The organism is Pseudomonas borbori (genome assembly GCF_900115555.1).
GTDB classification, from domain to species: domain Bacteria; phylum Pseudomonadota; class Gammaproteobacteria; order Pseudomonadales; family Pseudomonadaceae; genus Aquipseudomonas; species Aquipseudomonas borbori.
The window spans coordinates 1-219,917 of sequence record NZ_FOWX01000005.1; the positions used below are offsets into that span (position 1 = coordinate 1).

Here is a 219,917-nt window from a genome sequence, read left to right on the forward strand (position 1 = left end):
CGAACAACGTGGAAGACCTCAGAGCCTACTGTTCCACTCGGATCAAGGGTCGCAGTATGCGAGCCGTTTATTTCGCCAGAGGCTGTGGCGTTATCGAATGCGTCAGAGCATGAGTCGTCGGGGAAATTGCTGGGACAACGCACCGATGGAGCGTGTGTTCCGCAGCTTGAAAACCGAATGGATACCGACCCTGGGTTACAGAACTGCCCATGAAGCCCAGCGTGATATCAGTCATTATTTGATGCATCGGTACAACTGGATTCGACCCCACCAACTCAATGGTGGGCTGGCCCCAGCTCAGGCCGAGAAAAAGCTTAACGTCGTGTCCGAGATTAGTTGACCACTACACACCTTGTTGCGAGCATCACTGACCAGATCAGAATAAGAATGGCCGTATTGTGCTTTGGCGTAAGTGTCGAAAATCACGCCAATCTTCGTTCCCTCAGGAGCTGCCTTCAGAGCTTCATTGCGGAAGTCTTCGACCTTGATCTTGATGCCCTTGTGAGGAATCGAAAGCGTGAGCTTGGAGGTATCAATCGCCTTGGCGAGATGGTGGAATGGGTTCGGCTCCCCCATCATTCCTGTGATCTCAATTTGCCGCTCAGACAGTGGAGCCTGAACCCAGGCGTTCATCTTCTCTTTACGGGTTTTAGGCTCACGGTTTTCAGCGCCAACCCGAGTACCGGGCAAGATGAAGTCTTTACTGTCAAAGACTTTCTGGCGAATAGGAGGAAGATTATTACCCAGGATTGTCAGGGTAAATTCTTGCAGGGTTGCTGGTTTCGTGTTCATAAGCACGTTCTCCAAAAGTAGGGCTTTTGGACATTGTCAGGCCACTAAACAAAGTCACTTTGCCCAATTGGGAAGGTGCTTCATTTACTCTGTTGTACAGCTTGTTCGCTTTAACGACTGTTTGGTTCCCATAGGTGGCCTATGGACATGGGGTCAGCCACGCGAGCTGAGAAAATATCCCCACTCTCCATGGCTGTCAAATGGCCGGGGATGTCTACCGTAGCGGGGGTAGTCCACTCTACATCTGTAAATGACCTAGCTGCGCCTCGCTGGTTCTGATAGCTTTTTGCCATGAGCCACCATCAGGGAGGGAATACAGTGGATGTACAGGCAGAGATTCGTACATGGCTGCTTAAGCAAAATGACTGGCTACAAGAGGCCGCTGACAGGCTTCTGAAAAATGGAGAACTGGGGCCGGCTGACATTGCAGCCTTGGTGGCCATCCTCAAGACTCCATCTGGCCAAAAACCTACCAAGCACCGCGGTTTCGTGGAGTTGACCAACAATCCAAAGGCAGGAGATGAGCTGCGGCTGGTTCGAATCGCCGATGTTGTCGGGATCGAAAGTCTGGAGCCCCGCGTTCCACTTGAGTTTGGTAGCGCGAACCTCACCGTGATCTACGGCCACAACGGATCAGGTAAATCCAGCTATACCCGCATTCTCAAAACGGTGTCGGGCAAGCCAAGGGCCATTGACCTTAAAACCAACGTGTTCAAGGCAGCGCCTCCGCACAGCAAATGCAGTATCACCTCGAAACTCAATGGCGTAGAAAGCTCGCATGAATGGATCGTAGGAGGCGACGCCGTCGACACTCTGCGAGGCATCGACATCTTCGATAGTGACGAAGCGAGCCATTATCTGACAGCTGAAAGCGCTGCGGCCTATATCCCTCCCGTCCTAAGCGTCTTTGAGAAGCTTGCGTCCGCCGCCGAGATAGTTCGGCAAACCCTGGAGTCCGAGCAGGCCAAACTGGTCAGCGCACTACCAGTGCTCCCACCGATCTACGGCACCACGCCGTCCCAAAAGCTGTACAGCGGGCTCGGCAAACTGTCCGTATCTGAACTTGAAACAGCCCTGCGTTGGGCCGCTGAAGATGAGCTGCGGCTTTTAGCGCTAGTGGAACGCCTCAAGACCGAAGACCCAGCCGCGCTAGCACAGCAGAAACGACGCACCAAAGCCGAGCTCCAAAAAATCATCAGTGCACTCCAGCAAACGTCGACTGCTTACGGAGCCGACAACATCCAGGCCCTGCGCAACCTCAGAGAGGAAGCGGTATCCAAACGACAAGTTGCTGTTGAGGGCGCCAAGGTGAAGTCAGCTGTGCTCGACGGGGTGGGCACTGCCACATGGCGCGCGATGTGGGAGGCGGCCAGACTCTATTCCGCAACGCCATATCCGGAAACGGCCTTTCCGGCGACTGCGGATGCATGGTGCGTGCTATGTCATCAAGAGCTGTCTGAAGATGCGCAGCAGCGTTTGAAGGACTTTGAATCTTTTGTGCATAGCAAGCTTGAGTCAGATGCGAGAACCGCTGAAGCAAATTACAAAGCGGGCCTTGATCAGCTGCCAGGCATCACGACTGAACAAGATATGCAGACCCAGTGCCAGGCTGCCGGCGTGACAGATGAGGCTTGGTTGAATTACCTCAAGGGCTTCTGGCAGCAAGCGCTTTCAGCCAAGAACGCTCTGATTGCCCATGAGGCCGGCCAGCTTGCAGCCCCAGTCCTCCCAGCCGATGAAGCCGTCACTAAGCTGACGGTTTATCGAGATGAATTGGAAGCGGCTGCCGCCCAGTACGATCAGGATGCTCTGGGTTTTGACAGAGCACAGGCGACAAATCAGAAACTCGCGCTGGAGGCCAAAAAGTGGATTACAGAGCAAGCTGCGGCCATTCGTGTTGAGGTCGCCCGACTGCACCAGGTGAACGACTATGAGTCCTGGAAGGGGTTAGCAGGCACCCGGGCGATATCAATGAAATCAGCAGAGGTAACCCAAGCCGTCGTCACCGAGGCGTATGTTGAGCGCTTCAATCGTGAGCTCCTCGCACTCGGCGCAACACGCATCCAAGTCGAACTGGTCAAGACCAGAACTCGCAACGCCAAGGTGCTTCACCAGATCAAGCTCAAAGGCGCCCAGAACGGTCGAGCTATGCCCGACAGTGTCCTGAGTGATGGAGAGCGCCGGATCATTTCCCTTGCCGCGTTCCTGGCCGATGTCTGTGATAAACCAGGCGCGGCCCCTTTCCTATTTGATGATCCAATCTCCTCCCTCGATCATGATTTCGAATGGTTTGTCGCATGTCGCCTCATTGAGCTTGCCAAAACCAGGCAGGTGGTTGTGCTCACTCACCGATTGTCCCTTTACGGAGTTCTGGAAGACCTAGCCCGAAAACAAGGCGAGAAGTGGAAAGCAGATCACTATCAACCGTTGTGCATCGAAGCCTACGCTGGCGTTGCTGGCCACCCCGCAGACCAGGACGTTTGGAACGCCAATACAAAAAAGGCCAACAACCTCTTGATCACCAAGCTGGACGCTGCGCGTAAGGCTGGTGAGACGGGTGGTGCTGCGGCCTATCGGATGCTCGCCCAGGGGATTTGCAGTGAGTTTCGCAAGCTAATTGAGCGGTCGGTTGAAGAGGACTTGCTCAACAAGGTCGTGCTCAGACACCGGCGTAGCATTACTACCGATAACCGTCTGCATGCTGTCCAGGACATTGAGCCAAAGGACTGCGAACTGATTGATACGCTGATGACCAAGTACAGCTGCTACGAGCACAGTCAATCGAGCGAGATACCTGTGTTTATTCCGGAGGAGCCAGAGCTGCGTCAGGACTTGGAAGCACTCAAGGCCTGGCGTGACGGCTTGAACAAGCGACGCGCTGAAGCGGCTTAGGCGTAGTCGCCTCCGAGAGCGGAAAATCGCACTCGGTACACCCGCCTACAAATGCGGGGCTAGTGCGTAAGCGAGGGGCTCTTTCACAAACAGGCAGCTTTGAAGTATGAGGCTGATCCCAAACCACAGCGAGTCGCCCCTAATTTGTTAGGCACCATTGAGCGGCAAGCTTTTGAATCATGGCTGGCTAGGTGGCTGGAACGGGGTAGGCCCTGATTATAGCCTGCGTCTATTCCGTGCAGTCGTGGCCGCACAGGGTTTGGCCCTTGTGGAGAATGGGGTACACGCCTCCTTAGGGATCGACTGATGCTTTTTTGGCCCCACGTATTTTGGGGGCAAAACTGGGGGCAAAACCCAGGCCGCTGCAAACCGTCCAAAACCAGTAGGTGCTGGATTTACTGGGCTGTAGCGGTGCTTGGAGCGGTGTGGGCGTGTAGTAGACAGCGTTCAAATCCCTATCTTCCCGCCATATATGTAAACGCTAAGCCCCTGATTTCTATAACGACTTCAGGGGCTTTTGCGTTTCTGGTGTGCTGGTTAGGACAAAATTAGGACAAAAACTGCGTACTGCAGACCGCTTCATTCCGGTCTAGGCCTCCCCGGCTCTTCCAGACCAAATCTCAACCCTGTCCCGATTTTTTCGGACCTTTTTCAAACGGGAAATCCTGGCGCCCGCGCTGGAGAAACCGAGCAGGTTCGGGAACGTCTGGTGTAACTGGCCACAAATATCAACGGGCAATTCCCAATGGGAAGGGGGTAGATGTATTTTCTGACCTGTCAGTAAGGTAAGGAGGCAAGCTATGAAAGCGGAAAGGGACGATGCGCCAGTACATCTACGCACCAAGACGGAAGGTCCGTGGCGAATGATTGCCATCTTGGGCGTTGGATCCGCGATTACCTGGGGCCTGATCGCGCTATTTGCCAAGCCAATCGTGATCGATGTTTACCAGCTTAAGCAGGCCATCCGTGTTGGCGGTCAGCCGTTATTTAGCGAGCTGCCAGCTCAACCGGCAGCACAGGCTTACAGCGAACCTGCTGCACCTATCAGATTGCCATCCATACCACTTGAGCATGTTCAACGGCAGGTTACTCAGCAGCCAAGCAAAGCTGATATTGAATGGTTTGAACGAATGGAAGCCATCGCTATCAAGCGTTCCCAGAACAGCTTCAACGATGACAACTACAAACCAAAGCAGCCTGAAAACACCTACAACCCGCCAGCGATTGCAGTCGCACCGGTTGTCTCTGAACGAAAACAACGCAATGTAAGCCGAGAGCGAACCTCGAAGTGGATCAAGAGCTGGAATGGCGGCTCGAACTACTTAGCAGAGTGGGTGGCCGTTAATAACTACATCGACAGTAGCAGCGTGTGCGCCAACCACCGTAAAGGCTCAATCGATTACCGAGAGTGCCGCAAGGCCGCTAAGCAGTACTATCACGAAGAATGCAGAACATGGCGAGCCCGCTACGACAATGACCGTAAAGATCATAGTGATCGTATGAAACAGCGCTATTGCTCAGCGGCGAGCAGTTTTAGCCCGATGGGGTAGGTCTTGCGGCGGATTTAGCATGCCGTACTCGGCGGCGAAGGCTTGCAAAATATTGGCGATCAACCGGCACCGTGGGGCTGGATGCAGCTCCTGAGAGGAGCTGGTCGCGCAGCTGCGTATAGCCGTCATTTTTCATGCCGATAACGATTTCAGGGTGTTCCGGTTAGGACAAAATCAGGACGGTAAGCGTGTGCTCAGTGGGGAGCCAGCCATAAAGCCGGCATGTGCCGGCTTTCCTGAAATCGTGCTGCTGGATTGGTCGAGCCCTGGGGAGGGCCTGTCGGCTTATTTGCGCCGCCACTGCCCTTGCCATTGGATGTACTGACCGGGTGGGGTCTTTTCGATGGCTTTCTTGCCGGCGATGGCTTCCACGTCGCTGCGCTGGATGCCGTTCTGCTCGGCGAGTTTCTGGTATTCGGCGCGCCGGGCCTGGTTGATCTGACTGACGATTTCCTCGGCTTGGCCTTTGCTCTCGACTACCCCGAGATAGCCGGTGGGCATTTCGCCGACCAGGCCGCTGGCCTTGGCGTCGCCGAGGGCGGACATGGCTTCGTTGAGGTTCAGGGCCAGCGCCGGCAGGCTCAGGCTGAGCAGCAGGAACAGGCTGGCGATGCGTTTTGACAGTCTCATGGTGTGGCTCCTTAGAACAGTCCGCTGGACTCGCTGAACATGCTGTCCAGCGCCTTATCCACCTTGATGTAGATTTCGTGCTCGATCTTCACGTTGAGGTTGATATTGATCGGCTCGTTGGGCATCGCCAGCTGTACCGTCGGGGTGCAGGCTACGCTCAGCAGGCCCATCAGCAGGGCGGCGAAACAACTACGCAGGCGCATGGCGCTTCTCCTTGATTAAGGCTCCTTCGGGGATGCCGCATTGCGTTCCAGCATGCGCTGCTGCACCCGTCGCTGGATGATCTCGCTTACCTTGTCGGTCAATTGCAAACTGGCCAGCAGGGTCGGGATATCTTCCTCCAGATTGATGTTGAAGTGGATCGGCCGGCCCTGTTCGATGGCCGGGTTGCGGCCTTCCAGGCGCATGGCCAGGAGCAATTTGCCTTGCCGATCATAGTCGACCTGGCTGGTCAGTGTCGTGTAGTGAAAGTCTTCCAGTGATTGCGTCACCAGTTGCATGGCCGGGTTGCTGCGGCCCAGTGCCCTGATGCGCGCCGAGTGAAACTGCAGGCGCCCGCCTGGGGCGCGCGCCTGCAGTTGGCCCTGTTCGATCTCGATGCCGGCGGGGCCGACGCTCAGCGGCAGTTGGCCGTCGATCAAGCCGCTGCCCGCCAGACCCTCGGCCGGGTAGAGGGTGAAGAACCGATCGAGGTCGAGGCCTTGCAGGTGCAGGGGGAACAGCAGCGTGCTCTGTCGCAGATCCCACTGGCCGGGATCGAGGCGGAGCGTACCGCCCATGACCGCGGCCTGGGCCTGTTGCAACTCGAGCAGACCCTGCTCCGGTTGGCTGCGCGCCGCCTTGTAGGAACCACGCAGCAGCGCCGGGCCGATGGGCATGCCCGGGTTGACTTGCTCCAGGCGCAGCTCGTTCAGCTCGAGGTGAAGCTGGTGCTGATCCAGGCGCAGCTGCAGGCGCGTATCCAGGCCGCTGAGTTCGCTGCGGTCATAGATCCCGGCCAGGCCTTTGCCGTTGAGCGCGAGGCGTAGCTCGGGCGAGTCGCGGCCCGGGGCGAGGTTGAGGCTGGCGTTGCCGCTCAGGCGGCCGTTGTTGAAGTCGAGCAGCGCCGGCCAATCAGCCAGGGTTTTGCCCAGGGGGTTGCCGGCGCGCAGAAACACTTCAGGCAGCTGCGCCTGCAGCTGCAGACCCTGGCGGTTGTCGTGTCGCAGCTGCACGGCCAGTTGCAGATCGGCATCTGCCGACACCTGGCCGTTGAGTTCGAGCCCTTGTTCGCTGGCCGCTAGCGTGCCTTGCCAGCGCCAGCCCTGCGGCTTGAGTGCAGCATGCTCGAGGTGTTGGGCTGCCAGCGTGGCGGGACCCTGCAGGTGCCAGGTCTGCAGGTGGCCGGCCTGGTGCTGCGCGTGCAGCTGCAGATCCTGGGTGGTGACTCTGAGCTGTGCCAGGCGCAGATCTGCAGCGCTGAGTTCGCCCAGCTTGAGCTGCGAGCCTTGGCTCAGGTTGAGGTGTAGTTGCTGGCTGTCCAGGTAGCCGTTGAAGTGCAGATTCGCTTGCAGGTCGCGCAGTTGCCAGTCGTCGACCGCCAAGGCCGGGCTGCTGACCTCGAGCCGCGCCTTGCTCAGCTGTGCGGCCCAGGGCGGCGCGTTGGCCAGGGCCAGATTGGCCTGCAGGTCGAATGGGCTGGCGCCGCTGCTGGTCAGGCCGATCGCCAGTGGCAGCGAGCGCCCGGCCAGGTTGCTCGGCAGCTCGGCGAGCGGGTTGGACGCCTGGATCCGCAGGTGCAGCGAGTCGGGGTGCAAGGCTGGCGGCAGCGCGCTCAGCCACTCTGCGGGCAGTCGGTTGAGGTGCAGGTCGGCTGCCAGGCGTTCGGCGAACCATTGGCCTGCGACGCCGCGGGCGGCGACGGCGAAATTGCCTTGCACCTGGCCCGCGCCAGGGATGGGCCAGGGCTCGGGCAGGCGGGCGCTGGCGTCGACCTGGCCGCTGGCGCTGCGCAGGTGCTCCAGGCTCAGGGCGCCGGAGGCCAGCTGCAGGTGCCAGGTCGCCGAGAGTTGCGCGGCGCTGGGGGCGCTGGGCAGTCGTTCGCCAGGGGCGAGCGCCCACTGGCTGAGCCAGTCCTGCAGGGCTGCTGCCTGGCTGAGATCGGGCGCGCTCAGGTTGCCGCTCCATAAGGGCCCGGCAGGGCTATTGCGCAGGCTGCTGTGCAGGCTCAGTTGGCTTTGATCGTCGACTGCCAGGGTCAGTTGCAGATCCGCCGCCTGAGCATCGCCCTGCAACTGGGCGCGCCATGCCAGCCGATGGGTCTGGTGGTGCAGGTTAAGCGCCAGTTCCAGGGTCAACGGCGTGGCTGGCATCCGGCTCAGGTGCAGGTCGCCTTGCAGCGTGCAGCGCCCGCTGGCGCAGGGCAGTTCGGCCGTCAACTGCTCGATGTGCAGGCTGAGCGGCAGCCAGGCCAGCGCGGCGGCGAGCTGCTGCGGGTCGGGCGCGGCGGCGGATTCCTGCTCACTGTTCTGGCCGGCGGGTAGCCAGGCCACGGCGAGGCGCTCGAGGCGAATATGCTGCCAGAAGGGCGGCGTCAGGCCGGATTGCTGCCAGCCCAGGTGCAGTTGCAGCGCCGTGACCCGGGCGCTGCCGGTGCTGTCGCGCTGCTCCAGGTCGAGGCGCGCCAGGCCGATACCGCTGAGCGACAGGCTTGCCCCCTGCCAGTCCAACTGGCGAATCGCGTGGCGCTCGAGCAGGCGCAGCCAGCTGGAGTAACTGTAACCGCCAAGCAGCACCAGCAGCAGGAGCAGGCTGATGAGTCGCAGCCCGGAACGCCGGCTGATCATGGGTGCATTTCCATTGTGTTGATAAGGGCAGGGTGCTGCCTGGACGTTAACCCATGAGCCCGGGGCTGCCAATCAGCTGCGGCGAGTCGTGGAAAAGTGGCATGCCCGCCGGTGGCCAAGGGTCGGGTTTACTCCACCTGCAATGGTGCCGGCTTTGATAAACTGCCGGCCCAGCCGCTGCAGGATCCAACATGCCATTCATTTCTCGCCGCGCAGCGCTTTGCGCATGAGCCATGCTGTCGCTCGTTTGCGCGCCGCGCGCATTGCGCGTAGTGAAAAACCCTTCCTTGCCCGTGGCTCCAAGGCCGTGCGTTGTCAGCGCTGCCGGCTGGCTCTGAGTCATTGTTTGTGCGCCTGGCGTCCGCAGGTCGAGGCAATGTCGGGCATGTGTTTGCTGATGCATGATGTCGAAGCGCTCAAACCCAGTAACACCGGCTGGTTGATTGCCGATGTGGTGGCCGATACGTCGGCTTTCGGCTGGTTGCGCACCGCGGTCGAACCCGCCTTGCCAGCACTGCTGAGCGATCCGCAGTGGCAGCCCTATCTGGTGTTCCCCGGTGAGTACGCCGAGCCTGAGCGGGTGGTCAGCGAGGTGCAGCATGCACCTGGCAAGCGGCCTCTGTTCATTCTGCTCGATGCGACCTGGACCGAGGCGCGCAAGATGTTTCGCAAAAGCCCCTACCTCGATGGTTTGCCGGTACTCACTCTGCAGCCGGAGCAGTTGTCGCGTTATCGCTTGCGTCGGTCAACGCGCGACGATCACCTGTGTACCGCCGAGGTGGCGGCACTTTGTCTGGAATTGGCGGGCGATCAACATGCCGCCGATGCGCTGAACGCCTACCTGGATGTCTTCAGTCAGCATTACCTGGCGGCTAAAGCTCCACGCGCGGTTGATCTGGACGACGCCCTGCATCAGCACCTGCAGCTGTTTCTGTGAGCAGGGTTACAGTTTTTTTCGGCCATAGTTGCGCCAGCAGCATGCCGGTGAGCATCAGTGCGCAGCCGAAATAACCACGTAGTTGCAGCGCTTCGCCCAGTAGCCAGGCGCCTGCAATGGCGGCGAACACGGCTTCCAGCGAGAGGATGATCGCGGCATGCGAGGCGATCGCATGCTTTTGCGCCACAACCTGCAGGGTAAAGCCGATTGCCACGCCGAACAGACCGCCATACAGAATCGCCGGCCCGGCGGCGATGATCGCGTTGAGGCGGATGTCCTCGAAGATCAGCGCCAGCAGCAGGCTGATCAGCGCGCAGGTGGCGAATTGCACCACGGCCAGACGCAAAGGGTCATGACGTCTGGCGAAAACCCCCACCAGCAGCACATGCACGGCCCAGATCACGGCTCCGGCCAATTGCAGCCAGTCGCCGGCGGCGACCTGAAAGCCTTCGCCGACGCTGAGCAGGAACATGCCGAGCACCGCCAGCGAGGCGCCCAGCCAGATGCCCAGCCCCGTCTTGTGGCCGAGCAGCAGGCCGAGCAGGGGCACGATGATCACGTACAGGCCGGTGATGAATCCGGCGTTGGTGACACTGGTGAAGAGCAAGCCGACCTGCTGCAGGTTGATCCCCAGGGCCAGCGCCACGCCCATCAGGCCGCCACCCAGCAGCAGATGGCGGTTCAGCGGCGCGGTCGGCGTGCTGTGCGCGCGGCGCTCGAGTAGCGGTAGCAGGGGCAGCAGGATCAATAGCGCCAGGGCAAAACGCAGGCCGCTATAGAGGAATGGGCCGATCGAGTCCATGCCCAGGCGCTGAGCGACGAAGGCCGAGCCCCAGATCATCGCCGTCAGCAGCATCAAGAGGTCGGCGCGCAGAGCCTGGCTTCGCATAAAATAGCCTCGTTGGGCAAAAGTGCAGACTGTGACGTAAAGCAACGCGCTTGACCACTCCATGATCGCTCGGCATGCTGGACGCCGCCTTAGGCGCATTTGCGATTGCCCGTGTACTATGCGTGGCTCAATCGAGCGGTCTGTCGCGTTTCACCCGGCACGCCTGCGCCAGCGGTACTCACATAACAAGAACAGGACCTGCAATGGCCGCTTATGAAATCCTGATTGCCGACGATCATCCGCTCTTTCGCAGTGCGCTGCAGCAGGCTCTGACCCTGGGACTTGGCCCGCAGGTACGGCTGGTGGAGGCTGCCAGCATCGCCGAGTTGGAAACCTGCCTGGCGGCAAAAGCAGATTGGGATCTGGTTTTGCTCGACCTCAACATGCCCGGTGCCTATGGCTTTTCCGGTCTGGCGCTGCTGCGTGGGCAATACCCGCAGGTGCCGGTGGTGATGGTCTCGGCGCAGGAAGAGGCGGCCGTGGTGGCGCGGGCACGCGAATTCGGCGCGAGTGGTTTCATTCCCAAGTCCAGCTCCCTGGAGAGCATCCAGCAAGCGGTGCAAGTGGTACTCGATGGCGATACCTGGTGGCCACAGCAAACTGAGGAGGCCGCTCAGGTCTCTGCCGAGGCCAAAGCCGCCAGCGCCGGGCTGGCCAGTCTGACCCCGCAGCAGTTTCGCGTGCTGACCATGGTCTGCGACGGCCTGCTGAACAAGCAGATCGCCTACGAGTTGAGCGTTTCCGAGGCCACGGTAAAGGCGCATGTCACGGCGATTTTCCGCAAGCTCGGCGTGCGTACCCGCACCCAGGCGGCCCTGCTGTTGCAGCAGATGGAATCGATTCCGAGCAGTTGAGTGGGTTGTCGAGGCGAGTCGCCCTGATCCTCAGGTGCAGGCCGGTTTGTTGGTGCAGGTCTATAGTTCTCCTGCCAACCGGCTTTTTACACTCCGGGCAACTTCTTGGGCAGCTTTCTCATGTCGCCATTCAAGGGCCAGACGGGCCTCAAGCGTATCGTCAATGCAGCAGGCTATTCGCTAGCGGGTTTGCGCGTCGCGATTGCCGGCGAAGCCGCCTTCCGTCAGTTGATGCTGCTCAATCTGGTGTTGATTCCCCTGGCATTTTACAGCGACGTCAGCCGGGGTGAGCGCGCCCTGATGGTTGGGGTCTGTCTGTTGGCGTTGATCGTCGAGTTGCTCAACTCGGCGCTGGAAGCGGCGGTCGATCGTATCTCCCTGGAGGTGCACCCCTTGTCGAAAAACGCCAAAGACATGGGCAGTGCTGCACAATTCATGTCCTTGACGCTGATCGCCAGTGTCTGGACGGTGATCCTGTTAGGCTGATGACGCGCCGGCAAAGGCGCTCAGGCAATGTTCGGCAGCACTATTTCATCGCTGCGCCTGACCCCGGCAGTCAGCGCCTGGCATAACTCGATGAACTCGCGCATGGCGGCGGTCTGGTACTTCTGTTTGTGCCAGATAAAGTAGAACTGCCGGCGCAGATCCAGCTCGGGCGTTTCCACGGCCACCAGGCTGCCGCGGCGGAATGCATCGCGCAGGGCCAGGCGCGAGATGCAGCCAATGCCCAGGCCCGACTCCACCGCACGCTTGATCGCCTCGGTATGTTCCAGCTCCAGGCGGATATTCAGCGAGCGCGGGTGATGGCGCATCGCCTGGTCGAAGGTCAGGCGGGTGCCCGAGCCCTGTTCACGAAGGATCCAGGCTTCCCGGGTCAATTCCTCCAGGCTGGCTTCGCCGCGTTTGGCCAGGGCATGTTGCGGTGCGCAGAACACCACCAGTTCATCCTCGACCCAGGGCTGCACCTCGATGTCCGGCTGCTGGCAGTCGCCCTCGATCAGGCCGATGTCCAGTTCATAGTGGGCAATCTGTTGCACCACATGCGCGGTGTTGTGCACCTGTAGCTGCACCCGGCATTCCGGGTGGCGCTGCATGAAGCTGCCGATCAGCAGGGTGGCCAGGTAATTGCCCACCGTCAGGGTGGCGCCCACGTTCAGCGAGCCGAAGCCGCTCTTGCCGCCCAGCAAACGCTCGATCTCCTTGGCCTGATCGAGCAGGGCCACCGCCTGCGGCAATAATTGCGTGCCCAGGGCATTGAGAATCAGGCGCTTGCCGGCACGGTCGAACAGTTGGCAGTCGGATTGGCGCTCCAGCTCGCTCAGCGAGGTGCTGGTGGCTGACTGGGACAGGGCCAGCGAGTCGGCTGCACGCGAGACGTTGCCCTGCTGGGCGACGGCAACGAAAATCTGGAGTTGCCTGAGGGTGAATCGCATATCTATATAACCTATAATCTATATCGTAATTATCCGCTTAACAGATATTCTGGCCGCGTCTAGAATCCGCTGCAACTGCAATAGCCTGTGATTCTTGAGGAACAAGCATGAGCAACCTGAACGTCGAGCGTGTACTCAGTGTTCATCACTGGAACGACACCCTATTCAGCTTCAAGACTACCCGCGATCCGGGCTTGCGCTTCGAGAATGGCCAGTTCGTGATGATCGGCCTGCAGCAGGACAACGGCCGGCCGCTGATGCGCGCCTATTCCATCGCCAGCCCTAACTACGAAGAACACCTGGAGTTCTTCAGCATCAAGGTTCAGGACGGCCCACTGACTTCGCAGTTGCAGCATCTCAAGCCCGGCGATGAACTGGTGGTCAGCCGCAAGCCCACCGGCACCCTGGTGCTCGACGACCTGTTGCCCGGCAAGCACCTGTACCTGCTCAGTACCGGCACTGGCCTGGCGCCTTTCATGAGCGTGATCCAGGACCCGGAAACCTACGAGCGCTATGAAAAAATCGTGCTGGTGCATGGCGTGCGTTACGTCAACGAGGTGGCCTATCGCGAGTTCATCACCGAGCACCTGCCGCAGAACGAATACTTCGGCGATGCCTTGCGGGACAAGCTGATCTACTACCCGACCGTGACCCGCGAAGAGTTCGAGAACCAGGGGCGCCTGACCGACCTGATGCGCAGCGGCAAACTGTTCCGCGACATCGGCCTGCCGCCGATCAATCCCCAGGACGACCGCGCGATGATCTGCGGCAGCCCGAGCATGCTCGACGAGACCGCCGCCGTGCTCGACAGCTTCGGCTTGAAGATCTCCCCGCGCATGGGCGAACCGGGCGATTACCTGATCGAGCGCGCCTTCGTCGAGAAGTAGGCTCAAGGTTGTGATACAGCGGCTCGCTGCAGACGCAATGCCGTTCACTTGCTCGGGTGAACGGCATTTTTTCTTGCTGGGAACTCTGCTCGGCGCCTGAATCCAGTCACGCCGGGATCGATCATTGCGCAGGCTCAGCCCGGGGCGGCTCTCGCGTGATCTGGAAGCGGTTGCCGCCGCTTCTCTTCGCAATATACATCGCGTAGTCGGCATGATTGAGCAACTGTTGCGCATCATTACCATGCTGCGGATAGAACGCCACGCCGATACTCGGCAGAACCACATGCGCCTGATCATTCAGCTCGAAGGGTTGGTTGAGCGTCACGCGGATCTTCTCGGCGACCAGCAAGACGTGATCCGGCGAGTGGAAGTCTTCGAGCAGTACCACGAATTCGTCGCCGCCCAGGCGTGCGACCGTGTCCGATTCGCGAACGCATTGTCTGAGGCGATGGGCAACCATCTGCAGTAGCAGGTCGCCAATGGTATGGCCGAAGGTATCGTTGACCTGTTTGAACTTGTCCAGATCGAGAAACAGCAGGGACAGTTGCGTTTGCTCCCGGCGTGCCCTGGTCAGTGCGGTGTGCAAACGGTCGTGCAGCAGTGCGCGGTTAGGCAGCTGGGTCAGTTGGTCGTATTGGGCCATGAACTGCAAACGACTGAGCATCTGCTGGCGCTCGATGGCTGCCGCCACCTGGGTCGAGACGAACTGCAGCAGTTCTTTGTCCTTGTCGGTGTAACGTGCACCGTGGGTATAGCTCTGGACTACCAAGGCGCCAATGGTGCCGTTGTGCGAGGTGAGTGGTACGCCCAGCCAGTACAGTGAGGCGCAGTCGATCGCCTGCACATGCTCGGGCAGTGCCGTCAGGGTTTCTGGCGAACGCAGCAAGGTCTGCCCGGTGCGGATGATTTCGGCGCTGAGGGTGGGTGCATCGCGCTTGTGCGGAGCCGGTGCCTGATGGCGCTCATCGATGTGGTAGGGAAAGCTCAGCTGATCGTTCTGCTCGTCGTAAAGGGCCACCGAGAAGTTGATGGCCGGCAACAGTTCGCCGACGATCGAGTGTACTTTCTCGAACAGACCGGGCAGATCCTTGGCCAGGTGCGCCGCCTCGGAAATGGCATAGAGCGCCGTTTGCATGGTCTCGCTGCGTTTGCGTTCGCTGATGTCATGGGCCACGGCAATCCGCAGTTGATCGTCCTCCGACCAGCGCGCCGACCACATGATGTGAACGAGCTGCCCATCCTTGCGCACATAGCGATTTTCAAAGCTGGGTTTGCTGGTCCCCGCCATGATCTCGTTGGCCGCCTGCAGGGTTCTGGCGCGATCTTCCGGCAATACCAGCTCGATCATGGGCCTGCCGACCATCTCCTCGGCCGTATAACCGAAGATCCGCTCACAGGCCGCACTGACAAAAACGAAGCGTCCTTCCTTGTCGACCACGCAGATGGCATCGAGCAGAAGGTCGACCAGGTTGCCTGATGGCACGTAAGGTTGTTTTTTCATAAGGTAGATTATGGATTCTCGGGATCAGCCATGATCTGCAGAAGACTGTGGCGAGAGCGTGACGATGTACCGAAATGTGCTGCCCACGAGTCAACTCTAGCCGCAGCCCAGACGCTGCGGAAGCAATACTTCAATCAAAATGTGTAGTGGCTTGGTGCAGGCTGGAGATTTGCCCCTGGCTCAACAGGTCATCACCACTTCCAGCACGCAGATCCTGCCCGCTTCGGGGTAGTGCCAGCGCACATCGACATCCCACAAGCGCGCGCCGTAGCGCCGCTCGGGTGGCGGTATCTGATAGGCCGGGCGCGGATCCTGGGCCAGGCATTGCTCGATCAACTCGGTCAGCGGCTGGTCCAGGCGCAGGCCGTGGCTGCGCGCCTGGCCGAGGGCCGCGTCCAGCCACTGCACCTCGATCAACGGCGGGGCGGCCTCGGCGATGCGGTTACAGGCGCCTGCGACGCTGTCGGCATAGGGCACATAGGGCTTGATATCCAGCACCGGGGTGCCGTCGAGCAAGTCGATCCCCGACAGCCAGAGTCTGCCCGGCTCGACCCTGTCCAGCGTGACCACCGATTGACCGATGCCGTTGGGGCGGTGAGTGGCGCGGCTGGCGAAGACCCCCAGCGATTTATTCCCGCCCAGACGCGGTGGGCGCACCTTCAGGCGTGGCTGGTCTTGCAGTGCCTGGTGAAACACAAACAGCAGCCAGACGTGGCTGACCTGCTCCAGGCCCTGCACCGCCTCTCCGGTATCGAAGGGGGCGATTAGTTCCAGCACGCCGCGGGCAGCCGGTGCCAACTGTGGCTGACGGGGAATAGCGAACTTCTCCTTGAAGCAGGAGCGGACGAAGCCGATGGGTGAGACGGAATAGGACATGGGAGCGGTCGTCGGCGGCGGGAACTCATCTTACCTGCATTGCGCGGCGCACTTAAGCAGTCCTGGTGCGGTCTCGGAATTACTGTTTCGCTGACACCGGCGCGTAGGGTGCGCCGTGCGCACCAGGCATCCGGTTGCCAGACGTGTGCGCGCCCTACACTAGCCCAACAGCAGCCACAGGCCCCAGCCGAGTAGCAGCAAACCGCAGACGCGGCCGAGCCAGAGTCCCTGCGGCAGGGTTTTCTCCAGCAGGACGAATGCGCCGATCACGGCCACCCAGAGCAGGTTCATCACCCCGACCACGAACAGCAGGCCCATCAGGGCCCAGCAGCAGCCCAGGCAGTAGGCGCCATGGGCCAGGCCCATACGCCAGCCGCCGAGGACCCCGGGGCGCCAGTAGCCGAGCAGAAAATGCAGCGGCCCGCGACAATGCTCGAGGCACACCGCCTTGCTCGGCAGCCACTGATAGACGCCCGCGACCAGCAGCAGGCCGGCGCCCAGCGCGGTACTGCTGCTGCGCATCCCCGGACTGAGCAGGGCGAGCTGCTCGAGCGCCCACTGCAGCGCCGTGGCGCCCAGGGAGAAGCCGGTCCAGACCAGGCCGTAGGCGCTGCAGAACAGCAGCAACGCCAGATGCCGCTGCGGGGCCGGCATGCGCTTGCGCAGCATCTGCTGGTAGATCAGCAGCATGGGCAGGGCGCTGGGCAGCATCATGCCGACCATCATCACCGTCCACATGGCGAACATCAGCAGCGCATCGGTCAGGCTCCAGGGCATGAGCATGCCGGCCATCGCCGCATCGGCCATGCCGCCGGGCGCGCTCATACTTGCGGCCATGCGCAGCAACAACAGCCACGCGATGCCGATCAATGCCAGCAGACTAAGCAGCGTCAGCCATTGTTCCTTGCCCAGCGGCCAGTGGGGCAAGCGTTGCTGCTGGCCGGCGAACTCCTCGGGAAAGCTCGGCACCTTCAGCGCACCACCCCTTGCCCGGTGAAATGCAATCGGGCGAAATGCCCGTGGCTATTCTTGGAGGCGATCTTGATCGCGCCCTGAGTCTGGTAAGTGCCACTGGCCATTTGCGCTTCGGTGAACTCGAAGCCCTTGGGTAGAATCAGCCGCGCCTCCTGAGGTTCGCCGGTTACCGGGTTACGAATCGGTTCGCCACTGACCTCGAGTACGCCAGCAATCTGCGTGTGGGCCTCGCGCTTGTCCACGTCCACGCTGAACGCGATGGGCACGAATTGCGGCTCAAGCATCTCGCTGATGGTTCCGGCGAATACCGAAAAAACAGTGCTGCCGGGTTCGGTGTCCTCTCCGGAGAGAATGTGCAGCAGTGCTTCGCGCTGCTCTGGGGTGGCCCTGTCTTCGATGAAAACCTGGCAGCGACCGTTGCCCTCGTGGATGGCGCCGGGCCAGGCAAAGGTGCCGACCCAGCACAGGCCGTCCAGCTTGACCTCGTTGTAGTGGCCCTGGTCTATCCGCATAGACACCACGGCTTCGCAGTGACCGTTACTGGGGAGGGCGCTGAACTGACAGGGACAGCCCCAGTTACAGTTGCAGGTGGCAAATTCGGCGCCCTGCATGCGCCAGTCAGCCATGCCCATGGCTTTAGCTCCTTGCCGCAGCAGCGGCTTCAGGTGCGGTTACCCCCAACCAGTAAAGCTAGCAGAGCCATAGGTCAGCGAGCCGCGCGCCAGACCAACGGCCGCGCGGGTTCAGAGGTGGAAACCACCGTCGATGGGGATGATGGTGCCAGTCATAAAGGCCCCGGCGGTACTCGCCAGGCTGATCGCCAGGGCGGCCATTTCGTCCTCGCGGCCCCAGCGCTGCATCGGGATCAGCGCGCAGTCTTCGGCCATGGCCGCCTCATCCTGGGCGATGAACTGGGTCATCTTGCTCGGGAAGCGACCAGGGGCGATTACGTTGACGTTGATGTGCTGGCCGACCAGTTCGCGGGCGAGCATGCGCGACAGCTGATGCAGGGCAGCCTTGCTCGGGCCGTAGGCGTATGCGTCTTCGCCATGGGAGGTGATGCCGGCGACCGAGCCGATATTGATCACTCGTGCCGGGCTCGCCGCATTGCCGGCCTTGCGCAGCAGCGGCAGCAACTGCTGGATGCAGGTGAACACCGAGGTCACGTTGAGCTGCATGACCTTTTCCCAGCCCTTGGCCGGGTAGCTTTCCAGCGGTGCGCCCCAGGTGGTGCCGGCGTTGTTGACCAGAATATCCAGGCAGTCGATTTTTTCCGCCAGTTGTGCGGCCAGCGTCTGCACGCCTTCTTCGCTGGCCAAATTGGCGGCCATGCCGTGGCAGGTGCCGAAGGCCGAGAGTTCGGCGGCGGTCTGCGCGCAGGCCTCGCCGTCGCGGGCGCAGACGTAGACAGTGGCGCCGGCTTCAAGAAAGGCCTTGGCGATCATCTTGCCGATGCCGCGGGTGCCACCGGTGACCAGGGCGGTGCGGCCCTGCAGGGAGAAATAAGGGTGCATGGCGAATCCTTTTAACGGATGAGTGCCACTACCCTAATCGCCCGATTGCCGCCTGGCAGTCATTATTGCGCTTGGAAATACGCCGCCATGCGCCCGGCATTCGCGCAGTTCAGTCGCGCCGCTGATCAGCCGCGCACCCGCAGGGTCAGGCCCTTGAGGAAGTTGCGCAGGAACTGATCGCCGCAGGTGCGGTAGTTGCTGTGGCCGAACTTGCGGAACAGCGCGCTCATCTCCGGCTTGGACACCGGGCAGTCGACGCTGTGCATGATCGCGTGCATGTCGTCTTCTTTCAGCTCGAAGGCGACCCGCAGCTTTTTCAGCACCATGTTGTTGGTCACCGGCAGCTCGAACGGCTGGGCCGGACGGCTGTCGTCCTTGCCGCGTTTGAAGTACACCAGGCCATCGAGAAAATGCGCCATCAGCTCGTCGTCGCAGGCGACGAAGCCATCCTCATCCTCCTTCTTCAGCAGGGCTTCGAGTGTTTCCAGTTCGATCTCCTTACCGCTGAGTCGAATGATCTCGGCCAGCTGCGCATCGTTGACGTCGAGCGTGTAGCGCAGGCTGCGCAGTACATCGTTATTGAGCATGGGGCTGTCCTGAAAAGGGCTGGCACCTGAGAGGCGGCAGCTTGGAAAAAGTTAGAAGCGCTCTTTGCCGGCGAGATAGCGCCATTGGCCGGGCTGAACCTTGGCCATGGGCACGCCGCCGATGCGGATGCGCTTCATGCCCAGTACCTTGAGGTCGACGCTGTTACACATGAACACGATCTGCCCGGGCAAGGGGTTCTTCAAGGCGAAGCGCAGGCGGGTTTCGTTCTGCCAGCTGACCTTGCACGGCGCCAGGGCGACGCCGTTGAACACCAGGCCATGGTTGAGGCGTTTCAGCTGGCTGTTACTGAGCGTGCCGATCACCTCGACCACGTATTCCTGCTCCAGCTTGGCCTGATCTTCCTTGAGCTTGCGCTCGATACGCCAGTCCTGGGTCAGCACGTGCAGGCCATCGGCGCCGGCCTGCAGCGGCAGGCAGGTGACCAGGCGGGCGAAGTGGCTTTTCAGCGGACGGATGCCGGAGTTGTCGTCCGGCCACTGGCTGGCCGGGCCAATCGACTCCGCTGCGCGGTCGGGAAAGTGCCCCGAGGGCACATGCAGCAGCAGGGTGACTGGCTCGACCGGGGCCAGCACGGCATCGGGGTGCAGCTCGACGCGCTGATCCAGCACCTTGAACTGCGGCGCTTCGACGACCTCGCCGTCGACTGTCACCCAACCGCCCTCGATATACAGCTCGGCCTCGCGGCGCGAGCAGCCGGTCATCTCGATCAGGCGTTTGGACAGGCGTATCGGCTCGGTCATGGAAGTGGTCATCGGCGAAAAAGGGCGACCATTGTAACTGGCCAGGGCTCCCGTGCACGGAACATCAGGCGAGCGGTGAAGATAAAAAAACCGCTCCGAGGAGCGGTTTCAATAAGGCGGGTAGTGTTAACCGCCCAGGTAGGCGTCGCGTACCTTCGGATCGTTGAGCAAATCATGCCCGCTGCCCTGCATGACGATCCGGCCGTTCTCCAGCACATAGCCGCGGTCAGCCAGCTTGAGCGCCTGGTTGGCGTTCTGCTCGACCAAGAACACGGTCACGCCGTCCGCGCGCAGCTGTTCGATGATGCTGAAAATCTGCTGGATGATGATCGGCGCCAGCCCCAGCGAGGGTTCGTCGAGCAGCAACAGCTTGGGCTTGCTCATCAGTGCGCGACCGATGGCGAGCATCTGCTGCTCGCCGCCGGACATGGTGCCGGCACGCTGGGTCAGGCGTTCCTGCAGACGCGGAAACAGCTGCAGGACCTTGTCCAGCTGTTCCTTGAACTCGGCCTTGGCGGTGAAGAAACCGCCCATCACCAGATTCTCTTCCACGGTCAGGCGGGAGAACACCCGGCGGCCTTCCGGGACCACGGCGATGCTCTTGCGCATGATGTCCGGCGTCTCCTGGCCGACCAGTTCTTCGCCCTGATAGCGGATGCTGCCACTGCTCGCCTGCGGCGAGCCGCACAGGGTCATCAGTAGGGTCGATTTGCCGGCGCCGTTGGCCCCGATCAGGGTGACGATCTCACCCTGACGGACCTCGACGCTGACGTCGTGGAGAGCCTGGATCTTGCCGTAGAAGGTGGAAACCTTGTCGAAATACAGCATCAAGCTTCCCCCAGGTAGGCTTTGATCACGTCCGGGTTGGCGCGGATCTGCTCCGGCGTGCCGTCGGCCAGGGGGGTGCCCTGGTTGATCACGTAAATATGGTCGGAAATGCTCATGACCAGTTTCATGTCGTGTTCGATCAACAGAACGGTGACGTTATGTTCATCGCGCAGCATGCGGATCAGGGCCTTGAGGTCGTCGGTTTCCCGCGGGTTGAGGCCGGCGGCCGGTTCGTCGAGCATGAGGATGCGCGGGCGCGTCATCATGCAGCGGGCGATCTCCAGGCGGCGTTGCTGGCCATAGGCGAGGGTGCCGGCCGTGCGGTTGGCGAAGTCGCTCAGGTTGACCTGCTCCAGCCAGTGTGCGGCAAACTCCATGGCCTCGCGTTCGCTCTGGCGAAACGCCGGGGTCTTCAACAGGCCGGCGAGGAAGTTGGTGTTGAGGTGGCGGTGCTGGGCTACCAGCAGGTTTTCCACCACGGTCATTTCCTTGAACAGACGCACGTTCTGGAAGGTCCGCACCACGCCCTTGCGGGCGATCTTGTGGCCCGGCAGGCCTTCGATTTGCTCGCCATCGAGACGGATATTGCCGCTGGTCGGCTGGTAGAAGCCGGTCAGGCAGTTGAACACCGTGGTCTTGCCGGCGCCGTTCGGGCCGATCATCGACACAACCTGTTTTTCATTGACGGCCAGGCCCACTCCGTTGACGGCCAGCAGACCGCCGAAGCGCATGGACAGGCCGCTTACCTCCAGAATAGGCCGGCTCATTGTTTCAGCTCCAGGTGGGGGCGCTGCATGGGCAACAGGCCCTGCGGACGCCAGATCATCATCAGCACCATCAGGGCGCCGAACATCAGCATGCGGTACTCGTTGAATTCCCGTGCCAGCTCCGGCAACAGGATCATCACGATAGCCGCGAGGATGATCCCCAGCTGCGAACCCATGCCGCCCAGCACGACGATGGCGAGGATGATCGCCGACTCGATGAAGGTGAAGGACTGCGGGCTGACCAGGCCCTGGCGCGCGGCGAAGAAGCTGCCGGCGAAACCGGCGAAGGTGGCGCCCAGGGTGAAGGCCGAGAGCTTGATCACGGTAGGGTTCATGCCCAGCGCGCGGCAGACGATCTCGTCCTCGCGCAGGGCTTCCCAGGCGCGGCCGATCGGCATGCGCAACAGGCGGTTGATCACGAACAGGGTCAGTAGCACCAGCACCAGGGCGATCAGGTAGAGGAAGATCACCTTGTTGATCGAGGCGTAAGCGATGCCGAAATACTCGTGGAAGGTCTGCATGCCCTCGGCGGCCTTGCGGTCGAACGACAGGCCGAACAGGGTCGGCTTGGGGATCGAGCCGATGCCGTTGGGGCCGCCGGTCAGCCAGGTCATGTTGTTCAGCAGGATGCGGATGATCTCGCCGAAACCCAGGGTGACGATGGCCAGGTAGTCGCCGCGCAGGCGCAGCACCGGGAAGCCCAGGATAAAGCCGAAGAACGCCGCCATCAGGCCGGCGATCGGCAGGCAGATCCAGAAGCTCAGGCCGAAGTAGAACGACAGCAGCGCATAGCTGTAGGCGCCGACGGCGTAGAAGGCCACGTAACCGAGGTCGAGCAGGCCGGCCAGACCCACCACGATGTTTAGGCCGAGGCCGAGCATCACGTAGATCAGGATCAGGGTGGCGATGTCCACCGCGCCGCGCGAACCGAAGAACGGCCAGGCTAGCGCCACCATGATCAGGCCGAGGATCACCCAGCGCTGGGTCGAGGGCTGGGTGAGGAAGTCGCTGGCACGACTCGGTACGCTCGGCAGCTTGGGCGCATGGCTCCAGGCGGCACTCAGCTGGCTGCGGAACAATTGCCAGAAGAACATGGCGATCGAGCTGCCGAGTATGGTCCAGAGCACGGCCGGGCTGGCGCCCTCGACTTGTAGCTTGATGCCGATGGTGGAGAGTTTCAGGCCCATTACCGGATAGGCCACGGCCAGCACCAGCAAGGCGCTGAAGATGGCGGTCTTGAAGTTGTTCTTGATCGAGGTACTCATACTTTCTCAACCTCCGGACGACCCAGGATGCCGGTCGGGCGGAACAGCAGTACCAGCACCAGCAGGCTGAATGCCACCACGTCCTTGTACTGATCGCCAAAGATGTCGGCGCCGAAGGCTTCGGCTACGCCGAGCACCAGGCCGCCCAATACCGCGCCGGGGATGCTGCCGATGCCGCCGAGTACCGCCGCAGTGAAGGCCTTGATCCCGGCGAGGAAGCCCAGGTGCGGATTGATCACGCCGTACTGCATGCCCAGCAGAACCGCGGCCACGGCCGCCAGGGCGGCGCCGATGACGAAGGTCAGGCTGATGATGTTGTTGGTGTTGATGCCCAGCAGGTTGGCCATCTTCAGGTCTTCGGCGCAGGCCCGGCAGGCCCGGCCCAAACGCGAGCGGGAGATGAACAGGGTCAGGCCGACCATCGCCAGGAAGGTGACGACGAAGATCAGCACCTGCATGTAGGAAATGACCACGCCATTCATGGCGCTTTCACCGAACACGAAGTTGCCCGGTAGCGGGTTGGGGATAGCTTTGTCCTTGGAGTCCTGGGACAGCAGTACCAGGTTTTGCAGGAAGATCGACATGCCGATCGCCGAGATCAGCGGGATCAGGCGGTTGCCGCCGCGCAGGGGGCGGTAGGCGACCCGTTCGATGCTGTAACCATAGGCGCTGGCGACTATGATGCTGGCGGCGAAGCCGGCGATCATCATCAGCGGCAAGCTGTCCAGGCCGAACATGGCCAGGCCGGCGATCACGATGAAGACTACATACGAGCCAATCATGTAAACCTCGCCATGGGCGAAGTTGATCATGCCGATGATGCCGTAAACCATGGTGTAGCCGATGGCGATCAGGGCATAGGTGCTGCCAACGGTCAGGCCGTTAACCAGCTGTTGCAGGTAGTGATAAAGATCAGGCATTGCCTAACTCCTGGGTCGTCACGCACGGCGGCGCTTGTGGCGCAACGTGAGACCGGAATTCTTCTAATAAACAAAACCCACTGCGGCTGCAGTGGGCTTTGGGTTCGGGCGGGAAGCCGCTTATCAGTTAAGCGGCGCTTCGGTCTTGCTGCCGTCCTGGTGCCATTCGTAGACCACGAAGCTGAAGTCCTTCAGATCGCCTTTTTCGTCGAAGCTGAGAACGCCGGTCGGAGTGTCGAAGCTGTTGGCGCGCAGGGCTGCGGCCACTTCGGCCGTGTCGGTGCTGCCGGCTTTCTCGATGCCTTCGGCAATCACTTGCACGGCGGCGTAGGCCGGGAACACGAACGGGCCGCTGGAGTCTTCGTTCTTGGCTTTGAATGCCTCGACCAGCGCCTGGTTGCGTGGATCCTTGTCGAACGACTTCGGCAGGGTCACCAGCAGGCCTTCGGAAGCCGGGCCGGCGATGGCCGAGATCTCCTTGTTACCCACGCCTTCCGGACCCATGAACTTGGCGCTCAGGCCTTTCTCGGCCGACTGACGCAGGAGCAGGCCCAGTTCCGGGTGGTAGCCGCCGTAGTAGACGAAATCCACACCGGCTTGCTTGAGCTTGGCGATCATCGCGGAGAAATCCTTGTCGCCGGCGTTGATGCCTTCGAACAGGGCGACCTTGATGCCTTTGCCTTCCAGGGTCTGCTTGACCGCGGTGGCGATACCTTCGCCGTACTGCTGCTTGTCATGGATGACGGCTACGGCTTTCGGCTTGACGTGGTCGGCAATGAAGTTGCCGGCGGTCGGGCCTTGCAGGCTGTCCAGGCCGATGGTGCGGAACACCAGTTCGTAACCGCGGGCGGTGATGTCCGGGCTGGTGGACGCCGGGCTGATCATCAGGATGCCTTCATCTTCGTAGATGTCGGAGGCCGGCTGAGTGGAGCTGGAACAGAGGTGACCGACCACGAACTTGACTTCGTCGTTGACGATCTTGTTGGCCACGGCCACGGCTTGTTTCGGATCGCAGGCGTCGTCGTAGACCAGGCCTTCGAGCATCGCGCCGTTCACCCCGCCGGCCTTGTTGATCTGCTCGATGGCCATCTTGGCGCCGATGAACTGCATCTCGCCATATTGTGCGACTGCGCCCGTTACCGGGCCTGCCATGCCGATCTTGATGGTGTCAGCCGCTAGCGAGTAGCTGGCAACGCCGGCCATGGCCATGGCGGCAAACAGTTTGGAAATCTGCTTAGTAGCCTTGTTCATAGTGCTCCACTCTTATTGGTTTTCTATCGGTTTTCGTTGTGTGGTTCTGGCGGCCAAAGTTGCATGACCGGATCGCTTCATCCGGTCATAACCCCGGCAACTTTACCGCTGCAGTGTAGAGCGCCGCATTGCAGCTTGAAAGCCGGCCGTTGAGGGCAAAGCGCGCGGATGTCGCTTAATTGCAAGAAACGTATAGAAAAACGGCGTGGCTTGCCTGCGCTCGGTAGCCTCCAGCGTACTTGCCTGGCGCTTGCCCGGCGCTATCATGTTGCCCGAGCAAAACTCGGACTACATCAACGGACAAACCATGACTGAACAACCTAGCACGCTCTCTAGCAACACTCTATATGCCAAGCTGCTTGGAGAAACTGCACCAATCACCTGGCAAGAGTTGCAACCTTTCTTCGCCCGCGGTGCATTGCTGTGGGTGCAGGGTAAGCAAGATCTGGTCGCGGTGGCGCAAGCCGTGGCCGAAAACGATCAGGGCCAGGTGGCGGCCTGGCTGCAAGCCGAGGTGCTGAGTAAGGTCGATGAGGCCTGTGCGCAAGACTTGCTGGCACGCGACCCCAGGCTCTGGGCCGTGGTGGTGGCGCCTTGGGTGCTGGTGCAAGAGCGCGCAGAGACGCCAGCACCAAGCTGAGCAAATACGCCGCTAGTCGCTTTTAAATCAAGCGGACGGCGCTGAGCTATGCTCGAAAGTGACTTTCATAGAGAGGGTGTCATCATGTTCGAGCCCGGCCATCTTCACGTCACCAATCCCGCGGGCATAGCCGATCAACTCGCGTTCAGCGTCGATCTCTACTACGAGGTGCGCAGGGATCCAGCCGAAGGACCGATGCTGCACATGCGCATGGTTGGCGATCTGGCAGGCAAGATCTTCGAGGAGCAATTTGAACTGCACCGCGATACCGCCTTTAATTTTGCCAGCGTTGCTACCCGTATTGCGCGTAAGCACGGCTTTCCGACCAACTCCAGTTTGGTCATGCGTAACCATCAGGAGTACGACGAAATGTTCGCCGATATTCAGGCCAAATTGGGGGTGAATGCGGGCGATCCGATTGACCTCGATCATTTGGAGAAAGATGGACTGTAAGCCTGTCGTTTGCGCCGACCAGTACGTACTCCGCCCTTAGTTTGCCATTCCGGTGCTGCTAGCAGCGGCTAACGTCAACTCGCATGGAGCTGGCGAACCCTATGCATCGAGGCTCTACGCACTGACCCAGCGCTGCCGCACCCAGCCGCTGAAGGCGTCGACGCCCAGCACCAGGATCAGCATCGCCAGGATCACCGTCGCCGCTTGGGCTTGCTGGAACAGGCTGAGGCTGACGTAGAGCATCTGACCCAACCCCCCGGCGCCGACAAAACCGAGCACGCTGGCCATGCGGATGTTGTTTTCCCAGCGGTACAGCGAATAGGCGATCAGTTGCGGCCAGACTGCCGGCAGGGTGCCGTAGCAGAACGCCGCGACATGTCCGCCACCGCTCAGGCGAATCGCCTCGGCCGGCTCGCTCGGGGTGTTCTCCAGGGCCTCGGCGAACAGCCGGCCGAGCACCCCGGTGGTGTGCAGGGCCAGGGCCAGGGTGCCGGCATTCGGGCCGAGGCCGGCAGCCAGCACCACCAAGGCCGCCCACACCAGTTCCGGGATCGCGCGCAGGGCATTCAAGAGCAAGCGTGAGCCGCTCAGGGCCAGCCAGCCAAAACGTCCGGCCGCCGGCAAGGCCAGGAGCAGGCCGAGCAGGGCCGCCAGCAGGGTGCCGATGGCCGACATGGCCAGGGTTTCCAGTGCACCCTGGCCGATGGCCAGCAAATGTGGCGCCGAGAAGTCCGGGTTGAAGAAGTTTCCGGCGTAGCGACCCATCTGGCTCAGGCTGTCGCCACCGACCAGCGCACCAAGGTCGATGCCGAGGAAAGCGAAGGACGCCACCACCGTCACCAGCAAGGCCAGCAGCAGGGCATAGTTGCCCGGGCGCTTGTCCGCGCAGGGCCTCTCCTCGGAAGTCTTCATAGCAACCTCGCGCGCAACAGGCGGCTGAGTTGGTCGGCGAGCAGCACCAGCAACAGGAAGGTCAGCAGCATGCTGGCCACCTCACCGCCGGCGAACATGCGCATTGACAGGTCGATTTGCTGGCCCAGGCCGCCGGCACCGACGAAACCCATCACCACCGAGGCGCGGATGGCGCATTCCCAGCGATAGACCGTGTAGGAGAGCATTTCCGCGCCAGCATTGGGCAGTATCCCGTAGGCGAAGGCGGCCAGGCGCGGGCTGCCGGCGATCAGCAGGGCACGACTGGGGCGCGGGTCGACCGACTCGAAGATTTCCGCATAGACCTTGCCGAGCATGCCGCTGTAGGTGATGGCGATGGCCAGTACCCCGGCCGTCGGGCCGAGGCCCACGGCGCGCACGAACAGCAGGGCCCAGACGATCTCCGGCACGCTGCGCAGGACGATCAGCAGGCCGCGCACCGGCCAGCGCAGTGCCTGTGCCCACCAGGCCGGGCGGCCACCACGGTACAACGCGGACAGCGACAGTGCGCGGCTGGCCAGCAGGGCGCCGGGAATGGCGATCAACAGCGCCAGGGTCATGCCGGCGGTGGCGATGGCCAGGGTTTCCAGGGTGGCGCGGCCGAGCAACCGGAGGAACTCGCGATCCTGCGCCAGCGGCCAGAAGTCGGCGAGAAAACGGCCCATATTGGCCGCGTTCTGTTCATCGAACAGCAGCGCCAGGTTCAGCTCGCTGAGCACCAGGCCCGGCCACAACAGCAGCACTGCCAGCAGGGTCAGCGCCAGGCGCGGCAAGGCTGCCGGGTCACGCGGTAGCGGGTTCAGCATCGCGGGATCTGCACGCTCACTGGCGCCGGCGCTGCCGAAGCAGGCACGGCTGGCAATTGTTCGTTGGCGTACAGCGCATCCAGTGCGTTGGCGCCGATTGCCGCGGGCGGCAGGTCGAAGACGATGCGACCCTCGCGCACGCCGATGATTCGCGGGAAATGCGCCAAGGCTAACTCGACCGCATGCAGGCTGGCCAGCAGGGTCATGCCGCGGCGGCTGACCTCCTCATTGAGTACGCTCAGGGTATGCCCGGCGAGCACCGGGTCCATGGCCGACACCGGCTCGTCGGCGAGGATCAGTTCCGGCGCCTGATAGAGCACCCGGGCGATGCCGACCCGTTGCAACTGGCCACCGGAGAGCTGATCGCAGCGCTCGAACAGCTTGTCCGCCAGGTCCAGGCGCGCGAGGGCCGCCTGGGCGCCGGGGATATCCAGCGGGTGCAGCAGGTTGAGCAGGCTCTTGCCCAGCGACCATTGGCCGAGCTTGCCGGCCAGTACCGCGGTGACCACCCGCTGGCGCGGCGGCAGGGGCGGTGCCTGATGGATCAGGCCGATGCGCGCGCGCAGCTGCTGGCGCTGGCGTGCGCCGAGTCGCCAGGGCTGCTGGCCGAGCAGGTGGATCTGTCCGCTGCTGGGTTGCAGGTTGCTGGCGAGCAGGCGCAGCAGGCTGGTCTTGCCTGCGCCCGATGGGCCGATGATGGCCACCCGTTCGCCGATTTTTACCTGTAGATCGATCTCGCTGAGCGCCACCTGACCGTTGGCGTGGGTCAGGCCCACGCCGTTGAGGCTGACACTCACTGCAACAGGCCGGCCGCCTGGGCTGCTTGCTCGATACCCTGGTAGTTTTCTGCCTTGGTCGCGATAAAGCGGCTGGCGGCTTGCAGGTCGAGGATCGCCTTGTGTTCCGGGTTGGCCGGGTCGAGGGCGAGGAAGGCGGCCTGGATCTTGTCGCGCACAACCGGGTCGAGGGTGCCGCGCACTGTCCAGTTGTAATCGAAGTAGGTTGGGGTGGTGGCAATCACCTTGACCTTGGCGGTGTCGACCTTGCCGGCGGCGACCAGCTTGTCCCACACCGAGGCGTTGAGCACGCCGCCGTCGGCCTTGCCGGCCTGAACCCAGGCGGCGGTGGCGTCATGTGCACCGGAGTAGGCGATGCGGCTGAAGAACTCTTCCGGTTTGATCCCGTCCTGGAGCATGAAGTAGCGCGGCATCAGGCTGCCGGAGGTAGAAGACACCGAGCCGAAGGCGAAGGTCTTGCCTTTCAGGTCCTGCAGCGAGTGCACGGTCGGGTCGGCGCTGATGATCTTGCTGGTGAACTTCTCATCTTCGGCGCGTTGCACCAGCGGGATGGCGGGGTGCGCAGAGTTGGCGGTTTTCAGGCGCGCCTGGACGAAGGTGAAGCCGCCCAGCCAGGCCAGGTCGATACGATCGGCGGCGAGGGCCTCGACCACCGCGGCATAGTCGGATACCGGGACGAATTCGACCTGCATGTCCAGCTGCTGCTCGAGGTAGGCGCCGAGCGGCTCGAACTTGCGCAGCAGTTCGGTGGGGGCTTCATCGGGGATGGCCGAGACGCGCAATACATCGGCGGCTTGGGCGAATACGGCGGAAAAAGACAAGGCAAGGCCGGCGGCCAGCGCAAGGGGACGCTTCAACATGGGAGTTCTCCGGTTCAATAGCGGGGAAAGCCGGCGGAGTATAGAGAGATTCATGGGTTTGTGAAGGTGAGCTTTGCCGACGCAGCGCCAGGCTACGTTAAGATGGTCGCGACTTTTAGAGGAGGCTGATCATGGCTGCAGCACGTCCCGCCCTGGCTTTCGCCGGTATAGGCCTGATGGGCCTGCCGATGACCCGCCGCCTGCTGGCCGCGGGTTATCCCCTGAGTGTGTGGAACCGTTCGCCGGACAAGTGCCTGGCGTTGCTCGAACTGGGGGCGCAGCGTGCGCAGACTCCGGCCGAGTTGTGCGCCGATGCCGGCATCGTGATGCTCTGCCTGGCCAATACCGAGGTGGTGCGCGAGGTGGTGTTCGGCCCGGGCGGTATCGTCGAGGGGGCGCGGCCGGGGCAGTTGCTGGTGGATTTCTCCAGCCTGGAGCCGGCGGCGACCCGGGCGATGGCCGCCGAACTGGAGCAGCGCTGCGGCATGCGCTGGGTCGATGCGCCGGTGTCCGGTGGCACGCCCGGCGCCGAGGCCGGCAGCCTGACGATCATGGCCGGCGGGCGCGAGGAGGATATCGAGCGGGCGCAGCCGATTCTCGCCCACCTGGGCCAGCGTCTGACCCGCATGGGCGAGGTCGGCGCCGGTCAGGTGACCAAGTTGTGCAACCAGATGATCGTCGCCTGCAACGCCCTGGTGATTGCCGAGGTGGTGGCCCTGGCGGAACGGGCCGGGGTCGATGCCGGTCTGCTCGCCCCGGCCTTGGCTGGCGGTTTTGCCGATTCCAAGCCGCTGCAGATCCTCGCCCCGCAAATGGCCAGCAGCCAGTTCGAGCCGGTCAAGTGGCATGTGCGCACCCTGCTCAAGGATCTGGACGGCGCGGTCAAACTGTCCCGCGAGCTGGGTTCGGCCACGCCACTCAGCGGCCTGGCGGCGCAGCTGATGCGCCTGCACGGCAGCCAGGGCAATCTGCAGCGCGATCCGGCCACCCTGGTCGAGATGTACCGGGAGGGTGAGGCATGAAGATCGCCGCCAACCTGTCCCTGCTGTTCACCGAGCTGCCGCTGCGCGAGCGCGTTGTGGCTGCCGCCGCAGCGGGTTTCGATGGAGTGGAAATCCAGTTTCCCTATGAGTTGGCGGCCATCCGCCTGAAGGAGGCGCTGGAGGCGGCGGGCATGCCGCTGGTGCTGATCAACCTGCCCGCCGGCGATTTGCTCGGCAGCGGCGCCGGGCTGGCGGCGGTGCCGGCGCGCCAGGCCGAGTTCGATGCCGCGCTGCGGGAGGCGCTGACCTATGCGGCGATGGTGCGCCCGGCCTGCGTCAATGTGCTGCCCGGGCGTCTGGCCGAAGGTGTGGGTCGCGAGCTGGCGCTGGCGACCCTGGCCGCCAATCTGTACAAAACTGCCGAGGCGTTTCAACTGCTGGGCATCCGCGTGCTGGTAGAGGCGATCAACCCGCTGGACATGCCGGGCTTCCTGGTCAACACCCCAGAACAGCTCGATGAGTTGTTGCGTGCGGTGCAACATTCCAACCTGGCGGCGCAGTACGACCTCTATCACATGGCCCGTCAAGGCGTGGATCTGCTGGCGGGCATCGAGTTGCTGGCCGGGCGCATCGGCCATGTGCAGTTCGCCGATTGCCCCGGGCGCGGGGCGCCGGGAAGTGGCCAGCTGGATTTTGCCCCAGCCCTGGCGGCGCTCGAGCGCAACGGCTATCGGGGCTGGCTGGGTGCCGAATACCTGCCGGGCGAGGCGGGTACCCAGGCGGGACTGGGCTGGCTGGCCAACTGGCGCAGCAGCGCCAACTGACGAGCCGGCCGGCCGTTACACCAGGGGCAGGATGGCGCAGGGGGAAAAGCGTTCGACCCGGTTGCGCCCCAGCTTCTTGGCACGGTAGAGCGTCAGGTCGGCGCAGTGCACCAGTTCGCCCAGGCCTTGCCCGGGCTGCCATTGTGTTACGCCGAAGCTGGCGGTGACGCCGATGGTGCCGGTCAGCGGTTCGGCGGCGAGCAGGTCGCGAAGTTTTTCCGCGATCAGGCAGGCCTGGTCGAGGTCGGTGTGCGGCATGAGGATGATGAACTCCTCGCCACCCCAGCGGCACAGACTGTCGGAGTCGCGCAGGTGGCTCTTGATCCGTTGCGCCACGCCAGTGAGGACGCAGTCGCCGACGTCGTGACCGTATAGATCGTTGATCGACTTGAAGTGGTCGATATCGAGAAACACCAGGGCCAGGGGGAAACCATAGCGCTCGGCCCGCTTGATTTCGTTGTGCGCCAGTTCCTCGATCTTCAGTCGCGACCATTGCCCGGTCAGGCGGTCGGTATTGGCCAGGCGCTCCAGTTGCAGGTTGCTGTCGCGCAGTTCCTGCTCGGCCTGTCGCCGGCGCCCGACCTCCAGGCGCAGCTTGCGGGTCAGGCGGGCGAAGCGCAAGGCCACGGCACCCAGCAGCAGCAGGGCCAGCAAGGCGCCTGCGAGCACCCGGTAGAGCAGGCTGTGGTCGGTTGCAAGCTGGCGCTTGTAGAGGAAACCGTCCAGTTCGATCGGGCCATCGGCCATACCCAGGTCCAGGTAACTTTGCGCAATGGCTTGCCAGCGCCCAGGGTTCATGTGCCCCAGTTGTACCAACTCCGGCATGATCAGTTTCTTCAACTGCTCGGCTTCGAAACGCAGATGTTCCAGGCTCCTGTCGGGGGCGTAGCGCTGATGGATCAGCTGGATACTTTCCTCGGTGTTTTCCAGGGCGTATTGCCAGCCCTGGAGGCTGGCCTGGATAAATGCCTCGACCTGTGCGGGACGCTGTTGCAGCAGGTCTTCGCGGGTGGCCAGGACGTCACTGTAGAAGTTGACCCCGTATTCGCGCGGTTTGACCAATCGGTAGGGCACCTTCTGCTGTTGCAGCCAGAACGGTTCGTTGGAAATGTAGCCGTTGTAGGCGTCGGTGTTGCCGTCGAGCAGATCCTGCGGGTTGAAACTGGTCTGTTGCAGCTCCAGGTGGGCATGATCGACACCTTCGCGGGCGAGGGTGATAAGCAGTTCGGCACTTTCCGGTGCCGGCATCAGCATCACCCGCTTGCCGGCAAGGTCGTGGGGCGTGTAGATGTCCGAGTCGGCGCGCACTATCCAGACGATTGGCGAACTCTGCATGATCGCCGCCAGCGCCACCAGCGGTTTGCCCTGCATGCGCGCGATGACCAGGCCGCTGTTGGCAACGGCAAAATCGACATCGCCTTCGAGCAGGAGGTCTATCGGCTTTGGCGTGCCGGGTCCGCCCGGGAGGATTTGCACATCCAGCCCGGCCTGCGCATAGAAGCCTTTTTCCAGGGCCATGTAGTAGCCGGCGAACTGGAACTGGTGCAGCCAGCGCAGTTGCAGGCGCATTTTCTCCGCGGCCATGGCCTCGCTCAGGCACAGCAACTGCAGCAGCAACAGGCCGAGGCCTAAGCGTAGCGAAGCGTTGCCCCGCTTACCGGGAGGTGTTTGAACGGGTAGGAACATGGCGACCTGCCGCGGACTCAACGTTTATGCAGCCTTGCAAAAACCACCAACAGCGGGTGCGGTCACGGCCGCCAGCTCTGCTGGTCAGTCGTGGCTCACGCTCTCGTCGGAGTAGGTGTCGCCGAGCATCCATAAAAGTTATGGCGATCTGGCATCAGTATAGTGAGTCTGTGCACAAGGCAAGTTTCTGGCGACGAGCCGACATGCTGGCCCTGAGCTGCGATGAAACAGCGGCGCGCCCGGTTGATCTCGTGGCTGCGCTTGTACTTGGTAAGTCATGCAGGGCCTCAACTGCGATTTCCTGACATCAACGCTACAAATAGTCACAGACAGCTTGAGCTGCAGGCTCTAGATTCGACCGCACAGGTGTCTGGCAGAGGCTGTCATGCACGCTCGTGCAGCCGCGGCGTATCGCGCTCATAACAATAACCAGAGATGGATTCCATGCAGCAGTCCCAACAAGCGGCGAACGCCTGGCGCATTCTGTTCCTGTTGTTTCTCGCCAACCTGTTCAACTTCTTCGACCGCACCATCCCGGCCATCATCATCGAGCCGATTCGCCTGGAATGGGGCCTCAGCGACTTTCAGCTGGGCCTGATCGGCACCGCCTTCACCATCGTCTATGCCATCGCCGGCGTGCCGCTGGGACGCATGGCCGACACCGGCGCGCGGCGCAAGATCATGGGCTGGGGCTTGGCGGTATGGAGCGGCTTGACCGCGGTCAACGGCCTGGCCTGGAATTTCTGGAGCTTCCTGCTGATCCGCATGGGCGTCGGCATCGGCGAGGCCAGCTATGCGCCGGCAGCCAACTCGCTGATCGGCGATCTGTTTCCACCGCACAAGCGCGCCCGGGCCATGGGCATCTTCATGCTCGGCTTGCCCTTGGGCCTGTTGCTGGCGTTCTTCACCATTGGCGCCATGGTCGAGGCCTTCGACAGCTGGCGCGCACCCTTCTTCATCGCTGCCGTGCCGGGGGTGATCCTCGCGCTGTTCATGTTCTTCATCAAGGAGCCCAAGCGCGGCGCGGCGGAAGCCGTGCAGGTGGCGACCAGCGCGGTGGACAAGCCGCTGCGCAAGGTGCTGGCGATCCGCACCTTCTGGTGGCTGGTGCTCGCCGGCCTGGCCTTCAACTTCGCCACCTACGCCTGCAACTCCTTCATGGTGCCGATGCTGCAGCGTTATTTCCTCCTGCCGCTGGAGCAGGCGGCGGTGGCCACCGGAGTGATCGTCGGCCTGACCGGCCTGCTGGGTTTGACCGCCGGCGGCTGGATGGCCGATCGCATCCACCAGCGCTCGGCCACCGGGCGCCTGTTGTTCGCTGCCGTGAGCATGCTGATCGCCGCGCTGGCCACCGCCTATGCGTTATTGGCCGGGCGCGTCGAGGTCGGCGTGTTCGTCGCGGTCTTCAGCGTCGGCTGGCTGTTCGCCTACAATTTCTACACTTGCGTCTACACGGCGATTCAGGATGTAGTCGAGCCGCGCCTGCGGGCTACCGCCATGGCGTTGTTCTTCGCCGGCCTGTACCTGCTCGGCGGCGGCCTCGGCCCCATTGCGGTGGGCCTGCTGTCCGATCATTTCTCCCAGGCGGCGATGCTCGCGGCCGGCGCCAGCGAGATGAGCGAAACCTTCAAGGCTGTGGGCCTGCACGATGCGATGCTGCTGATCCCGCTGGCGCTGTTTGTCACCATGCTGGCGCTGCTGCAGGCCTCGCGCTGCTTCGTCGCCGATTCGACGCGCATGCGCGCCGGCATGGTCGAGGTGCTGCCGGCTTGAGCGCGAAATCGTAGCCTGGATGTAGGAGCGGGCCATGCCCGCGATCCGCGCCTCCATCGCGGGCATGGAACTAGGCGTCTCCCTCGCTCCTACAAAGGATTTTCTGCATCCGGGCTCATAAAAAAGGCGCTCCGAGGAGCGCCTTTTTTACCGGTCGACTTAGCCGGCGACCAGTACCCTGATCGCCTCCAGGCGCAGCGCGGCTTTGTCGAGCAGGGCCAGGCCCTGCTCGCGTTGCTGGCGCAGGGCGTCCAGTTCGCTGTCGCGCACGCTCGGGTTGACTGCCTGCAGGGCGGTCAGGCGTGCCAGTTCCTCTTCGGTGTCGGCGGCCAGACGCCGTTTGGCCTCGGCGACCCGCTCCAGGTGGCGCGGCGCGACCTTGTCTTCGCCGGCATTGATCAACGGGTTGAGGCTATCGCGCTGGGCCTGGACGAACTTGTTGGCGCTGGCGCGCGGCACGCTTTCCAGTTGGTCGTTGAGGGTCTCAAAGGCCACCTTGTGCGCCAGGTCGTTGCCGTTGGCGTCGAGCAGGCAGCGCAGCGCCGCCGGCGGCAGGTAGCGGCCCAGTTGCAGGGCGCGCGGGGCCACCACTTCGCTGACATAGAGCAATTCGAGCAGCACGGTGCCGGGTTTCAGCGCCTTGTTCTTGATCAGCGCCACCCCGGTGTTGCCCATCGAGCCTGCGCGCACCAGGTCCATGGCGCCTTGCACCATCGGGTGTTCCCAGGTGAGGAATTGCATGTCCTCGCGGGCCAGGGCCAGGTCGCGGTCGTAGGTGATGGTCACGCCCTCGTCGTCGCCGAGCGGGAAGCTGGCATCCAGCATCTTCTCGCTGGGGCGCAGGATCAGGGCGTTGTCCGAGTGGTCTTCGCTGTCGATGCCGAAGGCGTCGAACAACTGCTCCATATAGATCGGCAGGGCGAACTGATCGTCCTGTTCGAGAATGGCCTCGACCAGGGCTTCGCCTTCGCCGGCACCGCCGGAGTTGAGTTCCAGCAGACGGTCGCGGCCGGCGTGCAGCTCGCCTTCCAGGCGTAAACGTTCGCCGCGGGCTTCGTCCACCAGGCTTTGCCATTGATCGTCGTCGCCGCCTTCCAGCAGCGGCAGCAGGCGGCTGCCGAACTGGTGCTGCAGGGCATTGCCGGTCGGGCAGGTGGCCAGGAAGGCGTTCAGCGCCTGGTGGTACCACTGGTACAGGCGTTCCTGCGGGCTGTTCTCCAGATAGGGCACATGCAGCTGGATGCGGTGCTTCTGACCGATCCGGTCGAGGCGGCCGATGCGCTGCTCGAGCAGGTCCGGGTGGGCCGGCAGGTCGAACAGCACCAGGTGGTGGGCGAACTGGAAGTTGCGGCCCTCGCTGCCGATTTCCGAGCAGATCAGCACCTGGGCGCCGAATTCCTCGTCGGCGAAGTAGGCGGCGGCGCGGTCGCGTTCGAGGATGTTCATGCCCTCATGGAACACGGTGGCGGCGATGCCCTTGCGCACGCGCAGGGCGTCTTCCAGGTCCATGGCGGTCTCGGCGTGGGCGCAGATCACCAGCACCTTGACCCGCTTGAGCATCTTCAGGGTGTCGATCAGCCATTCGACGCGCGGATCGAAACGCCACCAGCGCTGTTCCTCGTCGACTTCGGCCAGGGCCTGGTAGCTGACTTCCGGGTACAGGTCCGGGTGCTCGCCAATCGGCAGCTCCATGTACAGGTCCGGGCTCGGCAAAGGATAGCCATGCAGCTCGCGCTCGGGGAAGCCTTGTACGGCGGCGCGGGTGTTACGGAACAGCAGGCGGCCGGTGCCGTGGCGGTCGAGCAGCTCGCGGACCAGGCGTGCCGCGGCGTCCTGGTCGCCGGCATTGACCGCGGCGAGCAGCTCTTCGCCCTCGTCGCCGAGAAAGTCATGGATGGTCTGGTGCGCGGCGGCCGACAGGCGGCCCTGGTCGAGCAGTTCCTGCACGGCTTCGGCGACCGGGCGGTAGTTGGCGCTTTCGGCGCGAAAGGCGGCGAGATCATGGAAACGATGCGGGTCGAGCAGGCGCAGGCGGGCGAAGTGGCTGTCCTGACCGAGCTGTTCCGGGGTGGCGGTGAGCAGCAGCACGCCGGCAATCACTTGCGCCAGCTGTTCGACCAGGGCGTATTCCTCGCTGGCATGCTCCGGGTGCCAGACCAGGTGATGGGCCTCGTCGACCACCAGCAGATCCCAGCCGGCGGCGAACAGCGCGTCCTGGGCGCGCTCGTCCTCGCACAGCCATTCCAGGGCGACCAGCGCCAACTGGCAATCCTCGAAGGGGTTGCTGGCATCGCTCTCGATAAAGCGCTCGGCATCGAACAGGGCGACGTCGAGGTTGAAGCGCCGGCGCATTTCCACCAGCCACTGGTGCTGGAGGTTTTCCGGCACCAGGATCAGTACGCGACTGGCGCGCCCGCTGAGCAACTGGCGATGGATCACCAGGCCGGCCTCGATGGTCTTGCCCAGGCCCACCTCGTCTGCCAGCAACACCCGCGGAGCGATGCGGTCGGCGACTTCGCGGGCGATGTGCAGCTGGTGCGCGATCGGTTGCGCACGCACGCCGCCCAGGCCCCAGAGCGAGGACTGCAACTGCTTGCTGGTGAACTCCAGGGTGCGGTAGCGCAGGGCGAACCAGGCCAGCGGGTCGATCTGCCCGGCGAACAGGCGGTCGCTGGCCAGACGGAACTGAATGAAGTTGGACAGCTGGGTTTCCGGCAGGGTGACGCTCTGGCTCTGCCCGTTGAGACCGTGGTAAACCAGCAGGCCGTCGAGGTCGTCGACTTCCTGCACGGTCAGCTTCCAGCCTTCGAAGTGGGTGATCTCGTCGCCCGGAGAAAAGCGCACGCGGGTCAGCGGTGCGTTGTTCGCAGCATACTGGCGGGTTTCGCCAGTGGCCGGGTAGAGCACGGTGAGCATCCGGCCGTCCTGCATGAGGATGGTGCCCAAGCCCAACTCCGCTTCGCTGTCACTGATCCAGCGTTGCCCCGGTTCATACTGCGCCATGCCTGTCTCCTGGGTGAAAAAGCCGACTATGGTAACGGAACGCCATGCCCAGGCCAAAGGCACAATGGTGCTTAACTGGTACTTATAGACGTTACTCGAGTCGAAAGTGTAGCGAGGCCGGGCTCAAGTCGCCGTCGCAGTGGCCGACAGCCTGACCAAAGGAGGACTGCAAAGTGCTACCGCCCATTCCCCACGGCATGGCGCCGGTCACCGTCCAGCAGGACGTGATCAAGCCCAGGCCCGATATTCCGCCGGTTACGCCGGCTGCCGCCAGCGCCAAGGAAAGTGGCGTGAGCCTGGATAAACGCCACCCCCAGGAGGCTGCCGAGTTGTTGCGCGAGGAGCAGCGCCGGCGCCAGCGGCGTGGCTACAGCGCCGAAGAGCTGGCCGAAGGCGAAGTGGCCGAGGCCGACGAGGCGGCAGTCGACGAACTGCCCCGCCAGGGGCTGTGGGTGGATGTGCAAGTCTGAGTCGCGCACACTGTACGCTGGAAACCAAGCCCGATTGCCCATGAGCCTATTCCCCGCTACCGATGTGCAGCTGCCCGACGCCGAGCTGGATTTTCACTCGCACTGGTTGGAGCAGGCAACGGCGGATCTGTGGCTGCGCCAGTTACTCGAGCAAACGCCTTGGCAGCAACCGCAGGTGCGGATCTACGGGCGTGAGTATCCGCTGCCGCGGCTGGTCGCCTGGTACGGCGATGCCGAGGCCAGTTACCGCTATTCCGGCCTGATCCATCGAGCGCTGCCCTGGACGCCCCTGCTCGCGGAGATTCGCGCCCGGCTGGTGGCGACGGTCGGGCAGCCGCTCAACGGCGTATTGCTCAACTATTACCGCGACGGCCAGGACTCCATGGGCTGGCACAGCGACGACGAGGTTGAACTGGGCGTCAATCCGCTGATCGCCTCGCTCAGCCTGGGCGGCACCCGGCGTTTCGATCTGCGGCGCAAGGGACAGAGCCGTATCGAGCACTCCCTGCCGCTCAATCATGGTTCTCTACTGGTCATGGGCGGGCCAACCCAGCATTATTGGCAGCATCAAGTGGCGAAGACGCGCAGCCCCTGCGCGCCACGCCTGAATCTGACGTTTCGTTTAATCCGGTCGCCATCATGAGCAACGACGACAAGCTGATCGACTTCAGCGCCGAGCGCGGCAAGCGCATCCACGACCTGCACGACAAGAAGCTCGACGAGATGCGTCAGGCATTCGAGCAGGCGCTGCCCCTGCCCAAGGGTAAGAAGAGCAGCAAGGGCAAGCCGAAAAAGCGCTAGCCAGCTCTGGCTCAGCGGTTGTGAAGCTGTCGAGCGCCGTCGCGAGGGCGCAGCGACAGCCCGTCAACTTTTGTGCTGCGCCGATCAATCCAGGCGCACTGTTGGCCGGAGGCGAGCGTCGCTGCACAAGCGTTTCGCGCACTCCACGTGGGCGATGTCGCCTTGCACCACGCCGGTTCATTCGCCCCGTTCGGGGCCTATTCGTTGATCTGGATCAGTGTCTTATGTCTTGCGCGGCCGGTCTCCGTGCAGGCTTGACTTGGATCAATGAATACGCCCGTGGCCCTGATAACGTGCAGTCATCCCCAACAACCCAGCAGGGTTACCGCAGGAGGCAGCCATGTTTGTCGATGTCGTAGTTCTCGCCGGGATCGGCACCGTCGGTTTGATGGTCGCTTTCTTCGCAGGCGTTGGTTATTTCATCTGGAAAGACTCACACAAGCGCAAGGCGCCCTGAGTCTTTCCGGAATCACGGGCACGCAAGGCAATTTGGGCGACTTAGGTCGCCCTTTTTTTATGCGCGCGAATAAGCGCCGAGGGTGGGCCGGCCAGCCCACGTCGCTCGATGGCTCAGCGGGTGCCGAGGAAGTCGCGCTTGCCGATGGCCACACCGTTGTGGCGCAGGATGGCGTAGGCGGTGGTGAGGTGGAAATAGAAGTTCGGCAGCACGTGATCGAGGAGGAAGGCCTGACCCTGGAAGTGGGTGTCCTTGCCGCGGCGCGACAGGGTCACGGTGCGCTCCTCGCTGCCGTCGAGCTGCGCCGCGTCGACGCCTTGCAGGAAGGCCTGGACCCGGGCGATGCGCGCCTGCAGGTCGGCGAAGCTGGTTTCGTCATCGGCGCAGCTGGGCGCATCGATACCGGCCAGTAGTGCAGTGCCGGCCGAGGCGCCGTCGCAGGCGATCTGGACCTGACGGCTCAGCGGGAACATATCCGGCGCCAGGCGGGCATTGAGCAGGACGCTGGGGTCGATCTTGCGGGTCTCGGCGTCGCTGGCGGCGATGCCGAGGATGGTCGAGAGGTTGCCGAGTTGGCGGATAAACACCGGCACGGATGCCTGGTACATGGACAGGGACATGGGATTCTCCAGTGAAACAGTGGGGGCGGGCAGGGTTGTTCCTGCAGCGGGCCGGGACAGCGTGGGCTGGGCGGCGGGCGATCCGTTAGCCCAGTACAACATCCAGCCCGGCATCTGCGGAGGCGGGTATCGCCTCCAGGCAAAAACCTCAACCGATGGTAATGGGCGGCAGTTCGGCCAGTTCCACGGTCTGTTGTTTGCGCGGGGCGAGGATTTCCGCTTCGCCGTCGACTACCAGCTCGTCGTTCTGGTTGAACACCCGGGTGGCGATGCGCACGCGGAACTTCGGCAGTTTCTCGAGGATCTCCAGGCGCACGGTGAGGGTGTCGCCGAGTTTCACCGGCGCGGTGAAGCGCATCTGCTGGCCCAGGTAGATGGTGCCGGGGCCGGGTAGTTCGCAGGCCACCGCCGCGCTGATCAGGGCGCCGCTGAACATGCCGTGGGCGATGCGTTCCTTGAACATGGTGGTGGCGGCGTATTCGGCATCCAGGTGCACCGGGTTGCGGTCGCCGGAGACTGCGGCGAACAGCTGGATGTCGCGCTCTTCGACGGTCTTGCTGTAGCTGGCGGTCTGGCCTACTTCGAGAACTTCGTAAGGCGTGTTGCGGCTTTGACTCATGGGTGTGTCTCCTGGGGCTGTGGGTGAAGCTGGCGGGGATGACTCAAGGCCTGTTCCAGCCAGTCGATCAAGTCGGCGGTGACCTCGTCGCGGTTGCTCTCGTTGAGCAATTCGTGGCGAGCGCCCGGATAAATCTTCAGTTGCACCTGGGTATTGCCGGCCTGGCGCAGGGCATTGGCCAGGTCGGCCAGGCGCTTGCCGGCGCTGACCGGGTCGCGGGCGCCGCCGATCACCAGCAACGGCAGCTTGCAGTCGATCTGCGCCAGGTTGCGCGGCGGGGTGATCTGCAGCAAGCCGTCGAGCAGGTCGAGCCACAGCTGGTTGCTGCAACGGAAGCCGCACAGCGGGTCGTTGAGGTAGGCATCCACCTCGGCAGGGTCGCGGCTCAGCCAGTCGAAGCGGGTGCGATTGGGTTTGAAGGCTTTGTTGAACGAGCCGAAGGAGATCAACTCGAGCAGTGCGCTTTGTCCGCTTGGCCCCTGGCGCCAGCGCTCGAAGCGGGCAATCAGCCGGGCCGCGCGGTACAGCGCCAGCGGCTGGTAGTTGGAGCCGGACAGAATCGCCCCCTGCAGGCTGCAGCTGTGCTGCATCAGGTAGGCCTGGCCGATGTAGCTGCCCATGCTGTGGCCCAGCAGGAAGATCGGCGCCTGCGGGTGCTGCTGGCGAATATGGTGGTTGAGGCAGGCCAGGTCGCTCACCACCAGGTTCCAGCCGTTGGCGTCGGCATAGTGGCCGAGACGGCCATGCTCGGCCGTCCTGCCGTGGCCGCGCTGGTCGTGGGCATAGAGTTCGAAGCCCGCTGCGACCAGGGCGGCGCCCAGGCGCGCATAGCGTCCGCTGTGTTCGGCCATGCCATGGGCCACCATCAGCACCGCTTTGGGCGGCTGTTCGGCGAACCAGTGGTTCACATAGAGCGGTGCGGCATCGCTGCTATCGAGCCAAAAAGCATTGTGCTGCATGGCGAATCCTTCGGCCTGCGGGAGTCCGGCATTGTAGAGCTTGCGCGCAGGCTTTTCCCAGCCGAATGGCGTGATCGTAGATTCACGCTGTCAATGACGCCCCTCAAGTATTTGCGCTACGGGCCGGAACTGCTAACGTCGGCCCAGCTCCTTGCCGGTCGTCGTCAGGCCGTTGGCCATGACGGATTCAGCGGAGCAGACACTTTCAGGGGAAGAGGATAAAAATAATGCAGCCCGATTTCTGGAGCGACAAACGTCCCGCCGGCGTGCCCAACGATATCGACCTGAGTGCCTACAAGTCGGTGATCGAAGTGTTCGAGCGCTCGTGCAAGAAATTTGCCGACCGTCCGGCGTTCAGCAATATGGGCGTGACCCTGACCTACGCCGAGCTGGATCGTCTGTCCGGCGCCTTTGCCGGTTATCTGCAAAAGCACACCGATCTGCAGCCCGGCGAGCGCATCGCCGTGCAGATGCCCAATGTCCTGCATTACCCGATCGCCGTGTTCGGCGCCATGCGCGCCGGGCTGATCGTGGTCAACACCAATCCGCTGTACACCGCCCGCGAGATGCGCCACCAGTTCAAGGATGCCGGGGTGCGCGCCCTGGTCTACCTGAACATGTTCGGCAAGCTGGTGCAGGACGTGCTGGCCGATACCGAGATCGATTACCTGATCGAGGCGCGCATGGGCGACCTGCAGCCGAGCCTCAAGGGCTGGCTGGTCAATACGGTGGTGAAGAAGGTCAAAAAGCTGGTGCCGGACTACCAACTGCCCCAGGCGGTGCCGTTCAAGGCAGCGCTCAAACAGGGCCATGGTCACGCGCTCAGGCCGGTCAAAGTCGGCCAGGACGATGTCGCCGTGCTGCAATACACCGGCGGCACCACCGGGGTGGCCAAGGGGGCGATGCTGACCCACGGCAATCTGGTGGCCAACATGTTGCAGGTCGATGCCTGTCTGTCGCAATTGAGCGAAGACGGCAGCCCGCTGATGAAGCAGGGCCAGGAGATCATGATCGCGCCGCTGCCGCTCTACCATATCTATGCCTTCACCGCGAACTGCATGTGCATGATGGTCAACGGCAACCACAACGTGCTGATCAGCAATCCGCGCGACATCCCCGGCTTCATCAAGGAACTGGGCAAATGGCAATTCTCCGCGCTGCTGGGACTCAACACCCTGTTCGTCGCGCTGATGGACCATCCCGAATTCAAGAACCTGGATTTCTCCAGGCTCAAGGTCACCAACTCCGGCGGCACCGCCCTGGTCAAGGCCACCGCCGAGCGCTGGCAGGCCATCACCGGCTGTACGGTGGTGGAAGGCTACGGCCTTACCGAGACCGCGCCGGTGGCCAGTACCAACCCCTATGGCGCCAAGGCGCGCCTGGGCACGGTGGGCATTCCGGTGCCGGGCACTGCGTTCAAAGTCATCGATGACGACGGCAACGAGCAGGCCCTGGGCGAGCGTGGCGAGCTGTGCATCAAGGGGCCGCAGGTGATGAAGGGCTACTGGCAGCGCGAAGAAGCCACCCGCGAGGTGCTGGACGCCGAGGGCTGGTTCAAGACCGGCGACATCGCGGTGATCGACCCGGACGGCTTCGTACGCATCGTCGACCGCAAGAAGGACATGATCATCGTCTCCGGTTTCAACGTGTACCCCAACGAGATCGAGGACGTGGTCATGAGCCACCCGCAAGTCGCCAGCTGCGCGGCCATCGGCGTGCCCGACGCAAAATCCGGCGAGGCGGTCAAGCTGTTCGTCGTCGCCCGTAACGGCGACCTCAGTGCCGAGGAACTCAAGGCCTACTGCAAGGAAAACTTCACCGGTTACAAGGTGCCCAAGCACATCGTCTTCCGCGACTCCCTGCCGATGACCCCGGTGGGCAAGATCCTCCGTCGCGAGTTGCGCGATAACGCGTAGCCCGGCGGTCATCCGGGGCCGATCTTCAGTGATTTCAATGAGTCCCCCCCGGATTTCATCCGGGCCACGAGAGCCGGCTGGATGACGCCTTTTTCATCCACCAGCGCTCTTGGTGGATGGATGAAGCATCAGCTACGCGCCTCGATCCACCCTACGATGGCGCAGACCTGCGGCTGAACATAGGATTTCGCACCATCGGCAGGGCTAATCACTATCGTGACCATATTATGAGCTTCGGTCGCTTTTGTGACTGACTAGGCCATGTTTGGTGCTGGTCGCTCCCAGGCAAAGCTGCTACTCTCGGCCCGCTTTTTGGCCGTCTGCCAGGCCGGAAAGTAGGCAGACACACAATAAACAACCGCCTTTGCGCGGTGAAGATCAGCTGTTGCTTAGGAGTGGGCTTCCGTGACCGAAAATTTTTGGAAGGACAAGTATCCCGTTGGGATTGCTGCCGAAATCGATCCCGACCAGTATCCGAATATTCAGGCGGTACTGAAACAGTCCTGCCAGCGTTTCGCCGACAAGCCGGCCTTCAGCAACCTCGGCAAGACCATCAGCTACGGCGAACTGTATGAGCTGTCCGGTGCCTTCGCCGCCTATTTGCAGCAGCACACCGACCTGCAGCCGGGCGACCGGATCGCCGTGCAACTGCCCAACGTTCTGCAATACCCGGTCGCCGTGTTCGGCGCCCTGCGTGCCGGGCTGGTGGTGGTCAACACCAACCCGCTGTATACCGCACGGGAAATGGAACACCAATTCAACGACTCCGGCGCCAAGGCCCTGGTCAGCCTGGCCAACATGGCGCACCTGGTCGAGCAGGTGGTTCCCAAGACCGGAATCAAGACGGTCATCATCAGCGAAGTCGGCGATATGTTGCCGCCGCTCAAGCGCCTGCTGGTCAACAGTGTGGTCAAGTACGTGAAGAAGATGGTGCCGGCCTACAAACTGCCGCAGGCCGTCAAGTTCACCGGAGCCCTGAGCAAGGGCCGCGGCAAAGCGGTCAGGGACGCCAATCCGGCCAGCAGCGAGCTCGCCGTGCTGCAGTACACCGGTGGCACCACCGGGGTGGCCAAGGGCGCGATGCTGACCCACCGTAACCTGATAGCCAACATGCTGCAGGCCCGGGCGATGATGGCGTCGAACATGAACGAAGGCAGCGAAATCGTGATCGCGCCGCTGCCGCTCTATCACATCTACGCCTTCACCTTCCATTGCATGGCCATGATGCTGATCGGCAACCATAACGTGCTGATCACCAACCCGCGCGACTTGCCGGGCATGGTCAAGGATTTGTCGCGCTACAAGTTCAGCGGTTTTGTCGGCCTCAACACCCTGTTCGTTGCCCTGTGCAACAACGAGGACTTCCAGAAGCTCGACTTTTCGTCGCTGAAAATCACCCTGTCCGGCGGCATGGCTCTGCAATTGGCCACTGCCGAGCGCTGGACCCAGGTCACCGGCAGCCCGATTTGCGAAGGCTTCGGCATGACTGAAACCAGCCCGGTAGCCTCGGTCAACCCGGTCCAGAACATCCAGTTGGGCACCATCGGCATCCCGGTGCCCTCGACCCAGTGCAAGGTCATCGACGACCAAGGCAACGAGTTGCCGCTCGGCGCGATCGGCGAGTTGTGCGTCAAGGGACCGCAGGTGATGAAGGGCTACTGGCAGCGCCAGGACGCCACCGACGAAATTCTCGACGCCGATGGCTGGCTGAAGACCGGCGATATCGCGGTGATCCAGGAAGACGGTTACATGCGCATCGTCGACCGCAAGAAGGACATGATTCTGGTGTCCGGTTTCAACGTCTACCCCAACGAACTGGAAGACGTGCTGGCCACCCTGCCGGGCGTGCTGCAGTGCGCGGCCATCGGCATCCCGGACGAGAAGTCGGGCGAAGCGATCAAGTTGTTCGTGGTTGCCAAACCGGGCGTGACCCTGACCAAGGAGCAGGTCATGCAGCACATGCGCGCCAACGTCACCGGCTACAAGGTGCCGAGAGCCGTGGAGTTCCGCGATACGCTGCCGACCACCAACGTCGGCAAGATCCTCCGCCGCGAGCTGCGCGATGAAGAGTTGAAGAAACAGGCCAAGAAGTAAGTCTGCCGAGCAAGCCCCGCCCAGTGCGGGGCTTGGTCGTTTTGCCGAGACCGTTTCCCGGCTTGGCCCGGCAATCCCGCGCTTGCTGCATCAGGGCTTGCGGGCGATCAGGACGGCGCGGGTGGGGGCCGGCAGGCCTTCGAGGGTGCGGCTATGGTCGGCCGGATCGAGGAACTCCGGCAGCGACTGGAAGCGCATCCAGTCGGTGGCGCGTTGCTCGTCCACCGAGGTGGTGTTGACGTCCACGCAGCGCACATCGACGAAGCCGGCACGCCGTAGCCACAGTTCCAGCGCCGGCACCGAGGGCAGGAACCAGACGTTGCGCATCTGCGCGTAGCGGTCTTCGGGAACCAGCACCTGCTGCGCATCGCCTTCCACCACCAGGGTTTCCAGCACCAGTTCGCCGCCCTTGACCAGGCAGTCCTTCAGGTCCAGCAGATGATCGATCGGCGAGCGCCGATGGTAGAGCACGCCCATGGAAAATACCGTGTCGAAGCCCTGCAGCTTGCCCGGCAGCTCTTCGAAGGCCAGCGGCAGGTGCCAGGCCGCCAGCTCGGGCAGGTAGTGCTTGATCGCCAGGAACTGGCAGAGGAACAGCCAGTTGGGGTCGATGCCGACCACGCTGTCGGCGCCGGCCCCGAGCATGCGCCACATGTAGTAGCCGTTGCCGCAGCCGACATCCAGTACGCGCTTGCCGGCCAGGTCGAGGTAGGGCGCCACGCGCTGCCACTTCCAGTCCGAGCGCCACTCCGTATCCACATGCACGCCGAACAGCTCGAAGGGGCCCTTGCGCCAGGGAATCAGCCCCTGCAGCGCGCTTTTCAGCGCCGCACGGGTTGGCTCGGCGCAGGGGCCGTCGAAGCTGAAGCGCTGCTGCAGTTCCAGGTGTTCGACGGTCAGCGCAGGCAAGGCCTGAACGGCGCCGTACCAGCGCTGCAGGTCGCCATGGCCGATGGCCAGTTTGGCGTCGATCTGCCCGGGCAGGCCGGCTGCCCAGTCTTGCAGCGGGGTGCCGGCCAGCGCGGCTTGCAGGGCGTCGAGGTCGAGGCGGTTGATCATGGCAGGGCAATCAATGAGGCGAAGTTGAGGCACTGGAACCAGGGCACCACCTTGCTGAAACCGGCGGCTAGCAGGCGCTCGCGGTGTTGCTCCAGACTGTCGGGGAGCATGACCTTCTCGATGGCGCTGCGTTTCTGCGCGATTTCCAGTTCGCTGTAGCCGTTGGCGCGCTTGAAGGCGATATGCAGGTCGCCGAGCAGCTGATGTTGCTCGACATCCTCGAAGCGCAGTTTCTCCGAGAGGATCAAGGCGCCGCCGGGCAGCAGGGCCTGGCGAATACGCGTTAGCAGTTCGAGGCGTTGTTCGGGCTGGATGAATTGCAGGGTGAAATTCAGCGCCACCAGCGAGGTCGGCTGGAACTCCAAGCCGAGAATGTCGGCCTCGAGCACCTCGACCGGCAGCAGCTCCTGGAACATCGAATCCTGGGCATGCAGGTATTCACGGCAGCGTTCGACCATGGCGCTGGAATTGTCCACCGCGATCACCCGGCAGTCTTCGACCTGGACGTGGCGGCGCAGGGCCTGGGTCACCGCGCCCAATGAGCTGCCGAGGTCATAGAGCACGCTGTGCGGCTGGGCGAACTGGCCGGCGAGTACGCCGATGTTCTCGACGATGGTCGGGTAACCGGGCACCGAGCGTTTGATCATGTCCGGGAACACCCGCACCACGTCCTCGTTGAAGGCGAAGTCCGGCACCTGGGCCAGGGGCTGGGCGAAGAGACGGTCGGGCTGTTTTTTCACGGTGGTTCCGCGCGAGGTCGAGAAAGCCGGCGATATTAGCGTGAAAGTCGCGCAGCGACGACGCCCTTGTGTGGGAACCATGGGTGAGGGTGGCCGTGCCGCCAGGGCTTTGCCGGTGCGGCAGGCAGTGCCTGAGCGGCATCCAGGTACGCCACGATCACTTCAGTTGATCGGAGAAATACTCACCGGCGCCTTGCAGCGGACCCAGCGGGTTGCGCTTGACTTCGAAATGACGAATGTTCGGCTCGCCGTTGCTGACCTTGTGCACCAGGACATCGTCGACCAGCACGAACACGGCGCGGAACGACCAGCCCTGTATTGCCCGCTGCTTGCGGAAGTTGAACACGTCGGCCCAGAAACTGCCGACCCGCTGGGTGTCGGTCTTGGTGAACTCGAAGGCATAGCCGACGCAGCGATCCTTGGCCTCCAGGCATCGCACCAGGCCGTCCGGCAGGTAGTTGATGGGGATATTCGGCTGCACGAACATCAGCCGCACGTCGATGAACGAGAGCATTTTGCCGTTGCCCTGGGTCAGCGGGTCAAAGCCCAGGGAGAACAGCTCGGAGCGACTGGTCATGCCATTCACGGCCTGGGAATAGCGCATTTCCGCATCCAGGTAATCGATGAATGGTGATTGCACTTCGGCTCGTTCGCTGGGCAACAGGCTGCCGCATCCACTCAGCCAGACCAGCGTCACGACCACTACTGCTTCACGCCAGAGTCGCGTCATGTGGTGTTCCTCGAAAGTAGAACCCGTCTATTTGCTATAGCCGATTAAACCGGGTTCTGCTTGCTTGGCGAGGACAACATTCGGGGCATGAGCATTGTCAGGAATTTGTCGAGCCGTGGCGCCAAGGCTGTAACGGCCGGGCAGGGCGGTCGAGCGGGTCTACTGGACCCTGAGTGGACAATCGAAGGTCTTTGCCGGGGCGACCTCGGTTTCCCAGGGGCGCTGATAGGTCAGCAGCAGGTGGCCCGCGCCTGCCTGTCTGGCCTGGAAGCGCCAGGTCGACTGACCCGCGCTGCCGATCAGGCCCGCGTCTTCCGGGTTGCTGTAGACCTCGGGGCCGAGGCTGTCGAGCAGACTGCTGGCGCCATCGCGCAGCACCCAGCGGAAACCGGTGGTGGGGTTGCTCGGCAGGGTCAGGATCACCTGCTGACCGCTGCGCAGGCTTAGCGGGCACTGGCTTTGCTGGTGCACGGCCAGGCTGCCGGGTTGATGGGCACAGGCGCTCAACAGGGCGAGGCCGAGCGGCAGCAGCAGGCGGTAGGCGGTAGGCATGGTGAGCTCCTGGGGGCGGCAAACGCCTGCCAGCATAGCCGCTGTGCGGGGCAAGGGGTAAGCCGCCGAGAGCTTTTGTAGCCCGGGTGCAATCCGGGAAACCTCGCGCCTACCCCCGGATTGCATCCGAGCTACGAGAGCTGGGTAGGGTGGATGACGCTTTACCCATCCACCAACGACGGTGGTGGATGATAAAGGCGTCATCCACCCTACGACGCCGCAGACCTTGCACATGAACATAGGCTCGGAGCTACAGGTGCTCTAGTCGAACAGCACCTTGGCCACATCGCTGTAGCGTTTGGCGAAGTGCACGCACAGGCCTTCCCTGAGGTAGTCCGGCAGTTCCTCGTAGGAGCCGCGGTTGGCCTCCGGCAGGATCAGCTCGAAGATCTTCTGCCGGCGTGCGGCTATGACTTTCTCGCGCACCCCGCCGATCGGCAGCACCTGGCCGGTGAGGGTCAGTTCGCCGGTCATGGCCACGCCTTTTTTCGGCGCCTGGTTGCGCGCGATCGAGAGCAGGGCGCTGGCCATGGTCACCCCGGCGCTGGGGCCGTCCTTGGGCGTGGCGCCTTCGGGCACATGCAGGTGGACGAAGGCCTGGTCGAAGAAGCCCGGGTCGCCGCCGAACTGTTTCAGGTGCGAGCTGATGTAGCTGTGGGCGATTTCCGCCGACTCCTTCATCACCTCACCCAACTGGCCGGTGAGCTTGAAGCCGCGATTGAGGGTGTGGATGCGCGTCGCCTCGATCGGCAGGGTGGCGCCGCCCATGCTGGTCCAGGCCAGGCCGGTGATCACGCCGACCCCGGACAGCACCTGTTCGCGGCGGAACGGCGGCATGCCCAGATTGGCCTCCAGATCCTTGGGACCGATCCTGACCTTGCTCGCGGAGTCGTCGAGCAGCTTGACCACCGCCTTGCGCACCAGCTTGCCGAGCTGCTTCTCCAGCTGGCGTACCCCGGCCTCGCGGGCGTAGCCCTCGATCAGCGCCTTCAGCGCGGCATCGCTGATGGCCAGGCGATTCTTCGGTACGCCGGCCTTGGCCAACTGCTTGGGCCACAGGTGGCGCTTGGCGATCTGCAGTTTCTCCTCGGCGATGTAGCCCGACAGGCGGATCACCTCCATGCGGTCGAGCAGGGGGCCGGGGATCGAGTCCAGGGTGTTGGCGGTGCAGATGAACAGCACCTTGGACAGATCCAGGCGCAGATCCAGATAGTGGTCGAGGAATTCGACGTTCTGCTCCGGGTCGAGGGTCTCCAGCAGCGCCGAGGCCGGATCGCCCTGGTAGCTGCTGCTGAGCTTGTCGATCTCGTCGAGCATGATCACCGGGTTCATTACCTCGACCTCTTTCAGCGCCTGCACCAGCTTGCCGGGCAGGGCACCTATATAGGTGCGGCGGTGGCCCTTGATCTCCGCCTCGTCGCGCATACCGCCGACGCTGAAACGGTAGAACGGCCGGCCGAGGGATTCGGCGATCGACTTGCCGATGCTGGTCTTGCCCACGCCGGGCGGGCCGACCAGCAAGACGATGGAGCCGGCGATCTCGCCCTTGAAGGCGCCGACGGCGAGAAACTCGGTGATCCGCTGCTTGATGTCGTCCATCCCGGCGTGGTGCGCATCGAGCACCTGGCGGGCGTGCTTGAGGTCGAGCTTGTCCTTGCCGAACACGCCCCAGGGCAGCGCGGTGGCCCAGTCCAGGTAGTTGCGGGTGACCGCGTACTCGGGCGATCCGGTCTCGAGGATCGACAGCTTGCCGAGTTCTTCGTCGATGCGTTTGCGCGCCTGTTCGGGCAGGGTCTTGCCCGCCAGACGCAGCTCGAACTGCTCGATGTCGGCGCTGCGGTCGTCCTTGCTCAGGCCCAGTTCCTGCTGGATGATCTTCAGCTGTTCCTTGAGGAAGAACTCGCGCTGGCGGTCGCCGATCTGCCGATTGACCTCCGCCGACAGCTCTTTCTGCAGGCGGCCGACTTCCACTTCCTTGCGCAGCAGCGGCAGGACCTTCTCCATGCGCTTGAGCATCGGCACGGTATCCAGCACTTCCTGCAATTCGTTGCCGGGTGCGCTGGTCAGGGCGGCGGCGAAATCGGTCAGCGGCCCGGGGTCGTTGGGGCTGAAACGGTTCAGGTAGTTCTTCAGCTCTTCGCTGTACAGCGGGTTGAGCGGCAACAGTTCCTTGATCGCATTGATCAGCGCCATGCCGTAGGCCTTGACCTCGTCGCGCGGGTCGGCCGGGCTTTTCGGGTAGTCGACTTCCGCCAGGTACGGCGGCTTGCGGCTGAGCCAGCCGCGGATGCACACGCGGGTCAGGCCCTGGGCGACGAATTGCAGTTTGCCGCCTTCCTCGCTGGCATGATGGACCCGCACCAGGGTGCCGTGCTTGGGCAGGCTGTCGGGGTCGAAGCCGGCGCCGTCAACCGGCGGACTGTCCATGTAGAACAGTGCCAGGCACTTGTGCGCGGTATTGGCGACGCGCTCCAGGGTCTTGCCCCAGGGGTCCTGGTTGACGATGACCGGCAGCACCTGGGCGGGGAAGAAGGGGCGGTTGTGGATCGGGATCACATACAGCTTGTCCGGCAACTGCTGATCGGGCAACGCCAGGCCATGGCTGCCATGACGCTCCTGGTCGGTTTCGCGGGCTTGGTCTGCGAGGATTTCGATGTCCTGTGGCTCGTTCATGCGGCGCCTGTCTGGTGGTTGCACGTTAGGTGCTACATGGGGCGCTGCCAGGGTTTTTTCAATCAGATGCTGGTAATGCGCATTTTCAGGGCATGTTGCAAGTCGCGCAGATGGGCATCGATCAGTGGGGTGATCAGGCTGAAGCAGTCGTGAGGTGCCAGGCGCACTGGGCTCGCCTCTAGCAGTTCCACTTCCAGGCGTTGCAGCAGGCTGCGTAGCGGCTCGCCTTGGGCCGCGTTGTCGAGGCGCTGGCAGAGCGTGCGTATCTGCATGTGCAGGCCCGCTGGACAGCGGCTGTAGTTGGCGGCGCGTACTGCCAGGCCGCGCAGGCGCGCGAGCTCCTCCAGATTGCGGCAGGCTGGCTCCAGGCCTTGCAGCTCGGGCGTGTCGTGCAGGCACAAGCGTGCTTCGAGTTGGGCGACGACCGCCAGCAAGGCCTCGATCATCCGGCCGTGGGCCTCGAAGTCGGCTGGATTGCGCCGCAGTTGTGGCCAGTCCTGCTGCAGTGGCGCCAGTTGCAGACTGTGGCCTGGCCAGTTCAGCCAGAGCTGGTCGAGCTGACGGGCCAGGGCATTGCGCTGGCTGACACTGACGATGTCCTGCTGCGCCCCCAGACCGCGATGCTTCTGCAAGGTCTGCAGCAATTCAAGGGTGCGCAGCAGGGTGGCGCCTTCGAGCCGGGTGATTGCCTGCCGATGGCGCCGACTGGCGCGGCGGGTGAGCCACTGGCCAAGCAGGACAAGAGCTGCGGCCAAGGCCAGGGCAATGCTGAGTTCCATTGGTCGACTCCTCGGATCGGCAGATAGGGGGGCTGCTCATCACGCTGGTATAAGCAACACTCCTGCCAGTTGAAGAGAACTTCGGCTTGGCCGGGGTCCAGCGCGGCCGCCGTCAGCGCTTTCTGCTTCATGGTTGTGCGTGCGCCCTTTTTCCAAGGCCGTTTTGGTGCGTCGACGGTAGGGCTCCAGGTGGCTGTTGCAACGTGCGGGACGGCCGCTGCCGCTGGTCGCCGGGGATGACGGCGGCCCATGCAACTGGTTAAAGTGCCAGCACACGTCCGCGGAATTGTCGTTGCAATGCTCAAAGCGCGCCTGCTGCGCCTGGATGACCAGGCCCACGAACACACCCACGATCACCACCAGTTGGTGCTGTCGCTGACCGGTCGTGCGGAGTTCGAGGTCAACGGCCGTGGTGGCGAGGTATGCCGCATGCGCGCCTGCCTGGTGCCGGGCGATGCCGATCACCAGTTTGCCGGCATGGGCGACAACCGCATGCTGATCATCGACCTGGATGAGCAGGGCACCTCCAGCGAAGACCTGGCCCTGCTTACCCATCTGTTCGAGACGCCGCGTTACCCGCAGCTGGATGCCGACTTCCAGAACCTGCTGAGCTATGCCGGTGCCGAACTGGAACGCTACGGCAGCGACCCGCTGCTGGCGCGCGCCCTCGGCGGCGTGCTGCTGCGCGCGCTGCACCTGCGCCTGTTCGGCGAGCAACCCGGTCGGGTGCCGGGAACGCTCGACCTGGAGCGGCTGGATGGCTACATCGTCGAGCACCTGGCGCGGCGCATCAGCGTCGCCGAACTGGCCCAGGTCGCCTGCCTCAGCCCGAGCCACTTTCATGCGCAGTTCAAGGACAGCGTCGGCCTGACCCCTCATCAATACCTGCTGAAAACCCGCCTCGACAGCGCTTCGCGCTTGTTGCGCGAGAGCGGCCTGCCGTTGATCCGCATCGCCGAAGAATGCGGCTTCTCCAGCCAGAGCGCGCTGACCACCGCCATGCGCCGTTACCTCGGCCTGACCCCCAAGCGCCTGCGCGGCGCTCAATAGCGCCGCAGTCCTATATTTGTCTGCGGGGGCTGGTCAGGCCGCCCGCCAACGCTGTACCGCGCCTGCAATTGTCAGCAGCCTGCTAGGCTTGTCGACATGCAATTCATGATGCGGGTATGCCTATTGCGCTGCGCTTGGCGCCGAGCATGAGTGATCAGCATGAGCAGATGCCTTCTTGATCCGCGCCGCTCCGTCGAGTGTCCGTGGCGAGCGATGCCTGATGCTGCCCGGTAGTTTTCGCACGCGCATCGCCAGTGTGGTGATCCTGCTGCTACTGCTGGTGATCGGCGCGCTGTATTTCGCCGTGCAGGCCGCCACCGATGCGGCCGTGCGCAGCCAGACCGGCGAGCAGCTGGACGCCGGGGCGCGGGTCTTCGGCCACCTGCTCGATAGGCGTGGCCGGCAGTTGCACGGTGCGGTGCAAGTACTGGCCGCCGATCCCGGCCTCAAGACGGCGCTGGCCAGTGGCGATAGCGAGGCCATTCGCGCGGTGCTGGCCAGCCATGGCGCGCAGGTCGATGCCGGCGCGGTTATGCTGCTTGACCTCGATGGCCGTCTTGCGCTGAGCACCGAGCGGCAGATCGACGGGCAGACCGCCAGGCGCTTGAGTAGCCGGCTGGTGGCGGGGCAGGGCGCGGGCGTGTCGAGTGTCCTGATGCCGGTTGCCGGCGGGATTTACCTGCTGGCCCAGGCTGCGGTCGCCGCCCCTCTGCCGGTGGGCTGGGTGCTGATGGGCGTTCGGCTGGATCAAGCCCTGGTGCGCGAGCTGGGCGAACTGACCCTGCTCGAATTGACCCTGTTCGCCCGCCAGGAGGGGGTGCCGGTGGTCTGGGTCAGCAGTCAGCCGGTCTCCCCCCGGGGGGGGGCGCAGGCCGACCTGGCGCTTGAGCACGGTGCGGCCGGCGACCTGCGGCGGATCGGCACAGAGCGCTATCTTGAGCGGCGCCTGGTACTTGCCAGGGGCGATGATTTTCAGGTCGAGGCGCGCTTGTACAAGTCCCTGAGTCCGGCGCAGCGGGCTTTTGCTCCGCTCGACTGGCATATCCTGGCGATCGCCCTGAGCGCCCTGCTGGCCGCGCTGGGCAGTGCTCTGCTGCTGGCGCGCACTGTCTCGCAGCCGTTGCGGCATTTGGCCGCCGCGGCCGAGCGGGTCGGCCAGGGCGATTACCAGGTGCCGCTCGAGCTGCATCGCAGCGATGAACTGGACGGCCTGGCCAAGGCGTTTCACGCCATGCAGCAGGGTATTGCCGAGCGTGAGCGGCAACTGGCGCACAACGCCCTGCATGATGCGCTGACCGGCCTGCCCAATCGCGTCCTGGCGCAGGAGTGGCTCGGCAGTGCGATTGCTGCCGGGCGACCTACGGCGTTGCTGTATGTGGGGGTCGGCAACTTGCGTGCGCTCAACGACAGCTGCGGGCCAGGTTCCAGCGACCTGGCCCTGCAGCAACTCAGCCAACGCCTGCAAGCCAGCCTGCGCCCCGGCGACAGCCTGGCTCAGCTGATGACCAGCGAGCTGCTGCTGTTGCTGGAAAACAGCGATGGCGACAGTGCGGTAGCGGTCGGCGACCGCTTGCAGCAATTGCTCAGCCAGCCCTTGCGCATCGGCAATCAGGAGGTCGTGCTGGATTGTTGTGTCGGCATCGCCACCTACCCGGCCGATGGCGAAACCCCGGATGACCTGCTGCGCCGCGCCAGCATCGCCATGCAGGACGCCGCGCAACTGCCCGGGCGCCTGCAGATGTACGAGGTGGGTCGCGACGCCGCGCACCAGCGGCAGATCGGCCTGATCCGCGACCTGCGCCTGGCCCCCGCTAACGCCGAACTGCTGCTGCATTACCAGCCCAAGCTGGATATCGCCGCCGGCCAGGTGCGTCAGGCCGAAGCCCTGCTGCGCTGGCGGCATCCGCAACTGGGCATGATCGCGCCAGGCGAGTTCATTCCCCTGGCCGAGCGTACCGGCAGTATCCAGAGTCTCACCGCTTGGATGCTCGAAGAGTCCCTGCGTCAGTTGCGCGAGTGGAATGGCCGCGGTCTGCGCATGCAGCTGTCGCTGAATATCTCCACCGAGGATCTGGTCGATGCCAAGCTGCCGACCCGCGTCGAGCAGCTGCTGATGCGCTATCGGGTGCCGGCCGAACAACTGATTTTCGAGATCACCGAGAGCGGAGTGATGGTCCAGCCCGAGTTGGCGTTGCAGGTGCTGCATGAGCTGCGCGAGCTCGGCATCAGCCTGTCGGTGGACGATTTCGGCACCGGCTACTCCTCGCTGACCCAGCTCAAGCGTATGCCGGTGCAGGAGCTGAAAATTGACCAGTCCTTTATCTGCGATCTCGACGACGCCAGCGAAGACGCGGTGATCGTCCGCTCGACCATCGAGATGAGCCACAGCCTGGGACTCAAGGTGGTCGCCGAGGGCGTCGAACTGGCGTGCAGCCTGCGTCTACTTGAACATTGGCAATGCGACTACGCCCAGGGACACCTGATCAGCCGACCGCTGCCGGCCGAGGCTTTCGAGGCCTGGATCGCCCAACCGCTGAAGGCTCCCGTGCTGAAAACGTCCTGAGCTGACGCCACCCGGCCAGCCGCTTCTCCTTGTTCGTGCATCAGGCCGCAGATGCACGCGTAGGAGCGGGCCACGTCCGCGAAGCTTGTCCGCACGTCTGCCCGCAGATGCGCATGGAGGAGCGGGCCATGCCCGCGAAACCAGACGACCCGGTAATTGACCCGTTGATCGCTCCACCTCGAGGCATCGAACCGTCCGTGTGTGCATGCAGCCCGACACGCTCTGCGTCTCAGTCCGGCCCGCAGGCGCTTTGCCTTGGCTCGGGCGGTGCTCTGAACTATGCTCGGCAAATCCAAGGGAATGCCAGCCAACCCCGCCAATCCGGCCAGGACCGCCGTTACTCCCTGTCTTTCTTGTCATGCAGTCGCCAGCCTCGTTGTGCGCAGGGGAGGGCGGTAGCGTGTCGGTCGCAGTCAAGAATCCAGCACCAGTAGCTTTTCTTGATCCGAATACTGCAATGACGCCGCCGCATCTGCTCGCGTAGACGAGGTTTTAGGTAGAGCTGTCCATGCCGCACCTCGGGTGCTGTGTTTCTACACAGCGCTAATGGTGGGGCGGAATGCGGAAGTCAAGCGAACACAGGCAGAAACCCGTTGTACTGGTATAACAGGTTGATCTGTAATGGTTTTCAGGTATTAAGATTCCAGGATAGTGTGTGCTTATACCGAATCCACTAGCATCGGATTAACGAAGAATTCCATCTAATCACTGTTATGCGCTAAGGAGAATTCATGGCTGCCGCTGATACCGAATATGAAAAACTCGCCAAAGAGGTTTATGACGAGATTCTCCAAGCAGAAGGCTTCGATACCATTGAAGTTAAACACAACACCAATATTGAAGGTAAATCAGGCCAAAAACATCAAATAGATGTTTTTTGGGAGTTTAGCATTGCAGGCATGACACACCGAGTTGCTGTTGAGTGTAAAAACTACACATCTCCCGTATCCGTTGGGAAGATAAGGGATTTTTCGGCAGCTCTCGATGATATTGGAAATATTCAGGGTATTTTCATTACCAAAACTGGTTATCAAGCAGGTGCCAAAAAATTTGCCAACTACAAAGGCATCGAGCTTAAACACCTAAGAGAACCTACTGAGGCAGACCTAAAAAGCTTTGGCCCACCACCAAGCCTGAATATTCGAGGGAATATCTATTATCTTTCTAACATAATTCCCGATATCAAGTTCAATTTCCCTTGGGTCATCCAGAATACACAAATGAAAGAAGGCGATCCGTTCGAAATGGCCGCGTTAAACTGCGATATAAAAATCGTCGACGAAAATGGTTTGACGCTAAAAACATTTCATGACCTTGAAAAAGAACTCCCCAGCGAATTCAAGGAAGAGTTTGGAAAGCACCACATCTTCAAATTCACGAATGAGTATTTGGCTTGGCCGAACGCCCACTATGAAAAATTAAAACTTGAACACATCGCATTCCAGTACGATGTTTTGCATACCAAAACCTTTACCACCTTCGAAGGACGCTGGGCAGCAAAGGCCGTGCTTGAAGACATTAAGTCCGGAGCAATTCACCTTCATAAAAAAGAAGGCTACCTTGGCGTTATCGCATAACAATGCGCTCAAATCGTTCGCTTCGCTCACTGGGACCGGCTAAAGCCGGCCCCTTAGCTTAATCGTTAGCTTCCAAGCTTGCCCCAAACATAAAGGCAGCCAAATGGTATTTGAAAAATTCGTATCTGAAGTAAAAAATATCTGGCATCGTTATCTCAAATATATTTCTGACATGGATGCCAAAGGAAACCTAGATTCAAAAGGTGGAAGTGTTCTCTACCCAAATATTTTGTTGGTTACGAACTGCTCCGGTTTTTACATAGCAGAGCTTGTTGGAGCTGTACGTGAGTATCAGGGGTTGACCTTAAAAAGACACAAAGAGAAGTCGATCTACCGTTACTTAAACCAGTTTGATGATTCAGAACCAGACCCGTGCATGCACCTTGACGGAGCCGGTGCAGGGTTCAGATTTTTATGTTTGGCTCAAGAAGCCGACTTTAAAGCGGTATCAGAAAGATTTCCTTCAATTGAACTCTATGGATCGAAGCTGAATAGAATAGGTGGAAAGGGCAGCGTTTTTTCTTTTGGGGAAAATTTCGAATCATGTTCAATTGAAAACTGTGTGCTTGTGAATAGGTTAGACAATCTGTACCGGTGTAAAAATATACTTTCAGCATATATATTCAAAAGCAAAATTACAAAGGAAAAGCTAACTGGGTTCTTTAATGAGGTTTTGGGCAAGAATGAAGTCAAAGGAGTTCATACAACTCAAGGGGATAGTGAAGAACGGGTTTTCGTGGCTGGTCAATTGCAGAACATGTACCTTTTACCCGGACTTCACGAAACCACCATTGGGGAGTTTCTGAACCGGCATCCAGAAATAATAAAGAAGGCGTTTAAAACTGATCACTTTGAGTACGAACCCTATTTGGAATGGATTGAGCATGACGGAACTTGTGACGATGTGGCAATCAATCCAGATTTATTGATTAAGCGAGAAGATGGTTTCTATGATATATACGACCTTAAAACTGCCGCGCTAGCTAAGAAAAATATCACAAAGGGTGGTAGGAAACGGCGCCGATTTATTGACTACGTTGAGGAAGGTGTGGCTCAGCTCGCGAATTATAAGGAATATTTTGTTTATCCCAAGAATGCGGATCATGCCAGGAACAAATATGGCATTAGGATTAAAGAACCAAAATTAGTACTTGTGGTTGGCAGTTGGGAGAATTCTTCATTGGAAGAAGTCAATCAGGCGCGGCGAAGATATCCGGGTATTGAGATCATTGATTATGATACTTTTTGCCACCTCTTCATTGGAGCAAGCTAACAAATTGCTGCACTCTGATAAATTACTCGCTGCGCTCCTAGTTTACCGGTGCGCAAGGCGTTAGCCCTCTTGTGCCGTCCATTGGGGCGTCAACAAAAAAGGACATACACATGTCAGCAAAAGAACGTTTCGCCACCTATCTTGAAGCATATGCAGGAAAGAATTTACAGAAAGTATCAGAAATGTTTGCTGCCGACATTACGCTTCGGGATTGGAAAATATCTGTATCCGGCAAAGATGCGGCGATTGCAGAGACGGACAAAAACTTCCGGTCTGCCAAAACAATAGAAATTAATATTCTAGCTACCCATGAATCAGACAATGCTGTTGCCGGTGAGCTAAAAATTGTTGTTGATAGCACAGAAGTCCTATATGTCGTTGATGTGGTGTCTTTCAACATGGATGGGCAAATAGATTCAATTCGCGCATATTTGGGTAGAACAGATTGACGACCAAGATTAGAGTTACATCTTCGAATGCATGCCGAACGGCCTAACTAGCGGTTCAAACCGCTCGCTTCGCTCACTCGGGACCGCGTTCCGCGGTCCTTTAACCTGAACGTTATGCAGCAAGGCCCTGGCCATGAGTGAATTTGAGATCAGAATATTGACCCCGGGGGATTGGAGTTTTGTAACAGCTCCATAAAGACACATTCCAAAGGGCTGACTGAAGCCTGGGCGGCACCCCCATAACCTCAATCTAATTCCGCCGCAGGAGAAGACTCCTCGGCACCATCAGCGCGCAACTCCGCCTATGGCAGCCTAGGCTTGGAGGATTGCACAGGGATTTTGCCTATGAACACCAGCGACAGGTCTACGACAGGCGCATCCGTAGCTGTGCGGCGTCCGCAGTTCTGGCAGGTGGCCAAGCGCTGTTGCCAGATCGCCGGCACGGTGGATGTGGCATTTTTCTTCCTGTTTCATGTCCTCGGTTCGCCCTTGCTGGCCTGGGTCAATGTCATCAGTGTGTCCATGTACATTCTGGCGTACCAGGCGCTGGCCAGGCGGCGCAATCGGCTGGCCATTGCGCTGATCTGGACGGAGGTCATCGTCCACGCCACCTTGGGCACGCTGTTGATCGGCTGGGACAGTGGCTTTCACTACTATCTGTTGATGTTCATCCCGGCGCTGTTTCTCAGCATGCCGTTGCGCGGCGCCCTCGTGGCGCTGGTCTCGTTGTGGGCGTTTTACGTGACGCTGGATGTCGTCATGTGGACTGTCGAACCGCTGCAGCCGATTTCCCGCGATGCCTTGCTGGCCGTGCACCTGTTCAATCTGAGCGTGGTATTCGCCATGTTCAGTTACTTGTCGTTCTTCTACCTGAAGATCGTAAGTTCGGCACAGCGCAAGCTGCGGCTTATGGCGGCCACCGACCCGTTGACGGGGCTGTTCAACCGCCGGCATATGCTCGATCTGGCCGATAAGGAGCTGGCACGCTTCCAGCGCAGCCGGCATCCCATCGGCCTGCTGTTGCTGGACATCGATCACTTCAAGTCGATCAACGACAGTCACGGCCATGAGGTCGGCGACAAGGTGTTGGTGGAGGTGGCGAACGTCATCAAGGCGCAGCTGCGCAGCCAGGATCTGATTGCGCGCTGGGGCGGCGAGGAGTTTCTGGCGATTCTTCCGGATACCGGCCTGGAGCAGGCGCGGGCGAGTGCCGAGCGGGTCCGGCAGGCGCTGATGCAGCAGCGCTGGAGTTTCGACGGCCAGTCCGTCGCGGTCACCATCAGTGTGGGCGTCAGTGAATTCCAGGTGGACGATGGGCTGAAAAGCGCCATCAACCGTGCCGACAGGGCGCTTTACCACTGCAAGGATAATGGCCGTAACCAGGTCGAGGTGTGCCCCGGTAGCGAAGAAGCCGTCCCAGCCGCTCTGCCGGTCAATGGTCTCTGGGACGAGAGGTAACGCGTGCATCGTCGGTTGCCGGGGTCCAGGTCGATGCGTGACGCCACGCTAAACAAGGCCAGCGCTCGCCCTCCGTACAGGACAAGGAGGCCAGCCAAACCACCGGCCGTGCTCATGGCTGAACGCATGATTTATGGTGGCGCACCAAAAAGATACATAAAGGCGACATTTTGCTCTATTTAGGTGCTCCGGCTACTGCTAGAGTGCTGGCCTATTTCAGTGAGCGACCGTATGAGAACGGTCAATCGAGGGCAGTTTCATGAGCGAATCCGTAGACCATTTCCTGGCCCGCCTCAAGCAGCGCGATCCCGACCAGCCCGAGTTCCACCAGGCCGTCGAGGAAGTGTTGCGCAGCCTCTGGCCGTTTCTCCAGGCCAACCCGCGCTACCTGCAGGGCGGCATCGTCGAGCGCATGGTCGAGCCCGAGCGGGCGATCCTGTTCCGCGTGCCCTGGGTCGACGATCAGGGCCGGGTGCGGGTCAATCGCGGCTATCGGGTGCAGATGAGCAGCGCCATCGGCCCCTACAAGGGCGGTTTGCGCTTCCATCCCTCGGTGAACCTGGGCGTGCTCAAGTTCCTCGCCTTCGAGCAGGTGTTCAAGAACTCCCTGACCTCGCTGCCCATGGGCGGCGGCAAGGGCGGCTCGGACTTCGACCCCAAGGGCAAGAGCGACAACGAAGTGATGCGCTTCTGCCAGTCGTTCATGAGCGAGCTGTATCGGCATATCGGTGCCGACCTCGACGTGCCGGCCGGTGACATCGGCGTCGGCGCCCGCGAGATCGGCTATATGTACGGCCAGTACAAGCGCCTGGCCAACCAGTTCAGCTCGGTCCTGACCGGCAAGGGCATCGCCTACGGCGGCAGCCTGATCCGCCCGGAAGCCACCGGTTTCGGCTGCGTGTATTTTGCCGAGGAAATGCTCAAGGGCCGCGGCCGGACCATCGATGACCTGCGCGTGGCCATCTCCGGCTCCGGCAACGTGGCGCAGTACGCCGCGCGCAAGGTGATGGATCTGGGCGGCAAGGTGATCTCGCTGTCCGACTCCGAAGGCACTTTGTATGCCGAGGCCGGCCTCAGCGAGGAGCAGTGGCAGCAGCTGATGGAACTGAAGAACCTGCGCCGCGGGCGGCTCAGCGAGATGGCCGCGCAGTCTGGCCTGCAGTTCATCGCCGGCCAGCGCCCGTGGCACCTGCCGTGCGATGTCGCGCTGCCCTGCGCCACGCAGAACGAACTGAACGCCGAGGACGCCCGTGCTCTGCTGAAGAACGGCTGTTTCTGCGTGGCCGAAGGCGCCAACATGCCCTCGACCCTGGATGCCGTGGACCTGTTCATCGAGGCGCAGATCCTCTATGCACCGGGCAAGGCCTCCAACGCCGGCGGTGTGGCGGTCAGTGGCCTGGAAATGAGCCAGAACGCCATGCGCCTGCACTGGACCGCTGGCGAGGTCGACGAGCGCCTGCACGGCATCATGCAGTCGATCCACCATGCCTGCATCGGCTACGGCAGCGAACCGGACGGCTTCGTCAACTACGTCAAGGGCGCCAACATCGCCGGCTTCGTCAAGGTCGCCGATGCCATGCTGGCGCAAGGCGTGGTTTGAACCCGCGGGTGCCGTTCAGCGTCGGCTGACGGCACCCGGCCATCGCTCGGCATGGCCAGCAGGGTTGCCGGCGATCCAACGTCCGTTCAACCATCAAAAGCATTGCGCCGGGCGGCGTTCCGACCCCGCGGCGATAGCGGACAACGTCCGCTCCCAAGGAAAGCGACAGACGATCCGTGTCGCGACACTAGCCTGGCCATCGCGTCGCCTCGACCACTTCGCCGGATGCGGGGCGCTTCTCCCGGCTGCGCATGGCCCTCGGTCGGGTCGATTGCGCTCGTCACATCCTTCGTCAGAAGCGGGAAATCCTGCGACGGGTTTTCCTTGTCAATTGGCCGGCATGTCGTAGGATAGGCAAAAAAATGCATGGACAATTGGTCTGACCAAATTAGCCCGGTAGTTCGATGCGCATAATCCTCATGGTTGTCTGATCTGCGAAGGTACTGCCGCTATGCTAGCCACTCTTCGGTTACGCTCCAAAGTTCTGCTGTTGGCCTTGGTGCCGATTCTGCTGTTGACCCTGCTGCTCAGCGCCACCGCCGTGTTCACCCTGCAGCAACTGGCCGATCAGCAAGAGCAGCAGACCCGCGAGAAGCTGACGCAGGATCGCCGTAGCGAAATCAAGCAGTATGTGGATCTGGCTCTGAATGCTGTGGCGCCGCTCTACCAGGCCTCGGCCGCGGGCGACATGACGGCGCGCGAGCAGGCGGTGGCCGTGCTCAAACGCCTGTCCTACGGCGTCGACGGTTATTTTTGGGGCTACGACGACGACTCCGTGCGAGTGCTACAGGGCAATACCAATGAGCGCATTGGCGACAGCTTCGCCGATTACCGCGACCCCAATGGGGTCTACGCGATTCGCGAGCTGGTACGCGCCGGCAAGGACGGCAGTCACTACGTCGACTACAGCTTCGTTCTCGGCGCCGGCAAGGTGCTGGTGCCCAAGGTCGGCTATGCCCACTACCTGCCCAAGTGGAAGCTGGCCTTCGGCACCTCGGTCAATCTCGATGGGGTCGAGCGGGACGTGCAGTTGGCGCGTGCCGAATTCCAGGCGCGCATCGACGACTTGCTGCTGATCATGCTCGGCTCGGCGCTGCTTCTGTTGCTGCTGATGGGCCTGCTCGCCGTACTGCTGGGCAACTCCATCCTCAGCCCGCTGCAGCGGATCAAGGCGGGGCTCGACGATATGGCTGCCGGCGACGGCAACCTCACGCAGCGCCTGGCGGTCACCAGCCAGGATGAACTGGGCGAGCTGGCGAACTCGTTCAACGGGTTCGTCGACAAGATCCATGGCCTGGTCCGTCAGGTGGCCGACACCACTCGCCAGCTCGCTACTCTGGTGGGCGCGGTAGCCGGCCAGGCGCAGCGTTCCGAGCAGATGATAGCGGGGCAGCGCCAGGAAACCGAGCTGGTGGCCACGGCGATCAACCAGATGTCCGCGGCCTCCCAGGAGGTGGCGATGAGCGCCCAGCACGCCGCCGAAGCCGCGCGCGAGACCGACCAGCAAGGCTTGTCGGCCAAGCGCGTGGTGGATCAGAGCATCGAGTGCATTCATGAGCTGGTGGCTGAGGTGCGTAGCAGCAGCACCTCGCTGGAAACCCTGCGCCAGGATGTGCAGGGCATAGTCGGGGTGCTCGACGTGATCCGCTCGATCGCCGACCAGACCAACCTGCTGGCGCTCAATGCGGCCATCGAGGCGGCGCGTGCCGGCGAGGCGGGCCGTGGTTTCGCCGTGGTCGCCGACGAAGTGCGCGCCCTGGCCAGCCGTACCCAGCAGAGCACCGGGGAAATCCAGCACATGATCGGCCGCCTGCAGAACGCCACCGGCCAGTCGGTCAGTGCCATGCAGCGCGCCAGCGCAATGGGCGAGGACACCAGTGAGAATGCGGCCCAGGCCGGCGTCTCGCTGCAGGCCATCTCGGCGCTGATCGGCACCATCAACTCGATGAACGCACAGATTGCCAGCGCGGCCGAAGAACAAACCGCGGTGGCCGAGGAGATCAACCGCAGCGTCCATCAGATCGCCGTCGGGGTCGACGATGTTGCCAGCGAAGCCGCCCAGGGCGCACATACCTCGCGCGAGCTCAACCAGCTTGGCGAGCGTCTGCAGCGCCTGGTCGAGCAGTTCCATATATGAGCGGTTGGGAAAATACTCCCGCCTGCTGCGCAACGCTGTTCACCCAAGCCAGGTGAGAGCATTTTTTGTAGCCCTGATGGAATCCGGGAGCGTTTTTTCAGGCGCCAGACTTTCCCGGATTTCATCCGTATACGGGAAATGCTGCGGCCGCCTTCGGCGCCCGTTGCTGAGACTGCACTAAGCAGAACTTGAGGGATGGATCATCCGGCCAGCTGCGCTCCCTGGCCGGGCCGCATTACTGCTCCTGCCAATCCAGATCGCAGCAGAAGACATAGAGCGTGCCGCCGAGCCTGACGGTTTGCGACAGGGTGATGCACATGCGCGAATCCGCCACCGACAGATAGGGCCGGCTGATCTGAATGACCCCCGGTTGCTTCAGTGCCCGGTAGTGGTAGTGCTTGTGCGACCAGTTGGCGTTGTCGCCACATAACAGGGGGGCAAAGCGCGCATTCATCTGCTGTTGGTAATGTGCGCCGTAGACATTGCGCGACACCTGATAGCCCGCTTCATTGAGCAGGTAGCAGCGCGCCGTGCGCGGGTCGCCGAAGAGCAAACCGCTGCTCTGCTCAAACTGCTGGTTGGCGGCAAAGTTCGCCACGGCCTGCTGAAACAAACCTTCCAGTTCACGCACGTAGTGCCGCAGGTCGGCGCTGCGTTTGACGCTTTGCCACTGCTGGCCGCGCAACAGGCTGTCGAAGGTATTGGCAAAACTCTGGCCCGTATTGATGCGCGCCTGGGGTTTGGCGAAATAGAAGCCCTGGAGCATGTCGGCGTTGGCGGCAATCGCCACCAGGGCCTCGTGTTCGCTTTCCACACCCTCCACGACCACCAGGCTGCCGGCCTCGTGCAGCAGACTGACCATGCCGGTGAGAATCCGCTCCACCCGGCGCGAATGGCCGGCATCCTGGATCAGGCGGCGGTCGATCTTGACGATGTCGGGTTCCAGATCCCAGATGCGGTCGAAGTTGGAATGCCCGGCGCCGAAGTCATCGATGGCGATCAGGCAACCCAGCTCGCGGAAATGGCTGATGAAGCGCTTGAGCTGGGCCTGATCGCCGACTTCGCTTTCAATGATTTCGATCACCAGACGATGCGCGGCAATGCCGGTGCTCTGCAGCAGGTTATGGGTAAAGCCGATGTCCGGTTGCTCGCTGACCAGGTACTGCGAGTTCAGGTTGAGAAATAGCCAGGCCTGCCCCGTGGCCTGGCGAGCGAAGTTGTGTACATGCAGGGTCCGGCAGGTGCGATCCAGCTCCAGGCTTTCCCGGCCATTGCCCGGCATGGCCAGCAGGGTTGCCGGCGGCTCTGCCGTGCCATCGGCATGCCGGGCGCGAATCAGCCCTTCGTAGCCCACTGCGCGGCCGTGGGCGATACTGAAAATCGGCTGAAAATGGCTGCTCAGCGACAAGCCACGATAGCGGGTGGCGACTAGGGGGGCGCTCGGCAGGCCCAGGACTGGCGGACAGGCGGGCGTCTGCTGGTCGTGGCGTAGCGGCTGGACGGTAGTGAGCATCTGCAGTTCCTTAGCGGGGCTGTAGCTGAGCCAGCGCCGCATCGACCAGGGCCAGCAGTTCGTCGATGGCTTGGGTGGCGCGCTGGAAGTAGGTCTTGGCGGCAATCACGGGTTGTTCCTGGCCGAGCAGTTCCTGTTTTATGCAGTGCAGAAAATCCGCCACCACCTGTTGGCCATGCTCCAGGCGGAAGCCGTTGGCCTGCGGGTGTTCGGCGGCATGCCGTTGCAGGGTGGCGAAGGCCGTGCCGGCCAGCAGCTCGATCTTCTGGTAGAGAAAACGCATGCGCACGCGCTGCTCGGCGCTGCTCTGGCCGGCCGCGGCGATGCCGGTGCCCAGGGCGCGCGCCTGGCCGGCCCATTCGGCGGCCTGGACCACCTCGCGCCAGATGCAGGGCAGGTAGCCGAGCTCGGCACGGCCTTCGCTCAGGTCGATTTCGCAGGCCACATCCTCCATCAGAAAGATGCTGTTGCGGATGATCAGGTGATGTTGCGCCAGGTTGTTCGCCCGGTCGCTGCTGCGCCCTTCGCGCATCCGTGACCAGTGATCGATCAGGCTGTGCCAGGCGTCCCGGTGCGTGCCGTCGAGTTCCTGGGCGGCGCGGATATGCCGGTCCAGCCCCTGGCGGACAGTGGCCAGGTCCTGGCTCAGGCTGGCATCGCCGCAGAGCACGCCATTGCTCAGGCCGCGATGGCGCTGCAAGCCGGAGATCAGCGCGCGCAGCAAAGCCAGCTGGCGAATGTTCAACTGGATATGTTGGCGTTTTTGCCGCTGCAGGCGCCGATGCAAGCCATAGAACAGCAGGGTCGGTATGACCAGGGCGGCGGCGCCGGCGAGCAGCAGCGGTAGTCCGTGCAATCCATTCATGCTGATTATCCCGTCAGATGAGCCAGATGGTGGGCGATGGTGCGCGCCTGATCGGCGGCCTGCAGGTTGTCGGCATTGCCCTGGCGGACGCGGTCGGCCAGTTCGGCGATCTCCGCCACGGCCTTGCCCTGTTGTTCGGTACTGACCGCGACCTGATCCACCTGCCCGGTCAATTGCAGGGTGCGCTGTTGCACCTGATCGAGCAGGCGGCGCACCGCTTCTGAGCTGTCGGCGCTGCGATGGGCCAGATCGGTCAGGTCGGACATCTGCAGCGTGGCGTCCTTGATGTGCTGTTGCACCGACTCGATGTTGCGGCTGATCTCCGCCGCCGACTCCTGGCTGTGCAGGGCCAGGCGGCGCACTTCATCGGCCACCACGGCGAAGCCACGGCCGCTTTCGCCCGCACGCGCCGCTTCGATGGCGGCATTCAGGGCGAGCAGGTTGGTTTGCGTGGCAATCGCGCGGATGGTGCCGGACATTTCATTGATGGTGCGCGAGTTGCTGTTCAGTTGCAGGATCAGTTGGTTGGTGCTGATGGCTTGCTGCGCCATCTCGGACACCTGTCGCACCAGATTGGTGAGCTGCTCGATGCCGTCGGCCAGTTGTGCGCTGGCCACCACGCTGGTCTGCCGCGACTCATCGGCCAGCGCCGCCACCTGCACGATGCTCACATTCAGTTGTTCCACCGCCGCTGCCGCGATTGTGGCCGATTCGCTTTGCCCCTCGGCATTGCGGGTCACCAGTGCGGCGCTCTGCTCGAGTTCCTGCGAGGAGTGGGATATCTCGTCCAGGCGCTGCTGCAACAGCTGTTGTTGCCGTTGCTCGCGGTTCAGCCACTGCTGAAAGCTGCGGCCGAGCGGCTGCAGCAACAGCCACTGGCCAGCGCTGCCGGCGTCCTGGACGCCATGCTGGGCGGCATCTTCACAGTAGCGTTGCAACTGCCCGATCTCCTCCAGCAGCAGCCACAGGCTGGCAATCGCCAGGTAGGCCAGCACTGCCCACAGCGGCTCTACCGGCAGCGTTGGCGCCGCCAGGGTGGTGGTGGCGCCCGCCAGGGCAAGCGCCAGCAGCGTGCGCAGCATGCCGCCGAAGCCCAGCTCGCGCAGCAGCAAGAATGCAGGGTAGGTAAGCCACTTCATGTGCCTGAATCTCCAACGCGGTAGCCAAAAAAACGCCTGAAGCCTCTGCGAAATAGCCGCAGCGGATTCAGGCGCCTTTGCCTTGCAGGAGCGAATCCTGCGGATGTGATTGGTTGGATAGCAAGAGTGATGCCAGTGGCTACCGGTGTTGTTCACGCTGGCGCTCGGCCGCTGTCGCTGGGGGCTTGGAAGCCCGCGAAGACTGCCCCGAAGCATTCTGCTGCTAGCGCAGGCCGGAGCAGTTGCGGAGTCCGGCAGGGGTTCAGAACCAGCGGTCGTTGCGCTTGCGGCCCCGGGTCATAGCCGGCAGGATCAGCCCGAGGAGCAGACCGGCGCCAGCGATACCGGCGCCGTAGATCAGGTAGCGCATCAATAGCTGACTGTTCTCATCGCCCAGGCGCGCCTGCGCGGTGCGAAGCTCGGATTGGCTCGCGGTCAGCTCGGCGTTGAGGGCCTTGCGCTGCGCTTGCAGTTCCTCGATCAACGCCTTGCGCGAGTCCAGGGTTTCCTGCAGGCCCTGGGTCCGGGCCTTCCAGCCGTCGTCGATGGTCTTGAGCTGGTCGCTGAGCTCGGCCACTTGCTGCACCAGTTGCGGCAAACGCTCGGCCTGGCCGGGCATGTCCTGCAGATCCCTGCTGGGAATCCAGACGCTGCTGCCGGACTCGCTGCGGACCCGGCTGTAGTCGCCCTGGGTGCTGATCAGCTCGACCTTCTGCCCGGACTGGAGGGTGCCGACTATGCGATAGCCGTCAGTCGGACCGCTGCGTACATAGGTGTGCAGCGTGTCGCTGACCCAGCGCTGATTGCCGGCGGCCTCCTGAGCATGGGTCGGGGCGCAGACCGCGAGCAGCGCGCCGAGCAGGCCGGCGCCCAAGGCTCGGCGCCGCGCACGGGGCTGAAGGCCGACAAGACGAGAGACAAGTACAAAAAGATGGCGGGATAGGGACATGATGACTTCACATAGAAGAGGAAAAGATAAAGGCTCCGATGGCCACGCAGTAATCGATGGGGCAATAGTTTGATAAGGCCCTGAAGCCGTAGCGACGGCTTTTGGCACGACTGGGGGGCGCCCCTTCTTCCGGAAGGGACTCATGGCCCGTTGTGCCATCTCCAGATGACAGACACCTCGAGTGGCCTCGGGTTCACTAACGGCCGCTAGGAGTCGTGCAGGCCAGGCTTGGCTGTTTCCCGCTGCTAGTGTGCGAGCTCGGAATTATGGTTTCGATGACACCGGCTCGTAGGGTGCGCCATGCGCACCAGGAGTTGTCAGCGGTGCGCACGGCCTGTGCGGCGGGGTACAGCAGGCAAAATCGACGCGAAGCGGCTGGTGGCGACTGGCAGAGCGCGGTCAGGAGCTGCCCTTCGGCATCAATACCGTGGTCTGTGTGCGCCTGATTGTTCTGATTGTTCTCTCCGCTATCCTAGGAGTAGCCGAGCAGTCGATATGAGGTCGTGCCATGAGCCACAAACACCAGAACCTCCTGCACTCGATTTTCCAGGGGCAGTTGCCGAGCAACGTCCACTGGCGGGAGGTCGAGTCTTTGCTGCATCACCTCGGGGCCACCATCGAACCCGTTCTCGGCGCGCGTTTTCGTGTGGTGTTGAACCAGTACGAGTTCTTTCTGCACCACCCGCACCACAGCAATGAGTGCAGCCGGCAGGAAATCAAGCACCTGCGCGAATGCCTGGCCAGCGCCGGCATGACCCCGGCGGCCTATGACGAGAAGTTTGGCTGAGCGCGGCGGCAGGCGCCGGAGCGCATCGAAGGAGGCGTGAAACACTCATGGCGCGTTGGTTGATGATTGCCGGCCTGACGCTGTTGCTGCTCGGTGCGCTGCTGCATTTCGCGCCCGGGCTGCTGCACTGGTTCGGCCGTTTGCCGGGGGATATCCGCATCGAATCGCCCCGCGGCCGGGTATTCATTCCGCTGACTTCGCTGCTGCTGGTCAGCATCGTCCTGAGCCTGCTGGTCAACCTGTTCAGGCGCTAGCGGTTTTATCGCCTGAACGCCTCAGTCCGGTCGCCACAGTTGCAGGTAGCTGGCCTCGTGACTGGTATCCAGCTCGATGTTGATGGTCTCGCTCTCGCGCATTATCTCGGTGGTGACCAGCAGCGGCCGGGCGACGTAGCCGCTGGGCGGCTCGCCGGAGAAGGCGCGGTTCAGTTCGTCGACCACTTGCCAGCCGTGGGCACCGAGCGGTTCGGCAATGCTGGCGATCTGCTGGGACAGCCCGGAATGGATCCGCGCCAGCGCCCTGGCCGAGCCGTCACCGGCCGACACGTGGCGGATGTCCTGGCGCCCGAGCCGCGCCAGGGGCACATGGATATGGTCGAAATACACGTCATTGATCGCCAGGCTGTGGGTCCAGGCCGAGCCAAAGCGTTGCTGCAGTTGCCTGACCCGGCCGGCGATCTCCTCCGAAGCCCTGGCAATCGGCAGGTCCTCGACACTCAGCAGGCGACAGTTCGGGCACTCGCGGATGCGCCGGGCCATGCGCTCGGCCTTGGCCGTGGCAATGGCGAACTGGCTGTCGGTGAAGATCACCACACCGATCTCGTCCTCGCCGATGATCAGCTCCACGGCCAGGTCCGCTACCACCAACGGGTCGGTGGTGACGTTGCTGAACAGCCACTCGCTCGGTCCCGGCGTATCCCCGGCATGCCAGCCGACCAGGGTTATCTTGCGTCGCTGGAACTGCGCCGGCAGTTGCCCCAGCGCCTCCACGCCGAAACCGCCCAGCACCACGCCGTCCGGCGCCTGCTGCAGTGCCTGCTCGGCGATACGCCGCCATTCGGTGGCATCGCCATGCCCATCCAGTGCCTGCACCTGCCAACCGATCAGCCTGGCCGCCCGCTCGATGCTGCGATACACCGCGACCACCCCGCCGTTGCGAAAGTCGGAGGCGAGGAACACCACTCGCTTGCCCGCCAGCGCCACCGGCCCCTCCTTGGGCCCTGTCCAGTCGCCATGGCTGGCGATAACCAATAGGCCGAGCAGGCCGGCGACCAGCAGACGCAGCACGGCAGCAGCTTGCATGGCAGTCCTCCCTGCGCCCGGATAGCGCCCAACCCGAGCGTCCGTAGTCAGATTATTAATGGCTCTACGCTATGGAGCATAGCGGTTGCTGCCGGGCTGCAGCTGTCCAGGGGCACCGTAGCAGCGGGGAGACGTCCAGTTCCGTGCCCGCGACATCAGTTTCGCGGACATGGCCCGCTCCCACGGGAGCCGATCCCGAACGCCCGTTCGTCGTTAGTTCCCCTGCCCATAGCTTTTCGCAAAAACTCCAGAGCTTTCTGCAAGAAGTTGTCATGGCTATGCCACTAAATTTCACCACCCACTGTTAATCGTGTGGGCTCGCCATGCGTCGGTAGTCATACCGGCGCATCTGAGCTAGACCCATAGCAGCAGTTCCTACAACAACAGTCTCCACAAGAGGATGGGCGTGATGTTTAAAGCCAGTCACGTCTTGCAGGACGAGTTCCTTAACCGGATCTCTGCCGCCAAGGCCGCCGATTTTTTCCCTGTCATCAGCGCCAACTACAGCGTTGACGAGGCAGCCTATCTCACTGAGCTCTTGCAGCTCGCCGATCCCGGTGAGGCCGGCATCGAGGCTATCCGCCGCGGTGCCCGTACCCTGATTCAGGATGTACGCAGCCGGGACAATGCCGTCGATACCCTCGACGCACTGCTGCGTCAGTACAGCCTCGATACCCAGGAAGGGCTGATGCTCATGTGCCTGGCCGAGGCTTTGCTGCGCGTGCCGGATGCCGCCACCGCCGACGCGCTGATCCGCGACAAACTGAGTGCCGCCGAGTGGGAACGCCACCTCGGCAAGAGCGACAACGTGCTGGTCAATTTCGCCGCCTGGGGCCTGGTGATGACCGGCAAGGTGGTCGACCCGGACGCCGCCGACGGTCGGCCGAAGAAGGTCATCGGCCGCCTGATCCAGCGTTCCGGCGAGCCGGTGATCCGCGCCGCGATGAACCAGGCGATGAAGCTGATGGGCAAGCAGTTCGTGCTCGGTCGCAATATCGCCGAGGCGCTGAAGAACGGTCGTTCCGAGCGCGAAAAAGGCTACACCTATTCCTTCGACATGCTTGGCGAGGCGGCCTTGACTGCCGATGACGCCGAGAAGTACATGGCCGACTACCGCAAGGCCATCGATACCGTGGGGGCCGAGCCGCAGGTCGGTCCGGGGCCGAAGCCGTCGATCTCGATCAAGCTGTCGGCCCTGCATCCGCGTTACGAAGTGGCCCAGCGCGAGCGCGTGCTGACCGAGCTGTTCGCCAATGTGCTGGAACTGGCGGTGCGCGCGCGCAAACTGGGCGTCGGCATCTCGGTGGACGCCGAGGAAGCCGACCGCCTGGAACTGTCGCTGGAGCTGTACGAGAAGCTGATGCGCGACCCGGCCCTCAAAGGCTGGGGCGAATTCGGCCTGGTGGTGCAGGCCTACTCCAAGCGCTGCCTGCCGGTGCTGGTGTGGCTCACCCTGTTGGGCAAGGAACTCGGCGAGAAGATGCCGCTGCGCCTGGTCAAGGGCGCCTACTGGGACACCGAGATCAAGCAGTGCCAGGTCCAGGGCCTGGACGGCTACCCGGTGTTCACCCGCAAGGAAGGCACCGATACCTCCTACCTGACCTGCGCGCGCTTCCTGCTGTCGGAGTTCACCCGTGGGGTGATCTACCCGCAGTTCGCCAGCCACAACGCCCACACCGTCAGCTGCATCCTGGCGATGGCCGCCGAGCACCGGCAGCCGCGCGAGTTCGAGTTCCAGCGCCTGCACGGCATGGGCGACGCACTGTACGACACGGTGCTGGAAAAGCATGGCAAGACCGTGCGCATCTATGCCCCGGTCGGCGCGCACAAGGATCTGCTGCCCTACCTGGTCCGCCGCCTGCTGGAAAATGGCGCGAACTCCTCGTTCGTCCACCAGTTGGTCGACCCGAGCACGCCGATCGAGTCACTTCTCGATCATCCGGTGACGCAACTGCGCAAGTTCAAAACCCTCGCTAATGACAAAATCCCCCTTCCGCCTGCTCTGTTCGGTACCGCGCGGAAAAACTCCCAAGGCCTCAACATGAACATCCAGCAGTCTCTGGCTGAGCTTGAGCTCGCCTATCAGCCGCACCTCAACCGTCAATGGCAGGCCGCACCGGTGATCAACGGGCAGACGCTGCCCGGCACCGCGCAGGACGTGCACTGCCCCTATGAGCTGAGCAAGCTGGTCGGCAGCGCCCAGTTCGCCAGCGCCGCCCAGGCCGCCCAGGCGCTGGACGTGCTCAGCGCTGCCTGGCCGCGCTGGAATGCCACGCCGGTCGACCAGCGCGCGAGCATCCTCGAGCGCCTGGCCGATCTGCTCGAGAGCAACCGCGGCGAGCTGATGGCGCTGTGCACCCTGGAAGCCGGCAAGTCCATGCAGGACGGCATCGACGAAGTGCGCGAGGCCGTGGATTTCTGCCGTTACTACGCCCAGCAGGCGCGCCTGCGCCTGGGCCGCGAGGAGCTGAAAGGCCCGACCGGCGAGCGCAACGAACTGTTCCACGAAGGCCGTGGCATCTTCGTCTGCGTCAGCCCGTGGAACTTCCCCCTGGCCATCTACCTCGGCCAGATCGCCGCCGCCCTGGTCGCCGGTAACTGTGTGCTGGCCAAGCCGGCCGAGCAGACCAGCCTGATCGCCGCCCGTGCCCTGGAGCTGATGTTCGAGGCCGGCCTGCCGGCGGATGTGATCGCCTTCCTGCCCGGCGACGGCGCCACCCTCGGTGGCGTGTTCTGCCGTGATGCCCGGGTCGCCGGGGTGTGCTTCACCGGCTCCACCGACACGGCGCGGATCATCAACCGCCAGTTGGCCGAGAAGGCCGGGCCGATCGCCGCGCTGATCGCCGAGACCGGCGGGCAGAACGCGATGATCGTCGACTCCACCGCGCTGCCCGAGCAGGTGGTCAAGGATGCCGTGCAATCGGCCTTCACCAGCGCCGGCCAGCGTTGCTCGGCGCTGCGCGTGCTCTATGTACAGGCCGACATCGCCGAACGGGTGCTGGATCTGCTCAAGGGCGCCATGGCCGAACTGAAGGTCGGCCCGACCCAGCTGCGCGCAAGCGACGTCGGCCCGGTGATCGATGGCGAAGCCAAGGCGGGCCTGGACGCGCATATCGCCCAGCTCAAGGGCGAGGGCAAGCTGATCGCCGAAACGCCGCTGCCGGCTGGCCTGCACGGTCACTTCGTCGCGCCGGTGGCCTTCGAGATCGGCGGCATCGCCGAGCTGAAGAAGGAAAACTTCGGCCCCATCCTGCATATCGTGCGTTACCAGGCCAGCGAACTGGAGCAGGTGGTCGCCGCGATCAATGGCACCGGTTACGGCCTGACCCTCGGCGTGCATACCCGCAACGAGGAAACCGCCGAGCGCATCGAGGCCCTGGCGCGCGTCGGCAACCTCTACGTCAATCGCAACCAGATCGGCGCCGTGGTCGGCGTGCAGCCGTTCGGCGGTTGCGGCCTGTCCGGCACCGGACCGAAAGCCGGCGGCCCGAGCTACCTGCTGCGTTTCGTCAACGAACGTACCACCTCGGTCAACACCACGGCGGTGGGCGGCAACGCCTCGCTGCTGTCGCTGGTCGACGAGGACTAAGAGCTTGTGGGAGAGCACGCCTGCTGCGACCGCCCCTGGCGTCCGCTGCTGGCGTTGCGTTAAGCGAAAAACAGGAGACGCTCGGTATTTTTCCAAGCTCTGATTTTCAGGGGCAGGCTTACAAGGCCAGTCCCGCCTCCGGCCAGATGGTCAGGCGTGCACCTGGTCGGTGGTTTCAAGGCAGTGGCCGCATACAGCGGTCGCTTAACAACTAGAGTCACGGCCCGAGCCGTGCCAACAAGAGAACAACAAGATGAACGAGCAGAACGTTTTTGTTGTAGGGGTGACCTTCGTGGTCTACCTGGTGATGATGTTGTGGCTGGGTCTGGTGGCCTACAAACGCACCAGCAATTTGTCCGATTACATCCTCGGCGGCCGTTCCATCGGCCCGACCACCGCGGCGTTGTCGGCTGGCGCTTCCGACATGAGTGGCTGGCTGCTGCTGGGCTTGCCGGGCTACGCCCTGGCCGCTGGTTTCGAAGCCACCTGGATCGCCGTCGGCCTGCTGGCCGGCACCTGGCTGAACTGGTTGTTCGTGGCCCAGCGTCTGCGTGTGTATTCGCACACGGCCAATGATTCGGTGACCATGCCGTCCTACTTCGAGAATCGTTTCAACGACAAATCCCGCGCCCTGCGCGTGGTGTCGGCGTTGATCATCCTGACCTTCTTCCTGTTCTATACCAGCTCCGGCCTGGTGGCGTCCGGCAAGCTGTTCGAAACCGTGTTCGGTCTCGATTACCCGATTGCCGTGGTGATCGGTACCCTGGCGGTGGTGTCCTACACCCTGTTCGGCGGCTTCCTCGCCGTGGCCTGGACCGACGTGGTGCAAGGCCTGCTGATGGCCGCGGCGCTGGTGCTGGTGCCGGTATTCGCGCTCAATGCCGTGGGTGGCGTGGATGCCGCGCATCTGGCGATTGCGGCGAAGAATCCCGAGTTGTTGACTTTCTTCAACGATGTCAAGGGCGAGCCGCTGGGCATCATCGCGATCCTCTCGCTGCTCGGTTGGGGCCTGGGCTACTTCGGCCAGCCGCATATCCTCGCGCGTTTCAAGGCGATCTCCGACGACAAGGACATTCCGACCGCGCGCCGCATCGCGGTGAGCTGGACCGCCCTGACCCTGATCGCCGCCCTGGCCATCGGCTGGATTGGCATCGGCTATCTGGAAACCGATCTGGGCGACGCCGAAACCGTGTTCATGGTCCTGGTCAACAGCCTGTTCCACCCGGTAGTGGCCGGTATTCTGATGGCCGCCGTGCTGGCTGCGATCATGTCCACCGCCGACTCGCAACTGCTGGTCAGCTCCTCGGCCCTGGCCGAGGACTTCTACAAGGCCATCCTCAAGAAAGATGCAGGCGACGCCGAGCTGGTATGGATCGGCCGTGGCGCCGTGGTGCTGATCGCCATCATCGCCCTGGTCTTGGCGCTGAACCCGGATACCACCGTCCTGGGTCTGGTGTCCTACGCCTGGGCCGGCTTCGGCGCCGCCTTCGGCCCGGCCATCCTGCTGTCGCTGTACTGGAATCGGATGAACCGCAATGGCGCCCTGGCCGGCATCATTCTCGGCGGCGTGACCGTGGTGGTCTGGAAGCAACTGGCAAGCCTGGGCGGTATCTTCGGTCTGTACGAAATCATCCCCGGCTTCATCCTGGCCAGCGTCGGCATCGTCGTCGTCAGCCTGCTGAGCGAAGAGCCGGAGGCTGCGCTGCAAGTCCAGTTCGACGAGGTCGGGCGCAAGCTGGCCTGATCCGCTGGGATTCATCCCCGCCTGCAGCCGGTCGTCTGCAGGCGGGGCGCTCGAGTCAGGATCTGGCTCGGGCCCCACGACGACCCGATAGTGCTTTGCCGGCTCACACCCCGTTGTGTTGGGCCGGTTTTTTTTGCCTGGGCGGATCAGTGGTCGTGCGGGTGCTGCGGCGGCCTGCTATGCCTGACAAGGCACACTGGCGGAACGCAACCATGCTTCGGTCCGCGCGGTGCTGCGCAAGCAACAGGCTCAAGTAATCGATGGTCGGACTCGCGGATTTGGAAGAATGGCGGCCCTCTTCCAGGTAATCGCTGCCGGCTCTGTGACCGCCATTCAGCAACCCTGACAAGGGGTGTAATCATGGCAACCTTCATCTCGCTGGTTAATTTCACCGATCAGGGCATTCGGGCGGTCAAGGACTCACCGGATCGCTTTCAGGCATTCAAGGCGCTGGGGCAAACGCTGGGCATAGAGGTCAAGGCCGTCTATTGGACCGTGGGCAGTTACGACCTGGTGCTGATCGTCGAGGGGGACGAGGAGGCAGCCATCTCGCTGCTGTTGAAAGTAGGCTCGCTCGGCAATACGCGCAGCCAGACACTGCGTGGCTTCTCGGAGCAGGAGATGCGCAAGATCATCGGCAATATGCCTTAGCGTGAATGATGTGCCGCAGGTGCACAACAGCGGCAGTCGTGTAGCGGCCCCACCCTTGGTGCGGGCCGTTTTTTATCGAGGCGATGGCGCTCGCCGCATTTCCCGCCGCCCGGGGCGTCAGACCCGCCAGATGCTGCCAGAGCCCTGGGGCGCTTGCAGGCTATCCTGCGAGTCGCCCCGCAAGGCCCGTCGGGCATCAATCGGTTCGCCAGCTATTCTTGTTAGCAACCCTTGGCTAAATCGGCAGGCGGCCTGGTTCTGCCGCCAGCGAGGCTGATGATAATGCGCACCGCACTCCTTGGCTTGGGCGAGCCTGCCCCGTGGTTCACCTGTCGTACCGAGACCCGTGAGCGCTTCGTGTTCGATACGGTCGCTGGTCGTTATGTGGTGCTGTGTTTCTTCGGTTCCGCCGCCGAGCCCGGCAGTGCCCAGTTGCTCAGGCAACTGGCTGCGAGTCGCCAGCGTTTCGATGATGCCAACCTGTGCTTTTTCGGGGTCACGGTCGATCCCGAGGACGAGCGCCAGCAACGGGTGCGCACGGCTTTGCCGGGGGTGCGCTATATCTGGGATTTCGATCGCCAGGTGAGCGAACTCTATGGGGCGCTGCAGCCGGATGGCGGCTACCGCCGGGTCACCTATGTCCTCGATCCGATGTTGCGCGTGCTCGCGGTACTGCCGTTCCAGGCTTCCACGGATCTGCACATGCCCGCTTTGCTGGCGGTGCTCGATCGCCTGCCAGCCATCGGCCCGTCATTTCCGGTTGCGCCCAGGGCTCCGGTGCTGGTCTTGCCCAGGGTGTTCGAGCCCAAGCTGTGCCAGGCCCTGATCGACTACTACCGTAACCACGGCGGAGAACCCTCCGGTTTCATGCAGGATATCGATGGCCGGACGCAGCTGGTGCATGGTCAGGATCACAAGAGTCGGCGCGACTGTACGTTGGCGGACGAGGAGTTGCGCCAGGCTTGTCGACGGCGCATCCAGGAGCGGGTGGCGCCTGAAATCCACAAGGCATTCCAGTTTCGCGCCACGCGCATGGAGCGCTACCTGATCGGCTGTTACGAGGCCGGCGAGGGCGGGCATTTCCGTGCGCACCGCGACAACACCACCAAAGGCACGGCACACCGCCGTTTCGCCATTTCCCTGTTTCTCAACAGCGGTGACTACGAGGGCGGTTTTCTGCGTTTCCCCGAATTCGGCCCAGGGCTGTATACGGCGCCGCCTGGAGGTGCGGTGGTGTTCTCCTGCGGCTTGCTGCATGAGGCCAGTCCGGTCACCCATGGCCAGCGCTATATGTTTCTGCCGTTTCTCTACGACGAACAGGCGCGGCGAATCCGCGAGGAAAATCAGGCGTTTCTCGATGCCGGGCCTGACCCGGCAGCGCCGTCTGGCACGCCGGGGGAGGCCTGTTAGCCCGGGTGCCCGCAGCCGCCCTCGGGCACTTTCCGCTGTGAGGCGTGCTCGCCTTGAGGGGTTCGCCTTACCTGCGCTGGCTATATCGGGCGGCATGCCAACTTGCCCCTGTGTTTGCCGCCAGCATGGTTCTAAACTGCTTGGACATAACTAAAACATTGCGTGACCTTGCCTGCATGAAAATTCATCCACTGCCTCCGCTCAATAGCCTGGTGGCATTTGAAGCCGCTGCGCGCCATTTGAGCTTTACCCTGGCCGCCCAGGAACTGAACGTCACCCAGGGCGCGATCAGCCGTCAGGTGCGTTTGCTCGAGGATTACCTGGGCAAGACCCTGTTCGAGCGCACCACCCGGGCGATCAACCTGAGCCCGACCGGCAGTCAGTACTACGATACCGTGCGCGACGCGCTCATGCAGGTGGCCCAGGCCACCGGCGAGATTCGCCACTGGCGTGGCGCTCAGCAGGTGACGGTGGCCACCAGCACGGCCATGGCCTCGTTGTGGCTGCTGCCCAAGGTGGCCGAGTTCCAGCGCGACAATGAAGAGATCGACCTGCGCATCATCGCCTATGACCACGTCAAGGAGTTCGCCCGCCTGGATTGTGACCTGGCGCTGTACTACTGCCGCACGCCGCCCAAGGATATTCAGGTCACGCCGCTGTTTTCCGAGGAGGTGTTTCCTGTGTGCAGCCCTGGCTACCTGGCCAAACACCCCGGGTTGCACGAGCCGCAGCAGCTGGCGGCCTGTACCTGGTTGTGGCTGGAGGATCCGCAGCGCGACTGGATCGGCTGGCCCGAGTGGTTTCAGCGGCTCGGGCTGAAGGCGCTGGAGCCCAAGCGGCGGATCAATATCAACAGCTACTCGATGCTGATCCAGTCGGCGCTGAGTGGCCAGGGCATCGCCCTGGGCTGGTCGAATCTGGTCGATAACCACCTGCAGAGCGGGGCGCTGGTGCGACCGGTCGAGACCGTGCTGAACACCGAGGCGCAGTTTTGCCTGCTCGAACCATACAGCCGCGGTCTCGGCCGGCAGAGCGTCCAGCGCTTTCGCAGCTGGTTGCTCGAGCAGTTGCCGGCGTCACTTGCCGAGGGGCAAGGCGAGGGGTGAGAGATTGCCCGCTGTCTTCGACGGAGCGCTGTCGCGCAGAAAACCGTAGGTATTCGTGTCTATGGGCTATTGGGCACCCGTAGGCGCGGCGGGGACGCCCAGTCCCATGGCCGCGAAAGGCCGCAAGCCCGTCAGAATATTCGCGGCTAAAGCCCCTCCCACAAGAACACCGCCGTACCCCGTAGGAGCGGGGGGGACGCCCAGTTCCATGCCCGCGAAATCCATCGCGGCCATGGGCCGCTCCTACAGAAAACTGCGGTGTCCGCTAACGCTGAAACGACCGCTGCCGCGGGCTTGTGGCCGGCGGCAGCGGTCGCTGGAGCGGGTGCGCTGCGTGCAGCGCGGTCGTTAGCAGGCCTTGCGTGCGTGTAACGCCAGTGGCGAGGCCCCGCCCAGGACAGGGACAGGCTGGTTGGCCGTCTCGTCTTCGGCGTGTTCCCGGGTTGCATAGTGGCTGCCCGGCAGCGGCGTGGGCAGGCCGCTGAAACCTTCCTGACGCAGGCAGCGCATCAGGCTGTAGCTCATCAGCAGGATGAACACGGCGATCGGCAAGCCCGCGGCGATCGAGGCCATCTGGATGGTCTTCAGGCCGCCGGCATACAGCAGGCCCATGGCGATAAAGGCCTGCAGCACGCCCCAGAGCACGCGAATACCTTGCGGCGGTTCCGGGTGTCCGGCGGCGCACAGGGTACAGAGCACCAGGGTGCCGGAGTCGGCTGAGGTGATGAAGTAGGTCGCCAGCATCAGGCAAACCAGCACGCTGAGCAGTTGCCCCAGTAGGCCGCCGTCGATCTTCTTCAGCAGGGTGAACATCGCCGAGGTGGTTTCCGCCTTGGTCGCGGTCAGCACGTCGCCGCCCTGGAACACCGCCGCCTCGCCAACCAGTTGGCCGCTCTCGACCTGCTGCTGATGCAGTGCGCGGTCGTCCTGTTCGGCTTTCAGGGCCGAGCCGCCGAGTACCGACATCCACACGATGGTCACCAGGGTCGGCACCAGCAGGGTGCCGGCGACCAGTTCGCGGATGGTGCGGCCACGGGAAACCCGGGCGATGAACAGGCCGACGAAGGGCCCCCAGGTCATCCACCAGGGCCAGTAGAAGGCGGTCCACCAGTTCTGCCAGCCGCCGTCTTTCTGGGTGTCGCTCCACACGCTCAGGCCGACGATGTTCTGCAGATAATCACCGCTGCTTTCCAGCATCAGGTTGAGCAGGTAGCGGGTCGGGCCGAGCAACAGGACCACGCCGACCAGCAGGATCGACAGCAGCATGTTCCATTCCGACAAGCGACGGATGCCGCGCGAAACCCCGGACATCACCGAGAGAATGGCGCAACCGCTGATCAGCGCAATCATCAGGGCCTGCACGCCGAAATTGATCGGCAGGCCGAACACCTGATTGAAGCCGGTGTTGATCTGGGTGACGCCGAGGCCCAGCGACTGGGATACGCCAAAGGCAGTGATGGCCACGGCGAGAATATCCACGGCGTGGCCGATGGGGCCGTAGATGCGCTTGCCGATCAGGGGGTAGAGGATCGAGCGCATGCTCAGGGGCAGGCCCTTGCGATAGGCGAAGTAGGCCAGGGCCAGGCCGACCATGGTGAAGATCGCCCAGGGGTGCAGGCCCCAGTGGAACAGGGTGAGGCGCATGGCCGCGGTGGCCGCCTCGTCGCTCAGGGCTTCGGCGAACGGGTTGCCGGCGTAATGCCACATGGGTTCGGCCACCGACCAGAAAATCAGGCCGATACCCATGCCGCCGCTGAACAGCATGGCGATCCATGAGCTGAAGGCAAACTCCGGGCGCTCGTCGTCGCGGCCCAGGCGGATATGGCCGAAGCGGCTGACCATCAGGTACAGCAGCAGGCCGAGCACGCCGCTGACCAGGCTCAGGTAGAACCACTTGAAGTTGTCGAGGATGAAATCCGAGGTGTGCTGGAAGAAGGCGCCAGCCTGTTCGGCGAGTACTGCGCAAAGCACTACGAAGCCGATGACCAGGAGCTTGGAGGCCACGGTTACGGTGGGGTTTAGGCCCTTGAACAGGCCTGCCTGTGCACGCATTGCAATGTCCCCTTTTATTGTTGGTAAGGGTTTTTGTGGTGCAAGCCGGGGGCGTGGGGGGGACAGCTGCAGACTCGGCCAATCCGGCGAAGGCAGTCGCTCAAGGCGCGGGTCAGCAGGTGGAACCCTCAGGCTCGGTTGCCCTGTTTCAGGGGACAAAGTGACGGTTCGGACGATTGCCCAACAAACCATTTATTTTCATTGATTGATGAGTTTTAAACATTAATCAGCTGCGCACTTCGGCCAATGGGCTGCTGTTGGTCTGAGCGGGCGGCGATTGTTTATTCATGAGAAAAAGTCATTAACGAGTCTGTAATTATCGTTTGTCGAACAATCCCCCGGTTCTCGAAACTCGCTGCCAACGGACCTTGGCCAGTGTGCCTGCCGATCATCAATTACCGTGCCTTGCAGGGGAGAACAACAATGAACAATTCCATCTCTCAACGTATTCCTGTGCAACAACTGGAACGCGTACTCAATCCGATCGACCAGGCCACCGGGCTTGGCAACGAGTTCTACACCGAGCAGCGTTACTTTGAATTGGAGCGCGATCAGGTCATGGGCAAGACCTGGGCCTGCGTCGGTTTCGCCAGCGACCTGGTGAACAATGGCTCGGTCAAGCCGGTCGACTTCATGGGCCTGCCGCTGCTGCTGATGCGCAACCGCGAGGGCCTGGTGCAGGTGTTCCATAACGTCTGCAGCCACCGCGGCATGAAGCTGGTGCAGGAAGAGGGTGAAGTGCAGGGCGTGATCCGCTGCCCCTACCATTCCTGGACCTATGACCTCAACGGCGGTCTCAAGGGCACCCCGCACGTCGGCGGTATCGACAAGCACAAGGATGAGCGTTTCGCCTGCGAGAAGCACGGCCTGAAAGCCCTGCGCAGTGCGATCTGGATGGACATGCTGTTCGTCAACCTGTCCGGCGACGCCCAACCGCTGGAGGAGATGCTCGCGCCACTGACCGCGCGCTGGAGCCAGTTCCTCGGCGCCGACGGCATGGAGCTGCTGCGCCGCCGCCCGGGCTTTGATTCCACCACCCTGGATATCAACTGCAACTGGAAGCTGGCGGTGGAGAACTACTGCGAGGCCTACCACCTGCCGTGGGTGCACCCGAGCCTGAATACCTATTCGCGCCTGGAAGACCACTACAACATCCTGTTCGACGAGCGCTTCGCCGGCCAGGGCAGCTACGCCTACAACCTGTCGGACGTGGCCGGTACCCACCTGCCGAAGTTCCCCAGCTGGCCGCAGGATCGTCTGCGCAACGCCGAATACGTGGCCTTCTTCCCCAACGTGCTGCTCGGCATCCAGGCCGATCACGCCTTCGCCATGCAGCTGGAGCCGGTCGCGCCGGGCCGCACCATCGAGCACCTGCGCCTGTTCTATGTCGGCGACGAGGCCCTGGGCGACGAGTACGCCGCCTGCCGCAACGCCATTCTGGAGTCCTGGAAAGTGGTGTTCGCCGAGGACATCAGTTCGGTCGAAGGCATGCAGAAAGGCCGTCACTCGCCGGGTTACAGCGGCGGCGCCTTCTCCCCGGAGATGGACATCCCGACCCACTTCTTCCACCAGTGGGCGGCCCGTCAGCTGCTCGAAACCACGCCGTCCGCCTGAGGAAGTTGCCATGTATCCGATTGCCCCCCACTGGCTGAATTACATCGACGGCCAATGGTGTGACAGCGCCCAGCGCCTGACAGTAAACAACCCCGGCAGCGCCGAGCCGTTGGCGACCATCGCCCAGGCCGACGTCGCCGATGCCGAGCGTGCCCTGCAGGCGGCGCGGCGCTGCGCCGATGGCGGCGCGCTGAGCAGTGTGCGCCCGGCGCAGCGGGTCAGCTGGCTGCTGCGTATCGCCGCCGAGATTCGTGCGGTCGCCGACGAAGGCGCCTGGGTCTTGTGCCAGGAGAACGGCAAGAGCCTCAACGACGCCCGCGACGAGTTCACCGAGGCGGCGCGCTACTTCGAGTACTACGCCGGCATGGCCGACAAGATCGAAGGCACCTCGATCCCGCTGGGCGACGGCTACATGGACTTCACGGTCTACGATCCGATGGGCGTGTCGGCGCAGATCGTGCCCTGGAACTTCCCGGTGTCGATCTGCGCCCGTTCGCTGGCGCCGGCCCTGGCCGCCGGCAATGCGGTGGTGATCAAGTCGCCGGAGCTGTCGCCGCTGGGCATGTGCGTGCTGGTGCGCGCCATCGCCCAGGCCGGCCTGCCGAATGGCGCGGTCAACCTGATCTGCGGCCGTGGCCGTGAGGTCGGTGCGCACCTGGTGAGCAGCGCCAAGGTCGATCAGATCGTCTTCACCGGTTCTGTGCCGACCGGCCAGACCATCCTCCGTGACGCCGCCGAGCACGCCATTCCCAGCGTCATGGAGCTGGGCGGCAAGTCGGCGGCGATCGCCTTCGCCGATGCCGACCGCGAGCAGCTGCTGGCCAGCGTCAAGGGCGGCATCTTCTTCAATGCCGGCCAGGTCTGCTCGGCCATGTCGCGGCTGCTGGTGCAGCGCGAGATCTATGAAGAAATCGTCCAATCCGTGGTCGCGCTGGCCGAAGGCCTCAGCGTCGGCCTCGGCCAGGACAACCCGGACCTCACGCCGGTGGTCAGCGCCGGGCAACTGGCCAGCATCGAAACCCTGTGTCGGCGCGCAATCGATGAGGGTGCGGTAGCGGCCACCGGTGGTGAGGCCTTCAGCGACCGCGCCGGGCACTTCATGCGCCCGACCGTGTTCCGCGATGTCAGCCCCGAGATGTGCATTGCCCAGGAGGAAGTGTTCGGCCCGGTGCTGGCGATCATTCCCTTCGACAGCGAAGAGGAGGCCATCGCCATCGCCAACGGCACCGAGTTCGGCCTGGTTGCCGGCGTGTTCACCCAGGACATCAGCCGCGCCATGCGCTGCGCGCGACGCCTCAAGGCCGGCCAGGTGTTCGTCAACGAGTGGTATGCCGGCGGCATCGAGACGCCGTTCGGCGGCGTCGGCCTGTCCGGCTTCGGCCGCGAGAAGGGTCAGGAAGCGCTGTACAGCTACGTACGTACCAAGAACGTCGCCATTCGCGTGGCGGGGGAGTAAGCGACATGTTCAAGACCTGGCTCTGTGTGGTCTGCGGTTTGATCTACGACGAGGCCCTCGGTTGGCCGGACGACGGCATCAAAGCCGGCACCCGCTGGGAGGACGTACCGGCGGACTGGAAATGCCCGGAGTGCAAAGTCGGCAAGGACGATTTCGAGATGCTCGACATCAGCCCGGTGGTCGCCGCCGCGGTGGCCAGCACGCCACTGCCGCTGCCGAAAGCCGCACAGCCGGCAGTCGCTGAGGTGCGCCAGCCGATCGTCATCATCGGCAGCGGCTATGCCGGCTACGGCCTGGCTCAGGCCCTGCGCCGCGCCGACCCGCAGGTCGAGATCCGCGTACTGACTCAGGAGTCCGGTCACCTCTATTCCAAACCGGCGCTGTCGATCGGCCTGGCCCAGGGCAAAAGCGCCCAGGCCCTGGCCGGCGAGTCGGCCCTGGCGATCGAGCAGCGTCTGAACATCCGCGTCTATCCCCATTGCCGGGTCGAACGCATCGACGCCGCGGCCCGGCGCCTCTCTACCAACATTGGCGAGATGGAGTACGGCCAGCTGGTCCTGGCCAGCGGCGCCGCGCCCATCCGTCTGCCGATCGAGGGCGACACGGCGGCGCTGCTCAGCGTCAACAACCTGCACGACTATCGCAGCTTCCGCGAGCGTCTGGTCGGCGTGCGCCGGGTGGCGATCCTCGGTGACGGCCTGATCGGCTGCGAATTCGCCAACGACCTGGCGGCCAGCGGCTTCGCGGTCAGCGTCATCGGTCTCGGCCAGTGGCCGATGGAACGCCTGTTGCCGGTCGAGGCCGGCCGCCAGTTACAGGCGGCGCTCGGTGACCTGGGGGTGAGCTGGCACCTGCAGAACACCCTGCAGCGTATCGAATCGGTGGAGCAGGGCTATCGCCTGACCCTCGCCGACGGTCAGCAACTGGACGCCGACTTGGTGCTCTCCGCCGTCGGCCTGCGCCCCAACCTGGCGCTGGCCGAGTCCGCCGGGGTCGCGGTGGGACGCGGTATCCAGGTGGACGCCCAACTGCAGTGCTCGCAACCGAATATCTATGCCCTGGGCGACTGCATCGAGATCGACGGCCAGTTGCTGCCTTACCTGGCGCCGATCAACCAGGGCATCGCCGCCCTGAGCAAGACCCTGCTCGGCCAGCCGACGGCGGTCAGTTATCCGCTGATGCCGGTGACGGTGAAAACCCCGGCCGCGCCGCTGTGCCTGTTGCCGCCGGCCATCGGCATAACCGGCGAATGGCGCTGCACGGCTACCGACGATGGCCTGAGCGCCGGCTTCTACGATGCCGAGGGGGCGCTGCACGGCTTCGTCCTGCTCGGTCGCCAAGCACAAGTGCAGCGCAACAGCTGGCTGCAATCCTGTCAGAACGCACAACGGGCAGTGGCCTGAGGGCTGTACCATGAAAAAGACCATCAATCTGCCCTACGACGACGCCAGCTGCGGCTGGTATGCCGCGCTGCCCGCCGCCAAGCCCGCGACCCGCCTGCAGGGCGAACAGCGCGCCGACTTCGCGGTGATCGGCGCCGGTTTCGCCGGCCTGGCCGCGGCCCGCCGGCTGGCCGAGCATCATCCGCAGGCGCGCATCCTGCTGGTCGACGCCCAGCGCGTCGGCTACGGCGCCTCCGGGCGCAATTCCGGCTTCGTCATCGATCTGCCGCACAAGTTCGCCCTCGAGCACCCGGACCCGGCGCACAAGCAGCGCCTGCTCGGCCTCAATCGCGCCGCCATCGCCCAGTTGCAGGGGCTGATTCAGCGCCACGGCATCGATTGCCAGTGGTCGCATGCCGGCAAGTACCAGGGCGCCGTCGGCCCGCGTGGCCTGGCCTATCTGGAGCATTTCGAGCACCTGCTGAAGAACCTCGGCGAGCCCTTTCGCTGGGTCGAACGCGAGGAATTGGCCAAGGTGGTCGGCAGCCAGCACTACAGCCGGGCGATCTACACCCCGGGCTGCTACCTGATGCAACCGGCGGCGCTGGTCACCGGCCTGGGGGCTTCGCTGCCGGGCAACGTCGAGCTACTCGAGGAGTCGCCGGTCCAGCGCCTGGAGCGTGACGGCCAGGGCGGCTGGATCCTGCACGGCAACAATGGCCGCATCCGCACCCCGCAGCTGCTGCTCGGTACCAGCATCTTCACCCAGGAATTCGGTTTCCTGCGCAACCGCCTGCTGCCGGTGATGACCTTCGCCAGCTGGACCCGGCCGCTGACCGACAGTGAGCTGCAGGTATACGGCGGCGAGCTGGACTGGGGCCTGACCCCGGCCGACCACGCCGGCACCACGGTGCGCATGACCCAGGATCGCCGCCTGATGATCCGCAACACCTACAAACACGTGCCCAAGTACGGCCAGAGCACCAGCGATGCCATGCGCGCCAGCGTGCGCGAGGATCACCGCAAGGCCTTCCTGGCGCGCTTCCCGCAACTGGCCAACGTCCCGTTCAGCCATACCTGGGGCGGCGTTTACGCCATCTCGCGCAACTTCACCAACTTCTTCGGCGAGCTGGAGCAGGGCGTCCATGCCTCGGCCTGCGACAACGGCGTCGGCGCGGCCTGGGGCACCATCTCCGGTACGTTGCTGGCCGACCTGGCGGTGGGCGCGGATTCGGCGCAGTTGCGCGACATCCAGGCGGTCACCGGCATGCCGTCGTTGAATCCGCCGGAACCCTTGCTCGGCCTCGGCGTGCGTTCGCGCATTCGCCTGGCGGCGTGGAACAGTCGGAGCGAGCTATGAGTCAGGTCGTTTCCGGGAAAGGCCCGGTGCTGCTGGTCGATCACCATGACCTGGACTTCATGCCCCGAGGCGGCCCGCCCGGCGCCGCCTATGTGGCCCGCGCGATCAGCAACGAAGTGTCGCCGAATATCGGCATCGGTTTCGCCCGCTGGGAAGGCGCCGAGGTCAACTGGACCCTGCTGTATGACGAGGTGATCTTCGTCATCGAAGGCTGCTTCGAACTACGGGCCAACGGTGAGCTGTACCGGGTCGAGCCGGGTCAGTTGCTGTGGATTCCCGAGGGCACCGAGCTGGTCTACGGCGGTCATGCGCTGTTCGGTTATGTGGTTCATCCGGGCGACTGGAAGCAACGTCACGGCCTGGCCTGATCGTTTTGCCGTCGCATTCCCAACCCGGGAGCGGCGGTTTTGTTCATTCTGGCCAAGGAGCCAAGCATGTTGGGACTGACCCGCACCTTCGGCGCCCTGTACCTGGCCAGCCTGCTGATGCAGCTGGGCTCGACGCTGCTGATGACCTACCTGGCGTTGCGCCTGACGGCCGATGGCGTCGCCGAGTTCTGGGGGGGCGCGCTGATGGCCGCCAACGCCCTGGGCATGGTGGCCGGTGGCCGGGTAGGGCGGGTGCTGATCGAACGGGTCGGGCATATCCGCACCTACGTCGCCTGCGCCGGGGTAATTGCCGCCGCCGTGCTGGCCCACGAATTCAGCAGTGCCTTGCCGCTCTGGCTATTCCTGCGCGCGCTGGTCGGCCTGGCCATGATGTGCCAGCTGATGGTGCTGGAGAGCTGGCTCAACGACCGCGCCCGGAGCGACCAGCGCGGCAAGGTGCTGGGTATCTACATGGTCGCGGTCTATGTCGGCATGATGCTCGGCCAGCTGGCCCTGAGTCTCAATGGCGACCTGGGTATCCACGCCTTGCTCGGCGTGGCCATGGCCTTCGCCCTGTGCCTGGTGCCGGTGGCACTGACCGGCAGCATGCACCCGGCCGCGCTACGTCCGGCCCCCATCGATATTCGCCTGTTCCTGCGGCGGGTGCCGCAGTCGCTGGTGACCATTCTGATCTCGGGCATGATCAACGGCGGCTTCTATGGTCTGGCCCCGATCTACGCCAGCCAGCAGGGCCTGGGTACAGTCGAGATCGGCCAGTTCATGGCACTGGCCATCGCCGCCGGTCTGCTCGCCCAGTTACCGCTGGGCTGGCTGTCCGACCGTCTGCCGCGGGCCAGCCTGATCCGCGCTGTGGCCGTACTGTTGCTCCTCGCCTGCCTGCCACTGGCGTTCTACCAGGACTTGTCGTTCGGCGCCTTGCTGTTGTTCGGCGCCGGCATCGGTTTCCTGCAGTTCTGCCTATATCCGCTGGGCGTGGCCCTGGCCAACGACAATATCGAAGCCGAGCTGCGGGTGTCGCTGGCTGGCTTGTTGCTGGTGGCATTCGGCATCGGCGCCTGCATCGGCCCGTTGCTCGCCGGTGCGCTGATGGAGCAGTTCGGCGCCTCGAACCTGTACGCCTTCTTCGCCGTCTGCGCCGCGCTGCTGGCCCTCGCGGTCGGCCAGGGCAAGGTCAGCGGCGCGCACTTGCAGGAGGATGCACCGTTGCATCACCAGGCCACGCCAGTCGGCCTGGCCAGCGCCACCCTGGCGGCGGCGGTGGAGCCTGCCGAGTTGGCGGTACCAGCCGCCGGCAGCACTCCCCCCGCTGAGCCTGCCGCCGCCTGTGAGTCGTCGGCGAGCTGAGCGTCAGCCGTCATTTGGTCTGTATTCATCCAGTGGAAGTCCAGTCATGTTCGACAACAAGAATAAGTACCTGGTCGATGAGAACGCCACGCCGGCGCTGCGCAACCCGGTCGACATCCAGACCCACCGGGCGGCGCGGGCGTATCGCCTGCAGCGGGTGCGCCAGCGACTGCTGGCCGAGGACTGCGCAGCGATCCTGCTCTACGACCCGGTGAACATCCGCTACGCCACCGACACCTCGAACATGCAGGTGTGGACCCTGCACAACTTCGCCCGCTACGCCCTGGTATTCGCCAGCGGGCCGGTGATCCTGTTCGAGTTCCACAACTGCGAACACCTGCACCAAGGCAACAAACTGCTCGACGAGATCCGCCCGGCGATCAACTGGAGTTATTTCGGCGCGGGTTCGCGCATCTCGGAGAAGGCCCGCGCCTGGGCCGGCGAACTAGCCGACCTGGTGCAGCATTACGCCGGTGGCCAGGCCCGCCTGGCGGTGGACAAGGCCGATCTGCAAGGATTCGACTTGCTGCGTGAGCATGGCCTGAGCCTGGTCGAGGGCCACAGCCTGATGGAGGAGGCGCGCAAGATCAAATCCACTGATGAGCTGGAATTGATGCGCTGGACCATTCAGGTTTGCGAGCGCGGTATCCAGCGCATGCACGACGAGCTGCGCCCCGGCATGAGCGAGAACCAGCTGTGGGCCTGGCTGCACTACGAGAATATCCGCCACGGCGGCGAGTGGATCGAAACCCGCCTGCTGGCTTCCGGGCCGCGCACCAACCCCTGGATGCAGGAATCCAGCGAGCGGGTGATGCTGGAGGGCGAGATCGTCAGCTTCGACACCGACCTGATCGGCCCCTATGGCTACTGCGCGGATATCTCCCGCGCCTGGACCGTTGGCCACGTCGCGCCCACGGCCGAGCAGCGCCGACTCTATGGGCTGGCGCACGAACAGGTGCAGCACAACATGGCGTTGCTCAAACCGGGGCTGAGTTACCGCGAATTCAGCGAGCGGGCCTGGGATATCCCGGCGCCGTTCTACCCGAACCGTTATTGCTGCGTGCTGCACGGCGTGGGTCTGGCCGATGAGTTTCCGGCCGTGGCCCACCGTGGTGAAGATTGGCGCGGCAGTGGTTACGACGGATTGTTCGAGGAGAACATGGTGGTCTGTGTGGAAAGTTATATCGGCGCACGGGGCGGTAGCGAGGGCGTCAAACTGGAACAGCAAGTATTGATCACTGCCGATGGCTGCCAGGCGTTATCGACGTTTCCCTGGCAAGCCGATTGGCTGGCTTGAGTCGATGGCGCAGATGAGCCTGCGCATGACGCCCTGAGGATGGTTGGCGGTTGTTGCGTAACTCTATAGTCAGCCGCGAAATATAGGCTTGCGCACCGCGTCCTGAGATTGTGTACGGGTGATCTTGGCCAGCTTCTGAAACTTGATATTGCCCCTGCCGGGGTGGCCTGCGTGTGCGCACTCGTCAGCTGTTTCATTGATGTAAGGCGGGCGGCTGCGTCAGTCGATTGATGATTAAAACGCATTAATCAGGCCGGTAAAAATCAGGTGTCAGAAGTTGTTTTTTATCGAACTATCGCGGCTTGGAAAAACAACCTGGAGACCAACCAAAGATTGACCGGCTCGCCTTGAGCCCAGCGTGCACAGTGGCAAACAAACAATAACAACGGAGCACATGCTATGAGCAATTCCAACGGTATGTTCCACGGCGTAGACGCCCGGATCACCGTGGTGTCGACCCTGATAATCGCGGCATTCGTCGGCTTCTGCGCCGTCATGGGCGAGCAGGCCGGTGCCATATTCGGCGAGCTTTCCACGAGTATCTTGCAGAACTTCAAGTGGTTCTATCTGGCCATGGCCTCGGGTGTATTGGTCTATCTGCTGTATCTGATGACCAGCCGTTACGGCAATGTGACCCTCGGCAAGGACGGCGAGAAACCCGAGTTCAGCACCATTTCCTGGCTGTCCATGCTGTTCAGCGCCGGCATGGGCATCGGCCTGCTGTTCTGGTCGGTGGCCGAACCCATGTGGCATTACGCCGGCAACCCCTTCAGCGCCACCGCACTGAGTGCCGAGTCGGCCCAAACGGCGATGCGCGTGACCTACTTCCACTGGGGCATGCACGCCTGGGCCCTGTACCTGATGCCGGCCCTGTGCCTGGCCTACTTCTCCTTCCGCAAGGGCAAGCCGCTGTCGATCCGCTCGACCCTGACCCCGCTGTTCGGCGAGGCGCGGATGAACGGCTGGCTGGGTGCCATCTTCGACATCCTCATCGTGGTCGTGACCGCCTTCGGTATCGCCACCTCGTTCGGCCTGGGCGTCGAGCAGCTGGCCACCGGGATCAAGACCCTGACCGGCATCGAGATGGGCATCGGCATGAAGATGCTGCTGATCCTCGGCATCTCCCTGGTCGCCATCATGTCGGTGGTGTCCGGCGTGGATCGCGGCATCAAGTTGCTGTCGCTGTGGAACATGGGCCTGTCGTTGGTGATCCTGGCGGCGGTGATGGCATTCGGCCCGACCCGCTACATCCTCAACACCATCCTCGAAGGCACTTCCGACTATGCCCAGAGCGTGATCGGCATGAGCCTGTGGAGCGACACCCAGAACGACGCCGGCTGGCAGAACTGGTGGACCGCCTTCTACTGGGCCTGGTGGCTGACCTGGGCGCCCTTCGTCGGCACCTTTATCGCGCGTATTTCCCGTGGTCGCACCATCCGCCAGCTGGTGATGGGCTCGCTGGTCATTCCGGTACTGTTCAGCTTCGTCTGGATCGGCACCTTCGGCGGCGCCGCCCTGAGCTATGAAAAAGACGAGCGCGTTGCCCATCAGGAGCAGGTGCAGAGCCAGGCCCTGACCGGCGAAGCGGCCAACTTCGCAGGCGGTTCCATCCTGGTGGCGACCAAGGCCGATGCCACCCACTCGCTGTTCACCCTGTTCGACAAGATCGAGCAGTCCTCGGGCATGAGCATCGGCGGCTTGCTCGGCGCCCTGGCCTCGCTGCTGATCGTCACCTACTTCGTCACCTCGGCCGACTCCGGCACCCTGGTGGTGAGCACCCTGGCCGCGCGCGGCAGCCTCCATCCGCCGGCCGCCAGCCGGGTGGCCTGGGGCCTGATGGTTGGTGCCATCGCCGCCGGCCTGCTGTGGTCGGGCGGCCTCAAGAGCGTGCAGACCGCCACCATCTGCGCGGCCCTGCCGATCGGGGTGATCCTGGTGCTGATGGCCATGGCCCTGCACCGCACCCTGCTGGCCGAGCCGGCGGTCAGCCTGCAGATCAGCACCGCCGACGACCTGCGTGCGTCGGCCAGCTAAATCTCGGTAATAGGGTGACGCCAAAGCCTGCCTCCTTCCTGGAGGCAGGCTTTTTTATGACGGCAGCCCAGGCCGTGACTGGGCTGGAGAATTGTGCATGACAAGCGATAGCTACAACCTGGACAACTTTATCGACGATCTGCGCCGTATCGTCGCCTCCGCCGCCGATGAAACCAACCTGCTGGCCCAGGTGGCACCGCTGGCCCGGCGAGTCGTTGCCGAGCGAAATTGGCTGCGAGCGGACATGTACGACGCCGACCCGGCGCTGGGCTTCGGTACCACGCTGTTGCATGTCGAGGCCGACCAGTCGCTGTTCGTGGTGGTGGACAGCTGGCTGCCAGGACGTGGCGTGCCGCCCCATGACCACGATACCTGGGCGGTGGTGGTGGGCGTCGAGGGCAGCGAGCGCAATATCTTCTGGCAGCGCCTGGACGATGCCACGCGCCCCGGTTATGCCGAGCTGCAGCGCATGGGCGAGCAGTGCATCGCGCCGGGGCAGGCGTTGGCCATGCCCAGCGGCAGCATCCACAGCCTGATCAACGAAACGCCGCACACCAGCCTGTCGTTTCATGTCTATGGTCGCCATCTCAACCATACCGCCCGTCGCCAGTTCGACCCCGAACACCACCGCGAACTGCCGTTCATCATCGACGCTCGCTGAGGCTGGCCGAGAGCTGCAAGCCGGGGCGGCGCATTTGCGCTGGAGCTGGCGGGTGACTCGGGTCAGAATATGCCCCCCACGCGCGTCCCGAGCCTGTCAGCCGGTGCGCCGCGTCACGCCGTCGACACAAGGTTGCGCATGACTCAATCGCCGAAAGACCCGCTGCATGGCGTCACCCTGGAAGCCATCCTCAACGACCTGGTGGCCAAGCTGGGTTGGGACGGTCTGGCGGCGCGCATCGATATCCGCTGTTTCAAGAGCGATCCGAGCATCAAGTCCAGCCTGACTTTCCTGCGCAAGACCCCCTGGGCGCGGGAGAAGGTCGAGGCGCTGTATATCCGCCTGCAGAAGAAGGGCTGAACGGCGAAACAGGACAGTACGCCTGCGTAGGAGATCCCTCCCACACGAACAACGCGGTACCCGTGAGAGCGGCTCCTCCCACAAATCCCGATACCTACCGCCTACTTCCAGCTGGCCTGCACCGGCGCCAGCGGGGGGAGGCATTGGCTGTAGCTGCCTGGCTCCAGATAGGGCGCGAGGATCGGCGCCATGCCTTTGAGTACCTGCACCGGCAGCGCCGAGGTGAAGGTGAATTTCTCCGCGGCGCGCCCGGGCACGAAGGCGGTGAGGGTGCCGTAATGGCGCGGGCCGATGAAGAAGACGAAGGTGGCGGTGCGGTTCATCGCCCGTGAACTGAGCACCTGGCCGCCGCGGCTGACGGTTTCGACCCGGTTGTCGCCGGTGCCGGTCTTGCCGCCGAGGGTCAGCAGGCGGCCGTCGGGCAGGCTGAAACTGCCTTGCAGGCGCCGTGCAGTACCGCCTTCGACCACTTGCGAGAGTGCGCCACGCAGGGCGGCGGCCACTTCGCTGGGCATCACCCGTCTGGCCGCCAGGGCGTTGCGCGCGACCCGGGTATCGTAGGGTGTGTCGGCGGCGAAGTGCAGGCTGTCGATACGCACCGTGGGTTGGCGGATGCCGTCGTTCTGGATGATGCCCATCAGTTCCGCCAGGGCCGCCGGGCGGTCGCCGGAACTGCCGATGGCGGTGGCCAGCGACGGCACCAGGTACTCGAAGGGGTAGCCGTGTTTCTGCCAGCGGCGGTGGATGTCGAGGAAGGCTTCGACCTCCAGCATGATGCGGATACGGCTGTCGCGGGCGCTCTTGTGTCGGCTGCGGAACAGCCAGCCATAGACTTCCTGGCGCTGGTCGCGGCTGGCGGCCACGGCGTCGCTGAAGCTGGCCTCGGGCTTTTCCAGCAGGTAGCCGAGCAGCCACAGTTCCAGCGGGTGGACCCGGGCGATATAGCCCTGGTCGGGCAGGCTGTAGGCGCCGGGGCCGTAGTTCAGGTACAGCGCGCGGATGCGCTTGTCGCTGAGTTTCTCGTTGGGCGCATGGGCCCGCAGGAAGGCGGCGAAGGTCGCTTCGTCGACTTCCGGCATCAGGTAGCGGTGCACCGCGGCGAGACGCACCGAAGTGTGGCGCAGGCCGCTGAGGAAGGTGTCGAGACGCTGTTGCGCCGGCTGGCCCTGGTATTTGCGCCAGAAACGCAGGAGGAAGGTCGTGCCTTCGCGGTCGGCGAAGCGGCTGAGGTAGGCCTGACGGCGCGGGTCCTTGTCGTCCTTCATCAATTCGGCGCTGTTGCCGGGCGCCTGGTAGGTGCTGTAGCGCACCAGGTCGCGCATCAGGCGGATGAACGGCAGGTTGATCGACTCGCGCAGTGCTTCGCGCAGGGTCGGGTTGCGGCCGTTGTCTTCGCGGCGGAAGTTGGCGAAGGTGTGCAGGCCGCCGCCGGTGAAGAAGCTTTCATACGGACTGGCGGAATACTTGCGCTCCAGCGCGGCCTCGAGCATGGCCGGCAAACTGGCGTCGGCGTTGCGGCTCAGGTAGTCGATGGCCCAGCGGCTCAGGTAGTCCTGCGCGGCAAGCTCCACGGCACGCAGTTCGGCAACGCTGCGCCCGGCATGGCGCTGGTGCAGCTCGGCGATCACCTCCAGGTAGGTGGCCAGCACCCGCAGTTTGGCGGTGGAGCCGAGCTCCAGTTTGCTGCCTTCGTTGATGTCGAAGGGTTGGTCGGTGTTGTCGGTCTGCACCCGCACCCGGCTGCCATTGGCCGTGCGCTCGAAGAGGGTGAAGCTGTAGCGCACCTCGTCGGTCTTCTCCGCTGACAACAGGCGCTCGCCGAACAGGCCGATCCGCTCGGCAAAGGCGGGGTCGGCGAGCTGCTCCAGGTAGCGGCTGACCGTTTGTTGCAGCTCGTCGTTGAGGCTGGTGCTGGCAGAGAGATCGAGGCGGTCGAGGTCATACAGCGGCATGTTGAGCAGGTTCGAGAGGCGCGTGCGGGCGACGCTGATGCCCTTGTTGCCGTCCACCGTGCGCAGGTTCGGCTCCAGCACCCAGTCGCGATAGCGCAATTGCTGGGCCAGGGCGGCATCGCGCAACGCGGTATCGATCAGGCCGCCGCCCGCCAGCAGGCGGATATGGCTGTCGATCAGTGCCGCCAGTTCATGCCGGCCCTGGGCCAGGTAATACGAGGGCCGGCGCTGGGCGATCAGCATGGCCAGCACCTGGCGCAAGGCCAGGCCGCGTTCGGCATTGCTCGCCTCGGGCGAACGTTGCGGGTCGAGCAGGCGATTGACCTTGGCGAAGTCGGCAGCGAACCAGATGCGCAAACCGTCGGCCAGGCCATGCACCTCGCCGTGCCCGGGCGCGGCGGAGAGCGGCACGCTGTTGAGGTAGTCGCGCACGATGTTCTCCCGCACCGCCCGGGTTTGCGCGCCGCCTTGGTAGGCGCGCACGCTGGCCGAGACCATCTGCCGCAGTTTTTCCGCGGCCGAGTGGGTCAGGCCATCCGGCGAGTGGCGGTATTTTTCCAGCTGGGTGGCCAGGGTGCTGCCGCCGGCGGATTGATCCTGCACGTCGAGCACCTTGCCGACCTGGGAGATGGCCGCCATGGCGAAGCGCGGCCAGTCCACCGCCGGGTTGGCCAGGGGCTGTTCGGGGTCGAGCAGGTGGCGGTTCTCGATGAACAGCAAGCTGCCCACCACTAGCGGCGGGATGGCGCTGAAGCTCGGGTAGCGCTGCTGCGGGTAGCGGAATTCGTAGAAGGGCGTGCCGCGGCAGTCGCTGATGCTCAGGCCGGTCTGGATTTTTTCCGGATAGGGTGCAAAGAAGCCGCGTTGCGTGTAGTCGAGCAACGCCGGGGAGAATCGTGCCTGCTGGCTGATCTGGAAGTCGCGCTGCTGCAGGCGTTCCAGCATCAGTGGCAGGTAGGTGTAGCCCAGGCGCTTGTCGAAGGGACCGTCCTGCGGGTAGAGGATCGCCGGGCTGGGGCCAGGCTCCACGCGGTAGGTCAGGCTGTTGCCGTAGCGACTGAGGTAATGGGCCTGGAAATGCGCGGTGCGCAGTTCAAAAACCAACAGCAGGGCAGCCGCCACGATCAGCAATGTCAGCAGCAACCAGACGACGATGCGCAACTTGCTGGCGTGCTTGATCGGCTTCAGCTCGAACGCCGGCTGCTTGCTCGTCGGTAGTGCCTGCTCCGGTGCATCGGATTTCCATAGTATGCCCATATCGTTCGGTCTGACCCCCACGTCACCCTTCACCACAGCTTAGCCGTTGCTTTATGAATTAGACGCTAGCGTTATTGACCAGGTCGCAAAGATTTCAGCGTTGCCCGCGACTGAACGACTTTGTGCCTGGAACGCTGTCGCAAGGGCACTGGTACGACGACTACAATCGATTCTATCGCCGAACCGGCAGCGAGTGACTTATGCAGCGCGATCATCGTGAGCAACTTGCCTTGAGTTGGCAGGCCAATGCCGCTGCCTGGACCGCTGCGGTGCGCGAGCAGCGCATCGAAAGCCGGCGCCTGGTCACCGATGCGGCGATTCTGCAGGCGGTGCTGGCCCTGGCGCCTGCGCGGGTACTGGATGTCGGCTGTGGCGAGGGCTGGCTGTGTCGTGGCCTGGCCGCGCACGGCATCGAGTCGGTGGGGGTGGATGCCTCGGCGCCCTTGATCGAGGTGGCGCGGGCCGCTGACGATCCGCGCGCCCGCTACCGGGTCTGCGGCTATGCCGAGCTGGCCAGCCAGGTCGGCGAGCTGGGCCGCTTCGATGTGCTGGTATGCAACTTCGCCCTGTTCGAAGAAGCGCTGACCCCGACCCTGGATGCCCTGCACGGGGTGTTGGCGGCGGGCGGCCGTTTGTTGATCCAGACCCTGCACCCCTGGCGCGCCTGCAACGATGCGAACTACCGCGACGGCTGGCGGGTGGAAAGCTTCGCCGGCTTCGGTGCGGGCTTTGCGCAGCCGATGCCCTGGTTCTTCCGCACTCTGGAGTCCTGGCTGGGCCTGCTCAATCAAACCGGCTGGCGCCTGCAGTGGCTGCAGGAGCCGCTGCACCCGGAGAGCGAGCAGCCGGTGTCGTTGCTGCTGCTGTTGAGTTCCGCGCGTCAGGGCACAGCATAGCCTTCGGCGGGAGGTGGGCATGCAACTGCTGCTGAATATCGATGTGCCGGATCTGCCGGCTGCCGTGGACTTCTATACCCGGGCCTTCGATTGGCGGGTGGGTCGGTATCTGTTCGGCGGCACTGTGGTCGAGCTGCTGGGCGCGCCCCTGCCGATCTACCTGTTGGCCAAGGCCGCGGGCAGTGCGCCGTTCGCCGGCAGCCAGCAGGGCCGCAGTTACCAGCGGCACTGGACGCCGCTGCACCTGGATCTGCTGGTGGACGATCTGGATGCCGCCCTGGCCCGCGCCCTGGCGGCGGGGGCGCAGTTGCAGGGGGCGGTCAGCACACAGGCATGGGGTCGCCTGGCCTGCCTGAGCGATCCGTTCGGCCATGGTTTCTGCCTGATGCAATGGCAGGGCCGCGGCTATGAGCAGGTCGCCGATTGAGGAGGTGTTCATGCCCAGAATGAGCCACAGGTCGAGCAGCTACCTGATCCCTGGCGACTGGATTGCACGAGGGCGAGACGATGCGAACGCTTGAGTTGGCCGGTGTATCGGTGCCGGCAATCGGTCAGGGCACCTGGCGCATGGGCGAAGTGGCCAGCCAGCGGCGCGCGGAAGTGGCGGCCTTGCGCCAGGGTATCGAGTTGGGCCTGGGCCTGATCGACACGGCCGAGATGTACGGCGAAGGCGGCGCCGAGCTGGTGGTGGGCGAGGCGATTGCCGGCCTGCGCGAGCAGGTGTTTCTGGTCAGCAAGGTCTATCCGCACAACGCCAGCCGCCAGGGCGTGGCGGCGGCCTGCGCGCGCAGCCTGAAAAGGCTGAGAACCGAGCGCATCGACCTCTATCTGTTGCACTGGCGCGGCCAGTACCCGCTGGCGGAAACCGTCGAGGCCTTCGAGCGTCTGCGCGAACAAGGCAAGATCGGCCGCTGGGGCGTGTCCAACTTCGACCTGGACGACCTGCAGCAATTGCACGACCTGGGCGTCGCTGGCTGCGCCACCAATCAGGTGCTGTACAACCCCGAGGCACGCGGCGTCGAGTTCGACCTGCTGCCCTGGCAGCAACGCCAGGGCATGCCGTTGATGGCCTACTGCCCGCTCGGCCAGGGCGGGCAATTGCTGCGCCACCCGGCGCTGCGCCAGGTGGCCGAGGCGCATGGCGTGACCCCGGCCCAGGTCGCCCTGGCCTGGCTGTTGCGCCAGAGCGGGGTGATCGCCATCCCCAAGGCGGTCGAGCCGGCGCATCTGCAGCTGAACGCCGAAGCGGCGGGCTTGCAGTTGAGCGCCGCAGATCTGGCGCTGATCGATGCGGCCTATCCGGCGCCGGCGGGCAAGCAGGCCCTGCAGATGGTGTAATAACCGGCTTGCCGTAATCCGGTATTACAGCAATCCTCAGACCGTAGCCCGGATGCAATCCGGGAAGTGCTATCGACGATCTGCCTCGGCGGCCTGCGTACCACGGGGTTTCAGGCAGGCCAGGAGGCACCAGGATTATCTTCTTGTCATTGCGGGTTGAACAACATGAGCGGCACCAGCCTGAGCGAGGAACAGGTTCACTTCATCGAGAGCGGTGTATCCATCAGCGCGGCCTCGCGCGACATGCGCCGGGTGCCCTCGGTGAGCAAGGTGGTGGGCTGTCGGGTAGCGGCGGATCGGCGCCAGGTCACGGTGTTGGTCGACGCCACGCAGGCCGGCCAGTTGCTGCAGGACGTTGAGGGCAGCAAGGCACTGGCTGTGGTCTTCTGCCTGCCCAGCAGTCACCGCACCCTGCAACTCAAGGGCTGTGACGCCCACCAGGTAGCGCTGGCGCCGGGCGATGCCGAATTGGCGGCGCGCCACCGTGATGCCTTTGCCGCGGATTTGTTGCCCTTGGGCTACGCGCTGCCGTTCGCCCGCGCCACCCACGAGTTCCAGGTCGAACAGTTGCGGGCGCTGTGTTTCACCCTGAGCGACCTGTTCGAGCAGACCCCTGGGCCCAATGCCGGCTCGCGCCTGGAGCAGGAATGATGCCGTCCAGTCGGAGTCTGGACGCCATCCGCCCGTGCCTGGAGGGTGCGGTACCGGCGGCGATCGCCACCTGCGGGGCGGACGGCACGCCCAACGTTACCCTGGTCTCCCAGGTGCATTACGTGGACGCCAGCCATGTCGCGCTGTCCTTCCAGTTCTTCAACAAGACCCGCGAGAACATTCTGGCCAACCCCCAGGCCACGGTGTTCCTCCTGCACCCGCAGACCAGCGCGCGCTATCGCCTGGCGTTGCTCTACCGACGCACGGAGACCGCCGGGCCGCTGTTCGAGAGCATGAAGGCCAAGCTCGCCGGGATCGCCTCGAATGCGGGGATGAGCGAGGTGTTCCGCCTGCGGGGCGCAGATGTCTATCAGGTGCTGGATATCGAGCATGTGCCTGGCGTCGAGGTGCCGCCGGCGCAGTGCGCGCCCTGCCATATCGCCCGCCTGCGTCAGCTGAGCCAGCGCCTGGCCGCCTGCACGGACCTGGCCGGTTTGCTGGAGCAGTGCCTGGAGGGCTTGGCCAGCCAGCTTGAGATGCCCCAGGCCATGGTCCTGCTGCTCGACAGCCAGGGCCGGAAGCTCTACACCGTGGCCAGTCACGGCTACCCGCTGTCGGGGATCGGCTCGGAGTTTCCCCTGGGGCGGGGCATCATCGGCGTGGCGGCGCAGTTCCGCACGCCGATCCGCATCGCCCACCTGGCTTCGGAATACGCCTACAGCCGGGCCATCCATGAGCACCTGGCCGAGGCCGGGCTCGGTGATCGGTTGGAGACAGAGATTGCCTTTCCCGGCCTGGCCGAATCGCACAGCCAGTTGTCGGTGCCGATCCTCGCCGCCGGGCGCCTGCTCGGCGTGCTACATGTGGAAAGTGCCGAGCCGCACCGCTTCGGCTACGACGAGGAGGACTGCCTGATGGGCCTGGCCAGCCTGCTTGGCGCCTCGATCCTGGCGCTGCAGCAGGTAGCCGATAACCCGAGCGAGGAGGGTGCCGCGCCGTTGTTCGCCGCGCCGCTACAGGGCACGCCGTTGACGGTGCGCTACTACCCGGCCAACAGCAGCGTGTTCCTCGGCGAGGACTACCTGATCAAGGGCGTGGCCGGCGCGATCTTCTGGCGCCTGCTGAGCCTGCACGTCGAGGAGCAGCGTAGCGAATTCAGCAACCGCGAACTGCGCATCGATCCGGCGCTGAAGCTGCCGGAACTGGACGACAACCTCGAGGCGCGGCTGATCCTGCTGCAGCGCCGGCTGGCCGAGCGCAGCCGCGACATCGTTCTGCAGAAGTGCGGGCGTGGACGCCTGCGCCTGCTGCTCAAACGCCCGGTGCTGCTGCAGCAGATCGCCGCCCGCTGATCAGGCGCGGCGCCAGAACACGTTGCCGGCGAACAGCAGCACCGCCAGCAGCATCACCATTGCGGCGCCGCCGAGGACCGGACCGGCCTGCGGCGTGCCGGTGATCACCAGGGTCAGGGCCACCATCATCACCGGCAGAGTCAGGTTGTGCAGCCAGAACTGCAGGCTGGCCAGGCGGCTGGCGGCGGCCTTGGGGAAGTAGTGGTAGATGATCCCGACCAGGGTCAGGGTGACCCAGCCGAGCAGGTTCAGATGGGCATGCACGCTCATCAGGCGGTGATCGCCGCTGGTGCCCATGAACACACCCAGGCTGACGGCCAGGCAGAAATAAACGATGGCGACATAGATCCAGCGACGCGAAACGGGACTCATCGGGGTACTCCTCTGGGTGGTGTTGAGGAGCTCCATGCTAGGGCCAGGCGCAGCGGCGCATTGCGAAATAGACCCTATGCAATCCCTAAAACTTTCCTAAATAGCTGTCGGCCTTGCCGCCGCTGCGCTGACGATGCCGCATCGGGCCGGGTAGGGTGCGCCGTGCGCACCACGTGCCCCTGCAAGCGGTGCGCGTGGCGCACCCTACGGGTTGATGGCGCTTCAATGTGTAGGGTGGATGACGCTTTTTTCATCCACCCTCGCTGTTGCTGGATGGGTGAAGCGTCAGCTACGCGCCCCGACCCACGAGGTCGCAAGGTTTCCATCGATGGCTCCTCAAGTGTCCTGCGTGCTGCTGGCGCGGGCGTTGCCGGGCAGCGGCGCGAGCAAGTGTTCCGGCAGGTCGAGCAGGTCGTCGTCGAAGGTTTCCAGCGGCGGCGGGCGGCGTTCGAAGCGCGCGCCCAGCACCAGCAGGCAGGGGGTCAGCAACAGGGTCAGCACGGTGGCGAAACTCAGGCCGCCGGCGATGGCGCTGGACAGCTGGGTCCACCACTGGGTCGAGGGCGCGCCCAGGCCCAGGCTCGGCGCCAGCAGGTCGACGTTGACGCCGAGCACCATGGGCACCAGGCCGAGCACCGTGGTCACCGCCGTGAGCAGCACCGGGCGCAGGCGCAGGCTGCCGGTTTCCAGCGCCGCCGCGCGCGGCTCCAGACCCTGGCGGCGCAGTTGGTTGTAGGTGTCGATAAGGATGATGTTGTTGTTCACCACGATGCCGGCCAGGGCGATCAGGCCCATGCCGACCATGACGATGCCGAACGACTGGCCGTTGACCAGCAGGCCCATCAGCACCCCGGCGGTGGACAGGACTATGGCTGAAAGTACCAGGATGGCCTGGTAGATACTGTTGAACTGGGTTACCAGGATCAGGGCCATGAGGAAGATCGCCACGCCGAAGGCGGTGGCCAGGAAGACCGCGGCCTCGCGCTGGTCGGCATCCTCGCCGGCGAAGGTCAGCTGCACGTCCGTCGGCGGCTCGCCCATGGCTTCGCGCAGCGCTTGCAGGCGTTCGTCCAGGCGCGCGCCCTCGGCCAGATCGGCCTGCAGGGTGATGGTGCGGTTGCCGTCGACCCGGCGCAGGGTGCCGACCTTGGGCGCCGGCTGCAGGGCGACGAAGTTGCCCAGCGGCACCTGGCCACTGGGCGTGTTCAGGGTCAGGCGGCCGAGTTGGTCGAGCGAACGCCAGTCGGCGGGCAGGCGCACGCGGATGTCGACCTCGTCGGTGGCGTCTTCCGGCCGGTAGGTCGCCAGCTTGAGGCCGTTGCTGACCATCTGCACGGCGTTGCCGACGCTCAGCACGTCGGCGCCGAAGCGTGCGGCGGCCTCGCGGTCGACCTTGATCCGCCATTCGACGCCGGGCAGGGCGCGGTCGTCTTCGACGTCCTGGAAGCCGCCGATGGCGAGCATGCTGGCGCGCAGCCGCTCGACAAAGCGATCGGCTTCGAGCGGATCCAGGGCGCTGATTTGCAGCTTGACCGGCTTGCCGCCGCTGGGGCCCTGTTCCTGTCCGCGGAACTCGAGGACCACCCCGGGAATGTCGGCACTGCGCTCGCGCATGTCGGCGAGAATCTGTCGGGCCGGGCGCCGCTCATGCCAGTCGACGAACTGGAACTGCAGGGTGCCGATCACGTCGACCCCGAGCTGACCGTCCGGCTGGGCCAGGGAGCGGGCGTACAGCGCCTTGACCTCGGACATGCCGAGCAGGCGGCGTTCGACCTGTTGCAGCAGGGCGTCCTTTTCCTGCACCGACAGGTCGCCGCGGGCGCGCAGCCAGATCTGTGCGTTCTCCGGTTCGACCTCGGGGAAGAACTCCACCCCATGGTTGAAGCGGCCGTAACCGGCATAGATCAGGGCGATCAGCGCGAGCATGCCGAGCAGGGTCAGGCCCGGCCGGCGCAGCAGTCTGTCGAGCAGTGTGCGGTAGGCCCGGGCGCCACGGCTGGGCGTGCTCGGCAGCGGCTGCGGGCGACCGCCGGTCACCGCGCCCAGTACCGGCAGGAACACCAGGGCCATGGCCAGGGAGGCGAGCAGGCAGACGATCACCGTGGCCGGCAGGTATTTCATGAACTGGCCGACCACCCCGGGCCAGAACAGCAGCGGCAGGAACACCACCAGGGTGGTGGCGGTGGAGGCGATCACCGGCCAGGCCATCCGCGTCGCCGCGTTGGCCCAGGCCTGGCGCGGGTGCTGGCCTTGGTGCAGGTTGCGGTCGGCCAGCTCGGAGACCACGATGGCGCCATCCACCAGCATCCCGGCGACCAGGATCAGGCTGAACAGCACGACTATGTTGAGGGTGAAGCCGAGCATCCAGATCAGCAGGATGCCGGTCAGGAAGGCGCCGGGGATGGTCAGGCCGACCAGCAGCGCCGAACGCAGGCCCATGCTCGCCACCACCAGGATCAGCACCAGGACGATGGCGGTCATCACGTTGTTGAGCAGGTCGCCGAGCAGGCTCTCGACTTCCTGCGACTGATCCATGATGTAGCTGACCTGCAGGCCGTCGGGCAGCAACGGCTGGGCCTGGACCATCAGTGCCTTGACCTGCTCGATGGTGGCTATGATGTTGGCGCCGCTGCGCTTGGCCACTTCCAGGACGATGGCTGGCTGACCGTTGATCCGGGCGAAGCCGGTCGGATCCTTGAAGGTGCGGTGAATGCTGGCGACATCGCCGAAGGTCACCACGCTGCCGCCGACCACCTTGATCGGCATGGACAGCACGTCTTCCAGATTCTCGATGACCCCGGGCACCTTCAGGCTCATGCGCCCGGCGCCGGTGTCCAGGCTGCCGGCGGCAACCAGGCGGTTGTTGCGGGTGACCAGGTTGAACAGCTCGCTGTAGTCGATGCCGTAACTGTCGAGTACCTGTGGGTCGACGACGATTTCCAGCAGGTCTTCGCGGTCGCCGCCGATCTCCACCGAGAGCACCTCTGCGATGCCTTCGATGTTCTCCTTCAGCTGGCGGGCGACATACACCAGCTGCGCTTCGGCGATCGGCCCGGACAGGCCTATCGACAGCACCGGAAACAGCGCCACGTTGACTTCGGTGACCGTCGGTTCATCGGCTTCCTCAGGCAGTTTGCTGCGTGCGGTATCGACCTTTTCGCGCACGTCGATCAGGGCCGCCTTGGCGTCGAAGCCGGCATCGAATTCCAGGGTCACCGAGGCCTGGCCTTCGTTGGCCATCGAACGCATTTCCTTGACCGCTTCGAGGCTGCGCAGCTCCTGTTCCAGCGGGCGGACCAGCAGGCGTTCGGCGTCTTCCGGGCTGATGCCTTCCAGTGCCACCGAGACATAGATGATCGGGATGCTGACGTCCGGGTTGGCTTCCTTGGGGATGGCCACATAGGCGGCCAGGCCGCCGATCAGCAGAAAGGCCAGCAGCAGCAGGCTGGTGCGGCTGCGGTCCAGCGCCGCGGCGATCAGGGCGTGCATTTCAGCTGCCCTCGTTGGCGAGTTGGCTGAGCACCTGCTGGCCAGGTTCGACAAAACCCTGGCCGAGGGTGATCAGCGCGACCCGCGGCGGCAGGCCACTGACCCAGGCGCCCTGATTGTCGACGCTGATCAGCGCAACCGGGGTGAACTCGACCCGTTGCTGCTGGTTGACCCACTTCACGCCGTGGCGGCCGGCTGCATCGAGGCTGAGCAGGGCCGGGGAGAGGCGGTGGGCCATGGCCTCGCCGGTCTGGATGTGCAGGGTGGCGCTGGCCCCGGCCAGGCGCAGCCGCTCGGGGTTGTCGACCCGCACCTCGATGCGGAAGCTGCGCGAGTCGGGGTCGGCGGCGGCGGCGATGAAATGCAGTTCACCGGCAAGCTCGCGGCCGTCGAGCAGTTGCACGCGCACTGGCTGGCCAAGGGTCAGTTGGGTGACTTGCTGCTGGGCGATCTGCGCGCTGACCTTGAGCTGGCGGATGTCGACCAGGGTCAGCAGGCTCTGCCCGGCCTGGACGAAATCGCCCAGCTCGACCTGACGCGCATCGTAGACCCCGGCGAAGGGCGCCTCGATGCGGGTGTTGCGCAGGTGCAGGCGGGCGGTTGCCAGCTCGGCGCGGGCCTTGGCCAGCTCGCTGTCCAGACGCAGCAGTTCGTTGGCGGAAAACAGCTTGCGTTCGTGCAGGCGCCGGGCCGAATCGACGTCGGTCTCGCGCTGGCGCACCTCGGCTTCGCTGCGTACCACCTGGGCGCTGCGGTCGTCCGGCGACAGGCTGAGGAGCAACTCGCCCTGTTCGACCGGCTGGCCCTTGTCCCGGTCCAGGCGCAGCACGCTGGCGCTGATCTGCGCGCGCAACTCGACCCGGCGCCAGGCTTCGACCTGGCCCTGGACCACGTGCTGGCGCTGCATCGGCTGGGCCTCAAGCCACTGGATCTCGACTTTCGCCAGCCCCTGCTCCACGACGGGCTGATCGGCGCTGGCGGTTTTCTGCGCCTTGAACAGCGAGCCGCTGAGCAGCCAGAGCAGCAGCAAGACGCTGATGGCGACGGCGATCAACCATGGACGTTTGGACACTTGACTGAACATGAGCGGTTACTCGCGGCTGGCGGATGGGGCGCAAAGGTTGGCGGCCTGGCCACGCAGGCCGGCGATGATGAAATCGGTGACGCGGTCGAAGTAGTCGCTCAGGGCGGTGGGCTCGGCCCAGTGCTCGAAGCCGCCGGAGGCGATGCGCGCCATCACCCCGTTGACGCAGGCCTCCACGCCCCACAACAGGTACTGGCAGTCGCCGGGAGAGAGTGCGCGATCATCGAAGGTGTCGTGCAGCAGTTGGCCGAAGAAGTCTACGTAGTCGCGTTCCAGCTGCAGGAACTGCTCGCGGTAGGGCGCCTCCAGACGCTCCTGAAAGGCCGGGCGGTCGCAGTGCTGGCACAGTTGGGTCAGGATCGGGTCGGCGAGCATCTGCTCGAAGGCGCGGCGGATCACCTGGCGCATGGCCTGTTGCGGCGGCTGCGCGGCATGCAGGGCGCGCAGTTCGGCGAGATTGGCATGGCTCATGTCCAGCGTCAGGCGGGCAAACAGCGCCTCCTTGCTGGGAAAGTGCTTGTACACCGTGCCCTTGCCGATGCCGGCCTGGGTCGCCACCTCGGCGATGGTCACCCGGTCCCAGGGCTGCTGGCGAAACAGCAGGCGCGCGGCATCGAGGAGGGCGCTTTCGCGCTGCAGGAAGAGGCGGTCTTGAAGGCGCATGGGCAGGAATATGTCTGGCTGTGACTGGCGGTCATGCTATGACTGCCGGTCACGGTGAGCAAGCGGACAGTTGTAACAGCGCTTGGCGACGCCTGGATTTATCTGCGAGGCGCTGCCGGTGCCGGTAGGCGTTCGCTCGCCATCTGCGCCGGAGCGCTGTCGCGCAGTAAACTGGGGCACTCAAGGATCAAGACCGTAGGATGGGTTAGGCGCCCGCAAATTGACCTGCTGTCAGCAGAACAAAGGCGCCGTAACCCATCATCGATATTCGCCCTGCCAGCGGGTACAGGCATAAACCGCCCGATGGGTATCGCTTCGCTCAACGCCACAGCATGGGTATCGCTTCGCTCAACGCCACAGCATGGGTATCGCTTCGCTCATCCTACGCTGCCCGCACCATCCTACGGTTACTGGCTCCTGCGTTTTGTGCCTGGCTGCGCCTGCCAGGAGTGGAAAACTCCAACGGGTGATCCACCATGCCAGTCGCCGTTACTTGGGTTGCGCCACCACGCGCAGGTAGGGCTTGAGGGTCTTGAAGCCCTGCGGGTACTTGCGTTTGGCCTCTTCGTCGGACACCGAGGTGGGAATGATCACGTCGTCGCCCGGTTTCCAGTTCACCGGGGTGGCCACCGTGTGCTTGGCGTTGAGCTGCAGCGCATCGAGCAGGCGCAGGACCTCGTCGAAGTTGCGTCCGGCACTCATGGGGTAGACCAGCATGGCCTTGACCTTCTTGTCCGGGCCGACGATGAACACCGAGCGCACCGTGGCGTTGTCCACCGCGGTGCGCGGGCCGCCGCTGGCGTTGGGGTGGATCATGTCGTAGAGCTTGGCCACCTTGAGGTCGGGGTCGCCGATCATCGGGTAGTTGACCGCATGGCCCTGGGTTTCCTCGATGTCGCCGACCCAGGCCCGGTGGTCGCTGACCGGGTCGACGCTGAGGCCGACGATCTTGGTGTTGCGTTTGTCGAATTCGGGCTTGAGCCTGGCCATGTAGCCCAGTTCGGTGGTGCACACCGGGGTGAAGTCCTTGGGGTGGGAGAACAGGATGGCCCAGCTGTCGCCGATCCACTCATGGAAGTGCAGGGGGCCTTCGGTGGTGTCGGCGCTGAAGTCGGGGGCTTCGTCGCCAATGCGGATGGTCATGATCAGCTCCTCTTACAGTTGCGGGGCCGACTCGTCAGTACTGCAGCTCGCCAGTCCGGGTTGCGGGAACAAAAAGTATAGGCCCGCTGCGCTATCTGACCAGGCTCCGGCTATCGGCGGTTCGCTAGGGTGGCGCCGCCCGGTCCAGCGCAACGGGCCAGGCTAATTGATCCCTATCAATTGTCTCTGGCCAGGCGTGGGGCTAGACTGCCCGGCATGAACGCCTTCCCTCGCTTCTGTCTGGTATTGCTCCTGGCCCTGGTCCTGCCCTTGCAGAGCCTGGCGGGCGCGCTGCTGGTCGTCGAGCCTTGCCCGATGAGCCAGGACGCGCCGCAGGCGAGCGACTGCTGCGACGACGCGGCGATGCAACTCAGCGGTCAGCTGTGCCCGGACATGAGCAAATGCTCCAGCGCCGGCCTGCCCTTGGCCGATGGCTATCGATTCAAACTCAAGCTGCTGCCGGCCGCCGCCAACGCCTCCTCGTATAGCCAAGCCGAACCCCTGTCGCGACCCTCGCTTGCCCCCTGGCGCCCACCCCGCGCCTGATTCCCGTCCCGTTGCGAACCCCATCGTGCAGCTCGGGTTGCACGCTGGCCGTTGCGCGTTCATCGCGCGATATCGACAGGAATCACCCGTATGTACCTTTCGTTTTCCTTCCCCGGCCGTTGGCTGGTCGGCGCGCTGGCCGCTGCCTGGTTCAGCCTGCCGGTCGCGGCCCTGACCCTCGACGAGGCCTTGCGCCAGGCCGAACGCGAGGCGCCCTCGCTGGCCGCACAGGCCGCGCAAGTCGAGGCCTCGCGCAGTTCGGCCATCCCTGCCGGCGCACTGCCCGATCCCAAGTTGTTGCTGGGCCTGCAGAACGTGCCGATCGAGGGCGCAGACCGTGGGCGCCTGGATCGCGAGCCGATGACCATGCAGATGGTTGGGGTCATGCAGGAGGTGCCCAACCGCGCCAAGCGCCGCGCCCGGGTCGACCTGGCCCAGGCCGGGGTCGAGCGGGCGACGCTGGAACAGCGGGTCGAACGGCTCAAGGTCCGCCGGCAAACCGCCTTGGCCTGGATCTCGGCGCGCGCCGTCGAGGAGAAACTGGCGCTGTTCCAGACCCTCTACGCCGAAAACGATCTGCTGGCCAAGGCGGTGCGCGCCAGCATCGCCGGCGGGCGTGCTCAGGCCGCCGACAGCGTCGCGCCCAAGCAGGAGGCGGCGCTGCTGGCCGAGACCGAGGACCAGTTGCTGCAAAGTCGCGCGCAGCAGCGCGCGGCCCTGCGCCGCTGGATCGGCCCGCGCGCCGATGAGGCCCTGGCCGGCCGCCTGCCGAACTGGCCGGTGGATGCCGCGCATTATCGGCACAATCTGCAACGCCATCCCGAACTGGCGCTGTTCGATCCCATGACCGATGAGGCGCAAGCCGAGGTGCGCCAGGCCGTGGCGGACAAACAATCCGACTGGAGCTGGGAGCTGGCCTACCAGAAGCGCGACGACGCGTTCGGCGACATGATGAGCGTGCAGTTCAGCTTCGATCTGCCGCTGTTCCCGGGCGCGCGGCAGAACCCCAGAATCGCCGCCAAGCAGGCGCAGCTCAGCCAGTTGCATGCCGAACGCGAAGCCGCCGAGCGCGAGCATGCGCAGCAGTTGGCCGATGATCTGGCCGAATACCAGCGCCTCGACCGCGCGCTGCGCCGCAGTCAGGAACTGCTGCTGCCGCTGGCCGAAGAGAAAGTCGCGCTAACCCTGTCCAGTTATCGAGCGGGCAGCGGTGAACTGGCCAGCGTGGTCGCCGCCCGCCGCGAGCTGATCGAGGCGCGCCTGAAACACATCGACTTCGAACAAGCGCGCGCGCTGACCAGCGCCCGCCTGCATTTCGCTTATGAAGGGGTGAGCCAATGAGTGCTCGAATCGCAAAAGGCGCGCTGCTGGCGACGCTGGTACTGGGGATAGGCGCGGCAGGTGGCTACTGGTTCGCCCAGCAATCGATGAGCGTCGGGCCCGAGGCCGCTCACGCGCAAACTCAGGCCAGCACGGTAGACCAGCGCAAGGTGCTCTATTGGTACGACCCCATGGTGCCGCAGCAAAAATTCGACCAGCCGGGCAAGTCGCCATTCATGGACATGCAGCTGGTGCCGCGCTATGCCGACGAGGGTGGCGACAGCGCCGCCGTCAGCATCGATGCGAGCATCACCCAGAACCTCGGCATGCGCCTGGCCCCGGTGACCCGCGGGGCGCTGGCCAACAGCCTGGAGGTGGTTGGCAACCTGACCTTCAACAGCCGCGATATCGCCGTGGTGCAGGCGCGTACCGGCGGTTTCGTCGAGCGGGTCTATGCCCGCGCGCCCGAGGATTTGCTCGAGGCCGGCGCGCCCCTGGCCGACCTTCTGGTGCCCGAGTGGGTCAGCGCCCAGGAAGACTATCTGGCCCTGCGCGATGCCGGCGATCCCGCGCTACTGGCCGCGGCGCGCCAGCGTCTGCGCCTGACCGGGATGCCGGCGGCGCTGATCGCCCGATTCGAGCGTAGCGGCAAGGTACAGGCACTGTGGACGGTGACCAGCCCGATCGCCGGCGTGCTGCAGCAACTCGACGTACGCGAAGGCATGAACCTGATGGCCGGCGACACCCTGGCGACCATCAACGGTTTACGCAGCGTCTGGCTGGATGTGGCGGTGCCCGAGGCCGAAGCCCTGGGCCTGCATAAAGGCCAGGTGGTCGAGGCGCGCCTGCCGGCCTTCCCCGGCGAAGTGCTCGGCGGCAGCATCGAGGCCATTCTGCCCCAGGCCAACCTCGACAGCCGCACCCTGCGCGTACGGGTTGTGCTGGATAACCCCGAAGGCCGTCTGCGTCCGGGCCTGACCGCCCAGGTACGGCTGGTTCGCCCGGCCGAACGCGATGCGCTGTTGGTGCCGAGCGAGGCGGTGATCCGCAGCGGTCGCCGCGCCCTGGTGATGCTCGCCGAAGGCGAAGGGCGTTTCCGCCCGGTGGAAGTCCGTCTGGGCCAGGAGGCCGCGGGCACTACCCAGATCCTCGAAGGGCTGGAGGAGGGCCAGCAGGTGGTCGCCTCCGGGCAGTTCCTGCTCGATTCCGAGGCCAGCCTGCGCGGCATTCTGGCCCAGCAACTGGGCGCGCCTGCGACCGAGGTCAAACTGCAGCCGGCGCTGCACGAAGCCGAGGGGCAGATCGACGCCATCGAAGCCGATGGCGTGATGCTCACCCATGGCCCGTTCAAGACCCTGGGCATGCCGGGCATGAGCATGCTGTTTCCGGTCGCCGATCTGGCGCTGCTGGAAGGCTTGAAACCCGGCGACCGGGTCCGGGTCGGGGTGCGCGCCGACGACGACGGGATGCAGATCGAACGCATCGAGCACCTGGCGCCCGTGCATGACGGCCATCAGGAGACGCAGCCATGATCGCCGCGCTGATCCGCTGGTCGGTGGCCAACCGTTTCCTGGTGCTGCTGGCGACCCTGTTCGCCACCGCCTGGGGCGTCTGGTCGCTGCAGAACACGCCCATCGATGCGCTGCCGGACCTGTCCGACGTGCAGGTGATCATCCGCACACCCTATCCGGGCCAGGCGCCGCAGATCGTCGAGAACCAGGTGACCTACCCGCTGGCCACCACCATGCTCTCGGTGCCGGGGGCGAAGACGGTGCGCGGCTATTCGTTCTTCGGCGACAGCTTCGTCTATGTGCTGTTCGAGGACGACACTGACCTCTATTGGGCGCGTTCGCGGGTGCTGGAATACCTCAGCCAGATCCAGAGCCGTTTGCCGGCCAGTGCCAAACCGTCGCTGGGGCCGGACGCCACCGGGGTCGGCTGGATCTACCAGTACGCCCTGGTCGACCGCACCGGCACTCACGACCTGGCGCAGCTGCGCGCGCTGCAGGACTGGTTCCTCAAGTTCGAGCTGAAGACCCTGGCCAACGTCGCCGAGGTGGCGACCATCGGCGGCATGGTCAAGCAGTACCAGGTGCAACTCGACCCGATCAAGCTGACCAGCCTGGGCATCACCCAGGCCGAGGTGACGGCGGCCATCGGCCGGGCCAACCAGGAAACCGGTGGCGCGGTGCTGGAACTGGCGGAAACCGAGTTCATGGTGCGTGCCTCGGGTTATCTGCAAAGCCTCAACGACTTTCGCGCCATCCCGCTACGCCTGGATGGCGGCGGCGTGCCGGTGACCCTCGGCGAGGTGGCGCATATCCAGATCGGCCCGGAGATGCGCCGCGGCATCGCCGAACTGGATGGCGAGGGCGAGGTGGTCGGCGGCGTGGTGATCCTGCGCAGCGGCAAGAACGCGCGCAGCACCATAGACGCGGTCAAGGCCAAGCTCGAGGAACTGAAAAGCAGCCTGCCCGAGGGGGTGGAGATCGTCACCACCTATGACCGCAGCCAGTTGATCGACCGCGCGGTGCGTAACCTGGGCGAGAAACTGGTGGAGGAGTTCATCGTCGTCGCCCTGGTCTGCGCGGCCTTCCTCTGGCACCTGCGTTCCTCGCTGGTGGCCATCGTCTCCCTGCCGGTCGGGGTGCTGATCGCCTTTACCGTCATGCAGCAGCAGGGCATCAACGCCAACATCATGTCGCTCGGCGGCATCGCCATCGCCATCGGCGCCATGGTCGACGCCGCGGTGGTGATGATCGAGAACGCGCACAAGAAGATCGAGGCCTGGCGCCAGAAGCATCCCGGCGAGGAACTCAAGGGCGAGCAGCACTGGCGGGTGGTTACCGACGCGGCGGTGGAAGTCGGCCCGGCGCTGTTCTTCTGCCTGCTGATCATCACCCTGTCGTTCATTCCGGTGTTCACCCTGCAGGCCCAGGAAGGCCGCCTGTTCGGCCCGCTGGCCTTTACCAAGACCTATGCCATGGCCGCCGCCGCGGGGCTGTCGGTGACCCTGGTGCCGGTGCTGATGGGCTACTGGATTCGCGGGCGGATTCCCGATGAAGCGCGCAACCCGCTGAACCGCTGGCTGATCCAACTCTATCAGCCGGCGCTGGACGCAGTATTGGCTTGGCCAAAAGCCACCCTGGCGGTAGCGGCGCTGGTGTTTCTCAGCACCCTGTGGCCGCTGTCGCAACTGGGCGGCGAGTTCCTGCCGCCGCTGGACGAGGGCGATCTGCTCTATATGCCTTCGGCCCTGCCCGGCTTGTCGGCGCAGAAGGCCGCGCAGTTGCTGCAACAGACCGACCGCATGATCAAGACGGTGCCGGAAGTCGCCCATGTGTTCGGCAAGGCCGGCCGCGCCGAAACCGCCACTGACCCGGCGCCGCTGGAGATGTTCGAGACCACCATCGCGTTCAAGCCGCGCGAGCAGTGGCGCGCCGGCATGACCGCGGACAAGCTGGTGGAGGAACTGGACCGGGTGGTGCAGGTGCCGGGGTTGACCAATATCTGGATTCCGCCGATCCGCAACCGCATCGACATGCTCGCCACCGGGATCAAGAGCCCGATCGGGGTCAAGGTCGCCGGCAGCGATCTGGCGCAGATCGATGCTGCCACCCAGGCGATCGAGAAGGTCGCCAAAGGTATCCCCGGAGTCAGTTCGGCGTTGGCCGAGCGGCTGACCGGCGGACGCTATATCGACGTCGATATCGACCGGGCGGCGGCCGCGCGTTACGGCCTGAATATCGCCGATGTGCAGGCGATCGTCGCCAGCGCCATCGGCGGCGAGAATGTCGGCGAGACCATCGAAGGCCTGGCGCGCTTCCCCATCAGCGTGCGTTATCCGCGCGAATGGCGCGACTCCCTGGGCGGGCTCGAACAGCTGCCGATCTACACCCCCCAGGGCAGCCAGATCACCCTGGGTACGGTGGCGCGAATCAGGGTCAGCGACGGCCCGCCGATGCTCAAGAGCGAGAATGCGCGACCCTCGGGCTGGGTCTATGTGGATGTGCGCGGGCGCGACCTGGCCTCGGTGGTGGCCGATCTGCGCACCGCCATCGACGAGCAGGTGCAACTGCAGCCGGGTATCAGCCTGAGCTATTCGGGGCAGTTCGAGTTTCTCGAACGGGCTAACGCGCGGCTCAAGCTGGTGGTGCCGGCCACCCTGCTGATCATCTTCGTCCTGCTCTACCTGTGCTTTGGCCGCTTCAGCGAGGCGCTGCTGATCATGGCCACGCTGCCGTTCGCCCTGACCGGCGGGGTCTGGTTCCTCTACCTGCTCGGCTATCACCTGTCGGTGGCCACCGGCGTCGGCTTTATCGCCCTGGCCGGAGTCGCAGCGGAGTTCGGCGTGATCATGCTGCTCTACCTGAAGAATGCCTGGGCCGAACGCGAACAGGTCGGTGAGCGTAGCGAGCATGCTCTGGTCGAGGCGATCCGCGAAGGCGCAGTGCAGCGGGTACGGCCCAAGGCCATGACCGTGGCGGTGATCATCGCCGGCCTGCTGCCGATTCTGCTCGGTGGCGGCAGCGGCAGCGAGGTGATGAGCCGCATCGCCGCGCCCATGGTCGGTGGCATGCTCAGCGCGCCGCTGCTGTCGCTGTTCGTGTTGCCGGCGGCCTACAGGTTGATGCGCCGCCGGCGTCTCCCCGCTGCGGCCAGCATTGCTCTGGGAGACATCGCCTGAAGAAAATCCTGTGCCTGTTGCCGACATGCTTGTCGTAGGGTGCGCGGGGCCGCCCAGGCCATGCGCACCGATATACTCGCGATCATTGCCGCGGTCCCCCATGCGCGGCGGCAACAAATGGTGCGCGCGGCGCACCCTACGGGAGCTGTTAGCAGTCCCATAGCCCGGATAAGCCTTGGCGCAATCCGTGAGGATGACGCCCCCCGGATCGCGCTGCGCTTACCCAGGCTACGAACAGCGTAACGTCCAGGCTTATTGGCCGTTCGGCACTGACTGGTTTTCCAGCATCTGCTCCATCATCTGCAGCATGTTCTGCATATTCTGGTGCATGTCCTTCAGGCATTGCTGCTGCATGGGCGCATCCTTGGCCATCGGGCATTGGCTCTGCTGCATCTGCTGGTTCATCATGCCCATCTGCGAGCGCATGGCCTGGCGGTGTTCGCTGCGGATCTTCTGGCGTTCCTGGGGGTTGGTGGTGCCATGCATCTGCCGCATCATCTCCTGCATCTGCGACCAGTCCATCATGCCCTTGCCTGGCCCCATTCCTTGGCCCATGCCCATGCCCATTCCTTGGCCCATGCCCATGCCCATGCCTTGGCCCATGGGCATGTCTTGCTGGTTCTGCGCCAGCTGCTCGGGGTGATGGGCGTCCTCGGCGAAGGCCGGGGCGGCCAGCAATGCGCCGGTGAGGGCGAGGGCAGTCAGGGTCTTGTAAGTGAAAGTGCTCATGGTGTTTCTCCTGCTTGGTTTCAATGAGTGCTGCGGATGACGCTCAAGGGGGATCTCTTGAGCAGTAGGGAATTGGCGATCACCGACAGCGAACTGGCGGTCATGGCGATCACGCCGATCATCGGGTGCAACAGGCCGACGGCGGCGATGGGGATGGCGGCGACGTTGTAGGCCGAGGCCCAGATCAGGTTCTCGACGATCTTGCGAAAGGTCAGGCGCGACAGCTGCGCCGCTTCCACCAGGCCGCTCAGGCGTCCACCGATGAGAATCACGTCGGCGGCCTCCATCGCCACGTCGGCACCGCTGCCGATGGCGATGCCGACGTTGGCCTGCTTCAGTGCCGGGGCGTCGTTGATGCCATCGCCGACCATCGCCACCCACTGACCGTACTCGGCCTGCAGTTGGCGGATGACCTCGACCTTGCCGCTGGGCAGCACATTGGCGTGGACGCTGTCGATGCCCACTTGCGCGGCGATATGCGCGGCGGCACGCTGGTTGTCACCGGTCAGCATGACGGTATGGATGCCCAGGGCGCGCAGTGCCGCGATGGCCGCCTGGGCGTCCTCCTTGAGGCTGTCGGCGACCGCGATCACGCCGATCAGTTGCTGCGCGCGGGCCACATAGAGCGCGGTCTTGCCCTGGTTCTCCAGGGCTTCCAGCTGGCCGGCCAGGACGGCGGTGTCCACCCGGCATTCCTGCATCCAGCGCGCGTTGCCGACGCGGATCAACTGGCCGTCCACCTGGCCCTGCACGCCCAGGCCGTTGAGCGCCTGAAATTCGCTAAGGCCCCCCAGTTCCAGACTGAGTTCCTTGATGCGTTCGACCATGGCCTGGGCAATCGGGTGCTCGGAGCCGTATTCCACGCTGGTGGCCAGGCGCAGCAGCTCGTGTTCATCGATGCCCTCGCCGGCCAGGCAATCGGTGACCACCGGTTTGCCCAGGGTCAGGGTGCCGGTCTTGTCCAGCACCATCACCTTGATGTCCTTGAACATCTGGATGGCGGTGCCGGAACGATAGAGAATGCCCAGCTCGGCGCCGCGCCCGGCTCCCACCATCAGCGCGGTTGGGGTGGCCAGACCGAGGGCGCAGGGGCAGGCGATCACCAGCACCGCGACTGCCGACAGCAGCCCCACCAGTGGCGACGACAGCTCGGCATCGACCCAGGGCAGCCAGGTCGCGCCCCAGACCAGGATGCCGCGCAGCGACTCGCCGGCGATCAGCCAGACGGCCAGGCTCGCCAGGCTGATGAGCAGCACCACGGGCACGAAGCGCCCGGTCATGCGGTCGGCGAACTCCTGGATCGGCACCTTGGAGCTTTGCGCATGCTCCACCAGATCGATCACCTGGGCGAGGAAGGTGTCCTGGCCGACCTTGGTCGCACGCACCCGGAGCAGGCCTTCCTTGTTCAGGGTCGCGCCGATCACCGGATCGCCCGGCCCCTTCTCCTTCGGCAGCGGTTCGCCGGTGGCCAGGGACTCGTCGATATGACTGTTACCCTCGACCACCTCGCCGTCGCTGGGGATCTTTTCGCCGGGGCGCACCAGCATCAGGTCGCCGACCACCACCGCCTCGATCGGCACCTGCACCTCGACGCCATCGCGCAGCAGCACCGCGCTCTTGGCCCCCAACTCGAGCATCTTGCGGATGGCCTGGGAGGCGCGACCCTTGGCGCGGGCCTCCAGGTAGCGGCCGATCAGGTGGAAGGTGGTGATGGTGGCGGCCATCTCGATAAACGAGGTCATGGGGAAGAAAAACCCCACCAGACCGATGAAGTAGGGCGGCAGGCTGCCCAGGCTGATCAGCACGTCCATATTGGCGGTGTGGTTGCGCAGCGCTTTCCAGGCCGATGCATGGGTGCTGGCGCCGGCGATGAACACCGGCACGGCGGCGAGCAGCGCCACCATCGCCAGATAACCCGGCAGCATGAACCAGAACATCTGCACCGCCATGATCAGCATGATCAGGGTCGTGGGCACGCCGGCCAGCCACATGCGCCGCCAGGCGTCGCGCAGGTACTGCTCTTCCTCCTCGATCCCGCTGGGTTCGCCACGGGTGCCGGCCAGCTCCGCCCTGGCCACCTCGTAGCCGGCCTGCTCGACCGCCTGCTTGAGCGCGTCCAGGTCGGTCTGGCCGGCATCGAACTCGATGTGCACCTTGTGGCTGGCGATGCTGGTGCTCAGTTCGACAACACCCCGCAGGCGCCTGAGCGACTGGCTGACCAGGCCGGCGCAGTGATCGCTGCCCATGCCGGGCACTATCAGTACCGCGTTTTGTCGCTGTCTGCTTGGTTCGGCTGCGTTCATGGTCTGAGGCCGCAGGCTGGTCGTTTCTGATCCATGTCTGGGTTCCGCTTCGGCTCGGGGCGCTTGTTGCCCCGGCCGTGACCGTGGTGCATGAACAGATGCAGCAGCGGGCACAGCAGCAGGACCAGGTAGGGCAGGGCGCCGAGCAGATGGGCCTGATGCTCTGCCCAGAGGAAGAGCAGGGCGATGGCGGCGAACAGCAACAGGGCCGGCCAGAAACGCCAGGGGTTGCCGGCCGCTGGGGCATGGCGGGGGTCGTGGGGCATGGCAGGATTCTCCAGAAAACCGGGGTGGCCGACCTGCAAGCGCGGCTTGCGGCCGGCATGGCGAGGCGACGGGGTTCAGCGGGAGAGTGGGGCTATTCGTTATAGCGATGCAGCTGCTTGCGAATGGGCGTAGGCAGGCCGGGGCTGAACAGCGGAGCCCGCAGGCTGCTGGTGCGGCGCTGCAGGCCGGTGAGCAACCCAAGGCTACCGGCCAGGCCGAGGAGGGCGGTCAATGCCAGGAGCGTCAGCAACTGCTGGTTGAGGGGAGCGTTCTGCAAGGTGCTGCAGCTGTCCGCGGCGCTTGGGTCATGCCGAGTGTGGGCGTGGTCGCCGTGCAGAGGACTCGCCAGGCTGGCCGAAGCCTCGTCCATCATGTCGCTGGTAGCGGCTTGTACATGGGTGAAGGAACAAGCGAAAAACAGCACGAACCAGAGCGCCAGCAGATTCCTGGCGAGCCCTGTATGGCGGCTGCGCATCGCTTGGATCATGAGGTCGGCTTCCGCGTGTGGTTGACGCTGTTGTTCTGATTAAAGCCCAGGGTCGGCCAGGCACTATTGATCCAAATCATGCGCGTGCCGAGCTTTTCAGCGCGGGGGCGTGCGTAGGGTGCGCCATGCGCACCGGGGTGACCGTCAGGCCAATGCGTGGCGCTAAGTCATGGTGCGCGCGGCCTAGGCGGCCCCGCACTCCCTACGGGGTCGGCCATTCAGCGCGCCACGCTGACCCCTTCCAGATTGGCGAAGGAGGTGTCCTTGGCCGTGAGCAGGAAGTCGCGCATGAACGGCGAGTCGAGCATATCGGTGCGGATGCCGGCATACAGGGTGGCGAACAGGCCTTTTTCGCCCAGGCGTTTGGCCGTGACGTAGCCGCGCGAGCTGTATTCGTGCAGCGCCCAGTTGGGCAGGCCGCAGACGCCGCGGCCGCTGGCCACCAGCTGCATCATCATCACCGTCAGCTCCGAGGTGCGTACCTGGGCCGGCTCGACATCGGCCGGTTCGAGGAAGCGGGTGAAGATGTCCAGGCGGTCGCGCTCGACCGGGTAGGTGATCAGGGTTTCCGTGGCCAGGTCTTCGGGCTGGATAAACGGCTTGCTGGCCAGCGGATGCTGGTTGGCTACCGCCAGCATGGCCTCGTAGGTGAACAGCGGCACGTAGGTGATGCCGGCCAGCTCCAGCGGATCCGAGGTCACCACCAGGTCCAGGTCGCCCCGGGCTAGGGCCGGCAGCGGGGCGAAGGAGAAGCCCGAGGCCAGGTCCAGCTCGACCTCCGGCCAGGCGTCGCGGAACTGGTCGATGGTCGGCATCAGCCACTGGAAGCAGCTGTGGCATTCGATCGCCATGTGCAGGCGGCCGGCGGTGCCGCCGGCCAGCCGCGCCAGATCGCGCTCGGCGCCGCGCAGCAGCGGCAGCACCGCATCGGTCAGTTGCAGCAGACGCAGGCCGGCGCTGGTGAAGCGCACCGGCTTGGTCTTGCGCACGAACAGCGGCATGCCGAGGCGCTCCTCCAGCTCCTTGAACTGGTGCGACAACGCCGACTGGGTCAGGTGCAGGCGTTCGGCGGCGTCCACCAGGCTCTCGCTTTCGCGCAGGGCGTGGAGGGTTTTCAGGTGGCGCAATTCGAGCATGGGGGCCTCGCGGGGAAGGGGGCGTAGGGTGGATCGGGGCGCGTAGCTGACGCTTCATCCACCCTACATGAGTAAAACTATAGATCAATACAAATATGTTGAGTTTGTCTCACGCTGATGGCTTGCCGAGAATACGCCCCATCTTGTTTATCTATGGAGCGTTTTGACATGGCCCTGTCCCATTCCCTGGGTTTCCCGCGTATCGGTGCCGACCGCGAACTGAAGAAGGCCCTGGAGGCTCACTGGAAAGGTGAGCTGGATGAGGCCGGTTTGCAGGCGGTTGGCCGCCAGTTGCGCGCCGCCCACTGGCAGTTGCAGAAGGACGCCGGTATCGACCTGCTACCGGTCGGCGATTTCGCCTGGTACGACCAGGTACTCACCCACTCGCTGTGCTTCGGCGTGATCCCCGAGCGCTTCCGTCCGCACAGCGGCAAGCCGAGCCTGGAAACCCTGTTCGGCATGGCGCGCGGCGTTAGCCACAGCAGTTGCTGCGGCGCTGCCCATGCACAGGAGCTGACCAAGTGGTTCGACACCAACTACCACTACCTGGTCCCCGAGTTCAGCGCCGACCAGCAGTTCCAGCTGAGCTGGGAACAGCTGTTCGAGGAAGTCGATGAAGCCCATGCGTTGGGGCACACCGTCAAACCGGTACTGATCGGCCCGCTGACCTACCTGTGGCTGGGCAAGGTCAAGGGCAGCGCCTCTGAAGTTAAGAGCTTTGACCGTCTCGACCTGCTCGAACGGCTGCTGCCGGTGTACGGCGAAATCCTCCAGCGCCTGGCCAGCCAGGGTGTGGAGTGGGTGCAGATCGACGAGCCGATCCTCGCGCTGGACCTGCCGCAAGCCTGGAAGAATGCCTTCGAGCGTGCCTACAACCTGCTGCAGCGCGAGCCCGGCAAAAAGTTGATCGCCACCTACTTCGCCGGCCTGGAAGACAACCTCGGCCTGGCCGCCAACCTGCCGGTGGATGGCCTGCATATCGACCTGGTCCGCGCACCCGAGCAGTTCCCGAGTATTCTCGACCGCCTGCCGGCGTACAAGGTGCTGTCGCTCGGCGTGGTCAACGGGCGCAACGTCTGGCGCACCGATCTGCAGCAGGCCCTGAGCATCCTGCAACAGGCGCAGGAGCGGCTGGGCGAGCGCCTGTGGGTGGCGCCGAGCTGCTCGCTGCTGCACAGCCCGGTCGACCTGAACCCTGAAGACCAGCTGGATAGCGAGCTGAAAAGCTGGCTGGCCTTCGCCGTGCAGAAGTGCGAGGAAGTCGCCCTGCTGACCACCGCCCTGAATGACCCGCAGAACGCCAAGGTGCAGGCCGCGTTGGCGCAGAGCCGCACCGTGCAGGCCAGCCGCGCGCAGTCGCCGCGTATCCACAAACCGGCGGTGCAGGCCCGGCTGGCCGCCATCACCGCGGCCGACAGCCAGCGCGCTTCGCCCTTCGCCCTGCGTATCGAGCAGCAGCGCGCACGCCTGCAACTGCCGGCATTGCCGACCACCACCATCGGCTCCTTCCCGCAGACCGCTTCGATCCGCCTGGCGCGTCAGTCGTTCAAGGCCGGCAAGTTGTCGCCTGCCGCCTACACCGAGGCCATGCACAGCGAGATTCGCCACGCCGTCGAGGTGCAGGAAAACCTCGGCCTGGACGTGCTGGTGCACGGCGAGGCCGAGCGCAACGACATGGTCGAGTATTTCGCCGAGCAGCTCGACGGCTATGCCTTCAGCCGTTTCGGCTGGGTGCAGAGCTACGGTTCGCGCTGCGTCAAACCGGCGCTGATCTTCGGTGACCTGAGCCGGCCGCAGCCGATGACCGTGGAGTGGATCCGCTACGCCCAGACCCTCACCAGCAAGGTGATGAAGGGCATGCTGACCGGCCCGGTGACCATGCTGATGTGGTCCTTCCCGCGCGACGACATTTCCCGCGAGCAGCAGGCGCGTCAGCTGGCCCTGGCGATTCGTGACGAGGTGCTGGACCTGGAGGCCGCCGGGATCAAGATCATCCAGATCGACGAAGCGGCCTTCCGCGAAGGCTTGCCGCTGCGCCAGGCCGGGTGGCAGGACTACCTGGCCTGGGCCACCGAGGCCTTCCGCCTGTGCGCCTCGGGTGTGCGCGACGAAACCCAGATCCACACCCACATGTGCTACAGCGAGTTCAACGACGTGATCGAGTCCATCGCCGCCATGGATGCCGATGTCATCACCATCGAGACCTCGCGTTCGGACATGCAGCTGCTGGAGGCCTTCGAGCGCTTCGACTACCCCAACGACATCGGGCCCGGGGTCTACGACATCCACTCGCCGCGGGTACCGGACAGCAGCGAGATGGTCAAGCTGCTGCGCAAGGCGGCGCGGCGCATCCCCGCCGAACGCCTGTGGGTCAACCCGGACTGCGGCCTGAAGACCCGCGCCTGGCCGGAAACCGAGGCGGCGCTGGTCAACATGGTGGCGGCGGCGCGGCAGTTGCGCGGCGAACTGGCCTAGTGTCGCGTCACAGATCAACCTGCGGTTAAACGGCCTCTCGTAGGGTGGGTTAGGCGCATGCCGCCGATAGTGATGATCCAGCAAGATCCGCTGCGCCGTAACCCACCACCGGCGCAATACGGGAGATCGCTTGGTGGGTTACGCGGCGCGCCACGATCGCGGAGCCTGATCGCTCTGCGCTTGGCGCCGCTAACCCACCCTACGGAACTACGACACTTCATGGTTGACGCGACACTAGCGGCTGGCAGCATGAACAAGGCGACCCACGGGTCGCCTTTTTTGTCTCATGCCACGGCTGGCGCGGCCTTCAGCCGTGATTGGCGGTGCGCGAGCAGGTCGCCAGGTCCTCGAGGAAGGCGCGCAGGATCGGCGGCGGGGCCAGTCCGCGCCGGCTGATCACGTCGAATGGCGACATCAGTTGCAATTGGTTTGTCGCCAGTTGGCGCATGTCGTCGCTCTTCACCCACTGCGCGGCGAAGTGCACTGGCAGGAAGCCGAGGTAAGCGCCGGAGATGATCAGGATGGCCAGGGCCTCGATGTTGTCCACCGTCGCCGCGGCCTTGCTCGCGCCCAGTTGCTCCAGATCGTAGTGCTGCATGTAGCCGCGGGCGACGATGCGACTCGCGCGGATTTCCTCGAGCAGCCTGGCGCCCTCGGTCTGGCTGGCAAAGAGCGGGTGGCGGCGACCGCAATACAGGCCCAGCGCCTCCTGGTAGAGCGCCGAGTACGACAGCCCGGGCACATGGATGGGGAAGTGCCCCACGGCCAGGTGCAGGCGACCGTCGAGCACGCGCTCCTCCAGTTCCGCCGGCGAACCGATATAGACGTTGAGATGCACGTCATGGCCGCGGGAGACGAAGCGCTGGGTGGTGCGCGGGATCGGCGAATCGGGGTCGGTGATGGTGGTGTCGATGATGCCCAGGTTGAGCTGGCCGCTGATGTGCTGCTTGAGCACGTCGGCGTCCAGGCAGAAGTTCTCCACCGCCGCGAGCAGGCGCAGGGTCGCCTCATGCACCGCCACGCCTTGCTCGGTCAGGTGAAAGCCGCTGCGCCCGCGCTGGCAGAGTTTGACCCCGAGCCGGGTTTCCAGATGGGACATCTGTTCGCTGATGGTCGACTGGCCGGCATTGAGCGCCGCCTGGGCCGCGGAAAAGCCCCCGCACTTGACGATAGTGGCGAAGACCCTGAGCAGTTTCAGGTCGACATCGTGCAGCTGGATCACCCAGACCTCCGGTTCGCGATACATCGGAAACGCCGATATGAGTATCTGAAGTTGCGCATTTTTTCCAGAAAAAACTGCGCCCATAGTCACTCCAACGGCGAATGCCTAGCCGCTTCGCCCCTCGCCAAGAACAAGAGTTGGAGACGCCTGAACATGTCGAACAACAGTTACGAATCCGGTCGCCTGAACCTGCCATTCGTGGGTCATTGCACCTTCGCCAAATCGCCGGTCTGTACCGACTGGGATGCGCTGAATGCCGATGTGGCGATCCTCGGCGCGCCCAACGACATGGGCACCCAGTGGCGCTCCGGCGCACGCTTCGGACCGCGCGGCATTCGCGAGGCTTCGACCCTGTTCTCCTTCGGCCACGCGGGCGCCTACGATCACGAAGACGACGTCATGTACCTGACTGCTTCCGATGTGCGCATGGTCGACGTCGGCGATGCCGACATCGTGCACACCGATATGGTGGCGAGCAACGCCAACACCGAGTACGCCGTGCGCAAGATTCTCGAGGCTGGCGCCATGCCGGTAGTGCTGGGCGGCGATCATTCTGTGCATGCTCCGGTGATCAAGGCCTTCGAGGGGCGCGGGCCTATCCATATCCTCCATATCGATGCCCACCTGGATTTCGTCGATGAGCGCCATGGCGTGCGCTATGGTCACGGCAGCCCGCTGCGTCGGGCCTCGGAGATGAACCACATCATCGGTATGACCCAGTTGGGCATCCGCAACGTCTCGTCCTCCAACCGCGACGATTACGACGCCGCGCGCAGTGCCGGCTCGAATATCTTGTCGGTGCGCGACGTACGTCGCCTCGGCGCCCAGGGCGTACTCGATTTGATTCCCAGCGGCGTGCCCTACTACATTACCATCGACATTGACGGCTTCGATCCATCCATTGCGCCGGGCACCGGCACTCCGAGCCATGGCGGTTTCCTCTATTACGAAGTGCTCGAGATCATCCAGCTGCTGGCCAAGCGCAGCCGGGGCAATATCGTCGGCATGGACCTGGTCGAGGTGGCGCCGGCCTATGATCCTACCGGGATGACCTCGATCCTGGCCGCGCAGCTGCTATTGAATAGCATCGGCTTTATTTTTCATGAGCGTAACAAGGCAAAAGAGTAACAATCACGTTAGAACGGCTATCCAGAACAATTACAACATCTGCGTACCGGAGAAAAACCATGACTCATTTAAGAACATTGTTGGGTGCTGCTGCGTTGCTGCTGGCAAGTTCCGGCAGCTTTGCGGCCGAAGTGTGGAAATACGCGATTGAGGAACCGCCCGAGTCCTTGATGGATGTCTACGCCAAGGAGTTCAAGAGCCGCATTGAACAGGCGAGCCAGGGTGAAATTGAAGTCAAGATCTACTACCTGGGGCAGCTGGGAACCTCGACTGAAATGGTTGAGCAGACGGCTGACGGTGCGGTCAATTTCGTCAACGTCGCAGTGGGCGCATTGGGCACCTTGGTGCCGGAGTCCCAAGTATTCTTGATGAACTATGTGCTGCCGGACAACCCCTCGGCCATAACCCAGCTGCTCAGTTCAGAGAGTCTTTTGCGTGGCGATCTGGGCACGGCTTTCGAGGAAAAGGGCTTGAGATTGCAGGCGCTGTTCTCCGAGGGACCACAGGTTTGGACTACGAATCGTCTGGTGCGCAGTCCTGCTGATTTGAAAGGTTTCAAGATGCGCGTCATGGTTTCGCCAGTGTTACTCGATGCCTACTCTGATTTGGGGGCGAGTCCGACGCCGATGCCGTTTGGCGAAGTCTACGGTGGCCTGCAGTTGAAGCAGATCGACGGGCAAACCAACCCGGTGCCAGCCATCCAGGAAATGAAGTTTTACGAAGTAACCGATTTCATGATCTGGGCCGGAGAGCAGGAGCTGGTGACGGCGATCATGGCTGGTGATGATTGGTATCAGAATCTTTCGCCGCAGCGGCAAAGTCTGATTGACGAGACCATAAGCGGCATGAATGGCTATATCGCTGAAGCGGTGCAGCAATACAACGCCGAGCGTTTGCAGGCCATCCAATCGGCCAAGCCTAGCATGCAGATGGTGCAGTTGAGCGAAGCCGAGCGGGAAGTGTTTCGCCAAGCCAGCCAGAAAACCCATGAGAAAGTTGGAGAGCATATCGGCGTGCGCGGCAAAAAGCTGCTTGCCTCGATCCTGCAAGAGGTCGCGAAAGGAGAAAACGCTAATTAGGGTGTCGCAGCCTACAGTCAGGCACGCGCCGGTTTGGCTGTAGGTGCCCGATCAATTTAAGACGCCGCAATAGAGGCAACTATGTACAAGAATAAGATGTCGCCTGTAAATCATGTTCTTATTGGTCTGGATTGCTTGCTTGGTAGAGTTGAAAGTGCGGTTCTGGGAATGGCAATACTGGCTTTGGCGGCCTTTGCTTGCGCCAATGTTTTCGGGCGATTCGTGTTCAGTGAGAGCATCTATTTCGTCGAGGAGCTCAATGAGTTCCTGATGGTGCTGATTACCTTCTTCGGGCTTGGTTACGTCACTCGCAATGGGCGACATATCCGGATGACGGCCATTTATGATCAGCTTCCGGCCGTTACCAAGAAAGCGCTGATGATAGTGATTGCCCTGGTGACGGCTGGCATCATGTTTGCCTTGGCCTATTTCGCCATCGAATACGTCGCCAAGACCGCCAGTCGCGGGCGGTTGACGCCGGCGTTGAAAGTCCCGCTGTACCTCGCCTATGTTCCGGTGGTGCTGGGCTTCGTGATTACCGGCGTCCAGTATCTGCTGACTGCCTGGCGTAACCTCGATTTTACCGATCCCGATGTTTATGTCTCCTACAGAACGCGTGATGAATACGAGGCGGTAGAGCTCGCCGATTCGTCTGTGATGGACGATGCGGGACGCGATAAGCATAGTCCGCAACCCTGTAACGATGCGCGTGACGCAGTGCTCAAGGAGGTCAAGTAATGACTGCCTTAATGCTGATCATTATGGTCATTTTTCTGCTGGCAGGGTTTCCCATGATGGTGCCGCTACTGGGCGCTACACTGGGTGCTTTTATATTCTATTTGCCTGACTTGAGTCCGCAGCTGATTATTCAACAGATGATCGGCGGAGTAAAACCGGCATCACTGATCGCCATACCGATGTTCATGTTCGCCGCTGACGTCATTACCAAGGGGCATTCGGCCGATCGCCTGCTCGACCTGGTGCTGAGGTTTGTCGGTCACCAACGGGGCGGCTTGGCGGTGGCGGTGGTTAACGCCTGTGGCATGTTCGGCGCGGTTTCCGGTTCGACCCAAGCCACAGTAGTGGCGATCGGCTCGCCTATGCGCACGAAAATGCTCCAGGCCGGCTATAGCGACAGCTTCACCATCGCCCTGGCGGTCAACTCGGCCGGCCTGGCCTGTCTGATTCCGCCGTCGATCGGCATGATCGTGTTTGGCGTGGCCTCGGGCACTTCGGTCTCTGAGCTGTTTATCGCCGGTATCGGGCCTGGGCTGCTACTGCTCCTGGCGTTCTCCTGCTACAGCTTCTTCTATGCCGTCCGCCGAAACATCCCGACTGTCGAGAAAGCCAGCTGGCCCGAGCGCTTCTCGGCGATGCGCCGAGCCCTCTGGCCAGCGGGTTTTCCGGCAATCGTCATTGGCGGCATCTATGGCGGAATTTTCAGCCCGACGGAGGCCGCGGCTGTTTGCGCGATCTATGCGATCATCCTTGAGGTTGTGATTTTCCGTTCGATCAAACCGGCGGAGCTGCTGGGCATTGCGCGCTCGACAGGCATGATCACCTCGGTGGTCTTCATCCTGATTGCGGCGGGAGCGGCATTTTCCTGGGTGCTGGCCTATGCGCAGATACCGCAGGGGATCATCCAGTCGTTCGGCCTCGATGGGGCAGATCCTTACACCGTTCTATTTGCGATTACCTTGGCATTCTTCATCGGCTGCATGTTTGTCGACTCGATCGTCGTGATTCTGGTGCTGACGCCGATCTTTATGCCGCTGACTGTTGCTTCTGGGCTTGATCCGGTGCTGGTGGGGGTGATCGTCATCCTGCAAGTGGCGATCGGTGGTGCGACGCCGCCGTTCGGTTGTGACATCTTCACCGCGACAGCTGTGTTTCGCCGACCCTATATCGATTGTATTCGCGGCTCCTTGCCCTTCTTCCTGCTCAAGATTGGTGCCGCGGTGGCTTTGATCTATTTCCCACCGATTGCACTCTTTCTCAGGGATATGGTCTTCAGATGAGCTCACGCCAACGCCGTCTGAGGGCGGCGTTGGCGTTGCCACTGGCTTGGTTTCCTGTCCCGCCATGATCGATCTCCTCGCCAGTGACCTCGATTGACTGAAGAAACCCGCTCAAGCCCGGTTTTTCCGAAAGCGCTCCATAAACCCCATCTTCAAATGATCCGAAGGCCAGCCAATGCTGTGCTCCGATTTCTTTCTGGAGCCAGCCGCCATGATGCGTCCCGATGCCAAGGTCGAAAAAGTCTACCTCTACCCCAAACCCGTCGACTTTCGTAAATCCATCGACGGGCTGGCCGCCTTGGTCGAGTTGGATATCAAGGTGGCGGTGTTCGACCCGGTGTTGTTCGTCTTCCTCAACAAGTCGCGCAACCGGGTGAAGATCTTGTACTGGGAGCGCAACGGCTTCTGTTTGTGGCTCAAGCGCCTTGATGCCGAGCGATTCAAAACATCGCCTGACGATCAAGACGAAGCCATCGTGCTGACGGTCCAGGAATTGAACTGGCTGCTGGATGGTTTCGACCTGTGGCGCAACCGCCCGCACCAGGTTTTGACGCCGCGTTTCGTGACCTGAGCCGGTATAATCCACGGCATGATTTCCGTGCCCGAAACCCTTCCTGACGATCCCGAAACGCTCAAGCAGCTGCTGTCTGACGTGCTGCTGGAGCGTCAGTCGAATCTGGGCAAGATCACGCAACTGCAAGAGCAGGTTGCCTTGCTGCGTGATCGCCTGTTTGGCCGCAAGTCCGAGCAGACCAGCGATCCCGAGTCGCCGCAATTGCCCTTGCTCAACAAGGCCGAGGTGCTGGCCGAGCAGCCCAATGGCGATGGTCAGGACGACGTCGAAACGGTCGAACTGCGCCCTGTCGCCGTCAGCAAACCGCGTGGCAAGCGCCAGTCACTGCCGGCCGAACTGCCTCGCATCGAAGTCATTCACGAGTTGCCCGAGCACGAACTGACCTGCGAATGCGGTTGCCGCAAACACGTCATGGGTGAGGAAACCAGCGAACAACTGGAGATCATCCCGATGCAGATCCGGGTGATCAAACACATCCGCAAAACCTACGCCTGCAAGGGCTGCGAACGCGCGCCAGTCACCGCCGATAAGCCGGCGCAGTTAATCGAGAAAAGCCTGGCCAGCCCCAGCGTGTTGGCCATGCTGCTGACCACCAAGTATGCGGACGGCCTGCCGCTGTATCGCTTCGAGACGGTTCTGAGCCGCCATGGCATCGACATCCCCCGCCAGACCCTGGCGCGCTGGGTGATTCAGTGTGGCGAGCAGTTGCAGCCCTTGCTCAACCTGATGCGCGACAAGCTGCTGGACAGCCCGGTGATCCATTGCGATGAAACCCGTGTGCAGGTGCTGAAAGAGCCGGGGCGCGATCCGAGCAGTCACTCCTGGATGTGGGTGCAAACCGGCGGCCCGCCGGACAAGCCGGTGATCCTCTTCGACTACACCGCCAGCCGTGCCCAGGAGGTACCACTGCGCCTGCTTGCTGGCTATCGCGGCTATTTGATGACCGACGACTACGCCGGCTACAACGCCGTGGCCGCACAGTCGGGTGTTGAACGTCTGGCCTGCTGGGCGCATGCACGGCGCAAATTCGTCGAAGCGCAAAAGGTGCAACCGAAGGGCAAAACCGGACGCGCCGACATCGCGTTGGGGATGATCAACAAGCTGTACGGCATCGAGCGCGACCTCAAGGAAGCCAGTGCCGAGCAACGCCATCAGGGCCGTCAGCAGCACAGCCTGCCGCTGCTCGCCCAGCTCAAGGTCTGGCTGGAGAAAACCCAGCCGCAGGTCACCGCGCAGAATGCCCTAGGCAAGGCGGTGAACTACCTGGCGAGCAACTGGAGCAGGCTCGAACGCTATATCGAGGGCGGCCACCTGCCGATCGATAACAACGCCGCCGAGCGGGCCATCCAGCCCTTCGTCATCGGCCGCAAAAACTGGCTGTTCAGCGACACGCCGAAGGGCGCGACAGCCAGCGCGCAGCTCTACAGCCTGGTGGAAACCGCCAAAGCCAACGGTCACGAGCCTTATGCCTGGCTGTGCCATATCCTCGAGCGCCTGCCCCAAGCCACTACCGTTGAGGACTATGAAGCGCTACTGCCCTGGAACCTGAAGGCGATTTAAAACCAAACTGCCTGAACTGGGTAGGTGGGGTTTATGGAGCGCTTTCGTTTTTCCGCACTACGGACGTCAACGTCCGACAGGCTCTTAGGCAGCGTCCGTCCGTGCTCAGGTCTGCCATATAGCATTCCTCCGCCCTGTAGCGACCGCTCGGCAGTATTCATCAAATTGTCATGGTTCTGTGGCAGCGCGCTCGAGCGAATGTCAGCAAACTCGCGTCTCAATGGGGTTCTGCGTTCTGGTGTTTGCATGCGTGCGTTAATTTTTCTGGCCGTACTCCTGTGCGGCTGGCCTGTGTTGGCCAGCGAGCGCTGCGATGTGCAGGCGCCGACCTTCAAGGTCGAGTTGGGCGAGGTGCAACTGGCCTACCAGAGCATCGGCCGCGCCAGTGATCCGGTGTTGCTGATGGTCATGGGCCTGGGTGGGCAGCTGATCCACTGGCCGGACGAGGTGGTCGCGCGCCTGTGCGAGCAAGGCTTCCGGGTGATCCGCTTCGACAACCGCGATGTCGGCCTGAGCAGCTGGGTTCAGGCTGCGCCGCCGGCCAACCTCGCCTACGAGGCGCTGCGCTACCGCCTGGGGTTGTCGGTATCGGCGCCGTACCGCCTGCGCGACATGGCCGGCGATGCCCTGGGCCTGATGGATGCCCTGGGCGTGCGCCAGTTTCATGTGCTCGGCGCCAGCATGGGCGGGATGATCGCCCAGCACTTGGCCGACCTGGTGCCGGCACGGGTGCAGAGCCTGACCCTGATCATGACCAGCTCCGGCGCCCAGGGCCTGCCGGCGCCCAGTCCGGCATTGCTGGCCTTGCTGGCCGAGCGCGAGGCGCCAAGCCGCGAGGTGGCCGTCGAACAGCAGGCCGATCTGCTCGCCGCCCTCGGCAGTCCATTGGTCAGCGACGATCGTCAAGCGCTCCTGCAACAGGCCGAAACCGCCTACGACCGTGCCTTCAACCCGGAGGGCGTGCAGCGCCAGCTGCTGGCGATTCTCGCCGAGTCCAGTCGGGTCGAGCTGCTCAATCGTTTGCAGGTACCGACCCTGGTGGTGCACGGCACCGCCGATCCGTTGCTGCCGGCGATGCACGGCGTGCATGTGGCCGCGCATATCCAGGGCAGCGCGCTCAAGCTGATTCCCGGCCTGGCCCATCGCTTCCAGGAGGCGTTCAAGGAGCCGTTGCTGGCGGCGGTACTGCCGCATCTTAAGGCGAATCACCGGGACGGGCACTGGGCGCGGTTGTAAGCGACTCAGGTGTAAAAAGCCCCGCGTCTCGGGCGATCGGCGAGGCGAAGGATCTGCAAGAGAGAGTCAGGTCGCGTGGGCATCTTCCGGGCTGTTAGGCGATGCGATGCACAGGTAGCGGATCAGTCTGGCCTGCTGTGAGGGCGTCATGAACAACCCCAGCTTGGTCCGCCGCCAGAGGATGTCGGCCGCCTGCATGGCCCATTCCTGCTGGCACAGGTAGTCCACTTCGCGCGTATACAGGCCGCCGCCCAGGTGTTCGCCGAGGTCGCTCAGTTCCCGCACGCCCTCGAGCAGGACCCAGCTGCGGCTGCCGTAGCAGCTGGCCCAGCGCCGGGCGAGGGCGGTCGACAGCCAGCCGCAGCGGGTGCACAGGGCTGCGACCATGGCGCTCTGGCTGTCCAGGTTTTCCGCGCCGGGGAGCAGGGAGGTGGCGGTCCAGCGCGGTTTCATCTGCGGGAAGTGCGGCGCCAAGTGCGCCAGCGCCGCTTCCGCCAGCTTGCGGTAGGTGGTCAGCTTGCCGCCGAATACCGAGAGCAGCGGCGCCTCGCCCGGTAGGCCGGACAGGGCCAGGGTGTAGTCGCGGGTGACGGCGGAGGGCTGGTCGGACTCGTCGTCGCACAGCGGGCGCACGCCGGCATAGGTATGCAGGATGTCCGTGCGCTGCAGCTGCTGCTTGAAGTGGGCGTTGACCACGCTCAGCAGGTAGTCGATTTCTGCCTCGCTGATCGCCACCTTGGCCGGGTCGCCGGTGTATTCGCGGTCGGTGGTGCCGATCAGGGTGAAGCGTTCCAGGTAGGGGATGGCGAAGACGATACGGCGGTCTTCGTTCTGCAGGATATAGGCCTGCTCACCGTCGAACAGCTTCGCCACGATGATGTGGCTGCCCTGGATCAGGCGGATGCCATAGGGCGAGGCCTGCTTGATACCGTCGCGGATAAAGCGCGCGACCCAGGGGCCGGCGGCATTGACCAGGGCGCGGGCGCGGATCGAGAACAGGCTGCCATCGACGCGCTCCATGTGCATGTGCCACAAGCCCTTGCTGCGCCTTGCGCTGACGCAGCGGGTGCGAGTGTGCACATGCGCCCCTTGTTCGCGGGCGGCCATGGCGTTGAGCACCACCAGGCGGGCGTCGTCGACCCAGCAGTCGGAGTATTCGAAGCCGCGGCTGATTTCCGCCTTCAGCGGGCTGCCGGGGCCGAAACGCAGGCTGCGTGAGGAGGGCAGTTTCTCGCGCTTGCCCAGATGGTCGTAGAGAAACAGGCCGGCGCGGATCATCCAGGCCGGGCGGAGGTGCGGGCGGTGCGGCAGGATGAAGCGCAGCGGCTTGACGATATGTGGGGCCTTGGCCAGCAGCACCTCGCGCTCGGCCAGGGCTTCGCGCACCAGGCGGAATTCGTAATGTTCCAGGTAGCGCAGGCCGCCGTGGATCAGCTTGCTGCTGGCCGAGGAGGTGTGCTCGGCCAGGTCGTCCTTTTCGCAAAGGAATACCGACAGGCCGCGGCCGGCCGCATCGGTGGCGATGCCGACGCCATTGATGCCGCCACCGACAACCGCCAGATCGTAGACTTCGGCGACAGGCGCAATATGCTTGGGGCGAGAAGGCATGGTGGCACCCTAAAGTCGAAAGTGAACTTACTTATGTTCAGTTTCGAAAATATGCTAGTCGAATGTACGCACGCTCGCCACCTCGCTGCACGATTTCGCGCCGAGCGGTCGTGAAGGGCCGTGGAGGAGGGATCAGACAAGGTCCAACTGCACCTTGTTCTCGGCCAGCAGACGGCTGATCGCCAGCGAGGGCTGGGCGTCGGTGAACACGCGGTCGACCAGAGTGATCGAGCCCAGGCGCACCACCGCGTTGCGGCCGAACTTGCTCGAATCGGCGGCGAGGAAGACCTGCCGCGCATTGCCGATGATGGCCTGGGACACCCGTACTTCCTGGTAATCGAAGTCGAGCAGGCTGCCGTCCTCGTCGATGCCGCTGATGCCGACCAGGGCGAAGTCGACCCTGAACTGCTGGATGAAATCCACCGTCGACTGGCCGACGATGCCGCCGTCGCTGCGCACCGTGCCGCCGGCCACCAGTACCTCGAAATCCGCCTTGGCGCTGAGCTGGGCGGCGACGTGCAGGTTGTTGGTGATGATCTTCAGGCCCTTGCGCTTGAGCAGCTCGCGGGCGATCGCTTCGGTGGTGGTGCCGATGCTGATGAACAGCGAGGCGTGGTCGGGAATGTGCGCGGCTATGGCTTCGGCGATGCGCTGCTTCTCCTCGCGCATCTGCCCGGCGCGCATGGCATAGGCGGTGTTCTGGGTGCTCGAGGCTTCGCTCGCCGCACCGCCATGGGTACGGCGCAGCAGGCCCTGCTCGGCGAGCTGGTTGATGTCGCGGCGGATGGTCTGCGGGGTGACGGCAAAGGCCTGGGCCAGTTCGTCTATGCTGACGTAGCCACGCTCGCGGGCGAGGTTGAGAATGTCGTGTTGGCGCGGTGCCAGGGTCATGGGAGCGATCCTTGTTGTGCACGGCAGTATAGGCTGCCGGCCGGCAAATTTTATGGCCTGCCATCCATGGCGGCCACCCTGCGGGCCGTCGCTGCACGACGTTAAAAACTGCTCCTGGCAGTTTTTTCGGCTAAGGTACGCGAACTCAGCCAGATAATTTTCACAAACGAACATGACTCCCGCTATCGACCTGCTGAAAAAACATAAGGCTGCGCATCGGATGCACAGCTACAGCCACGATCCAAAAGCCGCTTCCTATGGTCTGGAAGCGGCGGAAAAACTCGACCTCGAGCCGGCCCGGGTGTTCAAGACGCTGCTGGTCGCTAGCGAAAAAGGCGAGTTGCTGGTGGCGGTGGTGCCGGTAGCCGGCAGCCTCGATTTGAAGGCCCTGGCCCAGGCCGCCGGGGTGAAGAAGGTCGACATGGCCGACCCCGTTGCGGCGCAACGCGCCACCGGCTATCTGCTCGGCGGCATCAGCCCGCTGGGGCAGAAGAAGCGCCTGCGCACCTTCATCGACGACTCGGCGCAACTGTATCCGACCCTCTTCGTCAGCGCCGGGCGGCGCGGGCTGGAGGTGGAACTGGCGGCCGAGGTGCTGGCGCAACTGACCGGGGCCGGGTTCGCCGCCATCGGCCGACAGTAAGCCGCCCGACGGTCTGATCCCTAGGCATAACAACAAGGAAATCCGCATGTCCGACTACCTGCTCGCCATCGACCAAGGCACCACCAGCAGCCGCGCCATCGTCTTCAATGCCCAGGGCCAGCCGCTGGCGCGGGCGCAGCAGGAGTTCAAGCAGTACTTCCCGCAGGACGGTTGGGTCGAGCACGACGGCGAGGAAATCTGGCAGAGCACCCTTGAGGTCTGTCGTGCGGCGCTCGAGCAGGGCGGTCTGGACGCCAGCCAGATCGCCGCCATCGGCATCACCAACCAGCGCGAAACCACCCTGGTGTGGGACGCGCTCACGGGCGAGCCGATCCACCCGGCCATCGTCTGGCAGGACAGGCGTACCGCCGACTACTGCGCCGCGCTCAAGGCCGCCGGCCATGAGGCCATGGTCAGCGCCAAGACCGGCCTGCTGATCGATCCCTACTTCTCCGGCACCAAGCTGCGCTGGATTCTCGAGAATGTGGCCGGCGCGCGGGCTCGGGCCGAACGCGGCGAGTTGCGCTTCGGCACGGTGGACAGCTTCCTGCTGTGGCGCCTGACCGGTGGCAAGTCGCACAAGACCGACGCGACCAATGCCTCGCGCACCTTGCTGTTCAATATCCATAGTCAGCAGTGGGACGCCGAGTTGCTCGAGTTGCTGGAGATTCCGCCCAGCCTGCTGCCCGAGGTGCTGGACTGCGCCGCCGACTTTGGCACCCTCGACGCCGAACTGCTCGGCGCGCCTATTCCGGTCTTGGCCGTGGCCGGCGACCAGCAGGCCGCGCTGATCGGCCAGGCCTGCTTCCAACCGGGCATGGTCAAGAGCACCTACGGCACCGGCTGCTTCATGATCCAGAACACCGGCGAGACCCCGGTGGCCTCGAAAAACCGCCTGCTCACCACCGTCGCTTACCGCCTGGACGGCAAGGTCACCTATGCGGTGGAGGGCAGCATCTTCGTCGCCGGCGCGGCGCTGCAGTGGCTGCGCGACGGCATCAAGCTGATCAGCCATGCGCGCGACAGCGAGGCCCTGGCCGAACAGACCGGCGATGCCTGCGGGGTCTACCTGGTGCCTGCGTTTACCGGCCTGGGCGCGCCTTACTGGGACCCGAAGGCGCGCGGCGCGATCTTCGGCCTGACCCGCGACACCGGGATCAAGGAGATCGTCACCGCCGGCCTGCAGTCGGTCTGCTACCAGACCCGCGACCTGCTCGAGGCCATGCGCCAGGACGGCGCCGCCGAGCCCAGCGCGCTGCGGGTGGATGGCGGCATGGTGGAGAACAACTGGGTCATGCAGTTTCTCGCCGACATTCTTGGCGTGCCGGTCGAGCGCCCCGAGGTCACCGAAACCACCGCCCTCGGTGTGGCCTATCTGGCCGGACTCAAGGCAGGCATCTATCGCGACCTTGACCAGATCGCCGGGCATTGGCAGCGCCAGCAGCGCTTCACCCCGCGGATGAGTGCGGAGCACCGCAGCAAGCTCTACCACGGCTGGCTGGATGCCGTGCAGCGGGTGCGCAGCGAGGGTTGAGTGGGGAGTCAGCGATACAATTTGACCCTGGCGCCAACGTAGGGTGCGCCGCGCGCACCAATCTGTTGGCTCCCATGGCGCACCCTACCGGGTTGAGTTGGTGCGCCTCAGGATCCTGCCAGCATCACCCCTTCATACTGGCTGGTCAGCTCGTTCATCTGCCACAGCAGGGTTTCGCTGGTGGTGGCGATCACCGTGGGTACGAAGCGCGAGTCGGCGGAGAGGTTGAAGCCGGCGCGGGTGAAGCGCCATTGCGCTTCGGCCTGCTGCAGGCCCTTGGCGATGGCCGGGGTGTTCTGCCGGGCCTGTTGCAGTTCCTGCAGGGCCTGGTCGAATTCCTCCACCGCCTGATTGAACGATTGTTGCAGGCCGGCGACCGGCAAGTGCCAGTTCATGGCCAGGTAGAGCTTGGCGATGCGCTGGCTGAGCATGCGCTGGCGGCCGCTGCGGTTGACCAGCCGGGCGCTTTGCCCGCCGCTGTGGCGTTCGAGCAGTTGCACCACCAGCTCGCTCTGCGCCAGCAGTTGGTCGCTGAGTTCCAGGATGACCGGCGCCCGCTGCTTGTCCGGGCGTGACAGGGCTAGTTCGCGGTAGCGTTGCCAGGTTTGGCCCACGTCGTTCAGGGCGTTGCGAATCTGTGCGGTGGGGGCGTATGCGTCGAGGGCCAGATAGTTGCTCTCGAACTTGGCGATGCTCTGGTCGAGCTGCTGTTCGGCCAGATCCGGGCGGACCTCGGCGCCGATCATCAGGTAGCTCTTGGCGATGCGCTGACTGAGCATGCGCTGCATGCCGGACAGGTTCATCGCCTCGGCGGCGTTGATGGTCGCCCAACTCGGCGGGCTGAGCAGGGCGAGACCGAACAGCAGGCCGGCAATAATCGGGTTGAGCATGGGGATGTCTCCTTGAGACCCGCGGCGGCAACGGCCGCGGGCACAGCGGGGCCGGGACGTCAGTAGCTGTATTGCAGTTGCGCCCAGAACTTGTCGGTGTCCACGGAGAACCCGTCGGCGTCGTAGCTGGCGTACTTGACCAGGCCGACCAGACCCTTCACGCCGGGAATCGGGTGGGCGTAGGAGACGTCGATCTCCGAGCCGTAGTCGCTGCTGCCCTGTTCGGCGCTGAAGTTGTGGTACCAGGCTGCCAGGTTGCCGCCGAGCAGGGGGGCAGTAAAGCCGAGGTAGGCGTCCTCGACGCCATCGGCCGGGGTCAGCAGGAAAATGTCGGCCCAGCCCTGGAAGGCGTGTTTGGTCGCCAGTGGGGTCTGGAAGGCGCGGTTGCCCGGCCCTTCATCGCCGCCGAGCACTTCGTAACCGGCCTTAAGCGCGATGCCTTTGATCGTGTAGCCCAACTCGCCGAGGTAGTAGTCGCTGTCCAGTTGCAGCGGGTTGTCGGCGTACTCCTTCTGCTGGGCGTATTCCAGGGCATAGCTGATGCCGGCGATGGCACCATTGAGGCGGACACCGCTGGTCTGGCTCGATTGGCTGCCCAGCGCCAGGTTATCCAGGCCCAGGCGGTACTGGTAGGCGGTGGCGGTCAATTCGGGCATGACCATGTACTGGGCATTCAGCAGGTGGCTGTGGCCTTCGATATTGGCCGGGTTGGCGGCGGTATCGAAACGATTGTCGCCGGGGCCGAAGATGCTGTTGATGTTGTCGATGTAGGCGTAGGTCAGGGTCAGGCCGTCCAGTGGTTTCAGCTGGCCGAGCACACCGTCATAGGTCTGCTCGTTCTGCCGCCAGGCGACGCCGCCGATGAAGCGCTGGTTGTCCAGGTTGATGCGCTGACGGCCGAGCACCGCGTTGCCCAGGGTGTGGTCATAGCGCAGCAGGGCCTGGTTGACCTCGCTACCGTCCGGGTCGGCGACCACCGAGTAGTCGCCCTGGCCGTTGCGCGTGCTGTTGTAGCTGGCGTCGCCGATGCGGCTGACGTTGTCGGCCTCGATCAGCGCCGAGAGGCCGTACCACTTGCCGCTCTGGAAGCCGACGCGGGTGCGCAGGGTCTGGGCGTTGGCGTTGTTCAGCGCGTTGTCCTGGTCGACGTGCTCGTAGCGGTAGCGCAGGTCGAGGATCGGCTTGCCTTCAGTGATCAGCGTGCTCAGTGGCTGGGTAGCGGAAGCGGCGTGGCTGAAGGTGCTGCTGGCGATGGCCAGGGACAGGAGGGAGAGGGTTATCGGGCGCATGGCATGCTTCCTATATGGGCCAAAATCGCAAAAAAAAACGTCACAGTGTCCGCGGCTCGAAGATGAGCGGGGTACCGTGACGTCGTTGTCGGATGTATGGCAGACACGCCGTTGTGCTGACCGGGGCTGGTCATAGCAGGTGGCGTGCCAGAATCTGCAAGTGTCTGATTTATTGAGGGTTGGTGGTTTTTTTAGAACCTTTCGCGATTGATCCATGCACCGTGCTCGTTCGCGGCGCCTTGAGACAGTGCAGCTGTAATGTCTTTATCGGGGGCGACTGTAGCGGGCGCACGGGCGCGGATTTCGGCATTCTCGACTCATTGCGGATCAGGAGTATCCCCCTATGCAACTCGAGTTCCATCAGGTCGACGCCTTCAGCAATCGTCCCTTCGCCGGCAACCCGGCCATGGTCTATCGCCTGGACAGCTGGCTCAGCGACACGCTGATGCAGCAGATCGCCGCCGAACACAATCTGGCGGAAACCGCCTTTGTGGTGAAAGAGGGCGCCGTCTGGCATATCCGCTGGTTCACCCCCGTCGCCGAGGTGCCGCTGTGCGGGCATGCCACCCTGGCCAGTGCCCATGTGCTGTTTGAGTGCTATGCCGAGCCGGGCGAGAGCATCGACTTCATCTGTCAGTCCGGCGCTCTGCGGGTGAGTCGCGAGGCCGGCCGTCTGGTGCTGGATTTCCCAGTGCGCAGGACCGAACCCTGCGCATTGACCGCGCAGGTCGAGCAGGCCATGGGCATGCCGGTGCAAGCGCTATTGGTGCTGAAGGCGCCGCAGGGCATTCAGGAGCTGCTGGTGATCCTGCCAACGGAGGCCGCCGTGCGCGGGTTTCGGCCGAACCTGCCGGCCCTGGCCGAATTACCGGGCTTGGGAGTGCTGATCACGGCGCCCGGTGAACGGCATGATTTCGTCTCGCGTTACTTCGCCCCTGCAATCGGCATCGATGAAGACCCGGTCACCGGCTCGACCCATTGCATGCTCACGCCCTACTGGGCCGAGCGTTTGGACAAGACCGAGCTGAGTGCTTACCAGTGCTCGGCGCGTGGCGGCGAGCTGCACTGTCGGCTGGAGGGGGAGCGAGTCAAAATTGCCGGCCAGGCGGTATTGGTGGCCAGCGGCCGGTTGTGCCTGAACGAGGATGTTGGACAGGGTTAACCGTGGCATTGGTGCGCGTGGCGCACCCTACGTCGGGCGCAAGGGGTGAGGTTGAACCGTCAGCTGGCGCTGCTGTAACGCCTGACCCCTGAGTCGCCGAGGTTGACCTGGGTGGCGATGCTGCCGGGGGCGGGGAACACCACCAGGTGATCGGCCGCCACGCGAATGCCGACGTGTTCGCCAGGGCGGTGGTCGGCATGGCTGGGGAACAGCGATTCCAGCTGACTTCCAGTAGCAAGCTGCAGCCGATACAGGGTAGCCGCGCCGAGGAAGGTCTTGCCGACGATCAGCGCTTTCAGCTCGCTGTCGGGGGCGTAGACGATGTCGTCCGGGCGCAGCAGCACATCCACTGCGCTGCCGGTCGGCCAGATATAGGCACGGTTGCCACTAATCAGGCCCAGTTCGGTTTGCACCGCTTCGGGGCTGAGCAGCTGGCCGCGGATGAAGTAGCCCTGGCCGATGAAGCTGGCAACGAATGGGGTCAGCGGTTCGTGGTAGAGGTTGAAGGGCGTGTCCCACTGCTCCAGCTTGCCTTGATTGAATACCCCGACATGGTCGCTGACGGCGAAGGCTTCCTCCTGGTCGTGGGTGACCAGAATGGCGCTGATGCCGCGGGCCTTGAGGATGTCGCGGACTTCATGGCTCAGGCGCCGGCGCAACTCGCCATCGAGGTTGGAAAAGGGTTCGTCGAGCAGCAGCAGGCGCGGCTCGGGGGCCAAGGCGCGGGCCAGGGCCACACGCTGTTGCTGGCCTCCGGACAGTTCATGGGGGTAGCGCTTGCTCAGTTGACCGAGCTTGACCAGGTCCAGCAGTTCGTTGGTGATGCGTTGGCAATTGGTTTGCTGACGAATGCCGAAGGCGACGTTTTCCGCCACGCTCAGGTGCGGGAACAGCGCGTAATCCTGGAACACCATGCCGATTCGGCGCTTCTCCGGCGCCAGGGTGAAACCGGCGCGGGAGATCACTTCATCGGCCAGCTGGATCTCGCCTTCGAGCACCGGCTCGAAGCCGGCGATGGCGCGCAGGGTAGTGGTCTTGCCACAGCCTGAGGGGCCGAGCAGGCAGCCAATGTCGCCAGCGTTGAGATGCAGATGGAGGTTCTGTACTACCTTGTGTTCGGGGTAACCGCAGCTCAGGTCGCGCAGGTTCAGCAGCGGTTGGCTCATGCGTGGTGGTACGCCGGTTCGACCAGGAATTCGAGCAAGGCCTTCTGCGCATGCAGGCGGTTTTCCGCCTGGTCCCAGGCCGCCGAGCGTGGGTCGTCGAGCAGGTCTGTGCTGATCTCTTCACCGCGGTGGGCCGGCAGGCAGTGCAGGAACAGCACGTCTGCGGCGGCGGCGTCGAGCAGGGCGCAGTTGACCTGATAGGGGGCGAACAGCTTGGCCCGCTCGGCGATTTCCTCTTCCTGGCCCATCGAGGCCCAGACATCGGTGCTCACCAGGTGCGCACCCGCTACCGCTTCGCGCGGGTCGCGCAGGATCTGCACCCGATCACCGGCATTGGCCAGGAACCCGGGGTTCGGCTCGTAGCCCTCGGGGCAGGCCACGCGCAGCTGGAAGTCGAATTGCTCGGCGGCTTCTATATAGGAGTTGCACATGTTGTTGCCATCGCCGATCCAGGCCACGGTCTTGCCCTTGATGCTGCCGCGCTGCTCGTGGAAGGTCTGCATGTCGGCCAGCAGTTGGCAGGGGTGCAGGTCATCGGACAGTCCGTTGATCACAGGCACTCGCGAATTCGCGGCGAACTCGGTCAGGGTGCTGTGGGCGAAGGTGCGGATCATCACCGCATCGAGCATGCGCGACATGACGATGGCGGCATCGCCGATCGGCTCGCCGCGGCCGAGCTGGGTGTCGCGTGGCGAGAGGAAAATTGCCTGGCCGCCCAGTTGGATCATGCCGGCCTCGAACGACAGGCGGGTACGGGTCGAGGCCTTCTCGAAGATCATCCCCAGTACGCGGTTCTTCAGCGGCTCGAACAGCACGCCTCGGTTGCGCAAGTCCTTCAACTCGATGCCGCGGCGGATCAGGCCCACCAGCTCTTGCGGTGTGCAGTCCTTCAGCGAGAGAAAGTGTCTTGCGCTCATGGTTAACTACCTTTTGACAACAGGGCGCAGGTTCAACGGCCGGATTTAACAGAAAAATGGCAGAACCTGCGGCTGGGAGCCGCACAGTGCGACGAAACGGGGAAGGCGCGATCTTATAAGGAAATGCCGAGCAGGCGCAAACTGTCCAGTCGCTCACAGTTTGCGGGGCGTCGTGTAAGCCATCGCCTAATTCCGCGTGCGAGATGTCATAAAGCCCTTATCCATGCTTGCCCGCTCCAGGCCGGGCTTCTAGGATGCGCCCGCCTTTCGGGCAATGCATTGCCCCGCAATGGGGTATCCATGGAATGTTATGCAAAGGAGTTTTGCATGAAACGTATCGCAACTATCGCCACTATCTCTGCGTTCGCCCTGTTGACTGGCTGTGCCAGCCAGAACGTTAGTCAGCCTGCAGTGCCGTTGAACGGTACCGTTGAGACTAACCTCAAGGCCGACGTGAAAGTGGGCGAAACCATCTCCGGTGAGTCTTCGGTGAACATCCTGTTCAATGTGTTCAAGCTGGGTGGCGATACCCAGTTCGCCGATGGCGTCACCTACGGTGGTAGCGAAGGTGGTTTTGCCCTGGGTCTCGACCCGGTGACATCCGCCAAATCCGCCGCTGCTTACAAGGCAGTCACGGCCTCGGGTGCCGACGTGATCGTCGCCCCGCGTTATGAAGTGAAGGTTCAGGATTACTTCGTATACAAAACCGTGCACGTCAAGGTGACCGGCAACAAAGGCACTGTGACGGCAATTCGCTAAGAATCAGCCGTTACCGGGAGCAAAAGCTCTGCGCCTGAATCGGCCGGCATGATGCCGGCCGATTCATGAGACGAACGCTACTGGCACAGTCCCTCTGCAGTCCCCATAGTCATGTTCGTAGCGACCGTTGCGCTCGTTTGAACAAGAATATGAGGCCAGGCCATGACCAAGACCCTCCATCACCGTGCGTGCCATTTGTGCGAGGCCATCTGTGGCCTGACCATCGAAACACAAACCCAGGATGACGGCTCGACGCAGATCCGCTCGATCAGGGGCGACGCCCAGGACAGCTTCAGTCGCGGCCATATCTGCCCCAAGGCCGTGGCCTTGCAGGATATTCAGAGCGACCCCGACCGCCTGCGCCAACCGATGCGGCGGGTCGGCAAGCAGTGGCAGACCATCGACTGGGACGAGGCCTTCGAGCTGGTCGCCGGGCGCCTGAGCGAGATTCAGGCGCGCCATGGGCAGAACGCCGTGGCGGTCTATCAGGGCAACCCGAGTGTGCACAACTACGGGCTGATGACCCACAGCAACTACTTCCTCGGCCAGTTGAAAACCCGCAACCGCTATTCCGCCACCTCGGTCGATCAGTTGCCGCATCACCTGACCAGCCACCTGATGTACGGCCACGGCCTGCTGATCCCCATCCCCGATATCGACCACACCGACTTCATGCTGATCCTGGGCGGCAACCCGCTGGCCTCCAACGGCAGCATCATGACGGTGCCGGACGTGGAAAAACGCCTCAAGGCGATCAAGGCGCGCGGCGGCAAGCTGGTGGTGGTCGACCCGCGGCGTAGCGAGACGGCGGCGATTGCCGATCAGCACATTTTCGTCCGTCCGGGTCAGGACGCGGCGCTGTTGTTCGGCCTGCTCAATACCCTGTTCGAGGAGCACCTCGCCCGCGCCAGCCATCTGCCGGTAGATGGGCTGGACGAGGTACGTCAGGCCATCGCCGGTTTTACCGCCGAGGCCATGAGCGAGCGTTGTGGCGTGCCTGCCGCAACCATCCGCCAGCTGGCGCGCGATTTTGCGGCGGCCGACAAGGCGGTCTGCTATGGCCGCATGGGTGTTTCCACCCAGGCCTTTGGCACCCTGTGCCAGTGGCTGGTGCAGTTGATCAACCTGACGACCGGCAATCTCGACCGTGTCGGTGGTGCGCTGTGCACCGAACCGGCAGTGGACCTGGTCGCCGCGACGTCGGGCGGGCATTTCAATCGCTGGCAGAGCCGGGTTTCCGCGTTGCCGGAATACGGCGGCGAGCTGCCGGTGTCGGCCCTGGCCGAGGAAATGCTCACCCCGGGCGAGGGGCAGATTCGTGCGCTGGTCACGGTGGCGGGCAACCCGGTGTTGTCCACGCCCAACGGCCGGCAGTTGGAGCAGGCGCTGGACGGCTTGGAGTTCATGCTCAGCATCGACTTCTATATCAATGAAACCACCCGCTATGCCGACCTGATCCTGCCACCCAGCGGGCCGCTGGAGCACGATCACTACGACACCACCTTCAATCTGTTCGCCGTGCGCAACGTCACCCGCTTCAACGAGGCGGTGCTGGCCAAGCCGGCGGGCGCGCTGCATGACTGGGAAATCTTCATCGGTCTGGCCAAAGCCTTTGCGGCGAAAACCGGCGGCGAGTTGCGTCCGAGCATGCCTCCCGAGCAGATGATCGACATGGGCCTGCGCGCGGGGCCTTATGGCGACAAGTCCGCGCGCAAGCTGTCTCTGGCGGCCCTGCGCGAGCATCCCCATGGCTTGGACCTGGGCGCGCTCAAGCCGAACCTGGTTGGTCGATTGAAAACCCCGACCCAGACAGTGCAGGCGGCGCCTGGCATCATCATGGCGGATCTGCAACGCTTCGCCGGGCAGGTTGCGCCCAAGGCGGGCGGGTTGCTGCTGATCGGCCGCCGTCATGTGCGCAGCAACAACTCCTGGATGCACAACTACCACCGTCTGGTGAAGGGTAAGCCGCGCCATCAACTGCTGATGAATCCGCAGGATCTGGCCCGGCGCGGTCTCAGCGACGGGCAGTTGGTGAGCGTGCGTTCGCGGGTCGGCGCCATCGAGGTGGAAGTCGCCGCCAGCGAGGAGATGATGCCCGGCGTGGTCAGCTTGCCCCACGGCTGGGGCCATGCCCGCCCCGAGGTGCAGATGGCCATCGCCAGTGCGCAACCGGGCGCCAGTGCCAACGACCTGACTGACGAGCGTCAGCTCGATGCCCTGTCCGGCAACGCGGCGCTCAATGGTGTGCCGGTCGAAGTGGAGGCCGCCTGATTGCGCTAGACCCCATGTCCATGTGCAAGGTCTGCGGCATCGTAGACCCGGCTAGGGCTTGAGAGGAATGGGGGATGAGGAATGAGGTTGTGCTGGCCTCGATGGCGGGGCTCGATCCCCCATCCCTAATTCCCCATAGCGCCCGTAGCCCGGCACGGGTTGACCGAGCCGCGTCAAGGCCGAGCATTGCGCTCGGCTTTTCGCTACAATGCTGCCACAGCGCCGACCCTTGAGTCGGGAAGTTAAGACCTGAGGTGCCCCATGGATATCATCGAAACCATCAAAGAACAGATCGCCAACAACACCGTTCTGTTGTACATGAAAGGCTCGCCGAATGCCCCGCAGTGCGGTTTTTCCTCCAAAGCCGCCCAGGCGGTGATGGCCTGTGGGGAAAAATTCGCCTATGTCGACATTCTGCAGAACCCGGAAATCCGCGCCAATTTGCCGAAGTACGCCAACTGGCCGACCTTCCCGCAGCTCTGGGTTGGCGGCGAACTGGTCGGCGGCAGCGACATCATGACCGAGATGTTCGAGAACGGTGAGTTACAGGCCCTGATCAAGAACGCCGTGCAGAAAGCTGACGCCTGAGTCGGCTTTATGTTGAGAAACCCCGCTGAGGCGGGGTTTTTTCTGCGTGCGGCATACAGCTGAATGCGTATTTAGTTCCGTTGCGGATGAATATTTTTTTTAAATGTGTTTGAGAATGATTGTCTTTAAATTAGGATGCCCGCCAATTTGTAAAGAAACTGTCAAATTGGGGGATAAACATGCGCTATTCGTTCCTGACCCTGGCCGTCGCACTGGCCAGTGGAGCCACCTGGGCCCAGGCGGCAGAGCCGCTCAAGCTGGGTTCCAGCGAGATCATCGGCAGCAAGGCCAAGGCCGCCGAGTTGCCCGGCTCCGGCACCGTGCTGACCCAGGAAGACCTGGATAAATTCAAGTACACCGATATCAATCGCGTGCTGGCCGAGGTCCCGGGGGTCTACCTGCGCAGCGAGGATGGCTACGGCCTGCGGCCGAACATCGGCATCCGTGGTGCCGCTGGCGAGCGTTCGCAGCGTATCACCCTGATGGAAGATGGCATCCTCATCGCCCCGGCCACCTATGCCGCACCGGCGGCCTATTACTTCCCGACCACCGGCCGTATCGCCGGAGTCGAGGTGCTCAAGGGGCCGGCGGCCATTGCCAATGGCCCTTACACCATCGGCGGTGCGCTCAACCTGCTGTCCACGGCGATTCCGGTTGAACCTTTCGCCGGTCGTTTCACCCAGGAGCTGGGCAGCGACAATATGTACCGCACCCACGCCCACGTGGGCGGCTCCAGCAGCAACTTCGGCTGGTTGGTAGAGGGGCACACCCAAGCCACCGACGGCTATGCCGACATCGACCGCGCTTCCGATAAGACCGGCTTCGACAAGGACGACCTGATGGTCAAGCTGCGTCTCAACTCCGACCCGGGTGCCGCTATCTATCACCAGCTGGACCTGAAACTGCAGTACGCCCAGGAAGACTCCGACCAGACTTACGTCGGCCTTACCGACCGCGACTTCAAGCGTGACAGTGAGCGCCGTTATGGCCTGAGCAAGCTGGATAACATGCGCAACAACTTCAAGGGCACCACCCTGGGTTACCTGGTCGACACCGGCGACTTGCGCGTCAGCACCCAGGCCTACTACCACGAGTTCCAGCGCAACTGGTACAAGGTCGACAAGATCGGCGGCCTGAGCCTGGGCAACTTTTTCAACTGCGCCAACTTCGGCGGCAACTGCGGCGGCGTGGGCAGTCAGGCCAACGCCCAGGCGATTCTCGACGGCAACGCCGCCGGACGAGTGGACGTCAAGGGCAACTTCCGCAAATACCAGTCCAAGGGTATCCAGACCAAGCTCAACAAGGATCTGCAACTGGGCAGCATCGAGCACGGCCTGGAGCTGGGTGCGCGCTACCATGAGGACCAGGAATTCCGCGACCAGTACAGCGACCGCTTTCAGCAGGACGCCAATGGCAACCTGGGTTTCGTCTCGCGCAGCCATGAGGCCAAGCAATTGCAGCGTGCCAAGGCGCTGTCCTACTACGTCACCGATGCGATCAGGCTGGGCGACTTGACCCTGACCCCGGGCATGCGCGTGGAGGACTACAAGATCGGCCGGCGCAACGACGGCAAGCAGGACCAGCACGACCGCGAAACCCTGTTCGGCCTGGGCGCCCTGTACAAGCTGAACCCGCAGTGGAGTCTGCTGGCCGGCGTGCACGAAGGCTTCTCCCCGACCTCCAGCGTCGGTGCCGACGTCGAGGAGGCGCTGAACTACGAGCTGGGCGCGCGCTACAACGACGGGCGTTTGTCCGCCGAAGTGGTCGGCTTCTACAGCGATTACGATAACCTGCTGGGCACCTGCACGGCCTCCACGGGCGCCAACTGCGATCCGGGCGATCAGTTCAACGGTGGCGAAGTCGAGGTCTATGGCATCGAGTCGCGCTTGGGCTATGAGCTGGTGCGCGGCAATGGCTTCACCATCCCGGTGGCGCTGACCTACACCTGGACCGAGAGCGAGTTCCAGACCTCGTTCAGCAACGAGTTCTTCGGCTCAGTGGAGAAGGGCGATGCCCTGCCCAACCTGCCGGAACATCAGGCCGTGTTGAGCGTCGGCTATCGCAACGAGCAGGGCTTCGCCACGGATCTGCGTACCAGTTGGTATGACAACACCTGCAGTTTCGCCACCTGCAATACCTACGAGAAGATCGACAGTTACTACACCGTCGACTTGGCCACCCGCTACGCCCTGGACAAGCAGACCGAGGTCTACCTCAACCTGCTCAACCTGACCGACAGCACAGACGACATCATCGCCCGCCAGCCGGCCGGTGCCCGTGGGCAGATGCCACGTAGCGCCATTGTCGGGGTCAGTTACAGCTTCTGAAGCCGCTGATCTGCAGATAGAAAAACGGGAGCCATTGGCTCCCGTTTTTGCGTCTGTGATTGCGCGTGATCAGTCGTCCATCTGCGACTGCAGGTAGTTCTGCAGGCCGACGGCTTCGAGCAGACTCAGCTGGGTTTCCAGCCAGTCGATATGGTCTTCTTCCGAGCAGAGGATTTCTTCCAGCAGTTCGCGACTGGCGTAGTCGCCAATGCTTTCGCAATAGGCAATCGCTGCCTTCAGGTCAATGTGTGCCTTGTGCTCGATCTTCAGGTCGCACTCGAGCATTTCCTTGGTGTTTTCACCGATCAGCAGCTTGCCGAGGTCCTGTACGTTCGGCAGGCCTTCGAGGAAGAGGATGCGCTTGATCAGCCTGTCCGCATGCTTCATCTCGTCGATGGATTCGTGGTACTCGTGCTCGCCGAGTTTCTTCAGGCCCCAGTCTTCGTACATCCGTGCGTGCAGGAAGTACTGGTTGATGGCGACCAACTCGTTACCGAGAACCTTGTTCAGATGCTGGATGACTTTCTTATCGCCTTTCATAGTCTGAGCTGCCTTGCTGGAATAGGTAATGTGAAATTCTGGGCCGGGTAATACCGTCTGTCAAACCTAAGTATTTGAAATTTCAATAGAAATAAATACTAACAAGAACGATTTTACTCCGTATCCGGAGCCTAAGCACTTGAATTACAGGCATAAAAAACCGGACACGAGGTCCGGTTGTTTACATCGCCTGATTCAGGCCGCAACAAAATTCGCTGGATAGGCCAGGGCGGCCTGACTGCTCTGCACTTCGCTGAGGGTGTCGCGAACCACTTGTTTGGCCAGGCAGGCGCATTTGCCGCATTGGCTGGCGACGCCGAGAGTGGTGCGCACGTCACGGTAGCTGCAGCAACCTTCGAAGATTGCGTCGCGGATCTGGTTGTCGGTGACACCTTCGCAGAGGCAAACGTACATGAATAAGGCCCGTCGCATGACAGTGGTTGGTTGCGATCGATACTAATAGTAATGAGAATGCTTGTCAAAACACTATTTCAGTCTAGCGGCCGAATTCGCGCGCAGCAGATGAACGGTCTAGGCGGGCCAGGGCAAACGGTCTGGTCGAGAACGCTGCCAGCCTGTAAGGCTTGCGCGACGTTCAAAAAAACCGGCTCGATGCCGGTTTTGTGGCAGGGCTTCATTAATGTAGGAGCGGTCCATGGCCGCGAGGCTTTAGTGCCTGGTACAGCCGTTCGGGGCATGGTGCTGGGCGTACCCCGCTCCTACGAATGAATAGAGGTTTCAGTCGTCGAAGTCGTGCCAGCCGCCCATTTCCTTCCAGCGGTTGACAATGCCGCAGAACAGTTCGGCGGTTTTTTCGGTGTCGTAGCGCGCCGAGTGGGCTTCGCGGCCGTCGAACTCGATGCCGGCGGCCTGGCAGGCCTTGGCCAGCACTGTCTGGCCGTAGGCGAGGCCGGCGAGGGTGGCGGTGTCGAAGCTGGAGAAAGGGTGGAAAGGGTTGCGCTTGATGTCGCAGCGCATGACGGCGGCATTGAGGAAGCCGAGGTCGAAGTTGCTGTTGTGTCCGACCAGGATCGCCCGCTTGCAACCATTGGCTTTCAGCGATTTGCGCAGGCTGCGGAAAATCTCGCTCAGCGCGTGTTCTTCGCTGACCGCCATGCGCAGGGGGTGATCGAGCTTGATCCCGGTGAAGTCCAGGGCCGCCTGTTCGATATTGGCGCCGGCGAAGGGCTCGACGCGGAAGAACAGGGTGTGCTCGGGGTAGAGGAAGCCGCCTTCATCCATGCCGATGGTGGTGGCGGCGATTTCCAGCAGGGCATCGGTGGCGCAGTTGAAGCCGCCGGTTTCCACATCCACGACGACCGGCAGGTAGCCGCGAAAGCGTTCCGCCATCGGATGGCGCGAGCCGCTGCCGGCATTCGGGTGATCCAGCTCGGTGTCGAAATGTTCGCCGCTCACGCGTTGTCCTCCAGCAGGCGCCAGCGCAGTTTCTCACCGGCGCGCAGCGGGATTACGGTTTGCTCGCCCAGCGGTAGTTCGCCAGGCACGATCCAGTCCTGACGAACCAGGGTGACGGTCTCGCTGTTGCGCGGCAGGCCGTAGAAGTCGGGGCCATGCTGGCTGGCGAAGGCTTCGAGTCTGTCCAGCGCGTTGCGCTGCTCGAAGGCCTCGGCGTACAGCTCGAGGGCGGCATAGGCGCTGTAGCAGCCGGCGCAACCGCAGGCGGCTTCCTTGGCGTGCCGGGCATGCGGCGCCGAGTCGGTGCCGAGGAAGAACCTGGCGCTGCCGCTGGTGGCGGCGTCGAGCAGCGCTTCCTGGTGCAGGTTGCGCTTGAGAATCGGCAGGCAGTAGAAGTGCGGGCGGATGCCGCCGACCAGCATGTGGTTGCGGTTGTACAGCAGGTGGTGGGCGGTGATGGTGGCGCCGACGTTGGCCGGTGCGGCATTGACGAATTCGACCGCGTCACGGGTGGTGATGTGCTCGAACACCACCTTGAGGGTCGGGAAGCGCTCGACCACCCGGCTCAGTTGTTCGTCGATAAAGTACTTTTCGCGGTCGAAGACATCGATCTCGCTGCGCGTCACTTCACCGTGCACCAGCAGCGGCAGGCCGACTTCGGCCATGGCCTCGAGGGTCGGGAAGATCTTGTCGATGCTGGTCACACCGGAATCGGAATTGGTGGTGGCGCCGGCCGGGTAGAGCTTGGCCGCATGGACAAAGCCCGAAGCTTTGGCCGCGCGCACATCGGCCGGGCTGCTCAGGTCGGTGAGGTAGAGCACCATCAAGGGCTCGAAACGACTGCCGGCCGGACGTGCGGCGAGAATCCGCTGGCGGTAGGCATCGGCCTCGCTGGCATTGCGTACCGGCGGCACCAGGTTGGGCATGATGATGGCGCGGGCGAAGGTCCGGGCGGCGTCGGCGACCGTGTGCGGCAGCACGGCGCCATCGCGCAGGTGAATGTGCCAGTCGTCGGGACGCAGCAGAGTGAGGCGGTCGGTCATGGAAGTTTCCAGGCGGGCATTACGTGCCGGGAATGCTACCGGAAAAGCCCCGTCAGGGCACGCCGAAAGCGGCTCGTGGGTGATGAGCTGTCGCGCTAAAAGCTAGGTCGGGTAAGCGATCAAGCGGACGTCCAGGCAATCGGCGGCTCAAGTTTTGCCCGGCGGCACCGATAGTCAGAGGGTACGTGGTATTTTCTGGAGTCTTCCGTGCGTCCGCCGTCAGTCGTCCTCCTGTGCCTGTTGGCCAGTCAGCCAGCGCTAGCCATCACCTTTCAGACCCGCTTGGAGAAGGTCGAGTGGGCGGTTGCCGGTGACCAGTTCGAGTGCCGCCTGAGCCAGCCGATCACCGACTTCGGCGCGGGAATCTTCGTGCGCCGGGCCGGCGAGCAGGCGACCTTCAATTTGCAGGTGGCCGAGCGTTGGCTGGGCACCGGTTCGGCGACCCTGCTGGCGGCGGCTGCGCCCTGGCAACCGGGGCGCGGCGATATCAACCTGGGCTCGGTCAGGGTTGGCGACGGTGAGATGCCTTTCAGCAGTACCCAGGAGCAGGCCAGTCGTCTGCTCGCCGGCTTGCTCGAGGGCCGTAGCCCGCTGATTCGCCATCGTACCCGGCATGCTGGCGACGGCCTCGAAGTGCGCTTGCTGCCGGTCAGATTCCGTCAGGCCTACAACGATTATCTGGCCTGCACGGCCAAGCTGTTGCCGGTCAATTTCGAGCAGATCCGCCAGTCCCATGTCGGCTTTCCGGGCGGTGGCGTGGATCTGGCGCCGCAAGCCCAGGCCAAGCTGGACATCATCCTCGGTTATCTCAAGGCCGACCCCAGCGTCAATCGCATCGAGCTCGACGGGCATGCCGACAACAGCGGCAATCGTTTGACCAATCGCGACCTGTCGCGGCGCCGCGCCCTGGCGGTGATGGAGTACCTGAAGGCCAATGGCGTGCCGGCCGAGCAGATCACCCTGCGCTTTCATGGCGAGCGTTACCCGCTGGCACCCAATAACAGTCAAGCCAATCGCGCCAAGAACCGCCGGGTAAGCGTGGCGTTGGCGCGTGTCGCCGAGGCCTCTGAAGCGCCTGAAACCCCGCTGTAGCAGTAGCTGCAGCGGCGTCCAGGTCGATCTGGGCGGGGTAGGGCGTTGGCGCTTCGTCGTCACCGGCTGTCGCGGTGCTGTAAATCATCCTGCGCGATCAGTAGAATCACGGGTTTTCCCGAACAACCCCGTGGAGTTGATTGGCATGGCCGACGTAAACAAGGTAGTCCTGGCATATTCCGGTGGCCTGGACACCTCCGTGATCCTCAAGTGGCTGCAAGACACCTATAACTGCGAAGTGGTGACCTTCACCGCCGACCTCGGCCAGGGCGAAGAAGTCGAGCCGGCCCGCGCCAAGGCCAAGGCCATGGGCGTCAAGGAAATCTACATCGACGACCTGCGCGAAGAGTTCGTCCGCGACTTCGTCTACCCGATGTTCCGCGCCAACACCGTCTACGAAGGCGAGTACCTGCTGGGCACCTCCATCGCCCGTCCGCTGATCGCCAAGCGCCTGATCGAGATCGCCAACGAGACCGGCGCCGACGCCATCTCCCACGGCGCCACCGGCAAGGGCAACGACCAGGTGCGTTTCGAACTGGGGGCCTACGCCCTCAAACCCGGTGTGAAAGTCATCGCCCCGTGGCGCGAGTGGGACCTGCTGTCGCGCGAGAAGCTGATGGACTACGCCGCCAAGCACGAAATCCCGATCGAGCGTCACGGCAAGAAGAAGTCGCCGTACTCCATGGACGCCAACCTGCTGCACATCTCCTATGAAGGCGGCGTGCTGGAGGATACCTGGACCGAGCACGAAGAAGACATGTGGAAGTGGACCGTCTCCCCCGAGGCGGCGCCGGATGCCCCGACCTATATCGAGCTGACCTACCGCGCCGGCGACATCGTCGCCATCGACGGCAAGGACATGAGCCCGGCCACTGTGCTGGCCGAGTTGAACCGCATCGGCGGCGAGAACGGCATCGGTCGTCTGGATATCGTCGAGAACCGCTTCGTCGGCATGAAGTCGCGTGGCTGCTACGAGACCCCCGGCGGCACCATCATGCTCAAGGGCCACCGCGCCATCGAGTCGATCACCCTGGACCGCGAAGTCGCCCACCTCAAAGACGAGCTGATGCCCAAGTACGCCAGCCTGATCTACAACGGTTTCTGGTGGAGCCCCGAGCGTCTGATGCTGCAACAGATGATCGATGCTTCCCAGGCCAACGTGAACGGCGTGGTGCGCATGAAGCTGTACAAGGGCAACGTGATCATCACCGGGCGCAAGTCCGACGATTCGCTGTTCGATGCCAATATAGCCACTTTCGAGGACGACGCCGGCGCCTACAATCAGGCCGATGCCGGTGGCTTTATCAAGCTCAATGCGCTGCGCATGCGCATCGCGGCGGGCAAGGGCCGCAAGCTGCTCTAAGGCTAATGTAGGAGCGAGGGGCGCCGAGTCCTTGCTCGCGAAACAATTGCGAGCAAGCTCGCTCCTACAGGCAAAACGCAGCCCCGGCCATAAGCCGGGGTTTGCATTTATAGGGTCGTAAAGAGGAGGAACCCGATGAGACTGCTGCACACCATGCTGCGAGTCGGCGATCTGGATAAATCCATCGCCTTCTACACCGACGTGCTGGGCATGACCCTGTTGCGGCGCAAGGATTATCCGGACGGCCAGTTCACCCTGGCCTTCGTCGGCTACGGCGACGAGGCGCACAACAGCGTGATCGAGCTGACCCATAACTGGGGCGTGGACAGCTACGAGCTGGGCACCGGCTACGGCCATATCGCCCTGGAAGTGGCGGATGTGTACAAGGCCTGTGACGACATCCGTGCCCGTGGCGGCAAGATCACCCGCGAGCCGGGGCCGATGAAGCACGGCAGCAGCATCCTGGCCTTCGTCGAGGACCCGGACGGTTACAAGATCGAGTTGTTGTCGCCGTCGCGCAAGGATTGACGATCCCTGGTGACACCCCCAGGTGCGCCCGATAAAAATGAAAAAGCCCCGCAAATCTGCGGGGCTTTTTCATATCGGCTTGGGCTCACAGGTCGAAGTCATATTCGGCCAGTTGTTTGTGCAAGCGCCGCTCTTCGAGGAAGTTGTCGATGACACGCCGCTTGGTCAGGTTGGTTTTGGCAACCTCCACAGGGGCTTCGCCATCGTCCGCATCTTCTGCGACAAAGTCTTCGTCGAGCTCGAGGTCTTCTTTACCAGTGCTCATGTTTTCCACTCCCGGCTGCAAGGCCATTTGCGCACCTTATAGCGGCAAAATCGGGGCGGGTAAAAAAGATTTTTTCAATCGATCAGGCGTCGAATTATTGAAAACTCAATCGTCCGAGGTCTTGTGCTTGTATTCGCACAGGTCTTCGATGCGGCAACTGCCGCAGCGCGGCTTGCGCGCCTGGCACACATAGCGGCCATGAAGGATCAGCCAGTGGTGTGAATCGAGGAGAAATTCCGTGGGCACGAACTTCAGCAACTTCTTTTCCACCTCCAGCACATTCTTGCCGGGGGCGATGCCGGTACGGTTGCTAACCCGGAAAATATGCGTATCCACGGCCATGGTCAGCTGGCGAAAAGCCGTATTGAGCACCACGTTGGCGGTCTTGCGCCCGACTCCGGGCAAGGCCTCGAGCTCTTCGCGGGTCTGCGGCACCTGGCTGCCATGTTTTTCCACCAGGAGGCGGCAGGTCTCGATGATGTTCTTCGCCTTGCCGTTGTACAGGCCGATGGTCTTGATGTATTCGCTCAAGCCTTCGACCCCAAGGGCATGGATGGCCTCGGGGGTATTGGCTACCGGGAACAGCTTGGCGGTGGCCTTGTTGACCCCGACATCGGTGGCCTGGGCCGAGAGGATCACCGCGATCAGCAGCTCGAAAGGCGAGCTGTAGGCCAGCTCGGTCTTGGGCTCGGGATTGTCTTCCTGCAGGCGACGAAAGATTTCGCGGCGCTTGGCGGCATTCACTCGATCACTCCGGTGACCCTGACCCGACGGCTTTGTGCCGGTGCTTGCGGCTGCGTGGCCCTGGCCCGTTCGGCCAGTATTTGGTCGATGCGGTTCTTTCCGGCAATCAGCAGGCCGAGCATGATGAAGGCGCCGGGCGGCAGTATGGCCAGCAGGAAGCCTCGGTAGTCGGTGAAAAGGGTCAGCTGCCAGTCGGCCGCGATCGGGCCGAACAGCAGGTGCATGTTGGCCAATACTGCGCCGGTGCCGAACAGCTCGCGCAGGGCACCGATCATGACCAGTACTGCGCCGAAACCCAGGCCCATGACCAGGCCGTCATAGGCGGCGCGGCCGGGGTCGTTCTTCGCCGCGAAGCCATCGGCGCGGCCGAGGATCACGCAGTTGGTGGTGATCAGCGGGATGAAGATGCCGAGGATCTGGTACAGCTCGTAGGTGAAGGCCTGCATCAGCAGTTCGATGCAGGTGGTCAGGGCGGCGATGATCATCACGAAGGCCGGCAGGCGCACGGCGGTATTGACCACGCCGCGCACCAGCGACACCGCGGTGTTGGAGCAGATCAGCACCACCGCGCTGGCCAGCGCCAGGCCGAGGGCGTTGACCGTGGAGTTGCTGACGCCGAGCAGCGGGCAGAGGCCGAGCAGCTGGACCAGCGCCGGGTTGTTCTTCCACAGGCCGTTAAGGGTGATGTCGCGATAGCTGGGGCTGCTCATGGCGCGGTTCCTCGATCGTCGGGGGCGCTGCCGTCGTCCTCGCCGGCCGGCAGGCCGACGGCGCTAGCGGCGGGTGCATCGCTGGCTGCGGAGTCGGGCAAGGCGTTAGCGCCGGCAACCAGCAGTTCGGCGCGATGCTCATCGAAATACAACAGCGCGTTATGCACCGCCTTGACCACCGCGCGCGGCGTGATGGTGGCGCCGGCGAACTGATCGAATTCGCCGCGATCCTTCTTCACCGCCCAGCCGCTTTCACCCGGGTTGCTCAGCGACTTGCCGATGAAACCCTGGATCCAGTTGCTTTTGCTCAGCTCGATCTTGTCGCCCAGGCCGGGGGTCTCACGGTGGTTGAGTACGCGCACGCCGGCCAGGCGACCATCGGCTTGAATGCCGACCAGCAAGCGGATCGCGCCGCTGTAACCGTCCGGCGCGGTGGCCTGGAGGATCACTGCGCTGGCGCGACCATCCTTCAGCGCGATGTAAGCGGGCTGCGGGCTGCGGCTGCCGAGCAGGGGGTCGTGCAGGCGAATACTGTTATCCAGCAGGTGGTTGTCATAGCTGCCGGGCGGCAGGATCTGGCCCAGCGCGCGTACTTGAGCGTCGCGCGCGGAGGCCTCGATCCGCGAGGCGGTGGCTTGCTGGATCAGTGTCACCAGGCCCACAGTGACGACGGCGAAGAGGCCGAGCACCAGGCTGTTTTTCAGCATCGAACGGCTGATTTCCGGGAGCATGCTCTATTCTCCCAACTTGAAGCCGCGAGTCGGCTTGCGATGACCGTAGGTGCGCGGCCTCGTGTAGTAATCGATGGTTGGTGCGGCCAGGTTCATCAGCAGTACGGCGAAGGCCACGGCATCCGGGTAACCGCCCCAGGCGCGGATCACATAGACCAGCACGCCGACCCCGACGCCGAAGATCAGCCGGCCACTATTGCTGGTGGCGCCGGATACCGGGTCGGTGACGATGAAGAAGGCACCGAGCATGGTGGCGCCGGTGAGCAGGTGAAACAGCGGCGAGCCGTTGGAGTCCGAGCCGGAGCCGTTCCAGAACAGCAGGCTCATGAGCGCCAGGGCGGCGAGCATGCCCACGGGCGCGTGCCAACTGAACAGGCGCCTGTAGAGCAGGTAGAGGCCGCCGGCGAGAAAGGCCAGATTGACCGCCTCGACCGCAGTGCCGCCGAAGCGGCCGAACGCCGGGCTTTGTGCCCAGAGTTCGTCCATGGTCAGGCTTTTATTGATCTTGATGGCATCCAGTGCGGTGGCCTGGGTCCAGCCATCGGGCAGGGCGGCCAGGCCGAAAATGTGCTGCAGGCCATCGAGCGGGCCGACCGCGTGCGGCGCCGGCCAACTGGTCATTTCCACCGGGAAGGAGATCAGCACCACCACATAACCGAGCATCGCCGGGTTGAACGGGTTCTGCCCGAGGCCGCCGTACAGTTGCTTGCCGAAGACGATGGCGAAGCCGGTGGCGATCAGGGTCAGCCACCAGGGCGAGTAGGGCGGTAGAGCCAGGGCCAACAGCACCGCGGTGACCAAGGCGCTGTAGTCCTTGAGGAAGAACGCCAGGGGGCGCTGGCGCAGGGCCAGGATCGCCGCCTCGAAGCCCAGGGCGCAGGCACTGGCCCAGAGCAGGTTGATCAGGGTGCCGAAGCCGAACAGCCAGGTCAGGGCGAGCACGCCGGGCACTGTGGCCAGCAGCACCTGCAGCATCACCTGCTGGGTACGATTGCTGCCCTTGGCGTGGGGCGATGTGATGCGGGGCAGGGCCATTGGCGCTCCGGTTGGTGTCTTGCGTTGGCGGCGCGGTGCGCGGCCTTAACAGCTGTTCAAAATGTGGCCCAGATGCGATCCCGGGGATGCCCGGGATTGCATCTGGGTTACAGGGTGTCGGTTAGTCTGCGTGTTCCTGCAGTTTCTGTTCGGCTTCTGCCAAGCGTTGCCGGGCTGCGGCCAGGGTGTCGGTGGCGCTGCTGTCGTCGCGTTCCAGCTTGCGCAGGTCGGCGCGGGCGAAGGCCACTTCGGTTTTCAGGCTGCGGGTGGCGTCGTCGGTCGCGCGCACCAGTGTTGGTGCAGGCTTGGCGGACGCCGCTTCGGCGGTGTGCAGGGCCTGTTCGGCCTGAGCCAACGCATCGCGCAGACTGCCCAGTGCGGCGTCATCGCTGCCGGCTTTCTCGGCTTTTCTCAGCTCGGCGCGTTTCATTGCCAGTTCGATCTTGGCCTTCTTCAGGGCGCCGTCGTCGACCGGCGTTGCCGGCGGCGCGGTTTGCAGGCCGGCCAAAGCCTTTTCCGCCTCTTCGAGCTGCTGGCGCAGGCGGGCCAGTTCGGCCTGCTGGTCGTCGTCCGGGGCCTCGAGTTTCTCCAGCTTGCGCAGCTGGGCGCGGAGCATGGCGGCGTCGATCTTGGCTTTCTTCAGGGCGCTGTCGTCGACCGGCGTTGCCGTTGGCGCGGTTTGCAGCTCGGCCAGGGCTTTTTCGGCTTCTTCGAGCTGCTGGCGCAGGCGCGCCAGTTCGGCCTGCTGGTCGTCGTCCGGGACCTCGAGCTTCTCCAGCTTGCGCAGCTGGGCGCGGAGCATGGCGGCGTCGATCTTGGCTTTTTTCAGGGCGCCGTCGTCGACCGGCGTTGCCGGCGGCGCGGTTTGCAGGCTGGTCAGGGCTTTTTCGGCTTCTTCGAGCTGCTGGCGCAGGCGGGCCAGTTCGGCCTGCTGGTCGTCGTCCGGGGCCTCGAGTTTCTCCAGCTTGCGCAGCTGGGCGCGGAGCATGGCGGCGTCGATCTTGGCTTTTTTCAATGCGCCCTCATCCGCCGCAGGGGTTGCTGCTGGCGGGCTGGCCTCCAGGGCGGCATCCAGGGCCTGTTGTGCGGCTGTTGCGGCACTGCGCAGTTGGTCGACCTGGACCTGCAGTTCGGGCGTGGCGTGGGCCGTCAGTTGTTTCTCGGCCTTCTTCAGCGCGACCTGGGCCATGCTGGCTTCGATCTTGAGTCTCTTCAGCTCGTCGCCGAGGCCAGCCGGTTTGCCTGCCTGCGCGCCGTCGGTGCTCGCTGGCGCCTCGGCCTGGGCGGCCTTGGCGCGGGCGGCTTTCTCGGCGCGGGCCTTGCGCTCGGCCTCTTTCTGCTCTTCGGCGCGGCGCAGACGCTCCTGGCGCAGCTCGAAGCGCTGCTTGGACTGTTCGGCCTTGAGCTGCTTCTGTTCCAGGTCGCGAATCTCGCCCTTGGCCGCGCGGTAGTACTGCACCAGCGGGATGCTTGACGGGCAGACATAGGCGCAGGCACCACATTCGATGCAGTCGAACAGGTTGTGCGCCTTGAGCTGCTCATGTTCCTGGCCGATGGCGAAGAAGTGCAGCTGCTGCGGCAGCAGGCTGGCCGGGCAGACCTCGGCGCACTCGCCGCAGCGGATGCAGGGCATGGCCGGCGGCGGTGGCGGCAATTCGGCGCTGGTCGCCGCGAGCAGGCAGTTGGTGGTCTTGATCAGTGGCACGTCGAAGTCGGGCAGGGTAAAGCCCATCATCGGCCCGCCCATGATCAGGCGGTCGAGCTTGCCGCGCTCGAGTCCGGCAAACTCCAGCAGTTCGCCCACCGGAGTACCCAGCAGCACCTCGACGTTCGTCGGCCGCGCCAGGGCTTCGCCGGTGAGGGTGGTGATGCGCGAGATCAGCGGTTTGCCGAGCACCACCGCGTCGTGGATGGCTTTGCAGGTGCCGACGTTCTGGCAGAGGATGCCGATATCCGCCGGCAGGCCGCCGCTGGGCACCTCGACGCCGGTGAGAATCTGGATCAGCTGCTTTTCGCCGCCGGAGGGGTATTTGGTCGGGAATACCCGCAGTTGATAGCTGCGCTCGCGCAAGGCCGCGCGCAGTGCGGCGATGGCTTCAGGCTTGTTGTCTTCGACGCCGATCAGCACCTGGTCCGGCTGGATCAGTTGGGCGAGGATGTCGATGCCGGAGATCAGTTGTTCGGTGCGCTCGCGCATCAGCAGATCGTCGGCGGTGATATAGGGCTCGCACTCGGTGCCGTTGATCACCAGGGTATGGATCTTCTGGGTCGGTCGCGCGTTGAGCTTGACCGCCGTGGGGAAGCCGGCGCCGCCCAGGCCGCCGATCCCGGCCTGGCGGATCATCTCCAGCAGGTCGCTGTTTGGCAGATGGCGGTAGTCCGGGCAGGGCGTCAGCTCGCACCACTGATCCAGGCCGTCGCTGTCGATGACGATGGCCGGGGCGAGCATGCCGGAGACATGCGGGTAAGGCTGCGGCCCGATGAAACTGACGGTGCCTGAGGTCGGCGCATGCAGCGCCGCGCTGACGAAACCAGTGGCAGAGGCGATCAGTTGACCCTTGAGTACCCGTTGGCCCAGGGCAACCACCGGTTCGGCCGGCGCACCTATGTGCTGGTTGAGCGGCAACACCAGGCGCCTGGGCAGTGGTGCCGGCTGGATCGGCGTGCGGTTGGAGAGGTGCTTGCGCTCCGGCGGATGAATGCCGCCGGGAATATCCCAAACCAGGGGTTGCATTGCCGTCATGCTGCCTGCTCCCGATCGCTGGCGATCAACTGGCCGGGTGGCAGGGGCTTGCTCCACTTCCAGCTCTGCACGCTGCTGCCCAGCGGGATCATGTCGATACAATCCACCGGGCAGGGTTCGACGCAGAGGTCGCAGCCGGTGCATTCGGAGACGATCACCGTGTGCATCTGCTTGGCCGCGCCGACGATGGCGTCCACCGGGCAGGCCTGAATGCATTTGGTGCAGCCGATGCACTCGGCCTCGCGGATGTAGGCGACCATCTGCGGTTTTTCGCCTTCCACGGCGTCTAGCGGTTCGGCCTCGACATCCAGCAGGTCGGCCAGTGCCTGGATGGTCGCTTCGCCGCCCGGTGGGCATTTGTTGATCTTGTCGCCGCTGGCAATCGCCTCGGCGTAAGGCTTGCAGCCGGGATAGCCGCACTGGCCGCATTGGGTCTGCGGCAACAGGGCGTTGATCTGCTCGGCGATCGGGTTGCCTTCGACCTTGAAGCGCACCGCGGCGAAGCCGAGGATGGCGCCACAGACCAGGCACAGTGCGAACAATGCCAGAACGGCGATCAGCACCAGGCTCATAGCTTGATCAGCCCGGTAAAGCCCATGAAGGCCAGCGACATAAGGCCGGCGGTGACCATGCCGATGGCGGCACCCTGGAAACTCTTCGGTACGTCGGCGATGGCGATGCGCTCGCGCATGGCGGCGAACAGCACCAGCACTAGGGAGAAGCCCAGGCCGGCGGCAAAGCCGTGGGCGGTGGCCGTGATGAAAGAGAACTCGGCCTTGTTGGCGTTGAGCAGGGCCACGCCGAGGACGATGCAGTTGGTGGTGATCAGCGGCAGGAAGATGCCGAGCACGCGGTACAGCAGCGGGCTGGTCTTGTTCACCACCATCTCGGTGAACTGCACGGTCACCGCGATCACCAGGATAAAGCTGATGGTGCGCAGAAACTCCAGATCCAGCGGCTTGAGCACGTATTGCTGGACCAGGTAGCTGCACATGGCCGCCAGGGTCAGGACGAAGGTGGTGGCCAGGGACAGGCCGATGGCCGTCTCGATCTTCTTCGACACGCCCATGAACGGGCACAGGCCGAGAAACTGCACCAGCACGAAGTTATTGACCAGGATGGCGCTGACCATGATCAAGGCGAGTTCGGTCATTGCGGGTTCCGTTGGTGGACAGGCAAAAGGCCGTTTCCCTCATCCGGCGCTGCGCGCCACCTTCTCCCAGGGGTAGAAGGTCAGAAGGATGACGTCGCTGCGCGACTCATATGTTCAAGGGCGACTATTATCGGCAAGCCGATCCGGCCACACAAGCTGGATCAGCGCCCCTGAGTGGCTGGCATAAGGCTGGCGCGGCGGGTTGGGGCACGCTGCGCCAATCCGCCGCAGGTGTTTACTTGACCCGCTGGCCCGGTTTGGCGCCGCTGTCCGGGCTGAGCAGGTAGATTTCCTCGCCGCCGGGGCCGGCGGCCAGGACCATGCCTTCGGAAATGCCGAACTTCATCTTGCGTGCGGCCAGGTTGGCCACGTACAGGGTCAGGCGGCCCTCCAGTTGGCTCGGATCCGGGTAGGCGCTCTTGATGCCGCTGAACACGTTGCGTTTGGCGTCGCCGATGTCCAGGGTCAGGCGCAGCAGCTTGTCGGCGCCTTCGACGAACTCGCATTTTTCGATCAGGGCGATGCGCAGGTCGACCGCGGCGAAGGCGTCGAAGGCGATTTCGGCGGCCAGTGGGTCTTTTGCCAGCTCGCCGTTGCCGGCAGGCGCCGCCGGGGTGTCGCTGGCGGCGAGGTCTTCTTTGGAGGCTTCGATCATGGCGTCGATTTTCGTGGGCTCGATACGGGTCAGCAGGGCGCTGAACGGGTTCAGTTGGTGGTTGGCCAGCTGGCTCTGGTGGTCGTCCCAGGTCAGCGGTGCGACATTGAGGAAGGCCTCGGCGTCGCTGGCCAGTTTCGGCAGCACCGGCTTGAGGAAGATCAGCAGCTGGCGGAACAGGTTGATGCCCAGGGCGCAGATGGCTTGCACCTCGTCCTGCTTGGCGTCCTGTTTGGCCAGGGCCCAGGGCGCCTTGTCGGCGATCCAGGCGTTGGCGCGGTCGGCCAGGCCCATGATCTCGCGCATGGCGCGGGCAAAGTCGCGCGCCTCGTAGGCCTCGGCGATGCTCGGCGCGGCGGCCTGGAAGGCCTCGGTCAGCTCGGGTGCGGCGTTGCCGGCGACCAGCAGGCCGGCGTTGCCCTTGTGGATGAAGCCGGCGCAGCGGCTGGCGATATTCACCACCTTGCCGACCAGATCCGAGTTGACCTTCTGCACGAAGTCTTCGAGGTTGAGGTCGAGGTCTTCAATGCCGCGGCCCAGCTTGGCGGCGTAGTAGTAACGCAGGTATTCGGGGTTCAAATGATCCAGGTAGGTGCGCGCCTTGATGAAGGTGCCGCGCGACTTGGACATCTTCTGGCCGTTGACGGTCAGGTAGCCATGCACGGCGACCGCGGTCGGCTTGCGCAAGCCCGCGCCTTCGAGCATGGCCGGCCAGAACAGGGCGTGGAAGTTGACGATGTCCTTGCCGATGAAGTGGTACAGCTCGGCGGTGGAGTCCTTGCCCCAGAAGGCGTCGAAGTCCAGCTCGGGCGTGCGCGCGCAGAGGTTCTTGAAGCTGGCCATGTAGCCGACAGGGGCGTCCAGCCAGACATAGAAGTACTTGCCGGGCTCGTCGGGGATCTCGAAGCCGAAGTAGGGCGCATCGCGGCTGATGTCCCATTCCTGCAGGCCGGAATCCAGCCATTCGGCGATCTTGTTGGCCACCGCATCCTGCAGGGCGCCGCCACGGGTCCAGCTTTTCAGCATGGCCTCGAAGTCCGGCAGCTTGAAGAAGAAGTGCTTGGAGTCGCGCAGTTCGGGCACGGCGCCGGAGATGGCCGAGCGCGGGTTCTTCAGCTCGGTGGGCTCGTAGGTGGCGCCGCATTTCTCGCAGTTGTCGCCGTACTGGTCCTCGGCGCCGCACTTGGGGCAGTTGCCCTTGATGAAGCGGTCGGCGAGGAACATGCCCTTTTCCGGGTCGAAGTACTGGGTCACCGAACGGGTGGCGATATGCCCGGCGTCGCGCAGTTTCAGGTAGATGGCCGCCGACAGCTCGCGGTTTTCTTCGGAGTGGGTCGAGTGGTAGTTGTCGAAGTTCACCAGAAAGTCGCCGAAGTCGGCCGTGTGTTCGGCCTTGACGTTGGCGATCAGCTGTTCCGGGGTGATGCCTTCTTTCTCGGCGCGCAGCATGATCGCCGAGCCATGGGCGTCGTCGGCGCAGACGTACACGCATTGATTGCCGCGCAGCTTCTGGAAGCGCACCCATATATCGGTCTGGATGTACTCGAGCATATGGCCGAGGTGGATGGAACCGTTGGCATAGGGCAGGGCGCTGGTAACGAGAATCTTGCGGGCTTCGCTCATGGGAATCGGCTGCACTGGTAACTCAGGGAAGCCGGTAACTATAAAGGAAGCGGCAAGCTACAAGCCAGAAGCGACAAGAAAAAGCCTTGCATTCCGGGCGCTGCCCCGTGCAGCTTGCAGCTGCTGCTATGATATCCGTCTATTTTTCTCGGTCTTTCCCTGGGAGCCCTCTATGTCTGTTACCCGCGCAGCGATCGAAGCTGCACTGTCGCAATACACCGATCCCCACCTCGATCAGGATCCGGTCAGCGCCGGCTGTCTGCGTGAGGTCGATATCCAGGGTGGCAAGGTCAGCGTGCGTCTGCAGCTGGGTTACGCCGCCGGCCTGTTCAAGAGCGGCTGGGCGCAGCTGCTGCAAATGGCCCTGGAAAACCTCGACGGCGTCGACAGCGCGCAGGTCCAGGTCGATTGCCTGGTCGAGGCGCACAAGGCCCAAGACCAGGTGCCGGCCCTGGCCAACGTGAAGAACGTGATCGCGGTGGCTTCGGGCAAGGGCGGGGTGGGTAAATCGACCACGGCCGCCAACCTGGCGCTGGCGTTGATGCGCGAGGGCGCCAGGGTCGGCATTCTCGACGCGGATATCTATGGGCCGAGCCAGGGCATCATGTTCGGCATCGCCGAGGGTACGCGCCCCGAGGTGAAGGAGCAGAAGTGGTTCGTGCCGCTCAAGGCGCACGGCGTCGAGGTCATGTCCATGGCCTTTCTCAGCGATGAGAACACCCCTATGGTGTGGCGCGGGCCGATGGTCTCCGGCGCGTTGATCCAGTTGCTCACCCAGACGGCCTGGGGCAACCTGGATTATCTGGTGGTCGATATGCCCCCGGGTACCGGCGACATCCAGCTGACCCTGGCGCAGAAGGTGCCGGTATCCGGCGCGGTGATCGTCACCACGCCGCAGGATCTGGCGCTGCTGGATGCCAAGAAGGGCGTGGAGATGTTCCGCAAGGTGAATATCCCGGTGCTCGGTGTGGTGGAAAACATGGCGGTGCACATCTGCTCGAACTGCGGGCATGCCGAGCATCTGTTCGGTGAGGGTGGCGGCGAGAAGCTGGCGGCGCAGTTTGGGGTCGAGCTGCTGGCGTCCCTGCCGCTGTCGATGGCCATTCGCATGCAGTCCGACGGCGGCAAGCCGACCACCATCGCCGATCCGCAAAGCCAGATCGCCATGATCTATCAGGAAATCGCGCGTAACGTCGGTGCACGCATCGCCCAGGGTGGGCAGCAGGCCCAGGCCATGCCGAGCATCGTGATATCCGAGGACTGAGGTATCGACGCCGCGCAATTGCTGCGTGGCGTCTTCACCCTCATCCTTATGACGTTCCCTCGCCAGATGGTCGGCCACAAAAAAGCCCCGCACATGGCGGGGCTTCTTCTCAAGCGAGCTTAGCTCAGGTTATACAACCTGAACTTCCTCAGCTTGCATGCCTTTCTGACCGCGGGTGGCCACGAAAGTCACTTGCTGGCCTTCTTTCAGGCTCTTGAAGCCATCGCTCTGGATAGCTTTGAAGTGTACGAACAGATCGTCACCGGATTGCGGAGTGATAAAGCCGTAGCCTTTTTCATCGTTAAACCACTTGACGGTACCATTCTGACGATTCGACATTTTATGTCTCCTAACAATTTTTTAATAACAGCCCTGGAAAAGCCCAGGCCGGGACTGAGTGCAACGAGTACTAGGAGTCGGACGATGTTTGGATCGAAATCTAGGCATCAAGTAGCGATTCGCGGTGACACATGCAGCACAGTGGCGCTACTGTACGCGCTTTTAACGCTAAGCGCGAACGCTCTGTAGGCCTTTCTGTTATTTAGCGATGGATGCAGTAAAGCCAGGCTGGTGCGAGGACGTTGGTCGACAGCCTTTGAAGCCTGTCGCCGACCCCGGTAAGATGCGCTCACTTTTTCATCACCCGCTTATTCAGGACACCCGCCATGAGCATCAAATCGGATAAATGGATTCGCCGCATGGCTCAAGAGCACGGCATGATCGAGCCTTTCGTCGAGCGCCAGGTGCGCGCAGAAGGCAGTCAGCCGCTGATCTCCTATGGTGTTTCCAGCTATGGCTACGATGTGCGCTGCGCTGATGAATTCAAGGTGTTCACCAACATCAATTCGGCCACCGTCGACCCGAAGCACTTCGATGAAAAGAGCTTCGTCGACGTCAAGAGCGATGTGTGCATCATTCCGCCGAACTCCTTCGCCCTGGCCCGCACCGTGGAATACTTCCGCATTCCGCGCAATGTGCTGACCATCTGCCTGGGCAAGAGCACCTATGCGCGCTGCGGCATCATCGTCAACGTCACCCCGTTGGAACCCGAGTGGGAAGGCCATGTGACCCTGGAGTTCTCCAACACCACCACCCTGCCGGCTAAGATCTACGCCAACGAGGGCGTGGCGCAGATGCTCTTTCTCGAGTCCGACGAGGAGTGTGAAGTGTCCTACAAGGATCGCGGTGGCAAATACCAGGGGCAACTGGGCGTGACCTTGCCGAAAGCCTGATCGATTTGCGGCGTTACGAAAAAGCCGGTTTGCGCGTTGTGCGGAAACCGGCTTTTTCTTGCCTGCGCTTTTGCTATCAGGGCGCCAGTGGCAGCTCGCGCTTGTGCCGGCTGTTGTCGTAGGTGCGGGTGATGATGGCATACGCCTCGTCGCGAACCGGCTGGCCATGCAGGAAGGCGTCGATCTCGGCGTAACTGACGCCATGCGCTTCTTCGTCCGGCTTGCCGGGGCGCAGTTCCTCCAGGTCGGCGGTGGGCACCTTGAACACCAGGTTCTCCGGTGCGCCAAGCTGCTGGGCGATGGCGCGCACCTGGCCCTTGACCAGGCCGCTGAGCGGGGCCAGGTCGCAAGCGCCGTCACCGAATTTGGTGAAAAAGCCCATGACCGCCTCGGCCGCATGGTCGGTGCCGATGACCAGGCCGTTATTGGCGTTGGCGATGGCGAACTGGGCGACCATGCGCAGGCGCGCCTTGATGTTGCCGACGACGAAGTCGCGGCGTGCATCGCTGAGTTTCTGCAGATGACTGACCTGCTCGCCGAGTCCGTGCACGCTGCCTTCGATATTCACAGTGTCTTCTTCGTCGGCGCGGATAAATCGCAGCGACGCCTGGGCGTCGTGCTCGTCGTGCTGGGTGCCGTGCGGCAGGCGTACGGCGATGAAGCGGTACGCGGCGTCGCCGGTCTCGTGGCGCAGTTCTTCCACGCTCAGTTGCGCGAGGCGCCCGGCGGTCAGCGAGTCGACCCCGCCGCTGATGCCCAGCACCAGCACTTTCAGGCCCGCGTTACGCAGGCAATCCTTGATAAAGGTTTTGCGCCGCTCGATTTCTGCCAGCAGGGCGGTTTTGTCGGCAAAGGGGGGCACCACGTTCAGGGCGGTGGCGATCTCGGCTTGGCGGCTGCTCATGGTGGTTCCTTGGGGCAAGTCGGTACGCGGATGATGGGGGCGGCAAGTGACGGCCTGTTCAGTGGGCAGTCACTTGCCGCAGGATCATAAGCCAACTATGTCCCCCGAGTTAATCTGCAAAGTAGTGCATGGGACTGAAATTCAAGCGAAAAACAGGCGCCTTGGATTCTTCGCTGGCATCGATGCATTGGTTCCGCAGAGCGCTGGCGCAGTGCCGTTCACATCAAGGATGTCGGTCGTTTCGTGGTTTCACCTCTGGGACGGTTGGTCGGTGCTGGATTTCCCCCGGATTCCATCCGGGCTACAAAAATCTGTTCACTTGGCTTAACCGAGCAGCATTGCAGGCTGCGAATGGTGCTGAAACATCTGGAAAGGCTGTTCGGTGCGGTAGAGCCTGCGGCAATCGAATTGCTTTGCTAGGGTGGGGCTAACCAGAACCCTGTCCGCCAGTGTGCGGGCGATCGAGTATTTTAGTGCGGGAGGCATCAGTCATGACGACGTGGAAAATCACTTACAGCAAAGATGAGCGCACCGAGGTGTTCGAACTTCAGTCCGCCAGCAAACCGAGCATGGAACAGGCGGTAGCGGCGTTGCTCAAGATGGCCGAGAAGGTCTACGAGCGCGAAGAGCCGAGAGACCTTCCCAATGAAATCCAGACCCCGGCCGTGCGTCTGGCTGAATGTTACGGCATCACCATTACCGGGATTACCCGCGACTGACCCTTGTCGCCCGCCGGGCAGGCGCGCGGCGAAATCACGCGCAAAAAAAAGGCGCCCAAAGGCGCCCTGAAACGATGATCTATGGAGTAAGTCCGTTAATTCAGAGCCGATGCCTGGCTGGTTAGTTCAGCAGCCGCCGACCAACGGCGATTATTGTCCCGGCGTCAGGATCAGTCGTCTGTTGCCATAGACCTTGTCGAGGTTCTGCGGCTGGAACGGGAAACTCATGTACTGGCCCTTGCGCCAGGCCTCGATGCCGTCGGCGTAATGCGCGCTCGCCGGGTTGCCGGATTGGCCGGAGCTGTTCAGACCGAGCAGCGGCTCTGCGCGGCCGAAGTCGACGACGATGCGCATGGCCGGGATCAGCCAGGTGTCGAAATCCTGTCCCCAGTGGTAGGCCGAGACATTGAGGGTGCTGTGATCGCCTCCGGCCGGGTGGGGGCCACGGTCGAGATAACCCTTCAGCGAGTTGATCGCGGCGCGCTGGCTGGTGCTCATGTAGGGCGCCAGTTTGCTGGTCTCGCTGACCCAGTCGTAGCTGTGCAGCTTGCCCCATTGCCAGGCGCTGCGCTCACTGCCGAGTTTGCTTTCGGCGAAGGTCACGGCGGCGGCCAGGCTGCGGGCGAGAATGGCCGGTTTGTCTTCTTGCTGGGCACTACCGATATCGTTCCAGAACGGGCTGTCGTCGCGGCCCAGCAGGTGGTCGGCCTGGGCCGAATAGGATTTGTCGGCGGTTTCCACCAGGGCCAGCCAGGCCGGGCTGGTTTCGGGGCCCAGTTCGTCGAGGAAGATCTGGCGCGCACTTTCATGCAGGAAGGCGCCGTAGAGTGCGGCATCCGCTGAGGTGGCGGCGAGCTTGCCGTCGAAGGCCATCAGCCGGTTGTAGGCTTCGCGCGCCTTTGCACGCTCCGGCGCGGGCAGAGCGTCGATGGCTTGTTGCAGTGGCTCGGCCATGCCGGGCGCTGCGAACATGCTTTGCAGCTTGGCGACGAAGGGCGTGGTCTGGTCGTACTGCATGGCGATCATGCTGCGGGTGTCGTGCTTGCCGCTGCCAGCCAGCTGCGCCAGGCGCTCGTAGCGCTCCGGGTAGTACCAGGAGTTGGACAGCTGCATGCCGTAGCCGCGCGGTACGCTGCGCTGGTTGGCGGTGCCCAGCCAGCCTTGCTGCGGATCCTGGTCATAGGGGTGGAGCATCGGGTCGGCGAAGCCATCCCAGTCATAACGGCCGTCCCAGCCTGGCGAAGGCATGAGGCCAAGGCCTTCGCGGCGATTGGGAAAGCGCCCGGTGACTTGCCAGCCGATGTGCTGGGTGTCGGCGAAAACGATATTCAGGGGTATGGCACGCACTTCGCGGGTGGCCTCGAAGGCTTGCTCAACCGATTGTGCGCGGGACAGGTCGAACAGCGCATCCAGGGTCTGGTCGGCCTCGAATTGCGTGGTTTGCAGGGCCAGGCCGTAGCCGCTGGCCAGTTGCAGGGGTTGCAAGGGGTGTTTGCGTTCGCCCAGCACCGAGTTGAGCAGCGGGCCGTGACGGGTCTCGTAGAGGGTTTCGCGGATCGGCCGCTGGCCCTTGATGAAGAAGGTTTCCTGGCGCTCGCGGGCGGCCAGCCATTGGCCGTCGGCCTGGTAATAGAGGCGGTTGCCCCGACGCTGGATTTTCTCCAGGAACAGATCTTGGTTGTCGCCCATGACCATGGTCATGCCCCAGCCGAGCTTGCCGTTGAACCCGGCGACGATGGCGGGCACGCCGGCTATCGACACGCCGGCGGCCTGGAATTTCGGCGAACGAATCTGTACGAAGTTCCAGGCCGAGGGCATCGCCAGCGGCAGGTGGGTATCGTTGGCCAGCAGGCTCTTGCCGCTACGGCTGTGCTGCGGGGCGATCGCCCAGTTGTTGGACGCGGCGACGCCGAGCATGTGAGCGGCGGCGAACTGGCTGGCCGCCTGGTTGACGGCGGCCAGGCCGGGGAGTTGTCCGCTGAGGGGCAGGCCTTTGAGTTTTGCGGCCTCATCGAACGGCAGCGGTTCGTCCGGGTAGGTGGGCAGCAACCACGCGAGTTGTTCGCTGCCGGCTTTCTGCGCCAGCACCAGGGCGGCGATTTCTTCCTGCAGGTTGACTGACAGGCCGAAGTTTAGCAGGCAGAACACCAGCACCGAGTCTGCGGCTTTCCAGTAGGGCGGGCGATAACCGGACTGGGCCAGGTCCATCGGCAGCTTGTCGCGATAGCGGAACAGGTAGGCGTTGACGCCGCGGGCATACACCTCGAAGAACTTCTTCAGCCGTGGCGAGGCGCTGGCATGGAGCACTTCGGCGCTTTTCTTCAGGTTGACCGCGCGCATCAGGCGATCGATTTCCAGCACACCGGGACCTGCCATCTCCGCCAGGCGACCTTCGGCCATCAGGCGCAGGCCGACCATCTGGCTGAGGCGATCACTGGCATGCACATAGCCGAGGGCGAACAGGGCGTCGTGGAAGGTGTTGGTTTCGATCAGCGGCATGCCCAAGGCATTGCGCCGAATCACAACGCTTTGCGCAAGACCCTGAACGCGCACGCTGCCCTGATCCGGGTGCAGGCTATCGCGGTAGCGGCTGTCGAGAAACGACTGGCAGCCACTCAACGCCAGGCCGGCAGTGAGGGTGGCGGCGAGGCCCAGCAGGGCCAGGGGGCGGAATGCGCGCGATAGCATGCAGCGAGCTCCTTGCAGAACGCAGGACTGGACGGATCGGTGGATGAAAGTGCTGCTCAACCTACCCGGCAGGGTCAACTGCCGGTGCGCTTCAGGCCTTCGTCGAGCAGCCAGCGTGCGGCTGTGCGAGCGGCGGCCTTGTGCTGCAGTTCCAGTTCGTTGAAGTGCTTTTCGTGCTGGCGCCGCTCGGTCAATTCCAGTGCCTTCCAGCTGGCATGGGTCGGTACCTGGGCGGTGGCTTCGAACAGCAGGTGAAATACCTGGCAGCGGCTGTCCTGGCTCAGCGCGCTGTCGTAGTTGTCCAGCAGCACCTTGATCCGGATGGCACCTTCGATCAACGGTAGCTGGCCATCGAGCAGGCTGCCGGCGAGTATTTGCAGATCGCCGGCCAGGCGTTCGCGGCGCTGCTGTTCTGCCTGTTGCCGATCACGCTGTTGCGCCCAGACGCGGCGCCACAGCGACAGGGCGTACAGCGCCAGTGCCATCACCACCAGGGTGCCGGCCAACAGGAGCAGATTAACGCTGGTCATGGATTTGTCAGGCGCCGTGGCATTTCTTGAATTTCTTCTGACTGCCACATGGGCAGGGGTCGTTGCGGCCGACGTCCTTCAGGGCGTTGCGCACCGGCTCCTGGTGAGCATGGTTGCAGTCCGGGCCGTGCACGTGTCCGTGGTCATGATGATCGTGTTCGGCGTGGTTGCAGTCGGGACCGTGTACGTGGGCGTGTTGGTTCATGTGCGTCTACTCGGGAATGAAATCGCCGGGGATTATCTCTCCATTACGCGACATGTGCACGCTACGGCCGAACAACAAACCGGTTTTTACCTGGCCTTCGAGGCGATAGCGAATCGGCTCCTCGGGGCGCTCCAGCAATTTGACGATCTGCCGCAGGTGCCGCCAGAGGTTGGTGCGTACAGGGACATCGAATACATGGTGGCCATGGGCCGGAACCGTGAACCAGGTGTCGGATTGGCCTTCTGCCAGCTTCACCTCGTTGAGGTGTACCCGGTAATCCAGGCCGCGCACCGGCAAGCTCATGCTGTTGGGGTTGTCGATACGGAAACGCAGGACGAACTGCTGTTCCAATAACTTGGCCCTGATGACCTCGACCTTGACCAGGCGGACATCCGGATCCTTGAACCCGCCGCTGGTCCAGGTGGAACATCCGCCGAGCCCGCAAAACAGGCCGAAAAACATCAATAGGCTGAGAATTCTTATAGTTGGCGCCTGGGAAAACATTTCATACTCCAAAGGACGCGCCAGTGTAACAAGCACGTGCCGGGCTGCAACGTGTTGTGAGGGTAAAAAAACCTGCGCCATACTGGACACCGATAAAGACAGGAGTATGACCATGGTTCGTTACGAGATCGCCTTTGCCGGCCAGCTTGAGCCGGGGGCGCAGCTGGAGTCGGTCAAAGCCAATCTGGCCAAGTTGTTCCAGGCCGATGCTCAGCGCATTGCCTTGCTGTTCTCCGGGCGGCGCATCGTGATCAAGAACAACCTGGATGCGGCCGGCGCGGAAAAATACCGCAGCACCTTGCTGCGCGCCGGCGCTCTGGTCGAAGTGCGGGTCATGGCAGAGGAAATCGAGGAAATCGAACTGGCGCCAGCGCCTGCCGTTGCAACGCCCGACGCTGTGCCTGCGGTAACCACGCCGGCGCCGGCCGGCAAACGCCTGCAAGTGCTGCCGCGCGATGAGTATATGGCGGCATTTGCGGAGGTCGATGCGCCGGATTTCGGGATCGCCCCGCTAGGTGAGGACGTGCAGGACGGCAAGCCCGAACCGCAAGCGCCGCCTCTCGATCTGTCGCACTTCAGCCTGGCTCCTGTCGGTAGCGACATGGGCGAGATCAAGGCCGCCCCCGCCGCACCGCCGCCGGATATTTCCCATCTGAAATTACAGGAGTAGGCGAGGTCGGGTTTGCTGCGCCCGGAAAGCGTGCAGGCCGTTAAGCGGGGCGGGTGAGCGGCTTTTCGTAGCCCGGATGAAATCCGGGGAAATTATTGACGACAGGTGTTCTGTCGAGTTTCCCCCGCGCTGCGCAGGCGGAACTGGTGCCTGTCGCTTCAGACAAAACCCGCACAGCACTTCTTGAATTTCTGTCCGCTGGCGCAAGGGCAGGGGTCATTGCGGCCGGCCTGCAGCGCGACCGTGGGGTCGATAAAGTACCAATGACCCTGGTGCTGGACGAAGGCCGAGCGTTCGCGATGGGTGTGTTCGCCGGCGTCATCGTGCCAGCGGGCGGTAAAGGTCACGAACGCATGTTCCGGCTGACCGCCCAGCACTTCGCTGCTTTCGACTTCCAGGCCAAGCCAGGTGCTGTGCAGGCTCCAGGCGCTAATGGCGGCGCGATCGAGTCCTGAACGCTGTGCCGCCAGGGTGGTCGCCAGCAGGTAATCGACCCGCCCCAGTGCATAGGCGCTGTAACGTGAGCGCATCAGCGTTTCGGCACTCGGCGCCGGCAGTCCGGCATGATAGCGGCCGCAGCACTCGCTCAGCGGATCGCCACTGCCGCAAGGACAGCTTGGCGGGGTCTCGGCGTCGGTTGTCGTCATGTGAGTTACCACCAGTACTTGCCAAAGTTTTCCGGGTTGGCCCAGAACTTGGCGTTGAGCCAGTCGGGTACCTGTTTGTAGTCGAGCAGGTCGTAGGTGAATAGGCTCAGGGTCTGTTCGCCGCGCTGAAAACGCTCGCTGACCTGCAAGGCCAGGGCGAAGAAATCGGTGTCCTGCCAGGCGCAGGCCTGCAGGTCGACCAGCACCGCCAGGCGGCTGGCGTTCAGGTTGCGGATGCCGCCGAGCAGTTGCAGCCCCGTGCGTTTGGGCAGGTGTTCGAGGCAGTCGACGACCAGCGCCAGGTCGAATCGTTGTGCGGCCAACTCGGCCGGCAGGGCGCCTGCGGCGGCGTAGGCGATCTGGCAATCGGCGTGAGCGGCCCGAAAAGCGACCAGTGCCGGCAGTTCGCTGGCGCCTATCAACAGCAGGCGGCGCGGCGCGTAACGCTCCAGCAGAGCGGCCAGCGCTTGCTGTGGCGTGCGGGAAGAAATACTCTCGGTCATCGATAATCCTCGATCGGTTCGGAAAAGACTAACCTGTGGTCGGGTTAAGGCCCCGAATATTCTTAACGGGTATGCATATCATGTCTGGCGGATTCTAAAACGGCAGTCTTTAATCCATAAGTGTCGGTTTTGGTCCGATTCCTACTGGAGATATGCATATGAGCATCATAAGGAAAGCTGTACCCCTGATTCTGACGACCAGCTTCCTGACGGGCTGCGCCGGCTTGCAGAAAAGCGATTGGCCAACTTGTGCTGCTGTCGGCGGTGTGGGTGGCGCGGCATTGGGCGCGATCGAGAGTTCTACCTGGGCGGGTGGAGGCGCATTGGTCGGTGCCGGCATGGCGGCAGCCTATTGCTGGGTGCATGGCGCCGAAGAAGTGGTGATGGTCGAGGAGGTGATGGTTGAAGAGACGCCCATGCCCGAGCCAGTCGCAGAAGCGGTGCGGGTCGAGCTGGATGTGAAGTTCGATTTCGACAAGTCGGTAGTCAAGGAAGGCAGCTTCGCCGACATCAAGAGCGTTGCAGACTTCATGGCGCAATACCCGCAAACTACCACCGTGGTCGAAGGGCATACCGACTCCATCGGTACCGATGCCTACAACCAGGGCTTGTCTGAGCGTCGCGCCAACGCCGTGCGCGAAGTGCTGGTCAACCAGTATGGTGTGGCCGGTGAGCGCGTCAACGCAGTAGGTTATGGCGAAAGCCGGCCGGTTGCCGACAACGCGACCGCGGAAGGACGGGCGATCAACCGTCGAGTCGAGGCTGAGGTCGAGGCGCAGCCTTAAGCGGCATTAGGCGCTCCTTTCAGGGGCGTACTTGTACTATCCGGGAGAGACGGCTTAACTCCTGTGTTACTGGCAGCACGCCAGTAACACAGGAGATTCGCCATGAGAATCAGACTCTTCAGGGTTGCTTTCCCCCTTCTCTTGGCCAGCAGTGTTCTTTCGGGTTGCGTCACGACTTCCAGTACGGGAGATGCGGCACTCAACCAGGGGAACTGGCCCTTGTGCAGCGCGCTTGGCGGTCTGGCCGGTGGTGGCTTGGGCGCAATCGAAAGTTCGGCTTGGGCAGCAGGTGGCGCCGTGGCCGGTGCGGTCGTAGGCGGCCTTATTTGCTATGCCCAGGATGGTGACCAAGACGGCGACGGCGTGTTCGATCGCCGCGATCGTTGTCCGGATACGCCGCCCAATACTCCAGTGCGCCACAATGGCTGCCCATTGCCGGTGTATGAGAGCCCGCCTGAAGTGATGCAACCCGATGAGCCTGCAGTGCCGGTTCGAGTCGAGTTGGACGTCAAGTTCGACTTCGACAAGTCGGTAGTCAAGGAAGGCAGCCACGCCGACATCAAAAACCTGGCCGACTTCATGAAGCAGTACCCGCAGACAAGCACCGTTGTCGAGGGACATACCGACTCCATCGGCTCCGATGCCTATAACCAGGGCTTGTCCGAACGCCGTGCCAACGCCGTGCGCGAGGTGCTGGTCGAGCAGCATGGTATCGAAAGCAATCGGGTATCGGCTGTGGGTTACGGCGAAGCACGCCCGGTTGCCGATAACGACAGTGAGTCTGGACGCGCAATCAACAGAAGGGTCGAGGCGGCAGTCGAAGCGCTGCCCTAGCCAGGGTCAGCCGATGCGGGCCGGTCGTTGACCTGCCAGGCGGGAGGCCTCTGCAGTTTTTGCTAGCCCGGCGCAAAGCGGTTAAGGTGCGGCGGAACAAAAAATTGCCAGGGGCGGACATGAGCATCTTGTTGGGGCTGGGGAAAGTACTGACCGCGTTGTTTTGGGGCGTGGTCTTGGCCAATCTGCTCGATCCGTTCGCGCAGCCTTTCGCACTGCTGCTGCATCTGGCGGGTGCTTTGCTCGTGCTGATCCATGGGCTGGAATTGTGGCTGTTCAGTGAGCGCGTGAGCGGGCGTACTCGGCCCGGGCTGGAGCGCGTGCAGATTTTACTGTTCGGCATTTTTCACTTGCAGGCCCTGTTGTCGGCGCCGGTGCAGCCGCTGAGCGCGGCACCTGCGGAGTTGGAGGTCGAGCATGCGTAGCCTGTTGCTGCTGGCCGCACTGTCCAGCCCGCTTGCGTTGGCGCAGAGCCTGATCGACGTGCAGTCGCATGCCTTGCTGCGCTTGCCTGCGGTAACCAGCGTGGTGCGGGTGGAACGCCTGCATGTTGCGGATCATGGCACCTTGCTGATCCCGTCCGGGCTGAGCGAAATGCATGTCGCAGAGCTGCGCCTGGGGCGTGATGCACGGATTGCCATTGCACCTGGCGAGCCAGCCTTTCGTCTGGACGTGGTGAACGCTGAGATCGCAGCCGGTGCGCAAATCAGCGCACGCGGTGCCCCTGGCTCGTTTCTGCAACCGGCAGTGCCGGGCCGTACGCTCAGCATCCGTCTGCGCGGTGTGGTGGTCGAGGCGCTCCTGCTCGATGCCCGTGGCGGCATGGGGGCACCAGGTTACGTTGGCCTGGATGGGGCCGATGGCAAGCCGGGCGGCTGTGCCTGGGGGGCAGGCCAGCCGCGGCCATGACGGGCTGAACGGCAGTGATGGTCAGGCCGGCGCTCGCGGTGGCCAGGTGCGTCTGGAAGTGCCGCTGGACTTTCCACTGGAGCGCTTGCAGGTACTCCTCGATGGCGGGGCAGGCGGTGCAGCCGGTAATGGCGGTAACGCTGGCGTCGGTGGCGCGAGCAAGGGCTGCTGGCTGTACAGCACGCAGCCTGCTCGCGATGGGCTGCCCGGCCAGGCTGGCCGGGCGGGGGCTGCAGGGGCGGCAGGCAATCTGGATGTAGTGCGCTTTTAAATCTGCGGCTACAGGGCCAGGAGCGCCAGGCTCAGCCTCAAAAACCTGGGCGGGCGGCGGCGATGCTGACCACTACCAGGCCGAGGATCAGGTTGATACCCACCAGGCGGCGAATACGCCCGAGCACAGCGCCGCCGCTCGGCCAGTCCGCGGCGGCCACTGCACGGCGCAGTTCGGGCAGTTGCAGTGCCTGCACGCGGATAAACAGCGCGAGCATGGCGATATACAGGCCGATCATGATGTGCACATAGCGCGGCGCGGTCTCGAAACCGGAAAAGCGCAGGTGGAGCATGCCCACGCCGGTGACCGGCAGCACTATCACGGCGGCCCAGACCCAGTAGAAGAAGCGCGGGAATACCTCGAGCCACAGTTTCAGGCGAGCGGGCGCCTCCAGTGCGCTGACCGCGGCGGGGCGCAGGATCATCCAGGCGAAGAACATGCCGCCGACCCAGACGAGTGCGGCGAGCAGATGCAGGGCGTAGGTCACAGCGTAAGGTGTCATGTAAAACTCCAGTCCGGGTTCTGCGCGTTAGCGCTTAGCGCGCTATGATAGCGGCCGTTGCCAGACACTGAAAATTTATCCAGCCTTTTCGCGCCCAGACCCTAGATTCAGATCCCATGCTCAGTACCGAACTCAAGTCCCAGATCCAGGGCGCCTACACGCGTTTTCTCGAAGCCAAATCGCTCAAGCCACGTTATGGTCAGCGCTTGATGATCGCCGACATCGCCAAGGTGTTGGGCACGATCGAGGTCGACGGGGAAGGTCGGCGCGAGGGCGAACCCGCCGTGGTGGCGGTCGAGGCCGGTACCGGCACCGGCAAGACGGTGGCCTATTGCCTGGCGGCGATTCCCGTGGCCAAGGCCGCCGGCAAGCGTCTGGTGATCGCCACCGCGACCGTGGCCCTGCAGGAGCAGATCGTGCACAAGGATCTGCCCGATCTGATGCGCAACAGCGGTCTGAATTTCAGTTTCGCCCTGGCCAAGGGCCGTGGCCGCTACCTGTGCCTGTCCAAGCTCGATCTGCTGCTGCAGGAGGGCCATGCGCAAAGCGCCACCGCCCAGTTGTTCGAGGAGGAAGGCTTCCGCATCGACGTCGACGAGCAGAGCCAGAAACTGTTCGTCGCCATGATGGAAAAGCTCGCCGGCAACAAATGGGACGGCGACCGCGACAGCTGGCCCGAGGAGCTGGAGGACGCGCGCTGGTCGCAGCTGACCACCGATCACAGCCAGTGCACCAGCCGGCATTGCCCGAACTTCCAGCAGTGTGCCTTCTACAAGGCCCGTGAAGGCATGGGCAAGGTCGACGTGATCGTCACCAACCACGACATGGTCCTGGCCGATCTGGCCCTGGGCGGCGGCGCCGTGCTGCCCGACCCGCGCGAAACCCTCTATGTGTTCGACGAAGGCCATCACCTGCCGGACAAGGCCATCGGCCACTTCGCCCATTTCACCCGTTTGCGCTCGACCGCCGACTGGCTGGAACAGACCGCGAAGAATCTCAGCAAGCTGCTGGCCCAGCACCCCTTGCCGGGTGACCTGGGACGCTTGATCGAGCAGGTGCCGGAGCTGGCGCGGGAGATCAAGACCCAGCAGCAGTTCATGTTCAGCGCCTGCGAGCAGGTGGCCGAGTTCAAGCCCGGCGAAGACATGCAGGGCCGCGAACGGCCGCGTCACCGTTTCGTCGGCGGCCAGGTGCCGGAGCACCTGCGTGAGCTGGGCACCGAGTTGAAGAAGGGCTTTTCCAAACTCTCCGAGCTGTTCACCGGGGTGACCGAAAAACTCAAGGAAGCCATGGACGGCGAGGCCACCATCGGTATCGCCAGTCACCAGGCCGAGGAGTGGTACCCGTTGTTCGGCAGTTTATTGGCCCGTGCCCATGGCAGCTGGGAATTGTGGCTGGCCTTCAGCGCCGAAGACCCCGAAGACAGCCCGCCGATGGCGCGCTGGCTGACCCTGGCCGACAGCGGCGCCTTGTTCGACATCGAAGTCAACGCCAGCCCGATCCTCGCCGCCGAAACCCTGCGGCGCAGCCTGTGGAACGTCGCCTACGGCGCCCTGGTGACCTCGGCGACGCTGACCGCGCTGGGCACCTTCGACCGCTACCGGATGCGCGCCGGCCTGCCCAAGGCGGCGGTGACCTCCGTGGTGCCGAGCCCTTTTCATCATGCCGATGCCGGCGTCTTGCGGGTACCGAACCTGAATGCCGATCCGCGCGATGCGGTGGCGCATACCGCGGCTATCATCCGCGATCTGCCGGCGCTGGTGGCAGGCTCGCGCGGTACTCTGGTGCTGTTCTCCTCGCGCAAACAGATGCAGGACGTGTTCGAGGGCCTGGAGCGCGATTGGCGCAAGCGCGTGTTCATCCAGGGCAACCTGTCCAAGCAGGAAACCCTCAACAAGCACAAGGCGCGGGTCGACAGCGGCGAGGACAGCGTGTTGTTCGGCCTGGCCAGTTTCGCCGAAGGCGTCGACCTGCCCGGCGCCTATTGCGAGCACGTGGTGATCGCCAAGATCCCCTTCGCCGTGCCGGATGACCCGGTGGAGGCGGCGCTGGCCGAGTGGATCGAGGCGCGCGGCGGCAACCCCTTCATGGAAATCGCCGTACCCGACGCCTCGCTGCGCCTGGTCCAGGCCTGCGGCCGACTGCTGCGTACCGAAGAGGACCGCGGCACCATCACCCTGCTCGACCGGCGGGTGGTGACCCAGCGCTATGGCAAGGCGATCCTCAATGCACTGCCGCCTTTTCGCCGGGAAATCGGCTAGCCTGCCGCGCGGGTTCCCAAGTGCGGTGCGGGCTGGAACAATACGCGGCTGATCATCCATTCCCCCGACCAAGGAGCCGCCTGTGCAGATTCAGGGCTATTTTGACCTTCAGTTCGAGGCCGTCAAGGACGCCTTCGCCGCCTTGTTCGAGGACCCGCAGGAACGTGGCGCGGCGCTCTGCGTGCAGGTGGCCGGCGAGACGGTGCTGGATATCTGGGCCGGGGTGGCGGACAAGGACGCTCAGCAGGCCTGGCACAGCGACACCATCCTCAACCTGTTTTCCTGCACCAAGACCTTTACCGCCGTGACTGCCTTGCAGTTGGTCGGCGAGGGCAAGCTCGAGCTGGACGCGCCCGTGGCCCGCTATTGGCCGGAGTTCGCCGCCGCCGGCAAGGAAAAAATCACCCTGCGCCATCTGCTCTGCCACCAGGCCGGGCTGCCGGCGCTGCGCCAGATGCTGCCGGCCGAGGCGCTGTACGACTGGCAGGCCATGACCGCGGCCCTGGCAGCCGAACAACCCTGGTGGCCGCTCGGCGAGGGCCATGGTTATGCGCCCATCACCTACGGCTGGCTGGTTGGCGAACTGCTGCGGCGCATCGAAGACCGCGGTCCGGGCGAGTCGATAGTCGCGCGCACCGCCAAACCCCTGGGTCTGGATTTTCATGTCGGCCTGGCCGATGAGGAGTTCGAGCGGGTAGCGCATATATCCCGCGGCAAGGGCAACCTGGGCGACGCCGCCGCCCAGCGCCTGCTCAAGGTCATGATGAGCGACTCCGCGGCCATGAGTACGCGCGCCTTCAGCAACCCGCCGTCGATCATGACCAGCACCAACAAGCCGCAATGGCGGCGCATGCAGCAGCCGGCGGCCAACGGCCACGGCAATGCACGCAGCCTGGCCGGTTTTTACAGTGGTTTGCTCGATGGCCGCTTGCTGGAAAGCGAATTGCTCGACGAGCTGACCCGTGAGCATGGCGTCGGTGACGACAAGACCCTGCTGACCCGCACCCGCTTCGGCCTGGGCTGCATGCTCGACCAGCCCGAGGTGGCCAATGCCACCTATGGCATGGGGCCGCGGGCGTTCGGACACCCTGGGGCGGGCGGCTCCAGCGGTTTTGCCGATCCGGAACGCGATGTGGCGTTTGGCTTCGTGGTCAATAATTTGGGACCGTTCGTCTTGATGGACCCTCGTGCACAGAAACTTGCGCGTGTTTTGGCAGATTGTCTGTAGGAAGCTCGGCTAAACTCCCCAGCACATTAGGCTTGTTCAAATTGTTCATACCGGCCCGGCGCCGGTTTCCTTAGACTATTTCGCATGTGGATGACCGATGCTCGCCAATAAATCTCTCGCCTTCGCCCTGTGTCTGCTCCTCGCCGGTTGTGCCGGCACCGAGAAGAGCAAGAAGCCACTAGCGGTTGCCATGCCGAGTCCGAAAGTCACCCAGGCCTGGCTCGACGATTACGAGCCGCGCGTACGTGAGGCAATCAAGGGCAGCCACTTCGAGCTGGAGCGGCGCGAGAACCTGCTGGTGGTGACGGCGCCGGTGCAGGGCACCTTCAACCCGGATCGTCCCTTCATGCTGCTGCCGGTGACCCTCGGGCCGATCAGCCGGGTTGCCAAATTGCTGGAAGGCGACCAGGGTGTTGCCGTGCTGGTGATCGGCCATGCCGACAGCAGCGGCGCCGCTGCGGCCAACCGCGAGCTGAGTCATGAGCGGGCGCGGGCCTTTACCGCAATCTTCCGGCTCAGTGGACTGAAGCAAAATCGTTTGATGGTCAAAGGCATGGGCTCGGACATGCCGCGGGCGGCCAATGACAGCGTCGAGGGTCGTGCGCTCAATCGGCGGGTGGAAATCATCCTGACTTCAAAGGACACCATGCGGGGGCTGGTCGCCAAATACAGCCAGCCGGCTCCGGCCGCGCTAGTCGCAGTCAGCGCCAAGCCGAAAGACAGTGCCGATTCGGCGGCAGGCAAGTAGATCCTTGCCCTGGATCAAGCCAAGTCGGGTGGCTCCGGGTAAGCTAGGCAGCTTCCGTTCTCAAGGGCTTTGTCATGACCCAGACCTTGGCCGATATGCGCCGCGACTACATCCGTGATGGCTTGAGCGAGGCGCAGGCGCCTGCCGAGCCATTCAGCTTGTTCAAACAATGGTTTGCCGATGCGGTGAAAACCGAGCAACCCCCGGTCGAGCCCAATACCATGACCCTGGCCACCGTCGATACCGACGGCCGTCCACATTGCCGGGTGCTGCTGCTCAAGGGGCTGGACGAGCGCGGGTTCACCTTCTTCAGCAACTACGACAGTGCCAAGGGCGAGCAACTGGCCGCCAGGCCCTACGCGGCCATGACCTTCTTCTGGCCGAGCCTGGAGCGTCAGGTGCGCATCGAAGGGCGGGTCGAACGTGTTACTGCGGCCGAATCCGATGCCTATTTTCAGGTGCGTCCGCTGGGCAGCCGCCTGGGCGCCTGGGCTTCGCCGCAGAGCCAGGTGATCAAGGATCGTGCCGAGCTTGAAAGGCTGTTGGCGCAAGTCAAGGAGCGCTTTCTCGAGCAGGCGCCACATTGTCCGCCACACTGGGGTGGTTATCGTCTGCTGGCCGAGCGTGTCGAGTTCTGGCAGGGCCGCGCCAGTCGTCTGCATGACCGCCTCGATTACCGCCTGCACGACGGTGTCTGGAGTCGCGAGCGGCTGGCGCCCTGATCCCCGGGCTGGATCCGATCTGTTGCATACGGGGCGCCTGCGGGCGCCCCGCTGTTTTTGCGCGAGTGATAACTGCCTTCGCTGAGCGCCGCCGGCGGGCGCAGGCTCTCCCCTCAGGGCGCCCGGTAGTCGGCGGCCGCGCGTTCCAGCCAGGCCTGCAGTTCGCGGCGCTTGACCTTGCCGGCCTGGGCTTCGCTCAGGCGCTGGAGCATGTAGGCCTTCTTTGCGGCGTCCTTGCCGGCCAGCGATAAGGCCAGGTCGCGGTCTGCCCAGCGCTTGATGCGCACGAACAGCCACCAGTGGAAGTAAAGCCCGGCACAGGTCAGGCTGGCGATGATGAAGTAATCCATGGGGGCTGTCCCTCCTTAATGCGGCGAAGCCTAACCGATAGCCTAAGCTGACTGAAGCAGGCTGGCCGTTGCGCAGGGTTTTTCCAGGGGCAGGATGACAGCTGCGTGCTTTGTCGGTCTAATAAGCCAAATATTGCAAGCGGAGGCGGTTCTCATGCGTAAGCCAGTTGCGTTGGTTACAGTTTTTACGGCATTGGCTCTGATCCTGGGTGGATGCGCGTCCAGTCTGACGGGCGACACTTATTCGCGCGATGAGGCGCGCGCGGTGCAAACCGTGCGCATGGGGACTATCGAATCGCTGCGGCCGGTGAAGATCGAAGGTACCAAGACGCCGATCGGCGCCGGCGCCGGTGCGGTGGTTGGGGGCGTAGCCGGCAGCGGTGTCGGTAGTGGTCGCGGCAGCGCCGTGGCGGCAGTGATTGGAGCAGTGGCCGGTGGCTTGATTGGCGCCGCGACCGAAGAGGGCTTCACGCGCACCCAAGGTGTGGAAATCACTGTGCGCGAGGACGATGGCACCATGCGCGCCTATGTCCAGGCTGTCGAGGAGAATCAGGTCTTTCGGGTTGGTCAGCGTGTACGGATCATGACGGTCAACGGCACCAGCCGCGTCGCCCCTTGAACCATGCTCAAGCCGGGTCAGCGTCAGCTGATCCGGCTTTTTCGTGTGCGTAATTCAACGATTCCTACCCACCCGCTGGCAGTCTGTTGAACGGCTACCTGCGATGCCCCTCTTGATAAAAGAGAGGGGCGTTAAAAACCGGCCTGCTACAGTCAGACAATCCCGCAGGTTGCGATTTTAGTAATACTTCTATTCGTATTGCTGCATCGATAGGCATGGATAATCGTGAAATAATCCCGCGCCGACAAAGGCTTAGCCGGCTCTGACAGAGGTCGGCGAGCGGCGGTCGAGCAATGTAAAAGGGCTCTCGGGGAATGACCACGGCCTTCCCGGGTCACGCAGCAGGCGTAGACCTGCCAATACGATAAGGCGCGCCAGAGCCATGACGCGGATTCAGCGTCACGGGGCCTGGCGTAGCAGTTTGGACGCTAAGCGTCGGCCATGATCTGGTCGGCGGACTTGCAAAAAGGGGTTTTGTGTATGGCGCTTGCGCTAATTGTCGCCTTGCCATTCTTGGGGATGATCCTGCCATTGCTGGCCGAGCGAGTGGGGCGTTCGGCCTGCTCGGTGGCGGCGGGACTGGCGCCGATGCTGGCCCTGATCCTGTTGTTGTCGCAACAATCGTCGGTGTTTGCCGGTGATCTGGTCAGGGTCAAGCTGAGCTGGTTGCCGTCGCTGGGGCTGAATCTGAGCTTACGCCTGGATGGCCTGGGTTTCCTGTTCGCCTTGCTGATTCTCGGCATCGGCCTGCTGGTGATTCTCTACGCCCGCTACTACCTGGCGAAACAGGAGCCGATGGGGCGTTTCTTCGCGTTCCTGCTGCTGTTCATGGGCTCCATGCTCGGCGTGGTGTTGTCGGAAAATCTGCTGCTGATGCTGATGTTCTGGGAGCTGACCAGCCTCTCGTCGTTCCTCCTGATCGGCTTCTGGAGTGGCCGTTCGGATGCCCGCACCGGTGCGCGCATGGCCCTGGCAGTGACCGGCGGCGGCGGTCTGGCCCTGCTCGCGGGGATCCTGCTGATTGGCCATATCGCCGGCAGCTTCGAGCTGTCGCAGGTACTGGCGGCCGGTTATGCGATTCGCGCCCATGCGCTGTATCCCCTGGCCCTGGTGCTGGTGCTGCTCGGGGTGTTCACCAAATCGGCGCAGTTTCCCTTCCACTTCTGGCTGCCCCACGCGATGGCGGCGCCGACCCCGGTTTCGGCCTATCTGCACTCGGCGACCATGGTCAAGGCCGGGGTGTTTCTGCTGGCGCGGCTGTACCCGGCACTGGCCGGTTCCGAATGGTGGTTCTACCTGGTCAGCATCACCGGCCTGGTGACCCTGTTGGTCGGCGCCGGTATGGCCCTGTTCCAGCACGACCTCAAGGGCCTGCTGGCCTACTCGACCATCAGCCACCTGGGGCTGATCACCCTGCTGTTCGGCCTCGACACGCGCCTGGCGGCGGTGGCGGCGGTGTTCCACATCATCAACCATGCGACCTTCAAGGCCTCGCTGTTCATGGCCGCAGGGATCATCGACCACGAGACCGGCAGCCGCGACATGCGCCGCATCAACGGCATGTGGAAGTACATGCCGCACACGGCCATGCTGGCGATGGTAGCGGCCTCGGCGATGGCCGGGGTGCCCCTGCTCAACGGCTTCCTGAGCAAGGAGATGTTCTTCAGCGAGACCCTCAACCAGCACCTGCTCGGCAGCTTCAACTGGGTGATCCCGGCGGCGGCGACCCTGGCCGGGGTGTTCTCGGTGGCCTATTCGCTGCGCTTTATCCATGACGTGTTCTTCAACGGCGAACCGATCAACCTGCCGAAGTACCCGCCCCATGAGCCGCCGCGCTATATGAAAGTACCGGTGGAAGTCCTGGTATTCCTCTGCCTGCTGGTCGGCATAGTGCCGGCCTACACGGTGGCGCCGCTGCTCGCCGTGGCGGCGACCTCGACCCTGGGCGGCGGCCTGCCCGAGTACAGCCTGGCAATCTGGCATGGCTTCAACCTGCCGTTGCTGATGAGCTTCATCGCCCTGTTCGGCGGGATTCTCGTCTATTCCTGCCGCCAGCCATTGTTCCGCTGGTATGCCGGGCTGCCGAGCATGGATGCCCGTTTGCTGTTCGAGCAGGCCATGCTGCTGCTGGTGCGGGGCTGCGTGGCCATTACCAGGCGCCTGGAGAACGGTTCGCTGCAGCATTATCTGGCGCTGCTGCTGGGCGCCGCGCTGGTGGTGGTGACTGTCGGTCTCGGCCCCTTGCCGCAAGTCACCGGCTCGCTGGCGCTGACCCCGATCGACGGTATCACCGCCCTGGGTCTGGGCATTCTGGCCCTGGCCGCTCTGACCACTGTGGTGTTCCATCGTCAGCGCCTGGTGTCGCTGCTGATGCTTAGCGTGGTCGGCCTGATGGTGGCGCTGGCCTTTGCCCGTTACTCGGCACCGGATCTGGCCCTGACCCAGCTGTCAGTGGAGGTGGTGACCATCGTCCTGCTGATGCTGGCGCTGTACTTCCTGCCCGCTCATACGCGCGGCGAGTCGAGCAGCATCCGCGGTCTGCGCGATTTCACCCTGGCGGTAGGCAGCGGCGTGATGGTGGCGATCCTGGTATTCGCCGTGTTGACCCGTCCTTACGACAGCATCTCCAGCTTCTTCCTGGACAACAGCCTGTCCGGTGGTGGGGGCAGCAACGTGGTCAACGTGATCCTGGTGGACTTCCGCGGCTTCGATACTCTGGGTGAAATCAGCGTGCTGGCGATTGCCGGCGTCGGCATCTACGCCATGCTCGACGGCCTGCGTCTGTTCCAGCCGCACGCCGACGCCGAAGGCCGCAGTTGGGCGCGTGATCGCCATCCGCTGATCCTGGCGACATTGTCGCGGGTGTTGTTGCCGATGGCGCTGTTGATTTCGGTGTTCATCTTCCTGCGCGGCCACAACCTGCCGGGTGGGGGGTTCATTGCCGGCCTGGTCACCGCCGTGGCGCTGATCCTGCAGTACGTCGCCAGCGGCGTGCAGTGGACCCAGTCGCGGCTGCCGCTCAACTATCACCGCGTGGCCGGCGCCGGGGTGCTGATCGCCGGTCTTACCGGACTTGGCAGTTGGCTGTTCGATCGGCCGTTCCTGACCTCGGCATTCGGCCATTTCGAGATCCCCCTGGTCGGAGAGATCGAATTGGCCACTGCCATGCTGTTTGACCTGGGGGTGTACCTGACCGTAGTCGGTGCGACCCTGCTGATTCTCGCCAACCTGGGCAAGCTGACCCAGGAAAAGGCCGGACAAGAGGTACTTTGAGATGGAAGCTTTGTTTGCCGGAGCCCTCGGCATCCTCACTGCCAGCGGTGTCTACCTGCTGCTGCGGGCGCGCACCTTTCCGGTGGTGATGGGTCTGACGCTGATCTCCTACGCGGTCAACCTGTTCCTGTTCGCCATGGGCCGCCTGCAGACCGGGGTGACCACGGTGATCGGCGCTAACGCCGGCTATGCCGATCCGCTGCCACAGGCATTGGTGCTGACCGCCATCGTGATTGGCTTCGCCATGACCGCCTTCGTGGTGGTGCTGGCGCTGCGCAGCGTCGGCGAAATGAAGACCGACCACGTCGATGGCCGGGAGTCCGCACGATGAATCATGGCTTGATCCTGCCGATAGTGCTGCCGATGTTCATCGGCTGCCTGCTGCTGTTCGGTGCCCGGCTGAGCATACCGGTCAAACGCAGCCTGTCGTTGAGCAGCGCCGCCGTGCTGGTGCCGCTGAGCTTGTGGCTGATGGGGCAGGCCGACCAAGGGGGGCTGCAGGTCTATGCCCTGGGCAACTGGCAGCCGCCGTTCGGCATCATCCTGCTGCTTGATCGGCTCAGTGCGCTGCTGCTGGTGGCCACCGCGCTGCTGGCATTTTTCGCCCTGCTCTATGCGACACGCGGCGATGACCAGCGCGGGCGCAACTTCCATGCGTTGTTCCAGTTCCAGTTGATGGGTATCAACGGCGCCTTTCTCACCGGCGACCTGTTCAACCTGTTCGTGTTCTTCGAGATCCTGCTGATCGCCTCCTATTCGCTGCTGCTGCATGGCGGCGGGCCGGAGCGGGTGCGCGCCGGCTTGCACTACGTGATCCTCAACCTGGTCGGTTCGGCCTTGTTCCTGTTGGCGGTCGGCGTGCTCTACGGCATCACCGGCACCCTGAACATGGCCGACCTGGCCGTGCGGGTCGCGGCGGCCACTGCCGATCAGGCGCCATTGCTGGGCGCCGCCGGCTTGCTGCTGCTGGTGGTGTTCGGCCTGAAGGCGGCGTTCCTGCCGCTGTATTTCTGGCTGCCCAGGGCCTACGCCTCGGCCACGGCGCCGGTGGCGGCGCTGTTCGCGATCATGACCAAGATCGGCCTGTACTCGATCTTGCGCGTGTACACGCTGATCTTCGGTGACGATGCCGGCATGCTGGCCAACATGGCCCAGGACTGGCTCTGGCCGCTGGCCCTGCTGACCATCGGTCTGGGCGTCATAGGTGCATTGGCGGCAGGCAGTTTGCACGGCTTGCTCGCCTACCTGGTGGTGGTCTCGGTCGGCACCCTGCTCGCGGGGATTTCCCTGGGCACGCCGCAGGCCTTGGCCGCCGCCCTGTATTACCTGCTGCACAGCACCTGGATCGCCGGTGGCCTGTTCCTCCTGGCCGACCTGATCGCGCGCCAGCGCGGGGACAAGGCGGCCCAACTGATCCAGGGGCCGGCCCTGCAGAACCCGCATCTGCTGGGGATCCTGTTCTTTGTCGGCGCGATCAGTGTGGCCGGCTTGCCGCCGCTGTCCGGCTTCATCGGCAAGTTGTTATTGCTGCGTGCGGTCGAACCGGGCCTGCAGGCACTGTTCTTCTGGCCGGTAGTGTTGGGCGGTGGCCTGGCCACCCTGATCGCCCTCAGCCGCGCCGGCAGCACCCTGTTCTGGCGGGTCGGCCTGAGCCAGCTGGACAGCGCCGAGCTGGACCGCGGGCGCCTGCTGGCCTGTATCGGCTTGCTGCTGCTCAGTCCGCTGCTGGTCGGTCTGGCAGCGCCCCTGTTGACCTATGTCGAGGCGACGGCGGCCCAGTTGCTTGACCTGCAGTTGTATCGCCAGATCGTAGTGCCGGGAGGTGCATCATGAAGGCCCGTCGCTGGCTGCCCCATCCACTGCTGAGCCTGACCTTGCTGCTGGTCTGGCTGCTGCTGGTGAACGACATGAGCCTTGGCCACTGGTTGCTGGGTGCGCTGCTCGGCTGGCTGATTCCGCTGTTGACCCAGGTGTTCTGGATCAACCCGCCGCGTGTGCGCAAACCGCTGAAACTGTGCCTGTTCCTCCTACGGATACTGGGTGACATCGTCATCGCCAACCTGCAGGTGGCCAAGCTGATTCTCGGCCCCAGCGCCAGGTTGCGTCCGGCTTTCGTCGAAATCCCCATGTTGCTGGAAGACGAACTGGCCCTGACCATGCTCGCCAGCATCATTTCCCTGACCCCGGGTACGGTGTCCGCCGATTTGAGCGACGACCGCAAGATCCTCTTGGTGCATAGTCTGGATGTGGACGACGAAGCCGCTCTGGTCGAGCAGATCAAGCACCGCTACGAAGCACCACTGCTGGAGGTATTCGCATGCTCGCCTACGTGATTCCATTGTGCCTGGCGATCATGGGCCTGGCCTTGGTGCTGACCCTGGCGCGCCTGATCAAGGGGCCCGATATGCCGGACCGCATCCTGGCCCTGGACACCCTGTACATCAACGCCATCGCCTTGCTGGTGCTGTTCGGCATCTGGCTGGGCTCGGATCTGTATTTCGAGGCGGCGCTGCTGATCGCCGTGATGGGCTTTATCGGTACCGTGGCGGTGGCTAAATACCTGCTGCGCGGCGACATCATCGAGTGAGGAATGGTCATGCATAGCTGGATCGAAGCCTTGGTCGCCCTGTTTCTGCTGCTGGGCAGCCTGTTTGCCCTGGTCGGCGCCATCGGCCTGTACCGCCTGCCGGACTTCTTCATGCGCCTGCACGGTCCGACCAAGTCGACCACCCTGGGCGTGGGCGGCATGGTCATCGCCTCGCTGATCTACTTCGGCAGCCGGGGCGAGGGCATCAGCCTGCACGAGCTGCTGATCACCCTGTTTTTGTTCATCACCGCGCCGGTCAGCGCCCACATGCTGGCCAAGGCCGCCCTGCAGCAGAAGCTGCGCCTGAGCGACAAGACCCGCGGCCGGCCCTGGCAGCAGTAGGGCGATTGGACGGCGTTGCGTTCGGAGCGCAACGATAACCCGCACAGCTTTGTGCCGCGTCGGTGAACCCATAGCGCACTGCCTGCCCAACCAGCGCCAGGCGCACAGTTCGCGCAGCCGACTGTACCTGTCCGCGCTGCATCGGCCTCTCTACACTCCAGTTTTTGCGTGGAGCGACCTATGAGAGGGCAGGGCAGGGGAGTGGCAGTGGTCTGCCTGATCGTGGCCATGGCGCTGTGGGGCAGCTCCTTCATCGCCCTGAAATGGGCCTTCGCCGAGTTGCCGGCGCTGTGGGTGATCTTCGCCCGCATGGCCTTGGGCAGCCTGGTGTTCCTGCTCGCCTGGCGCTGGCGTGGACGCATCCTCTATCGTGCCGGCGACTGGAAGTACCTGCTCGGCCTAGCCGCCTGCGAGCCCTGCCTTTACTTCATCTTCGAGGCCCTGGCGCTGCAGAACACCAGCGCCGCACAGGCGGGGATGATCACCGCGCTGCTGCCGTTGCTGGTGGCCATGGGCGCCTTTATCTTTTTGCACGAACGCATCAGCCGCACCACCCTGGCCGGCTTTCTGCTGGCGCTAGCGGGGGCGATCTGGCTGAGCCTGGCCGGCAATGCCGATGTCCATGCGCCGAAGCCGCTGCTCGGCAACTTCTACGAACTGCTCGCCATGCTCTGCGCCATGGGCTACACCCTGCTGCTCAAGCACCTGTCCGCGCGCTATTCGGCCTTTATCCTGACGGCGATGCAGGCGTTTATCGGCAGCCTGTTCTTCTTGCCGCTGGCGCTGCTCAGCGCGCCCATGCCCGCCAGCATCTCGTTGCAGGGGCTGGCGGCCGTGGCCTACCTGGGCGTGGTGGTGACGGCCGGCGCCTATGGCCTGTACAACTACGGCGTCAGCCAGTTGCCGGCCAGCCAGGCGTCGGGCTTCACCAACCTGATACCGCTGTTCACCCTGGTGTTCGCCATGCTGCTGCTCGGCGAACGGCTGAATACCCTGCAACTGTTCGCCGCGGCGCTGGTGTTCGGCGGGGTGGCCTTGAGCCAATGGCGCAATGCGCCGCCCGTAGCGGTTGGCGTGCTGGATTGAGAGTCTGAGGAGACACTGATGAGCGATTCAAGACCCTGGGCGCGCGAGGCGATCCGTATCATCGAGGCGGATTTCCAGCGTAGCGCCGACACCCACCTGATCCCCCTGGCGCTGCCCGGCCTGCCGGGCATCGAGCTGTACTTCAAGGACGAGTCCAGCCATCCCACCGGCAGCCTCAAGCATCGCCTGGCCCGCTCGCTGTTTCTCTATGCCCTGTGCAATGGCTGGCTCAAGCCCGATGCGCCGGTGATCGAGGCCTCCAGCGGCTCCACGGCGATCTCCGAAGCCTACTTCGCCGGTCTGCTGGGCCTGCCGTTCATCGCGGTGATGCCCGCCAGCACCTCGCAGGAGAAGATCGCACAGATCGCCTTCTATGGCGGCAAGAGCCACCTGGTCGACGACCCGACGCAGATCTACGCCGAATCGGAGCGCCTGGCGCGCGAGAGCGGCGGCCACTTCATGGACCAGTTCACCTATGCCGAGCGCGCTACCGACTGGCGCGCCAACAACAACATCGCCGAGTCGATCTTCCAGCAGCTGCGCAGCGAGCGTTACCCCGAACCGACCTGGCTGGTCTCCAGCGCCGGCACCGGCGGCACCCTGGCCACCCTCGGCCGTTATGTGCGCTACCGCCGCCACGCCACCCGGGTGCTGTGCGCCGATGCCGAGCGTTCGGTGTTCTTCGATTTTTACCGCGACGGCGATGCCGGCCGGACCCTGGACTGCGGCTCGCGCATCGAAGGCATTGGCCGGCCCAGGGTCGAGGCGTCCTTCCTGGCGACGGTGATCGACGCCATGTGCAAGGTGCCGGATGCCCTGTCCCTGGCGGCCATGCATTACCTGGCCCAGCGTTTGGGCCGGCGGGTCGGCGGCTCCAGCGGGACCAACCTGATCGGTGCGCTGCTGGTCGCGCAGCGCATGGTCGCGGCCGGCGAGTCCGGCTCGCTGGTGGCGATTCTCTGCGATGGCGGCGAGCGCTATGCCGGCACCTATTACGAGCAGAGCTGGCTGCACGGCCAGGGTTTCGCGCTGGCGCCGTTGATCGAGGCGGTGGCGGCGTGCGCCGAACGCGGCGCGCCCTTGCCGGGTGATTTGCCAACGATTGGCCTCTAACCTGTAGCCGCAGTCTCGTAGGATGGGTTAGCCGCCAACAGGGTGTTCAGGCAAGTCATCCATTTTATGTGCGGCGTAACCCATCATGGCGCACCGCGCCGGGCCACGGTTTTGCAGCCTTTGCAGTTCGTAGGGTGCGCCATGCGCACCATCGGCTTGGCGCCGTGGCCAGGTTCGGGTTGCGATGCCGCAGTCATTGGTGCGCGGCGCACCCTACGAGGTCAAGCATCGGCGAGTCCGAGCATGTCCCGCGCCAGCGCCTCGGCCACGCGAATGCCATCGACCCCGGCGGAGAGGATGCCGCCGGCATAGCCCGCGCCTTCGCCGGCCGGGTACAGGCCCTTGACGTTGAGGCTCTGCATATCCGCGCCGCGGGTGATGCGCAGTGGCGAGGAGGTGCGCGTCTCGATACCGGTGAGTACTGCGTCGTGCAGGGCGAAACCCTTGATCTGCTTGTCGAAGGCCGGCAGCGCTTCGCGGATCGCTGCGATGGCGAAGTCCGGCAGGGCCAGGGACAGGTCGCCGAGTTTCACCCCCGGCTTGTAGGACGGCTCGACGCTGCCCAGGGCGGTCGACGGCCGCCCGGCGATAAAGTCGCCGACCAGTTGCCCCGGCGCCTCGTAGTTGCTGCCACCGAGCAGGTAGGCCTTCGATTCCAGGCGTTCCTGCAATTCCACCCCGGCCAGCGGGCCGCCCGGATAGTCCTGCTCCGGGGTGATGCCGACGACGATGCCGGCGTTGGCATTGCGCTCGTTGCGCGAATACTGACTCATGCCGTTGGTCACCACCCGCTCGGGCTCGGAGGTGGCGGCGACCACGGTGCCGCCCGGGCACATGCAGAAACTGTAGACCGAACGACCGTTGCTGGCGTGGTGCACCAGCTTGTAGTCGGCGGCGCCGAGCTTGGGGTGGCCGGCGTACTTGCCCAGGCGCGCACGGTCGATCAGCGATTGCGGATGCTCGATGCGGAACCCCACCGAGAACGGCTTGGCTTCCATAAACACGCCACGGCTATGCAGCATGCGGAAGGTATCGCGCGAGCTGTGGCCCAGCGCGAGGATCACATGGCGGCTGCGAATCTGTTCGCCGTTGTCGAGGACCACGCCGAGCAGTTGGCCGTCCTCTATCAACACATCGCTGACCCGCTGCTGGAAACGTACTTCGCCGCCCAGGGCCTTGATCTCCTCGCGCATAGCGGCGACCACGCCGGTCAGACGGAATGTGCCGATATGCGGTTTGCTGACGTAGAGGATTTCCTCGGGCGCGCCGGCCTTGACGAACTCGTGCAGCACCTTGCGTCCCAGGTGCTTGGGGTCCTTGATCTGGCTGTACAGCTTGCCGTCGGAAAAGGTGCCGGCGCCGCCCTCGCCGAATTGTACGTTGGACTCGGGGTTGAGCACGTGCTTGCGCCACAGGCCCCAGGTGTCCTTGGTGCGCTGGCGCACCTCGGTGCCGCGCTCCAGCACGATCGGCTTGAACCCGGCCTGGGCCAGAATCAAGGCGGCGAAGATCCCGCAGGGACCGAAGCCGACCACCAGCGGGCGCTCGTCGAGGTCGGCCGGCGCCTGGCCGACCGGCTGGTAGGCGATGTCCGGAGCGGGGCCGATGTGACGGTCGTCGGCAAATTTGCCCAGCAGCGCCGCTTCGTCGCGCAGGCTGCAGTCGATGGTGTAGATGAACTGCAGCTCGCTGGATTTCTTGCGCGCGTCGTAGCTGCGTTTGAACAGGCTGAAGTCGAGCAAGTCGCTATCGTCGATCCCCAGACGCTGGACTATGGCCGGGCGCAGGGCCTCTTCGGGGTGATCGAGCGGCAGTTTGAGTTCGGTGATACGCAGCATCAGGCAATTCCAGGATCAGGGCCGGAGGCAACCCGGCAGCTTTGGCAAGGGAGCGATTATAGGTGTTATTGCAACCAGAGGGGGCAGCGGCTCTGTTGATGGGTTTAAGCCCGGCACAAACGACCATGCACTCAATCGTCGCGCGCGCCGCCGAAGTAGGCGCAGCCGCGCAGCACTTCGCCGTTCAGGCGCAGTTCGGCTGACAGGTGCTGCAACGCGCCGCTCATGCTGTCGACGCAGCGCTGCGGCGCGACCCACAGCACCAGACGCTGGCCGTTGGCTTCACTGCTCAGGTTGAGGCGGCCTTCCGGCAGCTGTTCTTCCAGATAGGGCAAGGCCAGTGGCGCCTGGCCCGCGCAGTTGAGAACCAGCCCCTGGCTGCCGACCACCAGGCTCCAGCTTGGCTCCTGGCCGCTGGCACGGAGGATGGTGCGCTTGAAGTTGGCGTCATCGCAGCCCTGGCCTTCGCGTTGCAGGCGGTACACCCGGCTGAGCGTCAATTGGCCATCGACGCCGGCGCGCTGGCTGGCCGCCAACTGGCCGCGCAGATCGGCAAACAGCGGGCCGGGGCCGTCGGCCAGCAGGTCGGCCGCGTCGCGCATGATCCCGGTCGCGCCGTCATTGGCGATGACCAGACGGCGCTGCTCCTGGCAGGGACGCAGCAGCAGTTGCCCGGCATCCAGGCTCAGCTCGCCTTGCAGGCGGTTATGCTGCATCGAATCGGCCTGGGGTTTTTCGCTGAACAGCTGGCAACTGGCAAATAGCGGCAACAGGGCAAACAATAGAATACGACTGGGGTGCATCGAGGTTCTCCTGGCAAGAGCGGCCACGGTACGCAGGGCTGGTGAAAAAATCGAGCGCAGTGGGCGAGAGTTTTTCACCAGCGCTCAACCATAGGGCAACCACAAGGGCGCAGAACGATGATTCAGTGCAAACGGGTATATGACGAGCCGGCCGCAACCGATGGCCGGCGGGTATTAGTCGACCGGCTCTGGCCGCGCGGGTGCAGCAAGGCAACCTTGCAACTGGACGCCTGGCTGCGCGAGGTGGCGCCCTCCGCCGAGCTGCGCCGCCAGTTTAATCATGCGCCCGAGCGCTTCGCCGAGTTTCGCCAACTCTACCGGCGCGAACTGGCCGGCCATCCGGAGTACTGGCAAGGGCTGCTGGAGAGCGCCGGGAAAGGCACTCTGACCCTGCTGTTCGCCGCACGCGAGCAGCAGTTGAACAACGCCCAGGTGCTGGCCGAATTTCTCGAAGAGGAGCTGGACCGCCGAGCCGAACCCAGCTCGGCGGTATGCTACGCAGACAGGTTCTAAGCCCTGCGACTGAGGTTAGCCGGCCAGGCCGACGTAGACGTTCTGCACATCGTCATGGCTGTCGATGGCCTCGAGGAAGGCTTCGACTTCCTCCAGTTCGGCATCCGTCAGGCTGGTAACCGGGTTCTTCGGGCGATAGCCGAGGTTGGCCGAGTTGACCGTGAAACCCTGGTCGGGCAGGGCGCGGCACACGGCGTCGAGATCGGTCAGTTCGGTAATGAACAGGGTATTGCCCTCATCGGACGGCTCGAAATCCTGGGCGCCGGCTTCGATGGCGGCCAGTTCCGGGTCGGCGCCGCTGTCGCTGGAGGCTTCGATCAGGCCGACGTGGTCGAAGTCCCAGGTGACCGAGCCGGAAGCGCCCATCTGGCCCTTGCGGAACAGCACGCGGATCTCGGCCACGGTGCGATTGATGTTATCGGTCAGGCATTCGACGATCACCGGCACCTGATGCGGGGCGAAGCCTTCATAGGTGGTGCGCTCGAAGTTGACGGTTTCCCCACTCAGGCCCGCACCTTTCTTGATCGCCCGCTCCAGGGTGTCCTTGGGCATCGAGGCTTTTTTCGCCTGATGCACGGCCAGGCGCAGCTTGGGGTTCATGTCCGGGTCGGCGCCGTTACGCGCGGCGATCATGATTTCTTTCACCAACCGGCCGAAGATCTTGCCTCTGGCGTTGGCGGCGGCTTCTTTAGGTTTGGCTTTCCATTGTGCGCCCATGCGGATTCTCTTGGTCTGTGCGGGTGGATGAGTGGCCGGCCGTACGCTACCCCACCCAGCAGATGGGCGGCAGTCAGCAGGAAACCGGACTACGGAGTTAGACAAGCGATTTTAATCGCTCCGCCTGCGCCTGGCACCCTTTGATTGGCCATGGCCCCTTCGCCAGCGTTAGCGGGTAGCTGTCGGAGGGCTCGGGCGCTGACAACTTGTCCTGGCGCAACGGATGAGCCGATGCCCTGGTCTATGCTTGTCGTGGACCATTTTGAGGAGGCAGGTTATGCGCAAGGTATTGGTTGCATTCGATGGTTCGGACAGTTCGAAGCGTGCGTTGCAATACGTCATCGACTTCGCCCGTGATCACGCCGCGACGCTGGAGGTGCATCTGCTCAATGTGCAGCATGAGCCGGTGCTGTATGGCGAGTACGTGACTGGCGAGATCATCGATCAACTGCAGCAGTCACTACTGGCGAGCGCAGCCCAGGCTCTCGAGTGGCCGGCCGATCAACTGAAGGCCGCCGGTATCGGCTACAAGGCGCATACCGCGCTAGGCAACGTGGCGGCTCAGGTGAGCGAATTCGCCGATCGACTGGGTTGTGACACTGTGGTGATGGGCACGCGCGGTCTGGGCAGTTTCACCGGCATGCTGCTGGGCTCGGTGGCCACGCGGGTGATCCATGAAGTGTCGGTGCCGGTGCTGCTGGTGAAATAACCGCTCGAGTGGCTCAGCGCCGATCATGCCCTGAACCTGTATCAGGCAGCACCGGTCTATGCTTGTAAATGAGGCGGAAAAGGAGACTTGTCATGCGCAAGATACTGCTTGCATTCGATGGTTCGGACAGCTCGAAACGTGCCCTGCAGTACGTACTCGACTTCGTCCGCATGCATGCTGCAACGCTGGAGGTGCACCTGCTCAACGTGCAGCATGAACCCGCGCTCTACGGCGAATATGTAAATGATGAAATGATCAGCAATATGCGCCACTCCCTGGAGGTGGCGGCCATTGAGGCGCTCCAATGGCCGGCCGAGCAATTGCAAACGGCGGAAATTGCCCATGAGAAACATACCGCGTTCGGCAATGTGGCAGAGCAGATAGCCATCGCCGCCAAACAACTGCAGTGCGATACGGTGGTGATGGGGACGCGCGGCCTGGGCAGCTTCACCGGCATGCTGCTGGGCTCGGTGGCCACACGGGTGATTCATGAGGTGTCGGTGCCGGTGTTGCTGGTGAAGTAGCTGTTCGGGGGTTGCGCGAATATCGAAGGCAGGTTCCTCGCCTAGCACAACGTCGGCAGCGGGGCGGGGCCCGCAGCAGGCGGGAGCTTTGCACAACCGCTCAACCCAATCTGCTGAATCGGCGCCGTCCTGCGGATAAATCGCGTTCTGCCAGCGGTGCCCACGGCGCACCCTATGGAGCAGGCACGCGCCGAGGTGTGAAAACATCAAACGCCCTCGCGAGAGCGACTCCAGGCGGTCGGGGCAAGATGGGAGCTTCAATACAGGCGGGTGATCGTCGCTGCCAACTGGCAGCGATTGCCGGCATTTAACGGCAAATACCCAGCAGCCAGTCAAGGCCGCCACTCGTCGGCTCAGGCACTGACTCGCGATGTGCGTATCCCAAGTACTTTTCTATCCTTTCTCCAGATTGTGTGGGCAGCCAATATTGGCTGCCTCGCCATGCACGAGGAGGAGGCGATGAAAACACCTACCCAGTGGCTTGCCACCTGCCTGTTGGGCATCAGTCTGCTGCTGGCGGGCAACCCGCTGCATGCCGAGGACGCGCAGGAGGTATCGAGGATCGGCATCATCGGCACCGGCAACATCGGTGGTGCCTTGGCGCGTCTGTGGGTGGAGGCTGGGCATGAGGTGCTGATCTCCTCGCGGTACCCTGAGCGCTTGCAGCCATTGGCCGATGAGCTCGGCCCCAGGGCGCGGGTCGGTACGCCGCAGGAAGCCGCGGCCTTCGGCGAGGTGGTGCTGCTCGCCGTGCCTTACGGCGCCATGCCGCAGATCGCTCGCGATCATGCGCAAGCCTTGGCCGGCAAGGTGGTGCTCGATGCCGGCAACCCGATCCCCGCGCGCGACGGCGCCATGGCGCAAGAGGCGCGCAGGCTCGGCGCCGGGCTCGCGTCCCAGGGCTATCTGCCGGGTGCGCGGCTGGTGCGCGCGTTCAATGCCATCGCCGCCTTCAGTTTGCGCAGTCAGGCCCATCGGAGTGGGGAGAAGCTTGCCATCCCGCTGGCCGGCGACGACAGCGCGGCGTTGCAGGTGGCCGCCAGGCTGGTCAACGACGCCGGGTTCGACCCGGTGATCGTCGGGCCGCTGAGCAGCGCCAAGCAGTTCGACTACGGCAGCGGCATCTCGGCCAAAATGCTCAGCGCCCGCCAATTGCGCCGGGAGCTCGGGCTGCAGGAGCCCTGAAGGCATTACTGCGCCGTCAGGCGCTCCAGCTCGCGGCGCACCATGGCGGCGTATGCGGCCGGGCTCAGGCGGTAGAGCTCGCTCGCCACCCAAGGCAGCCAGCGCGCCCCGAGGGTCTCCCGTTCGGCCAGCAGACGTCTGGCCTCGATGCTCGCCTGCTCAGCGCGTTGCTGGTGAAACTCCGCTCGGCTCATTGCTGGTCTCCTGTTGGGTTTGCCCGCCTGAATAACAGAGTCGTCAGGCATTCGCCAGCCGGCTCCTACAGGTTCTGCCAGATCAGTTGGACGCCCGCCAGCAACATGCCCAGGCGGGCGATGCGGTAGAACCAGCCGTGATTGACCCGCGATTGCAGCCACAGGCCGCTCCACACACCCAGCGGTACGATCGGTGCCAGCATCAGGCTGAGCAGCAGATTCTCCTCGCTGAACTGGCCCAGGGCCGCGTAGGGGATCAGTTTCAGGGCGTTGGTGAGCAGGAAGAACATATTGATGGTGGCGACGTAGCGCACCTTGTCGAGCTGTTGCGGCAGCAGGTGCATCATCACCGGTGGGCCGCCGGCGTGGGCGACAAAGCTGGTGAAGCCGGCCAGGGCCGAGAGCAGGGTACCGCGGCCCTGGTGCAGCGGGCGCGGCGTCTGGCTGCTGTTAATCAGGCCCAGCAGTACGAAGGACACGGCGATCACCCCGATCAGCAAGCCGATCAGGCTTTCATTGAGCAGCTCGAAGGTCAGCGAACCGATACCGATGCCGATCAGCGCGCCGGGCATCATCACTTTCAGGTTGGCCAGATCCCACTTGCCGAAATAGGCCTTGAGTCCCACCACATCGGCCAGGCAGAGAATTGGCAGCATCACCGCCGCCGCCTGCTTCGGCGTGCTGGCCAACGCCAGCAGCGGCACCGCGATACCGCCCAGGGCGCCACCGAAGCCACCTTTGGAGAGCCCGGTGAGGAACACCGCCGGGAGGGCGAACAGGAGGAAATCGGACAGACTCATAAGGCAGACCACGGCGCAGAGGCTCGCAGGTTAAGGGCCGCGCAGGTTAGCAGAGGGCGGGCCGTTGCTGAATGCCGTTTGCGGGGATTGCTGCCGCCGGTTCCGCGCAGGAGGGCGCGGCTGACTGTGTGGCTGTTTAGTCGAGCGACTGTATATGGATGCGCTCTGCCGTGGCTGCTCTAATGGCCGCTCACCCGTGCTGATGAGGACGCGCCATGTCGCCCAAGGATTTGCTGTTGGCGCTGGTCGTGATCATCGTCTGGGGCCTGAACTTCGTGGTGATCAAGGTCGGCCTGGATGACATGCCGCCGATGCTGCTGGGGGCGTTGCGGTTCATGCTCGCGGCCTTTCCGGCGATCCTGTTCATCAGGCGCCCGCAGATCCCGCTGCGCTGGCTGCTGCTCTACGGCCTGACCATCTCGCTGGGTCAGTTCGCCTTCCTGTTCTATGCCATGTCGGTGGGCATGCCGGCGGGCCTGGCCTCGCTGGTGCTGCAATCCCAGGCGTTCTTCACCCTGTTGTTCGCCGCGCTGTTTCTCGGCGAACGCCTGCGTGCGACCAATTTGCTCGGGCTGCTGGTGGCGGCGGCGGGCTTGCTGCTGATCGGTCTGCAGGGCGACCGCTTGATGACCGTGGCCGGGTTCTTCCTGACCATTGGCGCGGCCTCGATGTGGGCGCTGGGCAATATCGTCACGCGCAAGCTGGGCAAGGTGAACCTGGTCGGCCTGGTGGTCTGGGGCAGCCTGGTGCCACCGCTGCCATTTCTGGCGCTGTCCTGGCAGCTGGAAGGGCCCGAGGCGATCGGGGCCGCGCTACGTGGGATCAATCTGGATTCGATCCTGGTGCTGATCTACCTGGCCTTCGGCGCGACCATTCTCGGCTATGGCCTGTGGAGCCGCCTGCTGTCGCGCTACCCGGCCAGCCAGGTGGCGCCGTTCTCGCTGCTGGTGCCGGTGGTGGGGCTGACGTCCTCGGCGCTGCTGCTCGATGAGCGCCTCGGCCCGCTGCAAGTGCTCGGCGCGCTGCTGGTCATGCTCGGGCTGCTGATCAACGTCTGCGGCGGCTGGCTGTACGGGCGCCTGCGTCTGGCTTGATGACGCCTGGTGCTTCAGTGCGGTTAGCGCTTGCCCATGGAGCGGCGGGTGCCATTCGGTGCCGGGCCGATCTTCTTTTCGTGAGCGGACTTGTTGCCCTTGCGCTGCCAGGCCTGGCCAGCGTTCTTGGCCGAGGCGCCCGCAGCGGCGGAGAACAGCGAGGCAAAGCCCGGCAGGCCGGCCTTTTTAGCCAGGATCGGCGCGTCGGTTGCGGCTGTGGTGGGTTCGATTTCGGCAGCCTGGGTGGCGAGCGTTGGGTCAGGCGAGTGGGTGCTGGTCATGGAAGGTCCGCGGCTGCCGAGGGGAAGTGGGGCGCGAGTATACTCGGCTATTCGCCGTGACCACATTCCGTTGATCGACCTCGTCTGTGACGCCTGGAGTCACGCTATTGCCTGGGCACGATCGACGAAGTTTTACCCTTGGCTTACCCACGGCTGACCTCAGCTGACGCGTAACCGTTGTTTGATGGACGTAGGGGAATACGTCCCCTTGGATACCGGAGGTACTTATGCTCAGTCGAATTTCCAAGGTTGTACTGTTGGCCGGATGCCTGGTGGCGGCAGGCGGTGCTTCCGCTTTCGAGCGAAGCGATGTCGTCCCTGTGATCGCCGGCGTTGCCGTCGGCGCGCTACTGGTCTCCACGTTGAATAACTCCCATGACGACCGCCACCGCCATGATTACCGCCAGCCGCAACGGGTGGTGCATTACGCCCCACGCCCCAGCCGGCATCACCGCTACCGTTACGCGCCACGCCAGGTGCGTTATGTGGCCTTACCGGTCCGCGAGGTTCGCGGGTATTACCGCAATGATCGTGGCTATCGCGACCAGCGTAATCATCGTGATTATCGCCGCAATTGAGGGCGCGTGTTGCCATGCTGCTCTTCCGTTACTGAAGAAACCCCGATGGCGCCCACGCTCCAGCGTGGGCGCCTGCCGGTGACGCCACACGTCGCGCGGTTGGGTGGGCGCGCGTAGCAGGTGTCCGCTTGGACAAGGTTTCAGGCACGCGGCAGCTGATCGAGCAGCTTGATGAAGTTGCGTTTGGCTTTGTAGGTCTGGCGCAACTTGATCAGTTCGGCAGTGAAGGCGGTGTCGAGCTGTTGAGCGCGCATCAGTGTGCCCATTCGCCGGATCAGGCCGATGGCTCTTTGATAGGCCTGATTGTTGGTCTGCTGAATGATCGGCTCGAGCATGCGGCGATACAGGCCGATGGCGTCTATCGGGCGGGTGCTTTCCAGTTTGAGTGCCAGGTCGTGGAGCAACTCCACTCTATGGTCGCCCTGTTGGCTGAGCAGCCAGGCCGCATCGAGGTCTTCCTCCCACAGGGCAATCGCCAGGCGTAGCGAGCGTGCGTTGGCCTGTGACTGCGGGTTGTTTTCGGTTGCCCCGGTCAGCCGCGCCAGGGCGCGCTGGCGTTGTTCGGACGCGCGCTGCAGGCGTTGCGCCAGGCCTTGCAGCTTCTGGTAGTTGCTCAGTGAGGGCGCTTCGTCGAACTGCACCCAGGTCAATTGCAAGGCCTGTTCATCACGGCCGCAGAGCAGGTACTGCTGCGCCAGGAAATCGCGCAGGCGGTTGTCGGTTCTATGGGGGAAGGCGGCCATGCCACGCTCGGCCCAGTGCCGTGCCATATCGCTATTACCGGCTTCGGCATAGAGCTGGGCGATGTTCAGGTAGTGGTGGGCCGCAGTCAGGTCGTGGGCCTTGATGGCGACCAGGGCATCCAGATCGCCGTCGAGTTCGGCCAGGGTGGTCATGATGCGGGTGATGCAGGAGCGGTTACCGCCGTACTGCGGCCGATCCGTGGCGGTCAGTGTCGGCACCCGGCGCCATTCGGCCTGGGCCAGGCGGCGGAAATGCTCCAGGCCACTGTCGCCGAGCACCTCCCGATACTGCCTGGCGCAGTTGTAGAAGCTGTCGAGGTTTTCATCCATTTCCAGCTGAAACAGGCGTTCGGCGAGCTCGACAGGGTCGGGGTTGATCAGGTTGCAGGCGTGCAGATGAAGATGCGTGAGGCGCTGCAGCGCCTGTTCCAGTTCCTCGCAAGACTCCTCGACCTGCTCTCGAGCCTGTTCGACGCGGGGAATGGCATATTCGCTCAGTTCGATAAGCAAGGCCGCGCTCTCGGGGCTCAGCAGCTCTTCGAGGGCATCGGTCAGCGTCAGCAGGTCATCGCCAAGACTTGAGGCCTGCCGCCAATCGAGAAATTCCTCGACTGTGGTCGCTTCGTCGATGGCACGGTACCAGTCCGTGGCGCCGTCACTTGTGCCGTTGCTGCGTTTGCCGAGGTCGATCTTGAGCCGCAGGCTGCGATGCAGAGCGTTATCGCGCATCGCGATGTCGAACAGCAGGCTGGCCAGTTCCGCCTGCGGTTGTCGGTTCAGCCAGTCGCGGATTTCCAGGTCGGGATCTGTGTCAGCCTCGGCCTGGCCCGGTTCCAGCGCCTCGAGCCAGGCCAGACCGACGGCGACCACATGCTTGCAGAAGTTGCCGTCCGCCGCGTGGCGGCAGGTGCAGCGGAAGTCGAGGCGCTCGGCCGATTTGCTTAGCTGGACCTGATAGCGCTCACTGCCCTTTACCCATGCCTGGACGCTGCTGGGGCCGACCTCCAGGGCGCTGACCAGACCTTCCTTGAAGTAGTCGAGGCCGCGCTCGGCGATAATCGGGCCGGCGCGGCCGAGCAGTTCGTCGAGGCTCGGAGCGGTGGCGGAGGTCATGCTCGAGGTGATCCTTGTGTGGGCGGTCGAGTCGATCAGGGGCATATTCTAGCGAGGTTGTCGGTATGCGAAATACCTGGCTTGGCCTGCTTGCCATCTGTTGATACCCGGTTACCTCAGGGTTCCGCCTACTCCAGGATCTTGCCGGACCGGCCGTCCGGCCGTAACCCGTCATCTTTTGCCTCAAGGGGCTACCCTGAGATAAGCCGCCCCAGCCTGAGCCGAAGGGCAAATTCGGGTGCAGGTCCAACATGAGGAAATCCGCATGGAAAATAAAACAGAGCTCGAGACCTATCAGCGCTTGAGAAGGCAGCACCCGGATTATTTCGATGCCGTGGAGGCGCTGGGCAAGGCCGTACGCAATGCTGGCCCGCTGGAGCAACAGGCCATTCAACTGGTGCAACTGGGCGCCGCGGCGGCCATCCGTTCCGAGGGCGCAGTGCACAGCCATGTCCGCCGGGCGCTGGAAGCGGGCGCCAGCGCAGAGCAGATCCACCATGCGCTGCTTTCGCTTACCAGCACTATCGGTTTCCCGACCGTGGTGGCGGCGTTGAGTTGGGCGGACGATGTGATCGGTAAGGCCAAGCTCGATGGCTAATGGCAATCCGCGATCCTGTTGGGCTTCGCTCCTCGGCAGCAACCTGCAATCGGGCTCTGCAGCGCAGAGGAGGTTGAGCGTACCTGTGCCTGGCCCAGGTACGCTCCAGGCAGTCAGTCCTGGCGGCTGGTGACTTCGAGCAGGTGGTAACCGAACTGGGTTTTCACCGGACCTTGCACCACATTGAGCGGGGCGCTGAACACCACGGTGTCGAATTCCTTGACCATCTGGCCCGGGCCGAACGAACCGAGGTCGCCGCCGCTGCGGCTGGACGGGCAGGTGGAATTGTCTTTGGCAACCTGGGCGAAGTCGGCACCGCCTTCGATAGCGGCTTTCAGTTCGAGGCACTTGGCTTCGGATGCAACCAGGATGTGACGGGCAGTGGCTTTGGCCATGGGGGATTACTCCTTTTCAAATAAGCTGCAGAGCCTACCGCAATCAGGCCGCTATTAAAACGCTGGACCGGGCAGGGCCAGCGTCGCTGGTGCAGCCCCTCGGGCGCACTGGTGGCAAGTCGTTTACGGGGCCAACATTGAAAACTGAGCACGCTGTTTCGCATCGGTCTGAGCTGCGATCGTTTGGTCGGAGCCGGTCGTCCGTGGATCGCCGCGCCGCTCGTTGCCCTGGTCGCCGCGACCATTGCCCTGGGCGGCTGACCGGGGTGATTGCTCGCGAGCTTTGATGCAGGTCAATGGGGCTGGCGAGTATCTGCAACTATGCTTGTGACGGTCACCACACGGCCATCATCATCGGCAGGGAGAACGCTATGCATAATGTACTGGTTCCATTCGACGGCTCGCCCAGCGCCAAGCGGGCAATTCAATACCTGGTGGATTCCGCTCGGAGCAATCCGAACCTGTCGGTGCATGTGATCAACGTGCAGACCGAACCGACCTTCTTTGGCAACTACGGCTCGGCGAGCATGATCGAGCAGTTCAATGCTGCGGCCCTGGAGCATGCGGGGGCGATCAATGCCGAGGCTGTGGCGTTGCTCGGGGCGGCCAAGATCCGCTGCCAGTCCCATGAGGTGCTGGGCGAGGTGGTGACCGAGGTGACCCAGGCCGCCGCGAAGTACGGCTGCGACACCGTGGTCATGGGCACCCGTGGGATGAGCAGCTTGGGCAACCTGGTGATGGGCTCGGTGGCCAGCCGGGTGGTGCACGGGGTGCCGGTGCCTGTGCTGCTGGTCAAATAGCGGCTTTTGCGGCTGGGGCAGCGCAGCATCCTGGTGTCCTGTCGCGCAATAATCGTTGCTCAAGCGGCAACGCCTGGCCTGTGTAGGGTGCGCTGTGCGCACCACTGGCAGCCCGGTGCACGAGCCGGTGTCAGCGAAACAATAACTCGGGGCCAGGGTATGGCCCGCTGCAGTCGTTGTCGGGACCGTGGACAACTTCCGTTGGCGTGGATCGTCTAAAATTCGTACGGGAGCGAATAGAGAATACGGACATCCACTTCAGGAGGTCTTGTCATGAATACCTTGACTATTGAAGGCTGGTGCAAAGCCAGCGGCGCCACCAAGTCCACGCCGATAGGCCAGTTCCAGTTTCATGTCAGCGAGCCCGATCATTTGCGTCTGGAGCAGGCTGAAGAGCGCTTGCAGAAGACCCACGAGGCAGAAACCATGGTCGATGCCGATGTCTCCACGATGGAGTTGAGTACGCCGGAGGAATGCGGCCCTTTGTCCGATTGCCAGTGGCGTGTCTATCTGGATGCGGACGAGCGCGGCCAATTTCATCTGGTCGGGCATCGGGCGAGTGATGGCAGTTTGGTCTATACCAACGCGGTCATGGTCGATCAGCTGGGTTAGCCGGCGGCTGCGCGGAGGCGCTAGTCGTTGCGCAGAACGACGCCGCGGCGCCGGTCATGGGTCGCGGCGCGAATGGTGCTGCACGTTGCACCCTGCTTTGCGTTTGGCGGATTGTGTTGCAACCGAGTTGGGTGAGGTACTGATATTCTCCGCTGTCCAGCGGCAGCCCAGCCTGGCGATCAAGCCCCATGACGCGGATGAACCGAACCATGCCCCATACTGCACATTCAACCTGTCGCCAGCGCCTGAGCCGCTGGGCGTTGCTCGTACTGGCGCTAGTCGTGCTGTTCGGTGGCGTATCGGCATCCGCCAGCGACAGCCAGCAGCTCATCGCGCTGATCAACCAGTACCGCGAATCGCCACGCAGCTGCGCCGGCCAGTCAACCGAGGTCGCCGGCCCGCTGCTTGCCGACGAGCGCCTGGCCCGCGTGCAACTGGCGCCCAGCGTGCAATTGCAGGACGCCTTGCAGCAGGTCGGCTATCAGCCGGCCACGGCACGGGTGCTCACCTTGTCCGGACCGAGCGAGCTGGACGCTGCCTTCCAAGCGCTCAAGCAGCGCTACTGCGCCATGCTGCTGGATGTGCAATACAGCGAAATCGGGGTGCAGCGCACCGCCAACACCTGGCAGGTGATCCTGGCCCGGCCGCTACTGCCCGCGGGCATGCCGGACTGGCAGGCGGCAGGCCAGGAAATCCTGCAATTGGTCAATGCCGCTCGCGGCAAACCGCAGCGCTGCGGCGCTCAGGCACTCGAGCCGGCAGCGCCGTTGCGCTGGAGCGAGCAACTCGGCCAAAGCGCCCTGGCACACAGCCGCGACATGGCCACGCACAACTACTTCAGCCACCGCGCAAGGGATGGCAGCCAGGCGGGAACTCGCGCCATGCTCGATGGCTATGACTGGCAACTGATCGGCGAAAACATCGCCGCCGGGCAGGGCTCGGCGAAGCAGACAGTCGCCGGCTGGCTGGCCAGCCCGTCGCACTGCTTCAACATCATGAACCCGGGCTTCACCGAGATGGGCGCGGCCTATGCAGTGAATCCGCAGAGTGATGCGGCCATCTACTGGACCCAGGTGTTCGGCACGCCGCACTAGGGCGCGCCAGCAATCGGCCGCTGCGCAGGGCGCTGGTCGACCACCTGTGCACGGCCGATCGACAGCGCTTCAGTGTTCCGCCATTGCAGGGCTGAGGCGTCACTGGCTCTGCAACCAGGCCTCGGCTTGCGCTTCCTGAATCGAGTCGAATGCCTTGATCTTCAGGCCGGGAATCAGCACGCCCTCGAGCTCGCTGGCTTTCCTCACCCATTCCTTGTCGGCCACCACCGCCATGCGCTCGAAGCGCCGGATAAAGCGGAACAGTTGCGGAATACGCGACAACTCGACGGCCACCGCGCCCAGGGTCGGCAGCGAAAAGTCACCAATCCGATACATCATCAGACCGTGCTCGATGCCTTCGGATTGCTGGCTCAGTTCATCCAGGGCGACGCGCATTTCTACGCTGTCGAGCTTGCCGGAAAATTCGACATCGATGCGGTTCTCGCCGTTGCGCATTACCTTGAACATAGCGACTTCTCCACGAGGGGATGTGACTTCCACCATACGCCTACTGCCTGCGTACGGTAATGGGCAAGTAGCACTGCGGCACGCGTAAACGCCGGTGCTCGAGCCGCCCAGGTAGCGCGGCGCGTCAGCGCACAGACGCCTGCCGTGAGTACAGGAGCAGTGATTTCCAGCAGGTTGCGTACGGGAGTGGCGCGCGGAGGCAGTTCATGCCGGTTGTCATCCCGCTCCTGCCTCAGGGCTGGCGGATGGTGAAAAAACCGCCTGCTGTGACCGCCGCCAGGCGCCCGCTGCTGAGGGTGCACGATATTCTCACAGGCTCGGCGTTGGGCAGGCCGGGCTTGCTTCGCCGGGGTTCGTCATACCCAGACAATATTGATTGTTGCCGTGGCGCTTGGCCGCATACATCGCCTGGTCGGCGATGTGGATGAGGCTGTCGATGTTCGGCCCGTGCTCCGGATACAGGGCAATCCCCAGGCTGGCGCCGACCTGAAGGCTGGCAGCGCCGAGACCGATCGGCTGGGCCAGCTGTTGCAAAATCTTCTCACCGATCATTTGCGCCTCGTCGTGCAAGCTCCTGCCCAATGTCAGACCCTCGATAACCACCACGAACTCATCGCCACCCAGCCGCGCCACCATGTCGGATTCGCGCAGCGTCTGCTGCAAGCGCTGCGCCGTGCCGACCAATACCTGGTCGCCAACGGCATGGCCGTAGCTGTCGTTGATTTGCTTGAAACCGTTGAGGTCGATAAACACCAGGGCCACCCGGGTTGCGTTGCGGCGTGCACGCGCCAGTGCCTGGGTTAAGGCTTCTTCCAGCAGCAGGCGGTTGGGCAGCCCGGTCAGCGGGTCGTGCCGGGCCATTTTCTCCAGTTGGTTGACCGATGCTTTCTCTTCGCTGATGTCGCGCACGACGCCCATCATCCTGATCGGTTGGCCCTTGGCGTCCTTGACCACGTTGCCGGTCTCGCGCAGCCAGTGGATGCTGCCGTCAGGCCAGACCACCCGATACTCTTCGTCATGGTTATGCCCGGTTTCGATGCAGCGCAGTTCACCGGCGCGCACTCGCTCGCGGTCATCCGGGTGGACGCAGGCACAGAACAGTGCATAGCTCGGGGTCACTTCGCCGAGCTTGAAGCCGAACATGCCGTAGATCGCCTCCGACCAATACAGCGTGTCGCTATCGATCGACCAGTCCCAGGTGCCAATGCGGGCAAAGTACTGACTGCGCTTGAAGCGTTCGGCATCTTCGACGGGGTCGTCCAGCACGGCTGGCGCCCGGGTCAGGACGACGGCATGGCCGTGAGCGGCCGCGGGTACTCGGCTGATATCCAGCAGCGATTGTCTGCCATCCGCCGGAATGGGTTGGCGCGCCGGCGTGGCGGCGTGCTCGCCGGCTGGCGGCAACCAACGCTGCAGCGGCGTGCCCAGCAGCGTTGCGGCGGGGTGGTCCAGCAGCCGTGCCGCCGCCGCGTTATGCACGCTGATATGACCGTCGCGGTCCACCAGCAACAACCCTTCGGGGCGGGCGTCGAGCAAGGCCTGATGTTGGGCCAGCTGCTGTTTTGCTCGGCGCAGGCGCCGCGACAGCAGCAGTGTCGGCGAAACGCTCAGTAGCGCAGCGATGATGGCGAGGCTGGTGGCAAGCATTGGCTTCCGTGCACAAGAGAGAAGGGCCGGCCGCCGAAAAACGGCTGATGGCGGTCATTATGCCCGGTAACCAGGGCGTTAAGTACTTAACCGTTAGCGCGGGCATGCCTGAAGGTCCGACCAGGCCGCGCCGCGCTTGATGCTTGCGGGCTGTCACTGCGCTCCGAACGGATCGCCGCCCGGGTGGCCTGTGATGGGTATCGCTGCGCTCAAACCTACGCGGTCCGCCACATCCTGCAAGGCGGTTACTTGGCTACAGCCAGGCGCTGATCGGTGAACACGCAGAGCACGCCGGCACGGTTGTGCATCACCGGATGGTTGAAGTCGCAATAGGCGGCCGCCACGCTCAGGGCCATCTCCTCGCTGATCAACTTGCCCTGGTCCGGGCGGAACCAGGCCATCTGGCCGGCCTTGCAGCGCTCCGCCTGGGGATCGGTGTTGTAAGTGCACAAACCGCTCAGATCGATGGGCGGAACCTCATTATTGAAGCAGGCGGACAAAGACAGGGCAGCGGTGCTCAGCAGGAGCAGGCGGACTATGGGGCGCATGGCAGGGTATCTCTACTTAGGAGGAAAGACTGCGGGATTAGTACCGGAAAAGCCGTGAAGGTTCCGTTGCCGCCGGGTTGATCTCCGCCCTGGCCGAGGGGCACGCAGCCGCGAGCAACCACGGCAAACTCACCGTAAGGGCGAAGGTCTCTTGGTTCGTGGTGAGCATGCGGCGCTAATCGGGAGTTGAAAGGCCGCGCCGCTGGCTCAGCGAAACAGCGCGGCCTGTCCTCGGCGGTTCAAACCGCTAACCCGAGTACCTGCGCCAGGTGTTGCCGGTAACGGGCGACATCCGCCTCGATGGCCGGACGCTTCATCACGTCGACACAGAGGAAGGTTGGCAGCGGGCTCATGCCGAGAAACTGATTGGCCTTGTGGAAGGGCAGGTACACCGCATCCACGCCCTTGGCCTCGAAGAAGTCCGTCGGGTCGTCGAAGGCCTGCTGCGGGGCATTCCAGGTCAGCGACAGCAGGTACTGCTTGCCCTGGAGCAGGCCACCGCTGCCGTACTTCTGCGAGGCGTCCGCGCGGGTGCGACCGTCGTTGGCATACAGGCTGCCGTGACCTTCGGTGAAAACCTCGTCGAGGTACTTCTTCACCGTCCAGGGCGCGCCCATCCACCAGCCCGGCATCTGATAGATGATCACATCGGCCCAGAGGAATTTCGCCACTTCCTCGGCGAGGTCGTAGCCGGCATCGATCCGGGTCTGCTGCAGGTCGCAGCCGGCGCGGTCGAGCAAGGCCAGCGCGGCGTCATGCAGGGTGGCGTTGTAACGGCCTGCGGAATGGGCGAACTGTTTACCGCCGTCGAGCAGCAGGATCTTCTTCATGGCATGCGCCTCGGTTAGTTGGATGGCGGCATGCTAGGGGCCGCGGGCGGCGCGAAACAGCGGCTGCGGAGCAAATGATATTTGACTGAAAAGCATGAATGGGGTGGTTTTTGGCACTGTAAGGTAAATGAATCCTTAGCCCTGGAGCACCACCATGCCTGACCGATACGGATTCATCCTGCATGCTCACACCCGGCCCGAAAAGGCCGCCGAGTTCGAGGCGCTGTTTCGCGCCTATGTCGAACCCAGCCGGGCCGAGGAGGGCTGCATCGCATACCACATGCTGCGCGATCACCAGGACCCGACGCTGTTCATCTTCTACGAGGTCTGGCAATCGCCGGAGCACCTGGCCATCCACAGTGCCTTGCCGCACATGCGGCGCTTTCATGAGCAGCGCATGGACTACCTGCGCCGCGACTTCGATATTCGCCGGATCGAGATGCTCGGCCCGGCCAAATAAGTGGCTGACCGTGGCAGGGAAAGCGTTGCCCACCCGTTGAGCACAGAAGTGCGAACCTGTACCAAAGCTTTACGCGCGAAAAGGCGACAGGTCGACGTCTGCGCCGGCCGGGCCTAGGGTGGTGTGCACATCCCGTCCGGTTTGGAGGTACGCAACATGTGGATCATCGGTTCCCCCCTCGATAACGCCCTGGCCGTGCTGGCCCTCGGCGTCGTTTGTCTGCTGCTGGCCCGTGTGGCCTATGGCCCGGCCGAGTAAGCCGCGGGTTTGCTCCATGTATAAAGGCTATGCAGCCGTTATGGGTTGCGCGATTGCGCCGCCTGCTCCCCGCTTCCTGGGCAAAGCTGGGCAGGGCGGATCTGCGCGTTTAGCCGTGAAATTTTTTCGGCGTTTCAACGATTGTCACGGCTGAAGCCCCTCCCACGCCGACCGAGGCAGATCACCCACCGGTGTACGGCTGCGGACTGTTGCTGGGAGGGGCTTCAGCCGCGAGCCGGGCTGGCTGGCTATGCACTTTTCGCGGCTAAAGCCGCTCCTGCAGGGAGATTCTGACGCCACCGGTGCTCGCAACAGCAAACAAGTATGAAAACGCGCCTCAGCTATACAGCCAGCGCCCCAGCTCCTCCAGGATGGCCACCACGATTTGCTGGGCGCTGGCTTTGGATTGCACCTTGTGCGGGTCGATCTGGTAACGCTGCAGCACGTATTGCACCAGCGCGCCACGGCTGGGCACCAGCAGTTGGCCGTCCTGCATGCCGTAGTCGATCTCGATGATGGCCGTCTGCGCCGGTTGCAGGCGCGGGTCGGGTGCGATCACCACGGTCACCTCGGTCGACCAGCCTGCATCGCCCTCACGCCCATGCTCGGACTCGTCCAGCACCTGCGGCTCGCCGCGAAAGCGGCTGAGGACGAAGTCGCGGTAGTCGCGGTTCTTCTCGCAATAGGCGCGCACATGCCAACGCATGCCGGTGTAGATCAGCGTGTGCGGGGCGATCAGGCGGGTTTCGGCGAGCGGGTTGGCCAGCGACACGTACTCGCACTCCAGGCGCAGCCCCTCGCGGCAGGCGCGCAGCAGCGGGCGGAGAATCTGCGGACGGATCGAACGGTCCGGCACCCTGAGGATCTCGGTGTGGGCATAGGCCAGGGCCAGGCCTTCGACATGCGGTGCGCGCTCATGGTTCTGGTTGAGCAGGTGCAGGTAGGCGCTGGCGCTGTCATCGATGAACAGCGGCTCGAAGTGCCTGCTCGGCACATAGCCCTTGAGGTGCTTGTCGTAGTCGAGGTTGCCGGGGGCGTACTCGCCCAGGTAGCTGTTGATGTCCTTCGAGGCCTGCTGGCGGCTGATGCCGAAGCTCTGCATCAGGTGCCCGGTGGTCAACCGGCCTTCCCACCAGGCCACGGTTTCGATCAGGCGATAGCGCAGGGCCAGATCCCAGCGAACGCTTTCTACCGATTGCTTGCGCTTCATGCCTGCTGCTCCTGTGCGAAAACTTTACCTGTACGAGTAAACACTCTAGATGCGTAAAGAAAGGCTACATAGCATGGGGCCATGCATCAAGCGGGAACTTGGCTTCGGGAGGAGCAGGCATGGACGGTATGACAACGAACTGGGCACTCATGGGGATCGCCGCCTGCGGCTTGCTGATACTGGGCCTGCTCGCCGCGTTGCTGCTGGTGCACGGTCGGCACCTGCAAGCGCTGCTGGTCGCCCAGTGTTGGCACAACGCCATGCAGCGCGAATGCCTGCAGCGGCTCGAGCGTGATGAGCGGGAGCTGCGCGCGGCCATCCGCGCCGAGCGGGCGCGGGTGGCGCAGTTGCAGCGCAAGGTCGAGCTGTTGCAGGCGTTGCTGAACGAGTCGGAGCAGGCGGCCCGGGAGTAGTGGGTGGCATCGCCTGGGCCATTGCGGTTTGCTTGGCAAAAGCAGAACCACAGTTCTTTGATAGGTATCGCTGCGCTCGGCCCATTCTCCAACTCTATGGATACCAGCCGGCCCTGTAGGAGCGCCCATGGCCGCGATGCTTGTGCATTCATGCACTGCTTTTGCTGTTCGCTCTGTTCTCCCCAAGTCGCCCAGGCAACGCAATCCCGAATTCCGTCAGGAGGCCGAAACATAGCGAAGCGGAGTAACAGCCGCAGGCTGGCCGTAAGGGTGGGCGAAGCGAATCAAGTGACTGGCCGTAAGGGCGGCTAAACCAGTGATAGCAGTTAACGGAAATCGTGGTCTGGCCACTATTGCTTCACAGCCTCGACAACAATATAGCGCTTGCCTCCACTGCGTTTGGCCACGTACATGGCCTCATCCGCGTGCCGAACCAGATGCAGATCGCTCTGGCCGTGCTCGGGGTATAGGGCGATACCCAGGCTTGGAGCACTGATCAAGGTTTTTCCTTCCAGGAGGTAGGGGGCGCTCAGGCTGACAAGGATTTTCTCGGCCACCAGGGTGGCATCTTCCTGCCTGCCGATGTGGTCCAGAAGAACGGCGAATTCGTCACCGCCCAAACGGCCAACCGTATCGGATTCGCGCACGCACTGCCTGAGGCGGTGAGCGACTTGACGCAGCAGATGGTCGCCCGCGGTATGGCCGAAGGTATCGTTGATGTATTTGAAGTTGTCCATGTCGAGATAAATTACCGCCAGCCGCAAGGAATCTCTCTGCGCCCGGTGTAGAGAACTGCGCAGGCGGTCGAGGAACAGCGCACGGTTCGGCAGTTCAGTCAGTTGGTCGTATTGCGCAAGAAATTCCAGGCGCGAGTGCGTGCGTTTGCGCTCTATCGCAGCCGCCAGCTGGCTCGCGACAAACTGCAGCAGCTCTTTGTCCTGTTCGTTGTAACGCACGCCTCCGCAATAGCTCTGCAGCACCAGAACACCGCTGGTATCCGTGCCCGATATCAGCGGCACACCCAGCCAGTCCAGGGAATGCCTGGCTGCCAGGGTGCCAATTTCTGCCAGCATCTGCGCAGCCGTCTCGGGCGTTAACAGCAGGGCTTCACCGGAGCGAATAACCTCGGCACAGAAGGAGTCGGAGCCCAGCGGCCCGGGGGCGGGCGGCGTGTCGAACTGATCGACGTAATAGGGAAAACTGAGCTGGTCGTTCGCGGCGTCGTATAAGGCCACAAAAAAATTCTCGGCGGGCAGCAACTGACCAATCAGCTCATGCACTCGCCGATACAGCGCCTGCAGATCCTCAGCCGAGTGAGCCGCTTCCGATATCGCATACACCGCTGCCTGCATCGCCTCGGCACGCTTGCGTCTGGTGATATCCCGAGCCACCCCCACCCGCACCTGCTCGGCCTCAAGCCACTGGGCAGACCACATGATATGAACGATATGACCGTCTTTATGAATGTAACGGTTCTCATGATCGGCGGAGGGTTGGCCCAGATTAATCTGCTCCACAAGCGCCAGGCTGGCGGAGCGATCGTCCGGGTGCATCATGTCAAAGGCGATGCGGCCAATCATTTCTTCGGGCCGATAACCGAAAACGCGCTCGCTGGCCGCGCTCACCGATAGGAAGCGCCCCTCTTTATCCACCACGCAGACTACGTCCAGCAGCAGATCCAGCAGTTTATCGTGGGGCAGATGGGGGTTTGACGTCATGGCAATGACTATACGGTTATGTCGGCAGGGTTCGCTAGCATGATGATCTCTATGACGATAGCTCAGCGTAAGGGCAAAACCAGCAATAGCGGTTAATGGAAATCGTGTCCCCTGGTGGCTGTCCGCCTGCTCCTCCGTCCCGAACCCGGCCACGATGGGGGAAAGTCGGCGCTCATGCTCATAACGCTCTTTGCTTGCTGATGCAGCAATCTGCACCTGGTCTGGCTCAGGGCATATTGCCAGCGGCCAGGGGCCCCACCAGTCGATTGCAACGGCTTCAGCCGATGCGGCATGCATCCCTGCTTCGCTCTACCTCCTGCATCCATGCAGTCGTCGCCGCATCCATGCGGCTCACTCCCTTGCACAACGATTCCACTCGGCCTGCTGAACGGGGGAGATGGCGCGCTTGATAGATCGATGTTGGACCGCAGGCCTGGAGTCGTCGGACTCTCCGCTTGATGGGTATCGCTGTGCTCAACCCATCCTACGAGCTCAGTTCTCTGGGGCGCTTATGGAGCCCTTACTCTCCCTGGCGTTGTGGCGGCCTGTTTATTTGAGGCAATTTGGCCGGAGACGATATAAACCAGACGCCAGCCAACAATGAGCACACACTGGCCTTTCGTCCTCTATGAAGTCGGGCAATTCGCCAGAGTATTTCATAAGGCGTCGCATTGGAGTCACGCACATGAGTATTTCTAAACTGCTGTTCACCGGCCTTCTGCTTGCCACTCTGGGTGTGAGTGGTTGCTCGAATATGTCTCACCAAGATAAGACCACGGTGGGTGGTGCTGTGGCGGGCGGTGTTGCCGGGAATTTGCTTTGCGGCGGTGTGGTGTGCACAGGTGTCGGTGCGGCGGTCGGCGGGGTGATTGGTCACGAAGTTGGCAAGGACGATAAGAAAAAGAATTAACCGAGCAGCGGGGTGGCCGCGAGGCTTGCTGCGTGAATTCGCCGCTTAATAATTGTCTGGTCGAGTAGAAATATATTTCACCCCCGTTTTCCGTAGGCAATAAAAAGGGCGCCAGATAGGCGCCCTAACCATAAAAGACCCCGCCTGAATAATGGGTGTCCCCAATTGTTCTGAAACTTTGTAGGTTGGGCCGGGCCGCGCAGGCTCCGCTCCGCGAAGCCCAACAGGGTGGTGTTGTTGGGCTTCGTACCTCAGCGCCAACCTACGATTTGGAGTCAATTGCCATTCTCGGGCAGGCGCCTAGTGCAGGGGCGGATTGTGCGCCACGCCGAACCTTCCGGCCAATTCAGCAAGACGCTTATCAAACGTCCATAGTTCCGTGCCCGATGTCATGAGAGTGGAAGCAAGAAGTGCTATGTCAACTAGCCCACATCCAAGGCCATACAGTTTTTCGCGTTCGATGAACTCCATCACCTCGCTCAAACTCGCCTGATTGCATTGCTGCAAAAGAGAAATGTTGTTCAATGTCCGGGCTCTTGGCGCTGGAGGTGTTCCGCAGGCAATTTCAACAATGACCATTGGATGAGTCATCGCCAGGTCAAGTCCAATCAGATTAACCAGCCCTTCATTGCCGTTGCGGAAGTGGTCTATCCATACCGAAGTGTCGATAAGCACGCCCATCGCTAAACCGACTCGCCACGACGACGTGGCACATCCTGAATCTCAGGCATCGTACCCCCAAGGGCTGCAAGACGCTTTCCTGCTTGCACTCGGACAAAGGTTTTGATGGCTTCGCGAAAAATATCTGCTTTATCCATGCCAGGATCGGCCATTTCAAGCGCCTGTTGGTAGAGGGTGTCATCAATGGTGACTGTGGTACGCATGGGGCAGCTCCTCATCAATATTGATGACAATCTGCATCAGGAGCTACATCTTGGCAAGTGAGAAATATCATCTGCCCTCAGCGGTTGTGAAAATATCGAGCGCCGTAGCGCAACGCCGCAGCGGGCATTTGGAGGCGTTCGCAGAGGCGGTCGCAGTAGGCGAGAGTTCTTTCACCAGCTCTCAGCCGAGTAGGTTCTGGCGCTGTTGCGCCAGGCGATAGGCAGCATCAGGCGTTGCCTCGGCGGCGAGCCCCGTGGAAAACCGCGCAGCGTTTTCCAGCGTGGATACCTGGGTTACTCGCTAGACTGAATTCATCCACGCCAGGCCCTTCACATGCGCTGCTGCGCCCGACGTGCAGTCATGGTTACGACCGGGGCAGGCCCCGGCCAGGAGGCGGAGATGGACAAGCGGCAAATGGCAGGCGCCGGCCTTTCGCGGCGTCACTTTCTCTATGGTGGCGTCATCCTCGGCGGTGGCCTGCTGGCCTCGCCGGCCCTGGCGCGGCAGATCTGTCGGCCTACCGAGGGCGACATCCTCGGGCCCTACTACCGTTTCGGCGTGCCTTTCCTGGCGAAACTGGCCGGCCCGGAGGAGCCCGGCGAGCGACTGGTGGTGAGCGGCACGGTGCTCAGTGCGGACTGCCGCACGCCGATTGCCAACGCCCTGGTCGAGGTCTGGCAGGCCAACAGCACCGGCCTGTACGACACCCAGACACCGGGCAACTTCACCGACAAGGGCAATTTCCACCTGCGCGGCATGCTCTACACCGACGCCCAGGGCCGTTACCGCATCGAGACGGTGATGCCTGGCCGCTACCCGGTACCGCCCAATCTGCCGGGGCTGGAACGCTACGCCGGGATCACGCGCCCGGCGCATATCCACTTCCGGGTGATGGAGTCGCTGCATGTGCCGGTGACCCTGCAGCTGTACTTCGAGGGCGACCCCTACATCGCCAAGGATCCCTGGGCCAGCGGCCACCCGGACAGCACGATTGCGCTGCAGGCGGACGGCGAGGGGCGCAGCGGGGTGTTCGATATCGTACTGGCGCGGGGGTTCTAGCGACACCTGCCGCCCGCCAGGTGAGCAACCCCGGATCGAACCTCCCGCGTGCCCATCCTGGCGCTTGCCCGACGGCCTCACGCATTGTTGGGGCAGTGGGGCGGATGGCCGCCCCGCGGAAAACCGCGCAGCGTTTTCCACCGTGGATATCCGGGCTACTCGCTGCTGGTGCGAGCTAAGCACCTGCAAGCGCTGCGCGCGAATGTCCGCGCCGAGCGCGCGCAGGTTGCGCAGATACAGCGAAAGGTTGAGCTGCTGCTGAAGACGGTGTTGGCCGAAGCAGGGGAGGCGGCTCGGCGGTAGCGGGTTGTGGGGGCAGGTGATGCGCTGCTACCAGGTCTTGTCCCGATAACCCCGCACACATTCCTGCACGTCGTCGTCGATCACGTTGCCGGGTTTCATGCATTCCTTTACCGGCCGCAGCGGCTGAGGATTAGCCTTTCGCCGCTGCTCCTCACGCATTTTCAGCGTCGAGCGTGCGCCGTCTGCCAACGGCCCCGTGCCACCGGCCATGAACTCCAGCATGGTTTCCGAATAGGCCTCGGCGGCCTTGCGTGTATAGGGCGCCATCGCTTCGCCCAGTTGCGTGGCGAGCGGCTTGTCATCGGCCAGGGCCGCAGTGCAGAGCGGCAGGGTCAGCAGCAGTAGGTACGGCTTCATCGGCTCTTCCTTGGTCTGCTGCTACGGCGAGCCGCCATGACGGTTCCCGGTAATGGCTAAATGAGAGTACGCGGGCCGATTGGACAGGTAGAGTGCGTGCTGAGCAATGTTTATTTGGGCCAGAACAACGCCCCGGACGGCCGTTAATGCGGCTGATCTACGCACGGGTCTACGTAAGGAGGCGTCAATTTGAGTAGCAATCGCTGGAGCCGAGACGAGCTGAAGCTGGCATTCCATTTGTACTGCCAGCTGCCTTTTGGCCGGCTGCATCAGCGCAACCCAGAGATCATTCAGCTTGCCGGCTTTATTGGCCGAACTCCGTCGGCGCTGGCGATGAAGTTGGTCAACTTCGCCAGCCTTGACCCCGCTATTACCGCAAGTGGGCGCAAGGGTCTGGGTGGTGCATCCAAGCTCGATCAAGAAACTTGGGATCAGTTTCATGCGGACTGGGAAGGCCTGGCGCTGGAGTGCGAACGCTTGAGGGCGGGGTTGGTTACCGCCACTGCTGTTGTAGTCCCGTCCATCGAAGATGACCTGACTGCTTACTACATCGGTGAAACACGGCAAGCGATAGTCGAGCAGCGCATAAAGCAGCAGTTCTTCCGCAAGGCAGTGTTGAGCAGTTACCGAGGGAAATGCTGCATGTCCGGCTTGGCAGAACCGCGCTTGTTGCTTGCCAGTCATATCGTGCCTTGGAGTCAGGACAAGGCGAATCGCTTGAATCCTGCCAATGGCCTGTGCCTTTCTGCGCTGCATGACCGCGCCTTCGACCAAGGCCTGATTGCCCTGACGGATGAATTTACGGTGATCCTCTCGGCGTCGTTGCGCCAGCGCGACGAACCCTTTGTGCGGGAAGTGCTGTTGCCGCTTGCCGGACGGCAGATCGAATTGCCGGAACGGTTTATGCCGAGTGTTGAACTGCTCGCGTGGCATCGCGAACGAGTGTTTGTGGGGTGACCCCAACTGTTCGGAGCGTGGAATTGATCAAAAATAAATCAATCCGCCCTTTAGCTCTTGCTTTAGTTGTCTGATTTCACAATGGCCCGAATGAATCTCGATGGAATTTGCATCGTGCGTTCATCGTCGGTGCGAAGTATCAGGTTTTCACCAAGCGACCAGACGACGTGGACTTTTGTCAGTGCGCAGCCTTCATCCAAGGCTAGCCGTTTCAGCGTCGCCTCGTCGCAGTAGCTCTGCGCCAGCAAGAGTGCGTCGGCTTGGTAATTGCCGAGCCCCAGGGCACGCACCGTTTTCTCTGGCAGGGTGGTGAGCACGCCGCTGTAGCCAGCAATCAGCAGCGCGAAGAACACGGAAAAGTGCAGTGCAGCATTCCAGCCTGCGATAAACAGAAACGAGCATATCGCCGCTATTAGCGAGACGATCAGCATGACGGCTACGAATACCAGCCATCCCCACATGCCGATATCGAACCCTTCGATGACCGGTGCGGTTTGCATCAGGATGAAGGCGGTAAACCCACCTACGGCCATGACGGCTACATCTGCGGCCCATAAATAGCGAAGGAAGCTGAACGGAGGCAGCCCGAAAGCGGCTTGGACGAGCAGGCCGGCGAGCAGGCTAACCAGTACTGGCATCAAAAAGATCGACAGAACGAAGAGTTTCGGAGCAAGCAGCGCAACCGTCAGCAGCCCGGCCGTGCAGGCCAAGAAGGGAAGCCAGTACACCAGGCAGCCCAATTTCAGAACCCACCAGACACGCTGGCTATCGAGATAAGGGCGCGAGTCCCGCAGCTTATCCTTGATCGTCTTGTGCTCGAGAAATTGGCTGAAAATCCAGGGGCCCGGTAGGAACAGCGGCACTACCAAAACGCCAATGATGGCGAAGCCAATGGCCGCAGCAGCAAGCAGCAAAGAGGAAAACTGGAACAGGTCGAAGCTGGGGTAGAAATGGTTGCGGTAGAAATAGAAGACGAATATGCCGAAGCCGAAGAGCGGCGGGGCGGCCTTGGCCACCAAGGAAAAGTGCCGACGGAAAAAGCCGTTGGATAGCTCAAGTGCCAGATCAAACCAATCCGTGTCCGTTGCCGGACGGTCAATCCACTTTTGTTGCATGTCATCGTCCTTGGCATCGTTCAAAGGCGGAAAGTGTACAGAGGCCGAACCCGCAGTGCTGCACTTGTTCTGATCGTTCCTACGCTCTACGTGAACGCATCCCGGGCGGCATTCCCACTCGGGAGCGTGGTCGCGATCAACCCGGAAAGGGAGCAGCCGGCAGTGAAATATCTAACGGTTCCGCCCTTACGGCGGGTCACTTTTGGCAGTCGCCCCAAAAGTAACCAAAAAGTCTTGCCCCTGGCATCCGGGTCTCGCTGCGCGCGACTTCCCTCGTTCCATCATTGCTCCAGGGGCACGCCGCGAAGGGCCATCCCTGGCCCATCGCAGCTCTCGCGGCATCCATGCCGCTCAACCCCTTACGCAATGATTCCACTCGGCCTCCTGATGGGGCGTTTGGCGTCGTCTATGCCATTGCGGTTCGATGACCAAAAGCAGAGCCACAGCTTTTTGATGGGTATCGCTGCGCTCAACCCATCCTCCAAATCTGCGGATACCAACCGGCCCTGTAGGAGCGGCCACGGCCGCGATGCTTTTGCGTTCACGCTCTGCTTTTGCTGTTCGCTCTGTCCTCCACAAATCGTCCAGACAACGCGATCCCGAATCCCGTCAGGAGGCCGAGTGGAGGCGCTGTGTAGAGGGGCGTTTGGCATGGATGCCAAGCGAGGAACGATGGGCCAGGGATGGCCCTTCGTGACGACCCTCGGAACAGCGCCGGAGCGAGGGAAGTTGAGCGCAGCGAAACCCGGATGCCGGGCGCGCTTTCTCTTTGGTTACTTTCTCTTTCGCGCGAGCAAAGAGAAAGTGACTCGCCGTAAGGGCGAAAGGCGTAGTTCGCGTCAATGGTGATGCGGCGGAATTTTATAGTTAAAGGACCATGCCTCTGGGGCAGCGAAAAACCGTGGTCTGTCCCCTGATTGTTGCCTTGGGTTAACAAGCTCGACCCTGATTGTTTTGTGTTTCTTCCTGAACATAGCCTATCCCTATCGTTGCGCTGGCAACAAGCCAGGATAATAAGGGGCAGACAACGGTTTCGCTTGAGTGATCAAGCAGGAGGTAAAAACCGTGGTCTGAGAATCATCTAGCCGGCCTCCTACCTCACGGAGGTGGCGCAAAATTCAAGGTGCGAACATTGTCTTTTGCTAAGGAGGCCGTGATGAAATTCTGTGGCATTGACCTACATTCGAACAACAGCGTTGTGGTGATTACCGACGAAACGGATCGAGTACTGCTCAGTCGACGTTGCCCCAACGATTTGGTGAAGATCACGATGCTGCTCGAACCGCATCGCGCCGAGTTAGCCGGCGTGGTGGTCGAGTCAACTTACAACTGGTATTGGCTGGTCGATGGTTTGAAGGGCGCTGGTTTCGAGGTGAAGCTGGCCAACACCGTGGCGATGAAGCGTTATGACGGTTTAAAGCATTCCGATGATCAGGACGATGCGGCGTTCTTGGCCCATTTGCTACGGCTCGGGATCTTGCCGACGGGCTACATTCATCCGCCGCAAGAGCGCGCGCTGCGCGACCTCGCCCGCAAACGCATTCAGTTGGTACGCAGCCGGACTCAACATGTCCTGGCAGTGGAAAACATCATGGCGCGTCAGTTGGGTTGCCGACTGAATAGCGGTGCAGTCAAACGCCTGTCAGCCACATCGGTAGACAGGCTGGGCCTGCCTCCCGATGTGGCTCTGGCGATGAAAGCCAACGTCGCCATCATCGAGGCGTTCAATAGCCAAATAGAGTGCCTGGAAGCCCGACTGCTACAAGGTGCCCGACTGCGACCGGAGTTCGCTTTGCTTAAATCGATGCCAGGGATTGGCGAAGTGCTAGCGACCGTGATCATGCTGGAGACGGGCGATATCGAGCGCTTTGCCGACGTCGGCAACTTTGCTTCGTATGCTCGCTGCGTGGATAGCGCCCATTACTCCAACGGCAAGAAAAAGAGCGAAGGCAACGCCAAAAATGGCAATGCCTATTTGATCTGGGCCTTTATCGAAGCGGCCAACTTTGCCCGGCGCTTCAGTGAAGACGCCAAACGCTTTTTCGAGAAGAAGAAAGCCAAAACCAACAACGTGGTTGCTACCAAGGCGCTGGCGCACAAACTGGCGCGTGCGAGCTACCACATCCTGAAGGAGAAACAGCCCTTCGATGCCAAACGCTGTTTCGCCTGAAAGGCGAATAAGGTGAGAGCAGATCAGCCAATTCGGGGACTGGGCGGGATGAGCCAACTGGTCTGAGTGGAGGTCTGCTGTCACCGCCTGAGTGTGTTGTACCCGGGTCGTCTGCCAGGTGAGCCCGTAGAGACTGGACGCGTAATTTTTACGTGAACCACGGTTCTGTGACACGTTTTGGACACATTGGCGGCACCAACGTTTCTCTGGTGCGGATTCCACGACACTTGGACACTCAGCCCACGATCATTTGGAGACTCGTTCCATGCTCACTTGGACACCTGATCCACGTCCAGTTGGACAGGCAGTCGGAGCGCAGCGACGCAGGTTTGCATTGTTAGTCTGAAGTCTCTGTCGCCGTCAATTTCGTTGCGCGTCTGCGCATCGATTCGCCCTTCAGTTCGATCCGATAAGCGTTGTGCACCAGCCGGTCGAGGATCGCATCGCCCAAGGTCGGATCGCCGATCAGTGCGTGCCATTTGTCCACTGGCATCTGGCTGGTCACTAGCGTCGAGCGGTTGCCGTAGCGGTCGTCCAGCAGTTCAAGCATGTCGCGCCGTTGCGCAGCGGTAAACGGCGCCAGGCCCCAGTCGTCCAGGATCA

At 63.3% G+C, this 219,917-nt stretch carries 202 protein-coding genes and 6 pseudogenes; 109 read left to right on the forward strand and 99 right to left on the reverse strand.

Annotation, left to right across the window (positions count from 1 at the left end; translation table 11 throughout):
• Positions 1-340 (forward strand): integrase core domain-containing protein (locus tag BM315_RS04765; protein WP_141123923.1); only part of this gene is annotated, 340 nt, incomplete at its 5' end.
• Here BM315_RS04765 and BM315_RS24225 read toward each other — a convergent pair.
• The gene (locus BM315_RS24225; protein WP_141123924.1) at positions 298-792 is read right to left on the reverse strand and encodes a hypothetical protein; all 495 of its coding nucleotides are present in this window, start codon (positions 790-792) and stop codon (positions 298-300) included. The genes BM315_RS04765 and BM315_RS24225 overlap by 43 nt on opposite strands.
• Before the next feature lie 318 nt (positions 793-1,110).
• On the opposite strand from BM315_RS24225, the gene BM315_RS04775 reads away from it, so the two are divergent.
• Positions 1,111-3,684: an AAA family ATPase gene (locus BM315_RS04775; RefSeq protein WP_090498365.1), complete on the forward strand. Its 2,574-nt coding sequence runs from the start codon at positions 1,111-1,113 to the stop codon at positions 3,682-3,684.
• A gap of 863 nt (positions 3,685-4,547) precedes the next feature.
• Positions 4,548-5,234: a hypothetical protein gene (locus BM315_RS04780; RefSeq protein WP_244527249.1), complete on the forward strand. Its 687-nt coding sequence runs from the start codon at positions 4,548-4,550 to the stop codon at positions 5,232-5,234.
• Between the two features lie 285 nt (positions 5,235-5,519).
• On the opposite strand, the gene BM315_RS04785 is transcribed toward BM315_RS04780, so the two are convergent.
• Genes BM315_RS04785 through BM315_RS04795 form a run of 3 tightly spaced genes read right to left on the reverse strand, consistent with a single transcriptional unit; the run spans position 5,520 to position 8,689 of the window.
• Positions 5,520-5,864: a YdbL family probable chaperone protein gene (locus BM315_RS04785; protein ID WP_090498369.1), complete on the reverse strand. Its 345-nt coding sequence runs from the start codon at positions 5,862-5,864 to the stop codon at positions 5,520-5,522.
• 11 nt (positions 5,865-5,875) lie between these two features.
• Positions 5,876-6,067, reverse strand: a complete 192-nt coding sequence (locus BM315_RS04790; RefSeq protein ID WP_090498371.1) for a YnbE family lipoprotein — start codon at positions 6,065-6,067, stop codon at positions 5,876-5,878.
• 15 nt (positions 6,068-6,082) lie between these two features.
• Entirely contained in the window at positions 6,083-8,689 is a 2,607-nt protein-coding gene (locus BM315_RS04795; RefSeq protein WP_090498373.1) for an intermembrane phospholipid transport YdbH family protein, read from the reverse strand.
• Positions 8,690-8,915: 226 nt separating this feature from the next.
• Here BM315_RS04795 and BM315_RS04800 point away from each other — a divergent pair, with 226 nt between their 5' ends.
• Positions 8,916-9,626: a tRNA-uridine aminocarboxypropyltransferase gene (locus tag BM315_RS04800; protein WP_090498375.1), complete on the forward strand. Its 711-nt coding sequence runs from the start codon at positions 8,916-8,918 to the stop codon at positions 9,624-9,626.
• On the opposite strand, the gene BM315_RS04805 is transcribed toward BM315_RS04800, so the two are convergent.
• Positions 9,562-10,515, reverse strand: coding sequence for a DMT family transporter (locus tag BM315_RS04805; protein WP_090498377.1), 954 nt, complete (start codon positions 10,513-10,515; stop codon positions 9,562-9,564). The two genes, BM315_RS04800 and BM315_RS04805, sit on opposite strands and share 65 nt — an antisense overlap.
• Before the next feature lie 203 nt (positions 10,516-10,718).
• On the opposite strand from BM315_RS04805, the gene erdR reads away from it, so the two are divergent.
• Positions 10,719-11,369 (forward strand): response regulator transcription factor ErdR, encoded by a 651-nt coding sequence (gene erdR, locus BM315_RS04810; protein WP_090498380.1) that lies wholly within the window; start codon positions 10,719-10,721, stop codon positions 11,367-11,369.
• 120 nt (positions 11,370-11,489) lie between these two features.
• Positions 11,490-11,855 (forward strand): diacylglycerol kinase, encoded by a 366-nt coding sequence (locus BM315_RS04815; RefSeq protein ID WP_090498382.1) that lies wholly within the window; start codon positions 11,490-11,492, stop codon positions 11,853-11,855.
• Between the two features lie 20 nt (positions 11,856-11,875).
• Here BM315_RS04815 and BM315_RS04820 read toward each other — a convergent pair whose 3' ends face one another.
• Positions 11,876-12,802 (reverse strand): LysR family transcriptional regulator, encoded by a 927-nt coding sequence (locus BM315_RS04820; protein WP_090498384.1) that lies wholly within the window; start codon positions 12,800-12,802, stop codon positions 11,876-11,878.
• Between the two features lie 107 nt (positions 12,803-12,909).
• Between BM315_RS04820 and fpr the strand changes: the two genes are divergently transcribed.
• Complete coding sequence (gene fpr / locus BM315_RS04825; RefSeq protein WP_090498386.1) at positions 12,910-13,689, forward strand: ferredoxin-NADP reductase; 780 nt, start codon at positions 12,910-12,912, stop codon at positions 13,687-13,689.
• Positions 13,690-13,810: 121 nt separating this feature from the next.
• Here the strand turns inward: fpr and BM315_RS04830 are convergent, their stop codons facing one another.
• From BM315_RS04830 to BM315_RS04885, 12 genes are all read right to left on the reverse strand, one after another.
• A complete protein-coding gene (locus BM315_RS04830; RefSeq protein ID WP_090498388.1) occupies positions 13,811-15,190 on the reverse strand; it encodes a sensor domain-containing protein in 1,380 nt (459 codons plus the stop codon).
• A 180-nt stretch (positions 15,191-15,370) separates the two neighbouring features.
• Complete coding sequence (gene tsaA / locus BM315_RS04835) at positions 15,371-16,066, reverse strand: tRNA (N6-threonylcarbamoyladenosine(37)-N6)-methyltransferase TrmO (RefSeq protein WP_090498390.1); 696 nt, start codon at positions 16,064-16,066, stop codon at positions 15,371-15,373.
• 159 nt (positions 16,067-16,225) lie between these two features.
• On the reverse strand, positions 16,226-17,035 hold the full coding sequence (locus BM315_RS04840; RefSeq protein ID WP_244527250.1) for a DUF2182 domain-containing protein: 810 nt from the start codon (positions 17,033-17,035) through the stop codon (positions 16,226-16,228).
• Between the two features lie 2 nt (positions 17,036-17,037).
• Positions 17,038-17,673 carry a DUF1326 domain-containing protein gene (locus BM315_RS04845; protein ID WP_090498392.1) on the reverse strand — a complete coding sequence of 212 codons (636 nt, stop codon included), beginning with the start codon at positions 17,671-17,673 and terminating at the stop codon, positions 17,038-17,040.
• A gap of 111 nt (positions 17,674-17,784) precedes the next feature.
• Positions 17,785-18,555, reverse strand: coding sequence for an SDR family oxidoreductase (locus tag BM315_RS04850; RefSeq protein ID WP_090498394.1), 771 nt, complete (start codon positions 18,553-18,555; stop codon positions 17,785-17,787).
• Between the two features lie 125 nt (positions 18,556-18,680).
• Positions 18,681-19,142, reverse strand: a complete 462-nt coding sequence (locus BM315_RS04855; protein WP_090498396.1) for a YehS family protein — start codon at positions 19,140-19,142, stop codon at positions 18,681-18,683.
• A 51-nt stretch (positions 19,143-19,193) separates the two neighbouring features.
• Positions 19,194-19,904 carry an rRNA pseudouridine synthase gene (locus BM315_RS04860; RefSeq protein ID WP_090498398.1) on the reverse strand — a complete coding sequence of 237 codons (711 nt, stop codon included), beginning with the start codon at positions 19,902-19,904 and terminating at the stop codon, positions 19,194-19,196.
• A gap of 126 nt (positions 19,905-20,030) precedes the next feature.
• Positions 20,031-20,732: an ABC transporter ATP-binding protein gene (locus BM315_RS04865; RefSeq protein WP_090498399.1), complete on the reverse strand. Its 702-nt coding sequence runs from the start codon at positions 20,730-20,732 to the stop codon at positions 20,031-20,033.
• Positions 20,732-21,499 carry a high-affinity branched-chain amino acid ABC transporter ATP-binding protein LivG gene (gene livG / locus BM315_RS04870; protein WP_090498401.1) on the reverse strand — a complete coding sequence of 256 codons (768 nt, stop codon included), beginning with the start codon at positions 21,497-21,499 and terminating at the stop codon, positions 20,732-20,734. Before livG ends, BM315_RS04865 begins: the two co-directional genes overlap by 1 nt.
• The gene (locus tag BM315_RS04875) at positions 21,496-22,764 is read right to left on the reverse strand and encodes a high-affinity branched-chain amino acid ABC transporter permease LivM (RefSeq protein ID WP_170862163.1); all 1,269 of its coding nucleotides are present in this window, start codon (positions 22,762-22,764) and stop codon (positions 21,496-21,498) included. Before BM315_RS04875 ends, livG begins: the two co-directional genes overlap by 4 nt.
• Positions 22,761-23,684: a high-affinity branched-chain amino acid ABC transporter permease LivH gene (gene livH, locus BM315_RS04880; protein WP_090498403.1), complete on the reverse strand. Its 924-nt coding sequence runs from the start codon at positions 23,682-23,684 to the stop codon at positions 22,761-22,763. The genes BM315_RS04875 and livH overlap by 4 nt, the downstream gene beginning before the upstream one ends.
• Positions 23,685-23,807: 123 nt before the next feature.
• A complete protein-coding gene (locus tag BM315_RS04885) occupies positions 23,808-24,935 on the reverse strand; it encodes a branched-chain amino acid ABC transporter substrate-binding protein (protein WP_090498405.1) in 1,128 nt (375 codons plus the stop codon).
• A gap of 307 nt (positions 24,936-25,242) precedes the next feature.
• Between BM315_RS04885 and BM315_RS04890 the strand changes: the two genes are divergently transcribed.
• Positions 25,243-25,575, forward strand: coding sequence for a DUF2288 domain-containing protein (locus BM315_RS04890; protein WP_090498743.1), 333 nt, complete (start codon positions 25,243-25,245; stop codon positions 25,573-25,575).
• Positions 25,576-25,659: 84 nt separating this feature from the next.
• Entirely contained in the window at positions 25,660-26,028 is a 369-nt protein-coding gene (locus BM315_RS04895) for a DUF5064 family protein (protein WP_090498407.1), read from the forward strand.
• 114 nt (positions 26,029-26,142) lie between these two features.
• Here the strand turns inward: BM315_RS04895 and phnE are convergent, their stop codons facing one another.
• From phnE to BM315_RS04915, 4 genes are read right to left on the reverse strand one after another with little or no spacing between them, the layout of a single operon-like run.
• On the reverse strand, positions 26,143-26,940 hold the full coding sequence (gene phnE / locus BM315_RS04900) for a phosphonate ABC transporter, permease protein PhnE (RefSeq protein WP_090498408.1): 798 nt from the start codon (positions 26,938-26,940) through the stop codon (positions 26,143-26,145).
• Positions 26,937-27,764, reverse strand: a complete 828-nt coding sequence (locus BM315_RS04905; protein ID WP_090498410.1) for a PhnE/PtxC family ABC transporter permease — start codon at positions 27,762-27,764, stop codon at positions 26,937-26,939. Before BM315_RS04905 ends, phnE begins: the two co-directional genes overlap by 4 nt.
• Positions 27,758-28,561 (reverse strand): phosphonate ABC transporter ATP-binding protein, encoded by an 804-nt coding sequence (locus tag BM315_RS04910; protein WP_090498412.1) that lies wholly within the window; start codon positions 28,559-28,561, stop codon positions 27,758-27,760. Before BM315_RS04910 ends, BM315_RS04905 begins: the two co-directional genes overlap by 7 nt.
• Positions 28,558-29,421, reverse strand: a complete 864-nt coding sequence (locus BM315_RS04915; RefSeq protein ID WP_090498414.1) for a putative selenate ABC transporter substrate-binding protein — start codon at positions 29,419-29,421, stop codon at positions 28,558-28,560. The genes BM315_RS04910 and BM315_RS04915 overlap by 4 nt, the downstream gene beginning before the upstream one ends.
• A gap of 131 nt (positions 29,422-29,552) precedes the next feature.
• Here BM315_RS04915 and BM315_RS04920 point away from each other — a divergent pair, with 131 nt between their 5' ends.
• Together BM315_RS04920 and BM315_RS04925 are read left to right on the forward strand one after the other, a co-directional pair.
• Entirely contained in the window at positions 29,553-30,443 is an 891-nt protein-coding gene (locus BM315_RS04920; RefSeq protein ID WP_090498416.1) for an NAD(P)-dependent oxidoreductase, read from the forward strand.
• Positions 30,440-31,228, forward strand: a complete 789-nt coding sequence (locus BM315_RS04925; RefSeq protein WP_090498418.1) for a hydroxypyruvate isomerase family protein — start codon at positions 30,440-30,442, stop codon at positions 31,226-31,228. Before BM315_RS04920 ends, BM315_RS04925 begins: the two co-directional genes overlap by 4 nt.
• A gap of 15 nt (positions 31,229-31,243) precedes the next feature.
• Here BM315_RS04925 and BM315_RS04930 read toward each other — a convergent pair whose 3' ends face one another.
• The gene (locus BM315_RS04930) at positions 31,244-32,914 is read right to left on the reverse strand and encodes a GGDEF domain-containing protein (protein ID WP_090498419.1); all 1,671 of its coding nucleotides are present in this window, start codon (positions 32,912-32,914) and stop codon (positions 31,244-31,246) included.
• Positions 32,915-33,358: 444 nt separating this feature from the next.
• On the opposite strand from BM315_RS04930, the gene BM315_RS04935 reads away from it, so the two are divergent.
• On the forward strand, positions 33,359-34,687 hold the full coding sequence (locus BM315_RS04935) for a spinster family MFS transporter (RefSeq protein ID WP_090498421.1): 1,329 nt from the start codon (positions 33,359-33,361) through the stop codon (positions 34,685-34,687).
• 159 nt (positions 34,688-34,846) lie between these two features.
• On the opposite strand, the gene rapA is transcribed toward BM315_RS04935, so the two are convergent.
• A complete protein-coding gene (gene rapA, locus BM315_RS04940) occupies positions 34,847-37,690 on the reverse strand; it encodes an RNA polymerase-associated protein RapA (RefSeq protein ID WP_090498423.1) in 2,844 nt (947 codons plus the stop codon).
• Positions 37,691-37,863: 173 nt separating this feature from the next.
• Between rapA and BM315_RS04945 the strand changes: the two genes are divergently transcribed.
• From BM315_RS04945 to ccoM, 4 genes are all read left to right on the forward strand, one after another.
• Entirely contained in the window at positions 37,864-38,160 is a 297-nt protein-coding gene (locus BM315_RS04945; protein ID WP_090498425.1) for an aspartate-semialdehyde dehydrogenase, read from the forward strand.
• A 40-nt stretch (positions 38,161-38,200) separates the two neighbouring features.
• A complete protein-coding gene (locus BM315_RS04950) occupies positions 38,201-38,803 on the forward strand; it encodes an alpha-ketoglutarate-dependent dioxygenase AlkB family protein (RefSeq protein ID WP_090498427.1) in 603 nt (200 codons plus the stop codon).
• Positions 38,800-38,961: a hypothetical protein gene (locus BM315_RS24630; protein ID WP_090498429.1), complete on the forward strand. Its 162-nt coding sequence runs from the start codon at positions 38,800-38,802 to the stop codon at positions 38,959-38,961. Before BM315_RS04950 ends, BM315_RS24630 begins: the two co-directional genes overlap by 4 nt.
• Positions 38,962-39,301: 340 nt before the next feature.
• Positions 39,302-39,418: a cytochrome c oxidase subunit CcoM gene (gene ccoM, locus BM315_RS25240; RefSeq protein ID WP_280140412.1), complete on the forward strand. Its 117-nt coding sequence runs from the start codon at positions 39,302-39,304 to the stop codon at positions 39,416-39,418.
• 113 nt (positions 39,419-39,531) lie between these two features.
• Here ccoM and BM315_RS04960 read toward each other — a convergent pair whose 3' ends face one another.
• The 3 genes from BM315_RS04960 to BM315_RS04970 all read right to left on the reverse strand — a co-directional run bounded on the left by BM315_RS04960 (position 39,532) and on the right by BM315_RS04970 (position 41,616).
• On the reverse strand, positions 39,532-40,038 hold the full coding sequence (locus BM315_RS04960; protein WP_090498430.1) for a DUF1993 domain-containing protein: 507 nt from the start codon (positions 40,036-40,038) through the stop codon (positions 39,532-39,534).
• 148 nt (positions 40,039-40,186) lie between these two features.
• Positions 40,187-40,657, reverse strand: coding sequence for a MaoC family dehydratase (locus tag BM315_RS04965; protein ID WP_090498433.1), 471 nt, complete (start codon positions 40,655-40,657; stop codon positions 40,187-40,189).
• Positions 40,654-41,616, reverse strand: coding sequence for an alpha/beta hydrolase (locus BM315_RS04970; RefSeq protein WP_090498436.1), 963 nt, complete (start codon positions 41,614-41,616; stop codon positions 40,654-40,656). Before BM315_RS04970 ends, BM315_RS04965 begins: the two co-directional genes overlap by 4 nt.
• A 227-nt stretch (positions 41,617-41,843) precedes the next feature.
• On the opposite strand from BM315_RS04970, the gene fadD2 reads away from it, so the two are divergent.
• Together fadD2 and fadD1 are read left to right on the forward strand one after the other, a co-directional pair.
• On the forward strand, positions 41,844-43,532 hold the full coding sequence (gene fadD2 / locus BM315_RS04975) for a long-chain-fatty-acid--CoA ligase FadD2 (protein ID WP_090498438.1): 1,689 nt from the start codon (positions 41,844-41,846) through the stop codon (positions 43,530-43,532).
• 405 nt (positions 43,533-43,937) lie between these two features.
• The gene (gene fadD1 / locus BM315_RS04980; RefSeq protein ID WP_090498440.1) at positions 43,938-45,626 is read left to right on the forward strand and encodes a long-chain-fatty-acid--CoA ligase FadD1; all 1,689 of its coding nucleotides are present in this window, start codon (positions 43,938-43,940) and stop codon (positions 45,624-45,626) included.
• A 90-nt stretch (positions 45,627-45,716) separates the two neighbouring features.
• Here fadD1 and cmoB read toward each other — a convergent pair whose 3' ends face one another.
• The 6 genes from cmoB to BM315_RS05010 all read right to left on the reverse strand — a co-directional run bounded on the left by cmoB (position 45,717) and on the right by BM315_RS05010 (position 52,159).
• Positions 45,717-46,685 (reverse strand): tRNA 5-methoxyuridine(34)/uridine 5-oxyacetic acid(34) synthase CmoB, encoded by a 969-nt coding sequence (gene cmoB / locus BM315_RS04985; RefSeq protein ID WP_090498442.1) that lies wholly within the window; start codon positions 46,683-46,685, stop codon positions 45,717-45,719.
• Positions 46,682-47,506 carry a carboxy-S-adenosyl-L-methionine synthase CmoA gene (gene cmoA / locus BM315_RS04990; protein WP_090498444.1) on the reverse strand — a complete coding sequence of 275 codons (825 nt, stop codon included), beginning with the start codon at positions 47,504-47,506 and terminating at the stop codon, positions 46,682-46,684. The genes cmoB and cmoA overlap by 4 nt, the downstream gene beginning before the upstream one ends.
• Before the next feature lie 76 nt (positions 47,507-47,582).
• Positions 47,583-48,155 (reverse strand): hypothetical protein, encoded by a 573-nt coding sequence (locus tag BM315_RS04995; protein ID WP_090498446.1) that lies wholly within the window; start codon positions 48,153-48,155, stop codon positions 47,583-47,585.
• A 159-nt stretch (positions 48,156-48,314) separates the two neighbouring features.
• Positions 48,315-48,707 (reverse strand): protease inhibitor I42 family protein, encoded by a 393-nt coding sequence (locus tag BM315_RS05000; protein WP_090498448.1) that lies wholly within the window; start codon positions 48,705-48,707, stop codon positions 48,315-48,317.
• Between the two features lie 261 nt (positions 48,708-48,968).
• Positions 48,969-51,380 carry an endopeptidase La gene (gene lon / locus BM315_RS05005; protein WP_090498450.1) on the reverse strand — a complete coding sequence of 804 codons (2,412 nt, stop codon included), beginning with the start codon at positions 51,378-51,380 and terminating at the stop codon, positions 48,969-48,971.
• Between the two features lie 62 nt (positions 51,381-51,442).
• Positions 51,443-52,159 (reverse strand): hypothetical protein, encoded by a 717-nt coding sequence (locus BM315_RS05010; RefSeq protein WP_090498453.1) that lies wholly within the window; start codon positions 52,157-52,159, stop codon positions 51,443-51,445.
• Positions 52,160-52,456: 297 nt separating this feature from the next.
• Here BM315_RS05010 and BM315_RS05015 point away from each other — a divergent pair, with 297 nt between their 5' ends.
• The 9 genes and pseudogenes from BM315_RS05015 to BM315_RS25395 all read left to right on the forward strand — a co-directional run.
• Positions 52,457-53,209, forward strand: coding sequence for a helix-turn-helix transcriptional regulator (locus BM315_RS05015; RefSeq protein ID WP_090498455.1), 753 nt, complete (start codon positions 52,457-52,459; stop codon positions 53,207-53,209).
• A gap of 220 nt (positions 53,210-53,429) precedes the next feature.
• Positions 53,430-55,772, forward strand: a complete 2,343-nt coding sequence (locus tag BM315_RS05020) for a putative bifunctional diguanylate cyclase/phosphodiesterase (protein WP_090498457.1) — start codon at positions 53,430-53,432, stop codon at positions 55,770-55,772.
• A gap of 731 nt (positions 55,773-56,503) precedes the next feature.
• Positions 56,504-57,349 carry a restriction endonuclease gene (locus BM315_RS05025; RefSeq protein WP_090498459.1) on the forward strand — a complete coding sequence of 282 codons (846 nt, stop codon included), beginning with the start codon at positions 56,504-56,506 and terminating at the stop codon, positions 57,347-57,349.
• 103 nt (positions 57,350-57,452) lie between these two features.
• Positions 57,453-58,622, forward strand: coding sequence for a Shedu anti-phage system protein SduA domain-containing protein (locus BM315_RS05030; RefSeq protein ID WP_090498461.1), 1,170 nt, complete (start codon positions 57,453-57,455; stop codon positions 58,620-58,622).
• Positions 58,623-58,732: 110 nt separating this feature from the next.
• Entirely contained in the window at positions 58,733-59,071 is a 339-nt protein-coding gene (locus BM315_RS05035) for a nuclear transport factor 2 family protein (protein ID WP_090498463.1), read from the forward strand.
• Between the two features lie 345 nt (positions 59,072-59,416).
• On the forward strand, positions 59,417-60,529 hold the full coding sequence (locus BM315_RS05040) for a GGDEF domain-containing protein (protein ID WP_090498466.1): 1,113 nt from the start codon (positions 59,417-59,419) through the stop codon (positions 60,527-60,529).
• Positions 60,530-60,788: 259 nt separating this feature from the next.
• Positions 60,789-62,129: an NADP-specific glutamate dehydrogenase gene (gdhA, locus tag BM315_RS05045; RefSeq protein WP_090498468.1), complete on the forward strand. Its 1,341-nt coding sequence runs from the start codon at positions 60,789-60,791 to the stop codon at positions 62,127-62,129.
• 451 nt (positions 62,130-62,580) lie between these two features.
• Positions 62,581-63,408: pseudogene (locus tag BM315_RS25390) on the forward strand (cache domain-containing protein); the annotation flags it as partial.
• 321 nt (positions 63,409-63,729) lie between these two features.
• Positions 63,730-64,266: pseudogene (locus tag BM315_RS25395) on the forward strand (methyl-accepting chemotaxis protein); the annotation flags it as partial.
• Between the two features lie 235 nt (positions 64,267-64,501).
• Here the strand turns inward: BM315_RS25395 and BM315_RS05055 are convergent.
• Genes BM315_RS05055 through BM315_RS05070 form a run of 4 tightly spaced genes read right to left on the reverse strand, consistent with a single transcriptional unit; the run spans position 64,502 to position 68,732 of the window.
• Positions 64,502-65,779, reverse strand: coding sequence for an EAL domain-containing protein (locus BM315_RS05055; RefSeq protein ID WP_090498472.1), 1,278 nt, complete (start codon positions 65,777-65,779; stop codon positions 64,502-64,504).
• Positions 65,780-65,789: 10 nt separating this feature from the next.
• The gene (locus BM315_RS05060; protein ID WP_090498474.1) at positions 65,790-66,644 is read right to left on the reverse strand and encodes a nitrate- and nitrite sensing domain-containing protein; all 855 of its coding nucleotides are present in this window, start codon (positions 66,642-66,644) and stop codon (positions 65,790-65,792) included.
• Positions 66,645-66,649: 5 nt separating this feature from the next.
• Positions 66,650-67,999: a methyl-accepting chemotaxis protein gene (locus BM315_RS05065; protein WP_425287767.1), complete on the reverse strand. Its 1,350-nt coding sequence runs from the start codon at positions 67,997-67,999 to the stop codon at positions 66,650-66,652.
• Positions 68,000-68,045: 46 nt separating this feature from the next.
• A complete protein-coding gene (locus BM315_RS05070; RefSeq protein ID WP_090498478.1) occupies positions 68,046-68,732 on the reverse strand; it encodes a TIGR04211 family SH3 domain-containing protein in 687 nt (228 codons plus the stop codon).
• Between the two features lie 508 nt (positions 68,733-69,240).
• Between BM315_RS05070 and BM315_RS05075 the strand changes: the two genes are divergently transcribed.
• Together BM315_RS05075 and BM315_RS05080 are read left to right on the forward strand one after the other, a co-directional pair.
• Positions 69,241-69,519, forward strand: coding sequence for a hypothetical protein (locus tag BM315_RS05075; RefSeq protein ID WP_090498479.1), 279 nt, complete (start codon positions 69,241-69,243; stop codon positions 69,517-69,519).
• A 47-nt stretch (positions 69,520-69,566) separates the two neighbouring features.
• On the forward strand, positions 69,567-69,773 hold the full coding sequence (locus tag BM315_RS05080; protein ID WP_090498481.1) for a DUF2905 family protein: 207 nt from the start codon (positions 69,567-69,569) through the stop codon (positions 69,771-69,773).
• 21 nt (positions 69,774-69,794) lie between these two features.
• Here BM315_RS05080 and BM315_RS05085 read toward each other — a convergent pair whose 3' ends face one another.
• Positions 69,795-70,820, reverse strand: coding sequence for a substrate-binding domain-containing protein (locus BM315_RS05085; protein WP_244527251.1), 1,026 nt, complete (start codon positions 70,818-70,820; stop codon positions 69,795-69,797).
• A 409-nt stretch (positions 70,821-71,229) separates the two neighbouring features.
• Here BM315_RS05085 and putA point away from each other — a divergent pair, with 409 nt between their 5' ends.
• From putA to BM315_RS05110, 5 genes are all read left to right on the forward strand, one after another.
• Positions 71,230-74,409: a bifunctional proline dehydrogenase/L-glutamate gamma-semialdehyde dehydrogenase PutA gene (gene putA / locus BM315_RS05090; protein ID WP_090498483.1), complete on the forward strand. Its 3,180-nt coding sequence runs from the start codon at positions 71,230-71,232 to the stop codon at positions 74,407-74,409.
• A gap of 253 nt (positions 74,410-74,662) precedes the next feature.
• Entirely contained in the window at positions 74,663-76,153 is a 1,491-nt protein-coding gene (gene putP, locus BM315_RS05095) for a sodium/proline symporter PutP (protein ID WP_090498485.1), read from the forward strand.
• A 360-nt stretch (positions 76,154-76,513) separates the two neighbouring features.
• The gene (locus BM315_RS05100) at positions 76,514-76,804 is read left to right on the forward strand and encodes a GYD domain-containing protein (RefSeq protein WP_090498487.1); all 291 of its coding nucleotides are present in this window, start codon (positions 76,514-76,516) and stop codon (positions 76,802-76,804) included.
• 282 nt (positions 76,805-77,086) lie between these two features.
• Positions 77,087-78,214: a redoxin domain-containing protein gene (locus BM315_RS05105; protein WP_090498489.1), complete on the forward strand. Its 1,128-nt coding sequence runs from the start codon at positions 77,087-77,089 to the stop codon at positions 78,212-78,214.
• Positions 78,215-78,390: 176 nt separating this feature from the next.
• Positions 78,391-79,320: a LysR substrate-binding domain-containing protein gene (locus BM315_RS05110; protein WP_090498492.1), complete on the forward strand. Its 930-nt coding sequence runs from the start codon at positions 78,391-78,393 to the stop codon at positions 79,318-79,320.
• Positions 79,321-79,668: 348 nt separating this feature from the next.
• On the opposite strand, the gene BM315_RS05115 is transcribed toward BM315_RS05110, so the two are convergent.
• Positions 79,669-81,372, reverse strand: coding sequence for a BCCT family transporter (locus BM315_RS05115; RefSeq protein WP_090498494.1), 1,704 nt, complete (start codon positions 81,370-81,372; stop codon positions 79,669-79,671).
• Between the two features lie 423 nt (positions 81,373-81,795).
• On the opposite strand from BM315_RS05115, the gene BM315_RS05120 reads away from it, so the two are divergent.
• From BM315_RS05120 to BM315_RS05165, 11 genes and pseudogenes are all read left to right on the forward strand, one after another.
• Positions 81,796-82,986 (forward strand): aromatic ring-hydroxylating oxygenase subunit alpha, encoded by a 1,191-nt coding sequence (locus BM315_RS05120; RefSeq protein WP_170862164.1) that lies wholly within the window; start codon positions 81,796-81,798, stop codon positions 82,984-82,986.
• A gap of 10 nt (positions 82,987-82,996) precedes the next feature.
• On the forward strand, positions 82,997-84,442 hold the full coding sequence (locus BM315_RS05125) for an aldehyde dehydrogenase family protein (protein WP_090498495.1): 1,446 nt from the start codon (positions 82,997-82,999) through the stop codon (positions 84,440-84,442).
• Positions 84,443-84,447: 5 nt separating this feature from the next.
• A pseudogene (locus BM315_RS24945) lies at positions 84,448-84,612 on the forward strand (rubredoxin); the annotation flags it as partial.
• Positions 84,601-85,845 (forward strand): FAD-dependent oxidoreductase, encoded by a 1,245-nt coding sequence (locus tag BM315_RS05130; protein WP_244527254.1) that lies wholly within the window; start codon positions 84,601-84,603, stop codon positions 85,843-85,845. The pseudogene BM315_RS24945 and the gene BM315_RS05130, both read left to right, overlap by 12 nt.
• A 10-nt stretch (positions 85,846-85,855) precedes the next feature.
• Positions 85,856-87,184: an NAD(P)/FAD-dependent oxidoreductase gene (locus BM315_RS05135; RefSeq protein ID WP_090498499.1), complete on the forward strand. Its 1,329-nt coding sequence runs from the start codon at positions 85,856-85,858 to the stop codon at positions 87,182-87,184.
• Positions 87,181-87,552, forward strand: a complete 372-nt coding sequence (locus BM315_RS05140) for an ethanolamine utilization protein EutQ (protein ID WP_090498501.1) — start codon at positions 87,181-87,183, stop codon at positions 87,550-87,552. Before BM315_RS05135 ends, BM315_RS05140 begins: the two co-directional genes overlap by 4 nt.
• Positions 87,553-87,618: 66 nt before the next feature.
• Positions 87,619-88,917, forward strand: a complete 1,299-nt coding sequence (locus tag BM315_RS05145) for an MFS transporter (RefSeq protein WP_170862165.1) — start codon at positions 87,619-87,621, stop codon at positions 88,915-88,917.
• Between the two features lie 46 nt (positions 88,918-88,963).
• A complete protein-coding gene (locus BM315_RS05150) occupies positions 88,964-90,214 on the forward strand; it encodes a M24 family metallopeptidase (protein WP_090498503.1) in 1,251 nt (416 codons plus the stop codon).
• Positions 90,215-90,613: 399 nt separating this feature from the next.
• On the forward strand, positions 90,614-92,248 hold the full coding sequence (locus BM315_RS05155; protein WP_090498505.1) for a BCCT family transporter: 1,635 nt from the start codon (positions 90,614-90,616) through the stop codon (positions 92,246-92,248).
• 97 nt (positions 92,249-92,345) lie between these two features.
• A complete protein-coding gene (locus BM315_RS05160; protein ID WP_090498507.1) occupies positions 92,346-92,909 on the forward strand; it encodes a cysteine dioxygenase family protein in 564 nt (187 codons plus the stop codon).
• A gap of 138 nt (positions 92,910-93,047) precedes the next feature.
• Positions 93,048-93,269 carry a VF530 family protein gene (locus BM315_RS05165; RefSeq protein WP_090498511.1) on the forward strand — a complete coding sequence of 74 codons (222 nt, stop codon included), beginning with the start codon at positions 93,048-93,050 and terminating at the stop codon, positions 93,267-93,269.
• A 101-nt stretch (positions 93,270-93,370) separates the two neighbouring features.
• Here the strand turns inward: BM315_RS05165 and BM315_RS05170 are convergent, their stop codons facing one another.
• Positions 93,371-96,478, reverse strand: coding sequence for a transglycosylase domain-containing protein (locus BM315_RS05170; RefSeq protein ID WP_090498513.1), 3,108 nt, complete (start codon positions 96,476-96,478; stop codon positions 93,371-93,373).
• A gap of 200 nt (positions 96,479-96,678) precedes the next feature.
• Here BM315_RS05170 and BM315_RS05175 point away from each other — a divergent pair, with 200 nt between their 5' ends.
• The 5 genes from BM315_RS05175 (at position 96,679) to BM315_RS05195 (ending at position 100,715) form a co-directional block, all read left to right on the forward strand.
• Entirely contained in the window at positions 96,679-97,374 is a 696-nt protein-coding gene (locus tag BM315_RS05175; protein ID WP_090498515.1) for a class I SAM-dependent methyltransferase, read from the forward strand.
• 19 nt (positions 97,375-97,393) lie between these two features.
• Positions 97,394-97,801, forward strand: a complete 408-nt coding sequence (locus BM315_RS05180) for a VOC family protein (RefSeq protein ID WP_090498517.1) — start codon at positions 97,394-97,396, stop codon at positions 97,799-97,801.
• 80 nt (positions 97,802-97,881) lie between these two features.
• Positions 97,882-98,712: an aldo/keto reductase gene (locus BM315_RS05185; RefSeq protein WP_090498519.1), complete on the forward strand. Its 831-nt coding sequence runs from the start codon at positions 97,882-97,884 to the stop codon at positions 98,710-98,712.
• Between the two features lie 165 nt (positions 98,713-98,877).
• A complete protein-coding gene (locus BM315_RS05190) occupies positions 98,878-99,363 on the forward strand; it encodes a hypothetical protein (protein ID WP_141123925.1) in 486 nt (161 codons plus the stop codon).
• On the forward strand, positions 99,360-100,715 hold the full coding sequence (locus BM315_RS05195) for a pyridoxamine 5'-phosphate oxidase family protein (protein WP_212632935.1): 1,356 nt from the start codon (positions 99,360-99,362) through the stop codon (positions 100,713-100,715). Before BM315_RS05190 ends, BM315_RS05195 begins: the two co-directional genes overlap by 4 nt.
• Here the strand turns inward: BM315_RS05195 and BM315_RS05200 are convergent, their stop codons facing one another.
• From BM315_RS05200 to BM315_RS05220, 5 genes are all read right to left on the reverse strand, one after another.
• Complete coding sequence (locus tag BM315_RS05200) at positions 100,716-101,087, reverse strand: hypothetical protein (RefSeq protein ID WP_090498523.1); 372 nt, start codon at positions 101,085-101,087, stop codon at positions 100,716-100,718. It lies immediately after the preceding gene.
• A gap of 336 nt (positions 101,088-101,423) precedes the next feature.
• The gene (locus BM315_RS05205) at positions 101,424-104,576 is read right to left on the reverse strand and encodes an efflux RND transporter permease subunit (RefSeq protein ID WP_090498525.1); all 3,153 of its coding nucleotides are present in this window, start codon (positions 104,574-104,576) and stop codon (positions 101,424-101,426) included.
• A gap of 1 nt (position 104,577) precedes the next feature.
• Positions 104,578-105,648 (reverse strand): efflux RND transporter periplasmic adaptor subunit, encoded by a 1,071-nt coding sequence (locus BM315_RS05210; protein ID WP_244527252.1) that lies wholly within the window; start codon positions 105,646-105,648, stop codon positions 104,578-104,580.
• 18 nt (positions 105,649-105,666) lie between these two features.
• Positions 105,667-106,323 (reverse strand): TetR/AcrR family transcriptional regulator, encoded by a 657-nt coding sequence (locus BM315_RS05215; protein WP_090498529.1) that lies wholly within the window; start codon positions 106,321-106,323, stop codon positions 105,667-105,669.
• A 489-nt stretch (positions 106,324-106,812) separates the two neighbouring features.
• A complete protein-coding gene (locus BM315_RS05220) occupies positions 106,813-107,466 on the reverse strand; it encodes a peroxiredoxin (protein ID WP_090498530.1) in 654 nt (217 codons plus the stop codon).
• Positions 107,467-107,682: 216 nt separating this feature from the next.
• Here BM315_RS05220 and BM315_RS05225 point away from each other — a divergent pair, with 216 nt between their 5' ends.
• The 4 genes from BM315_RS05225 to BM315_RS05240 all read left to right on the forward strand — a co-directional run bounded on the left by BM315_RS05225 (position 107,683) and on the right by BM315_RS05240 (position 114,019).
• The gene (locus BM315_RS05225) at positions 107,683-108,012 is read left to right on the forward strand and encodes a hypothetical protein (protein ID WP_090498532.1); all 330 of its coding nucleotides are present in this window, start codon (positions 107,683-107,685) and stop codon (positions 108,010-108,012) included.
• Between the two features lie 90 nt (positions 108,013-108,102).
• A complete protein-coding gene (locus tag BM315_RS05230) occupies positions 108,103-109,353 on the forward strand; it encodes a TolC family protein (RefSeq protein ID WP_090498534.1) in 1,251 nt (416 codons plus the stop codon).
• Positions 109,350-110,864 (forward strand): efflux RND transporter periplasmic adaptor subunit, encoded by a 1,515-nt coding sequence (locus BM315_RS05235; RefSeq protein WP_090498536.1) that lies wholly within the window; start codon positions 109,350-109,352, stop codon positions 110,862-110,864. Before BM315_RS05230 ends, BM315_RS05235 begins: the two co-directional genes overlap by 4 nt.
• A complete protein-coding gene (locus tag BM315_RS05240; RefSeq protein WP_090498538.1) occupies positions 110,861-114,019 on the forward strand; it encodes an efflux RND transporter permease subunit in 3,159 nt (1,052 codons plus the stop codon). The genes BM315_RS05235 and BM315_RS05240 overlap by 4 nt, the downstream gene beginning before the upstream one ends.
• 252 nt (positions 114,020-114,271) lie before the next feature.
• Here the strand turns inward: BM315_RS05240 and BM315_RS24230 are convergent, their stop codons facing one another.
• From BM315_RS24230 to metR, 5 genes are all read right to left on the reverse strand, one after another.
• Positions 114,272-114,748 (reverse strand): hypothetical protein, encoded by a 477-nt coding sequence (locus tag BM315_RS24230; RefSeq protein WP_141123926.1) that lies wholly within the window; start codon positions 114,746-114,748, stop codon positions 114,272-114,274.
• 20 nt (positions 114,749-114,768) lie between these two features.
• Positions 114,769-117,051, reverse strand: a complete 2,283-nt coding sequence (locus tag BM315_RS05255; RefSeq protein ID WP_212632936.1) for a heavy metal translocating P-type ATPase — start codon at positions 117,049-117,051, stop codon at positions 114,769-114,771.
• A complete protein-coding gene (locus BM315_RS05260) occupies positions 117,048-117,317 on the reverse strand; it encodes a DUF2933 domain-containing protein (protein WP_090498544.1) in 270 nt (89 codons plus the stop codon). Before BM315_RS05260 ends, BM315_RS05255 begins: the two co-directional genes overlap by 4 nt.
• 92 nt (positions 117,318-117,409) lie before the next feature.
• On the reverse strand, positions 117,410-117,805 hold the full coding sequence (locus BM315_RS05265) for a hypothetical protein (RefSeq protein WP_090498546.1): 396 nt from the start codon (positions 117,803-117,805) through the stop codon (positions 117,410-117,412).
• 218 nt (positions 117,806-118,023) lie between these two features.
• Positions 118,024-118,941, reverse strand: coding sequence for a transcriptional regulator MetR (metR, locus tag BM315_RS05270; protein ID WP_090498548.1), 918 nt, complete (start codon positions 118,939-118,941; stop codon positions 118,024-118,026).
• Between the two features lie 168 nt (positions 118,942-119,109).
• Between metR and metE the strand changes: the two genes are divergently transcribed.
• Positions 119,110-121,416: a 5-methyltetrahydropteroyltriglutamate--homocysteine S-methyltransferase gene (gene metE, locus BM315_RS05275; RefSeq protein WP_090498551.1), complete on the forward strand. Its 2,307-nt coding sequence runs from the start codon at positions 119,110-119,112 to the stop codon at positions 121,414-121,416.
• Positions 121,417-121,723: 307 nt separating this feature from the next.
• Here metE and BM315_RS05280 read toward each other — a convergent pair whose 3' ends face one another.
• Positions 121,724-122,638 carry a LysR family transcriptional regulator gene (locus BM315_RS05280; RefSeq protein ID WP_090498753.1) on the reverse strand — a complete coding sequence of 305 codons (915 nt, stop codon included), beginning with the start codon at positions 122,636-122,638 and terminating at the stop codon, positions 121,724-121,726.
• A gap of 153 nt (positions 122,639-122,791) precedes the next feature.
• Here BM315_RS05280 and speB point away from each other — a divergent pair, with 153 nt between their 5' ends.
• The 7 genes from speB to BM315_RS05315 all read left to right on the forward strand — a co-directional run bounded on the left by speB (position 122,792) and on the right by BM315_RS05315 (position 130,233).
• Positions 122,792-123,766, forward strand: a complete 975-nt coding sequence (speB, locus tag BM315_RS05285) for an agmatinase (RefSeq protein ID WP_090498553.1) — start codon at positions 122,792-122,794, stop codon at positions 123,764-123,766.
• Between the two features lie 59 nt (positions 123,767-123,825).
• A complete protein-coding gene (gene dctP, locus BM315_RS05290) occupies positions 123,826-124,845 on the forward strand; it encodes a TRAP transporter substrate-binding protein DctP (RefSeq protein WP_090498555.1) in 1,020 nt (339 codons plus the stop codon).
• A gap of 81 nt (positions 124,846-124,926) precedes the next feature.
• Positions 124,927-125,583, forward strand: a complete 657-nt coding sequence (locus BM315_RS05295; RefSeq protein ID WP_090498557.1) for a TRAP transporter small permease — start codon at positions 124,927-124,929, stop codon at positions 125,581-125,583.
• Complete coding sequence (locus BM315_RS05300; RefSeq protein ID WP_090498560.1) at positions 125,583-126,863, forward strand: TRAP transporter large permease; 1,281 nt, start codon at positions 125,583-125,585, stop codon at positions 126,861-126,863. The genes BM315_RS05295 and BM315_RS05300 overlap by 1 nt, the downstream gene beginning before the upstream one ends.
• Positions 126,864-127,074: 211 nt before the next feature.
• The gene (gene tnpB, locus BM315_RS05305) at positions 127,075-127,434 is read left to right on the forward strand and encodes an IS66 family insertion sequence element accessory protein TnpB (RefSeq protein ID WP_020798857.1); all 360 of its coding nucleotides are present in this window, start codon (positions 127,075-127,077) and stop codon (positions 127,432-127,434) included.
• Between the two features lie 18 nt (positions 127,435-127,452).
• Positions 127,453-128,997 carry an IS66 family transposase gene (gene tnpC, locus BM315_RS05310; protein ID WP_090498562.1) on the forward strand — a complete coding sequence of 515 codons (1,545 nt, stop codon included), beginning with the start codon at positions 127,453-127,455 and terminating at the stop codon, positions 128,995-128,997.
• Positions 128,998-129,243: 246 nt separating this feature from the next.
• The gene (locus BM315_RS05315) at positions 129,244-130,233 is read left to right on the forward strand and encodes an alpha/beta fold hydrolase (protein ID WP_090498564.1); all 990 of its coding nucleotides are present in this window, start codon (positions 129,244-129,246) and stop codon (positions 130,231-130,233) included.
• Positions 130,234-130,299: 66 nt separating this feature from the next.
• Here the strand turns inward: BM315_RS05315 and glpD are convergent, their stop codons facing one another.
• Both glpD and BM315_RS05325 read right to left on the reverse strand, forming a co-directional pair.
• Positions 130,300-131,841: a glycerol-3-phosphate dehydrogenase gene (glpD, locus tag BM315_RS05320; protein WP_090498566.1), complete on the reverse strand. Its 1,542-nt coding sequence runs from the start codon at positions 131,839-131,841 to the stop codon at positions 130,300-130,302.
• A gap of 132 nt (positions 131,842-131,973) precedes the next feature.
• Positions 131,974-132,732 carry a DeoR/GlpR family DNA-binding transcription regulator gene (locus BM315_RS05325; protein ID WP_090498568.1) on the reverse strand — a complete coding sequence of 253 codons (759 nt, stop codon included), beginning with the start codon at positions 132,730-132,732 and terminating at the stop codon, positions 131,974-131,976.
• A gap of 172 nt (positions 132,733-132,904) precedes the next feature.
• Between BM315_RS05325 and ybaK the strand changes: the two genes are divergently transcribed.
• Both ybaK and glpK read left to right on the forward strand, forming a co-directional pair.
• Complete coding sequence (gene ybaK, locus BM315_RS05330) at positions 132,905-133,375, forward strand: Cys-tRNA(Pro) deacylase (RefSeq protein WP_090498569.1); 471 nt, start codon at positions 132,905-132,907, stop codon at positions 133,373-133,375.
• A 46-nt stretch (positions 133,376-133,421) separates the two neighbouring features.
• On the forward strand, positions 133,422-134,909 hold the full coding sequence (gene glpK / locus BM315_RS05335; protein WP_090498570.1) for a glycerol kinase GlpK: 1,488 nt from the start codon (positions 133,422-133,424) through the stop codon (positions 134,907-134,909).
• A 107-nt stretch (positions 134,910-135,016) separates the two neighbouring features.
• Here the strand turns inward: glpK and BM315_RS05340 are convergent, their stop codons facing one another.
• A complete protein-coding gene (locus BM315_RS05340; protein WP_090498571.1) occupies positions 135,017-135,799 on the reverse strand; it encodes a type IV pili methyl-accepting chemotaxis transducer N-terminal domain-containing protein in 783 nt (260 codons plus the stop codon).
• A gap of 59 nt (positions 135,800-135,858) precedes the next feature.
• Complete coding sequence (locus BM315_RS05345; RefSeq protein WP_090498573.1) at positions 135,859-137,088, reverse strand: alginate export family protein; 1,230 nt, start codon at positions 137,086-137,088, stop codon at positions 135,859-135,861.
• A gap of 343 nt (positions 137,089-137,431) precedes the next feature.
• Here BM315_RS05345 and BM315_RS05350 point away from each other — a divergent pair, with 343 nt between their 5' ends.
• Positions 137,432-138,250 carry a PhzF family phenazine biosynthesis protein gene (locus BM315_RS05350; RefSeq protein WP_090498575.1) on the forward strand — a complete coding sequence of 273 codons (819 nt, stop codon included), beginning with the start codon at positions 137,432-137,434 and terminating at the stop codon, positions 138,248-138,250.
• A gap of 59 nt (positions 138,251-138,309) precedes the next feature.
• Here the strand turns inward: BM315_RS05350 and BM315_RS05355 are convergent, their stop codons facing one another.
• Both BM315_RS05355 and argF read right to left on the reverse strand, forming a co-directional pair.
• Complete coding sequence (locus BM315_RS05355) at positions 138,310-139,416, reverse strand: ABC transporter ATP-binding protein (protein ID WP_090498577.1); 1,107 nt, start codon at positions 139,414-139,416, stop codon at positions 138,310-138,312.
• Positions 139,413-140,333: an ornithine carbamoyltransferase gene (argF, locus tag BM315_RS05360; protein ID WP_090498579.1), complete on the reverse strand. Its 921-nt coding sequence runs from the start codon at positions 140,331-140,333 to the stop codon at positions 139,413-139,415. Before argF ends, BM315_RS05355 begins: the two co-directional genes overlap by 4 nt.
• 327 nt (positions 140,334-140,660) lie before the next feature.
• Between argF and BM315_RS05365 the strand changes: the two genes are divergently transcribed.
• The 4 genes from BM315_RS05365 to BM315_RS05380 all read left to right on the forward strand — a co-directional run bounded on the left by BM315_RS05365 (position 140,661) and on the right by BM315_RS05380 (position 146,278).
• Complete coding sequence (locus BM315_RS05365; protein ID WP_090498581.1) at positions 140,661-141,092, forward strand: hypothetical protein; 432 nt, start codon at positions 140,661-140,663, stop codon at positions 141,090-141,092.
• A gap of 162 nt (positions 141,093-141,254) precedes the next feature.
• Positions 141,255-143,363, forward strand: coding sequence for a molybdopterin oxidoreductase family protein (locus BM315_RS05370; RefSeq protein WP_090498583.1), 2,109 nt, complete (start codon positions 141,255-141,257; stop codon positions 143,361-143,363).
• A gap of 261 nt (positions 143,364-143,624) precedes the next feature.
• The gene (grxD, locus tag BM315_RS05375) at positions 143,625-143,951 is read left to right on the forward strand and encodes a Grx4 family monothiol glutaredoxin (protein WP_090498585.1); all 327 of its coding nucleotides are present in this window, start codon (positions 143,625-143,627) and stop codon (positions 143,949-143,951) included.
• A 179-nt stretch (positions 143,952-144,130) separates the two neighbouring features.
• A complete protein-coding gene (locus BM315_RS05380; protein ID WP_090498587.1) occupies positions 144,131-146,278 on the forward strand; it encodes a TonB-dependent receptor family protein in 2,148 nt (715 codons plus the stop codon).
• A gap of 69 nt (positions 146,279-146,347) precedes the next feature.
• On the opposite strand, the gene bfr is transcribed toward BM315_RS05380, so the two are convergent.
• The 4 genes from bfr to pyrC all read right to left on the reverse strand — a co-directional run bounded on the left by bfr (position 146,348) and on the right by pyrC (position 149,277).
• The gene (bfr, locus tag BM315_RS05385; RefSeq protein ID WP_090498589.1) at positions 146,348-146,818 is read right to left on the reverse strand and encodes a bacterioferritin; all 471 of its coding nucleotides are present in this window, start codon (positions 146,816-146,818) and stop codon (positions 146,348-146,350) included.
• A 195-nt stretch (positions 146,819-147,013) separates the two neighbouring features.
• On the reverse strand, positions 147,014-147,232 hold the full coding sequence (locus BM315_RS05390; RefSeq protein ID WP_090498591.1) for a bacterioferritin-associated ferredoxin: 219 nt from the start codon (positions 147,230-147,232) through the stop codon (positions 147,014-147,016).
• Between the two features lie 324 nt (positions 147,233-147,556).
• Positions 147,557-148,234 (reverse strand): ribonuclease T, encoded by a 678-nt coding sequence (gene rnt, locus BM315_RS05395; protein WP_090498593.1) that lies wholly within the window; start codon positions 148,232-148,234, stop codon positions 147,557-147,559.
• Positions 148,231-149,277 (reverse strand): dihydroorotase, encoded by a 1,047-nt coding sequence (gene pyrC, locus BM315_RS05400; RefSeq protein WP_090498595.1) that lies wholly within the window; start codon positions 149,275-149,277, stop codon positions 148,231-148,233. Before pyrC ends, rnt begins: the two co-directional genes overlap by 4 nt.
• 207 nt (positions 149,278-149,484) lie before the next feature.
• Between pyrC and BM315_RS05405 the strand changes: the two genes are divergently transcribed.
• The 3 genes from BM315_RS05405 (at position 149,485) to gloA (ending at position 152,260) form a co-directional block, all read left to right on the forward strand.
• The gene (locus BM315_RS05405) at positions 149,485-150,369 is read left to right on the forward strand and encodes a flagellar protein MotY (RefSeq protein ID WP_090498596.1); all 885 of its coding nucleotides are present in this window, start codon (positions 149,485-149,487) and stop codon (positions 150,367-150,369) included.
• A gap of 145 nt (positions 150,370-150,514) precedes the next feature.
• Positions 150,515-151,732 (forward strand): argininosuccinate synthase, encoded by a 1,218-nt coding sequence (locus BM315_RS05410; RefSeq protein ID WP_090498598.1) that lies wholly within the window; start codon positions 150,515-150,517, stop codon positions 151,730-151,732.
• Positions 151,733-151,867: 135 nt separating this feature from the next.
• On the forward strand, positions 151,868-152,260 hold the full coding sequence (gene gloA / locus BM315_RS05415) for a lactoylglutathione lyase (protein ID WP_090498599.1): 393 nt from the start codon (positions 151,868-151,870) through the stop codon (positions 152,258-152,260).
• Positions 152,261-152,345: 85 nt separating this feature from the next.
• On the opposite strand, the gene BM315_RS05420 is transcribed toward gloA, so the two are convergent.
• The 9 genes from BM315_RS05420 to metG all read right to left on the reverse strand — a co-directional run bounded on the left by BM315_RS05420 (position 152,346) and on the right by metG (position 161,919).
• Positions 152,346-152,525, reverse strand: a complete 180-nt coding sequence (locus BM315_RS05420) for a PA3496 family putative envelope integrity protein (RefSeq protein ID WP_090498755.1) — start codon at positions 152,523-152,525, stop codon at positions 152,346-152,348.
• Positions 152,526-152,630: 105 nt separating this feature from the next.
• A complete protein-coding gene (gene nth / locus BM315_RS05425) occupies positions 152,631-153,269 on the reverse strand; it encodes an endonuclease III (protein WP_090498601.1) in 639 nt (212 codons plus the stop codon).
• On the reverse strand, positions 153,266-153,979 hold the full coding sequence (locus BM315_RS05430) for an electron transport complex subunit E (RefSeq protein WP_090498602.1): 714 nt from the start codon (positions 153,977-153,979) through the stop codon (positions 153,266-153,268). The genes nth and BM315_RS05430 overlap by 4 nt, the downstream gene beginning before the upstream one ends.
• A complete protein-coding gene (rsxG, locus tag BM315_RS05435; protein ID WP_090498604.1) occupies positions 153,976-154,710 on the reverse strand; it encodes an electron transport complex subunit RsxG in 735 nt (244 codons plus the stop codon). Before rsxG ends, BM315_RS05430 begins: the two co-directional genes overlap by 4 nt.
• Positions 154,711-154,713: 3 nt before the next feature.
• Positions 154,714-155,745 carry an RnfABCDGE type electron transport complex subunit D gene (locus BM315_RS05440; protein ID WP_090498606.1) on the reverse strand — a complete coding sequence of 344 codons (1,032 nt, stop codon included), beginning with the start codon at positions 155,743-155,745 and terminating at the stop codon, positions 154,714-154,716.
• A gap of 121 nt (positions 155,746-155,866) precedes the next feature.
• Positions 155,867-158,488 (reverse strand): electron transport complex subunit RsxC, encoded by a 2,622-nt coding sequence (rsxC, locus tag BM315_RS05445; RefSeq protein WP_090498608.1) that lies wholly within the window; start codon positions 158,486-158,488, stop codon positions 155,867-155,869.
• Positions 158,485-159,060 (reverse strand): electron transport complex subunit RsxB, encoded by a 576-nt coding sequence (rsxB, locus tag BM315_RS05450; RefSeq protein WP_090498610.1) that lies wholly within the window; start codon positions 159,058-159,060, stop codon positions 158,485-158,487. The genes rsxC and rsxB overlap by 4 nt, the downstream gene beginning before the upstream one ends.
• Positions 159,057-159,641 carry an electron transport complex subunit RsxA gene (gene rsxA, locus BM315_RS05455; protein WP_090498611.1) on the reverse strand — a complete coding sequence of 195 codons (585 nt, stop codon included), beginning with the start codon at positions 159,639-159,641 and terminating at the stop codon, positions 159,057-159,059. The genes rsxB and rsxA overlap by 4 nt, the downstream gene beginning before the upstream one ends.
• Positions 159,642-159,876: 235 nt before the next feature.
• Complete coding sequence (metG, locus tag BM315_RS05460) at positions 159,877-161,919, reverse strand: methionine--tRNA ligase (protein ID WP_090498613.1); 2,043 nt, start codon at positions 161,917-161,919, stop codon at positions 159,877-159,879.
• Positions 161,920-162,091: 172 nt separating this feature from the next.
• Here metG and apbC point away from each other — a divergent pair, with 172 nt between their 5' ends.
• Positions 162,092-163,183 carry an iron-sulfur cluster carrier protein ApbC gene (apbC, locus tag BM315_RS05465; protein ID WP_090498615.1) on the forward strand — a complete coding sequence of 364 codons (1,092 nt, stop codon included), beginning with the start codon at positions 162,092-162,094 and terminating at the stop codon, positions 163,181-163,183.
• A gap of 129 nt (positions 163,184-163,312) precedes the next feature.
• Here the strand turns inward: apbC and BM315_RS05470 are convergent, their stop codons facing one another.
• On the reverse strand, positions 163,313-163,522 hold the full coding sequence (locus BM315_RS05470; protein ID WP_090498617.1) for a cold-shock protein: 210 nt from the start codon (positions 163,520-163,522) through the stop codon (positions 163,313-163,315).
• A 326-nt stretch (positions 163,523-163,848) separates the two neighbouring features.
• Here BM315_RS05470 and dcd point away from each other — a divergent pair, with 326 nt between their 5' ends.
• Positions 163,849-164,415 carry a dCTP deaminase gene (gene dcd / locus BM315_RS05475; RefSeq protein WP_090498619.1) on the forward strand — a complete coding sequence of 189 codons (567 nt, stop codon included), beginning with the start codon at positions 163,849-163,851 and terminating at the stop codon, positions 164,413-164,415.
• 76 nt (positions 164,416-164,491) lie between these two features.
• On the opposite strand, the gene nadE is transcribed toward dcd, so the two are convergent.
• Entirely contained in the window at positions 164,492-165,319 is an 828-nt protein-coding gene (nadE, locus tag BM315_RS05480; protein ID WP_090498621.1) for an ammonia-dependent NAD(+) synthetase, read from the reverse strand.
• A 491-nt stretch (positions 165,320-165,810) separates the two neighbouring features.
• Between nadE and BM315_RS05485 the strand changes: the two genes are divergently transcribed.
• A complete protein-coding gene (locus BM315_RS05485; protein WP_090498623.1) occupies positions 165,811-166,038 on the forward strand; it encodes a hypothetical protein in 228 nt (75 codons plus the stop codon).
• Positions 166,039-166,188: 150 nt separating this feature from the next.
• On the opposite strand, the gene BM315_RS05490 is transcribed toward BM315_RS05485, so the two are convergent.
• The 4 genes from BM315_RS05490 to BM315_RS05505 all read right to left on the reverse strand — a co-directional run bounded on the left by BM315_RS05490 (position 166,189) and on the right by BM315_RS05505 (position 169,965).
• Entirely contained in the window at positions 166,189-168,726 is a 2,538-nt protein-coding gene (locus BM315_RS05490; protein ID WP_090498625.1) for a penicillin acylase family protein, read from the reverse strand.
• A 74-nt stretch (positions 168,727-168,800) separates the two neighbouring features.
• Entirely contained in the window at positions 168,801-169,256 is a 456-nt protein-coding gene (locus BM315_RS05495; protein ID WP_090498627.1) for a DUF2489 domain-containing protein, read from the reverse strand.
• Between the two features lie 7 nt (positions 169,257-169,263).
• On the reverse strand, positions 169,264-169,461 hold the full coding sequence (locus BM315_RS05500; protein ID WP_090498629.1) for an SEC-C metal-binding domain-containing protein: 198 nt from the start codon (positions 169,459-169,461) through the stop codon (positions 169,264-169,266).
• A gap of 6 nt (positions 169,462-169,467) precedes the next feature.
• Positions 169,468-169,965 carry an LEA/WHy family protein gene (locus tag BM315_RS05505; RefSeq protein WP_090498631.1) on the reverse strand — a complete coding sequence of 166 codons (498 nt, stop codon included), beginning with the start codon at positions 169,963-169,965 and terminating at the stop codon, positions 169,468-169,470.
• Positions 169,966-170,077: 112 nt separating this feature from the next.
• Between BM315_RS05505 and BM315_RS05510 the strand changes: the two genes are divergently transcribed.
• Positions 170,078-170,635, forward strand: coding sequence for a hypothetical protein (locus tag BM315_RS05510; protein WP_090498633.1), 558 nt, complete (start codon positions 170,078-170,080; stop codon positions 170,633-170,635).
• A 158-nt stretch (positions 170,636-170,793) separates the two neighbouring features.
• On the opposite strand, the gene BM315_RS05515 is transcribed toward BM315_RS05510, so the two are convergent.
• Both BM315_RS05515 and BM315_RS05520 read right to left on the reverse strand, forming a co-directional pair.
• Positions 170,794-171,282 carry a YchJ family protein gene (locus BM315_RS05515; protein ID WP_090498634.1) on the reverse strand — a complete coding sequence of 163 codons (489 nt, stop codon included), beginning with the start codon at positions 171,280-171,282 and terminating at the stop codon, positions 170,794-170,796.
• Between the two features lie 5 nt (positions 171,283-171,287).
• Positions 171,288-171,785 carry a DUF6231 family protein gene (locus BM315_RS05520; protein ID WP_090498636.1) on the reverse strand — a complete coding sequence of 166 codons (498 nt, stop codon included), beginning with the start codon at positions 171,783-171,785 and terminating at the stop codon, positions 171,288-171,290.
• A gap of 428 nt (positions 171,786-172,213) precedes the next feature.
• Between BM315_RS05520 and BM315_RS24950 the strand changes: the two are divergent.
• From BM315_RS24950 to BM315_RS05540, 4 genes and pseudogenes are all read left to right on the forward strand, one after another.
• Positions 172,214-172,570 (forward strand): annotated as a pseudogene (locus BM315_RS24950) (OmpA family protein); the annotation flags it as partial.
• Between the two features lie 102 nt (positions 172,571-172,672).
• Positions 172,673-173,404: a PA1041 family peptidoglycan-binding anchor lipoprotein gene (locus BM315_RS05530; RefSeq protein WP_090498640.1), complete on the forward strand. Its 732-nt coding sequence runs from the start codon at positions 172,673-172,675 to the stop codon at positions 173,402-173,404.
• A gap of 119 nt (positions 173,405-173,523) precedes the next feature.
• Positions 173,524-173,829, forward strand: coding sequence for a DUF1145 domain-containing protein (locus tag BM315_RS05535; RefSeq protein ID WP_090498642.1), 306 nt, complete (start codon positions 173,524-173,526; stop codon positions 173,827-173,829).
• Positions 173,822-174,584, forward strand: a pseudogene (locus BM315_RS05540) (collagen-like protein). Before BM315_RS05535 ends, BM315_RS05540 begins: the two are co-directional and overlap by 8 nt.
• 37 nt (positions 174,585-174,621) lie before the next feature.
• Here the strand turns inward: BM315_RS05540 and BM315_RS05545 are convergent.
• Positions 174,622-175,086, reverse strand: coding sequence for a CopD family protein (locus BM315_RS05545; protein ID WP_090498644.1), 465 nt, complete (start codon positions 175,084-175,086; stop codon positions 174,622-174,624).
• A 116-nt stretch (positions 175,087-175,202) separates the two neighbouring features.
• On the opposite strand from BM315_RS05545, the gene dinG reads away from it, so the two are divergent.
• The 4 genes from dinG to pdxH all read left to right on the forward strand — a co-directional run bounded on the left by dinG (position 175,203) and on the right by pdxH (position 180,045).
• Positions 175,203-177,347 carry an ATP-dependent DNA helicase DinG gene (gene dinG, locus BM315_RS05550; RefSeq protein ID WP_090498647.1) on the forward strand — a complete coding sequence of 715 codons (2,145 nt, stop codon included), beginning with the start codon at positions 175,203-175,205 and terminating at the stop codon, positions 177,345-177,347.
• Between the two features lie 82 nt (positions 177,348-177,429).
• A complete protein-coding gene (locus tag BM315_RS05555; RefSeq protein ID WP_090498649.1) occupies positions 177,430-178,575 on the forward strand; it encodes a serine hydrolase domain-containing protein in 1,146 nt (381 codons plus the stop codon).
• 97 nt (positions 178,576-178,672) lie between these two features.
• Positions 178,673-179,323 carry an OmpA family protein gene (locus tag BM315_RS05560; RefSeq protein ID WP_090498651.1) on the forward strand — a complete coding sequence of 217 codons (651 nt, stop codon included), beginning with the start codon at positions 178,673-178,675 and terminating at the stop codon, positions 179,321-179,323.
• A 74-nt stretch (positions 179,324-179,397) separates the two neighbouring features.
• Positions 179,398-180,045: a pyridoxamine 5'-phosphate oxidase gene (pdxH, locus tag BM315_RS05565; RefSeq protein WP_090498653.1), complete on the forward strand. Its 648-nt coding sequence runs from the start codon at positions 179,398-179,400 to the stop codon at positions 180,043-180,045.
• A 113-nt stretch (positions 180,046-180,158) separates the two neighbouring features.
• On the opposite strand, the gene BM315_RS05570 is transcribed toward pdxH, so the two are convergent.
• On the reverse strand, positions 180,159-180,395 hold the full coding sequence (locus BM315_RS05570; protein ID WP_090498655.1) for a hypothetical protein: 237 nt from the start codon (positions 180,393-180,395) through the stop codon (positions 180,159-180,161).
• A 154-nt stretch (positions 180,396-180,549) separates the two neighbouring features.
• Between BM315_RS05570 and BM315_RS05575 the strand changes: the two genes are divergently transcribed.
• The 9 genes from BM315_RS05575 to BM315_RS05615 all read left to right on the forward strand — a co-directional run bounded on the left by BM315_RS05575 (position 180,550) and on the right by BM315_RS05615 (position 189,415).
• Positions 180,550-181,014 (forward strand): outer membrane lipoprotein, encoded by a 465-nt coding sequence (locus tag BM315_RS05575; protein WP_090498757.1) that lies wholly within the window; start codon positions 180,550-180,552, stop codon positions 181,012-181,014.
• Positions 181,015-181,494: 480 nt separating this feature from the next.
• A complete protein-coding gene (locus BM315_RS05580) occupies positions 181,495-184,287 on the forward strand; it encodes a monovalent cation/H+ antiporter subunit A (protein WP_090498657.1) in 2,793 nt (930 codons plus the stop codon).
• Position 184,288: 1 nt separating this feature from the next.
• The gene (locus BM315_RS05585; RefSeq protein WP_090498659.1) at positions 184,289-184,618 is read left to right on the forward strand and encodes a Na+/H+ antiporter subunit C; all 330 of its coding nucleotides are present in this window, start codon (positions 184,289-184,291) and stop codon (positions 184,616-184,618) included.
• Positions 184,615-186,120: a monovalent cation/H+ antiporter subunit D gene (locus BM315_RS05590; protein ID WP_090498661.1), complete on the forward strand. Its 1,506-nt coding sequence runs from the start codon at positions 184,615-184,617 to the stop codon at positions 186,118-186,120. Before BM315_RS05585 ends, BM315_RS05590 begins: the two co-directional genes overlap by 4 nt.
• On the forward strand, positions 186,117-186,620 hold the full coding sequence (locus BM315_RS05595; protein ID WP_090498663.1) for a Na+/H+ antiporter subunit E: 504 nt from the start codon (positions 186,117-186,119) through the stop codon (positions 186,618-186,620). Before BM315_RS05590 ends, BM315_RS05595 begins: the two co-directional genes overlap by 4 nt.
• Positions 186,605-186,874, forward strand: coding sequence for a K+/H+ antiporter subunit F (locus BM315_RS05600; protein WP_090498666.1), 270 nt, complete (start codon positions 186,605-186,607; stop codon positions 186,872-186,874). Before BM315_RS05595 ends, BM315_RS05600 begins: the two co-directional genes overlap by 16 nt.
• A gap of 9 nt (positions 186,875-186,883) precedes the next feature.
• Positions 186,884-187,216: a Na+/H+ antiporter subunit G gene (locus tag BM315_RS05605; RefSeq protein WP_090498759.1), complete on the forward strand. Its 333-nt coding sequence runs from the start codon at positions 186,884-186,886 to the stop codon at positions 187,214-187,216.
• A gap of 180 nt (positions 187,217-187,396) precedes the next feature.
• Complete coding sequence (locus BM315_RS05610; protein WP_090498668.1) at positions 187,397-188,302, forward strand: DMT family transporter; 906 nt, start codon at positions 187,397-187,399, stop codon at positions 188,300-188,302.
• A gap of 18 nt (positions 188,303-188,320) precedes the next feature.
• Positions 188,321-189,415, forward strand: coding sequence for a PLP-dependent cysteine synthase family protein (locus BM315_RS05615; RefSeq protein WP_090498670.1), 1,095 nt, complete (start codon positions 188,321-188,323; stop codon positions 189,413-189,415).
• Between the two features lie 221 nt (positions 189,416-189,636).
• Here the strand turns inward: BM315_RS05615 and BM315_RS05620 are convergent, their stop codons facing one another.
• Positions 189,637-191,253 (reverse strand): NAD(P)/FAD-dependent oxidoreductase, encoded by a 1,617-nt coding sequence (locus BM315_RS05620; RefSeq protein ID WP_090498672.1) that lies wholly within the window; start codon positions 191,251-191,253, stop codon positions 189,637-189,639.
• A gap of 131 nt (positions 191,254-191,384) precedes the next feature.
• Entirely contained in the window at positions 191,385-192,056 is a 672-nt protein-coding gene (locus BM315_RS05625; RefSeq protein ID WP_090498674.1) for a COG3650 family protein, read from the reverse strand.
• A gap of 117 nt (positions 192,057-192,173) precedes the next feature.
• Here BM315_RS05625 and BM315_RS05630 point away from each other — a divergent pair, with 117 nt between their 5' ends.
• Positions 192,174-192,569, forward strand: coding sequence for a DUF488 domain-containing protein (locus BM315_RS05630; protein ID WP_090498676.1), 396 nt, complete (start codon positions 192,174-192,176; stop codon positions 192,567-192,569).
• A 15-nt stretch (positions 192,570-192,584) separates the two neighbouring features.
• Here BM315_RS05630 and BM315_RS05635 read toward each other — a convergent pair whose 3' ends face one another.
• Positions 192,585-193,286 (reverse strand): YebC/PmpR family DNA-binding transcriptional regulator, encoded by a 702-nt coding sequence (locus BM315_RS05635; RefSeq protein WP_090498678.1) that lies wholly within the window; start codon positions 193,284-193,286, stop codon positions 192,585-192,587.
• 277 nt (positions 193,287-193,563) lie between these two features.
• Here BM315_RS05635 and BM315_RS05640 point away from each other — a divergent pair, with 277 nt between their 5' ends.
• From BM315_RS05640 to BM315_RS05650, 3 genes are all read left to right on the forward strand, one after another.
• Positions 193,564-193,995, forward strand: a complete 432-nt coding sequence (locus BM315_RS05640; protein ID WP_090498680.1) for a universal stress protein — start codon at positions 193,564-193,566, stop codon at positions 193,993-193,995.
• A gap of 92 nt (positions 193,996-194,087) precedes the next feature.
• Positions 194,088-194,519 carry a universal stress protein gene (locus BM315_RS05645; RefSeq protein WP_090498682.1) on the forward strand — a complete coding sequence of 144 codons (432 nt, stop codon included), beginning with the start codon at positions 194,088-194,090 and terminating at the stop codon, positions 194,517-194,519.
• Between the two features lie 459 nt (positions 194,520-194,978).
• Entirely contained in the window at positions 194,979-195,704 is a 726-nt protein-coding gene (locus tag BM315_RS05650; protein WP_090498684.1) for an NADPH-dependent F420 reductase, read from the forward strand.
• Between the two features lie 5 nt (positions 195,705-195,709).
• On the opposite strand, the gene BM315_RS05655 is transcribed toward BM315_RS05650, so the two are convergent.
• A complete protein-coding gene (locus BM315_RS05655; protein ID WP_090498685.1) occupies positions 195,710-195,898 on the reverse strand; it encodes a hypothetical protein in 189 nt (62 codons plus the stop codon).
• Positions 195,899-195,963: 65 nt separating this feature from the next.
• Positions 195,964-196,698 (reverse strand): sulfite exporter TauE/SafE family protein, encoded by a 735-nt coding sequence (locus tag BM315_RS05660; RefSeq protein ID WP_090498687.1) that lies wholly within the window; start codon positions 196,696-196,698, stop codon positions 195,964-195,966.
• Positions 196,699-196,913: 215 nt separating this feature from the next.
• Between BM315_RS05660 and BM315_RS05665 the strand changes: the two genes are divergently transcribed.
• On the forward strand, positions 196,914-197,792 hold the full coding sequence (locus tag BM315_RS05665) for an EamA family transporter (protein WP_090498689.1): 879 nt from the start codon (positions 196,914-196,916) through the stop codon (positions 197,790-197,792).
• A gap of 23 nt (positions 197,793-197,815) precedes the next feature.
• Here the strand turns inward: BM315_RS05665 and BM315_RS05670 are convergent, their stop codons facing one another.
• Positions 197,816-198,073 carry a hypothetical protein gene (locus BM315_RS05670; protein WP_244527253.1) on the reverse strand — a complete coding sequence of 86 codons (258 nt, stop codon included), beginning with the start codon at positions 198,071-198,073 and terminating at the stop codon, positions 197,816-197,818.
• Positions 198,074-198,300: 227 nt separating this feature from the next.
• Between BM315_RS05670 and BM315_RS05675 the strand changes: the two genes are divergently transcribed.
• The gene (locus tag BM315_RS05675) at positions 198,301-198,651 is read left to right on the forward strand and encodes a hypothetical protein (RefSeq protein ID WP_090498691.1); all 351 of its coding nucleotides are present in this window, start codon (positions 198,301-198,303) and stop codon (positions 198,649-198,651) included.
• Between the two features lie 140 nt (positions 198,652-198,791).
• Here BM315_RS05675 and BM315_RS05680 read toward each other — a convergent pair whose 3' ends face one another.
• Positions 198,792-200,507: an SWIM zinc finger family protein gene (locus BM315_RS05680; protein ID WP_090498693.1), complete on the reverse strand. Its 1,716-nt coding sequence runs from the start codon at positions 200,505-200,507 to the stop codon at positions 198,792-198,794.
• 265 nt (positions 200,508-200,772) lie between these two features.
• Between BM315_RS05680 and BM315_RS05685 the strand changes: the two genes are divergently transcribed.
• Entirely contained in the window at positions 200,773-201,105 is a 333-nt protein-coding gene (locus BM315_RS05685; RefSeq protein ID WP_090498695.1) for a carboxymuconolactone decarboxylase family protein, read from the forward strand.
• Positions 201,106-201,218: 113 nt separating this feature from the next.
• On the opposite strand, the gene BM315_RS05690 is transcribed toward BM315_RS05685, so the two are convergent.
• The gene (locus BM315_RS05690; RefSeq protein ID WP_090498697.1) at positions 201,219-201,500 is read right to left on the reverse strand and encodes a peptidylprolyl isomerase; all 282 of its coding nucleotides are present in this window, start codon (positions 201,498-201,500) and stop codon (positions 201,219-201,221) included.
• A gap of 371 nt (positions 201,501-201,871) precedes the next feature.
• Here BM315_RS05690 and BM315_RS05695 point away from each other — a divergent pair, with 371 nt between their 5' ends.
• From BM315_RS05695 to BM315_RS05705, 3 genes are all read left to right on the forward strand, one after another.
• Positions 201,872-202,300 (forward strand): universal stress protein, encoded by a 429-nt coding sequence (locus BM315_RS05695; RefSeq protein WP_090498699.1) that lies wholly within the window; start codon positions 201,872-201,874, stop codon positions 202,298-202,300.
• A 273-nt stretch (positions 202,301-202,573) separates the two neighbouring features.
• Complete coding sequence (locus BM315_RS05700) at positions 202,574-202,912, forward strand: hypothetical protein (RefSeq protein WP_090498701.1); 339 nt, start codon at positions 202,574-202,576, stop codon at positions 202,910-202,912.
• A 209-nt stretch (positions 202,913-203,121) separates the two neighbouring features.
• Positions 203,122-204,006, forward strand: a complete 885-nt coding sequence (locus tag BM315_RS05705) for a CAP domain-containing protein (RefSeq protein WP_090498703.1) — start codon at positions 203,122-203,124, stop codon at positions 204,004-204,006.
• A gap of 99 nt (positions 204,007-204,105) precedes the next feature.
• Here the strand turns inward: BM315_RS05705 and BM315_RS05710 are convergent, their stop codons facing one another.
• The 4 genes from BM315_RS05710 to mdaB form a co-directional block, all read right to left on the reverse strand.
• On the reverse strand, positions 204,106-204,474 hold the full coding sequence (locus BM315_RS05710; protein WP_090498705.1) for a SpoIIAA family protein: 369 nt from the start codon (positions 204,472-204,474) through the stop codon (positions 204,106-204,108).
• 309 nt (positions 204,475-204,783) lie between these two features.
• On the reverse strand, positions 204,784-206,121 hold the full coding sequence (locus tag BM315_RS05715) for a diguanylate cyclase domain-containing protein (RefSeq protein ID WP_090498707.1): 1,338 nt from the start codon (positions 206,119-206,121) through the stop codon (positions 204,784-204,786).
• A 245-nt stretch (positions 206,122-206,366) separates the two neighbouring features.
• The gene (locus BM315_RS05720) at positions 206,367-206,669 is read right to left on the reverse strand and encodes a hypothetical protein (protein ID WP_090498709.1); all 303 of its coding nucleotides are present in this window, start codon (positions 206,667-206,669) and stop codon (positions 206,367-206,369) included.
• 239 nt (positions 206,670-206,908) lie between these two features.
• Complete coding sequence (gene mdaB, locus BM315_RS05725) at positions 206,909-207,499, reverse strand: NADPH:quinone oxidoreductase MdaB (protein ID WP_090498712.1); 591 nt, start codon at positions 207,497-207,499, stop codon at positions 206,909-206,911.
• A gap of 154 nt (positions 207,500-207,653) precedes the next feature.
• Here mdaB and BM315_RS05730 point away from each other — a divergent pair, with 154 nt between their 5' ends.
• Positions 207,654-207,959, forward strand: a complete 306-nt coding sequence (locus BM315_RS05730) for a putative quinol monooxygenase (protein WP_090498715.1) — start codon at positions 207,654-207,656, stop codon at positions 207,957-207,959.
• A 595-nt stretch (positions 207,960-208,554) separates the two neighbouring features.
• Here BM315_RS05730 and BM315_RS05735 read toward each other — a convergent pair.
• The gene (locus tag BM315_RS05735) at positions 208,555-209,427 is read right to left on the reverse strand and encodes a helix-turn-helix transcriptional regulator (protein ID WP_090498717.1); all 873 of its coding nucleotides are present in this window, start codon (positions 209,425-209,427) and stop codon (positions 208,555-208,557) included.
• Positions 209,428-209,546: 119 nt separating this feature from the next.
• Between BM315_RS05735 and BM315_RS05740 the strand changes: the two genes are divergently transcribed.
• Positions 209,547-209,840 carry a hypothetical protein gene (locus tag BM315_RS05740; RefSeq protein WP_141123927.1) on the forward strand — a complete coding sequence of 98 codons (294 nt, stop codon included), beginning with the start codon at positions 209,547-209,549 and terminating at the stop codon, positions 209,838-209,840.
• Between the two features lie 350 nt (positions 209,841-210,190).
• Here the strand turns inward: BM315_RS05740 and BM315_RS05745 are convergent, their stop codons facing one another.
• Positions 210,191-211,558: a sensor domain-containing protein gene (locus tag BM315_RS05745; protein WP_090498721.1), complete on the reverse strand. Its 1,368-nt coding sequence runs from the start codon at positions 211,556-211,558 to the stop codon at positions 210,191-210,193.
• Between the two features lie 685 nt (positions 211,559-212,243).
• Here BM315_RS05745 and BM315_RS05750 point away from each other — a divergent pair.
• On the forward strand, positions 212,244-212,468 hold the full coding sequence (locus BM315_RS05750) for a glycine zipper 2TM domain-containing protein (protein WP_090498723.1): 225 nt from the start codon (positions 212,244-212,246) through the stop codon (positions 212,466-212,468).
• 300 nt (positions 212,469-212,768) lie between these two features.
• Here the strand turns inward: BM315_RS05750 and BM315_RS05755 are convergent, their stop codons facing one another.
• Both BM315_RS05755 and BM315_RS05760 read right to left on the reverse strand, forming a co-directional pair.
• Complete coding sequence (locus BM315_RS05755; RefSeq protein WP_090498724.1) at positions 212,769-213,149, reverse strand: type II toxin-antitoxin system VapC family toxin; 381 nt, start codon at positions 213,147-213,149, stop codon at positions 212,769-212,771.
• 2 nt (positions 213,150-213,151) lie between these two features.
• Complete coding sequence (locus tag BM315_RS05760; RefSeq protein ID WP_090498727.1) at positions 213,152-213,352, reverse strand: type II toxin-antitoxin system VapB family antitoxin; 201 nt, start codon at positions 213,350-213,352, stop codon at positions 213,152-213,154.
• Positions 213,353-213,752: 400 nt separating this feature from the next.
• Between BM315_RS05760 and BM315_RS05765 the strand changes: the two genes are divergently transcribed.
• Positions 213,753-214,412 carry a dioxygenase family protein gene (locus tag BM315_RS05765; protein WP_090498729.1) on the forward strand — a complete coding sequence of 220 codons (660 nt, stop codon included), beginning with the start codon at positions 213,753-213,755 and terminating at the stop codon, positions 214,410-214,412.
• 330 nt (positions 214,413-214,742) lie between these two features.
• On the opposite strand, the gene BM315_RS05770 is transcribed toward BM315_RS05765, so the two are convergent.
• Positions 214,743-215,072 carry a hypothetical protein gene (locus BM315_RS05770; protein ID WP_090498731.1) on the reverse strand — a complete coding sequence of 110 codons (330 nt, stop codon included), beginning with the start codon at positions 215,070-215,072 and terminating at the stop codon, positions 214,743-214,745.
• 189 nt (positions 215,073-215,261) lie between these two features.
• On the opposite strand from BM315_RS05770, the gene BM315_RS05775 reads away from it, so the two are divergent.
• Positions 215,262-216,029, forward strand: coding sequence for an HNH endonuclease (locus BM315_RS05775; protein ID WP_090498733.1), 768 nt, complete (start codon positions 215,262-215,264; stop codon positions 216,027-216,029).
• 62 nt (positions 216,030-216,091) lie between these two features.
• Here the strand turns inward: BM315_RS05775 and BM315_RS05780 are convergent, their stop codons facing one another.
• Positions 216,092-217,144 (reverse strand): hypothetical protein, encoded by a 1,053-nt coding sequence (locus tag BM315_RS05780; RefSeq protein WP_090498735.1) that lies wholly within the window; start codon positions 217,142-217,144, stop codon positions 216,092-216,094.
• A 1,156-nt stretch (positions 217,145-218,300) separates the two neighbouring features.
• Between BM315_RS05780 and BM315_RS05790 the strand changes: the two genes are divergently transcribed.
• Positions 218,301-219,314 (forward strand): IS110 family RNA-guided transposase, encoded by a 1,014-nt coding sequence (locus BM315_RS05790; RefSeq protein WP_090498737.1) that lies wholly within the window; start codon positions 218,301-218,303, stop codon positions 219,312-219,314.
• A gap of 337 nt (positions 219,315-219,651) precedes the next feature.
• On the opposite strand, the pseudogene istB reads toward BM315_RS05790, so the two are convergent.
• Positions 219,652-219,917 (reverse strand): annotated as a pseudogene (istB, locus tag BM315_RS05795) (IS21-like element ISPre4 family helper ATPase IstB); the annotation flags it as partial.

What these genes read in the sequence shown, in the direction of transcription:
- BM315_RS24225 (WP_141123924.1), bottom strand. Translation starts at nt 792, where the DNA reads ATGAACACGAAACCAGCAACCCTGCAAGAATTTACCCTGACAATCCTG.
- BM315_RS04780 (WP_244527249.1), top strand. Translation starts at nt 4,548, where the DNA reads ATGATTGCCATCTTGGGCGTTGGATCCGCGATTACCTGGGGCCTGATC.
- BM315_RS04785 (WP_090498369.1), bottom strand. Translation starts at nt 5,864, where the DNA reads ATGAGACTGTCAAAACGCATCGCCAGCCTGTTCCTGCTGCTCAGCCTG.
- BM315_RS04790 (WP_090498371.1), bottom strand. Translation starts at nt 6,067, where the DNA reads ATGCGCCTGCGTAGTTGTTTCGCCGCCCTGCTGATGGGCCTGCTGAGC.
- BM315_RS04795 (WP_090498373.1), bottom strand. Translation starts at nt 8,689, where the DNA reads ATGATCAGCCGGCGTTCCGGGCTGCGACTCATCAGCCTGCTCCTGCTG.
- BM315_RS04800 (WP_090498375.1), top strand. Translation starts at nt 8,916, where the DNA reads ATGAGCCATGCTGTCGCTCGTTTGCGCGCCGCGCGCATTGCGCGTAGT.
- BM315_RS04805 (WP_090498377.1), bottom strand. Translation starts at nt 10,515, where the DNA reads ATGCGAAGCCAGGCTCTGCGCGCCGACCTCTTGATGCTGCTGACGGCG.
- erdR (WP_090498380.1), top strand. Translation starts at nt 10,719, where the DNA reads ATGGCCGCTTATGAAATCCTGATTGCCGACGATCATCCGCTCTTTCGC.
- BM315_RS04815 (WP_090498382.1), top strand. Translation starts at nt 11,490, where the DNA reads ATGTCGCCATTCAAGGGCCAGACGGGCCTCAAGCGTATCGTCAATGCA.
- BM315_RS04820 (WP_090498384.1), bottom strand. Translation starts at nt 12,802, where the DNA reads ATGCGATTCACCCTCAGGCAACTCCAGATTTTCGTTGCCGTCGCCCAG.
- fpr (WP_090498386.1), top strand. Translation starts at nt 12,910, where the DNA reads ATGAGCAACCTGAACGTCGAGCGTGTACTCAGTGTTCATCACTGGAAC.
- BM315_RS04830 (WP_090498388.1), bottom strand. Translation starts at nt 15,190, where the DNA reads ATGAAAAAACAACCTTACGTGCCATCAGGCAACCTGGTCGACCTTCTG.
- tsaA (WP_090498390.1), bottom strand. Translation starts at nt 16,066, where the DNA reads ATGTCCTATTCCGTCTCACCCATCGGCTTCGTCCGCTCCTGCTTCAAG.
- BM315_RS04845 (WP_090498392.1), bottom strand. Translation starts at nt 17,673, where the DNA reads ATGGGCATGGCTGACTGGCGCATGCAGGGCGCCGAATTTGCCACCTGC.
- BM315_RS04850 (WP_090498394.1), bottom strand. Translation starts at nt 18,555, where the DNA reads ATGCACCCTTATTTCTCCCTGCAGGGCCGCACCGCCCTGGTCACCGGT.
- BM315_RS04855 (WP_090498396.1), bottom strand. Translation starts at nt 19,142, where the DNA reads ATGCTCAATAACGATGTACTGCGCAGCCTGCGCTACACGCTCGACGTC.
- BM315_RS04860 (WP_090498398.1), bottom strand. Translation starts at nt 19,904, where the DNA reads ATGACCGAGCCGATACGCCTGTCCAAACGCCTGATCGAGATGACCGGC.
- BM315_RS04865 (WP_090498399.1), bottom strand. Translation starts at nt 20,732, where the DNA reads ATGCTGTATTTCGACAAGGTTTCCACCTTCTACGGCAAGATCCAGGCT.
- livG (WP_090498401.1), bottom strand. Translation starts at nt 21,499, where the DNA reads ATGAGCCGGCCTATTCTGGAGGTAAGCGGCCTGTCCATGCGCTTCGGC.
- BM315_RS04875 (WP_170862163.1), bottom strand. Translation starts at nt 22,764, where the DNA reads ATGAGTACCTCGATCAAGAACAACTTCAAGACCGCCATCTTCAGCGCC.
- livH (WP_090498403.1), bottom strand. Translation starts at nt 23,684, where the DNA reads ATGCCTGATCTTTATCACTACCTGCAACAGCTGGTTAACGGCCTGACC.
- BM315_RS04885 (WP_090498405.1), bottom strand. Translation starts at nt 24,935, where the DNA reads ATGAACAAGGCTACTAAGCAGATTTCCAAACTGTTTGCCGCCATGGCC.
- BM315_RS04890 (WP_090498743.1), top strand. Translation starts at nt 25,243, where the DNA reads ATGACTGAACAACCTAGCACGCTCTCTAGCAACACTCTATATGCCAAG.
- BM315_RS04895 (WP_090498407.1), top strand. Translation starts at nt 25,660, where the DNA reads ATGTTCGAGCCCGGCCATCTTCACGTCACCAATCCCGCGGGCATAGCC.
- phnE (WP_090498408.1), bottom strand. Translation starts at nt 26,940, where the DNA reads ATGAAGACTTCCGAGGAGAGGCCCTGCGCGGACAAGCGCCCGGGCAAC.
- BM315_RS04905 (WP_090498410.1), bottom strand. Translation starts at nt 27,764, where the DNA reads ATGCTGAACCCGCTACCGCGTGACCCGGCAGCCTTGCCGCGCCTGGCG.
- BM315_RS04915 (WP_090498414.1), bottom strand. Translation starts at nt 29,421, where the DNA reads ATGTTGAAGCGTCCCCTTGCGCTGGCCGCCGGCCTTGCCTTGTCTTTT.
- BM315_RS04920 (WP_090498416.1), top strand. Translation starts at nt 29,553, where the DNA reads ATGGCTGCAGCACGTCCCGCCCTGGCTTTCGCCGGTATAGGCCTGATG.
- BM315_RS04925 (WP_090498418.1), top strand. Translation starts at nt 30,440, where the DNA reads ATGAAGATCGCCGCCAACCTGTCCCTGCTGTTCACCGAGCTGCCGCTG.
- BM315_RS04930 (WP_090498419.1), bottom strand. Translation starts at nt 32,914, where the DNA reads ATGTTCCTACCCGTTCAAACACCTCCCGGTAAGCGGGGCAACGCTTCG.
- BM315_RS04935 (WP_090498421.1), top strand. Translation starts at nt 33,359, where the DNA reads ATGCAGCAGTCCCAACAAGCGGCGAACGCCTGGCGCATTCTGTTCCTG.
- rapA (WP_090498423.1), bottom strand. Translation starts at nt 37,690, where the DNA reads ATGGCGCAGTATGAACCGGGGCAACGCTGGATCAGTGACAGCGAAGCG.
- BM315_RS04950 (WP_090498427.1), top strand. Translation starts at nt 38,201, where the DNA reads ATGAGCCTATTCCCCGCTACCGATGTGCAGCTGCCCGACGCCGAGCTG.
- BM315_RS24630 (WP_090498429.1), top strand. Translation starts at nt 38,800, where the DNA reads ATGAGCAACGACGACAAGCTGATCGACTTCAGCGCCGAGCGCGGCAAG.
- ccoM (WP_280140412.1), top strand. Translation starts at nt 39,302, where the DNA reads ATGTTTGTCGATGTCGTAGTTCTCGCCGGGATCGGCACCGTCGGTTTG.
- BM315_RS04960 (WP_090498430.1), bottom strand. Translation starts at nt 40,038, where the DNA reads ATGTCCCTGTCCATGTACCAGGCATCCGTGCCGGTGTTTATCCGCCAA.
- BM315_RS04965 (WP_090498433.1), bottom strand. Translation starts at nt 40,657, where the DNA reads ATGAGTCAAAGCCGCAACACGCCTTACGAAGTTCTCGAAGTAGGCCAG.
- BM315_RS04970 (WP_090498436.1), bottom strand. Translation starts at nt 41,616, where the DNA reads ATGCAGCACAATGCTTTTTGGCTCGATAGCAGCGATGCCGCACCGCTC.
- fadD2 (WP_090498438.1), top strand. Translation starts at nt 41,844, where the DNA reads ATGCAGCCCGATTTCTGGAGCGACAAACGTCCCGCCGGCGTGCCCAAC.
- cmoB (WP_090498442.1), bottom strand. Translation starts at nt 46,685, where the DNA reads ATGATCAACCGCCTCGACCTCGACGCCCTGCAAGCCGCGCTGGCCGGC.
- cmoA (WP_090498444.1), bottom strand. Translation starts at nt 47,506, where the DNA reads ATGGTTCCCACACAAGGGCGTCGTCGCTGCGCGACTTTCACGCTAATA.
- BM315_RS04995 (WP_090498446.1), bottom strand. Translation starts at nt 48,155, where the DNA reads ATGACGCGACTCTGGCGTGAAGCAGTAGTGGTCGTGACGCTGGTCTGG.
- BM315_RS05000 (WP_090498448.1), bottom strand. Translation starts at nt 48,707, where the DNA reads ATGCCTACCGCCTACCGCCTGCTGCTGCCGCTCGGCCTCGCCCTGTTG.
- lon (WP_090498450.1), bottom strand. Translation starts at nt 51,380, where the DNA reads ATGAACGAGCCACAGGACATCGAAATCCTCGCAGACCAAGCCCGCGAA.
- BM315_RS05010 (WP_090498453.1), bottom strand. Translation starts at nt 52,159, where the DNA reads ATGGAACTCAGCATTGCCCTGGCCTTGGCCGCAGCTCTTGTCCTGCTT.
- BM315_RS05015 (WP_090498455.1), top strand. Translation starts at nt 52,457, where the DNA reads ATGCTCAAAGCGCGCCTGCTGCGCCTGGATGACCAGGCCCACGAACAC.
- BM315_RS05020 (WP_090498457.1), top strand. Translation starts at nt 53,430, where the DNA reads ATGCTGCCCGGTAGTTTTCGCACGCGCATCGCCAGTGTGGTGATCCTG.
- BM315_RS05025 (WP_090498459.1), top strand. Translation starts at nt 56,504, where the DNA reads ATGGCTGCCGCTGATACCGAATATGAAAAACTCGCCAAAGAGGTTTAT.
- BM315_RS05030 (WP_090498461.1), top strand. Translation starts at nt 57,453, where the DNA reads ATGGTATTTGAAAAATTCGTATCTGAAGTAAAAAATATCTGGCATCGT.
- BM315_RS05035 (WP_090498463.1), top strand. Translation starts at nt 58,733, where the DNA reads ATGTCAGCAAAAGAACGTTTCGCCACCTATCTTGAAGCATATGCAGGA.
- BM315_RS05040 (WP_090498466.1), top strand. Translation starts at nt 59,417, where the DNA reads ATGAACACCAGCGACAGGTCTACGACAGGCGCATCCGTAGCTGTGCGG.
- gdhA (WP_090498468.1), top strand. Translation starts at nt 60,789, where the DNA reads ATGAGCGAATCCGTAGACCATTTCCTGGCCCGCCTCAAGCAGCGCGAT.
- BM315_RS05055 (WP_090498472.1), bottom strand. Translation starts at nt 65,779, where the DNA reads ATGCTCACTACCGTCCAGCCGCTACGCCACGACCAGCAGACGCCCGCC.
- BM315_RS05060 (WP_090498474.1), bottom strand. Translation starts at nt 66,644, where the DNA reads ATGAATGGATTGCACGGACTACCGCTGCTGCTCGCCGGCGCCGCCGCC.
- BM315_RS05065 (WP_425287767.1), bottom strand. Translation starts at nt 67,999, where the DNA reads ATGCTTCGGGGCAGTCTTCGCGGGCTTCCAAGCCCCCAGCGACAGCGG.
- BM315_RS05070 (WP_090498478.1), bottom strand. Translation starts at nt 68,732, where the DNA reads ATGTCCCTATCCCGCCATCTTTTTGTACTTGTCTCTCGTCTTGTCGGC.
- BM315_RS05075 (WP_090498479.1), top strand. Translation starts at nt 69,241, where the DNA reads ATGAGCCACAAACACCAGAACCTCCTGCACTCGATTTTCCAGGGGCAG.
- BM315_RS05080 (WP_090498481.1), top strand. Translation starts at nt 69,567, where the DNA reads ATGGCGCGTTGGTTGATGATTGCCGGCCTGACGCTGTTGCTGCTCGGT.
- BM315_RS05085 (WP_244527251.1), bottom strand. Translation starts at nt 70,820, where the DNA reads ATGCAAGCTGCTGCCGTGCTGCGTCTGCTGGTCGCCGGCCTGCTCGGC.
- putA (WP_090498483.1), top strand. Translation starts at nt 71,230, where the DNA reads ATGTTTAAAGCCAGTCACGTCTTGCAGGACGAGTTCCTTAACCGGATC.
- putP (WP_090498485.1), top strand. Translation starts at nt 74,663, where the DNA reads ATGAACGAGCAGAACGTTTTTGTTGTAGGGGTGACCTTCGTGGTCTAC.
- BM315_RS05100 (WP_090498487.1), top strand. Translation starts at nt 76,514, where the DNA reads ATGGCAACCTTCATCTCGCTGGTTAATTTCACCGATCAGGGCATTCGG.
- BM315_RS05105 (WP_090498489.1), top strand. Translation starts at nt 77,087, where the DNA reads ATGCGCACCGCACTCCTTGGCTTGGGCGAGCCTGCCCCGTGGTTCACC.
- BM315_RS05110 (WP_090498492.1), top strand. Translation starts at nt 78,391, where the DNA reads ATGAAAATTCATCCACTGCCTCCGCTCAATAGCCTGGTGGCATTTGAA.
- BM315_RS05115 (WP_090498494.1), bottom strand. Translation starts at nt 81,372, where the DNA reads ATGCGTGCACAGGCAGGCCTGTTCAAGGGCCTAAACCCCACCGTAACC.
- BM315_RS05120 (WP_170862164.1), top strand. Translation starts at nt 81,796, where the DNA reads ATGAACAATTCCATCTCTCAACGTATTCCTGTGCAACAACTGGAACGC.
- BM315_RS05125 (WP_090498495.1), top strand. Translation starts at nt 82,997, where the DNA reads ATGTATCCGATTGCCCCCCACTGGCTGAATTACATCGACGGCCAATGG.
- BM315_RS05130 (WP_244527254.1), top strand. Translation starts at nt 84,601, where the DNA reads ATGCTCGACATCAGCCCGGTGGTCGCCGCCGCGGTGGCCAGCACGCCA.
- BM315_RS05135 (WP_090498499.1), top strand. Translation starts at nt 85,856, where the DNA reads ATGAAAAAGACCATCAATCTGCCCTACGACGACGCCAGCTGCGGCTGG.
- BM315_RS05140 (WP_090498501.1), top strand. Translation starts at nt 87,181, where the DNA reads ATGAGTCAGGTCGTTTCCGGGAAAGGCCCGGTGCTGCTGGTCGATCAC.
- BM315_RS05145 (WP_170862165.1), top strand. Translation starts at nt 87,619, where the DNA reads ATGTTGGGACTGACCCGCACCTTCGGCGCCCTGTACCTGGCCAGCCTG.
- BM315_RS05150 (WP_090498503.1), top strand. Translation starts at nt 88,964, where the DNA reads ATGTTCGACAACAAGAATAAGTACCTGGTCGATGAGAACGCCACGCCG.
- BM315_RS05155 (WP_090498505.1), top strand. Translation starts at nt 90,614, where the DNA reads ATGAGCAATTCCAACGGTATGTTCCACGGCGTAGACGCCCGGATCACC.
- BM315_RS05160 (WP_090498507.1), top strand. Translation starts at nt 92,346, where the DNA reads ATGACAAGCGATAGCTACAACCTGGACAACTTTATCGACGATCTGCGC.
- BM315_RS05165 (WP_090498511.1), top strand. Translation starts at nt 93,048, where the DNA reads ATGACTCAATCGCCGAAAGACCCGCTGCATGGCGTCACCCTGGAAGCC.
- BM315_RS05170 (WP_090498513.1), bottom strand. Translation starts at nt 96,478, where the DNA reads ATGGGCATACTATGGAAATCCGATGCACCGGAGCAGGCACTACCGACG.
- BM315_RS05175 (WP_090498515.1), top strand. Translation starts at nt 96,679, where the DNA reads ATGCAGCGCGATCATCGTGAGCAACTTGCCTTGAGTTGGCAGGCCAAT.
- BM315_RS05180 (WP_090498517.1), top strand. Translation starts at nt 97,394, where the DNA reads ATGCAACTGCTGCTGAATATCGATGTGCCGGATCTGCCGGCTGCCGTG.
- BM315_RS05185 (WP_090498519.1), top strand. Translation starts at nt 97,882, where the DNA reads ATGCGAACGCTTGAGTTGGCCGGTGTATCGGTGCCGGCAATCGGTCAG.
- BM315_RS05190 (WP_141123925.1), top strand. Translation starts at nt 98,878, where the DNA reads ATGAGCGGCACCAGCCTGAGCGAGGAACAGGTTCACTTCATCGAGAGC.
- BM315_RS05195 (WP_212632935.1), top strand. Translation starts at nt 99,360, where the DNA reads ATGATGCCGTCCAGTCGGAGTCTGGACGCCATCCGCCCGTGCCTGGAG.
- BM315_RS05200 (WP_090498523.1), bottom strand. Translation starts at nt 101,087, where the DNA reads ATGAGTCCCGTTTCGCGTCGCTGGATCTATGTCGCCATCGTTTATTTC.
- BM315_RS05205 (WP_090498525.1), bottom strand. Translation starts at nt 104,576, where the DNA reads ATGCACGCCCTGATCGCCGCGGCGCTGGACCGCAGCCGCACCAGCCTG.
- BM315_RS05215 (WP_090498529.1), bottom strand. Translation starts at nt 106,323, where the DNA reads ATGCGCCTTCAAGACCGCCTCTTCCTGCAGCGCGAAAGCGCCCTCCTC.
- BM315_RS05220 (WP_090498530.1), bottom strand. Translation starts at nt 107,466, where the DNA reads ATGACCATCCGCATTGGCGACGAAGCCCCCGACTTCAGCGCCGACACC.
- BM315_RS05225 (WP_090498532.1), top strand. Translation starts at nt 107,683, where the DNA reads ATGAACGCCTTCCCTCGCTTCTGTCTGGTATTGCTCCTGGCCCTGGTC.
- BM315_RS05230 (WP_090498534.1), top strand. Translation starts at nt 108,103, where the DNA reads ATGTACCTTTCGTTTTCCTTCCCCGGCCGTTGGCTGGTCGGCGCGCTG.
- BM315_RS05235 (WP_090498536.1), top strand. Translation starts at nt 109,350, where the DNA reads ATGAGTGCTCGAATCGCAAAAGGCGCGCTGCTGGCGACGCTGGTACTG.
- BM315_RS05240 (WP_090498538.1), top strand. Translation starts at nt 110,861, where the DNA reads ATGATCGCCGCGCTGATCCGCTGGTCGGTGGCCAACCGTTTCCTGGTG.
- BM315_RS24230 (WP_141123926.1), bottom strand. Translation starts at nt 114,748, where the DNA reads ATGAGCACTTTCACTTACAAGACCCTGACTGCCCTCGCCCTCACCGGC.
- BM315_RS05255 (WP_212632936.1), bottom strand. Translation starts at nt 117,051, where the DNA reads ATGAACGCAGCCGAACCAAGCAGACAGCGACAAAACGCGGTACTGATA.
- BM315_RS05260 (WP_090498544.1), bottom strand. Translation starts at nt 117,317, where the DNA reads ATGCCCCACGACCCCCGCCATGCCCCAGCGGCCGGCAACCCCTGGCGT.
- BM315_RS05265 (WP_090498546.1), bottom strand. Translation starts at nt 117,805, where the DNA reads ATGATCCAAGCGATGCGCAGCCGCCATACAGGGCTCGCCAGGAATCTG.
- metR (WP_090498548.1), bottom strand. Translation starts at nt 118,941, where the DNA reads ATGCTCGAATTGCGCCACCTGAAAACCCTCCACGCCCTGCGCGAAAGC.
- metE (WP_090498551.1), top strand. Translation starts at nt 119,110, where the DNA reads ATGGCCCTGTCCCATTCCCTGGGTTTCCCGCGTATCGGTGCCGACCGC.
- speB (WP_090498553.1), top strand. Translation starts at nt 122,792, where the DNA reads ATGTCGAACAACAGTTACGAATCCGGTCGCCTGAACCTGCCATTCGTG.
- dctP (WP_090498555.1), top strand. Translation starts at nt 123,826, where the DNA reads ATGACTCATTTAAGAACATTGTTGGGTGCTGCTGCGTTGCTGCTGGCA.
- BM315_RS05295 (WP_090498557.1), top strand. Translation starts at nt 124,927, where the DNA reads ATGTACAAGAATAAGATGTCGCCTGTAAATCATGTTCTTATTGGTCTG.
- BM315_RS05300 (WP_090498560.1), top strand. Translation starts at nt 125,583, where the DNA reads ATGACTGCCTTAATGCTGATCATTATGGTCATTTTTCTGCTGGCAGGG.
- tnpB (WP_020798857.1), top strand. Translation starts at nt 127,075, where the DNA reads ATGATGCGTCCCGATGCCAAGGTCGAAAAAGTCTACCTCTACCCCAAA.
- tnpC (WP_090498562.1), top strand. Translation starts at nt 127,453, where the DNA reads ATGATTTCCGTGCCCGAAACCCTTCCTGACGATCCCGAAACGCTCAAG.
- BM315_RS05315 (WP_090498564.1), top strand. Translation starts at nt 129,244, where the DNA reads ATGCGTGCGTTAATTTTTCTGGCCGTACTCCTGTGCGGCTGGCCTGTG.
- glpD (WP_090498566.1), bottom strand. Translation starts at nt 131,841, where the DNA reads ATGCCTTCTCGCCCCAAGCATATTGCGCCTGTCGCCGAAGTCTACGAT.
- BM315_RS05325 (WP_090498568.1), bottom strand. Translation starts at nt 132,732, where the DNA reads ATGACCCTGGCACCGCGCCAACACGACATTCTCAACCTCGCCCGCGAG.
- ybaK (WP_090498569.1), top strand. Translation starts at nt 132,905, where the DNA reads ATGACTCCCGCTATCGACCTGCTGAAAAAACATAAGGCTGCGCATCGG.
- glpK (WP_090498570.1), top strand. Translation starts at nt 133,422, where the DNA reads ATGTCCGACTACCTGCTCGCCATCGACCAAGGCACCACCAGCAGCCGC.
- BM315_RS05340 (WP_090498571.1), bottom strand. Translation starts at nt 135,799, where the DNA reads ATGCTCAACCCGATTATTGCCGGCCTGCTGTTCGGTCTCGCCCTGCTC.
- BM315_RS05345 (WP_090498573.1), bottom strand. Translation starts at nt 137,088, where the DNA reads ATGCGCCCGATAACCCTCTCCCTCCTGTCCCTGGCCATCGCCAGCAGC.
- BM315_RS05350 (WP_090498575.1), top strand. Translation starts at nt 137,432, where the DNA reads ATGCAACTCGAGTTCCATCAGGTCGACGCCTTCAGCAATCGTCCCTTC.
- BM315_RS05355 (WP_090498577.1), bottom strand. Translation starts at nt 139,416, where the DNA reads ATGAGCCAACCGCTGCTGAACCTGCGCGACCTGAGCTGCGGTTACCCC.
- argF (WP_090498579.1), bottom strand. Translation starts at nt 140,333, where the DNA reads ATGAGCGCAAGACACTTTCTCTCGCTGAAGGACTGCACACCGCAAGAG.
- BM315_RS05365 (WP_090498581.1), top strand. Translation starts at nt 140,661, where the DNA reads ATGAAACGTATCGCAACTATCGCCACTATCTCTGCGTTCGCCCTGTTG.
- BM315_RS05370 (WP_090498583.1), top strand. Translation starts at nt 141,255, where the DNA reads ATGACCAAGACCCTCCATCACCGTGCGTGCCATTTGTGCGAGGCCATC.
- grxD (WP_090498585.1), top strand. Translation starts at nt 143,625, where the DNA reads ATGGATATCATCGAAACCATCAAAGAACAGATCGCCAACAACACCGTT.
- BM315_RS05380 (WP_090498587.1), top strand. Translation starts at nt 144,131, where the DNA reads ATGCGCTATTCGTTCCTGACCCTGGCCGTCGCACTGGCCAGTGGAGCC.
- bfr (WP_090498589.1), bottom strand. Translation starts at nt 146,818, where the DNA reads ATGAAAGGCGATAAGAAAGTCATCCAGCATCTGAACAAGGTTCTCGGT.
- BM315_RS05390 (WP_090498591.1), bottom strand. Translation starts at nt 147,232, where the DNA reads ATGTACGTTTGCCTCTGCGAAGGTGTCACCGACAACCAGATCCGCGAC.
- pyrC (WP_090498595.1), bottom strand. Translation starts at nt 149,277, where the DNA reads ATGACCGACCGCCTCACTCTGCTGCGTCCCGACGACTGGCACATTCAC.
- BM315_RS05410 (WP_090498598.1), top strand. Translation starts at nt 150,515, where the DNA reads ATGGCCGACGTAAACAAGGTAGTCCTGGCATATTCCGGTGGCCTGGAC.
- gloA (WP_090498599.1), top strand. Translation starts at nt 151,868, where the DNA reads ATGAGACTGCTGCACACCATGCTGCGAGTCGGCGATCTGGATAAATCC.
- BM315_RS05420 (WP_090498755.1), bottom strand. Translation starts at nt 152,525, where the DNA reads ATGAGCACTGGTAAAGAAGACCTCGAGCTCGACGAAGACTTTGTCGCA.
- BM315_RS05430 (WP_090498602.1), bottom strand. Translation starts at nt 153,979, where the DNA reads ATGAGCAGCCCCAGCTATCGCGACATCACCCTTAACGGCCTGTGGAAG.
- rsxG (WP_090498604.1), bottom strand. Translation starts at nt 154,710, where the DNA reads ATGCTCCCGGAAATCAGCCGTTCGATGCTGAAAAACAGCCTGGTGCTC.
- BM315_RS05440 (WP_090498606.1), bottom strand. Translation starts at nt 155,745, where the DNA reads ATGGCCCTGCCCCGCATCACATCGCCCCACGCCAAGGGCAGCAATCGT.
- rsxC (WP_090498608.1), bottom strand. Translation starts at nt 158,488, where the DNA reads ATGACGGCAATGCAACCCCTGGTTTGGGATATTCCCGGCGGCATTCAT.
- rsxB (WP_090498610.1), bottom strand. Translation starts at nt 159,060, where the DNA reads ATGAGCCTGGTGCTGATCGCCGTTCTGGCATTGTTCGCACTGTGCCTG.
- rsxA (WP_090498611.1), bottom strand. Translation starts at nt 159,641, where the DNA reads ATGACCGAACTCGCCTTGATCATGGTCAGCGCCATCCTGGTCAATAAC.
- metG (WP_090498613.1), bottom strand. Translation starts at nt 161,919, where the DNA reads ATGAGCGAAGCCCGCAAGATTCTCGTTACCAGCGCCCTGCCCTATGCC.
- apbC (WP_090498615.1), top strand. Translation starts at nt 162,092, where the DNA reads ATGTCTGTTACCCGCGCAGCGATCGAAGCTGCACTGTCGCAATACACC.
- BM315_RS05470 (WP_090498617.1), bottom strand. Translation starts at nt 163,522, where the DNA reads ATGTCGAATCGTCAGAATGGTACCGTCAAGTGGTTTAACGATGAAAAA.
- dcd (WP_090498619.1), top strand. Translation starts at nt 163,849, where the DNA reads ATGAGCATCAAATCGGATAAATGGATTCGCCGCATGGCTCAAGAGCAC.
- nadE (WP_090498621.1), bottom strand. Translation starts at nt 165,319, where the DNA reads ATGAGCAGCCGCCAAGCCGAGATCGCCACCGCCCTGAACGTGGTGCCC.
- BM315_RS05485 (WP_090498623.1), top strand. Translation starts at nt 165,811, where the DNA reads ATGACGACGTGGAAAATCACTTACAGCAAAGATGAGCGCACCGAGGTG.
- BM315_RS05490 (WP_090498625.1), bottom strand. Translation starts at nt 168,726, where the DNA reads ATGCTATCGCGCGCATTCCGCCCCCTGGCCCTGCTGGGCCTCGCCGCC.
- BM315_RS05495 (WP_090498627.1), bottom strand. Translation starts at nt 169,256, where the DNA reads ATGACCAGCGTTAATCTGCTCCTGTTGGCCGGCACCCTGGTGGTGATG.
- BM315_RS05500 (WP_090498629.1), bottom strand. Translation starts at nt 169,461, where the DNA reads ATGAACCAACACGCCCACGTACACGGTCCCGACTGCAACCACGCCGAA.
- BM315_RS05505 (WP_090498631.1), bottom strand. Translation starts at nt 169,965, where the DNA reads ATGTTTTCCCAGGCGCCAACTATAAGAATTCTCAGCCTATTGATGTTT.
- BM315_RS05510 (WP_090498633.1), top strand. Translation starts at nt 170,078, where the DNA reads ATGGTTCGTTACGAGATCGCCTTTGCCGGCCAGCTTGAGCCGGGGGCG.
- BM315_RS05515 (WP_090498634.1), bottom strand. Translation starts at nt 171,282, where the DNA reads ATGACGACAACCGACGCCGAGACCCCGCCAAGCTGTCCTTGCGGCAGT.
- BM315_RS05520 (WP_090498636.1), bottom strand. Translation starts at nt 171,785, where the DNA reads ATGACCGAGAGTATTTCTTCCCGCACGCCACAGCAAGCGCTGGCCGCT.
- BM315_RS05530 (WP_090498640.1), top strand. Translation starts at nt 172,673, where the DNA reads ATGAGAATCAGACTCTTCAGGGTTGCTTTCCCCCTTCTCTTGGCCAGC.
- BM315_RS05535 (WP_090498642.1), top strand. Translation starts at nt 173,524, where the DNA reads ATGAGCATCTTGTTGGGGCTGGGGAAAGTACTGACCGCGTTGTTTTGG.
- BM315_RS05545 (WP_090498644.1), bottom strand. Translation starts at nt 175,086, where the DNA reads ATGACACCTTACGCTGTGACCTACGCCCTGCATCTGCTCGCCGCACTC.
- dinG (WP_090498647.1), top strand. Translation starts at nt 175,203, where the DNA reads ATGCTCAGTACCGAACTCAAGTCCCAGATCCAGGGCGCCTACACGCGT.
- BM315_RS05560 (WP_090498651.1), top strand. Translation starts at nt 178,673, where the DNA reads ATGCTCGCCAATAAATCTCTCGCCTTCGCCCTGTGTCTGCTCCTCGCC.
- pdxH (WP_090498653.1), top strand. Translation starts at nt 179,398, where the DNA reads ATGACCCAGACCTTGGCCGATATGCGCCGCGACTACATCCGTGATGGC.
- BM315_RS05570 (WP_090498655.1), bottom strand. Translation starts at nt 180,395, where the DNA reads ATGGATTACTTCATCATCGCCAGCCTGACCTGTGCCGGGCTTTACTTC.
- BM315_RS05575 (WP_090498757.1), top strand. Translation starts at nt 180,550, where the DNA reads ATGCGTAAGCCAGTTGCGTTGGTTACAGTTTTTACGGCATTGGCTCTG.
- BM315_RS05580 (WP_090498657.1), top strand. Translation starts at nt 181,495, where the DNA reads ATGGCGCTTGCGCTAATTGTCGCCTTGCCATTCTTGGGGATGATCCTG.
- BM315_RS05585 (WP_090498659.1), top strand. Translation starts at nt 184,289, where the DNA reads ATGGAAGCTTTGTTTGCCGGAGCCCTCGGCATCCTCACTGCCAGCGGT.
- BM315_RS05590 (WP_090498661.1), top strand. Translation starts at nt 184,615, where the DNA reads ATGAATCATGGCTTGATCCTGCCGATAGTGCTGCCGATGTTCATCGGC.
- BM315_RS05595 (WP_090498663.1), top strand. Translation starts at nt 186,117, where the DNA reads ATGAAGGCCCGTCGCTGGCTGCCCCATCCACTGCTGAGCCTGACCTTG.
- BM315_RS05600 (WP_090498666.1), top strand. Translation starts at nt 186,605, where the DNA reads ATGCTCGCCTACGTGATTCCATTGTGCCTGGCGATCATGGGCCTGGCC.
- BM315_RS05605 (WP_090498759.1), top strand. Translation starts at nt 186,884, where the DNA reads ATGCATAGCTGGATCGAAGCCTTGGTCGCCCTGTTTCTGCTGCTGGGC.
- BM315_RS05610 (WP_090498668.1), top strand. Translation starts at nt 187,397, where the DNA reads ATGAGAGGGCAGGGCAGGGGAGTGGCAGTGGTCTGCCTGATCGTGGCC.
- BM315_RS05615 (WP_090498670.1), top strand. Translation starts at nt 188,321, where the DNA reads ATGAGCGATTCAAGACCCTGGGCGCGCGAGGCGATCCGTATCATCGAG.
- BM315_RS05620 (WP_090498672.1), bottom strand. Translation starts at nt 191,253, where the DNA reads ATGCTGCGTATCACCGAACTCAAACTGCCGCTCGATCACCCCGAAGAG.
- BM315_RS05625 (WP_090498674.1), bottom strand. Translation starts at nt 192,056, where the DNA reads ATGCACCCCAGTCGTATTCTATTGTTTGCCCTGTTGCCGCTATTTGCC.
- BM315_RS05630 (WP_090498676.1), top strand. Translation starts at nt 192,174, where the DNA reads ATGATTCAGTGCAAACGGGTATATGACGAGCCGGCCGCAACCGATGGC.
- BM315_RS05635 (WP_090498678.1), bottom strand. Translation starts at nt 193,286, where the DNA reads ATGGGCGCACAATGGAAAGCCAAACCTAAAGAAGCCGCCGCCAACGCC.
- BM315_RS05640 (WP_090498680.1), top strand. Translation starts at nt 193,564, where the DNA reads ATGCGCAAGGTATTGGTTGCATTCGATGGTTCGGACAGTTCGAAGCGT.
- BM315_RS05645 (WP_090498682.1), top strand. Translation starts at nt 194,088, where the DNA reads ATGCGCAAGATACTGCTTGCATTCGATGGTTCGGACAGCTCGAAACGT.
- BM315_RS05650 (WP_090498684.1), top strand. Translation starts at nt 194,979, where the DNA reads ATGAAAACACCTACCCAGTGGCTTGCCACCTGCCTGTTGGGCATCAGT.
- BM315_RS05655 (WP_090498685.1), bottom strand. Translation starts at nt 195,898, where the DNA reads ATGAGCCGAGCGGAGTTTCACCAGCAACGCGCTGAGCAGGCGAGCATC.
- BM315_RS05660 (WP_090498687.1), bottom strand. Translation starts at nt 196,698, where the DNA reads ATGAGTCTGTCCGATTTCCTCCTGTTCGCCCTCCCGGCGGTGTTCCTC.
- BM315_RS05665 (WP_090498689.1), top strand. Translation starts at nt 196,914, where the DNA reads ATGTCGCCCAAGGATTTGCTGTTGGCGCTGGTCGTGATCATCGTCTGG.
- BM315_RS05670 (WP_244527253.1), bottom strand. Translation starts at nt 198,073, where the DNA reads ATGACCAGCACCCACTCGCCTGACCCAACGCTCGCCACCCAGGCTGCC.
- BM315_RS05675 (WP_090498691.1), top strand. Translation starts at nt 198,301, where the DNA reads ATGCTCAGTCGAATTTCCAAGGTTGTACTGTTGGCCGGATGCCTGGTG.
- BM315_RS05680 (WP_090498693.1), bottom strand. Translation starts at nt 200,507, where the DNA reads ATGACCTCCGCCACCGCTCCGAGCCTCGACGAACTGCTCGGCCGCGCC.
- BM315_RS05685 (WP_090498695.1), top strand. Translation starts at nt 200,773, where the DNA reads ATGGAAAATAAAACAGAGCTCGAGACCTATCAGCGCTTGAGAAGGCAG.
- BM315_RS05690 (WP_090498697.1), bottom strand. Translation starts at nt 201,500, where the DNA reads ATGGCCAAAGCCACTGCCCGTCACATCCTGGTTGCATCCGAAGCCAAG.
- BM315_RS05695 (WP_090498699.1), top strand. Translation starts at nt 201,872, where the DNA reads ATGCATAATGTACTGGTTCCATTCGACGGCTCGCCCAGCGCCAAGCGG.
- BM315_RS05700 (WP_090498701.1), top strand. Translation starts at nt 202,574, where the DNA reads ATGAATACCTTGACTATTGAAGGCTGGTGCAAAGCCAGCGGCGCCACC.
- BM315_RS05705 (WP_090498703.1), top strand. Translation starts at nt 203,122, where the DNA reads ATGCCCCATACTGCACATTCAACCTGTCGCCAGCGCCTGAGCCGCTGG.
- BM315_RS05710 (WP_090498705.1), bottom strand. Translation starts at nt 204,474, where the DNA reads ATGTTCAAGGTAATGCGCAACGGCGAGAACCGCATCGATGTCGAATTT.
- BM315_RS05715 (WP_090498707.1), bottom strand. Translation starts at nt 206,121, where the DNA reads ATGCTTGCCACCAGCCTCGCCATCATCGCTGCGCTACTGAGCGTTTCG.
- BM315_RS05720 (WP_090498709.1), bottom strand. Translation starts at nt 206,669, where the DNA reads ATGCGCCCCATAGTCCGCCTGCTCCTGCTGAGCACCGCTGCCCTGTCT.
- mdaB (WP_090498712.1), bottom strand. Translation starts at nt 207,499, where the DNA reads ATGAAGAAGATCCTGCTGCTCGACGGCGGTAAACAGTTCGCCCATTCC.
- BM315_RS05730 (WP_090498715.1), top strand. Translation starts at nt 207,654, where the DNA reads ATGCCTGACCGATACGGATTCATCCTGCATGCTCACACCCGGCCCGAA.
- BM315_RS05735 (WP_090498717.1), bottom strand. Translation starts at nt 209,427, where the DNA reads ATGAAGCGCAAGCAATCGGTAGAAAGCGTTCGCTGGGATCTGGCCCTG.
- BM315_RS05740 (WP_141123927.1), top strand. Translation starts at nt 209,547, where the DNA reads ATGGACGGTATGACAACGAACTGGGCACTCATGGGGATCGCCGCCTGC.
- BM315_RS05745 (WP_090498721.1), bottom strand. Translation starts at nt 211,558, where the DNA reads ATGACGTCAAACCCCCATCTGCCCCACGATAAACTGCTGGATCTGCTG.
- BM315_RS05750 (WP_090498723.1), top strand. Translation starts at nt 212,244, where the DNA reads ATGAGTATTTCTAAACTGCTGTTCACCGGCCTTCTGCTTGCCACTCTG.
- BM315_RS05755 (WP_090498724.1), bottom strand. Translation starts at nt 213,149, where the DNA reads ATGGGCGTGCTTATCGACACTTCGGTATGGATAGACCACTTCCGCAAC.
- BM315_RS05760 (WP_090498727.1), bottom strand. Translation starts at nt 213,352, where the DNA reads ATGCGTACCACAGTCACCATTGATGACACCCTCTACCAACAGGCGCTT.
- BM315_RS05765 (WP_090498729.1), top strand. Translation starts at nt 213,753, where the DNA reads ATGGACAAGCGGCAAATGGCAGGCGCCGGCCTTTCGCGGCGTCACTTT.
- BM315_RS05770 (WP_090498731.1), bottom strand. Translation starts at nt 215,072, where the DNA reads ATGAAGCCGTACCTACTGCTGCTGACCCTGCCGCTCTGCACTGCGGCC.
- BM315_RS05780 (WP_090498735.1), bottom strand. Translation starts at nt 217,144, where the DNA reads ATGCAACAAAAGTGGATTGACCGTCCGGCAACGGACACGGATTGGTTT.
- BM315_RS05790 (WP_090498737.1), top strand. Translation starts at nt 218,301, where the DNA reads ATGAAATTCTGTGGCATTGACCTACATTCGAACAACAGCGTTGTGGTG.